The 221459-nt window shown below is 65.4% G+C and carries 214 protein-coding genes, 3 tRNA genes, 2 pseudogenes and 2 riboswitches (2 of these 221 running past the window's edge); of the genes and pseudogenes, 117 read left to right on the top strand and 102 right to left on the bottom strand.

Translation table 11 applies throughout. From position 1 onward, the window contains the following. The 18 genes from ACZ47F_RS05445 to ACZ47F_RS05530 form a co-directional block, all read left to right on the top strand. A protein-coding gene (locus ACZ47F_RS05445; RefSeq protein WP_464926269.1) for an AMP-binding protein crosses the window boundary here: on the top strand, nt 1–1350 show its 3' portion. The gene continues 354 nt to the left of window position 1, outside the view; 1350 of the gene's 1704 nt are visible here — the last part of the coding sequence; its start codon lies off the left edge, out of view; its stop codon occupies nt 1348–1350. 6 nt (nt 1351–1356) lie between these two features. After that, nucleotides 1357–2964: a carboxyl transferase domain-containing protein gene (locus ACZ47F_RS05450; RefSeq protein WP_464926270.1), complete on the top strand. Its 1608-nt coding sequence runs from the start codon at nt 1357–1359 to the stop codon at nt 2962–2964. 42 nt (nt 2965–3006) lie between these two features. Beyond that, the gene (locus ACZ47F_RS05455) at nt 3007–3333 is read left to right on the top strand and encodes a type II toxin-antitoxin system VapB family antitoxin (protein ID WP_464926271.1); all 327 of its coding nucleotides are present in this window, start codon (nt 3007–3009) and stop codon (nt 3331–3333) included. Beyond that, nucleotides 3330–3731 (top strand): type II toxin-antitoxin system VapC family toxin, encoded by a 402-nt coding sequence (gene vapC, locus ACZ47F_RS05460; RefSeq protein WP_464926272.1) that lies wholly within the window; start codon nt 3330–3332, stop codon nt 3729–3731. Before ACZ47F_RS05455 ends, vapC begins: the two co-directional genes overlap by 4 nt. After that, entirely contained in the window at nt 3719–4243 is a 525-nt protein-coding gene (locus ACZ47F_RS05465; protein WP_464926273.1) for a DinB family protein, read from the top strand. Before vapC ends, ACZ47F_RS05465 begins: the two co-directional genes overlap by 13 nt. After that, nucleotides 4240–5043: an enoyl-CoA hydratase/isomerase family protein gene (locus tag ACZ47F_RS05470; RefSeq protein WP_464926274.1), complete on the top strand. Its 804-nt coding sequence runs from the start codon at nt 4240–4242 to the stop codon at nt 5041–5043. Before ACZ47F_RS05465 ends, ACZ47F_RS05470 begins: the two co-directional genes overlap by 4 nt. Nucleotides 5044–5061: 18 nt before the next feature. Continuing rightward, nucleotides 5062–6072, top strand: a complete 1011-nt coding sequence (bioB, locus tag ACZ47F_RS05475; RefSeq protein ID WP_464926275.1) for a biotin synthase BioB — start codon at nt 5062–5064, stop codon at nt 6070–6072. Between the two features lie 8 nt (nt 6073–6080). After that, nucleotides 6081–6740, top strand: a complete 660-nt coding sequence (locus tag ACZ47F_RS05480; RefSeq protein ID WP_464926276.1) for a DUF4126 domain-containing protein — start codon at nt 6081–6083, stop codon at nt 6738–6740. A 22-nt stretch (nt 6741–6762) separates the two neighbouring features. After that, nucleotides 6763–8820: an acetyl/propionyl/methylcrotonyl-CoA carboxylase subunit alpha gene (locus ACZ47F_RS05485; protein WP_464926277.1), complete on the top strand. Its 2058-nt coding sequence runs from the start codon at nt 6763–6765 to the stop codon at nt 8818–8820. Then, on the top strand, nt 8817–9761 hold the full coding sequence (locus ACZ47F_RS05490; RefSeq protein WP_464926278.1) for a 2-hydroxyacid dehydrogenase: 945 nt from the start codon (nt 8817–8819) through the stop codon (nt 9759–9761). Before ACZ47F_RS05485 ends, ACZ47F_RS05490 begins: the two co-directional genes overlap by 4 nt. Nucleotides 9762–9776: 15 nt before the next feature. Beyond that, nucleotides 9777–10724, top strand: a complete 948-nt coding sequence (locus ACZ47F_RS05495; RefSeq protein ID WP_464926279.1) for a hydroxymethylglutaryl-CoA lyase — start codon at nt 9777–9779, stop codon at nt 10722–10724. An 8-nt stretch (nt 10725–10732) separates the two neighbouring features. Further along, complete coding sequence (locus ACZ47F_RS05500; RefSeq protein WP_464926280.1) at nt 10733–11230, top strand: YbaK/EbsC family protein; 498 nt, start codon at nt 10733–10735, stop codon at nt 11228–11230. A 2-nt stretch (nt 11231–11232) separates the two neighbouring features. Then, complete coding sequence (locus tag ACZ47F_RS05505; RefSeq protein WP_464926281.1) at nt 11233–11457, top strand: DUF1289 domain-containing protein; 225 nt, start codon at nt 11233–11235, stop codon at nt 11455–11457. Between the two features lie 136 nt (nt 11458–11593). Then, complete coding sequence (gene dusB, locus ACZ47F_RS05510; RefSeq protein WP_464926583.1) at nt 11594–12607, top strand: tRNA dihydrouridine synthase DusB; 1014 nt, start codon at nt 11594–11596, stop codon at nt 12605–12607. After that, the gene (locus tag ACZ47F_RS05515) at nt 12604–12843 is read left to right on the top strand and encodes a helix-turn-helix domain-containing protein (protein ID WP_464926282.1); all 240 of its coding nucleotides are present in this window, start codon (nt 12604–12606) and stop codon (nt 12841–12843) included. Before dusB ends, ACZ47F_RS05515 begins: the two co-directional genes overlap by 4 nt. Before the next feature lie 31 nt (nt 12844–12874). Continuing rightward, entirely contained in the window at nt 12875–14425 is a 1551-nt protein-coding gene (gene purH, locus ACZ47F_RS05520) for a bifunctional phosphoribosylaminoimidazolecarboxamide formyltransferase/IMP cyclohydrolase (protein WP_464926283.1), read from the top strand. A 22-nt stretch (nt 14426–14447) separates the two neighbouring features. After that, entirely contained in the window at nt 14448–15029 is a 582-nt protein-coding gene (gene ruvC, locus ACZ47F_RS05525) for a crossover junction endodeoxyribonuclease RuvC (protein WP_464926284.1), read from the top strand. A gap of 145 nt (nt 15030–15174) precedes the next feature. After that, a complete protein-coding gene (locus tag ACZ47F_RS05530) occupies nt 15175–15636 on the top strand; it encodes a type 1 periplasmic-binding domain-containing protein (RefSeq protein ID WP_464926285.1) in 462 nt (153 codons plus the stop codon). 59 nt (nt 15637–15695) lie between these two features. Here the strand turns inward: ACZ47F_RS05530 and ACZ47F_RS05535 are convergent, their stop codons facing one another. The 8 genes from ACZ47F_RS05535 to fabA all read right to left on the bottom strand — a co-directional run bounded on the left by ACZ47F_RS05535 (nt 15696) and on the right by fabA (nt 22093). Further along, nucleotides 15696–16730: an MBL fold metallo-hydrolase gene (locus ACZ47F_RS05535; RefSeq protein ID WP_464926286.1), complete on the bottom strand. Its 1035-nt coding sequence runs from the start codon at nt 16728–16730 to the stop codon at nt 15696–15698. A 435-nt stretch (nt 16731–17165) separates the two neighbouring features. Further along, nucleotides 17166–17630: an outer membrane lipoprotein gene (locus ACZ47F_RS05540; RefSeq protein ID WP_464926287.1), complete on the bottom strand. Its 465-nt coding sequence runs from the start codon at nt 17628–17630 to the stop codon at nt 17166–17168. Between the two features lie 148 nt (nt 17631–17778). Next, nucleotides 17779–18249 carry a hypothetical protein gene (locus tag ACZ47F_RS05545; protein ID WP_464926288.1) on the bottom strand — a complete coding sequence of 157 codons (471 nt, stop codon included), beginning with the start codon at nt 18247–18249 and terminating at the stop codon, nt 17779–17781. Between the two features lie 17 nt (nt 18250–18266). Then, on the bottom strand, nt 18267–18554 hold the full coding sequence (locus ACZ47F_RS05550; RefSeq protein ID WP_464926289.1) for a hypothetical protein: 288 nt from the start codon (nt 18552–18554) through the stop codon (nt 18267–18269). A 529-nt stretch (nt 18555–19083) separates the two neighbouring features. Beyond that, on the bottom strand, nt 19084–20301 hold the full coding sequence (locus ACZ47F_RS05555) for a S8 family serine peptidase (protein WP_464926290.1): 1218 nt from the start codon (nt 20299–20301) through the stop codon (nt 19084–19086). Beyond that, nucleotides 20298–20903 (bottom strand): hypothetical protein, encoded by a 606-nt coding sequence (locus ACZ47F_RS05560; RefSeq protein ID WP_464926291.1) that lies wholly within the window; start codon nt 20901–20903, stop codon nt 20298–20300. Before ACZ47F_RS05560 ends, ACZ47F_RS05555 begins: the two co-directional genes overlap by 4 nt. Further along, nucleotides 20900–21484, bottom strand: coding sequence for an RNA polymerase sigma factor (locus tag ACZ47F_RS05565; protein ID WP_464926292.1), 585 nt, complete (start codon nt 21482–21484; stop codon nt 20900–20902). The genes ACZ47F_RS05560 and ACZ47F_RS05565 overlap by 4 nt, the downstream gene beginning before the upstream one ends. 93 nt (nt 21485–21577) lie before the next feature. Then, nucleotides 21578–22093 (bottom strand): 3-hydroxyacyl-[acyl-carrier-protein] dehydratase FabA, encoded by a 516-nt coding sequence (gene fabA, locus ACZ47F_RS05570; RefSeq protein WP_464926293.1) that lies wholly within the window; start codon nt 22091–22093, stop codon nt 21578–21580. Between the two features lie 231 nt (nt 22094–22324). Between fabA and ruvA the strand changes: the two genes are divergently transcribed. The 3 genes from ruvA (at nt 22325) to ACZ47F_RS05585 (ending at nt 26381) form a co-directional block, all read left to right on the top strand. After that, nucleotides 22325–22900, top strand: coding sequence for a Holliday junction branch migration protein RuvA (gene ruvA, locus ACZ47F_RS05575; RefSeq protein ID WP_464926294.1), 576 nt, complete (start codon nt 22325–22327; stop codon nt 22898–22900). A 151-nt stretch (nt 22901–23051) separates the two neighbouring features. Continuing rightward, entirely contained in the window at nt 23052–24791 is a 1740-nt protein-coding gene (locus ACZ47F_RS05580; protein ID WP_464926295.1) for a phospholipase C, read from the top strand. 114 nt (nt 24792–24905) lie between these two features. Next, the gene (locus ACZ47F_RS05585) at nt 24906–26381 is read left to right on the top strand and encodes a cytochrome-c peroxidase (RefSeq protein WP_464926296.1); all 1476 of its coding nucleotides are present in this window, start codon (nt 24906–24908) and stop codon (nt 26379–26381) included. A 3-nt stretch (nt 26382–26384) separates the two neighbouring features. On the opposite strand, the gene ACZ47F_RS05590 is transcribed toward ACZ47F_RS05585, so the two are convergent. Beyond that, complete coding sequence (locus ACZ47F_RS05590; protein WP_464926297.1) at nt 26385–26798, bottom strand: DUF3806 domain-containing protein; 414 nt, start codon at nt 26796–26798, stop codon at nt 26385–26387. Nucleotides 26799–26899: 101 nt separating this feature from the next. Between ACZ47F_RS05590 and ACZ47F_RS05595 the strand changes: the two genes are divergently transcribed. Continuing rightward, nucleotides 26900–27076 (top strand): AraC family transcriptional regulator, encoded by a 177-nt coding sequence (locus ACZ47F_RS05595; RefSeq protein ID WP_464926584.1) that lies wholly within the window; start codon nt 26900–26902, stop codon nt 27074–27076. A 33-nt stretch (nt 27077–27109) separates the two neighbouring features. Here ACZ47F_RS05595 and ACZ47F_RS05600 read toward each other — a convergent pair whose 3' ends face one another. From ACZ47F_RS05600 to ACZ47F_RS05610, 3 genes are read right to left on the bottom strand one after another with little or no spacing between them, the layout of a single operon-like run. Next, the gene (locus ACZ47F_RS05600; RefSeq protein ID WP_464926298.1) at nt 27110–29005 is read right to left on the bottom strand and encodes a putative bifunctional diguanylate cyclase/phosphodiesterase; all 1896 of its coding nucleotides are present in this window, start codon (nt 29003–29005) and stop codon (nt 27110–27112) included. Nucleotides 29006–29012: 7 nt separating this feature from the next. Beyond that, the gene (locus tag ACZ47F_RS05605; RefSeq protein WP_464926299.1) at nt 29013–29750 is read right to left on the bottom strand and encodes a DsbC family protein; all 738 of its coding nucleotides are present in this window, start codon (nt 29748–29750) and stop codon (nt 29013–29015) included. 21 nt (nt 29751–29771) lie between these two features. Next, on the bottom strand, nt 29772–30986 hold the full coding sequence (locus ACZ47F_RS05610) for an FAD-dependent monooxygenase (protein ID WP_464926300.1): 1215 nt from the start codon (nt 30984–30986) through the stop codon (nt 29772–29774). A gap of 135 nt (nt 30987–31121) precedes the next feature. On the opposite strand from ACZ47F_RS05610, the gene ACZ47F_RS05615 reads away from it, so the two are divergent. Further along, nucleotides 31122–33431: an AsmA family protein gene (locus tag ACZ47F_RS05615; protein ID WP_464926301.1), complete on the top strand. Its 2310-nt coding sequence runs from the start codon at nt 31122–31124 to the stop codon at nt 33429–33431. A gap of 20 nt (nt 33432–33451) precedes the next feature. Here the strand turns inward: ACZ47F_RS05615 and ACZ47F_RS05620 are convergent, their stop codons facing one another. The 3 genes from ACZ47F_RS05620 to ACZ47F_RS05630 are packed head-to-tail and all read right to left on the bottom strand — an operon-like array spanning nt 33452 to nt 35441. After that, nucleotides 33452–33961, bottom strand: a complete 510-nt coding sequence (locus ACZ47F_RS05620; RefSeq protein ID WP_464926302.1) for a TPM domain-containing protein — start codon at nt 33959–33961, stop codon at nt 33452–33454. A 1-nt stretch (nt 33962) separates the two neighbouring features. After that, nucleotides 33963–34817, bottom strand: a complete 855-nt coding sequence (locus ACZ47F_RS05625) for a TPM domain-containing protein (protein WP_464926303.1) — start codon at nt 34815–34817, stop codon at nt 33963–33965. Between the two features lie 3 nt (nt 34818–34820). Beyond that, nucleotides 34821–35441 (bottom strand): LemA family protein, encoded by a 621-nt coding sequence (locus ACZ47F_RS05630; protein WP_464926304.1) that lies wholly within the window; start codon nt 35439–35441, stop codon nt 34821–34823. Between the two features lie 111 nt (nt 35442–35552). On the opposite strand from ACZ47F_RS05630, the gene ACZ47F_RS05635 reads away from it, so the two are divergent. After that, entirely contained in the window at nt 35553–36374 is an 822-nt protein-coding gene (locus tag ACZ47F_RS05635; RefSeq protein WP_464926305.1) for a PPK2 family polyphosphate kinase, read from the top strand. Nucleotides 36375–36464: 90 nt separating this feature from the next. Here ACZ47F_RS05635 and tldD read toward each other — a convergent pair whose 3' ends face one another. From tldD to pyrF, 3 genes are all read right to left on the bottom strand, one after another. After that, nucleotides 36465–37922 (bottom strand): metalloprotease TldD, encoded by a 1458-nt coding sequence (tldD, locus tag ACZ47F_RS05640; protein WP_464926585.1) that lies wholly within the window; start codon nt 37920–37922, stop codon nt 36465–36467. Nucleotides 37923–37989: 67 nt separating this feature from the next. Then, nucleotides 37990–38481 (bottom strand): cyclic pyranopterin monophosphate synthase MoaC, encoded by a 492-nt coding sequence (gene moaC / locus ACZ47F_RS05645; protein WP_464926306.1) that lies wholly within the window; start codon nt 38479–38481, stop codon nt 37990–37992. Further along, complete coding sequence (gene pyrF, locus ACZ47F_RS05650) at nt 38478–39359, bottom strand: orotidine-5'-phosphate decarboxylase (protein WP_464926307.1); 882 nt, start codon at nt 39357–39359, stop codon at nt 38478–38480. The genes moaC and pyrF overlap by 4 nt, the downstream gene beginning before the upstream one ends. A gap of 75 nt (nt 39360–39434) precedes the next feature. Here pyrF and dacB point away from each other — a divergent pair, with 75 nt between their 5' ends. The 4 genes from dacB (at nt 39435) to ACZ47F_RS05670 (ending at nt 43524) form a co-directional block, all read left to right on the top strand. Continuing rightward, on the top strand, nt 39435–40877 hold the full coding sequence (dacB, locus tag ACZ47F_RS05655; RefSeq protein WP_464926308.1) for a D-alanyl-D-alanine carboxypeptidase/D-alanyl-D-alanine endopeptidase: 1443 nt from the start codon (nt 39435–39437) through the stop codon (nt 40875–40877). Between the two features lie 30 nt (nt 40878–40907). Next, nucleotides 40908–41204, top strand: a complete 297-nt coding sequence (locus tag ACZ47F_RS05660; protein WP_464926309.1) for a SemiSWEET family sugar transporter — start codon at nt 40908–40910, stop codon at nt 41202–41204. A gap of 139 nt (nt 41205–41343) precedes the next feature. After that, nucleotides 41344–42042, top strand: a complete 699-nt coding sequence (locus tag ACZ47F_RS05665) for a response regulator transcription factor (protein ID WP_464926310.1) — start codon at nt 41344–41346, stop codon at nt 42040–42042. Nucleotides 42043–42078: 36 nt separating this feature from the next. Next, nucleotides 42079–43524, top strand: a complete 1446-nt coding sequence (locus ACZ47F_RS05670) for a sensor histidine kinase N-terminal domain-containing protein (protein ID WP_464926311.1) — start codon at nt 42079–42081, stop codon at nt 43522–43524. Nucleotides 43525–43592: 68 nt separating this feature from the next. Here the strand turns inward: ACZ47F_RS05670 and ACZ47F_RS05675 are convergent, their stop codons facing one another. From ACZ47F_RS05675 to ACZ47F_RS05685, 3 genes are read right to left on the bottom strand one after another with little or no spacing between them, the layout of a single operon-like run. Further along, nucleotides 43593–43886: a hypothetical protein gene (locus ACZ47F_RS05675; RefSeq protein ID WP_464926312.1), complete on the bottom strand. Its 294-nt coding sequence runs from the start codon at nt 43884–43886 to the stop codon at nt 43593–43595. 3 nt (nt 43887–43889) lie between these two features. Then, nucleotides 43890–44516, bottom strand: a complete 627-nt coding sequence (locus ACZ47F_RS05680) for a YbhB/YbcL family Raf kinase inhibitor-like protein (RefSeq protein WP_464926313.1) — start codon at nt 44514–44516, stop codon at nt 43890–43892. 11 nt (nt 44517–44527) lie between these two features. Continuing rightward, entirely contained in the window at nt 44528–45469 is a 942-nt protein-coding gene (locus ACZ47F_RS05685; protein ID WP_464926314.1) for a cation diffusion facilitator family transporter, read from the bottom strand. 291 nt (nt 45470–45760) lie between these two features. Here ACZ47F_RS05685 and ACZ47F_RS05690 point away from each other — a divergent pair, with 291 nt between their 5' ends. Further along, entirely contained in the window at nt 45761–47479 is a 1719-nt protein-coding gene (locus tag ACZ47F_RS05690) for an ABC transporter permease (RefSeq protein ID WP_464926315.1), read from the top strand. 27 nt (nt 47480–47506) lie between these two features. After that, a complete protein-coding gene (locus ACZ47F_RS05695; RefSeq protein ID WP_464926316.1) occupies nt 47507–48856 on the top strand; it encodes an ABC transporter ATP-binding protein in 1350 nt (449 codons plus the stop codon). Between the two features lie 45 nt (nt 48857–48901). Here the strand turns inward: ACZ47F_RS05695 and ACZ47F_RS05700 are convergent, their stop codons facing one another. Continuing rightward, nucleotides 48902–49282, bottom strand: a complete 381-nt coding sequence (locus tag ACZ47F_RS05700; RefSeq protein WP_464926317.1) for a hypothetical protein — start codon at nt 49280–49282, stop codon at nt 48902–48904. 203 nt (nt 49283–49485) lie between these two features. Between ACZ47F_RS05700 and ACZ47F_RS05705 the strand changes: the two genes are divergently transcribed. Continuing rightward, nucleotides 49486–50667 (top strand): glycosyltransferase, encoded by a 1182-nt coding sequence (locus tag ACZ47F_RS05705; RefSeq protein ID WP_464926318.1) that lies wholly within the window; start codon nt 49486–49488, stop codon nt 50665–50667. On the opposite strand, the gene ACZ47F_RS05710 is transcribed toward ACZ47F_RS05705, so the two are convergent. The 6 genes from ACZ47F_RS05710 to ACZ47F_RS05735 all read right to left on the bottom strand — a co-directional run bounded on the left by ACZ47F_RS05710 (nt 50636) and on the right by ACZ47F_RS05735 (nt 56071). After that, the gene (locus tag ACZ47F_RS05710; RefSeq protein ID WP_464926319.1) at nt 50636–50935 is read right to left on the bottom strand and encodes a hypothetical protein; all 300 of its coding nucleotides are present in this window, start codon (nt 50933–50935) and stop codon (nt 50636–50638) included. The two genes, ACZ47F_RS05705 and ACZ47F_RS05710, sit on opposite strands and share 32 nt — an antisense overlap. Then, entirely contained in the window at nt 50935–51186 is a 252-nt protein-coding gene (gene thiS / locus ACZ47F_RS05715) for a sulfur carrier protein ThiS (protein ID WP_464926586.1), read from the bottom strand. The genes ACZ47F_RS05710 and thiS overlap by 1 nt, the downstream gene beginning before the upstream one ends. Nucleotides 51187–51224: 38 nt before the next feature. Next, nucleotides 51225–52520 (bottom strand): NAD(P)/FAD-dependent oxidoreductase, encoded by a 1296-nt coding sequence (locus tag ACZ47F_RS05720; RefSeq protein ID WP_464926320.1) that lies wholly within the window; start codon nt 52518–52520, stop codon nt 51225–51227. A gap of 132 nt (nt 52521–52652) precedes the next feature. Beyond that, complete coding sequence (locus tag ACZ47F_RS05725) at nt 52653–54500, bottom strand: aldehyde ferredoxin oxidoreductase family protein (RefSeq protein WP_464926321.1); 1848 nt, start codon at nt 54498–54500, stop codon at nt 52653–52655. Between the two features lie 26 nt (nt 54501–54526). Further along, complete coding sequence (locus ACZ47F_RS05730) at nt 54527–55003, bottom strand: 4Fe-4S dicluster domain-containing protein (RefSeq protein WP_464926322.1); 477 nt, start codon at nt 55001–55003, stop codon at nt 54527–54529. Nucleotides 55004–55207: 204 nt separating this feature from the next. Beyond that, entirely contained in the window at nt 55208–56071 is an 864-nt protein-coding gene (locus tag ACZ47F_RS05735) for a ferritin-like domain-containing protein (RefSeq protein WP_464926323.1), read from the bottom strand. A 127-nt stretch (nt 56072–56198) separates the two neighbouring features. Between ACZ47F_RS05735 and ACZ47F_RS05740 the strand changes: the two genes are divergently transcribed. Further along, nucleotides 56199–56870, top strand: a complete 672-nt coding sequence (locus ACZ47F_RS05740) for a YiaD family glycine zipper/OmpA-like lipoprotein (RefSeq protein ID WP_464926587.1) — start codon at nt 56199–56201, stop codon at nt 56868–56870. Nucleotides 56871–57067: 197 nt separating this feature from the next. Here ACZ47F_RS05740 and ACZ47F_RS05745 read toward each other — a convergent pair whose 3' ends face one another. Next, on the bottom strand, nt 57068–58444 hold the full coding sequence (locus tag ACZ47F_RS05745; RefSeq protein ID WP_464926324.1) for an HD-GYP domain-containing protein: 1377 nt from the start codon (nt 58442–58444) through the stop codon (nt 57068–57070). Nucleotides 58445–58616: 172 nt separating this feature from the next. Between ACZ47F_RS05745 and ACZ47F_RS05750 the strand changes: the two genes are divergently transcribed. Further along, nucleotides 58617–62591, top strand: a complete 3975-nt coding sequence (locus ACZ47F_RS05750) for a DUF3683 domain-containing protein (protein ID WP_464926325.1) — start codon at nt 58617–58619, stop codon at nt 62589–62591. A 61-nt stretch (nt 62592–62652) separates the two neighbouring features. On the opposite strand, the gene ACZ47F_RS05755 is transcribed toward ACZ47F_RS05750, so the two are convergent. Together ACZ47F_RS05755 and ACZ47F_RS05760 are read right to left on the bottom strand one after the other, a co-directional pair. Then, nucleotides 62653–63306, bottom strand: a complete 654-nt coding sequence (locus ACZ47F_RS05755; protein WP_464926326.1) for a cytochrome b/b6 domain-containing protein — start codon at nt 63304–63306, stop codon at nt 62653–62655. A gap of 36 nt (nt 63307–63342) precedes the next feature. Continuing rightward, the gene (locus ACZ47F_RS05760; protein ID WP_464926327.1) at nt 63343–64986 is read right to left on the bottom strand and encodes a tetrathionate reductase family octaheme c-type cytochrome; all 1644 of its coding nucleotides are present in this window, start codon (nt 64984–64986) and stop codon (nt 63343–63345) included. A gap of 613 nt (nt 64987–65599) precedes the next feature. On the opposite strand from ACZ47F_RS05760, the gene ACZ47F_RS05765 reads away from it, so the two are divergent. The 4 genes from ACZ47F_RS05765 to ACZ47F_RS05780 are packed head-to-tail and all read left to right on the top strand — an operon-like array spanning nt 65600 to nt 68067. Further along, nucleotides 65600–66202, top strand: a complete 603-nt coding sequence (locus ACZ47F_RS05765; protein ID WP_464926328.1) for a ferritin-like domain-containing protein — start codon at nt 65600–65602, stop codon at nt 66200–66202. A 28-nt stretch (nt 66203–66230) separates the two neighbouring features. Further along, nucleotides 66231–66887: a sigma-70 family RNA polymerase sigma factor gene (locus ACZ47F_RS05770; RefSeq protein ID WP_464926329.1), complete on the top strand. Its 657-nt coding sequence runs from the start codon at nt 66231–66233 to the stop codon at nt 66885–66887. Further along, nucleotides 66884–67615: an anti-sigma factor gene (locus ACZ47F_RS05775; protein ID WP_464926330.1), complete on the top strand. Its 732-nt coding sequence runs from the start codon at nt 66884–66886 to the stop codon at nt 67613–67615. Before ACZ47F_RS05770 ends, ACZ47F_RS05775 begins: the two co-directional genes overlap by 4 nt. A gap of 5 nt (nt 67616–67620) precedes the next feature. Then, on the top strand, nt 67621–68067 hold the full coding sequence (locus tag ACZ47F_RS05780; RefSeq protein ID WP_464926331.1) for an HIT family protein: 447 nt from the start codon (nt 67621–67623) through the stop codon (nt 68065–68067). A gap of 119 nt (nt 68068–68186) precedes the next feature. Here the strand turns inward: ACZ47F_RS05780 and ACZ47F_RS05785 are convergent. The 6 genes and pseudogenes from ACZ47F_RS05785 to hemA all read right to left on the bottom strand — a co-directional run. Beyond that, nucleotides 68187–68345, bottom strand: a pseudogene (locus ACZ47F_RS05785) (polyphosphate kinase 2); the annotation flags it as partial. A gap of 43 nt (nt 68346–68388) precedes the next feature. Then, a complete protein-coding gene (locus tag ACZ47F_RS05790) occupies nt 68389–68991 on the bottom strand; it encodes a UbiX family flavin prenyltransferase (protein ID WP_464926332.1) in 603 nt (200 codons plus the stop codon). 21 nt (nt 68992–69012) lie between these two features. Beyond that, on the bottom strand, nt 69013–69330 hold the full coding sequence (gene grxD / locus ACZ47F_RS05795; RefSeq protein WP_464926333.1) for a Grx4 family monothiol glutaredoxin: 318 nt from the start codon (nt 69328–69330) through the stop codon (nt 69013–69015). A gap of 34 nt (nt 69331–69364) precedes the next feature. Then, nucleotides 69365–70243, bottom strand: a complete 879-nt coding sequence (prmC, locus tag ACZ47F_RS05800) for a peptide chain release factor N(5)-glutamine methyltransferase (protein WP_464926334.1) — start codon at nt 70241–70243, stop codon at nt 69365–69367. Nucleotide 70244: 1 nt separating this feature from the next. Continuing rightward, on the bottom strand, nt 70245–71324 hold the full coding sequence (gene prfA / locus ACZ47F_RS05805; protein ID WP_464926335.1) for a peptide chain release factor 1: 1080 nt from the start codon (nt 71322–71324) through the stop codon (nt 70245–70247). Between the two features lie 74 nt (nt 71325–71398). Beyond that, nucleotides 71399–72700 (bottom strand): glutamyl-tRNA reductase, encoded by a 1302-nt coding sequence (gene hemA, locus ACZ47F_RS05810; protein WP_464926336.1) that lies wholly within the window; start codon nt 72698–72700, stop codon nt 71399–71401. A gap of 662 nt (nt 72701–73362) precedes the next feature. Between hemA and rplN the strand changes: the two genes are divergently transcribed. The 21 genes from rplN (at nt 73363) to dsbD (ending at nt 86464) form a co-directional block, all read left to right on the top strand. After that, complete coding sequence (rplN, locus tag ACZ47F_RS05815) at nt 73363–73731, top strand: 50S ribosomal protein L14 (protein WP_464926337.1); 369 nt, start codon at nt 73363–73365, stop codon at nt 73729–73731. A gap of 22 nt (nt 73732–73753) precedes the next feature. Continuing rightward, on the top strand, nt 73754–74071 hold the full coding sequence (gene rplX, locus ACZ47F_RS05820) for a 50S ribosomal protein L24 (protein ID WP_464926338.1): 318 nt from the start codon (nt 73754–73756) through the stop codon (nt 74069–74071). An 11-nt stretch (nt 74072–74082) separates the two neighbouring features. After that, the gene (gene rplE, locus ACZ47F_RS05825; RefSeq protein WP_464926339.1) at nt 74083–74622 is read left to right on the top strand and encodes a 50S ribosomal protein L5; all 540 of its coding nucleotides are present in this window, start codon (nt 74083–74085) and stop codon (nt 74620–74622) included. A gap of 7 nt (nt 74623–74629) precedes the next feature. Then, entirely contained in the window at nt 74630–74935 is a 306-nt protein-coding gene (gene rpsN / locus ACZ47F_RS05830; protein ID WP_464926340.1) for a 30S ribosomal protein S14, read from the top strand. 64 nt (nt 74936–74999) lie between these two features. Further along, nucleotides 75000–75398: a 30S ribosomal protein S8 gene (gene rpsH / locus ACZ47F_RS05835; RefSeq protein ID WP_464926341.1), complete on the top strand. Its 399-nt coding sequence runs from the start codon at nt 75000–75002 to the stop codon at nt 75396–75398. Nucleotides 75399–75408: 10 nt separating this feature from the next. Next, on the top strand, nt 75409–75942 hold the full coding sequence (rplF, locus tag ACZ47F_RS05840; protein ID WP_464926342.1) for a 50S ribosomal protein L6: 534 nt from the start codon (nt 75409–75411) through the stop codon (nt 75940–75942). Between the two features lie 14 nt (nt 75943–75956). Then, on the top strand, nt 75957–76313 hold the full coding sequence (rplR, locus tag ACZ47F_RS05845) for a 50S ribosomal protein L18 (protein ID WP_464926588.1): 357 nt from the start codon (nt 75957–75959) through the stop codon (nt 76311–76313). Between the two features lie 13 nt (nt 76314–76326). Further along, on the top strand, nt 76327–76845 hold the full coding sequence (rpsE, locus tag ACZ47F_RS05850) for a 30S ribosomal protein S5 (protein WP_464926343.1): 519 nt from the start codon (nt 76327–76329) through the stop codon (nt 76843–76845). Nucleotides 76846–76850: 5 nt separating this feature from the next. After that, the gene (gene rpmD, locus ACZ47F_RS05855) at nt 76851–77036 is read left to right on the top strand and encodes a 50S ribosomal protein L30 (RefSeq protein WP_464926344.1); all 186 of its coding nucleotides are present in this window, start codon (nt 76851–76853) and stop codon (nt 77034–77036) included. A 75-nt stretch (nt 77037–77111) separates the two neighbouring features. Next, nucleotides 77112–77561 (top strand): 50S ribosomal protein L15, encoded by a 450-nt coding sequence (gene rplO, locus ACZ47F_RS05860; RefSeq protein WP_464926345.1) that lies wholly within the window; start codon nt 77112–77114, stop codon nt 77559–77561. 16 nt (nt 77562–77577) lie between these two features. Further along, complete coding sequence (gene secY / locus ACZ47F_RS05865; protein WP_464926589.1) at nt 77578–78897, top strand: preprotein translocase subunit SecY; 1320 nt, start codon at nt 77578–77580, stop codon at nt 78895–78897. A gap of 9 nt (nt 78898–78906) precedes the next feature. After that, a complete protein-coding gene (infA, locus tag ACZ47F_RS05870; RefSeq protein ID WP_464926346.1) occupies nt 78907–79125 on the top strand; it encodes a translation initiation factor IF-1 in 219 nt (72 codons plus the stop codon). A gap of 18 nt (nt 79126–79143) precedes the next feature. After that, complete coding sequence (rpmJ, locus tag ACZ47F_RS05875; RefSeq protein ID WP_079418420.1) at nt 79144–79257, top strand: 50S ribosomal protein L36; 114 nt, start codon at nt 79144–79146, stop codon at nt 79255–79257. A gap of 31 nt (nt 79258–79288) precedes the next feature. Continuing rightward, nucleotides 79289–79654, top strand: coding sequence for a 30S ribosomal protein S13 (rpsM, locus tag ACZ47F_RS05880; RefSeq protein WP_464926347.1), 366 nt, complete (start codon nt 79289–79291; stop codon nt 79652–79654). 15 nt (nt 79655–79669) lie between these two features. Continuing rightward, nucleotides 79670–80077 (top strand): 30S ribosomal protein S11, encoded by a 408-nt coding sequence (gene rpsK, locus ACZ47F_RS05885; protein ID WP_464926348.1) that lies wholly within the window; start codon nt 79670–79672, stop codon nt 80075–80077. A gap of 150 nt (nt 80078–80227) precedes the next feature. Continuing rightward, nucleotides 80228–80851, top strand: coding sequence for a 30S ribosomal protein S4 (gene rpsD / locus ACZ47F_RS05890; RefSeq protein ID WP_464926349.1), 624 nt, complete (start codon nt 80228–80230; stop codon nt 80849–80851). A gap of 118 nt (nt 80852–80969) precedes the next feature. Next, entirely contained in the window at nt 80970–81956 is a 987-nt protein-coding gene (locus ACZ47F_RS05895) for a DNA-directed RNA polymerase subunit alpha (protein ID WP_464926350.1), read from the top strand. A 103-nt stretch (nt 81957–82059) separates the two neighbouring features. Further along, entirely contained in the window at nt 82060–82455 is a 396-nt protein-coding gene (gene rplQ, locus ACZ47F_RS05900; RefSeq protein WP_464926351.1) for a 50S ribosomal protein L17, read from the top strand. A 105-nt stretch (nt 82456–82560) separates the two neighbouring features. After that, a complete protein-coding gene (locus ACZ47F_RS05905; RefSeq protein ID WP_464926352.1) occupies nt 82561–83508 on the top strand; it encodes an ATP-binding cassette domain-containing protein in 948 nt (315 codons plus the stop codon). 36 nt (nt 83509–83544) lie between these two features. After that, on the top strand, nt 83545–84327 hold the full coding sequence (locus tag ACZ47F_RS05910) for an ABC transporter permease (RefSeq protein WP_464926353.1): 783 nt from the start codon (nt 83545–83547) through the stop codon (nt 84325–84327). 145 nt (nt 84328–84472) lie between these two features. Then, complete coding sequence (dsbD, locus tag ACZ47F_RS05915) at nt 84473–86464, top strand: protein-disulfide reductase DsbD (RefSeq protein ID WP_464926354.1); 1992 nt, start codon at nt 84473–84475, stop codon at nt 86462–86464. A 172-nt stretch (nt 86465–86636) separates the two neighbouring features. Here dsbD and ACZ47F_RS05920 read toward each other — a convergent pair whose 3' ends face one another. Further along, nucleotides 86637–88724 carry a molybdopterin-containing oxidoreductase family protein gene (locus tag ACZ47F_RS05920; protein ID WP_464926355.1) on the bottom strand — a complete coding sequence of 696 codons (2088 nt, stop codon included), beginning with the start codon at nt 88722–88724 and terminating at the stop codon, nt 86637–86639. A 125-nt stretch (nt 88725–88849) separates the two neighbouring features. On the opposite strand from ACZ47F_RS05920, the gene ACZ47F_RS05925 reads away from it, so the two are divergent. Genes ACZ47F_RS05925 through ACZ47F_RS05945 form a run of 5 tightly spaced genes read left to right on the top strand, consistent with a single transcriptional unit; the run spans nt 88850 to nt 95923 of the window. Further along, nucleotides 88850–89647 (top strand): TetR/AcrR family transcriptional regulator, encoded by a 798-nt coding sequence (locus ACZ47F_RS05925; RefSeq protein WP_464926356.1) that lies wholly within the window; start codon nt 88850–88852, stop codon nt 89645–89647. Between the two features lie 36 nt (nt 89648–89683). Beyond that, the gene (locus ACZ47F_RS05930; protein ID WP_464926357.1) at nt 89684–91480 is read left to right on the top strand and encodes an acyl-CoA dehydrogenase C-terminal domain-containing protein; all 1797 of its coding nucleotides are present in this window, start codon (nt 89684–89686) and stop codon (nt 91478–91480) included. Nucleotides 91481–91497: 17 nt separating this feature from the next. Further along, nucleotides 91498–93897, top strand: a complete 2400-nt coding sequence (locus ACZ47F_RS05935; protein WP_464926358.1) for a 3-hydroxyacyl-CoA dehydrogenase NAD-binding domain-containing protein — start codon at nt 91498–91500, stop codon at nt 93895–93897. Nucleotides 93898–93918: 21 nt separating this feature from the next. Continuing rightward, nucleotides 93919–95118: an acetyl-CoA C-acyltransferase gene (locus tag ACZ47F_RS05940; protein WP_464926359.1), complete on the top strand. Its 1200-nt coding sequence runs from the start codon at nt 93919–93921 to the stop codon at nt 95116–95118. A 28-nt stretch (nt 95119–95146) separates the two neighbouring features. Then, nucleotides 95147–95923 (top strand): enoyl-CoA hydratase, encoded by a 777-nt coding sequence (locus ACZ47F_RS05945; RefSeq protein ID WP_464926360.1) that lies wholly within the window; start codon nt 95147–95149, stop codon nt 95921–95923. 33 nt (nt 95924–95956) lie between these two features. Here the strand turns inward: ACZ47F_RS05945 and trmL are convergent, their stop codons facing one another. Both trmL and ACZ47F_RS05955 read right to left on the bottom strand, forming a co-directional pair. Further along, nucleotides 95957–96427 (bottom strand): tRNA (uridine(34)/cytosine(34)/5-carboxymethylaminomethyluridine(34)-2'-O)-methyltransferase TrmL, encoded by a 471-nt coding sequence (gene trmL, locus ACZ47F_RS05950; RefSeq protein WP_464926361.1) that lies wholly within the window; start codon nt 96425–96427, stop codon nt 95957–95959. Nucleotides 96428–96447: 20 nt separating this feature from the next. Next, entirely contained in the window at nt 96448–97134 is a 687-nt protein-coding gene (locus ACZ47F_RS05955) for a phosphoribosyltransferase family protein (protein ID WP_464926362.1), read from the bottom strand. A 59-nt stretch (nt 97135–97193) separates the two neighbouring features. On the opposite strand from ACZ47F_RS05955, the gene ACZ47F_RS05960 reads away from it, so the two are divergent. The 7 genes from ACZ47F_RS05960 (at nt 97194) to ACZ47F_RS05990 (ending at nt 102820) form a co-directional block, all read left to right on the top strand. Then, entirely contained in the window at nt 97194–98162 is a 969-nt protein-coding gene (locus tag ACZ47F_RS05960) for a methyltransferase domain-containing protein (protein WP_464926363.1), read from the top strand. Between the two features lie 200 nt (nt 98163–98362). Next, on the top strand, nt 98363–98911 hold the full coding sequence (locus tag ACZ47F_RS05965) for a DUF2244 domain-containing protein (protein WP_464926364.1): 549 nt from the start codon (nt 98363–98365) through the stop codon (nt 98909–98911). Nucleotides 98912–98951: 40 nt separating this feature from the next. Continuing rightward, complete coding sequence (gene coxB, locus ACZ47F_RS05970; protein ID WP_464926365.1) at nt 98952–99818, top strand: cytochrome c oxidase subunit II; 867 nt, start codon at nt 98952–98954, stop codon at nt 99816–99818. 96 nt (nt 99819–99914) lie between these two features. Then, nucleotides 99915–101546, top strand: coding sequence for a cytochrome c oxidase subunit I (gene ctaD / locus ACZ47F_RS05975; RefSeq protein ID WP_464926366.1), 1632 nt, complete (start codon nt 99915–99917; stop codon nt 101544–101546). 8 nt (nt 101547–101554) lie between these two features. Beyond that, nucleotides 101555–101680: a hypothetical protein gene (locus ACZ47F_RS05980; RefSeq protein WP_464926367.1), complete on the top strand. Its 126-nt coding sequence runs from the start codon at nt 101555–101557 to the stop codon at nt 101678–101680. Between the two features lie 55 nt (nt 101681–101735). Next, entirely contained in the window at nt 101736–101948 is a 213-nt protein-coding gene (locus tag ACZ47F_RS05985; protein WP_464926368.1) for a DUF2970 domain-containing protein, read from the top strand. 11 nt (nt 101949–101959) lie between these two features. Then, the gene (locus tag ACZ47F_RS05990) at nt 101960–102820 is read left to right on the top strand and encodes a cytochrome c oxidase subunit 3 (protein WP_464926369.1); all 861 of its coding nucleotides are present in this window, start codon (nt 101960–101962) and stop codon (nt 102818–102820) included. Between the two features lie 53 nt (nt 102821–102873). On the opposite strand, the gene ACZ47F_RS05995 is transcribed toward ACZ47F_RS05990, so the two are convergent. Next, a complete protein-coding gene (locus ACZ47F_RS05995) occupies nt 102874–103077 on the bottom strand; it encodes a twin transmembrane helix small protein (RefSeq protein ID WP_464926370.1) in 204 nt (67 codons plus the stop codon). Nucleotides 103078–103094: 17 nt separating this feature from the next. Here ACZ47F_RS05995 and ACZ47F_RS06000 point away from each other — a divergent pair, with 17 nt between their 5' ends. Genes ACZ47F_RS06000 through gluQRS form a run of 6 tightly spaced genes read left to right on the top strand, consistent with a single transcriptional unit; the run spans nt 103095 to nt 108176 of the window. Then, nucleotides 103095–103880, top strand: a complete 786-nt coding sequence (locus ACZ47F_RS06000; RefSeq protein ID WP_464926371.1) for an SURF1 family protein — start codon at nt 103095–103097, stop codon at nt 103878–103880. A 29-nt stretch (nt 103881–103909) separates the two neighbouring features. Then, nucleotides 103910–104548: an SCO family protein gene (locus ACZ47F_RS06005; protein WP_464926372.1), complete on the top strand. Its 639-nt coding sequence runs from the start codon at nt 103910–103912 to the stop codon at nt 104546–104548. Beyond that, entirely contained in the window at nt 104545–105708 is a 1164-nt protein-coding gene (locus ACZ47F_RS06010) for a COX15/CtaA family protein (RefSeq protein WP_464926373.1), read from the top strand. The genes ACZ47F_RS06005 and ACZ47F_RS06010 overlap by 4 nt, the downstream gene beginning before the upstream one ends. A gap of 20 nt (nt 105709–105728) precedes the next feature. Beyond that, nucleotides 105729–106637, top strand: a complete 909-nt coding sequence (cyoE, locus tag ACZ47F_RS06015) for a heme o synthase (protein WP_464926374.1) — start codon at nt 105729–105731, stop codon at nt 106635–106637. Continuing rightward, complete coding sequence (locus tag ACZ47F_RS06020) at nt 106637–107242, top strand: SCO family protein (protein WP_464926375.1); 606 nt, start codon at nt 106637–106639, stop codon at nt 107240–107242. Before cyoE ends, ACZ47F_RS06020 begins: the two co-directional genes overlap by 1 nt. Nucleotides 107243–107285: 43 nt before the next feature. Continuing rightward, a complete protein-coding gene (gene gluQRS, locus ACZ47F_RS06025) occupies nt 107286–108176 on the top strand; it encodes a tRNA glutamyl-Q(34) synthetase GluQRS (RefSeq protein WP_464926376.1) in 891 nt (296 codons plus the stop codon). Here the strand turns inward: gluQRS and ACZ47F_RS06030 are convergent. Genes ACZ47F_RS06030 through lptF form a run of 4 tightly spaced genes read right to left on the bottom strand, consistent with a single transcriptional unit; the run spans nt 108154 to nt 112521 of the window. After that, a complete protein-coding gene (locus ACZ47F_RS06030) occupies nt 108154–109308 on the bottom strand; it encodes a pyridoxal phosphate-dependent aminotransferase (protein WP_464926377.1) in 1155 nt (384 codons plus the stop codon). The two genes, gluQRS and ACZ47F_RS06030, sit on opposite strands and share 23 nt — an antisense overlap. A gap of 12 nt (nt 109309–109320) precedes the next feature. Beyond that, a complete protein-coding gene (locus tag ACZ47F_RS06035) occupies nt 109321–110271 on the bottom strand; it encodes a CysB family HTH-type transcriptional regulator (protein WP_464926378.1) in 951 nt (316 codons plus the stop codon). 19 nt (nt 110272–110290) lie between these two features. Continuing rightward, nucleotides 110291–111388: an LPS export ABC transporter permease LptG gene (gene lptG, locus ACZ47F_RS06040; protein ID WP_464926379.1), complete on the bottom strand. Its 1098-nt coding sequence runs from the start codon at nt 111386–111388 to the stop codon at nt 110291–110293. Continuing rightward, entirely contained in the window at nt 111388–112521 is a 1134-nt protein-coding gene (lptF, locus tag ACZ47F_RS06045; RefSeq protein ID WP_464926380.1) for an LPS export ABC transporter permease LptF, read from the bottom strand. Before lptF ends, lptG begins: the two co-directional genes overlap by 1 nt. Before the next feature lie 93 nt (nt 112522–112614). On the opposite strand from lptF, the gene ACZ47F_RS06050 reads away from it, so the two are divergent. From ACZ47F_RS06050 to ACZ47F_RS06060, 3 genes are read left to right on the top strand one after another with little or no spacing between them, the layout of a single operon-like run. Continuing rightward, complete coding sequence (locus ACZ47F_RS06050; protein WP_464926381.1) at nt 112615–114078, top strand: leucyl aminopeptidase; 1464 nt, start codon at nt 112615–112617, stop codon at nt 114076–114078. A 46-nt stretch (nt 114079–114124) separates the two neighbouring features. Then, the gene (locus tag ACZ47F_RS06055; protein WP_464926382.1) at nt 114125–114550 is read left to right on the top strand and encodes a DNA polymerase III subunit chi; all 426 of its coding nucleotides are present in this window, start codon (nt 114125–114127) and stop codon (nt 114548–114550) included. Further along, on the top strand, nt 114547–114939 hold the full coding sequence (locus ACZ47F_RS06060; protein ID WP_464926383.1) for a hypothetical protein: 393 nt from the start codon (nt 114547–114549) through the stop codon (nt 114937–114939). The genes ACZ47F_RS06055 and ACZ47F_RS06060 overlap by 4 nt, the downstream gene beginning before the upstream one ends. 294 nt (nt 114940–115233) lie before the next feature. Here ACZ47F_RS06060 and ACZ47F_RS06065 read toward each other — a convergent pair whose 3' ends face one another. Beyond that, nucleotides 115234–116493 carry an integrase catalytic domain-containing protein gene (locus tag ACZ47F_RS06065; protein WP_464926118.1) on the bottom strand — a complete coding sequence of 420 codons (1260 nt, stop codon included), beginning with the start codon at nt 116491–116493 and terminating at the stop codon, nt 115234–115236. A 217-nt stretch (nt 116494–116710) separates the two neighbouring features. Here ACZ47F_RS06065 and ACZ47F_RS06070 point away from each other — a divergent pair, with 217 nt between their 5' ends. Beyond that, a complete protein-coding gene (locus ACZ47F_RS06070; protein WP_464926384.1) occupies nt 116711–117847 on the top strand; it encodes a branched-chain amino acid ABC transporter substrate-binding protein in 1137 nt (378 codons plus the stop codon). 170 nt (nt 117848–118017) lie between these two features. On the opposite strand, the gene ACZ47F_RS06075 is transcribed toward ACZ47F_RS06070, so the two are convergent. Further along, nucleotides 118018–118344, bottom strand: coding sequence for a c-type cytochrome (locus tag ACZ47F_RS06075; protein ID WP_464926385.1), 327 nt, complete (start codon nt 118342–118344; stop codon nt 118018–118020). A 190-nt stretch (nt 118345–118534) separates the two neighbouring features. Here ACZ47F_RS06075 and ACZ47F_RS06080 point away from each other — a divergent pair, with 190 nt between their 5' ends. From ACZ47F_RS06080 to rfbC, 9 genes are all read left to right on the top strand, one after another. Continuing rightward, complete coding sequence (locus ACZ47F_RS06080) at nt 118535–118789, top strand: TIGR04438 family Trp-rich protein (RefSeq protein WP_464926386.1); 255 nt, start codon at nt 118535–118537, stop codon at nt 118787–118789. A 39-nt stretch (nt 118790–118828) separates the two neighbouring features. Beyond that, nucleotides 118829–118926, top strand: a riboswitch (glycine riboswitch). Between the two features lie 3 nt (nt 118927–118929). After that, nucleotides 118930–119034, top strand: a riboswitch (glycine riboswitch). 149 nt (nt 119035–119183) lie between these two features. Beyond that, nucleotides 119184–120272: a glycine cleavage system aminomethyltransferase GcvT gene (gene gcvT, locus ACZ47F_RS06085; RefSeq protein WP_464926590.1), complete on the top strand. Its 1089-nt coding sequence runs from the start codon at nt 119184–119186 to the stop codon at nt 120270–120272. 70 nt (nt 120273–120342) lie between these two features. Beyond that, nucleotides 120343–120717 carry a glycine cleavage system protein GcvH gene (gene gcvH, locus ACZ47F_RS06090; RefSeq protein WP_464926387.1) on the top strand — a complete coding sequence of 125 codons (375 nt, stop codon included), beginning with the start codon at nt 120343–120345 and terminating at the stop codon, nt 120715–120717. A 46-nt stretch (nt 120718–120763) separates the two neighbouring features. Continuing rightward, nucleotides 120764–123646 carry an aminomethyl-transferring glycine dehydrogenase gene (gene gcvP, locus ACZ47F_RS06095; RefSeq protein ID WP_464926388.1) on the top strand — a complete coding sequence of 961 codons (2883 nt, stop codon included), beginning with the start codon at nt 120764–120766 and terminating at the stop codon, nt 123644–123646. A 12-nt stretch (nt 123647–123658) separates the two neighbouring features. Then, a complete protein-coding gene (locus ACZ47F_RS06100) occupies nt 123659–124729 on the top strand; it encodes a threonine aldolase family protein (protein ID WP_464926389.1) in 1071 nt (356 codons plus the stop codon). A gap of 232 nt (nt 124730–124961) precedes the next feature. Next, nucleotides 124962–126026, top strand: coding sequence for a dTDP-glucose 4,6-dehydratase (gene rfbB, locus ACZ47F_RS06105; protein ID WP_464926390.1), 1065 nt, complete (start codon nt 124962–124964; stop codon nt 126024–126026). Then, entirely contained in the window at nt 126023–126934 is a 912-nt protein-coding gene (gene rfbD / locus ACZ47F_RS06110; protein WP_464926391.1) for a dTDP-4-dehydrorhamnose reductase, read from the top strand. Before rfbB ends, rfbD begins: the two co-directional genes overlap by 4 nt. After that, nucleotides 126931–127815 carry a glucose-1-phosphate thymidylyltransferase RfbA gene (gene rfbA, locus ACZ47F_RS06115; protein ID WP_464926392.1) on the top strand — a complete coding sequence of 295 codons (885 nt, stop codon included), beginning with the start codon at nt 126931–126933 and terminating at the stop codon, nt 127813–127815. Before rfbD ends, rfbA begins: the two co-directional genes overlap by 4 nt. Next, the gene (rfbC, locus tag ACZ47F_RS06120) at nt 127812–128375 is read left to right on the top strand and encodes a dTDP-4-dehydrorhamnose 3,5-epimerase (protein WP_464926393.1); all 564 of its coding nucleotides are present in this window, start codon (nt 127812–127814) and stop codon (nt 128373–128375) included. The genes rfbA and rfbC overlap by 4 nt, the downstream gene beginning before the upstream one ends. Nucleotides 128376–128597: 222 nt before the next feature. Here the strand turns inward: rfbC and ACZ47F_RS06125 are convergent, their stop codons facing one another. Next, complete coding sequence (locus tag ACZ47F_RS06125; protein ID WP_464926394.1) at nt 128598–129227, bottom strand: CZB domain-containing protein; 630 nt, start codon at nt 129225–129227, stop codon at nt 128598–128600. A gap of 120 nt (nt 129228–129347) precedes the next feature. Beyond that, nucleotides 129348–130109 carry a metallophosphoesterase family protein gene (locus ACZ47F_RS06130; RefSeq protein ID WP_464926395.1) on the bottom strand — a complete coding sequence of 254 codons (762 nt, stop codon included), beginning with the start codon at nt 130107–130109 and terminating at the stop codon, nt 129348–129350. Nucleotides 130110–130164: 55 nt separating this feature from the next. On the opposite strand from ACZ47F_RS06130, the gene ACZ47F_RS06135 reads away from it, so the two are divergent. Beyond that, nucleotides 130165–131100, top strand: coding sequence for a DMT family transporter (locus ACZ47F_RS06135; RefSeq protein ID WP_464926396.1), 936 nt, complete (start codon nt 130165–130167; stop codon nt 131098–131100). Between the two features lie 147 nt (nt 131101–131247). Continuing rightward, complete coding sequence (locus tag ACZ47F_RS06140) at nt 131248–134031, top strand: EAL domain-containing protein (protein ID WP_464926397.1); 2784 nt, start codon at nt 131248–131250, stop codon at nt 134029–134031. Nucleotides 134032–134132: 101 nt separating this feature from the next. Here the strand turns inward: ACZ47F_RS06140 and mltB are convergent, their stop codons facing one another. Then, nucleotides 134133–135305 (bottom strand): lytic murein transglycosylase B, encoded by a 1173-nt coding sequence (mltB, locus tag ACZ47F_RS06145; RefSeq protein WP_464926398.1) that lies wholly within the window; start codon nt 135303–135305, stop codon nt 134133–134135. 167 nt (nt 135306–135472) lie between these two features. Here mltB and ACZ47F_RS06150 point away from each other — a divergent pair, with 167 nt between their 5' ends. The 3 genes from ACZ47F_RS06150 to ACZ47F_RS06160 all read left to right on the top strand — a co-directional run bounded on the left by ACZ47F_RS06150 (nt 135473) and on the right by ACZ47F_RS06160 (nt 138758). Continuing rightward, nucleotides 135473–137443 carry a PhoX family protein gene (locus ACZ47F_RS06150; protein WP_464926399.1) on the top strand — a complete coding sequence of 657 codons (1971 nt, stop codon included), beginning with the start codon at nt 135473–135475 and terminating at the stop codon, nt 137441–137443. Between the two features lie 192 nt (nt 137444–137635). After that, nucleotides 137636–138118 (top strand): hypothetical protein, encoded by a 483-nt coding sequence (locus ACZ47F_RS06155; protein WP_464926400.1) that lies wholly within the window; start codon nt 137636–137638, stop codon nt 138116–138118. A gap of 97 nt (nt 138119–138215) precedes the next feature. Continuing rightward, nucleotides 138216–138758: an SCP2 sterol-binding domain-containing protein gene (locus tag ACZ47F_RS06160; RefSeq protein WP_464926401.1), complete on the top strand. Its 543-nt coding sequence runs from the start codon at nt 138216–138218 to the stop codon at nt 138756–138758. Between the two features lie 77 nt (nt 138759–138835). Here the strand turns inward: ACZ47F_RS06160 and ACZ47F_RS06165 are convergent, their stop codons facing one another. The 4 genes from ACZ47F_RS06165 to ACZ47F_RS06180 all read right to left on the bottom strand — a co-directional run bounded on the left by ACZ47F_RS06165 (nt 138836) and on the right by ACZ47F_RS06180 (nt 143176). After that, nucleotides 138836–139312 carry a DsrE family protein gene (locus tag ACZ47F_RS06165; protein ID WP_013106837.1) on the bottom strand — a complete coding sequence of 159 codons (477 nt, stop codon included), beginning with the start codon at nt 139310–139312 and terminating at the stop codon, nt 138836–138838. 40 nt (nt 139313–139352) lie between these two features. Next, nucleotides 139353–140522 (bottom strand): porin, encoded by a 1170-nt coding sequence (locus ACZ47F_RS06170; RefSeq protein WP_464926402.1) that lies wholly within the window; start codon nt 140520–140522, stop codon nt 139353–139355. A gap of 474 nt (nt 140523–140996) precedes the next feature. Further along, nucleotides 140997–142502 carry a ribonuclease G gene (gene rng, locus ACZ47F_RS06175; protein ID WP_464926403.1) on the bottom strand — a complete coding sequence of 502 codons (1506 nt, stop codon included), beginning with the start codon at nt 142500–142502 and terminating at the stop codon, nt 140997–140999. Next, a complete protein-coding gene (locus ACZ47F_RS06180; protein ID WP_464926404.1) occupies nt 142499–143176 on the bottom strand; it encodes a Maf family protein in 678 nt (225 codons plus the stop codon). Before ACZ47F_RS06180 ends, rng begins: the two co-directional genes overlap by 4 nt. A 147-nt stretch (nt 143177–143323) precedes the next feature. On the opposite strand from ACZ47F_RS06180, the gene mpl reads away from it, so the two are divergent. Beyond that, a complete protein-coding gene (gene mpl, locus ACZ47F_RS06185; protein WP_464926405.1) occupies nt 143324–144721 on the top strand; it encodes a UDP-N-acetylmuramate:L-alanyl-gamma-D-glutamyl-meso-diaminopimelate ligase in 1398 nt (465 codons plus the stop codon). 9 nt (nt 144722–144730) lie between these two features. Continuing rightward, nucleotides 144731–145828 carry a chorismate synthase gene (aroC, locus tag ACZ47F_RS06190; protein WP_464926406.1) on the top strand — a complete coding sequence of 366 codons (1098 nt, stop codon included), beginning with the start codon at nt 144731–144733 and terminating at the stop codon, nt 145826–145828. A 3-nt stretch (nt 145829–145831) separates the two neighbouring features. Here aroC and ACZ47F_RS06195 read toward each other — a convergent pair. Continuing rightward, nucleotides 145832–145906 (bottom strand) — tRNA-Arg (locus tag ACZ47F_RS06195). Between the two features lie 79 nt (nt 145907–145985). Here ACZ47F_RS06195 and merR point away from each other — a divergent pair. Beyond that, the gene (gene merR, locus ACZ47F_RS06200) at nt 145986–146396 is read left to right on the top strand and encodes an Hg(II)-responsive transcriptional regulator (protein ID WP_464926407.1); all 411 of its coding nucleotides are present in this window, start codon (nt 145986–145988) and stop codon (nt 146394–146396) included. Nucleotides 146397–146431: 35 nt separating this feature from the next. Here merR and ACZ47F_RS06205 read toward each other — a convergent pair whose 3' ends face one another. From ACZ47F_RS06205 to ACZ47F_RS06230, 6 genes are read right to left on the bottom strand one after another with little or no spacing between them, the layout of a single operon-like run. After that, nucleotides 146432–147313 carry a lysophospholipid acyltransferase family protein gene (locus ACZ47F_RS06205; protein WP_464926408.1) on the bottom strand — a complete coding sequence of 294 codons (882 nt, stop codon included), beginning with the start codon at nt 147311–147313 and terminating at the stop codon, nt 146432–146434. Further along, nucleotides 147310–148611, bottom strand: a complete 1302-nt coding sequence (locus tag ACZ47F_RS06210; RefSeq protein ID WP_464926409.1) for a dihydroorotase — start codon at nt 148609–148611, stop codon at nt 147310–147312. The genes ACZ47F_RS06205 and ACZ47F_RS06210 overlap by 4 nt, the downstream gene beginning before the upstream one ends. After that, entirely contained in the window at nt 148608–149576 is a 969-nt protein-coding gene (locus tag ACZ47F_RS06215; RefSeq protein WP_464926410.1) for an aspartate carbamoyltransferase catalytic subunit, read from the bottom strand. Before ACZ47F_RS06215 ends, ACZ47F_RS06210 begins: the two co-directional genes overlap by 4 nt. 15 nt (nt 149577–149591) lie before the next feature. Then, complete coding sequence (gene pyrR / locus ACZ47F_RS06220) at nt 149592–150131, bottom strand: bifunctional pyr operon transcriptional regulator/uracil phosphoribosyltransferase PyrR (RefSeq protein WP_464926411.1); 540 nt, start codon at nt 150129–150131, stop codon at nt 149592–149594. Then, complete coding sequence (ruvX, locus tag ACZ47F_RS06225; protein WP_464926412.1) at nt 150125–150511, bottom strand: Holliday junction resolvase RuvX; 387 nt, start codon at nt 150509–150511, stop codon at nt 150125–150127. Before ruvX ends, pyrR begins: the two co-directional genes overlap by 7 nt. After that, nucleotides 150504–151076, bottom strand: a complete 573-nt coding sequence (locus ACZ47F_RS06230; RefSeq protein WP_464926413.1) for a YqgE/AlgH family protein — start codon at nt 151074–151076, stop codon at nt 150504–150506. Before ACZ47F_RS06230 ends, ruvX begins: the two co-directional genes overlap by 8 nt. Before the next feature lie 80 nt (nt 151077–151156). Here ACZ47F_RS06230 and ACZ47F_RS06235 point away from each other — a divergent pair, with 80 nt between their 5' ends. After that, nucleotides 151157–152674, top strand: a complete 1518-nt coding sequence (locus ACZ47F_RS06235; protein ID WP_464926414.1) for a cryptochrome/photolyase family protein — start codon at nt 151157–151159, stop codon at nt 152672–152674. Nucleotides 152675–152959: 285 nt separating this feature from the next. Here the strand turns inward: ACZ47F_RS06235 and ACZ47F_RS06240 are convergent, their stop codons facing one another. The 6 genes from ACZ47F_RS06240 to ACZ47F_RS06265 all read right to left on the bottom strand — a co-directional run bounded on the left by ACZ47F_RS06240 (nt 152960) and on the right by ACZ47F_RS06265 (nt 162941). Then, complete coding sequence (locus ACZ47F_RS06240; protein ID WP_464926415.1) at nt 152960–158947, bottom strand: hybrid sensor histidine kinase/response regulator; 5988 nt, start codon at nt 158945–158947, stop codon at nt 152960–152962. Between the two features lie 104 nt (nt 158948–159051). Continuing rightward, nucleotides 159052–161262 (bottom strand): methyl-accepting chemotaxis protein, encoded by a 2211-nt coding sequence (locus tag ACZ47F_RS06245; RefSeq protein WP_464926416.1) that lies wholly within the window; start codon nt 161260–161262, stop codon nt 159052–159054. A 78-nt stretch (nt 161263–161340) separates the two neighbouring features. Beyond that, a complete protein-coding gene (locus ACZ47F_RS06250) occupies nt 161341–161865 on the bottom strand; it encodes a chemotaxis protein CheW (protein ID WP_464926417.1) in 525 nt (174 codons plus the stop codon). Nucleotides 161866–161899: 34 nt separating this feature from the next. After that, complete coding sequence (locus tag ACZ47F_RS06255; protein ID WP_464926418.1) at nt 161900–162265, bottom strand: response regulator; 366 nt, start codon at nt 162263–162265, stop codon at nt 161900–161902. Nucleotides 162266–162305: 40 nt separating this feature from the next. Beyond that, complete coding sequence (locus ACZ47F_RS06260) at nt 162306–162704, bottom strand: response regulator (protein ID WP_464926419.1); 399 nt, start codon at nt 162702–162704, stop codon at nt 162306–162308. 57 nt (nt 162705–162761) lie between these two features. Next, nucleotides 162762–162941, bottom strand: coding sequence for a rubredoxin (locus ACZ47F_RS06265; protein ID WP_464926420.1), 180 nt, complete (start codon nt 162939–162941; stop codon nt 162762–162764). Nucleotides 162942–163085: 144 nt separating this feature from the next. On the opposite strand from ACZ47F_RS06265, the gene thiD reads away from it, so the two are divergent. Together thiD and hemL are read left to right on the top strand one after the other, a co-directional pair. Continuing rightward, nucleotides 163086–163949, top strand: a complete 864-nt coding sequence (gene thiD / locus ACZ47F_RS06270) for a bifunctional hydroxymethylpyrimidine kinase/phosphomethylpyrimidine kinase (protein WP_464926421.1) — start codon at nt 163086–163088, stop codon at nt 163947–163949. 112 nt (nt 163950–164061) lie between these two features. After that, on the top strand, nt 164062–165351 hold the full coding sequence (hemL, locus tag ACZ47F_RS06275; protein WP_464926422.1) for a glutamate-1-semialdehyde 2,1-aminomutase: 1290 nt from the start codon (nt 164062–164064) through the stop codon (nt 165349–165351). 7 nt (nt 165352–165358) lie between these two features. Here the strand turns inward: hemL and mtgA are convergent, their stop codons facing one another. The 7 genes from mtgA to ACZ47F_RS06310 all read right to left on the bottom strand — a co-directional run bounded on the left by mtgA (nt 165359) and on the right by ACZ47F_RS06310 (nt 172179). Then, the gene (gene mtgA / locus ACZ47F_RS06280; protein ID WP_464926423.1) at nt 165359–166075 is read right to left on the bottom strand and encodes a monofunctional biosynthetic peptidoglycan transglycosylase; all 717 of its coding nucleotides are present in this window, start codon (nt 166073–166075) and stop codon (nt 165359–165361) included. Nucleotides 166076–166077: 2 nt separating this feature from the next. After that, on the bottom strand, nt 166078–166935 hold the full coding sequence (aroE, locus tag ACZ47F_RS06285) for a shikimate dehydrogenase (protein ID WP_464926424.1): 858 nt from the start codon (nt 166933–166935) through the stop codon (nt 166078–166080). Between the two features lie 16 nt (nt 166936–166951). Then, a complete protein-coding gene (locus ACZ47F_RS06290) occupies nt 166952–167836 on the bottom strand; it encodes an energy transducer TonB (protein ID WP_464926425.1) in 885 nt (294 codons plus the stop codon). 34 nt (nt 167837–167870) lie between these two features. After that, the gene (locus ACZ47F_RS06295) at nt 167871–169937 is read right to left on the bottom strand and encodes a ribonuclease catalytic domain-containing protein (protein ID WP_464926426.1); all 2067 of its coding nucleotides are present in this window, start codon (nt 169935–169937) and stop codon (nt 167871–167873) included. After that, nucleotides 169934–170674: a 3-oxoacyl-[acyl-carrier-protein] reductase gene (gene fabG / locus ACZ47F_RS06300; RefSeq protein WP_464926427.1), complete on the bottom strand. Its 741-nt coding sequence runs from the start codon at nt 170672–170674 to the stop codon at nt 169934–169936. Before fabG ends, ACZ47F_RS06295 begins: the two co-directional genes overlap by 4 nt. Nucleotides 170675–170699: 25 nt before the next feature. Continuing rightward, nucleotides 170700–171323 carry a YqiA/YcfP family alpha/beta fold hydrolase gene (locus tag ACZ47F_RS06305; protein ID WP_464926428.1) on the bottom strand — a complete coding sequence of 208 codons (624 nt, stop codon included), beginning with the start codon at nt 171321–171323 and terminating at the stop codon, nt 170700–170702. Between the two features lie 364 nt (nt 171324–171687). Beyond that, on the bottom strand, nt 171688–172179 hold the full coding sequence (locus ACZ47F_RS06310; RefSeq protein WP_464926429.1) for a CBS domain-containing protein: 492 nt from the start codon (nt 172177–172179) through the stop codon (nt 171688–171690). Between the two features lie 104 nt (nt 172180–172283). Between ACZ47F_RS06310 and ACZ47F_RS06315 the strand changes: the two genes are divergently transcribed. Further along, nucleotides 172284–173057 (top strand): alpha/beta fold hydrolase, encoded by a 774-nt coding sequence (locus tag ACZ47F_RS06315; RefSeq protein ID WP_464926430.1) that lies wholly within the window; start codon nt 172284–172286, stop codon nt 173055–173057. Between the two features lie 321 nt (nt 173058–173378). On the opposite strand, the gene mnmC1 is transcribed toward ACZ47F_RS06315, so the two are convergent. Continuing rightward, nucleotides 173379–175436: an FAD-dependent 5-carboxymethylaminomethyl-2-thiouridine(34) oxidoreductase MnmC1 gene (gene mnmC1 / locus ACZ47F_RS06320; RefSeq protein WP_464926431.1), complete on the bottom strand. Its 2058-nt coding sequence runs from the start codon at nt 175434–175436 to the stop codon at nt 173379–173381. Continuing rightward, the gene (locus ACZ47F_RS06325) at nt 175433–176053 is read right to left on the bottom strand and encodes a 5-formyltetrahydrofolate cyclo-ligase (protein WP_464926432.1); all 621 of its coding nucleotides are present in this window, start codon (nt 176051–176053) and stop codon (nt 175433–175435) included. The genes mnmC1 and ACZ47F_RS06325 overlap by 4 nt, the downstream gene beginning before the upstream one ends. Nucleotides 176054–176225: 172 nt before the next feature. Here ACZ47F_RS06325 and ACZ47F_RS06330 point away from each other — a divergent pair, with 172 nt between their 5' ends. The 5 genes and pseudogenes from ACZ47F_RS06330 to ACZ47F_RS06350 all read left to right on the top strand — a co-directional run bounded on the left by ACZ47F_RS06330 (nt 176226) and on the right by ACZ47F_RS06350 (nt 184198). Further along, on the top strand, nt 176226–178145 hold the full coding sequence (locus tag ACZ47F_RS06330; RefSeq protein ID WP_464926433.1) for a lytic transglycosylase domain-containing protein: 1920 nt from the start codon (nt 176226–176228) through the stop codon (nt 178143–178145). 87 nt (nt 178146–178232) lie between these two features. Continuing rightward, nucleotides 178233–179222, top strand: coding sequence for a complex I NDUFA9 subunit family protein (locus tag ACZ47F_RS06335; RefSeq protein WP_464926591.1), 990 nt, complete (start codon nt 178233–178235; stop codon nt 179220–179222). Nucleotides 179223–179338: 116 nt separating this feature from the next. Next, a pseudogene (locus tag ACZ47F_RS06340) lies at nt 179339–179986 on the top strand (glutathione S-transferase family protein); the annotation flags it as partial. A gap of 432 nt (nt 179987–180418) precedes the next feature. Beyond that, nucleotides 180419–182419 (top strand): ATP-dependent helicase, encoded by a 2001-nt coding sequence (locus tag ACZ47F_RS06345; protein WP_464926434.1) that lies wholly within the window; start codon nt 180419–180421, stop codon nt 182417–182419. A gap of 105 nt (nt 182420–182524) precedes the next feature. Beyond that, nucleotides 182525–184198, top strand: coding sequence for a long-chain-fatty-acid--CoA ligase (locus ACZ47F_RS06350; RefSeq protein WP_464926435.1), 1674 nt, complete (start codon nt 182525–182527; stop codon nt 184196–184198). A gap of 150 nt (nt 184199–184348) precedes the next feature. On the opposite strand, the gene ACZ47F_RS06355 is transcribed toward ACZ47F_RS06350, so the two are convergent. Continuing rightward, the gene (locus ACZ47F_RS06355; RefSeq protein WP_464926436.1) at nt 184349–186868 is read right to left on the bottom strand and encodes a sensor domain-containing protein; all 2520 of its coding nucleotides are present in this window, start codon (nt 186866–186868) and stop codon (nt 184349–184351) included. Nucleotides 186869–187253: 385 nt separating this feature from the next. On the opposite strand from ACZ47F_RS06355, the gene ACZ47F_RS06360 reads away from it, so the two are divergent. The 3 genes from ACZ47F_RS06360 to ACZ47F_RS06370 are packed head-to-tail and all read left to right on the top strand — an operon-like array spanning nt 187254 to nt 191163. Further along, nucleotides 187254–187571, top strand: a complete 318-nt coding sequence (locus ACZ47F_RS06360) for a hypothetical protein (RefSeq protein WP_464926437.1) — start codon at nt 187254–187256, stop codon at nt 187569–187571. Continuing rightward, the gene (locus ACZ47F_RS06365; protein ID WP_464926438.1) at nt 187568–188836 is read left to right on the top strand and encodes a multifunctional CCA addition/repair protein; all 1269 of its coding nucleotides are present in this window, start codon (nt 187568–187570) and stop codon (nt 188834–188836) included. The genes ACZ47F_RS06360 and ACZ47F_RS06365 overlap by 4 nt, the downstream gene beginning before the upstream one ends. After that, nucleotides 188836–191163, top strand: a complete 2328-nt coding sequence (locus ACZ47F_RS06370) for a thioredoxin domain-containing protein (RefSeq protein ID WP_464926439.1) — start codon at nt 188836–188838, stop codon at nt 191161–191163. The genes ACZ47F_RS06365 and ACZ47F_RS06370 overlap by 1 nt, the downstream gene beginning before the upstream one ends. Before the next feature lie 96 nt (nt 191164–191259). Here ACZ47F_RS06370 and ACZ47F_RS06375 read toward each other — a convergent pair whose 3' ends face one another. Further along, on the bottom strand, nt 191260–191718 hold the full coding sequence (locus tag ACZ47F_RS06375) for a LapA family protein (RefSeq protein WP_464926440.1): 459 nt from the start codon (nt 191716–191718) through the stop codon (nt 191260–191262). 107 nt (nt 191719–191825) lie between these two features. Between ACZ47F_RS06375 and ACZ47F_RS06380 the strand changes: the two genes are divergently transcribed. Beyond that, on the top strand, nt 191826–192857 hold the full coding sequence (locus tag ACZ47F_RS06380; RefSeq protein ID WP_464926441.1) for an isocitrate/isopropylmalate dehydrogenase family protein: 1032 nt from the start codon (nt 191826–191828) through the stop codon (nt 192855–192857). 7 nt (nt 192858–192864) lie between these two features. Here the strand turns inward: ACZ47F_RS06380 and ACZ47F_RS06385 are convergent, their stop codons facing one another. From ACZ47F_RS06385 to ACZ47F_RS06425, 9 genes are read right to left on the bottom strand one after another with little or no spacing between them, the layout of a single operon-like run. Then, nucleotides 192865–193626, bottom strand: a complete 762-nt coding sequence (locus ACZ47F_RS06385; protein WP_464926442.1) for an SDR family NAD(P)-dependent oxidoreductase — start codon at nt 193624–193626, stop codon at nt 192865–192867. Nucleotides 193627–193631: 5 nt separating this feature from the next. Continuing rightward, on the bottom strand, nt 193632–194210 hold the full coding sequence (locus ACZ47F_RS06390; protein ID WP_464926443.1) for a DUF3833 domain-containing protein: 579 nt from the start codon (nt 194208–194210) through the stop codon (nt 193632–193634). A gap of 20 nt (nt 194211–194230) precedes the next feature. Then, nucleotides 194231–195574 carry an MFS transporter gene (locus ACZ47F_RS06395; RefSeq protein WP_464926444.1) on the bottom strand — a complete coding sequence of 448 codons (1344 nt, stop codon included), beginning with the start codon at nt 195572–195574 and terminating at the stop codon, nt 194231–194233. After that, nucleotides 195571–196188: a chalcone isomerase family protein gene (locus tag ACZ47F_RS06400; protein WP_464926445.1), complete on the bottom strand. Its 618-nt coding sequence runs from the start codon at nt 196186–196188 to the stop codon at nt 195571–195573. The genes ACZ47F_RS06395 and ACZ47F_RS06400 overlap by 4 nt, the downstream gene beginning before the upstream one ends. Next, complete coding sequence (locus ACZ47F_RS06405; RefSeq protein WP_464926446.1) at nt 196172–197440, bottom strand: class I SAM-dependent methyltransferase; 1269 nt, start codon at nt 197438–197440, stop codon at nt 196172–196174. The genes ACZ47F_RS06400 and ACZ47F_RS06405 overlap by 17 nt, the downstream gene beginning before the upstream one ends. Then, nucleotides 197437–198240 (bottom strand): DUF1365 domain-containing protein, encoded by an 804-nt coding sequence (locus tag ACZ47F_RS06410; protein WP_464926447.1) that lies wholly within the window; start codon nt 198238–198240, stop codon nt 197437–197439. The genes ACZ47F_RS06405 and ACZ47F_RS06410 overlap by 4 nt, the downstream gene beginning before the upstream one ends. A gap of 11 nt (nt 198241–198251) precedes the next feature. Further along, nucleotides 198252–199556, bottom strand: a complete 1305-nt coding sequence (locus ACZ47F_RS06415; protein ID WP_464926448.1) for an NAD(P)/FAD-dependent oxidoreductase — start codon at nt 199554–199556, stop codon at nt 198252–198254. A 23-nt stretch (nt 199557–199579) separates the two neighbouring features. Next, nucleotides 199580–200395 (bottom strand): GTP cyclohydrolase FolE2, encoded by an 816-nt coding sequence (folE2, locus tag ACZ47F_RS06420; protein ID WP_464926449.1) that lies wholly within the window; start codon nt 200393–200395, stop codon nt 199580–199582. A gap of 33 nt (nt 200396–200428) precedes the next feature. After that, complete coding sequence (locus ACZ47F_RS06425; RefSeq protein ID WP_464926450.1) at nt 200429–201046, bottom strand: glutathione peroxidase; 618 nt, start codon at nt 201044–201046, stop codon at nt 200429–200431. A 200-nt stretch (nt 201047–201246) separates the two neighbouring features. Here ACZ47F_RS06425 and ACZ47F_RS06430 point away from each other — a divergent pair, with 200 nt between their 5' ends. Further along, nucleotides 201247–202221, top strand: a complete 975-nt coding sequence (locus ACZ47F_RS06430; protein ID WP_464926451.1) for a MerR family transcriptional regulator — start codon at nt 201247–201249, stop codon at nt 202219–202221. 24 nt (nt 202222–202245) lie between these two features. On the opposite strand, the gene ACZ47F_RS06435 is transcribed toward ACZ47F_RS06430, so the two are convergent. After that, complete coding sequence (locus tag ACZ47F_RS06435; RefSeq protein ID WP_464926452.1) at nt 202246–203637, bottom strand: chloride channel protein; 1392 nt, start codon at nt 203635–203637, stop codon at nt 202246–202248. Nucleotides 203638–203808: 171 nt separating this feature from the next. Between ACZ47F_RS06435 and rfaE2 the strand changes: the two genes are divergently transcribed. The 5 genes from rfaE2 to ACZ47F_RS06460 all read left to right on the top strand — a co-directional run bounded on the left by rfaE2 (nt 203809) and on the right by ACZ47F_RS06460 (nt 205972). Further along, a complete protein-coding gene (gene rfaE2, locus ACZ47F_RS06440) occupies nt 203809–204288 on the top strand; it encodes a D-glycero-beta-D-manno-heptose 1-phosphate adenylyltransferase (RefSeq protein ID WP_464926453.1) in 480 nt (159 codons plus the stop codon). Continuing rightward, complete coding sequence (locus ACZ47F_RS06445) at nt 204285–204767, top strand: HAD family hydrolase (RefSeq protein ID WP_464926454.1); 483 nt, start codon at nt 204285–204287, stop codon at nt 204765–204767. Before rfaE2 ends, ACZ47F_RS06445 begins: the two co-directional genes overlap by 4 nt. Before the next feature lie 91 nt (nt 204768–204858). After that, complete coding sequence (locus tag ACZ47F_RS06450) at nt 204859–205167, top strand: ElaB/YgaM/YqjD family protein (protein ID WP_464926455.1); 309 nt, start codon at nt 204859–204861, stop codon at nt 205165–205167. A gap of 8 nt (nt 205168–205175) precedes the next feature. Further along, nucleotides 205176–205562, top strand: coding sequence for a phage holin family protein (locus ACZ47F_RS06455; RefSeq protein WP_464926456.1), 387 nt, complete (start codon nt 205176–205178; stop codon nt 205560–205562). A gap of 8 nt (nt 205563–205570) precedes the next feature. Further along, entirely contained in the window at nt 205571–205972 is a 402-nt protein-coding gene (locus tag ACZ47F_RS06460; protein ID WP_464926457.1) for a hypothetical protein, read from the top strand. Between the two features lie 276 nt (nt 205973–206248). Here ACZ47F_RS06460 and ACZ47F_RS06465 read toward each other — a convergent pair whose 3' ends face one another. From ACZ47F_RS06465 to ACZ47F_RS06530, 14 genes are all read right to left on the bottom strand, one after another. Continuing rightward, complete coding sequence (locus ACZ47F_RS06465) at nt 206249–207094, bottom strand: cellulose synthase subunit BcsC-related outer membrane protein (RefSeq protein ID WP_464926458.1); 846 nt, start codon at nt 207092–207094, stop codon at nt 206249–206251. Between the two features lie 241 nt (nt 207095–207335). Then, nucleotides 207336–208622 (bottom strand): IS1380 family transposase, encoded by a 1287-nt coding sequence (locus tag ACZ47F_RS06470; protein ID WP_464926592.1) that lies wholly within the window; start codon nt 208620–208622, stop codon nt 207336–207338. Further along, on the bottom strand, nt 208508–210133 hold the full coding sequence (locus tag ACZ47F_RS06475; RefSeq protein ID WP_464926459.1) for a tetratricopeptide repeat protein: 1626 nt from the start codon (nt 210131–210133) through the stop codon (nt 208508–208510). The genes ACZ47F_RS06470 and ACZ47F_RS06475 overlap by 115 nt, the downstream gene beginning before the upstream one ends. A gap of 146 nt (nt 210134–210279) precedes the next feature. Further along, nucleotides 210280–210355: transfer RNA gene (locus ACZ47F_RS06480), tRNA-Lys, on the bottom strand. Between the two features lie 61 nt (nt 210356–210416). After that, a tRNA-Lys gene (locus tag ACZ47F_RS06485) sits at nt 210417–210492 on the bottom strand. Nucleotides 210493–210517: 25 nt separating this feature from the next. Further along, nucleotides 210518–211303 (bottom strand): tRNA threonylcarbamoyladenosine dehydratase, encoded by a 786-nt coding sequence (locus ACZ47F_RS06490; protein WP_464926460.1) that lies wholly within the window; start codon nt 211301–211303, stop codon nt 210518–210520. Continuing rightward, nucleotides 211303–212418, bottom strand: coding sequence for a YeeE/YedE family protein (locus tag ACZ47F_RS06495; RefSeq protein ID WP_464926461.1), 1116 nt, complete (start codon nt 212416–212418; stop codon nt 211303–211305). Before ACZ47F_RS06495 ends, ACZ47F_RS06490 begins: the two co-directional genes overlap by 1 nt. A gap of 105 nt (nt 212419–212523) precedes the next feature. After that, entirely contained in the window at nt 212524–213177 is a 654-nt protein-coding gene (gene queC, locus ACZ47F_RS06500; protein ID WP_464926593.1) for a 7-cyano-7-deazaguanine synthase QueC, read from the bottom strand. Between the two features lie 47 nt (nt 213178–213224). Further along, on the bottom strand, nt 213225–214076 hold the full coding sequence (ybgF, locus tag ACZ47F_RS06505) for a tol-pal system protein YbgF (protein WP_464926462.1): 852 nt from the start codon (nt 214074–214076) through the stop codon (nt 213225–213227). Then, entirely contained in the window at nt 214073–214615 is a 543-nt protein-coding gene (gene pal, locus ACZ47F_RS06510) for a peptidoglycan-associated lipoprotein Pal (RefSeq protein WP_464926594.1), read from the bottom strand. The genes ybgF and pal overlap by 4 nt, the downstream gene beginning before the upstream one ends. Nucleotides 214616–214681: 66 nt before the next feature. Then, nucleotides 214682–215998, bottom strand: coding sequence for a Tol-Pal system beta propeller repeat protein TolB (tolB, locus tag ACZ47F_RS06515; RefSeq protein WP_464926463.1), 1317 nt, complete (start codon nt 215996–215998; stop codon nt 214682–214684). 200 nt (nt 215999–216198) lie between these two features. Then, nucleotides 216199–216984 carry a glycosyltransferase family 2 protein gene (locus tag ACZ47F_RS06520; protein WP_464926464.1) on the bottom strand — a complete coding sequence of 262 codons (786 nt, stop codon included), beginning with the start codon at nt 216982–216984 and terminating at the stop codon, nt 216199–216201. Nucleotides 216985–217887: 903 nt separating this feature from the next. Beyond that, nucleotides 217888–218793: a glycosyltransferase family 2 protein gene (locus tag ACZ47F_RS06525; protein WP_464926465.1), complete on the bottom strand. Its 906-nt coding sequence runs from the start codon at nt 218791–218793 to the stop codon at nt 217888–217890. Between the two features lie 6 nt (nt 218794–218799). Continuing rightward, entirely contained in the window at nt 218800–220266 is a 1467-nt protein-coding gene (locus ACZ47F_RS06530; protein ID WP_464926466.1) for an O-antigen ligase family protein, read from the bottom strand. Between the two features lie 380 nt (nt 220267–220646). Here ACZ47F_RS06530 and ACZ47F_RS06535 point away from each other — a divergent pair, with 380 nt between their 5' ends. Continuing rightward, nucleotides 220647–221459, top strand: the 5' portion of a protein-coding gene (locus tag ACZ47F_RS06535) for an IS5 family transposase (protein WP_464926467.1). 276 nt of this gene lie beyond the right edge of the window; 813 of the gene's 1089 nt are visible here — the first part of the coding sequence; it begins with the start codon at nt 220647–220649; its stop codon lies beyond the right edge, outside the window.

Here is a 221459-nt window from a genome sequence, read left to right on the forward strand (position 1 = left end):
AACAAGGTGGGCTGCAAGGCGCTGGTGCTGATGCCGCGGTTCAAGACCAGCGACTATCTCGCGATGCTGCGCGAGCTCGCCCCCGAGCTGGCGCACAGCGAACCGGGCGCGCTGCGCGCCGCGCGCCTGCCCGAGCTCAGGCTGGTGGTGCACACCGCAGACACCGAGGAGCCTGGCATGCTGCGCTTTTCCGACTGGATCGCCCGCGGCAGTGCAAGCGACCCGGCAGTCGCCCAGGTCGCCGCGACGCTGGGCGCGTCTGATCCGATCAACATCCAGTTCACCAGCGGCACCACGGGCTTTCCCAAAGGCGCGACACTCACCCACAGCAACATCCTGAACAACGGCTACTTCATCGGCGAGGCGATGAAACTCACCACAGCCGATCGGCTGTGCATCCCGGTGCCGCTGTATCACTGCTTTGGCATGGTGCTCGGCAACCTGGCCTGCATCACCCACGGCGCGACCATCGTCTATCCCAACGATGCATTCGACCCGGTGGCCACGCTGCAGACCGTGCAGGATGAAGCCTGCACCGGGCTGCACGGCGTACCGACCATGTTCATTGCCATGCTCGACCATCCGCGTTTTGGCGAATTCGACCTGAGCACCCTGCGCACCGGCATCATGGCCGGCAGCCCGTGCCCGATCGAAGTGATGAAGCGGGTGGTGCGCGACATGCACCTGTCGGAAATTACCATCGCCTACGGCATGACCGAAACCGCGCCGGTGAGCTGCCAGAGCTCGACCGACACGCCGTTGGCCAAGCGGGTGAGCACGGTCGGGCAGGTGCAGCCGCATCTGGAGATCAAGATCATCGACCCGGCGACCGGCCAGATCGTCCCGCCCGGCACGCCCGGCGAACTCTGCACCCGCGGCTATTCGGTGATGCACGGCTATTGGGGCGATCCGGACAAGACCGCAGAGGCGATCGACCCCGAGGGCTGGATGCACACCGGCGACCTGGCGACCATGGACGAAGAGGGCTATGTCAATATCGTCGGCCGCATCAAGGACATGGTCATCCGCGGCGGCGAGAACATCTACCCGCGCGAGGTTGAGGAATTCCTCTATCGCCATCCCATGGTGCAGGACGTGCAGGTGGTCGGCGTGCCCGACCCCAAATACGGCGAGGAACTGTGCGCCTGGATCATCCCCAAGCCCGGCACTGCGCCGACCGAGGACGACATCCGCGCGTTCTGCCAGGGACAAATCGCGCACTACAAGATTCCGCGCTACATCCGCTTCGTGCAGAGCTTTCCGCTGACCATCACCGGCAAGGTGCAGAAGTTCAAGATTCGCGAAGCGATGCAGCAGGAACTCGGCGTGCAACCGCAGGCCACGGCCTGACGCATCATGCCGATCATCGACACCCGCATCGATCCGCGCAGCGAAGACTTCGCTGCCAACGCACGGCGCATGCGCGAGCTGGTGGCCGATCTGCGCCAGCATATCGCGCACGCGGCGCAGGGCGGCGACCAGACCGCGCGTGCCCGGCATACCGCGCGCGGCAAGCTGCTGCCGCGCCAGCGTGTCGCGCAACTGCTCGACCCCGGATCGCCGTTTCTCGAGTTCTCACCGCTGGCAGCGCACGGTCTGTACGACGATGCTGCTCCAGGCGCGGGCATCATCACCGGCATCGGCCGCGTATCCGGCCGGCCGTGCGTGATCGTGTGCAATGACGCCACGGTCAAGGGCGGCACCTACTACCCCGTCACCGTGAAAAAGCACCTGCGCGCACAGGACATCGCCCGCGAGAACCGCCTGCCGTGCATCTATCTGGTCGATTCGGGCGGCGCCAATCTGCCCAACCAGGACGAGGTGTTCCCCGACCGCGACCATTTCGGCCGCATTTTCTACAACCAGGCTGTGATGAGCGCCGAGGGTATTGCGCAGATCGCGGTGGTCATGGGCTCGTGCACTGCCGGCGGCGCGTATGTGCCGGCGATGAGCGACGAGGCGATCATCGTCGCCAATCAGGGCACCATCTTTCTCGGCGGCCCGCCGCTGGTCAAGGCCGCCACCGGCGAGGAAGTCAACGCCGAAGAACTGGGCGGCGGCGATGTGCACACCCGGCTGTCGGGCGTGGTCGACCATCTGGCCGCAAACGACGCACACGCGCTGGACATCGCCCGGCGCATCGTCGCGCAACTGCCGCCGCCGCAGCGTGCGCAGGTGGCGCTGCGCCCGCCGCGCGAGCCGCTGTACCCGGTAGGCGATCTCTACGGCCTGATCCCGGCGGACGGCAAAAAACCCTTCGAGGTACGCGAAGTCATCGCCCGTCTGGTCGATGGCTCGGCGTTCGACGAGTTCAAAGCCCGCTTCGGTACCACGCTGGTGTGCGGCTTTGCGCATCTGCACGGCATGCCAGTGGGCATCCTGGCCAACAACGGCATCTTGTTTTCCAACAGCGCAGTCAAGGGCGCGCATTTCATCGAACTGTGCTGCCAGCGCCGCATTCCCCTCGTGTTCCTGCAGAACATCACCGGCTTCATGGTCGGGCGCAAGGCCGAAAACGAGGGCATCGCCCGGCACGGCGCCAAGCTGGTCGCAGCAGTCGCCTGCGCGCAGGTGCCCAAGTTCACGGTCATCATCGGCGGCAGCTTCGGCGCCGGCAATTACGGCATGTGCGGCCGGGCGTTTGGGCCGCGGCAGCTGTGGATGTGGCCCAACGCGCGCATCAGTGTGATGGGCGCAGAGCAGGCCGCCAGCGTGCTTGCGACGGTGCGGCGCGACGGCATCGAGGCCCGGGGCGGCAGCTGGAGCGCGGAGGAGGAAGAAGCCTTCAAGGCCCCGATCCGCGCGCAATACGAGGCGCAGGGCCACCCGTACTACGCCACCGCACGGCTGTGGGACGACGGCATCATCGATCCCGCGGACACCCGCCGCGTGCTCGCCCTTGGCCTGTCTGCCGCGCTCGACGCCCCCATCCCCGACCCCCGGTTTGGTGTGTTCCGTATGTGATGTGTATGATTTATCATTTTCATACACATTAAGGGGCTGGTCATGCGAACCAATATCGACATCGACGATGCCTTGATGGCCGCAGCCATGGAAGCCGGTGGCTTCAAGACCAAGAAGGAGGCGGTCGAGGAGGGCTTGCGCCTGTTGCGCCGTCGCAAGGTATACGAGGGCTTGCTGGCCTTGCGCGGTCAGTTGCAATGGGACGACTCTGATACCGCATGGGCGGCAGCCCGCGTCGGGCAAGGTGCCGCGTCCTTGCAGCTTGCCGAACCGCGTTCGGCCGATGCCGCCATGGCAGGCAAGCATGCCGCCAAGACCAGCAGCCTTTACGCCCAGACCTCCTCCGCACGTCGGCGCCGCAGCAAATGATTCTTGCGGACTCCAGCGTGTGGATCGACTTTTTTCGTGGCGAGCGCGACGGCGCCAGCGGTGCGTTGGCGCGTTGCCTGGGCGATCCCAGTGTCGAGATCGGGGTGGCCGATCTCGTGCTGTTCGAAGTGCTGCGCGGTTTTCGTGAGTCGCGTGCGCAGAAACGGGCCGAAAGTCTGCTGCGCGCACTGCCGCAGGTGAGCATTGGCGGGGATGCGCAGGCCGTACGGGCGGCCCATCTTTACCGCCGACTGCGCATGCAGGGTCGCAGCGTGCGCAGCCCGATCGATGGGCTGCTCGCCAGCTTTTGCATGACGCAGGGCCATACCCTGCTGCACCGCGACGCCGATTTCGAGGTGTTCAAACTGGTGGGAGAAATCGACACATGGACGTCCTGAATCCGCTGGGCGCTTACTTCCAGACCCTGGCCCGCTATCACCTCTGGGCCACGCGGCGGCTGCTCACCAAGCACATTGCGCTGCTGCCGGAGGCAGACTACCGGCGTGACTGCGGGTTGTTTTTCAAAAGCATCCACGGCACGCTCAACCATCTGCTCGTGGCCGAGGGGCTGCTGTGGCAGCGCCGCTTCATCGATGGCGTCTCGCCCGCTGGCATCGCGCTCGACGCCGAGGTCGAGCCCAACCGCGCCTGTCTGGCGCAGCGCTTGCTGGATGTGGCGCAGGCATGGCAGCCGTTCATCGCGTCGCTGCCGCCCGAGCGCATGGCCTCGTCCCTTGCCTACACCACCAGCCGCGGCGAGCAGGTCACCTCGCCGTTTGCGCTGACGCTCGCGCATGTGTTCAACCATGCCACGCATCATCGCGGCCAGATCACCGCTGCGCTGACCGCGATGGGGCATCCTTCCCCGGTGCTCGACCTGATCTACATGCTGCGCGAGGAAGCGGCATGAACACGGCTGCCGTTGTCCGGGTGGAGCGCGCCGGGGTGGTGGCCACGGTCACGCTGAACCGCCCCGAGGTGCGCAACGCCTTTGACGCCGAGACGATTGCCGCGCTGCATACGGCGTTTGTCGAACTCGGCATAGACCCGCAGGTGCGTGTGGTCGTGCTCGCCGCCAGCGGGCCTGCATTCTGCGCCGGGGCCGACCTGCGCTACATGCAGCAGCTCGCTGGCTTCACCCCGGCGCAGAACCGCGACGATGCGCTGCAGCTTGCGCGCATGCTGCGCAGCGTGGTCGAATGTCCCAAGCCGGTGATCGCGCGGGTGCAGGGCGATGCGTTCGCCGGCGGCGTCGGCCTGGTGGCGGCCTGCGATCTGGCGGTGGGCGTGTCGTCTGCGCGGTTTTGCCTGAGCGAGGTCAGGCTCGGCTTGATTCCGGCGACCATCATGCCGCATGTGCTGCGCGCCATCGGCGCGCGCGCGGCGCAGCGCATCACCCTGACCGCCGAAGTGTTCGATGCTGCCGCGGCGCAGCGCATCGGGCTGGTGCATGAGGTCGTCGCAGATGCCGCCGCGCTGGATGCGCAGGTGCACGCCTGGACGCAGGCGCTGCTGGCCGCCTCGCCGCAGGCGCTGGCCGCGGCCAAGCGGCTGATCGCCGAAGTGGCGCATCATCCGCTGGGCGAGGCCTTGCTGGCCGACACCGCTGAACGCATCGCGCAGGCCCGCGCCAGCAGCGACGGGCGCGAAGGCATCGCCGCCTTTCTCGAAAAACGCAAGCCGAGCTGGGCCGAGCCCAGCCCGGACTGAACCAACCTCATCAATCCCATGAACGCTCCGACCCCCTGGACACTCGAACGCATCCAAGCACTGCTCGACCAGCCGCTGCCCGAGCTGATGTGGCAGGCGCAGCAGGTCCATCGCGCGCATTTCGACCCGACCGAAGTGCAGCTGTCCTCTTTGCTGTCGATCAAGACCGGCGGCTGTCCCGAAGACTGCGGCTACTGCCCGCAATCGGCGCACCACGATGTCGGCCTGAAGGCGGGCAAGCTGATGGACCTCGATACCGTGCTGGCCAACGCCCGGGCGGCCAGGGACGCAGGCGCGAGCCGCTTTTGCATGGGCGCGGCCTGGCGCGAGCCCAAGGACCGCGACATCGACGCCGTGGCCAGAATGGTCGAGGGCGTCAAGGCTCTTGGCTTAGAGACCTGCATGACCCTGGGCATGCTGCGCCCCGAGCAGGCGCAGCGGCTCGCCGGCGCGGGGCTGGACTACTACAACCACAACCTCGACACCTCGCCAGCGTTCTACGGCCACATCATCACCACCCGCACCTATCAGGAACGGCTCGACACCCTTCGGCATGTGCGCGCCGCCGGGATGAAAGTGTGTTGCGGCGGCATCGTCGGCATGGGTGAGAGCCGCCTGGACCGCGCCGCGCTGCTGGCTGAGCTGGCCAATCTCGACCCGTACCCCGAATCGGTGCCGATCAACGCGCTGGTGCGTGTGTCCGGCACGCCGCTGGAACATGCGCCCGACCTCGACCCGTTCGAATTCGTGCGCACCGTGGCCGCAGCCCGCATTGTCATGCCACGCGCCTGGGTGCGGCTGTCCGCGGGACGGCGCGAACTGGGCGATGGCATCCAGGCGCTGTGCCTGCTCGCCGGGGCGAACTCAATCTTTTACGGCGATACCCTGCTGGTCACTGGCAATGCCGAGGTCCAGGCTGACCGCGCGCTGTTCGCCCGTCTCGGGCTGCGTGCTGAGGGCCTGCCCGCCGATGCCGCGCCAGATCATCCCACCATGCGCCGCGCCATCCCCCTGCAGCAAACTGCCTGAGGCCATTGATGCAAGCCCCCACCCTCGATACTCTGCAACTGCTCGCGCTGGCCGCCGCGCTGGGCTGGGCCAGCGGTATGCGCGCCTTTCTGGTGATGTTCGCGGTCGGCGTCGCGGGGCTGGCCGGGTGGGTGCAACTGCCCGCCGGGCTGCAGGCGCTCGCCAGCCCGCTGGCGGTGGGCATCACCGGGGTTCTGGCCTTGCTCGAGTTCGTCGGCGACAAGATTCCGGGGGTGGACAGCCTGCTCGACTTCATCTCCACCCTGCTGCGCATCCCGGCGGGCGCGGTGCTCGCGGCCAGCGTGTTCGGGCTGGATCACACTTTCGTTGCGGCGTTGGCGGCTGCGGCCGGTGGCAGCCTGGCTGCGGTCAGCCACGGCACCAAGCTGTCCACCCGCGCGGCGATCAATACCTCGCCCGAGCCGTTTTCCAACATCGGTGCGTCTTTTGGCGAGGACGCGATGGTGCTGGGTGGCCTGTGGCTGGCCTGGCTGCATCCGGTGCTGTTTTTCATTGCGCTGGCGCTGGTGCTGGTGGGAATGGTGTGGCTGGCGCGCAAGAGCTTTCACTTCGTGCGTGGTCTGCTCGGACGCATGGTGCGCCTGTTCAGCGGCAAGGCCGAGACCGCGTCCGGCGCGACCGATGTGCGCTTTCGCGACAGGAGCTGAGTCCCGATTGGAGAGTGCTGAAATGTTCTCGAAAGTCCTGATCGCCAATCGCGGCGAGATTGCCTGCCGCGTGGCTGCCACCTGCCGGCGGCTCGGCATCCAGACGGTTGCGGTGTATTCCGAGGCTGACGCGCAGGCCGCGCATGTGGCCGCCTGTGACGAGGCGGTGTGCATCGGAGCGGCCGAGGCGACTGCCAGCTATCTGTGCGGCGCGCGCATCGTGCAGGCGGCGCTGCAGACCGGCGCGCAGGCCATCCATCCGGGCTATGGCTTTCTCAGCGAGAACCCGGCGTTCGCGCAGCAATGCGCGCAGGCCGGTCTGGTGTTCATCGGCCCGCCGTCCGAAGCGATGCAGGCGATGGGGCTGAAGGCCGAGTCCAAGCGGCTGATGCAGGCTGCAGGCGTGCCGCTGGTGCCCGGCTACCACGGGGCCGAGCAGGACGACGCGCGGCTGGCGCTGGAGGCGGCGCGCATTGGCTATCCGCTGCTGATCAAGGCCAGCGCGGGCGGCGGTGGCAAAGGCATGCGCGAGGTGCATGCTGCTGCAGACTTCGCTGCCGCGCTGGCTTCCTGCCGCCGCGAGGCGCGCAGCAGCTTCGGCAACGACGCGGTGCTGATCGAACGTCTGGTGCTGCGGCCGCGGCATATCGAAATCCAGGTGTTCGCCGACCGTCACGGCCATTGCCTGTGGTTGTTCGAGCGCGACTGCTCGATGCAGCGCCGCCATCAGAAGGTCATCGAGGAAGCGCCGGCGCCGGGACTGTCCGAGGCCATGCGGCGTGACATGGGCGCTGCCGCCGTGGCCGCGGCGCAGGCGGTGGGCTATGTGGGCGCGGGCACGGTGGAGTTCATCGTCGAATGCACCGAAGCCGGAGTGCCGCAGCAGTTCTACTTCATGGAAATGAACACCCGGCTGCAGGTCGAGCATCCGGTGACCGAGGCGATCACCGGGCTAGATCTGGTCGAGTGGCAGTTGCGCGTGGCCGCAGGCGAGCCGCTGCCGATCATGCAGGAGCAGGTGCGCGCAAGCGGCCACGCGATCGAGGCGCGGATCTACGCCGAGCATCCCGAGGCCGGCTTTCTGCCGTCCACCGGGGTGCTGCAGCGGCTGGCGCTGCCGCCGCACGCCGCGTTCGGTGTGGTGGGCGAATCCGGTATCCGCATCGACAGCGGGGTGCGCGAAGGCGATGCGATCACCCCGTATTACGACCCGATGATCGCCAAGCTCATCGCCTGGGCGCCAACGCGCGAGCAGGCGCGGCTGCGACTGCGGCAGGCGCTGGCGGCAACGCACATCGCCGGGTTGCAGACCAATGTGCAGTTCCTCCACCGCCTGCTCGGGCAGGAGGCGTTCGCCGCCGGCGCGGTCGATACCGGGCTGATCGCCCGCCGGCAGGATGCGCTGCTTGCGCCGCCTGCGATCACGCCGCACCTGGCCTGCGCCGCGGCAATCGGCGCGCTGCTCGAGGACGAGCGCGCCGCGCAGACCGCCGATCCCTGGTCCGCCTGCGACGGGTTCACTACCGGCGCGCTGCCGCCGCGCGCCTTTGCCTTCGACAGCCCGTGGGGCGAGCTGCGCTGCGAGCTGTTCTACGCCAGCGGTGAGCAGCCGATGCAGCTTCTGGCGCCCGGGCTGGACGCACCGCAGCCCTTTGCCTGCAGTGTGCGCGCCGCGCGGGCCGAAAACGCGCGCGCGTTGGTGCTCACCGTCGGGCCGCAGCGCGCGCAGATGGATGTGGTGCGGCTAGGCGCGGCAGGCTTTGCCGTGTTCGCTGCGGGCGAGCAGGCGCTGCTGCAGCGGCGCGGCCCCGATCTGGGTCATGCCACTGCGGTGCAGGGGGCGGGGCGTCTGACCGCACCGATGCCCGGCAAGATCATCGCGCTGCATGTGCAGCCGGGTGATGCCGTGGAGGCCGGTGCGCCGCTGCTGGTGCTCGAAGCGATGAAAATGGAGCACACTCTGCATGCCCCGTCTGCGGGGCGGGTGAGCGAACTGCTGCACGCGGTGGGCAACCAGGTCAGCGAAGGCGCTGAGCTGCTGCGCCTGGCCGCGTTGCAAGAGGAAGGATCGACTCCATGAGACTGGCGGTCTGGGATCCGGACGAGCCGTTTCGCCGCTGGCGCGACGCGCTGATGCAACACGCCAAGGAAACAGGGCTGGCGATCGACGTGATTGACGCCTGCGCCGACCGCGACGCGCAGGCCGAGTTCGTGCTGGTCTGGCGTCCCGACGCCGAGTGGCTGGCCGGGCAGATGGGGCTGCGCGCGGTGTTCAACCTCGGCGCCGGGGTGGACGCGATCGCGCCGCTGTTGCACCGTCTGCACCCCGGCGTGCCGCTGGTCCGCCTGGAGGACGCGGGCATGGGGCGGCAGATGGCCGACTATGTGGCTGAGGGCGTGCTGCATGCCTACCGTCGCATGCTGGACTATGCCTGGCAGCAGGCGCAGCGGCGCTGGGAGCCGCTGCCGCTGCCGCCGCGCGCCAGTTTTACCGTGGGCTTCCTCGGCCTGGGGCAGATGGGTGCTGCCGCCGCGCGGCGCGTGGCGGCGATGGAATTTCCGATCCACGCCTGCACCCGCAGCGGCCGGCCGGTTGCTGGGCTGAACTGCCCGGTGACTGCACTGGGCGGCCTGGACGAATTTCTCGCGCAGACCCGGGTGCTGGTGGTGCTGTTGCCGCTGACCGCAGACACCCGCGGCTTGCTCGACTACGCTGCGCTGAGCCGTCTGCCGCAGGGTGCGCACCTGATCAACGCCAGCCGCGGCGCGGTCATCGACCAGGCCGACCTGCTCGATCTGCTGCAGTCCGGGCACCTGGCCAGCGCGCTGCTCGATGTGTTTGCCACCGAGCCGCTGCCTGCGGACGATGCGCTGTGGCGCCACCCGCGGGTGCGCATCACCCCGCATGTGGCGGCGCAAACCCTGGTCGGCCCGGCGGCAGCGCAGATCGTGCGCAAGATCGCCGCGATCGAGCGCGGCGAATCGCCCAGCGGCGTGGTCGACATGCGGCTGGGGTACTGAGCTGGAGACAAACCGATGCACACGTTGAACGCTTTGCCCAAGGCCGTCGAAGTGGTCGAGGTCGGCCCGCGCGACGGCCTGCAGAACGAGGCCAACCCGGTACCTGCTGCGGTCAAAATCGACCTGATCGACCGGCTGTCCGCCGCAGGGATGCCGCAGATCGAGGCCGCGGCCTTCGTCTCGCCCAAGTGGGTGCCGCAAATGGCCGGCAGCAGCGAGGTGATGGCCGGTATCCGCCGCCGTCCCGGCACGCGATATTCCGCGCTGGTGCCCAATCTCAAAGGCATGGAGGCGGCGCTCGCTGCCCACGTGGACGAGGTCGTGGTGTTCACCGCAGCGAGCGAGGCGTTTGCGCAGAAAAACATCAACTGCTCGATCGCTGAATCGATCGAGCGCTTCCGCCCGGTGGCCGCGGCGGCGAAGACCGCCGGGGTGCGGCTGCGCGGCAGCATTTCGGTTGCGCTGGGCTGTCCGTACCAGGGCGAGGTGCGTCCTGCGGCCGTGGCCGACGTGGTCCAGCGCCTAGCCGATCTGGACTGCGACAGCATCGACATCGCCGACACCATCGGCGTGGGCACGTCCGGCGCGGTGCAGGCGGTGTTCGAGGCCGCGTCGCGGGTGTTTCCGATCGCCAAGTTGGCCGGTCATTTCCACGACACCTACGGCCAGGCGCTGGCCAATGTGCTTGCCGCTCTGGAAATAGGCGTGGCGAGCTTTCATTCCTCGGTCGCCGGGCTGGGCGGCTGCCCCTATGCCAAGGGCGCCACCGGCAATCTCGCCACCGAAGACCTGCTCTACCTGCTGCACGGTTTGGGCATCGACACCGGGGTCGATCTGCGCGCGGTGGTGCAGACCGGCGACTTCATTACCCGCGCCATCGGCCGCCCGAACCACAGCCGCGCCGGGCGCGCGCTGCTGGCCCGGTGGGCCGCCGAGCAGGGCGAGCGCGCCTGCACCGCATGAGCCGTACCATGCCGACGCACGCCATCAGCCGCCCGAGCGACTCGGTGCAGCGCGTGATCGATGCGCTGGCCGCGCTCGGCCATGCCGGGCAGCCGGTCCTGCTCGACGTCGCCGCACGCACCGCGCAGCAGGCTGCTGACGCGCTCGGGGTGCAGCTCGGGCAGATCGCCAAGTCCATCGTGTTCCGCCATGTGGACAGCCACCGCGCCGTGCTGGTGGTCTGCGCGGGCGACCGGCGGGTGGACGAACACGCGGTGGCCGCGCAGGTAGGCCGGCTGGCGCGCGCCGATGCTGATTTCGTTCGCGCCGCCACCGGCTTTGCCATCGGCGGGGTCAGCCCAGTGGGGCATGTCCAGCCGCCGATTGCGCTGATCGACCAGAGCCTGTGGCGCTTTGCCTGCATCTGGGCCGCAGCAGGCCATCCGCACGCGGTGTTCCCGCTGCGGCCCGAGGATCTGCCGCGCTGGCTCGGCACCGCGCCCAGTGCGGTCACCCAGGCGGTCTGACCATGGCGGTGCCCTCTCCCTGCATCAACGTCTGCACCATGGACGAGACACGCGGCCTGTGCCGCGGCTGCTTGCGCACGCTGGACGAAATCGCACGTTGGAGCAGCATGAGCGCGCAGGACAAGCTGCAGGTCTGGCGCCTGATTCGCCTGCGGCAGACGCGGGCGGACGAGCAGGCGGATGCCGGCGCTGGCGGCTGTGGCCCGACACGGCCGCCCGAGGCATAGAATCTGCCCCCTGCGCAAAAAAGCGGCAGCCGCATGCCCTGGCCTGCTGCGCTGCGCACGCCGTTCCGCCATGACCCAACCCGCCGCCCTTGCCGACTCCGCACCCCTTGCGGTGCGCGCCGACTGGCGCACGCCGCTGCAGCTCGGCCAGCATCTGTTGGCAAACCGCGTGTTCGCCGCGCCGATGGCCGGGGTCACCGACCGGCCGTACCGGCGGCTCGCGCGGCAGCTTGGCGCGGGATATTGCGTCAGCGAAATGGTCACCTCGCGTCCCGACCTGCGCGACAGCCTCAAGACCACGCGCCGCGTCAACCACGACGGCGAGGCCGCGCCGATCGCGGTGCAGATCGTCGGCACCGACCCGCAGCAGATCGCGCAGGCCACGCAGGACAATCTGGCGCGCGGTGCGCACATCATCGACATCAACATGGGCTGCCCGGCGAAAAAGGTCTGCAACCGCTGGGCCGGCTCGGCGCTGATGCAGGACGAAGAGCTGGCCGCGCGGCTGGTCGAGGCCGCGGTACAGGCCGCCCGGCCATTCGGCGCGCCAGTCACGCTCAAGATGCGCGCCGGCTGGTGCGACGCCGCGCGCAACGCCCCGCGCATCGCCCGTCTGGCCGAGGCCGCGGGGGCCGCGATGCTGGTGGTGCACGGTCGCACCCGCGAACAGGGCTACGGCGGGCAGGCCGAGTACCACACCCTTGCCGAGGTCAAGCGCAGCGTGTCCATCCCCGTGGTGGCCAACGGCGATATCGACTCTCCGCACAAGGCCGCCGCGGTGCTGCAGGCCACCGGGGCCGATGCGGTGATGATTGGTCGCGCGGCGATGGGCCGACCCTGGCTGTTCGGCCAGGTCGCCGCCTATCTGGAATGCGGCGCGTTGTTGCCCGACCCCGCGCCAGCGCAGTGGCGCGACTGGCTGTTCGCCCACCTCGACGACCACTACACGCTGTACGGCGAGGCCACCGGCGTGCGCACTGCGCGCAAGCATGTCGGCTGGTATGTGGCCAATCTGGAAGGCGGCGCCGCGTTCCGCCAGTACTTCAACACCCTGCAGACCGCCGCCGAGCAACTGGCCGCACTGCGCCGCCTGCTCGGTGACGATCAGCCTCAGCCCACCTTCACCCTCCCGCTTGCCGCCGCCGCATGAACCCGCAACGCAAAACCCTCGAACAGTGCGTGATCGAGAGCCTGGAAGGCTATTTCCGTGACCTCGGCGGCTCCGAGCCGCACGGCATTCACGCCATGGTGATGCAGGCAGTGGAAAAACCGCTGCTGGCCACCGTGATGCGCCATGCCGAAGGCAACCAGTCGCTGGCTGCGCGCTGGCTGGACATCAACCGCAACACCCTGCGCAAAAAACTGGCCGAACACAAGCTGCTCTGATCCGCCTCTCTTTTCTTTTTTCGAGACCTCCATGCAAGCCCTGATTTCCGTATCCAATAAGACTGGCGTGCTCGACTTCGCGCGCGAACTGCACGCACTCGGTGTGCGTCTGCTGTCCACCGGCGGCACCGCCAGGCTACTGCAGGGGGCTGGTCTGCCCGTGCTCGAGGTGGCCGACTACACCGGCTTTCCCGAAATGCTCGATGGCCGGGTCAAGACCCTGCATCCCAAGGTGCACGCCGGGCTGTTGGCGCGGCGCGATTTGCCCGAGCATGTGGCGCAGACCGCAGCGCACGACCTGCCGCCGATCGACATCCTCTGCGTCAACCTCTATCCCTTCGAGGCCACGGTGGCCAAGCCGCACAGCCTTGCCGATGCGATCGAGAACATCGACATCGGCGGCCCGGCGATGGTGCGCTCGGGCGCGAAGAACTATCAGCATGTCGCAGTGGTCACCGATCCGGCCGACTACGCCGTGGTGGTGGAGGAGCTGCGCGCAGCCGGCAAGGTCAGCGATGCCACGCGCTTTCGCCTGGCGGTCGCCGCGTTCAACCGCATCGCCCAGTACGACGCGGCGATTTCCAACTACCTATCCGCGCTGCAGGACGACGGCGCGCGCAGCAACTTTCCTGCCCAGCTCAACCTCACCTTCACCAAGCAGCAAGACCTGCGCTACGGCGAGAATCCGCATCAGGCTGCGGCGTTCTATGTCGAACCCGGCGCGCGCGAGGCCAGCATCGCCACTGCGCGGCAGTTGCAGGGCAAGGAACTCTCGTTCAACAACATCGCCGACGCCGACGCCGCGCTCGAATGTGTCAAGCAGTTCGCCGACGGCCCGGCCTGCGTCATCGTCAAGCATGCCAACCCCTGCGGCGTGGCGTACGGCGACACGCTGCTGGCCGCGTACGACCGCGCCTATGCCACCGACACCGAGTCGGCCTTCGGCGGCATCATCGCATTCAACCGTGAGCTTGACGCCGACACCGCGCAGGCGATCGTCGAGCGGCAGTTCGTCGAGGTGATCATCGCGCCTGCGGTGTCGCCGGCGGCGATCGACATCTGCGCGGCGAAGAAGAACGTGCGGCTGCTCGTCTGCGGCAGCTGGGACGCGCAGCCAGCCCCCCGGTTCGATGCCAAGCGGGTCAACGGCGGGCTGCTGCTGCAGGACGCCGATCTGGCCCTGCACGGCGAGTTGCAGATCGCGAGCCAGCGCCAGCCTACCGAGGCCGAACTGCGCGACCTGCTGTTCGCCTGGCGCGTGGCCAAGTTCGTCAAGTCCAACGCCATCGTCTATGCCAAAGACCAGCGCACCATCGGCATTGGTGCCGGGCAGATGAGCCGGGTGAACTCCGCGCGCATCGCCGCGATCAAGGCCGAGCAGGCCGGTTTGCCGGTGCCGGGTTCGGTCATGGCCTCGGACGCCTTCTTCCCGTTCCGCGACGGCATCGACAGCGCCGCGCAGGCCGGCATCACCGCGGTCATCCACCCCGGCGGCTCGGTGCGCGATGCCGAGGTCATCGAGGCGGCCAATGCGCACGGCATGGCCATGGTGCTTACTGGCATGCGGCATTTCCGACACTGACGCGCAGCGGCGCGCGCAAGCGATGCGCATCCTCGGCATTGACCCCGGGCTCAACACCACCGGCTATGGCGTGATCGACGCCGTGGGCCAGCGGCTCGCGTATCAGGCCAGCGGGGCGATCCGCATTCCCAGAGGCTTGCTGCCCGAGCGGCTGAAAACCCTGTTTGACGGGGTGAGTGCGGTGGCGCAGCAGGCGCAGGCCGATGTGGCGGTGGTCGAGATCGTGTTCGTCAACGTCAACCCGCAGTCCACACTACTGCTCGGTCAGGCGCGCGGCGCGGCGATCGCGGCGCTGGTGGCACAGGGCTTGCCTGTGGTCGAGTACACCGCGCTGCAGCTCAAAAAATCCATCGTTGGCTATGGCCGTGCCAGCAAGACGCAGATGCAGCAGATGGTCGCGCGGCTGCTGGCACTGCCTGGCCAGCCGGGGCCGGACGCGGCCGACGCGTTGGGTCTGGCGATCTGCCACGCCCACGCGCAGCGCGGACTGGCAGCGGTGCGTCACCCTGCGTTCGGGGCGGCGAACGGGGTCGGCAAGGCCGGCACCATGAGCGCGGCGCAGCTGCGCGGCCTGCGTAGACGCGGCGGGCGGCTGGTCGACTGAATCCCTGTAGCAACGGTGCGCAGACGGCGTTGAACCAGCTCAACGCCGAGCATGCCAAGATCGGTGGCAAGCCGGTATTGCGCAGATCACCCCGTCATCCACCTCTGCGAAGATTGCCGAGCAGGGCTACAAGACCTCTTTCCGCATGATCGCCAATGACAACGCACTGGGCGCGGGGCGTGCCGAATATGCCCACGACACCCTGAAGGTGCAGCGCCTGGCGGTGGTGGACGACCGCACCGCCTATGGTCAGGGGCTGGCCGACGTGTTCGCGGCCACGGCGAACAAGCGCGGCATGGCCGCGCGGCTGATGGGTGGCGACGGCATCTGCGCGCCGCTGTCGGCGCTGCCCAAGGGCAAGGCGTGGAAGGCGCGTGACGACGCCGAGTTCAGTGCCGCGGCCTTCCAGCTCTATTCTCCGAATGCGGACGACGCCGCAATGGTGCTGGCGCACGCGATGATGAAAGCCGGGTCGGGCAACCCCAAGGTCTACCTGAAGGATATCCGCGACATCCACTATGACGGCGTGACCAACAGCGAGATCCATTTCACCGCGAACGGCGAACTGGCCGACCCGATCATCACTCTGTCGGAGTTCCGCGGCTAGGTCAAAACGCCGCTGGCGGTAGAGCGGGTGCGGTAGTTGCTTGTCCGCCGCACGGCGGGTCAGACCTTCTGCTCGGCCTCCAGATACGCCAGGCTGATGTACTTGCCGATGTTGTTATCCCAGCCAGCGGTCTCTTTCGCCTTGGAGGCCACGCGCGGGTCGGCCTTGGCTGCGGCGATGGCGGCATCGGGCCCGGCAAAGTCCTTCGCGGCCTTTTGTGCGTGTTCCCAGATCGCGGCGAACAGCTCGCGTTGCCAGCGCATGACCTCGCGCCCGGCATGGCCGTGGCCGGGCAGCCAGTTGCTCCCCCGGATGTTCTTTTCCAGCGCGTCCATATAGGCGAGCGAGCCGGAGAAGGAGCCCTCGTCCATATTGGCGATGCGGCGGTCCATCATCACGTCGCCGACATAGGTGAGCCTGTCCTGCACCACCTCGATGCACAGGTCCGATGGAGTGTGCGCGGTGCCATAGTGATGCAGCCGCAGGGTGACGTCGCCATAGTCGAACACCTGTCCGTGCGCGACATCGGTATTGGGCGCGACGATGCGCGTGCCCGCGGTCGACTGGTTCGTCCACTTGAGCATCGCCTGTTGCCATTCGGTGCCGGTGTTGCCGAGGATTTCTTCGCGCGTGCGCTTGAGCGCGTAGATCGGCAGTTTCTCGCCATAGGCAGTGACGAAGGCATCGTTGCCGAGCCAGTGGTCGCCGTGGTAGTGCGAGTTGAACACCGCGATCACCGGCTTGTCGGTTAGGGTCTTGATCTGTCGGATCGCCATTTCGCCGATCTGCACCGAAGCGCCCGAATCGAGGATGACGACCCCCTTGGCGGTCAGAACCGCGGTGATGTTGCTCATCATCCCCTGGTTCCGCTCGGTCGGAAAGCCGTCGGCGGCGTAGATCACGTACACATGATCGGATAGCCGGGTGAACGGCACGTCCGGCACCCTGGGGCCGCGGACGAAATCGAGCGCCTGCTGCGCAAAGGCGGCCAGCGGCGGCACGGTTGCTGCCGCTGCGGTGGCCGCGGTCGCCGCCGCACCCCAGCGCAACACGGCGCGCCGGCTGAGCGCGGAAGATCCTGCTTTGGCTGACATGATGAGACTCCTTTGATACGAATCGTCATATTTTGCCTTCAACCCAGATTGTTCATGAGGGGATGGGATGATGGCGTGGTGGGTTGGAGAGGGATTTGGCCCTGCGCGACAAGCTCATCGCCTTCGCTGTAGGCGCGAAGCGCGGGGGCAAAAACTCCCCAAATCACCCGCCAGCGCATGTGCAGGGTGCACCGCCTAACAGGCCGTTGAAAAACTACTGCGGTGGGCCATCTGCGGCGTTGCACGGTGCGCGCTGCCTCGCCTATCTATTTGATATGTCTCGGTCGCTGCGCGCCGTGTGCCTTGCATCTGGCCATCCTCGCGACGTTTTTCAACGGCCTGCTAATGGACCATCTGTGTTCAAAGCAGCAGGCGATGTGCATCGGGGCAAACCGCGCTCGCCTTGGCCATCAAATCAGGTGTCGGGCGACGCACTCAGAGCTTGAACACGCGCACCGAGCCCTGTCCCTCCAGCACGCGAATGCGGTCGCCAGGTTTGAACGCCTGCTCGTCCATGGCCTGGACGACGACGAACAGTTGGCCGGTGTCATCTTCTCGGTAGGTGATCTCCAATCCCTTGCGGCGCGATAAATGTCGCTCGGCCTGGCTGCCGGCGAGCTGGCCGATCCCAGCGCCGACGATGCTGCCGACGATCTGGCCGTTGCCACCGCCCACGTTCGACCCGCCAAAACCGCCAAGGCCCAAACCGACCGTCGCGCCTGCTCCGCTTTGCACTCCCTCGAGGGTCACTTCGCGTACTGCGACCACGGTGCCGAACCGCACTGCGAGCTTTTGCATCGTCGCCTCCGGCCCGTAGACCTTCGGTTCCGGCACCGCGGCGCAGCCGCCGATCAGCACGGCGACGGTCACAAGCAAAGCGAGCTGCGTTTTCACCTTCATCTTCATCTCCCTTGAGCTTGGCTTGCCAGTCACACGACGGAGCCGACACCCCGCCGTGTGATCAACGCCAACGCGCATGCCGCCTGCATGCACCGGCTTGTATCGACCTGATTTGCTCATCGTCTCATCGAATCGGGGTGCGTCAGGTTCAGCAGGTCGGTGGCTTGACCTTGCGACAATCCTCGATTGGCACCGGCTTGACCTTGTCGATCGGATGGGGCTTCACCGGGGCGGTAACTGGCCGAGGCTTGACCGGAACGGGCACTGCGGTGCCACCCGGGTCGACCGGTTGCTGCCCCGAACCATCGCCCGGGTCGCGCGGCATATGCGGCCGCACCGGCAGATCGACCGCGCTGCCAACATGCCTCGGCTTCGGCGGCAGCGGATCGATCGGATGCGGCCACGGCCCGCCCGCGCCGGGGTCTTGCGGCCCGACTTCGGGATCGTTTTTTGGCACTCCAGGTTCGGCACGGGCATGGTCAGCCTTCAGGCACATCTTGAGCTTGGGTGACCAGACCTGTCCCGGTGGACAGGGATCCTTGACCGGTGGCACGGCCAGCGCCGGGCCGCTGAACACCGCAAAAAGGAGACTGGCCAGCAAGGCGTGTTTGGTTTGCATGATCGCGCTCCTATGGTTCAGCAGGTCGAGGTTCCGGGTTTGCCAGGGAAGGTCGGGCCGCAATCCGGCGTCGGCTTGGGCAACGGCCCCTTGCGGTCCTCGATGGGGTGCGGTGCAAGATGCGGCCTGCCGGGTGAGGGCGTCTGCGGGAGTTTGATTTTTTCTTGATGCGGTTTGGCCGAAATGGTGTGCGTTGGCGAAGTGGTCAGCGGCGGGTGATTTCCCTGATTTTGCGCGGCTTGCGCTGCGCTGAAGCTGCCGAGCGCGACCGCCGCGCCGACGATGACAAAGCGAAGTGAGTGCATGGTCGTAACTCCTTGAATCGGATGGTGGGACTCGAGCCTTGGCATATCGGCCTTTGCTGCTGCTGAGTCGCTGCAGCCGGCGGTTTTCTTCAATTGCGCCGCGTCGCGTCCGGCGACTTAGGCAAGGTGTCGCAAGGCGGGCACGCGATCGGCTGCGCGGTCTTGGCGTGGGGCGTGATCGCGCCGGGTTTGGCGATGGCCATTCCGCGGAGGATGTCTTTTTCTCGATGCCGCGTTGCAGCTGCGTGCCGTCACCGGGCGAGCCGGGAGCGGCGGGAGCTGCCGGGGCGGTCGCTCGCGCGGCACCGGCTGCGTGATCTTGCCGCGCAGAACGCGGGCGTCCTGCGCTGCAGCGCCAGGTGGGTTGGCGTGCGCGCTGACGAGCACAAGGGCTGCGAACAGAGTGGAAGAAAGTGCGTGCAGCGGACATGGTCGACTCCTTGGGGTGTTGGGACACCCTTGAGTCGGCCGCGAGTACGGCGCTTCTTCAACCCTCAGCGGCCCTGGCCACACCCGAGCGAGCGGGGCGCTACCGCGCCCACTGCAGCAGGCCGCAGCCGGTGATCGGGTCAGAGCCGGGCGGTGGCAGGTCGCGGGCGCTGGCGCAGACCGCGGCAGCATCTGCCGGCAGGCCGCGCGCAAGCCGCTGCGCGATCCAGGCGGTGACGATCGGCGCGGCGTACGAGGTGCCGCTGAGGTAGGCGCCGCCGCCGACCGGCAGCCAGAGGTCGACTCCGGGCGCGGCAATGCGCAGGTTCGCGCCGCGGTTGCCTGCGGCGTAGGGTTTGGCATCGGCATCGACTGCGGCAACGGCAATCACCCCGGGAAGCGCCGCCGGGTAAGGCAGCGGTGCCTGGTTGCCGCCATTGCCAGCGGCGGCGACTAGCGTCAGCCCGCGTTGCAGGCTACGCTGCACGGCGAGCGCGAGCACCGCGTCCGGCGGCCCGCCTAGGCTGAGATTGACGACGGCGGCGGCGCGCGCGAGCATCCAGTCGAGCGCGCGCACGACGGCGGCGCTCGGCGCCGATGCAGCGCCCGGCCCGCTGCGTGTGAGCACGGTGGCGGCGAGCAGCATGCTGCCGCGGGCGAAGCCAGCAAAGCCGGTGTCAGCGGCGCAGGCAAGCTCGCAAAGTACCGCCGCCGCGTGCTCCCCGCCGGCGGGCTGCGCGACGAAAGCCTGGCGATCGAACCCGGCCAAATCGAGTGCGGGCGCCGGCGCGCCGGCGTCGCCGTCGATGACGCCGATGCGCACCGCGCGCGGCAGCGGCGGCGCGGCCTGCCCGGCGCCAACGAGCGCGGCGGCGTATTGCCGCGCGGCCCCCGCGGTTTGCGCGCGCAGCAGGCTGTGGCGATCGACGACGATCTGTGGAAAGCGCGCGCGCAGCGTCTGCAGCGCCTGTGGCGGGTCGCCCGCGGGCAGCTGCAGCACGGCAAGCCGCAGACCGAGCGCGGGCAGCGTTTCATCCTGCACGACGTTTGCCTGCACCGCGGCGGCGAGTTCGGCTGCGGTGACGGGGTCTGAGTCGTCCCAGGCGGCGATCAGTTGCTCGGGGACGTAGGGCTCGGCGTCGCTGGCCTGCGGCGCACCGCGCAGCAACGCGCCGGCAGCGCGCAAGAGTGCGCCGAGGTCGATCTGCACGCCCAGACCGATCCCGCCTCGCGGCCCCGGCTCGGCTTGGGGAGTCTGTGCGCTGGCTGCCGCGCCGAACAGCGCAAGCGCGAGCCCGACAAGCAGGCGGCGCCTCATGGCTGGCGCGCGATGTGCTCGACCACGGCGCTTTTGGCGAGTTGCTCGAGCGCGGCGCTGGCCCGCGCCTTCGGCACCTCGACCTGCCAGACGCCAAGGCGGCTTGGCCCGTCGTGCACGCTGGCACTGGCTGCCTGCAGCGTCGCGCGCACCTCGGCGATGCGCGCCTGATCGCGAAAGACGATCTGCAGCTGCACCGTCTCGACCGAGGCGGGCTGCGCCTGACCGAGCGGCTGCAGCGTGGTGCCAGTCTGCGCCGGCCCGTGCAGCGCCGGGCTGAGTGTGAACGCTATCACCACCGCCGCCGCTGCGGCGCCCACAGCAAAGCCGGCCAACCCTTGCCGCCAGCTCGACAGCCAGGCGCCGAGCGCGGTAAGCCCGGTGGCAGTCGTGCGATGCGGCTGCGGCGTTTGCTGTGGCGAACCCGTGGCCTCGCTGGTGTGCAGACGCTGCGCGATGCGAGACCAGTTGGCCGAGACGTCGAGTGCGTCGCGCTGCGCGCGCAGCTGTTCGGCGCTATGCGCAAGCCAGAGACGCTCGGCTTCGCTGTGCGGCGCAAGCGGGTCGTCGCGCTCGGAGGGCTGGGTGGGTGGGGTGCTCATGTTGCTGAGTCGCACCGCGCGCCCGGGTTCTTCAATCCGCTTGCGGTCATCAAACAGTCGCGCAGCTTACGCTTGGCGTGGTGGATGCGGGTGGCCACCGTATTGTCTGGCACCTGCTGGATCGCGGCGATCTCGCGCAGCGTCAAACCCTCGACCAGCGCAAGGTAAAGCGCCTCGCGCTGCGGCAGCGGCAGCGCATTGAGGCAAGCTTGCAGTTGCTCGACCTGCTGCTGCCGCGCAAGTTGCACGAACGGATCTGCGCCTGGGTCGGCGGTCTCGACGGCGGGCGCTTCGTCCTCGTCGGCCGCAGCCGGTGCCTGCTCACGCCGGCGAAGCAGATCGAGCGCCTTGTGGCGGACGATGCCGAGGAGCCAGGTGCGCACGCTCGAGCGACGGTCGTAGCGCGCCGCTTGCTGCCAGACGGTGACGAACGCCTCGGCGACAGCGTCGTCGGCATCTTGCGCTCGCCCGCAAAGCCGCAGCGCAAACGCGAACGCTGCGCGGGCATGGCGGGCGTGCAGGCGTTCGAGCGCTTGGGTGTCTCCTTGCGCACAGGCGGCGAGCAGGCTGCAATCGTCCATCGAACCGACATGATCTGCAACGATTGATGCAGAAAATAACAAAATCCGATGTCGCTTGCTCTAGGGTAAACGCGCAGCCCGCAGCATTGGCGTTCAGAACCCCTCGGTCGAAGTGAACAGCCCGACGCGCAAATCCTTGGCGGTGTAGATCTCGCGGCCATCGACGCACATCACCCCGTCGCCGATGCCCATGACCAGGCGATTGTTGATCACGCGCTTGAGGTCGATGCGGTACTGCACGAGCTTGGCGCTGGGCAGCACCTGTCCGGTGAACTTGACTTCGCCGACACCCAGTGCCCGGCCGCGCCCCGGCGCGCCGATCCAGCCGAGATAAAAGCCCACCAGCTGCCACATCGCATCCAGCCCCAGGCAGCCGGGCATCACCGGGTCGCCCTGGAAGTGCACCTTGAAAAACCACAGGTCCGGGTGGATGTCGAGCTCGGCCAGGATGTGGCCCTTGCCGTAGGTGCCGCCTTCGTCGGTGATCAGGGTGATGCGATCCATCATCAGCATCTCGCGCAGCGGCAGTTGCGCGTTGCCGGGGCCGAACAGGCGGCCTTCGCCGCAGGCGATCAGATCGTCTTTGCTGTAGGAGGAGGGTCGGGTCATGGAGGAAGTCGCGGAACAATCCGGGCATGTTAGAGCAACACTGAACAAGTCCCCTTCGCGCTGCGCATCCGGGCTGCGGGCAGTCTGCCGTGTTGCACCTCCTCGCCATCGCTGGGCGAGGGCTGTGGTGTGCGTCTTGCATCCCATCCCGCAGCTCGGTGCGCAGCACCAGAAGGGCTGATGCAGTGTTGCCTTGGCGGCGACCCCGTCGCGCGCTGCTAAAGTCTGTGCATGATCGGACGACTGCACGGCACACTGCTCGACAAATCCCCGCCGCAAATCCTGCTCGATGTCGGCGGAGTGGGTTACGAGGTCGATGTGCCGATGAGCACGCTCTACGACCTGCCGGCGGTCGGGCACACCGTGACCCTGCTGACCCACACCGTCATCCGCGAAGACGCGCACCTGCTCTACGGCTTTGCCACCGCAGGCGAGCGCGCCACCTTTCGCGAGCTGCTCAAGATCAGCGGCATCGGCCCACGTATTGCGCTGGCGGTGCTCTCGGGGCTGAGCGTGACAGAGATCGCGCAGGCGGTCGCGCAGCAGGATGCGGCGCGCTTCACCCGCGTGCCCGGTATCGGCAAAAAAACCGCCGAGCGCCTGCTGCTCGAACTCAAGGGCAAGCTAGGGCCCGATCTGGGCGGCGGTGCCACGGCCGCTGCCGCCGGCAGCCTGTCGGATGTGTTACAGGCCCTGATCGCACTGGGCTACTCCGAGCGCGAGGCGGCAGCCGCGGTCAAGGCGTTGCCCGAAGGCTGCAGCGTGGGCGACGGCATCCGCGCCGCGCTCAAGAGCCTGGCGCGGTAGGTCTGTAAGCAGGCTGTATCGCCTGCAAGCAAGTGTTTCCGTGGCCGCGCCGGTCACGTAGCCGTCATACCGGCTTCCAAGAATGGGATCGTCTGAAGATCCGGCGCCGTGCGGCCCGTCACCTTCGTTCACAACCCTGAGGGAGTCTCTCATGTTGCGCAAAACTCTTCTGGCAACCGCGGCTGTGGCCGGGGTGGCCGCCTGCCTGGCCGCCTGCGGCGGCGGCTCCAGCGCCGCTACCGTGCCCGGCACCAACTACACCGCGGCGCGCGCCTTTCCCACGGCCACGCCGATCAAGCATCTGGTCGTGCTGTATCAAGAAAACGTGTCATTCGACCACTACTTCGCTACCTATCCCACGGCCACTAACCCGGCGGGCGAACCGGCGTTCACCGCCAAGGCCGGCACGCCTGCGGTCAACAATCTGGTCAGCGCCAATCTGCTGAGCAACAACCCCAACTTCACCAACTCCATCAACGGCACCGATGCCGCCGAGCCCTACCGTCTCGACCGCACCCAGGCTGCCACCGCCGACCAAAACCACGCTTACACCGCCGAGCAACAGGCTTACGACGGCGGCAAGGCCGACCTGTTCCCCAAATACACCGGCGCGGCAACGACGGGCGGCGTGGGCGCCTTCGGTACCAAGGGCCAGGTCATGGGCTATTTCGACGGCAACACCGTCACCGGGCTGTGGAACTACGCGCAGAACTTCGCCATGAGCGATGACGCTTATACCGACACCTATGGACCGTCCACCCCGGGCGCGCTCGAGGCGGTGAGCGGCCAGACCAATGGCGTGAATCTCGTCGCGACCACGGACCAGCCTTTTACCCTGAGCAAGTATTCGTACTACATCAGCGACGGGCAGGGCGGCTACACCATGATCAACGATGTCGATCCGGCCTATGACATCTGTTCCAGCCCAACGAATCAAGTCTCGATGTCGGGCAAGAACATCGGCGATCTGCTCAACGGTAAGAACATTTCCTGGGGCGGGTTCATGGGCGGGTTCAACCTTGGTGTGACCAACCCCAACGGCACGACGGGCTGCAAGCGCAGTACCTTCTCACCAGTCGTCAACTCCACTGTGGGCGACTACATCCCGCACCACAACTGGTTCCAATACGACAAGAGCACGGCCAACCCCACGCATGCCCGCCCGAGCTCGATCTTGGCTATCGGCCACACCCTGGAGACTGACAACAAGACCGTCGATCCGGCCAACCACGAATATGGCCTGCGGGACTTTTTCGCCGCAGTGAAGGCCGGCAATATGCCTGCTGTGGCCTATCTCAAGGCCCCGGCCTTCGAAGATGGCCACGCCGGCTATTCCGATCCGCTGGACGAGCAGGCCTTCGTGTCGCAAGTCGTCAACTTCCTGGAGCAGCAGCCGCAGTGGAACAGCACCGCAGTGATCGTCACTTGGGACGATTCCGATGGTTGGTATGACCATGCGTTTGCCAACACCACCAATCCCTCCTTCGACAGCCAGGCTGACCAGCTCAATGGGGCGGGCGTGTGCGGCAAGGGCACGCCGCTGAGTGGCGTGAACGGCAAGCCGGTCAATGGCCGTTGCGGTCCGGGCACGCGCATTCCTTTCCTAGTGATCTCGCCCTGGGCCAAGACCAACTATGTGAGCCACACGCCCATCAGCCAGGCGTCCATCGTGCGGTTCATCGAGGACAACTGGCTCGGCGGTCAGCGCCTGGGCGGTGGATCGTTCGACACCACGGCGGGGTCGATCAACAACCTGTTCGACTTCACCAAGTCGGTGGGCAGCGTGCCCAAGGTGTTCATCGATCCGGTACAGGGCACGGTGCTGAGCACTCCGCCTGCGGGCAGCCTGACACCGCAGTTCGACGTCTCGCTGTTCACCAAGCAAAGCTGATCGGCTGAACAGGCCTTCGCTGCAGACCGCGCCCCGCTTGGGGCGGTCTTTTCCGCGGGTTTCGTCCGTGACGTGACTCGCGGAACAGACTGAAATTCGCCGTGCAGCCGCACCATGTCCGTTACCTCATCTCTCCATGCCGTCGCTTCTTCGGCCGCTGCGCAGGCGCCTGCGAGCAGGCCGTGCTGCCGCTCGCACTGGGCACGCCGCCTGGCCATTGCGCTGGTCGCTGCCCTTGCGGGGGGCGGCGGCGCGCTGGCCTGGGGTATGCGAGAGCAGCCGAGCATTCCCCCCATCGATTGGCTGCAGCATCCGGTGCAGTGCTTTACTTTCGCGCTCGGCGGCAACCCCCACCCGGTGCGGCTGGTGCTGCCGCCACGGCAGCCGCTGTCGGCCGTGGCGCTGCTGGGTAGGCAGTTGTTCTTCGACACCGCATTGTCGGCATCAGGCAGGCAGTCGTGCGCCTCCTGCCACGATCCAGCCACCGACTACGGCCCGCCACCGGGCAGTGGGCCGGTGATGCTGGGCGGGCCGAATATGACCTCATCCGGCTTTCGCCCGCCGCCGTCGCTGGCCTACCTCTACCGGCAGCAGAATTTTTCCATCGGCCCCGACAACGACACCAACGAAAGCACCACGCTGACCCAGCTGATCCAGGCCGCGCAGGGGGCCCACCGCAGCACCAAGACTGCCGCCGCCACTGCACAGGCCGCGCAGAATCTGGTGCCGCAGGGCGGGTTGTTCTGGGACGGGCGGGCCAATACCCTGCAGCAGCAGGCAGAAGGGCCGCTGTTCAATCCGGTGGAAATGGACGCCGGCAGCCCGCAGCGGGTGGCTGCGATCATCGAACGCCAGCCGTATGCGCATGACTTCGTGCAGCTGTTCGGCCCCAATGTGTTCGACAGCCCGCAGCAGGTGGTGGCCGAGGCGCTGTTCGCCATTGCCCGGTATCAGATCGAAGACCCGAGCTTTCATGCCTTCAGCAGTAAGTTCGACGCCTGGCTGCAGGGCAAGGCGCGGCTGTCACCGCAGGAGATGCGCGGCTACCTGGCGTTCAATGACGTGAAAAAGGGCGACTGCGCCGCCTGCCATCTGGACAAGCCGACCGCGGACGGTCTGCCGCCGCTGTTCACCGACACCCAGTACGAGGCGCTGGGTGTGCCGCGCAATCCACATATTCTGGCGAACCAGAACCCGCACTACTTCGATATCGGGCTGTGCGGCCCCTTCCGGACCGACCTGAAAAACCAGACTGCCTACTGCGGCATGTTCCTTACCCCCACGCTGCGCAATGTGGCGCAGCGGCCGGTGTATTTCCATAACGGGGTTTATCACTCGCTCAAGCAGGTGCTGGACTTCTACAACTTCCGCGATGTGCAGCCGGGCAAGATCTATCCCACCGTGGACGGCCAAGTGCAGAAGTACAACGACTTGCCGCTGCCGTACCGCGCCAACGTGGACGTGACAGATCCGCCGCTCAACCGCAAACCGGGCGAACAACCCGCGATGACCGCGCAGGACATGCGCGACATCATCGCCTTTCTCAAGACACTGAACGACGGCTATCGCCCGTCCAGCCCCGCCTCTTGACGTTCACGCAGCGAGCGCCGGCGGATTCAGTCGTGCAAGCAGCATGGCGAGCAGACCTTGCAGGTCGGCGCTGCGCTGGCTTTGCAGATGCGAGCGCAGTGCGCCCTCGGGCGACACCCATTGCAGTGTGCCGCAGCGGCGTACAGCCAGGCCACGCTGCCGCGCACCGCGCACCACCGCCCATTCGCTGCCCGGTTGCGAATGCAGCAGCACCTGTCCGAACGCGGCGGCGATCGCCCGCAGCTGCACGGCATCGGGTGTGCCCAGCTGCGCCAGGGTGCGCTGCAGCAAGGGCAGGTCGTGCTGAGAGCCGCTGAGCAGTTCCGCGTCACAGCAGCGCTGCACCAGCGCGTCGGCTGTAAGCAGGTCCTGCGCGAGTTGGCGAGAATCTGCTGGTTCCAGATCACGCAGTTGCATTGCAGTCTCCTCGATCAGGCCGTTCTCACACGACCTTTTTACGCTGTCCGACATGACGCGACAAGCACAACCAGTGCAAACTGCTCGGGTATCGCCTGTTGGTGCCGGCCGAGGTCGCGGCCAAACTGGGGTTTGCCGACCAGTCGCATCTGCACCGGCTGTTCAAGCATGCGTTCGGCGTCAGGCCCAGCGGTTATCCGTCGGCAAGAATGTTCAACCCAGATTGTCATTGGGGTTTGAAGGGCAGGCAGATGCAGTGGCGGCCAGCCCGGCGCTGACCTGTGTGGGGTTGCAGTTTGCGCTGGCGGCGCTCACCGCGGCGGTGGTTGCGCTCCTCGCGCATGGCCTGCCGCTGCGTCTTCGAGCGCAGGTTTGCCCCAGAGAAAACCTTGCCCCCAGTCGATGCCGATGTCGCGCATCTGCGCGGCCTGTGCCTCGGTTTCGATGCCCTCGGCGATGGTGCGGATGCCGAGCTCGCGCGCCATTGACTGGATGCTGCGGATCACGGTCAGCGCGCGTGGGTCGGCTTGCGCGCGTTGCACCAGCTCCATTTCGATCTTGAGGTAGCGCACCGGCAGGTCGAGCAGGTAGAGGAAGGAGGAGTAGCCGCTGCCGAAATCGTCGATCGCCAGCTCGAAGCCGATATCGAGCAAAGCCTGAAGCTGCGCCAGAGTGGCCTTGCGGTCCCGCAGCAACTGGCGCTCGGTGATTTCGAGGATCACTGGCAGTTCGCCCTGGCGCTGATGCTGGCAAGCGACGCAGTGGGCGTGCGCCAGACCGAGCAGGCGGTCGACGCAGTCTTTGCGGCTGAGGAAGTCGGCCGAGCAGTTCAGCAGATGCCGGATCGGCCTGCATCCTGCGGTGTCGGCGTTGATCTGAGCGCAGTGCGCCAGCGCCTGCTCGATCACCACCCGGTCGATGCGGTGCTCGAGCCGCAACCGGTGCGCTGCCTCGATGAAGCGACCGGCCGGCTCGACCTTGCCATCCTCGGCGACCAAGCGCGCCAGCGCCTCGTAACCGATCACTGCGCCGTGCTGCAGGTCGATCAGCGGTTGGTAGGCCACGCGCAGCCGGCTCTCGGCCAGTGCGTCCTGCAGCCGCGCGCCCAGGCTGAGCACGCTGCTTTGCGCATCCAGCGGTGAGCGCACCGCGTTGCGTCCGCTGCGCTTGGCGTCGTACAGCAGCGAGTCGATCTGCGCCAGCAGCCGCTCGGCGCTGTCGTGGGGATTCTGCCAGGCGATGACGCCAAAGCTGGCGGTCAGCGCGATCTGCCGCTGGCCGAGCTGCAGCGGCCGTGCCGCGATGCGTTCGCGCAGACGCTCGGCGGTCTGGATCGCGCCGCCCAGATCCACCCGTGGTAGCAGCACCAGAAACTCCTCACCACCCCAGCGGCCGATGCGGTCGACCTCGCGCAGACTGTCGCGCAGCAACCGCGCCAGATGCACCAGCGCGCTGTCTCCTGCCGAATGGCCGTACGAGTCGTTGAGCAGCTTGAAGCGGTCGATGTCGAGCAGGATCAGGCCAAACGGCTCGCCCAAGGTGCGTGCGCGCGCCAGCGCATCGTCGAGCACCTCACGCATACCGTAGCGGTTGAGCAGGCCAGTGAGGGCATCGTGACGCACCGCAAGTTCGAGCTGCTCCAGGGTGTGCGACTGGCGCAGCGCGGCGCGGGCCAGATCGACGAAGGCACGAAACGGCGCCAGACCGACACGCTCGAAGTAGTCGGGCTGATCGGCGTAGAACACCACAACGCCAATCTGGTCTGCCGGCAGATCGTCGAGCCGCATGGCAATGGCCTCGCCAAAGCCATGACGCCGCGCCGCTACGCGCCACGGGCGGTAAAACGACAGGCGGCTGATGTGCATCCAGGCGATTTCGCGCCGCAATATGGCCTGAAAGACCGGCCCCTTGCGCGTGAGCCAGTTGCGGTCGATGCGTAGTTGATGAGCGTAATCGCTGGCCGGGCCGGCGTAGATTTGTGGCCGGATTTCCTGTGTCTGCGGCGTGCCGATCCAAATCCAGGCTAGCCGGATGTGCGGGCTGGCGGCCACCAGCGCCTCGCACAGATGCCGCAGCACGGCGTCGCCGCTGGCGCTGTCGACCAGGCGGGTGGCGTGTTGCAGCAGCGCAGCGTTGATCCGGCTGGCTTCGCCATCCACCGGGGTGGTGGAGAAGCCTTTGAGGCCGGGCGGTGCAGACGTGGTCATCAACGGGTCATTTGACCGCGGCCAGGCGTTTTTCCACTTCCTCCTGCGGCAGAGCGCCTTCCATGCGGCTGCCGTCCAGGAAGATCAGCGTGGGGGTGGAGGAGATGCCCAGCTTGTCGGCCAGCGCGATATTGGCCTGGAGCGGATCGGCGCAGTTGGCCGCGGCCTTGGGCGGCTGCACCTGATTGTCCATCCAAGCCAGCCAGGCTTTGCTGCGGTTAGGTGCGCACCAAATGTCACGTGCCTGCTGCATCGATTCGCGACGGATGATGGGCACGACGAACACGTGCAGTGTGACATTGCTCATTTTCTGCAGCGTGGCCTCCATCTTGTGGCAGTACGGGCAGTACGGGTCTTCGAAAATCGCGATCTGCCGTTTGCCGTTGCCGAACACCAGCGGGAAAGAGTTCTTGAACGGCAGGTCCTTCCAGTTCACCCGGCGCAGCTCGTCGATGCGCGCCTTGGTGACATTGACCTGGGTCTTGGTGTCGAAAATCTCGCCGGCAAATAAAAAGCTGGCATTGGCGTCGGTGTAAAACAGCTTGTTGCCGATGTCCACCTCATACAGCCCGGCGTACGGCGTCTTGATGATCTTGGCATCGGCGGGCAGGCCCGGCATGACCTTGTCGAGTGCCGCGCGGACTTCCGCCGGGGTTTGCGCCAAGGCGGCGGTGGACAGGGTGACCAGGCTGAGTGCGGCTAGACGCAGCAGGCGCAGCACGGGGTGAAAGGGCGGACGGTTCATGAGGGCAGCGCGCGCAGCGCGTCAGACAGAATAGGGAAGGCCAGAAGCATAGCGGCTGAGCAGTTGCTTGAGCGGCAGCAGGGCATTGGCCGCATGCAGGCCCAGGGCACGTAGCGGCGCGGGCACCGGGCTGTGTGCGGCGTACAGCCGTGCCAGCGCATCGGTCGCGGTGGCTAGCGCCAGCACCTGTTCCGCGCGGGCGCGGGCATACCGCCGCAGCAGCCGCGGATCGTTGATCGCCTGCCCTGCCGGACGCTGCTGCAGGGTGTGCGCCAGCACCTGCACGTCCTGCAGGCCGAGATTCAAGCCTTGCCCTGCCAGGGGGTGGACACGGTGTGCGGCGTCGCCGATTAGCACCAGATCGTCGGTCGCGGTGCGGCGGGCGAGCTGGCGCTGCAGCCGCCAAGCGCTGGCGCCGCCGGTGGGCTGCAGCGGCCCGAGATGCTGCGCCCGTAGCGCCGGCAGATGGGCACCGACCCGGCTTGCGAGGTCGTCCGGCGGCAGTGCGAGCAGTTCTTGCGCCAGCGCCTCGGGAGCTGACCACACCAGCGACACCATGTCGCGGCCCTGTAGCGGTGCCAGCGGCAGCAGGGCGATCACCCCGCCGTCGGCAAAGGTCTGGAAGGCCACACCATCGTGCGGCGCGGCGCAGACGAAGTTGGCCACCACACCGCGCTGCACATAGTCGTGCACGTCCATTGGGATGCCAGCGGCTTTGCGCGCCTGGCTGTGTTCGCCGTCGGCGCCGATGAGCAGCGCGGCCTGCAGGCTGCGCCCGTCGGTGGTCTGCACCTGCCAGCCGGGGCGGTCGGCGCTGCGGGTCAGCCGTGCGGCCTGCGCCGGGTCGATTTGCACGCGGCGCTCGAAGCGCAGCGCCAGGTCGAGCGCAACCTCGATCGCGTCGGACTCGACGATCCACGCGAGCGCCTCGACCCCGCTCTCACGGGCCTGGAAGTCCAGCTGTGCGCCATCGGCGCGGATGCGCATGGCCTGCACCGGCTGCACGCGCTGTGGCGGAATCTGCGGCCACACCCGCAGCTGATCGAGCAATTGTCGCGATGCCGCGTTCAGCGCGTACAGGCGCCGGGTGTAGCGATCGGGCGGCAGGCCGGGCTGGACCGCTTGCGCGCCCAGCAGGGTCAGGGGCTGCCCGTTCTGGGCCAGGGCCAACGCGCAGGCCTTGCCGACGAGGCCGCCGCCGAGGATCAGGATGTCGCAAGAGGACGGGGTGGACATGGTGGGGGGCAGCGCGCCGCGCCGCAGAGACGATTCTGGAGTGTCGGACAAGCTGCCTAGAATCGGCAGCCATGTCCGACCATACAGCCCGCATTGTGCCGCCGAGCGATTTTCCCTGCGGCACGCGCTTGCACCATGCCTGAGCTGACCGCGCCGCAGCCGCCCGGGCCGGTGCCGTACAGGCGCTGGCTGGCCAGGCTGCTCAAGGCGCTGGTCGCGGCGGTGCTGGCCGCGATCATCCTGGTGGTGGGCGGGTTGAGCATCCTGCTGCTGACCTTCGATCCCAACCAGTACAAGGCCATGCTGATCCAGGTGGTCAAGGAGCGTGAGCACCGCACCCTGGCCTTGCCCGGCAATATCGCGCTGCAGCTATTTCCGCCGCTGACCCTGCGCACCGGGCCGTTCACCCTGAGCGAGCGCGACTCGAATGCAGTGTTCGCCCGCGCGGACGATCTGCGGCTGCACCTGGACTGGATGGCGCTGCTGCACCGCAAGCTGGTGGTCGACCGGGTGGTGATGGTCAGACCGCAGGTCCATGTGCTGCGTGACGCGCAGGGCCAGTTCAATTTTGCCGACCTGCTGCCCAGCGACCGGCCCGATGCCGCGCCGCGCAGCCCGCTGGGCCTGTCGGTGCATCGCCTGCAGGTCGAGCAGGGCGCACTGACCTATGACGATGACAAGGCGCAGGTGCATGGTGTGCTGTCCGCGCTGGATCTGGAACTCTCCGGGCTCGACGGCGGCATCCCGGGCAGCTTGCGCCTGGGCGCGAGCGCCCGCTTTGCCCGGCCAGCGCTGGTGGCCCGCGTCGATCTGCGCGGCAAGCTGCAGACCGATCCCGCGCAGCACAGCGTGGCGCTGTCCGACCTGAACCTGTCCTTGCAGGGGGACGGCTTTGGCCTGAAGGCCCTGCACAGCCGCATCGATCTGGCGCGCCTGGTGCTGATCACCCGCCAGACGCTGTCGGTGCGCCTGCAGCAGTGGCAGATGCAGACTACCGGGCGCAGCGCAGACGGAGTGATGCGCGCACAGGCCAGCCTGCCGCTGCTCGAACGCGACGGCGACGCGCTGCACCTCGGCGCGCTGCATGCCACATTGCAACTGCCCGGAATCGAGGCACAGCTCGGTACCGCCGAGGCACGCGGCAGCTCGAGCGCGCTGCGCATCCCCGCGGCGCAGCTGCAATGGCGGCATGGCACCGCAGGTCAGGCCGGTGCGCTGCAGCTCAGCGCAGCCTCGCCGCTGCAGATCGACCCGGCGCAATGGCGCCTGGACCTGCCGGCGCTGGCGCTGACCGGACAGCTCGTCACCGCCACGGCCGGCACGCACACCCTGGCGCTGCGGGGCACCGCGCACTATGCCGCGGCCGCCGGCGCTGCACCAGCCTCGGCGCAGTTTCAGCTGCAAGGCACGGTGGACGGCAGCGCAGTCAAGGCAGCGGGCAACTGGACACCGCCCGCCGCGCTCAAGCTCAACCTGGACGCCGACCGCATCCGCCTCGACGACTGGCTGCCGCCAGCCGCTGCAGGCGGGGCGCAGCCCCGGGCGCCGGCGCAAATACCGGTCGATCTGTCCGCGTTCGAGAACCTTGCGCTGAACCTGCAGTTCAAGGTCGGCAGTCTGCTGTTGGGGCAGCTGCAATGCAACGCGCTGCAGGGCACGCTCGGCAGCGACCGCACGCGGCTTATCTTGCAGCCGCTGAGTGCGCAGTGTGTCGGCGGCACACTCGGTACCTCGTTGCAGGTCGATCTGGCGAGCCGGCGTTTCACCCTGCACCAGACCGCGCGCGACGTCAGCGTGCAGCCCATCGTGCAGGCCCTGACGGGTCGGGACTTTCTGCTCGGCAAGGCCGGCTGGACGTTGGATCTCGCAGCGCAAGGCAAGACCCTGCAGGCGCTGATCGCCAGCCTATCGGGCAAGGCGCGGCTGGACGTGCGCGACGGCGCACTCAAAGGCTTCGATCTGGCGCAACTGCTGCGCCACGCCCGCACGAATCTAGCCGCGCGCCGCAACGCGCGGTTCGTCATCACCCCGGGCGAGCGGACCGACTTCGCTACCCTGGGCGTGTCTTTTGCGCTGCAGGACGGCGTGGCGCAGAGCGCCGACCTGTCGATCCAGGCGCCGCCGATGCGGGTGGCTGGCGAAGGCTGGCTCGACCTGCCCGCGCAGCGCATGGACTGGCTGCTGCTGCCCACCGTGGCCGGCCCACTGCAAGGAAAGTTTGGCGCGGAACTCGCACCGCTGCGCACGGTGACCGTGCCGATCCGCCTCAGCGGCCGCTTTGCCCAGCCGGACAACACCGTGCTGTGGGCGCAGGCCGGCACCCAAGTGCCGCGTCAGGCACTCAAGAACAGCCTGCAGGACGCACTGCGCAGGCAGCGCGCGCCTTCGCCGGCCGAGGCGAAGCAGCGCACTGCTCCCGGATTGTTCAAGGGCTTGCTGCCTTGAAGGTCAGAAGTTGCGACTTCTCACAGCCGCAGCACCACCGGCCAGTCCGGCAGCTCGTTGTGCTTGCGTGCCTCGGGCCGCGGCGGGACATGCTGCGCCAGCAGTGCGCTCACGCCGGCTACGCCCTGCAGCGCCGCTTCCTGGAACCGGCCTTGCCGCAGTAGCGCTTCCATGCCGCGGCAGACCTGTTCCCAGGCCGATGGCTCCACCCGCCGGGCGATGCCGCGGTCGGCGACGATTTCCACCGCGCGGTCGGCCAGCAGCAGATAGATCAGTACCCCGTCGTTGTCCTCGGTGTCCCACACCCGCAGCAGCGAGAACAGATCGATGGCGCGATCGCGCGCCTGACATCCCTGCCAGAGCTCGGGCAGATCGAGCGCACCTTCGACGACAAAGCGAATCTCACCGCCATGTTGCAGCTCGGCGGCGTGGATTGCCGCGGCGATGGTTTGCAGCGTGGGCATCGCAAAAGCGCGACGTGCCCGCCAGGGCGCAAACCCGAGATGTCGGACCAGACGCTTGAGTTGCATCTCACCACCGGCCCGAGGCGCCGCCTCCGCCAAACCCGCCGCCGCCACCGCTGTAGCCGCCGGAACCCGTGCCAAAGCCGCCACCGCCGAAGCCGCCAGGCCCCCCGCCCAAGCGCATGCCGCTGAACACCGCGAAGAAAGCGGCAACACCCATGACGATGCCCAGCAGCAACGAACCGACCAGCCACCAGCCCACGAACCCGGCCACCAGCCCGGCTAGTCCGGAGCCGACCGCGCGGCCGAGCGCTGCGCGCAGCGCCGAGCCGATGGCGATCGCGGCAAGCAGCAGGAACATCGCCGTCTCCAGCGAAGCGGTGCGGTCCGCAGACGGATTGGTCGCCGTCGGCGGCGGCAAGGGCTCGCCGTCGATCCGTTGCATGATCTGCCGCACCCCGGCCTGCAGCCCGCCGTAAAAGTCGCCCTGGCGGAACAGCGGGGCGATGGTCTCAGCAACGATGCGCTTGGCGATCGCGTCGGGAATCGCGCCTTCCAGACCGTAGCCCACTTCGATGCGCATGGCGCGGTCGTCCTTGGCCACCAGCAGTAGCACGCCGTCGTCCACGCCCTTGCGCCCGAGTTTCCAGGCGTCTACCACGCGGATGCTGTATTGCTCGATCGCCTCCGGCGCGGTGCTGGGCACGATCAGCACCGCGATCTGGCTGCCCTTGCGCGCGGCAAAGTCACGCAATTCTTGATCGAGCGTGGCCGCCTGCTGTGCGGTCAGTGTGCCGGTCAGATCGGTCACCGGCGCGGTCAGCGCAGGGATGGGCGCCAGCGCCGCCTGCGCGCCGGTCATTAGGCCGCACAGCAGCGCTGCTGCCAGCCAGCAGCGCCAGATGGCGCGCAGCAGGTTCATGCCCTATTTCGATGCGGCTGCTGCAGGCGGTGTGCTGCCGAAGTCCACCCTGGGCGGCACCGAGATGGCCTTTTCATCGGTCACGGTGAAGCTGGGCTTGACCTTCATGCCGGTGGCCATGGCGGTGAGGTTGCTCGGGAACTGCCGCACCAGATTGTTGTAGTTCTGCACGGCCTGGATGTAGCGCATGCGTGCCACGGCGATTCGGTTTTCTGTGCCCTCGAGCTGCGCCTGCAGATCGCGGAACACGCCGTCGGCCTTGAGCTGCGGATAGTTTTCCGACACCGCGATCAGGCGCGAGAGCGCGCTGGTCATCTGCGCCTGCGCCTGCTGGAATTTCTCGAACGCGGCTGGATCGTTGATCAGTTCGGGCGTGGCCTGGATCTGGCCGACCCTGGCGCGCGCTTCAGTCACCTGGGTGAGCACATCCTTTTCATGCGCGGCATAGCCCTTGACCACGTTCACCAGATTGGGCACCAGGTCGGCGCGGCGTTGGTACTGGTTGAGCACTTCGGCCCAACTGGCCTTGACCTGCTCGTCCGCGGCCTGCAGCGCGTTATAGCCGCAGCCACCCAGATTCAGCAGCGCAAGACAGAGCAACACGAAAAACAGCCAGCGACGCATGGGAAAGTCTCCAAAAGTGAAAAGACCGGTTGCAAAGCATACCGGCAGTTTCTTGCGCGCCGCCGGGGTATGCTTGCCAGATGTCTGCTTTTGCCTATATCCCGACCAGCCATGCCCCTTCTTTCTGACCTGCGCAGCCTGTTGGTGGAGCCGGGCAAAGACCTTGATCTGAACGACCGCCCGACCCAGCTCGACCTGCCCGGCGGTCCGTCCAGACAGGACATCGAAGACGAACTCTCCAGCCTGCGCACGCAGATCGGCAACATCCAGGATCTGATGTTCACTCGCCGCGAGCGTGCGCTGCTGGTCGTGCTGCAGGGCATGGACTCTGCCGGCAAGGACAGCACCACCAAGGCAGTGTTTACTGGGGTGAATCCACTGGGTATCCGCGCTGCGTCGTTCAGCGTGCCCACGCCGCAGGAACGCCGCCACGACTATCTGTGGCGGGTGCATGCGCAGGTGCCGCCGCTGGGCTGTATCGGCGTGTTCAACCGTAGCCATTACGAAGAGCCGATCATCCGCCGGGTACATGGCGAGATCAAGAACGGTGACTTCAAGCGCTACCTGCGGCAGATCGCCGACTTCGAGCAGATGCTGACCGAAACGGGAACCGCCATCGTCAAGTGCTTCCTGCACCTGAGCTTCGAGGCGCAGCGCGAACGCCTGCAAGAGCGCATCGACAACCCGCTGAAAAACTGGAAATTCGATCCATCCGACTTGCAGGAGCGTCAGTATTGGAGCGCTTACCAGTCTGCCTACAGCCAGGCGCTCGAAGCCACATCCACTGCGCAAGCGCCCTGGTATGTGGTGCCGGCAGACCGCAAGCCGGTGCGCAATCTGATTGTCGCGCGGCTGACGCTGCAGGCGCTGGAAAAACTGGATGTCCGCCCGCCAGACCCGAAGCCCGAGCTGAAGCGGCTGAAGGTGGTCTGAGCCGGCCCGGGCGTGGCTGCGAACACGCCGGAAACTGCTTGAGGCAACGCTGGACAAGCCCCTTGCGCGCTGCGGGTGGCGCGCAAGGGCTCAGCCCGTGCCGCCCACGGTCATGCGGTCGATGCGCAGCGTGGGCTGGCCCACGCCAACGGGTACGCTCTGGCCTTCCTTGCCGCAGGTGCCTACGCCGCTGTCTAGCCGCAGATCGTTGCCGATCATGCTCACGCGGGTGAGCGCGTCGGGGCCGTTGCCGATCAGTGTGGCGCCTTTTACCGGGTAGAGCGGCTTGCCTTTTTCTACCCACCAGGCTTCGCTGGCGGAGAACACAAACTTGCCGCTGGTGATGTCGACCTGACCGCCGCCGAAGTTCACCGCGTACAGGCCGCGGTCGATGCTGGCGAGGATTTCCTCCGGGTCGCGGTCGCCTGCGAGCATGTAGGTGTTGGTCATGCGCGGCAGCGGCACATGCGCGTAGCTTTCGCGCCGGCCGTTGCCGGTGGGCGCGCGGCCCATCAGTCGGGCGTTGAGCATGTCCTGCATATAGCCCACCAGAATGCCGTCCTCGATCAGCACATTGCGCTGCGTCGGGTTGCCTTCATCGTCCACGTTGAGCGAGCCGCGCCGGTCGGGCAGGGTGCCGTCATCGAGCACGGTCACGCCCTTGGCGGCCACGCGCTGGCCCATGCGGCCGGAGAAGGCGCTCGATCCCTTGCGGTTGAAATCGCCCTCCAGACCGTGGCCCACCGCCTCGTGCAGCAGCACGCCGGGCCAGCCGGGGCCGAGCACCACGCTCATCTCGCCGGCAGGCGCGGGGCGCGACTCGAGGTTGACCAGTGCGGTGTTCACCGCCTCATCGACATACTGCGCGATGAGGGCGTCGTCGAAGTAGCCCAGGCTGTAGCGCCCGCCGCCGCCCGACGAGCCGGACTCGCGCCGCCCGTTGTGCTCGACGATGACATTCACGCTCAGTCGCACCAGAGGGCGCACGTCGGCGGCCAGCAGGCCGTCGGAGCGCAGCACCAGCATCACATCATGCTCGCCGCCCAGGCTGGCCATGACCTGCACCACGCGCGGGTCTTTAGCCCGCGCCAGCCGGTCGACCTTTTGCAGGATCGCGACCTTGGCGCTGGAGTCGAGCGCGCCCAACGGGTCGCTCGCACCATAGAGCACGCGCGCCGCGCTGCGCCGGGTGTCGCGCGGCACCTTGGCGTTGCCCTTGCCCGCACGGGCGATGCTGCGCACCGTGTCGGCAGCTTCGAGCAGGGCGAGCTCGGAAATGTCGTCGGAATACGCGAATGCGGTTTTTTCGCCCTGCACCGCACGGATGCCAAAGCCCTGCTCGATGTCAAAGCTGCCGGACTTGACCATGCCTTCTTCCAGACTCCAGCTCTCGGAGCGGGTGTATTGCAGGTAGATGTCGGCATAGTCGAGCTTGTGCTCGAACACCTTGCCTAGCGCACGCTGCAAGGCGGATTCGTCGATTTGATGGGGGTCGAGCAAGACGCGGCGCGCTTCATCTAGGCGCAGTAGGGCGGGTTCGGTCATCATGTTCATGCGCCCGATTGTAGGAAGGGCGGCAAGTCCCTGCGCGCGCCGCGCGATTGCATCTTGCGCTTTAGCCCGTGGCTACCCAGTCGCCTGACTTGCCGCCGTGCTTTTCCAGCAGGCGCACGCCGTCGATGCGCATGCCGCGATCGACCGCCTTGCACATGTCGTAAATGGTCAGCAGCCCGATCTGCACCGCGGTCAGCGCTTCTATTTCCACGCCGGTGCGGCCGCGGGTTTCGGCGGTGACGGTGCAGTGAATGCTGCTGTCTTGCGGCTGCAGTTCGAAGTCCACCGCCACGCGGTTGAGCGCGATGGGGTGGCACAGCGGAATCAGATCGGCAGTGCGCTTGGCGGCCATGATCGCGGCCACGCGGGCGATGCCCAGCACATCGCCCTTTTTCGCACTGCCGCTTTGCACCAGTGCAAAGGTCGCGGGCTGCATGCGGATGCAGCCGGTGGCCACGGCAACACGATGGGTTTCATCTTTCGCGCCCACATCGACCATGTGCGCCTGGCCGGCGGTGTCGAAATGGGTGAGGTTTGCTGCGGTGGAGGTCATGATGCAGGATGGGCGGCAGCGTGCGCCTCTAGGTTGATGGCGTCGCGCAGGCGGCGGGCTTCGCGCCGCGCGGCATCGGCGAACTCGCGCCCGCTGCTGGCATAGAGCACGCTGCGCGAGGCGTTGATCAGGAAATGGCGGCGCGCCGCGCGCACCGTGGCCGCTAGGTCGCCGCCCTGCGCGCCGATGCCGGGAATGAGCAACGGCACGTCCGGTGCCACAGCGCGGATGCGCTCGATGTCGCCCGGGTGGGTCGCGCCGGCCACCAGCCCATTCTGGCCGTGGCGGTTCCAATCCTGCGCCGCCAGCCGCGCCACGCGCTCGAACAACAATTCGTCAGCGAGATGCGCCGAAACGCTGGCCGCAGAATTGGCGATGCGCAGGGTCTGCAGATCGGCCCCGCCCGGATTGGAGGTGCGGCACAGCAGGAACAGCCCGCGCTCGGGGTAGCGCAGATAGGGCTCGACCGAATCGAAACCCATGTAGGGCGAGAGCGTCAGCGCGTCAGCATCGAAGCGCACGAAGGCCTCGCGGGCGTATTGCTCGGCGGTCGCGCCGATGTCGCCGCGCTTGGCATCGAGAATCACCGGCACGCCCGGTGCGGCCTTGCGGATGTGGGCGATGAGGTGTTCGAGCTGGCTTTCCGCGCCCAGCGCGGCGAAGTAGGCGATCTGCGGCTTGTAGGCGCAGACCAGATCGGCCGTGGCGTCGACGATGGCGGCGCAGAAGTCGAACAGCCGCAGCGGATCGTTGGTCCACGGCGCCGGAAAGCGCGCAGGCTCCGGATCGAGTCCGACGCACAGCGCCGAATTGTTGCGCTCTGCGGCCTCTGACCACTGCTGCGTGAAGGGGGGGCGGGGCGTGCTCATGCGCAGCATTGTAGGAACGGGAATTGACACCGCCTTGACGGCCTCGCCCTTACCATGACGCAGTTTCCAGAACCGCCCCCAGCCATGCAATCCAGTCGCCGCCTGTTTCTCGGTTCCGCGCTTGCTCTGTCCGCCGCGCCGCTGCTGGCGCGGGCGCAGGTGGTGGGGGGCAGCGGCGCAGACTTGCCGGCGGCGGTGACGCAGGCGCTCGCGCACGCGCGGATTCCGCTGCAGTCCTGCGCATTCGTGTTGCAGGCGATCGATAGTGCGACGCCGCAGATGGCCTTCAACGCAGCCGCGCTGATGAATCCGGCGTCTGTGCTCAAGCTGGTAACCACCTATGCCGCGCTGCGCATCCTCGGCCCGGCGTATGTGTGGAAGACGCCGGTGTACGCGGTCGGGCCGGTGCGTGCGGGGGTGCTGCAGGGCGATCTGGCGTTCATCGGCAGCGGTGACCCGCATCTGATGGCCGACAATCTGTGGAGCATTGCGCTGCGCCTGCGCGATCTGGGCATCCGCAGCATTCGCGGGGATGTGCTGATCGACCGCCAGGCCTTCGACCTGCCGTCGCACGACCCCGGCGCGTTCGACGGCGACGCCACCGCGCCGTACAACGTCGGTCCCGACGCGTTTCTGGTGAACTTCGGTGTGCTGCGCCTGGGCTTTGTGCCCGACGCGCGAGCGCAGCGGGTGCACGTGACCGTGGAGCCACCGCTGGCCGGGTTCGATCTGCGCGAGGCCCCCAAGCTCACTGCCAGTGCCTGCGGCAACTGGAAGGACAAGCTGCGCGCCGACTGGAAGCAGCCGTTTGCGCCGCGCTTTGCCGGGGGCTATGCCGCCTCCTGCGGGGTGCAGACCTGGAACATCGCCCCCGAAGTGAGCGACAACGGATATGTGCAGCGCTTGCTTGCCGCGCTGTTTGCGCAGGTGGGCATCGCCTGGCAGGGGCAGGTGCGCACCGCGCCGCTGCCCGCTCGTGCCACCGAGCTGACAGTGTGGGAGTCGCCTGCGCTGGCGGTGCTGGTGCGCGACATCAACAAATACAGCAACAACGTCATGGCGCAGCAGGTGTTCCTGACCCTGGCGCTGGCCGCCGGGGCGCAGCGCGCCACCTGGGCCGGGGCGCAGCAGGCGGTGATGCAATGGCTCGCCACCCACGGCCTGCCGATGCCCGGGCTGGTGCTGGACAACGGCTGCGGCCTGTCACGCATTGCGCGCATTAGCGCAGGCGACATCAACGCGTTGCTACGCGCGGCGTGGAACAGCCCGGTGATGCCCGAATTCGTGTCCTCTTTGCCGCTGGCCGGCGAGGACGGCACGTTGCGCCGGCATTTCCGCGACCCCGATCTCGCCGGCCGCATTCACGCCAAGACCGGCAGCCTCGACGGCGTGCTGTCTCTGGCCGGTTACGCCCAGGCGCGCAGCGGCCAGCGCTACTGCTTCGCTGCGCTGGTCAACGACCCGCGCGCAGGCGGCGCCTGGCCCGCGCTCGAGGCCTTTGTCGGTGGTTTCATGCAGACCGCCTGAGCGTGCTCTCCCACCTTGCCGGCGGCTGCCATGACCTTTCACCCGACCGATCTGATTGGCTACAGCGCCGCGTTCCTGACCACCGTGTCCTTCGTGCCGCAGGTCTGGCTGACGCTGCGCACGCGCGATGTCTCGGGCGTGTCCTTGGGCATGTACAGCCTGTTCACCGTGGGCATTGCGCTGTGGTTGATCTACGGCATCGTTCAGCGCAGCTGGCCGTTGGTCGGGGCCAATGCGGTGACCTTGATCCTGGCGCTGATCGTGCTTTTCATGCGTTTGCGCTACGGTGAGCGCTGCCAGCCGCAGGAGGCGGAACCCGATTCGTAGGCGGATCGTCGTCTTCACCCGCGTTGCCCTTCAGGCGCAGAAAGAGCGCTGACAGGCCCTAAAATCGACCGCAGATCTTTGGCCGCCAGCCGGACATCATGGGCGCGCGCGCGGCCCTGCACAAGACGAGGAGACGCCCATGCGCATTCTGATTGCCGAAGACGACCGCGTCCTGGCCGACGGCCTGCTGCGCTCGCTGCGTGCGTTGGGCTATGCGGTCGATCAGGTGGCCGATGGCAACAGCGCCGATGCTGCACTGCAGTCGAGCGCGTTCGATTTGCTCATCCTCGATGTCGGCCTGCCGCGTCTGTCCGGTTTCGAGGTGCTGCGTCGGCTGCGCGCGCGCGGTTCGGCAATGCCGGTACTCATGCTCACCGCGGCCGACAGCGTGGAAGACAAGGTGCGCGGTCTCGATTTAGGCGCTGACGACTACATGGCCAAGCCGTTCGCGCTGGCCGAACTCGAGGCGCGGGTGCGCGCGCTGTCGCGCCGCGGCATGGGCGGGGCCAGTGCCATCATCCAGCACGGCCCGCTGCAATACGACATCACCGGCCGCATGGTCACGCTCAACGGGCAGTTGGTCGAACTCTCCGCGCGCGAACTCACCCTGCTCGAGGTGCTGCTGCAGCGCGCCGGTCGGCTGGTGAGCAAGGACCAGCTCGTCGAGCATCTGTGCGTGTGGGGCGAGGAGGTGAGCACCAACGCCATCGAGGTGTATGTGCACCGGCTGCGCAAGAAGATCGAAGTTGGCCCGGTGCGCATCGCCACGGTGCGCGGCCTGGGCTACTGTCTGGAGAAAATCGTCCCGGCTGCGGCGGACGCCAGATCCGATGGCTGAGCCGCCGGCGTCGGGCAGCTAGACCGGGGCGACACCGTGCTGCTTCGCAATCGCCATGCGCGCTCGCTGTTCGGCGAAATCCTCGACTGGATGCTTGCGCCCATGCTGTTGTTGTGGCCGCTGTCGATCGGCATCACCTATCTGGTGGCGCAGGCCATTGCCGCCAAGCCGTTCGACGCGGCGCTGCAGCACACCCTGCTGCAGCTGTGCGCGCAGGTGCAAACTCTGGGTGCGCCGCAGGCGGTGCACTCCGCGCTGTGGCAGCAAACCCTGCGCCAGCCACCGGCGGGCGGTCTGGCAGGCTATCAGGTGCGCAGCAGCGACGGCGTGGTGCTGACCGGCAATCCGGCACTGCCTGCCGCGGCAGGGCTGCCGCCTGCGCACGCCGCAGCGCCGATCGCGGTGCACTGGCGCGACGGCGAACTGCACGGACGCAGTGTGCGCCTGGCGGCCGCCTGGGTGTGGCCACTGGCGCAGGCGCGCGCGGCACCGGTGCTGGTCCAGGTGGCGCAGGACACACAGGCGCGCACACGGCTGGCGCGCGACATCGTGCAGGGCGTGATTCTGCCGCAGTTCGTCGTCGTGCCGATCTTCATTCTGCTGGTCTGGTTCGGGCTGGGGCAGGGCATTGCGCCGCTCAATGAACTGCAGTCACGTATCCGTCGCCGCCGCGCAGACGACCTCAGCCCGATCGACGAGCGCGAAGCGCCGGAGGAAATCGCTCCGCTGGTCGACTCGATCAACAGTCTGCTCGCGCGGCTGCAACAGTCTTTGCAAACACAAAAGCGCTTCGTCGCCGACGCCGCGCACCAGATCAAGACCCCGCTGGCCGGGCTGCGCACGCAGGCCGAGCTGGCGCTGCGCCAGACCGATCCCGAGGAACTGCGCGCCAGCCTGCGGCAGATCGGCCGCAGCGTGGAGCGCACCACCCGGCTGGTCAACCAGTTGCTCGCGCTCACCCGCGCCGAGAACCAGGGCGGCGCAGCGCGGGCGGTGTTCGAGACCATCGACCTGCGGCTGCCCGCCACCGAGGCCATGCAGGAACTGGCTGTGCTCGCGCTGGAAAAGGATCTCGAGCTCGAATTCGACGCGCCTGCGCATCCGCTTTGGGTGCGCGGCAATGCCCTGCTGCTGCATGAGCTGATCAAGAACCTGCTGCACAACGCGATCACCTACACCCCACCCGGCGGCCATGTGGCGCTGCGTTTACACGGCGTCACGGCAGACGGCCCGGGCGCGCGCCCCGTGGCGCGACTGCAGATGGACGACACCGGCCCCGGCATTCCCGAAGCCGAACGCGAGCTGGTGTTCGAGCCGTTCTACCGCATTCTCGACAACGGCAGCGAGGGCAGCGGGCTGGGCTTGGCGATCGTACGCGAAATCGTCCGCCAGCACGGCGCCGACATCACCCTGTCGGATCTGCCCAGCCAGACCCGCGGCAGCCGCGGCCTGCGGGTGCAACTGGATTTCGCGCAGGTGTGAGGCGAACCGCGGCCGTCGAGCGGCTGAACGACATGGCCGCCCCGCGGCGGGCGAGATCGTGCCGCACACTAGTCGCTTTCCTCGCCGCACTGGCGCTTGAGCGCGTTAAGCTCGCCGTAGGTGATGGGCTTGCCGCTGACCGACAGGGTCTTGAGACCGGCGCGCATGCAAGGGCTGTCGTTAGCGAGCTGCAGCTGCGGCGCGTCCACCGGCTGGTTCACCAGCCGTGCACGCAGCAGACTGAAAATGCCCACCAGCACCACGATGGCGATGATGACGCCCAGCAGACCGCTGAGCTGCACATTCCACCCCTGCCTTCGCTCCGGCGGCGTGGGTTTGGGGTTTTGCGGGGCGTCGGTCATGGTTCAGCGCAGTGCGGGGTTGAGGGTGTAGGTGCCGGTCAGGCTGGCCTGGGCGAGCACATGCCCGGCGATCGCCTTGCGCAGTTGCGCGCCGTTGAACACGCCGTCCACCGGGCAGCGCACCACGTCGAGCGCGTACAGCGTGAAAATGTAGTGGTGCAGCAACGCATCGTTCCACGGTGGACAAGGGCCGTCATAGCCGAAGTATTGACCGGCCATGTCCTGATCGCCGGCAAACCACGCGGTGTAGTCGTTGACGCCCTGGCGCATGCCGCCAGGGCACTCCGGCCCCGGCTTGCCGCGCGGAGTGACTTCGTGGCTGAATTCGCGCTCGTCGATGTGGCTGCGCGACGGCGGAATGTCGACCAGTAGCCAGTGGTAGAAGTCCACGCGCGGCAGGTCGGCCGGCACGGTACGGCCCTCGATGTTCACATCGTCGGCGCGGCTGGGCACGTCCGGATCGTGGCAGATCAGCACCAGGCTTTTCGTGCCGGCGGGCACGCCGCTCCACGCCAGCGGCGGATTGAGGTTTTGCGACAACGCCACATGGCCGACCACTGCGGGCTTGCAAAACGCATACTGCGGCGGGATGGGCTGGCCGTCGAAAAAGGCGGGGCTGGTCAGTTGCATGGACTTCTCCTTCAAGACGCGTCGTGGACAAGCGGCGGTGCCGGCGCACAGGGATCGCGATGGCTGCCAGCATCCCCATTTTCCTCTTGTAGGCTTTCCTGCCCGGCAGTGAGCATTTCGATGGTGACCACCATGCCGGGATGCGCTTCGATCAGCGCCTTCTCCACGGCGTAGCGGCAATTGGCAGCACGCTGCAGCGACCATTGTCCGGGCATGTGCAGGTGCATGGACACAAAGCGCCGGGTGCCGGCCACGCGGGTGCGGATATGGTCGAAGTGCATGTCCTGCGAGCGGAAGCGGTCGAGCACGGCCTGCAGCGCGGCCAGGTCGGCCTCGGGCATCGACTTGTCCATCAGGCCGTCGACCGAGCGTCTGACCAGCGAAAACGCTTCGCGCAGGATGTGCAGCGCCACGACGATGCCGATCACCGGGTCGAGCCACAGCCAGCCGGTCACCGGCACCAGCAGCACACCGATGATCACGCCGACCGAGGTCCACACATCGGTCATGATGTGTCGGGCGTCGGCCTCGATGACGATGGATCGCAGCCGCTTGGCGCCACGTAGCATCCACAGCGCCACGCCCAAGTTGACCGCGGTGGCCAGCGCAGAAATGGCCGCACCCAGCGGCACCGCGCTGATGGGCTGTGGCTGGGTGAGGCGCTGGGCGGCTTCCACCAGAATGAACACGGCGGCCACGCCGATGAGCAGACCTTCGAGGCCGCTGGAGAAATATTCCGCCTTGGTGTGGCCAAACGGGTGATCCGCATCGGGCGGGGCCTCGGCGATGCGCACGATGAACAGCGCAAACGCCGCCGCGGCGACATTGACGATGGACTCCATCGCATCCGACAAAAACCCCACCGAGCCCGTGACCTTCCAGGCCAGGAGCTTCAGGCTGATGACGACGAGCGCGGCAAACAGCGAGGCGCGCAGATAGGTTCTGGCTTGCATGGATTGGGAAGTGGCAGACCGCCCCGTATTGTGCACGGGACGGGTGGCGGCCGGGACTGCGCGGAAAACCGATCGATTCGGCGCGCAGCGGTGTGCGCTTCTCCCCCTCCCAGCCCCCCCTACACAGTGGGGGAGGAGCCATTCCTTTTGCGTTTGCCGCAGACGCAAGGCACCGATGTGACCCGTCTGCCCACGACAGCGATGAACGGATTGTGAAATTTCATCATGTCTGGTTAGACTTGCCGCCCATTGCGCGCAGCCGAGCGCCCAATCCCAGAACACGCCCTGCACATGGCCCTGAACCTCCCGCCGCTTCCTGTTCCTGTGCCCAATCGGCGTGATCTGATCGCGCTGCCGTTGGTCATTGCGCTGTTTTTCATCGTGGCGCACGCGGGGCGGCAGATGGCGGTGCCGTTCCATCTGGGCGACCAACTGCCGATCTCGCTGTCGCCGCTGGCGCTGCCGGAATACGGTCTGTACACCGTGCTGCGCATGCTCGCTGCGCTGGTGGTGTCGTTCCTATTCACCCTAGGCTATGCCTGGTTGGCCGCGCACAACCGCTATGCCGAACGCATCCTGATCCCGGCGCTCGACGTGCTGCAGTCGGTGCCCATTCTTGGGTATTTGTCGATCACGGTCACCGGCTTCATGGCGCTGTTTCCAGGCAGTCTGGTCGGGGTACAGCTGGCGGTGATCTTTGCCGTGTTCACCTCGCAGGCGTGGAACATGACCTTCAGCCTGTATCAGTCGCTCAAGACCGTGCCGCGCGATTTGCAGGAGGCGGCAACGCTCTACCGGCTCAATGCCTGGCAGCGGTTCTGGAAGGTGGAACTGCCGTTTGCCATGCCCGGGCTGCTGTGGAACACCATGATGTCGATGTCGGGCGGCTGGTTTTTCGTCGTCGCCTCCGAAGCCATCACCGTGTCAGGGCAAACGGTCACCGTGCCGGGCATCGGCTCGTACATCGCCGCGGCGATTGCGCAAAAGGATCTGGCGGCCATCGGCTGGGCGATCGCCGCGATGATCGTCATCATCCTCGCCTACGACACCCTGCTGTTTCGCCCCATCGTCGCCTGGGCCGACAAGTTCAAGTTCGAGATGACCGCCTCGAGCGAGGCGCCGCGCTCGGTGGTGCTCGACTTCCTGCGCCGCACCCGACTGCTCAAGATGCTGGCGGTGATTCCGGCTTGGCTGTGGGAACTGAGCGTGCGTCTTACGCCCAAGGTGTCGGTGCGCCAGGCGCCAGCCAACGCCCGGCAGCGCCGGCGCCTGGGCGACGCGGTGTTTTACGCGGCCCTCGGCGTGCTCGCGTTGTGGGCCGTGGTGCGGCTGCTGCAGGTGTTGCCGCGCGATTTCGGCTGGCCCATGGTCGGGCATGTCATCGGCCTGGGGCTGATCACCGGGTTCAAGGTGTTCGTGCTGGTGGCGCTGTCAGCGCTGGTGTGGGTGCCGATCGGGGTGTGGATCGGGCTGCGCCCGCGCTGGGCGGAAAAAGTGCAGCCGCTGGCGCAGTTTCTCGCCGCGTTTCCGGCCAATCTGCTTTTTCCGCTGTTCGTCGTGGCCATCGTCCACTGGCACCTGAATGTCGACGTGTTCACCGCGCCGCTGATGATCCTGGGCAGCATGTGGTACATCCTGTTCTCGGTGGTTGGTGCCGCCGCGGCGATTCCTACTGACATGCGCGAGGCGGCGCAAAACCTCGGGCTGCGCGGCTGGCTGCTGTGGAAACGGCTGTACCTGCCGGGCATTTTCCCGGGCTTTGTCACTGGCGCGATCACTGCCAGCGGTGGGGCGTGGAACGCCAGCATCGTTGCCGAGGTGGTTAGCTGGGGTGACAAGACCTTGGTTGCCACAGGCCTGGGTGCCTACATCAGCCAGACCACGGCCAGGGGCCAGACCGCGCAGATCGCGCTCGGCGTGGGGGTGATGTCGCTGTTGGTCATCCTCACCAACCGGCTGTTCTGGCACCGACTGTACGACCTGGCGCAGCGCCGCGTGCGGCTGGATTGAAGCCGTCGTCACTCAAGGACATCCATCATGGCCGTTCCTGTCGAACTCGCACCGACCGTCGCCACCGCGCAGGGGGTGGACATTTTCCGCACCGAGCACTTGCGCAAGGCGTTCAAGACCCCGGACGGCGCCGAGTTGCTGGTGCTCGACGATGTCAACATGTGCCTGAGCGAAGGCGAGATCGTGGTCATGCTTGGCCGCTCCGGCTCGGGCAAGTCGACTTTGCTGCGCATCCTAGCCGGGCTGGTGCGGGCATCGGGCGGTGTCGCTTTGCACCGCGGGCGACCAATCACTGGCCCGGTACCCGGTGTGGCGATGGTGTTCCAGAGCTTTGCGCTGCTGCCCTGGCTGACCGTGCTGCAGAACGTGGAACTTGGGCTCGAGGCGCTGAAGGTGCCGCCGGCAGAGCGACGTGCCCGCGCGCTCGCGGCGATCGACCTGATCGGCCTGGACGGTTTCGAGTCCGCCTATCCGCGCGAGCTCTCCGGCGGTATGCGCCAGCGGGTGGGCTTTGCCCGCGCCCTGGTCATCAACCCCGATGTACTGATGATGGACGAGCCGTTCTCGGCGCTCGACGTGCTCACCGCCGAGACCATGCGTACCGACCTGCTTGACCTGTGGACCGAGCGCAAGATCCCGACCCGCGGCATCCTGCTGGTGTCGCACAACATCGAGGAGGCGGTGCTGATGGCCGACCGCATCATCATCCTCGGCTCAAACCCGGGACGCATCGTCAACGAAATGCGCATCACCCTGCCGCATCCGCGCAACCGCGAATCGCCGGAATTCCGCGATCTGGTCGAGGACATCTACGGGGTGATGACCGCGCGTCCGGTCGGGCGCGATGCTGCGCGCAAGCAGGTGCCGGGCATCGGCCTGCGGCTGCCGTCGCTGTCGGTCAACGCCTTAGCCGGCCTGCTCGAAGAGCTCGACGCGTTGGAAAAACGCAACGCCAATACCCGCATCAGCTTGCCGGAACTGGCCGAGGACATGCACTTTTCGGTTGATGACCTGTTCCCGCTGATCGAAGGCGCCGAACTGCTCGGCTTTGCCCAGGTGGAAGATGGCGACATCATGCTGCTGCCGGCCGGTCGCACCTTCGTCGATGGCACGCTGCAGGAGCGCAAGCAGATCTTCGCCCGCCACCTGCTCGAGCGCGTACCGCTGGTGGCGCGCATTCGCGCCGTACTCGACGAACGGTACAACCACCGCGCCCCCGACTCGCGCTTCCTCACCGAGCTGGAAGATCACCTTAGCGAGGAAGAGGCGCGTCGTGTGCTGGACACGGCAATCGACTGGGGCCGCTACGCCGAGGTCTACGCCTACGACGACAACGCAGAGGTCTTCAGCCTGGACAATCCCGAGGCGGGGCAATGAACAATGGCGTACGCGGGTGTGCCGTTGTCAGTTTGCTGCGCTTGGTCAGGGCTTGGTGGCCTGCTTGGCCTTGTCCATCGCGCCCTGGGCGGCATCGGTGGCTTTTTCCTTGATGTTGCTGAGCGCATTGGTCGTGGCGTCCATGACCTTGTCTGCCGCACCGGAAACCGCGTGTGCGCCCGAGTGCACTGCGGCACTGGCAGCGCCTGCAGCCGCGCTGGCTGCACTGCCCACGGCGTGACCGGTGGCGCTGGCCGCACCGTGCGCGGCGCTGGCCGCAGCACCGGCAGCGCTGGCGCCCGCGGCAACCGCGGAACTGGTCGCAGACTGCGCTGCGCTGGCTGCACTGCTGGTGGCCTGCTCGGCTTTCTGGCATGCCGCCAGCGACAGCAGGGCGGCGGCGATCAGGACGAGTTTGTATTTCATGATGATCTCCAAATGGGATTTGTTGGGGTGAAAAACGATATGCTTGTCAATATTCCGAATATGACCTGAGTTTTTGCATTTTCTCAATCAGTCATGGCAGAAATTTACAAAATCACGAGAGCGTCGCGATGCCATGACTAGCGGGTTCAGCCACAATCGCGGTGGCAAAGCTGTCCGGGCGCAGACAAAGGTCCCAACCGAACATGAACAAGACCATCGATCTGATCTATTTCAACGCCGGTGGCGGACATCGCGCCTCGGCGCTGGCGCTGCAGCAGGGCATCGCGCAGGCCGGGCTGCCCTGGCAGGTGCGCCTGGTCAACTTGACCGAGGTGCTTGATCCGCAGGGCACGCTGCGCAAATACACCTTCTCGCCGGAAGACTATTACAACGCGCGGCTGGCGCGTGGTCTGACCCTGGGTCTGCGGCATGAGCTCAAGCTGCTGCAAGGCGCGTTGCGTCTGCTGCACCCCACCTTGCTGAAGATTCTCAGGCTGCACTGGCTGCGCACCGAGCCCGATCTGGTGGTGTCGCTGATCCCGAATTTCAACCGTGCGCTATACGAGAGCCTGACGGCCACGCTGCCTGGCGTGCCCTATGTCACCTTGCTGACCGATCTGGCCGATTTCCCGCCGCACTTCTGGATGGAGCCGGGGCAGGACCAGCATCTGATCTGCGGCACCCCCCGCGCGGTGCAGCAGGCGCTGGATGCCGGCTTTGCGCCGGACAAGGTGCATGCGACCTCCGGCATGATCATCCGCCCGGACTTTTACCGTGTGCCACCGCATTTCGACCGTGTCGCCCGTCTGCAGGCGCTGGGTTTCGACCCGCAGCGGCCGGTGGGCGTAGTGATGTTTGGCGGTCATGGTGCGCGCAGCATGCTGACCATAGCCGAGCGTCTGCCCGACATCCAGCTCATTTTTTTGTGCGGCCACAATGCCAAGCTCGCTGCCAGGCTGCGCGCGCTGCCTGCGGCCGCGCCGCGGCATGTGATGGGGTTCACCAGCGCAGTGGCCGACATGATGCGCCTGGGCGATTTTTTCATCGGTAAGCCCGGCCCCGGGTCGCTTAGCGAGGCGCTGCATCTGGGGCTGCCGGTCATTGTCACGCGCAACGCCTGGACCATGCCGCAGGAGCGCTACAACACCGATTGGGTGCGCGACAACGGCTACGGACTGGTGCTGCCGAGCTTTCGCGCCATTGCGGCGCAATTGCCAGCATTCCTCTCGAATCTCGCGGCCTACCGCGCGCGGGTGGCTGCGCGTCCGAACAGGGCGGTGTTCGAGGTGCCGCGCATCCTGGAGGACATTCTGCGCGCTGCCGAAGGGGTCGATGCACGCACGGACGCGGTGCTCAACCGCCACCTCTCTGAAAGTGGGCGCTGAAACGCTGCCACCACAAGCCGCGCAGCGCCCGTGATGGCGCCTGCAGGGTGACGTCCATCAACCAGCGCTCCAGCACCACCGAGCCCAGTCGCGTCGGTGGCGCGGGCTGCAACCGGATCGACCATTGGCAGCCCAGATGATCGCCACAGAACACATCGGTCTCGGGCTGCCGCAGCCCTGGAAATGCGCCAGCAAGTTGCCGCATGAACGCGCTGCGAGCAATCGTCATGTCCAGCCGGGCGTTGGCAGGCTCTTGTGTGTTGAACATCAGCCGCCCGCAACCGGCGGCCAGATCGCCAGCGTCTCGCCGTCGCGCAACACGCGGCTGCCGCGCTCATCGGGCGGGACATACACCCCGTCGACAAGCACCAGATGCACCAGTTTCCCTGGCAGGTGAAAACGCTCGATCAGGTCCAAAATCGTGGTTCCCGCGGCGATGTCCAGGCTGATCTGATGACCCTGCCGCGGTTGCGGCAAGTAGTCGGTGAGCGTGGCCATGAGCTTGAGCGTGATGCGCACGCCCGGCCGTGGCGCGGCGGGGGCAGAGGCTGCGGGGTTCATCTCGGAACGCAATGCACCGTGTCGCCACGACGGTTGAGCGCTTGCGCGCTGGCGAGATAGGCTTCCATCAGACGGGTGGGATCGTCGAGCAGTCTGTTCCTCCAGCCGCCCAGCCGCACCCGGCCTTCGACCAGGCCGCGCAGCACCCCGATGTGTTCCGTGGTGCCAATGCTGTTGCTGCCCACCATCACATCGCCGTCGAACTGCAGGCTCAAGTGCCGGAAACCTGCTCGGTCGGTCAACTCCACACTCTGACCGCCGGGCACGCCCTGCCATTGGCCGACGCTGGCGGAAATCAGGCCCAGGGTGTCGAGCACGTTGATCTGTGTCACCCCGCGCTGCCGGGCCTGCTTGCCCGCCATGTTCATCGCTGCGACATAAGCCTGATCGACCGCGTTGGGCTGAATGGCGCTGACAATGGGCTTGCCATACAGCGGGTCGAACGCCTCGGCGCAGTCGCCTGCGGCGAAGATGCCGGGCACATTGGTCTGCATGCGCTCGTCGGTGAGCACGCCTTGCAGGCAGTGCACGCCGGAGTGTTCGAGAAAGCCGATGTTGGGCTTCACCCCCGCAGCTGAGATCACCAGGTCGGCCGGCAGGCGCTGCCCGCTGGACAGGCGCACGGCCAGCGGTGCGGCCAGGTCGGGCGGGTTGGATTCGATCGACTCGATGCGCGTGCCGGTGTGCACAGTCACGCCTTTGCCCTGCACCCAGTCGCGGATCATGCCGCCAGCGGTCTCGCCCATCATGCGCGGCACCATGCGGTCGCCCATTTCCACTACAGTGAGCTGCACCCGGCGGCGCACCAGGCTTTCCATGATGATGCAGCCGATGAAGCCGGCGCCCAGCTGGATGACGCGGGCGCCCGGCACGGCGAATTGCGCGATGGCGCGGGCGTCCTCCAGCGTCCAGCAGGTGTACACCCGTTGGGCGTGGATGCCGGGGATGCGAGGCAGCACCGGGGTGGAGCCGGTGGCGATCAGCAGGGTGTCGAAGGACTGGGTGCTGCCGGATTCGAGCGTGAGCGTGCGCGCAGCGGTGTCGACCGCCTTGACCCGGTCGTGCCGCAGGGTGATGCGCAGCTGTTTCCAGTGCTGCGCGTCCTTGCGCAGCCAGGTGCCGCGCTCGGTGATGTCGCCGTGCAGCAGGTAGGGAATGGCCATGCGCGAATAAGGCGGTGCATCTTCGTCACCGTACAGTACGACCGTGTCGTCTGCCGGGACGTGCTTGCGCAGGGTCTCTGCGGCAACGACGCCCGCAGGGCCGCTGCCGATGATGACGTGGTGTTTCATGATGTCTGCCTCGATTGCGAGCCGATCACGCCGTTCGACCCACTCCCCAAGCGGTGGGGAGGTTGGGAGGGGAATCCTGGTCGCACGACCATCCCACCCCAGCCCTCCCCGCGTCGTGGGGAGGGGTTCAAGTCACAACCCGAGCCGCATGCGGGTTTCCGGCTTGAGGGTACCGTCGGGCGTCCAGCCGCGCAGCGCGTAATACTTGGGCAACATCTCCGGCAGCTTGTTGACCAGGCCCTTGGCCGGGCCGGTCTTGGCGGGCTCCTTCAGCAGGCGCGGTGGCAAGGTGTCGTCCTTGGCGGTGAAGCCGGCGCGGTTGTTGTAGTCGCGCTCCATATTCCAGGTGCGCTCGCCGATGAGCGCCAGGTTTTCCATGGTGAAGCTCTCGTCGCAGGCGGCTGCCAGTTGCGGCTGCAGGTCGGCCAGAGTCCAGGCAAAGGTTGTGAATACGCAGACCCCGGCCGAGTCGAACACCGCGGTGGCGTCCTGGAAGGCTTTGACCAGTTCGGGCTTGCCCTCAGCGGTCAGCGGATCCGTCTTGACCGGAATGCCCAGCACTTCCGAGGCCACGGTGTAACCGCGCAGGTGGCAGGCGCCGCGGTTGCTCGTGGCGTAGGCCAGGCCCATGCCCTGAATGCCGCGCGAGTCGTAGGCGGGGAATTCCTGGCCCTTGACGCTCATGCTCAGTTCCGGGTGGCCATACTTTTCGGTCAGTCGCTTGCTGCCCAGAGCGATCTCTTTGCCAAAACCCTCGCCGCGTGCGGTGATTTCGGCGAAATAGGCCAGCGCTTTGGCCGAGCCAAACGGCGCCTCGATGCCGAGCTGCTCCTTGGTCAGAACGCCCAGGTCGTACAGCTCCATCACCGCGCCGACCGTCGCGCCAAAGGAAATCGGATCCATGCCGTCTTCATTGCAGATGAAGTTGGCATAGGTTAGCGCCTCCAGGTCGTTGACCCCATTGGCTGCGCCCAGTGCCCAGGCGGCTTCATATTCCAGCCCGCCCGACGCGCCCCAGTACTGCGGCTTGTTCTCTACGGTGAAGTGGTGCTCGTCGATCTTACTGATGCGTCCGCAGGCGATGGTGCAGCCAAAGCACGCCTGGTTGGTGACCAGATTGGGCTTGCCGTCTGTCTTGCGCGGCTCATACATCGCCTCGCCGGAAATGTCTTTTGCGCCATCGAACTGCACGTCGCGGTGGTTGCGCGTGGGCAGCGCGCCGATTTCGTTGATGACGTTCATCAGCACCTGGGTGCCGTACTTGGGCAGGCCCTGACCGGTGACCGCGTTGTCGTGCAGCACTTTTTTGCCGGCGTTGACCGCGGCGATGAACGCCTTGGGATCTCGCACATTGCCCACGCCCTTGGTGCCACGCACGGCGATGGCTTTGAGCTTCTTGCTGCCCATCACTGTGCCTACGCCGCTGCGCCCGGCCGCGCGGTGCAAGTCGTTGACGACTGCTGCATACATCACGCCGTTCTCTCCGGCGCGGCCGATGGAGTTGACGCGGATCAACGGGTCCTGGTGGTGGGTCTTGATCCAGGGCTCGGTTTCCCACACGGTCCTGCCCCAGATCGGCGAGGCGTCGAGCAGTTCGGCCTTGTCATTTTCGATGGACAGATACACCGGCTTGGGCGATTTGCCTTCGACGATGATCATGTCCCAGCCCGCCATCTTTAGCTCGGCGCCGAAGTAGCCGCCCGAATTGGAACAGGCGATCGCCCCGGTGAGCGCGCCCTTGGTGACGACCGAGTAGCGTCCGCCGGTGGACACCATGGTGCCGGTCAGCGGCCCGGTGGCGTAGATGATTTTGTTGTCGGGCGAGAGCGGATCGACCTTGGCGTCGACCTCCTCGACGAAGTATTTGGTGGCCAGACCGCGCTGGCCGATGTACTCGCGCGCCCACTGCATGTTCAGCGGCTCGCTCTTGACGGTGCCTTGCGTGAGGTTCACGCGCAAAATTTTTCCGGCCCAGGTCATGGTCGTCTCCTCAATGTGGTGTGCGTTCAGGCTACTGCGTTCTGGTTGCCCAGCCTGTCGGCCCATTGCTGCATGCGCGACAAGCCGGTCCAGCTGGCATCGACATAGGTGATGGCGCCGGTGGGACAAACTTCGGCGCAGGCCGGTTCGCCGCCGCACAAGTCGCACTTTTGTACCTTGCCAGTATCGGCCACATAGTTCACCGTGCCGAACGGGCAGGCGATGGTGCAAACCTTGCAGCCCACGCACACGTCCTCGAGCACGATCTTGGCGCCGGTGGCGGCGTCGAGCTTGATGGCCTCGACCGGGCAGGCGTGCAGGCACCAGGCCTCGTCGCACTGGGTGCAGGTGTAGGGCACCTTGCGGCCGGTTTCGTGGAAATCGAACACCTTGATGCGGCTTCTGGAGATGTTGAACATGCCGTAGTTTTCGTATGAGCAGGCCATCTCGCATTGCAGGCAACCCGTGCACTTGTCCGGGTTGATGTGCAGGGACTTTTGCATCTTGCGTCTCCTCGATCTGAATGTTGCGCCAGCAGACCGCGTGCGTGGCCCGGCTCAGACCGCGTCAGCACCGCCCTGCAAGTGCAATATAGACCCGGCTTTGCGCAGTGAATCAGCCCGGAATCAGAGTTCTTGACTCTGCCGCTCGGATATGCCGCGCCGCGCTATCCACCAGTCGTGCAACGTGCGGCAGGGGAATGCCGATCAAGCGGCCATCACACGTCGGGCGATATGTGCCAGCGGACGTTCGATCAAGTGCTCCATGCGGTGCGGCAGGGCCAGCGGCTTGAGCAGCATCTTCACCGCCTGCTCCATTGGCAGCCGCGTGCCTACGCGCCGGTACAGCCGCTGACAGACCTGCTCGAACGGCACGTCGTCGGCCTCCCCCGGTGCATGGCGGAACGCCCAGACATGGCGCAGCGCGATGTCCGAGTCGCTGGTGCGCAGCTCGTTCAGGCGGCGCAAGAGCGCTCCGAAAATTTGCGCGCGCGACAGGTCGCGCTCGGCGTTGAGCTGCCGGAAATAGCGGTAGAAATGCTTGTAGTGCTGTACTTCATCGACGCGGATGCGCTCGGCCAGGTCGATCAGCACCGGCTCGGTGGTCAGGTCGCGCAGGGTCTGGTAATAGGTGGAGGTGCCGGTTTCCACCACGCAGCGGGCGACGAGTTCCAGCGCGCGGTCGTCCTCGAGTTCCTCTACGGTGCACAGCCGGGAATACTCGGCGAAAAACGCCGCATAGGCTGCGTCCCAGTCGAACTCGGGCCAGACGGTCTGCACATAGGTTCGCAGCGCCCGTCCGTGTTGCAGTTCCTCGGTCTCCCACTGGCTTTGTAGCCAGTCGGCAATCTCGGGGTGGTTGTCGAAATGTTCGACCAGGTTGCGGGTGTAGGTGTCCGAGCCGGATTCGATGAACGACGCGCTGACCAGCAGATAGAACAGATCGTCGTTGTCATGCACCTTGTCGATCTGAATGCGCGAAAAGTCGATCCACTCCAGGGTCCAGTGCGGGGTGTCGCGCATAGGGCGGTGTGTCTTGGCCGGGATCACGGGGAAAGTGGGACAGTCCATGGTGAGCCTCGCAAGCGGTGTCATTTTTCAAGAATAGACTGAAAAATCGATTTCATGGTTCCATACGCGCACCGAACCGCGCTTAAACTCATGACAAAGTGTTCTTTGACTTCAGGAGTCCGACATGATGCACAACAAATCGATCGCTGTCGTCCTGTCCGCCAGTGTGTTTGCGCTGGGCTTGGGAGGGTGTGCGAACATGAATGAATCGCAGAAAAGCACGGCCACCGGAGCCGGAGTCGGCGCTGCTGCCGGTGCAGTGATCGGCGCGCTCACCGCTGGGGGCAACCCTGGACGGAGCGCGGCGACCGGCGCGGTGGCCGGCGCCGCGGTCGGCGCGCTCGGCGGTTATCTGTGGAACCAGCACCTCGAGAAACAAAAGCAAGACCTGCAAGCCCAGGCGCAGGCTTCGGGCACTGGTGTGCAAGTCTCGCAGACGCAGGACAACCGCCTGAAGATCAACGTCCCGTCCGACGCCGGCTTTGCCACCGGCAGCGCGCAACTCAACCCACGCATGTATCCCATTCTGGAAAGCCTGGCCACCGGCCTGATCCAGAACCCGACCGAAACCGTGCAGGTGTTCGGTTTTACCGACAGCACCGGCTCCGACGCCATCAACTACCCGCTGTCCGAGAACCGGGCGCTGACGGTGAAGAACTTCCTGGTTTCGCGCGGTGTGGCGCCGCAGCGCATCACCACCCAGGGCCTTGGGCCGCAGAATCCAGTGGCGAGCAATGCCACGGCCCAGGGTCGTGCCGCCAACCGGCGAGTGGAAATCTACGTGGCGATGCCGGGCTAGGGCTAATTGCACGCGGCCTGAGGCTGATCGCACACGCGGACTCATCGCCGTGGCTCAGAAGTTGTGAATCTCTCTACTGCGCAGCCCGCTGGCCGTAAAGCGCGGTGCTCGGGTCTCGCTGATCTGGTTGATCAGTCTGGACCCTGCGCACCATGCGCATGGAAGCAGGCTGCTCGCGACCAAATCTTCATAACTTCTCAGTGCGCAGCGTTCATTTCCTGGGCCGTGTCCTCGACCTTGGTCGTCTCGATCTCCTTCACCGCCTTGCACAATGCGTCGAAACAGCGCGGGTCGAGCGCGGTGCCGACAGTCTCGGACATGATCTGCAGCGTCTGCGGAACCGGCACCGCGCCACGGTAAGGGCGGTCGGCGGAGATGGCATCGAAGATGTCGGCGGTGGTGATGATGCGGGTTTCCAGCGCGATGTCTTCGGCAGCCAGGCGGCGCGGGTAACCGGTGCCGTCCAAGCGCTCGTGGTGCGCACCGGCCACACGGGCCAGCTCGGAAAACGCGCTGATGCGACCCAGGATGCGCTCGGTATAGGTGGCGTGCATCTGTACCGCGGCCCACTCGTCCGGGTCCAGCTTGCCCGCTTTATCCAGAATCGCATTGCTCACGCCGAGCTTGCCCACGTCGTGCAGCAGCGCACCGCGGTACAGCCAGCGGCGGCGCTCCGGCGGGATACCAAGGTGGTTGGCGATGTGGTCGGCGTAGAGCGCCACGCGTGCGCTGTGCCCTGCGGTGTAGGGGCTCTTGGCATCGACGATCTGGCCAAAGGCCACGGCGATCCGGTCGAGATAGTCCTCATCGAGCGGCAGGCTGCACTGCGCAGGCTCCAGCGTCAGCACGCGGCTGCCCAGTTCAGGGTCACGCAGCGCCAGCCACAATGTGTCGTCTTCCGACAGGGCGAGAAAGGCATCGGCCAGTTCGGGGTCGAGCCAGCTGCCACGGCGGCGACGCACCTCGTCGCGCGCTGCAGTGGGGCCGCCTGCGGTGAAGAACACATCGATTACCTGTGCCAGCAGCGCCATGCGGGCGTATAGCGGAATTTCCTCGCCGCGCAGACCCTCGGGCTTGCCGCCACCATCCCAGTGCTCATCCAAACCGTGGATGCCCTGGGCGACGGTTTCGGGAAAACGGAGCTGCCGCGCGATGTCGGCACCGCGCTGGCAGCGGGTCTGGATGAGTTCCTGTGCGATCTCGCTGCCATGCCGAAAGATGTTGAGCGTGGCGCGAAAGCGCTCGGCCAGACCGCTGCGCAGCCCGGTGTGTTCGAGCACGAAACGCAGCACGTGCGGCAGGCTGCCGTCGACCAGCTTGAAGTCGCGTTTGAACTGCAGGTCGTCGGTGCGGTAGAGCGCGCAGATGCGTGCGGCGTTGCTGCTGCAGCCCAGGTCCTTGAGCAGCAGGGTGTAGTACAGCTCCCATTGCTGCTGCGGGTCGAGGCCGATGCTGCGTCCCACCGACATCCCGATCCAGGCGCAGCGCACGCAGTGACCCTCGGGCTGGCCCTCGGTCATGTCGAGCGCATGGCTGAGCGCGCTCATCAGCTCGGCGAGTTTGAGGTTCTGCATGAGAAAAGCGTAAACGCACCGCGTATCGCTTGCATGCGGCATTGCAGCAAGAACTTGGCGAAGGCGTGAATTGCATCACGAAAACCTTCCGAACTTGCCATCCGCGCGGAAATGGCCCCCTCCCTACAATAGTGCTTTGTTCTTCCCCGGCCCAGCGCCGGTCGCCGCTGCGATGAACGCCCCCGCCTCACATCCTCCCGAACTGCTTCCGGCGCTGAGCCAGGCCACTGCCGATGCGCCAGTGCGCCTGCGCGAGATTCCCTACAACTACACCTCGTTTTCCGACCGCGAAGTGGTGATGCGCCTGCTCGGCAGCGAGGCCTGGGACTGGCTCAACCAATTGCGGCAGGAGCGACGCACCGGACGCTCCGCGCGCATGCTTTACGAAGTGCTCGGTGACATCTGGGTGGTGCAGCGCAACCCCTTTCTGCAGGACGATCTGCTGCAGAGCCGCAAGCGCCGCGCCGCGTTGATCGAGGCGCTTGAGCACCGGCTACGCGAAATTGACCGCCGCCGCAATGACAATGCGCACAGCGACGGTGCCGATGCGCAGCGCGACGCGTTGGTGCGGCAGCTGCTCGACCGTGCCCGCGCCGCGGTGGCCGCGTTTGCCGCCTGGTTCGACGAGGCTGCGGCGCTGCGCCAGCGTGCGCGCAAGGTGCTCGGGCGGCACTGCGCGCAAGGCGCGATCCGCTTCGACGGCATGGCGCGGGTGTCGCATGTGACCGACGCCACCGACTGGCGGGTGGAATATCCCTTTGTCGTGCTCTGCCCGGACAGCGAGGAGGAGATCGCGCCCCTGGTGCAGGGCTGCATCGAGCTCGGGCTGACCATCATTCCACGCGGTGGCGGCACTGGCTACACCGGCGGCGCCGTGCCGCTGGTGTGGAAAAGTGCGGTGATCAATACCGAAAAGCTCGATCGCATCGGCCCGGTCGAATATATCGAACTTCCCGGCGTAGCACATCCAGTGCCGACGATCTTCACCCCGGCCGGCGTGGTGACGCAGCGCGTGGCCGACGCCGCCGAGGCCGCCGGGTTGGTGTTCGCGGTCGATCCCACCTCGGCGGATGCCTCCTGCGTGGGCGGCAATGTGGCGATGAACGCCGGCGGCAAGAAGGCGGTGTTGTGGGGCACGGCGATCGATAACCTCGCCTGGTGGCGCATGGTCGATCCGCAGGGCCGCTGGGTCGAGGTGCAGCGGCTGGATCACAACCTGGGCAAGATTCACGACGTGGAGGTCGCGCGATTCGAAATCCGCACCTTCGCCGCAGACGGCAAGACGCTGCTCGAGACGCGCCTGCTGGACATTCCGGGCGCACGATTCCGCAAGGCCGGGCTGGGCAAGGATGTCACCGACAAATTCCTCGCCGGCCTGCCCGGGGTGCAGAAGGAAGGCTGCGACGGCATCATCACCAGCGCGCGCTGGGTGCTGCACAAAATGCCGCCGCATGTGCGCACCGTGTGTCTCGAATTCTTCGGCCAGGCGCGCGAGGCCATTCCCAGCATCGTCGAGATCAAAACCTATCTCGACGCTCGCCCGGGCGGCGCCATCCTCGCCGGGCTGGAGCATTTGGACGACCGCTATCTCAAGGCCGTGGGCTATGCGACCAAGAGTGCCCGCGGCACGCTGCCGAAAATGGTGCTGTTTGGCGACATCGTTGGCGAGGACGAGGCCGCGGTGGCCCGCGCCGCCTCCGAAGTGGTGCGCATGGCCAATGTCCGGGTGGGCGAAGGCTTCATCGCAGTGAGCGCCGAGGCGCGCAAAAAGTTCTGGCTCGACCGCAAGCGCACCGCGGCCATCGCCCGCCATACCAATGCGTTCAAGATCAACGAGGACGTGGTCATTCCGCTGCCGCGCATGGGCGAATATGTCGACGGCGTCGAGCGCATCAATGTCGAGCTGTCGCTGAAAAACAAGCTGGCGCTGGTGGCCGAGATCGACCGCGCACTGCGCGGCCCCCTGCCGCTGGCGCGCAACGAGGAACTGGCCGAAGGCGAGCCCGCACTGTCCAGCGAGGAACTCGAAGCCAAGCGCGCGCAGGCGCTAGAGCTGCTGGCCGCGGTGCATGCGCGCTGGTCGTTCTACTTGCAGCAGCTGGATGCGCCGGTTGCGGCGCTGCCTGAGGCGCAGCGCGCGCTGTCGCCGGCGCTTCTGGCGTTGCAGTCTGGTGATTTCGAGCCGCGTCGCACCCTGTTCCATCTGCTGCAGGATCGGTCGCTGCGCGCTTCGTGGAAAGTCGAGGTGCGCAAGCCGCTGGCCGCAGTATTTGCCGGCGGGTTATTCGAGCCGTTGCGCCGCGAGATCGACGCCATTCATCAGCGTGTGCTCAAGAGCCGCTGCTGGGTCGCGCTGCACATGCACGCCGGAGACGGCAATGTGCACACCAACATCCCGGTCAACTCCGACGACTACGCCATGCTGCAGCAGGCGCACGACGCGGTGGGGCGCATCATGGCGCTGGCGCGCAGCCTGGGCGGGGTGATCTCCGGCGAGCATGGCATTGGCATCACCAAGCTGGAATTCCTCACTGAGAACGAGATCGCCGCCTTTCGCGCTTATAAGCGCGAGGTCGATCCCGAAGGCCGGTTCAACAAGGGCAAGCTGCTGGACGACCCGGCGTGCCCGGCCGACCTACGCAACGCCTACACCCCCAGCTTCAACCTCATGGGTCATGAGTCGCTGATCATGCAGCAAAGCGACATCGGCGCGATCAGCGCATCGGTCAAGGACTGCCTGCGCTGCGGTAAGTGCAAGAGCGTGTGCGCCACGCATGTGCCGCGCGCCAATCTGCTGTACTCGCCGCGCGACAAGATTCTCGCCACCTCGTTGCTGATCGAGGCATTTCTGTACGAGGAGCAAACCCGGCGCGGCGTGAGCATCCAGCACTGGGAGGAGTTCGAGGACGTGGCCGACCACTGCACCGTGTGCCACAAGTGCGTTACGCCCTGCCCGGTGGACATCGACTTCGGCGATGTCACCATGAACATGCGCAATCTGCTGCGCAAGATGGGCAAGAAGAGCTTCAAGCCGGGCAACGCCGCGGCGATGTTCTTTCTCAACGCCACCAAGCCGCAGACCATCAAGCTGGTGCGTTCAGCCATGGTCGGCGTGGGCTTTCGGGCGCAGCGGCTGGCGGTCAAGCTGCTCAAGCCGGCGGCCAAGGCGCAGACCGCACACCCCCAGCTCACCGTGCGCAAGCCGCCGCTCCGCGAGCAGGTGATCCACTTCGTTAACAAACCCATGCCTGGCGGTCTGCCGAAAAAGACCGCGCGGGCGCTGCTGGACATTGAGGACAAGCAGTTCGTGCCCATCATCCGCAACCCGCAGACCACCTCGGTGGACAGCGAGGCGGTGTTCTATTTTCCGGGTTGCGGCTCGGAGCGGCTGTTCAGCCAGGTCGGGCTGGCCACGCAAGCCATGCTGTGGCACGCCGGGGTGCAGACCGTGCTGCCCCCAGGCTATCTGTGCTGCGGTTATCCACAGCGCGGCTCGGGCCAGTTCGACAAGGCCGAGAAGATCATCACCGACAACCGGGTGCTGTTCCATCGCGTGGCCAACACCCTGAACTATCTCGACATCAAAACCGTGGTGGTCAGCTGTGGCACCTGCTACGACCAGTTGCAGGGCTACGAGTTCGAGAAGATCTTTCCCGGCTGCCGCATCATCGACATCCACGAATTCCTTCTGGAAAAAGGCTACCGGCTCAGTGGCGGCCCGGGTGCGGTGAAATATCTGTATCACGACCCATGCCACACCCCAATGAAGCTGCAGGAGCCGATGAAAACGGTCAAGGCGCTGCTCGGCGACGATGTGCGCAAGAGCGAGCGCTGTTGCGGCGAGAGCGGCACCTTCGGGATCTCGCGCCCGGACATTGCCACGCAGGTGCGCTTTCGCAAGGAAGAGGAATTGCGCAAGAACGAACTGGCGCTGCGTGCAGACGGGTTTGCCGGGGACATCAAGATCCTCACCTCCTGCCCGTCCTGCCTGCAGGGCCTGACCCGCTATGGCAACGATCTGCAGCACGGTTTGCTCGAGGCGGACTACATCGTCATCGAAATGGCGCGGCACCTCATCGGCGAGAACTGGATGGCCGACTACGTCAAGGCCGCGAACAACGGCGGCATTGAGCGGGTGCTGGTGTGAGCGCGCTGCGGCGCAGGCAAGTGGCCCGCGCCGCGGTAGGCACACACCGGTGCGACCTGTCTCAGCTGGTCGTCTCGACCGCCTTGGCGCGGGGCTGCGGCGGTTCCTCCTCGTAACCGCGGATCATCGCCAGGATGTGCGCCAGCGGAGTGTGGCCAGTGGTGGTCAGATAGACGTGCACGATGAAAAAGATCAGCATCATGTAAGCGCCGACGGTGTGTGCCCAGGCCACGGTCTGCAGGCTGATGCCCCATTGCTGCCACACCGGCCAGGCGCCCCAGTCTGCAAAGAACAGCAGCCAGATGCCGCTGATCCAGATGATCGGGTTGATCATCAGCTTGACCCACAGATACGCCAGCCGCTGCAGCGGGTTGTGCTTGCGCGCAGGGGTCTGGTGGTAGGGGTGGGGTTCGCCACGGAACATGCCCCAGGCATAGTGCCGTGCGACCAGAAAAATCTTGTCCAAGGTCGGGATGTATTGCCTCCATTCTCCGGTGGTGAAATGCCAGAAGATGGCAAACACCCACAGCACCACCAGCGACCACGCGGCGACGGTATGGATGCGCAGCGCGTTGAGAAACGGCACCCCGAGGTCGTACAGGCCGTGAATGCGAAAGCCTGTGAGCATCAGGGTGATGATCAACCCGGCCTGGCTCCAGTGCCAGAAACGCTCGAAACGCTTGAACAGGATGATGCGATGGGGTTGCTGTGACATGGTGAAGTCCTTAGTCTGTCTGCGATGTTGCGGGGATCAGTGGCTCTTGCTGCCGGGTTTGCTGCGGCGACGCAACCACATGAAACTGCGGATGCCGCCGTGCACCATCACCCCGGCCAGGCTCAGCCCAGCCAGCCCCAGACCGAGGGTTTCGATCCACGGCTGATGGTCCCTGCTGCGCCCCGGGATGTAGACGCCGTCGATCTTTTCTAGCCGACCGTTGTTGCTGTGGCATTGCGCGCAGCTCAAGGCCTTGTCCTTGGGCGCGACCATGTGCGTGATCGGCCAGGTGGTGGTGGTCTTGACGAAGGTGTACTTGCCCGACCATGGCAACCCGGCTTCTTTCATGCCCGCGGCAATCGACTTGTGCCAGTCCATGGTGTGCCAGTAGGCCGCGTCATCGAAACCGGCGTTGTGGATGGCGAGCAGGCGGTGCATCTCTGGGTCGTAGGGCTGGGTACCCTGCATGGTTTTCACCGGCCAGATGCGTGATTTGCCATCGGTGGGGCTGCCGCCGTATTGGTTGATCGCGATCACACCGTTTTTGTCGGGTACGGCGTGTTCGCCGATGTTCATCCATTTCACCGCGCCGTTGAACCAGGTGTAGTCGGGCACCACGTCTTCGCCCAGCTTGAACTGGCCCTTGATGCCGAGGTAGGTGGGATGGCCGTGTTCATCCTTGATGACCAGGGGCTTGCCGTCCGGGCCGCGCCGACCGGCCTTGGAGTAGTCCCATTCCATCTTGGTCGGCACGCCGCCGCGGGCAAACTCGGGGATATGGCAGGTCTGGCAAGCGATGTTGCGCGTGTGCATGTTCAGCTCCTGCGCGAGCGACCCTTTGTGCGGGGTGTCGCCGTGGCAGGACTGGCAGCTTGCCGCGCTGCCCATATTGTGTTGGCTGCCGCGCACATACTGCCCGCCCTCGTGCTTGGCGTCGAGCTTGTAGTGGCCGCCGCTGACCTCGTGGCCGCCGGTGGTGTGGCAGGTCTGGCACTGGAAGTTCAACCCATCCCTGGCCATGTGTACATCGAGCGACTTGGGCGGGTTGATCAGCGAGCTGTCGAGATCGCCGTGCTTGACGCCGTCGCCGCCACCGCCGTTGAAGTGGCAGGTGCCGCAGTTGGCACGCGACGGCGCACCCACATGCTGCGCAATCGCGGCGAGGTCGATTGGCTCGATGAACTTGCCCGACCCCGGCGGCATCTCGATGCGCGTGGTGGCCGGATTGCCAGACTGATAGGGCGCCTTCTTGTACTTGCCGGTCTGGTCGTGGCAGACCAGGCAGTCCACATCGGTGTCGGGGCGCTTGCTGAAGGCGACGAATTCGCCCGACCTGGCATCGCCATAGCCGACATGGCAGCCAGTGCAGAACTGTTGGTTGCTCGGTGTGGACACGCAAAAGTTGTTCATCACCTTGTTCTTGCCGACGATGCGCCTGGAGTCACGCTCGACCGCCTCCCACGCCCAGTGGATGGTGCCCTTGATCTGCCTAGCGGCCTCGCTGTGGCAGCTCAGGCAGGCTGCGGTGACTTCGGGGCCGCTCTTGAACGGTCCCTGCAGTTCCTTGAACTTGCTGTGATCTGCGGTGGCCTTGTGGCCCATCGGGATCGGTGGCACCACGCGGTAGGGCGGATCGATGCTGACGGTGGCCTGGGCGGGCAGTGGCGAGGAGAGCGGCAAAGAAGCTGGGCTCGCCGTCGCGGATGCAACGCCAGGCGCGCCGACCGCGGCGGCCAGGATCATAGACGCCGCTCGACACACGGCATGGCGGGTAAAAAACGAACAGAACGACATGACGGACACTCCAGAGGTGCGCAAAACCGAGCGCAATGTCCGGATGGTCACTGATACATAATGTTTCAAATGTGACGAGACGCAAAAATTCCAGTTCACATCAGGTCGAACTTGGCATCGCTTGATCTGGAATAAGCGCAACACGGGACCAGTCCCTTGCGCGCGACGCATCTGGGCTGCGGGCGGTCTGCGGCGTTGCCCACGCTCGGCATCGCTTCGGCTGCTGTCTTGATGCGCGCCTTGCATCCCATCTCGCGGCGGCTTGAACGCTCCGCCTTACGGCCTCCCCCACACGCTGGGGGAGGGGCGCGGCACGCGACCCGCTGGCAAGGTGCGCTTGCCGGGCATTTGATGTGGTGGATTTTGGTGGACGCCCTTCGCATCAGCGTGCCGAATCGATAAAAGTCCTCTGCGGGGGGGTGAATCCATTCCTTCTGCTGCGGCGTAATGCCTGCAACAGCCGCGTTGGGCGCGCTGTGTTCCCTCAGGAGGTTTCATCATGCAACGCACGCAAGACGACATGTCATCCCCCCAGGCCGCCGAAGCACAGGCCGCGGGCCGCAGGCAATTCTTCCGCGCTGGCGGTCTGTTCGCCGCGGGGCTGGCCGCTTCGAGCGCACTGGCGCCGGTGACCAGCTGGGCGGGCACGGTTTCCGCATCGACTGCGGACGACATCGCGATCCTCAACACCGCACTCGGTCTGGAATACCAGGCCATTGCCGCTTATCAGGTGGGCGCCGAGTCCGGTCTGCTGCAAAAGCCGGTACTGGCGGTTGCGGTGAAATTCCAGGGACAGCACAAGGCGCATGCCGAGGTGCTGGCCTCGACCATCGCCAAGCTGGGCGGTACCGCGGTGCAGGCGAAGAAGCCCGCCGAATACGGTTTTCCGACCGCTTCGCTCAAGACCCAGGCCGATGTGCTGGAGTTTGCCGCCGGGCTGGAAAAAGGCGCCGCCAGCGCGTACCTGGGCGCGGTGCCGCAGTTCCACAACAAGGATCTGGCCAAGGCGGCCGCCAGCATCATGGGCGACGAGACCATGCACTGGGCCATCCTGCTCAACGCGCTGGGCAAGGATCCGGTTCCCGCGGCGTTCATCGCCTGAAGGTCTCGCTTAGACAGAGACGCGCATCATGTCGGTAAGATGTGCGGCGCGTTTCTCCGCAAGCCTGCACGCCCATGCCTGGCTGCGCACGGGGAGACGGCTGTCCACCTGCACCGCATCCATGCCCGACCTGCAGTCTCTCCTTGCCTACACCGCGCTGGCCGACCGCGAGGCGTTTGCCCAGCTGTACGCGGCCACGCGCAGCCGGGCCTGGGCCATCTGCCTGCGGCTGTTGCGCGACACGGCCGCTGCCGAGGAAGCCATGCAGGATGCCTATGTCAAAATCTGGAGCCAGGCGGCCAGCTACCGACCGCATCTGGGCAGCGCGGAAGCCTGGTTGTCTGCGCTGGTGCGCAACACCTGCCTCGATCGCCTGCGCGCGAGCAAGCGCGAGGCGCAATATGTCGTGGCTGTGCCGTCATCGGACGATGACGACCCCGTGGAAATCGCCGATCATCGCACGCCTGAAGCCTTGCTTGAGGCCGGGCTGCGAGGGCAGGCGATGGAGGAATGTCTCGGCCGTCTGCAGCCGCGTCAGCGCGATCTGCTGGCTGCGGCCTACGTGATGGGACAGTCGCACGCCGAAGTGGCCCGCGAGCGCGCGATGCCGCTGGGCACGGTCAAGACCCTGATCCGGCGCGCGGTGCTGCTGTTGCGCGACTGTCTGGAGGAGGGCGCAAAGTGAAGCTGCCCGCGCGTTATCAAAATCCAGACCTGCTCGATCGCCTAGCGGCCGACTGGCTCACCGGTGGCCTCGGGCCGGCCGCGCAACGCCGCGCGCAGCGTCTGCTGCAGCAGAGTCCGGCATTTGCCAGCGCCGTGCAGCGCTGGCGTGAACGGCTCGACGCCGGCCTGCTCTCGCCCAAGGAATTCGGTCAGCCGCCCGACGCGGTCTGGCAAGGCATTGCCGCGCGAATCGGCGCACCGCGTCAAAAGGCGGCTGCTATTCCGGCGCAGGGCGGCTGGAGTGTGCGCGCCTGGCGGCGGCTGTCGCTGCTGCTCGGCGGCGTGGCGGCTGCGGCGGTGGCGTTTGCTGTGCTGCTCGTGGTGCAGCCGCCCGGGCAGGGCGGCGGACCCGCCGCATCGGTGCAAATGGCTGCGCTGCTGCACGGTGAGGGCGGACAGTCGGCCGTGGTCACGGTCGATGACGGCGCATTGACCGTGACCACCGTGGGCCGGCTGACGCCGCCCAGCGGCAAGAGCTACCAGCTCTGGCTGCTGCCCACGCAGGGCCAGCCGATTTCGCTGGGGGTGCTGGCGCCGGGGCGGACGCGCTACCCCATTCCGGCTGAGGCACAGGCACGTCTGGCGCAGGCCAAGGCCTTTGCGGTCAGCGTGGAGCCCCCGGGCGGCTCGCCGACCGGATTGCCCACCGGCGCGGTCATCATGGTCGGTGCGGCGCAGCGCGCCTGAGTCGCATGGCGGCAGACGCCAGCTGCCTGCTGTGCCGCGGTGACGCCGGACAGGTGATCTGGCGCGGCGCGGATTTTCGCTTGATCCGCGCCGACGAGGCACTCGTGCCGGCGTTTTATCGTGTGGTGTGGGCCGCGCATGTGGCCGAATTCACCGAGTTGCATGCGCTGCAGCGGCTAAGCTGCATCGACGCCGTGGCGCTGACCGAGCAGATTCTGCGCAGACAATTGCAGCCCGACAAGATCAATCTCGCCAGCCTGGGCAATGTGGTGCCGCATCTGCACTGGCGTGTGATCGCGCGATGGCGCTGGGATGCGTTCTGGCCGCAGTCGGTCTGGTCGGCGGCGCAGCGGCCTGCCGACGAGGCGCGCCTGCGCGTGCTGCAAGCCCGGCTCACCGCGGTGGACGCGGCGTTGGCCACCGCATTCGCCGCGCGGTTTGGCCCCGAATAGCGCCGCACAGCGCGCCGCGATTCAGAGGTATTCGCCTTTGCTCAGATCGTGCTCGCCACGCTGGTGGATGAAGTTGGCGCGACTCCGACGATCAGGTCGTCAGATTCGCCGATGCGCCGCACATCCTTACCGGTGTAAGGCATGGAATGCAGCATATAGCGCTGGAAATACCAATGTTCGCGCGCGATCTCGCTAGGCTTTTCCAGTGCGACCCACCGCGTTGCACGCGGGTTGAGGTGCTCCATGAACCGATCGATGGGGTCGCCCTTGTCCGCAGATGAACCCCAGCCTTGACACAGGAAAGGCCGCGGTGCGGTCAGGTCAGTCTGGGTTTGACCTGACGCCCTGCCACTCGGTGCCGAGATCGTGCGCGATGCCAAGCAGGTCGAGCACGCGCGCCAGACTGGCGTCGACCATCGCCTCGATGCTGGCTGGCCGCTGGTAGAACGCAGGCAGCGGCGGAAAGATGATCCCGCCCATCTCGGTCACCGCGGTCATGTTGCGCAAGTGGGCGAGGTTCAGCGGTGCCTCGCGCGGTAGCAGGATCAGCTTACGGCGTTCCTTCAGGCAGACGTCGGCGGCGCGGGTGATGAGGTTGTCGCAAAAACCGTGGGTGATGGCTGCCAGAGAGCGCATCGAGCACGGGGCCACGACCATACCCAGCGCGGCAAATGACCCACTGGCAATCGACGCACCGATGTCCCCCACCGGGTGCACCACGTCCGCCAGGGCCTCGACTGCCTTGCGATCCAGGCCCAGTTCCACCTTGAGGTTGAGCACCCCCGCAGCGGAGATCAGCAGATGGGTCTCCACCGTGCCCAGCCGCTGCAGATGCTGCAGCAGACGCACACCGTAGACGATGCCGGTGGCACCGGTGAGTGCGACGATCAGCCTGGGGCGGACGCTGGCGGGGCTGGAGTTCAAGCGTGCAGCCGCTGCGGTTTTTTACTTCAGACCCGACAGCAGCGATTGCAGCTCGCCGCTTTGCGCCATCTCGGCCATGATGTCCGAGCCGCCAATGAATTCGCCCTTCACATAGAGCTGCGGGATGGTCGGCCAGTTGGCGTATTCCTTGATGCCCTGGCGAATGGCCTCGTCCTGCAGCACGTCGATCGCCTTGAACTGCGTGACCCCGCACGACTTGAGCAACTGCACCGCGCGGCCCGAGAAGCCGCACATCGGAAACTGCGGCGTCCCCTTCATGAACAGCACGACGTCGTGGCCCTTGACGATTTGATCAATCTGCTCCTGCACGCTGGACATGGCTGACTTTCCGGTTGACGAAGGTCCAGTCATTTTAAGGGGCTGCTTGCATCGCCTGCCGACCGGGGCAAAGCCCGCCGCTGACCCGCTCGATCCCCGCCAGATCGCGTGTGCTGAACACCGCGCGCCAACCCTGCGCATGCAGCAGGTCACTCACGGCCTGCGCTTGGTCGTAGCCATGCTCGAGCAGCAGCCAGCCGTGCGGATGCAGAAAATCGCCAGCCTGCGCGATGATGCGGCGCAGATCGCCCAGGCCGTCGGCGCTGGGACGCCTTCCGGTGAGTGCCAGCGCCGGTTCGTGGCGCAGCGCGGGCAGATGCGGATCGTGCTGCGCGACATAGGGTGGGTTGGAGACGATGCAGTCAAAGCGCGGCGCGGCCGTCGGCGGGTCGCGCAGCGCGGCGAACCAGTCCGATTGCACGAAACGCACCGGCCCCGCAGCCCGCTGCGCGGGCAGCAACCGCCGTGCGTTGTCCTGCGCCACGGCCAGTGCGGCGGCGCTGGCATCGACCGCCCAGATCTGCGCCTGCGGCCGGGCATGCGCTAGCGCGACTGCGATCGCGCCGCTGCCGGTGCCTAGATCGAGCACGCACGGTGCCGGTCCCATGGCGTCGAGCTTTTGCAGCGCCAGATCGACCAGCAGCTCGGTCTCGGGACGCGGGATCAGCACATCCGGCGTGACCCGGAACATCAGGCCGTGGAATTCACGCTCACCCAGTACATACGCCAGCGGCTCGCCCGCACGCAGCCGCATGGCGAACCGCTCCAGCCGCTGCAGCTCGGCCGCGCACAGCAGATGCTCAGGATGGGCCAGCAGTTGCGCGCGGCTCCAGCCCAGCACCGCCCCAAGCACGATCTGCGCGTCGCGGCGCGGCAGGCTACATTGCGCCATCCAGCAGTCGAGCCGGATCATGTCAGGCCGTCCCCAGCGCGGCGAGCTGCTCGGCCTGGTCTTCGGTCTGCAGTGCGGTGAGCAGTTCGTCCAGGTCGCCATCGAGAACCGCGTCGATCTTGTACAGCGTCAGGTTGATGCGATGTTCGCTGACCCGACCCTGCGGGAAGTTGTAGGTGCGGATGCGGTCGGATCGGTCGCCGCTGCCCACCAGGCTCTTGCGCGTGGCGGCTTCTGCGGCGTGCCGCGCCTGGCGCTCGCGCTCGGCCAGCCGCGCGACCAGCACCGACAGCGCCCGTGCCTTGTTGCGATGCTGCGAGCGTTCGTCCTGGCATTCCACCACCAGTCCGGTGGGCAGGTGGGTGATGCGGATGGCCGAGTCGGTCTTGTTCACGTGCTGCCCGCCGGCGCCCGAGGCGCGGAAGGTGTCGATGCGCAGGTCCGCCGGGTTGATCTGCACCGCCTGCGCCTCGTCCATCTCAGGCAGAACCGCCACGGTCGCTGTGCTGGTGTGGATGCGCCCCTGGGTCTCGGTCTTGGGCACGCGCTGCACCCGGTGCCCGCCCGACTCGTACTTGAGCAGGCCGTATGCGCCCTCGCCGGCGATGCGCAGAATCACCTCCCGGTATCCACCCAGTTCGCTCGGACTCTCACTGATGATTTCGGTCGCCCAGCGCTTGCGCTCGGCAAACCGGATATACATGCGCAGCAGATCGGCGGCGAACAGCGCCGACTCTTCGCCGCCCGTGCCTGCGCGGATTTCGACGAACACATTGCGATTATCGTCTGGATCGCGCGGCAGCAACGCAACCTGCAATTGCGCTTGCAGCTCGGCCAGCGCCGCGCGCGCGCGCTGCACCTCTTGTTGCGCCAGCTCCTTCATGTCGGGATCGTCCAGCAGCGCCTGGGCCTGACCGAGCTCGCTGGTGGTTTTCTGAAAGCGTTCGAACAGCGCGACCACGGGCTGCAGCTCCGCCAGCTCGCGGGTCATCGCACGGTAGCGCTGCAGGTCGGCGGTGCAGTCGGGGTCGGCTAGCTGGGCGTCCAGCTCGCTGGCGCGGCGCTGCATCTGCTCCAGTTTGTCCAGCAGGGAAGGCGTCATGGAAGGCGTTGGAACAAGGGCGCGGTGCCCGGCGCTTGCGCGCACAGGCGCGACGGACGGTTCGCGCGGGAGGGCTAGACCGAGGAGTCTGTGGAATGGTCGCCCCGGTGCGGGCAGAGAAACACCCGTTCGACCGCCTGTGCCACCATCTGGCGATGTTGCGGGTCGCCGTGATGCAGCGCTGTGAAGGCGCCGTGCAGGAATTTGTGCGACAGACCGCGGGCCAGTGCCTCGAGCACGACCTCGGGCGGCTCGCCGCGCGCCAGTAGACGCCGGGCACGCTCGACCTCATGCGCCTGCCATTGCTCGCTCTGCGCCTGCAGGCGCTGGATCAGCGGCACCTGCGCGCGCTGGTCCAACCACTCAAGAAAGCCGTGCACCCGGTTTTCGATGATGGCTTCGGCCTGTTCGATCGCCGCCTGACGCTTTTCGGTATTGCTGCGCACCAGCGCTGACAGATCATCCACCGAGTAGAGATAGACATCGCGCAGCTGCGCGACCTCCGGCTCGATGTCGCGCGGCACGGCCAGATCGACCATGACCACCGGCTTGTGTCGCCGCTGCTTGATGCTACGCTCGACCGCGCCCAGGCCGATGATTGGCAAACTGCTGGCCGTGCTGGTGACTACCACGTCGAACTCCGCCAGACGCTGCGGCATATCGCTCAAGCGGATGGCCTCGGCGTTGAACCGCTGCGCCAGACGCATGCCGCGTTCGATGGTGCGATTGGCGATGACCATGCTCTTGGGCTGATGCGCGGCAAAGTGGGTGGCGACGAGTTCGATCATGTCGCCTGCGCCGATGAACAGCACGCGGCAGTCGCGCAGGCTTTCGAACACGGTCTGTGCCAGGTGCACGCTGGCCGCGGCCATGCTCACCGAATGCGTCCCGATCTCGGTGTTGGTGCGCACTTCCTTCGCCACCGAGAACGTGCGCTGGAACATCTGGTTGAGGGTGCTGCCTAGCGCGCCCGAATCGGAGGCCACGCGCACCGCCTCCTTCATCTGCCCGAGGATTTGCGGCTCTCCCAAAACCATCGAGTCGAGTCCGCTGGCCACGCGAAACGCGTGCCGCACGGTGCCATCCTGTACCAGCCGGTAGCTGTGCTCGGCCAGGTCGTCGAGTTCGACGTGGCGCTCCCCCGACAGCCAGTGCAGCAGCGCATCCCGCGGGTCGGTTTCGGAGGCGCAGTAAATCTCGGTGCGGTTGCAGGTCGATAAAATCGTTGCTTCGACCGGTGCGCCGCGCCGACCCGTCTGCAGCGATGCCCTCAGACGCTGCAGCGCGTCCACCAGTGTGTCCGCCGAGAACGCCAGACGCTCCCGCACCCGGAGCGGGGCGGTTTGGTGGTTGAGGCCGACGGCTGCTAGCAACATAGACGAATCGTAATTTTAAGAAGTGTCGCGCCTTGGGGCGTCTGATCTCGGTCAATCCCGCAATGCGCGACGACGGGCTGTGGTTGACCGTACTGGGCAGAGTATGGCGATTTTGGCCGCCGCGTCCAGCGGGAAAACGGCAATTTCCAGGCTCTGCGATCCGGACAACCCGCCTTTCTATCACGCTCTGTGCTCTTGATATTTTTTGATTGGTTTGTCCAGACCAGCTTCATGCCCTTGTTCGTCGGCGCAGCAACAGGGTTACTCGCGCCGCGGGTGTGGGGGCGCGGGTGCGGCGCGCCCGCATTGCGCCGGGCGCTGGCTGCTGGTCTGACCGCCTGGGTCGTCCATCTGACCCTCGTGGGCAGCAGTCTGGTGCGCGAGGGGTCGCTCCTCGACTACGTAGCCGTGCTGCTGGCCTGTTCGGTTGCGAGCGCTTTGAGTTGCGGGCGCGTTGAAAAAAGTCCTTGACAACTTCCTTCTGTCCGGAAGAGAATTTCACGCTTCGCTTTTTGCGCATTGCTTGCGAAGTCGCGCATCCAAATTTTTAGTGTGCGCTTGATGGCAGCGACGCAGCAGCTGGCGAGCTACACAGACCAATCCCCGTCCCAGGGGCCAAGACTGGCGCACACTGTGCGACTAAGTTGGGTGAAGGAAATTACATGATTCAGACGCAATCCAGGTTGGACGTCGCCGACAACACGGGCGCCAAATCCGTCATGTGCATCAAAGTGCTGGGCGGCTCCAAGCGGCGCTATGCCGGTGTTGGCGACATCATCAAGGTCAGCATCAAAGAAGCTGCTCCGCGCGGCCGAGTCAAAAAGGGCGAGGTTTACAGCGCCGTGGTCGTGCGCACTGCCAAAGGCGTGCGCCGTGCCGACGGCTCCCTGATCAAGTTCGACAACAACGCTGCGGTGCTACTCAATTCCAAACTCGAGCCGATCGGCACCCGTATTTTTGGGCCGGTGACGCGTGAACTGCGGACCGAGCGCTTCATGAAAATCGTCTCGCTGGCGCCCGAAGTGCTCTGAGCAGACGGAACAAGGATTCGTGATGAACAAGATTCGCAAGGATGATGAGGTGATTGTCATCGCCGGCAGCGACAAAGGCCGCCGCGGCCGCGTATTGGCGCGCATCGATGCCGAGCACATCGTGGTCGAAGGGGTACGCACGGCGAAAAAGAATGTGCGTCCCAACCCGATGAAGGGAGAGGCCGGCGGCGTAGTGTCGCGCAACCTGCCGATTCACCAGAGCAATGTGGCTATTTACAACCCGGCGACCGGCAAGGCCGATCGCGTCGGCTTCAAGACCCTGGCGGATGGCGTCAAAGTGCGCATCTACAAGTCCAGCGGCGAGCAGATCAAGGGCTGACCGGAGGATTTATGTCGCGCCTGCAGACGATTTACAAGGAAAAAGTCGTTCCTGAGTTGATGGCCAAGTTCGGCTACAAATCGGTAATGGAAGTGCCTCGCCTGACCAAGGTGACGCTCAATATGGGTGTCTCCGAGGCGGTTGCCGACAAGAAGGTGATGGAGCATGCCGTGAGCGACCTGACCAAGATCGCCGGGCAAAAGCCCGTGGTGACCCGCGCGCGCAAGGCGATCGCTGGCTTCAAGATTCGCGAGAATCTGCCAATCGGCTGCATGGTGACTCTGCGCGGCGCGCGCATGTATGACTTTCTCGATCGCTTCGTGACCATTGCGCTGCCGCGTGTGCGTGATTTCCGCGGCATTTCGGCGCGCGCGTTCGATGGCCGCGGGAATTACAACATCGGGGTCAAGGAGCAGATCATCTTCCCGGAAATCGAGTACGACAAGGTGGATGCGCTGCGTGGGCTGAACATCAGTGTCACTACGACGGCCAAGACGGACGAAGAGTGCAAGGCACTGCTTGCCGCATTCCGCTTCCCCTTCAAGAATTGAGGTCACTATGGCAAAACTGTCCCTCATCAATCGCCAGAAAAAGCGCGAAGCGCTGGTGGCGAAATATGCCGCCAAGCGCGCTGCGCTGCAGGCCATCATCGATGACGCGTCCAAGTCGTTCGAAGAGCGCCATGAGGCGCGTCTGAAGATTCAGCAGCTGCCGCGCAATTCATGCCCGACGCGTCTGCGCAACCGCTGCGCCATCACCGGGCGTCCGCGCGGAACCTTCCGCCGCTTCGGTCTGTCGCGCAGCAAGATCCGTGAGCTGGCGTTCCGCGGGGAAATCCCCGGCGTGACCAAGTCCAGCTGGTAACCGCTGCGAATCCCGCGCGGTTCACCGTTCCGGCCAGACGCCAAAAGTTTTTAGGAGAGTATTGATGAGCATGAGTGATCCCATCGCCGACATGCTGACGCGGATTCGCAACGCGCAGATGGTCGAAAAGGCGAAGGTAACGATGCCTGCCTCGAAGATCAAGGCGGCCATCGCTCAAGTCCTGCACGAAGAGGGCTATATCGACGGATTCAGTATCCGTCGCGAGGGTGATGCCAAGGCCGATCTGGAGATTTCGCTGAAGTATTACGCTGGCAAGCCGGTGATCGAGCGCCTGGAGCGGGTTAGTCGACCGGGCCTGCGTGTCTACCGCGGCAAGGAAAACATTCCGCAGGTGATGAATGGCCTTGGTGTGGCCATCGTCTCCACGCCCAAGGGTTTGATGACCGATCGCAAGGCGCGGCAGATCGGGGTCGGCGGCGAAGTGCTCTGCTACGTGGCCTGAGGAGAACGACATGTCACGTATTGCAAAAAATCCGATTCAAGTGCCCGCAGGCGTCGAAGTCAGCCTCGACGGTGGCATCATCGCGGTCAAGGGTGGGCTCGGCAAGCTGCAGCGTCCGCAGTTCCCTGGAGTGCGCATCGCCCACGACAATGGCGCGCTCACCTTTGCGCCGGTCGACGATTCGCGCCAGGCACATGCCATGTCCGGCACGATGCGCGCGCTGGTCGCGGGCATGGTGCACGGTGTGTCCAAAGGCTTCGAGCGTAAGCTTACCTTGGTGGGTGTAGGCTTCAAGGCACAGGCGCAAGGCGCAAAGTTGAATTTGTCGCTCGGCTTTTCGCACCCCGTCATCAAGGACATGCCTGAGGGCATCAAGGTCGAGACGCCCAGTCCTACTGAAATCGTGATCAAGGGCGTGGACAAGCAGCTCGTTGGTCAGGTCGCTGCCGAAGTGCGCGCGTTCCGTCCGCCAGAGCCTTACAAGGGCAAAGGGGTGCGCTATGCCGACGAGGTCGTGGTGATCAAGGAAACCAAGAAGAAGTAAGGGCCAGGATCATGATCAGCAAAAACATTTCCCGCCTGCGCCGTGCTCAGGCGACCCGCCGTCGCATCGCTCGTCTGCGAGTCGTCCGTCTGGCGGTGCATCGCACAAACCAGCATATTTACGCCAACATCATCTCGGCCGAGGGCGACCGCGTCCTCGTGTCTGCGTCGACGCTCGAAAAGGAAGTCCGCAGTCAGCTCAACGGGCATGGTGGCAATCTAGCCGCAGCAGCGATTGTGGGCGCACGCATTGCCCAAAAGGCCAAGGCCGCCGGCATCGAATCCGTCGCCTTCGACCGCTCGGGTTTTCGCTTTCATGGGCGCGTCAAGGCGCTCGCCGAGGCTGCGCGTGAAGCCGGCTTGAAGTTCTAAGAACGGGCACATCATGGCTAAAGTTCAAAACAAGTTTGCCAACGAAGCGCGCGACGACGGCCTGCGCGAGAAAATGATCGCGGTCAACCGCGTCACCAAGGTGGTCAAGGGCGGCCGGATTCTGGGCTTTGCCGCGCTGACCGTGGTCGGTGACGGTGACGGGCGCATCGGCATGGGCAAGGGCAAGGCGCGGGAAGTGCCCGTGGCGGTGCAAAAAGCCATGGAACAAGCCCGGCGCAATATGGTCAAGGTGCCGCTCAAGGGCGGGACGCTGCATCACCGGGTCGATGGTCAGCACGGCGCAGCCAATGTCATCATGATGCCCGCGGTGCAGGGCACTGGCATTATCGCCGGTGGACCGATGCGCGCGGTGTTCGAAGTGCTCGGCATTACCGACATCGTCGCCAAGAGCCACGGCTCGACCAACCCATACAACATGGTGCGTGCCACGCTCAATGCTCTGGGCAAGATGCATTCTGCTCAGGAGATCGCGATGAAGCGGGGTAAAACCGTCGAAGAGATTTTGGGCTGAACATCATGAGCGACAAAAAAGTCATCAAGGTCAAGCTGATCCGCAGTGTGATCGGCACGCGCGAGTCGCATCGCGCCACCGTGCGCGGTCTAGGCCTACGCAAGCTGGGCAGCGTGCGAGAACTCGAGGACACGCCTGCCGTGCGCGGGATGATCCGCAAGGTCAGCTATCTGGTCGAAATCTGCGCCTGAGGCTGTGTGGCGAGCACGCGGTATGTTCGCCCTGCGCATCGGTAACGCATGACAGAGGAATTCGTGGGAATCGCTATGCAACTCAACACCATCAAGCCAGCCCAAGGCGCCAAGCATGCCAAGCGACGCGTCGGCCGTGGCATCGGCTCTGGCCTGGGCAAGACCGCCGGCCGCGGCCATAAGGGTCAGAAATCGCGCTCGGGTGGTTTTCACAAGGTCGGCTTCGAAGGCGGGCAAATGCCGCTGCAGCGTCGTCTGCCCAAGCGGGGCTTCAAGTCGCCGCTGGCGCGCTACAGCGCTGAAGTCAACCTTGCCGATCTCAATCGTCTACAGGAAGTCGAAATCGACATGCTCACCCTCAAGGCGCATGGTCTGGTGCCCGAACTGGCGCGCACCGTGAAGGTGATCGCCTCCGGCACCATCTCTCGCGCGGTGAAACTGCAGGGCGTTCTCGCCACCAAGGGTGCGCGCGCCGCGATCGAAGCTGCCGGTGGCAGCGTGGCTGACGCAGCCGCGTCGGCCTGAACGCGAAGGCATGAACATGGCCAGCACGGGCGTAGCACAACAGGGCAAGTACGGCGACCTGGGTCGTCGCCTGTTGTTTCTGCTCGGCGCATTGGTGGTCTATCGCATCGGTGCCCACATCCCGGTGCCGGGGATTGATCCAGCGCATCTGCAACAGTTGTTCAAAAACAACTCTGGCGGCATCCTCGGTCTGTTCAATATGTTTTCCGGGGGTGCGCTGGCCCGGTTCACCGTCTTCGCGCTGGGGATCATGCCGTATATCTCGGCATCGATCATCATGCAGCTGCTGACCTATGTCGTGCCCTCGCTCGAGGCCTTGAAGAAAGAGGGCGAGGCAGGGCGGCGCAAGACCACGCAATACACCCGGTATTTCACCCTGGTTTTGGCGATCTTTCAGTCCTTCGGTATTGCCGTGGCGCTGCAGGCCTCTCCTGGTCTGGTCATCAATCCGGGCATCGGCTTTCAATTGTCTGCAGTGCTGACCCTCACCTCGGGCACCATTTTTTTGATGTGGCTGGGAGAGCAAATCACCGAGCGCGGTCTGGGCAACGGCATCTCGATCATCATTTTCTCTGGGATTGTTGCGGGTCTACCTTCGGCAATCGCGGGTCTGATGGAACTAGTGAGCACTGGTGCGATGAGTGTGCTGGTGGCGCTGTTCGTGCTTGCCATCGTCGTGCTGGTCACGTATTTCGTGGTGTTCGTCGAACGCGGGCAGCGCAAGATTCTGGTCAATTACGCACGCCGCCAGGTGGGCAACAAGGTATATGGCGGCCAGAGTTCGCACCTGCCGCTCAAGTTGAACATGGCCGGGGTGATTCCGCCGATTTTCGCCTCGTCCATCATTTTGTTACCCGCGACAGCTGTGAGCTGGTTCGGCACGACCAAAGGCATGGGCTGGCTCAAGGACATCGCTGGTGCGCTTTCTCCCGGGCAGCCGCTCTATATTCTGCTGTACGCTGCCGCGATCATCTTTTTTGCGTTTTTCTATACTGCGCTCGTGTTCAACAGCCGGGAAACCGCAGACCAGCTGAAAAAGAGTGGCGCCTTCATCCCGGGTATCCGTCCTGGTGAACAAACCGCAAAATTCATCGACAAGGTGCTGATGCGCCTCACGCTGGTCGGCGCGGTTTACATCACCCTGGTCTGCTTGCTTCCAGAGTTCCTGGTTCTGAAATACAATGTTCCGTTTAGCTTTGGTGGCACATCGCTTTTGATCATCGTCGTCGTGACGATGGATTTTATGGCGCAGGTACAGGCTTACGCCATGTCGCATCAGTATGATGCACTGCTGAAGAAGGCCAATTTCAAATCAGGCCTTGGCGGGGTGCGTTAACGGAGTTTTATGTCCAAGGACGACGTCATTCAAATGCAAGGGGAGGTTCTGGAAAACCTTCCGAATGCGACATTCCGGGTCAAGCTGGAAAACGGTCACACGGTGCTCGGCCATATTTCCGGCAAGATGCGTATGCACTACATCCGCATCCTTCCCGGCGACAAGGTTACGGTTGAATTGACGCCCTACGATTTGTCACGCGCGCGGATCGTGTTCCGTGCTAAGTAAGAGCAAGAGAGGATCATCATGAGAGTCAGCGCATCAGTCAAGAAAATGTGCCGCAACTGCAAAATCATTCGACGCAACGGCATCGTGCGCGTGATTTGCACCGACCCGCGTCACAAGCAGCGCCAGGGTTGAGCACAGGCATTTTTGAAGTTCGAGGTATTCAATGGCACGTATTGCTGGTATCAACATTCCGCCTCAACAGCACTCCGAAATCGGCCTGACGGCGATCTACGGCATTGGCCGCACGACCGCGCGCGCCATTTGTGATGCTTCGGGTGTTCCCTACAACAAGCGCATCAAGGATCTCACCGATGCCGAGCTCGAGAAGATGCGCGAAGCGATCAGTAAGCTCACGATCGAGGGCGATCTGCGCCGGGAGATTTCAGTCAACATCAAGCGGCTGATGGACCTGGGCTGCTACCGTGGCTTCCGTCACCGCCGTGGTCTGCCGGTTCGTGGCCAGCGCACGCGCACCAATGCGCGCACCCGTAAGGGACCGCGCAAGGGCAGCATTTCGCTGAAGAAATAAGCAAGGATCCTTTTCATGGCAAAACCATCCTCCCAGAGCAGTGCGGCGCAGCGCACCCGCAAAAAGATTCGTAAGAACGTGTCCGATGGCATTGCGCACGTGCACGCTTCGTTCAACAACACCATCATCACCATCACCGATCGCCAAGGCAACGCACTGGCGGCGTCCTCCTCCGGCGCTCAGGGTTTCAAGGGCTCGCGCAAGTCCACACCGTTTGCTGCGCAGGTCGCTGCCGAGCAGGCCGGGCGTGTTGCGCTCGAGTACGGCATCAAGAATCTGGAAGTGCAGATCAAGGGCCCGGGGCCGGGGCGTGAATCCTCGGTGCGCGCGCTCAACAATCTCGGGATCAAGATCACCCTGATCGAAGACGTGACACCGATCCCGCATAACGGCTGCCGTCCGCCCAAGCGCCGTCGCGTCTGATGGTCGGCGCCATAAGCTAGCGCAGATTTCACCCGTCCGCTCGGTTCGCCATCCTGCTGGAGGCAACTGAGCTGTTTTCATTAAGCCCACTGCCCGATGTTTCGGGCTCCCATGCGAAATAAGGCATGGCAGTAATGAAAGGAATTCCAAGTGGCTCGTTTGATTGGTGCCAAAGGCAAGCTGACCCGGCGCGAAGGCGTGGACTTGTTTCTCAAGAGTGCGCGTCGGGGCATCGACTCCAAGGTCAAGCTCGAGACCAAACCCGGACAACATGGCCGCACATCAGGCGCCCGCACCTCCGACTACGGCAAGCAGCTGCGTGAAAAGCAGAAAGTCAAGCGCATGTACGGTGTGCTCGAGCGCCAGTTCCGTCGTTACTACGAGGAGGCTCAGCGCCGCTCCGGCAACACCGGTGCCAATCTGCTGAGTCTGCTTGAATCGCGCCTGGATAACGTGGTCTATCGCATGGGCTTTGGCAGCACCCGCGCCGAGGCGCGCCAGCTCGTCAGCCACCGTGCCATCACGGTCAACGGCAAGCCAGTGAACATTCCGTCAGCGCAGGTCAAGGCTGGAGATCTAATCGCGGTGCGTGAAAAATCGCGCAACCAGGCGCGCATCCAGGAGGCTGTCAAGCTGGCCGAAGCCAACGGCTTTCCCGAATGGGTTCAGGTCGACACGGCCAAGATGGAAGGCGTGTTCAAGAAAGCGCCCGACCGCGATGCGTTCGGCAGCGATATCAATGAATCGCTGATCATCGAGTTGTATTCGCGCTGATCCAGATTGTCGCGCCCTGTCCGATTACAGGGCGTGTTTTTGCCGAGCCCAGACGGGCGCGGCTGCTCACCTCGGCCTTATCCGCGTAACGAGCGGAGGGTATTGAACAGGAAGCCCCATGCAGACAGCACTACTTCGTCCCAAATCGATTCAGGTCGAATCGCTTGGTCACAACCGTTCCAAGGTCGTCCTCGAGCCCTTCGAGCGCGGTTACGGCCATACCCTCGGCAACGCCTTGCGGCGGGTGATGCTGTCTTCTCTCGTCGGCTACGCCCCGACCGAGGTCAGCATCAACGGGGTGCTGCACGAGTATTCGGTGGTCGACGGGCTGCAGGAAGATGTCATCGCCGTGCTGCTCAACCTCAAGGGTGTGGTGCTCAAGCTGCACAACCGCGACGAGGTGACCCTGTCGCTGCGCAAGGAGGGTGAAGGTGTGGTGACCGCCGCCGACATCCAGACTCCGCACGATGTGGAAATCATCAATCCCGATCACGTGATCGCGCATCTGTCGCAGGGCGGCAAGCTCGACATGCAGATCAAGGTGGAAAAGGGCCGCGGCTATGTGCCGGGGACGATGCGCAACTACGGCGAGGAAGGCGGCAAGAGCATTGGCCACATCGTGCTCGATGCTTCGTTCTCGCCGGTACGGCGGGTCAGCTACGCGGTGGAAAGCGCCCGCGTCGAACAGCGTACCGATCTGGACCGACTGGTCATGGAAATCGAGACCAACGGCGTGATTAGCGCTGAAGAGGCCATCCGCTCGGCAGCGCGGATCCTGGTCGAGCAGCTTTCGGTGTTTGCCAGCCTGGAAGGTGCCGAGACGACCGAGGCGGCAGAGGCGAGCACGGGCGCGCAGACGTACGACCCGATCCTGCTGCGTCCGGTGGACGAACTCGAACTCACCGTGCGCTCGGCGAACTGCCTCAAGGCCGAGAACATTTACTACATCGGCGATCTGATCCAGCGTAGCGAGACCGAGTTGCTCAAGACCCCGAACCTCGGCCGCAAATCGCTCAACGAAATCAAGGAAGTCCTTGCCGCACGTGGTCTGACCCTGGGCATGAAGCTCGAGAACTGGCCACCGTCCGGGCTGGACAAGCGCTGACACAGCATTTGAATTGCCATTTCAGTTTGCTGGATGGAGTATCCGGCAGTGCACGGCCAGTACCTGATCCGGCTGGCTCGATCGATAACGAAAGGAAAGCACCATGCGTCACGGAAACGGACTTCGCAAACTCAACCGCACATCCAGCCACCGCAAGGCTATGTTTCGCAATATGGCCAATGCGTTGATCGAACATGAGGCGATCAAGACCACGCTGCCCAAGGCCAAGGAGCTGAGGGCCGTGATCGAACCGTTGATCACCCTGGGCAAGAAACCCTCGCTGGCCAACCGTCGGCTGGCGTTTGACCGCCTGCGCAACCGAGATTCGGTGACCAAGCTGTTCAACGTGCTCGGCCCGCGCTATGCCAACCGACCGGGCGGTTATACCCGCACGCTGAAATTCGGCTTTCGCGTGGGCGACAATGCACCGATGGCGCTGATCGAACTGGTCGATCGTCCCGACCTGGACGCTGCACCGGCGCAAGACAAGTCTGAGTGAAGCCGCGCATCGGCCCTCACCGCCGCCAGACCCGGACGCCAGCCTATGCTGGCGTTTTTCATTGGACGCGCCAAAGCAGATTCTCGCCCTTGCACGTCGCTGCCCATGGTTGAGGCCCCTTCCTCTTGCCCGGTCGATCCGGCTACCGTGCTGCTCGCGCTCGACACCGTGTCCAAGCGCTATGGAGCGCTGCAGGTGGTCAGTGGGCTGAGCCTGCAGGTCAGGCGCGGCGAGTGCTTTGGCATCATCGGCCCGAACGGCGCAGGCAAGACCACGACCATCCAGCTCTGCCTCGGCCTGGCCACGCCCGACAGTGGGCACGTCATGCTCATGGGCGAGCCTGTGCCGCAGCGCGCACGGCAGGCACGGCTGCGGGTTGGCGTGGTCACGCAGTTCGACAGCCTCGATCCCGATTTCACGGTCGAGGAAAATCTGCTGGTGTTCGGCCGCTATTTCGGCCTGCGTGATGCCGAGCTGCGCTCGCGTCTGCCGCAGTTGCTGGCTTTTGCCGCGCTGGAGTCCAAGGCCAAGGCGCGCATCAGCGAGCTGTCGGGCGGCATGCGCCGGCGCCTGAGTCTGGCGCGTGCGCTGGTCAACGATCCCGATCTGATCTTTCTCGACGAGCCGACCACAGGGCTCGATCCGCAGGCGCGGCATCTGATCTGGGAGCGTCTGAAGGAACTGACCGCACAGGGCAAATCCTTGCTGCTGACCACGCACTTCATGGATGAAGCCGAGCGGCTTTGCCACCGCATTCTGGTGCTCGACCACGGCCGCCGCATTGCCGAGGACACACCGCGCGCGCTGATCGCTACGCAGGTGGAGCCGGAGGTCATCGAGGTCGACGGCGAGGGGCTCGACACCGCGCAAGCGCTGCTGCGCCCGCTGGTGCAGCGCCTGGAACGCAGCGGCGATGGGCTGTTTGCCTACACCCGCAACAGCGCCGTGGCGCTGCAGGCACTCAACATGCTGCCTGGTTTACGGGTGATCCATCGCCGCGCCAATCTGGAAGACGTATTCCTCAAACTCACCGGCAGGCAGCTGCGCGACTAGGGCCCTAGGTGCAGCGATTGCGGCCAACATCCATCCATGTCCTCTCTTCCCATCGAAACACGTCGCAGACTGCGTTTCGTGCCAATTTGGCAGCGTAACTTTCTGGTGTGGAAAAAGCTCGTGGTTCCCAGTCTGGTGGGCAATATCGCAGAGCCGCTGATCACCCTGGTGGCGTTCGGGTTCGGCTTGGGCTCGCTCATCGGTCGGGTGCAAGGGGTGCCGTATATCCAGTTTCTGGCCTCCGGCGCAATTTGCATGAGTGTGATGATGGCCGCGAGCTTCGAGGCGCTGTATTCCGCTTTCTCGCGCATGCATGTGCAGAAAACATGGGATGCGATCCGGGTCACGCCGACTTCGTTGGACGACGTGCTGCTGGGCGAACTCACCTGGGCGGCGAGCAAGGCGGTGTTCAGCGGAGCGGCAATTTTGCTGGTCATCGTTGCGCTGGGCATCAGTCGGGCCTGGACCCTGCTGTTGGCGCTGCCGCTGCTGCTGCTCACCGGGCTGGTCTTTTCCGCGCTGGGCCTGATCGTCAATGCCAAGGCGCGCGGCTATGACTTCTTTACCTATTACTTCACCCTGGTGCTCACGCCGATGACCTTTTTGTCAGGCGTGTATTTCACGCTCAGCGCACTGCCCGTGCCGCTGCAATGGCTGGCGCAGGCCCTGCCGCTGCATGCCGCGGTCGAACTGGTGCGGCCGCTGTTCTTTGGCCGGTTCGACCCGTGGTGGCCGCTGCATCTGGGGGTTTTGGTGGCCGATCTGGGAGTGGCCTGGTGGCTGGCGCGCACCCTCACGCTGCGGCGCTTTCGCGCCTGATCTGAGCGACGCATGCGCATGCAGTCGCCCGTCAACGGACTCGAATATGGTTTCGGGCTTATATTCTCGGGCTCGGCGCTGTTGCGGGCCGGACAAAGCCGCAGCCGCACCGGCTGACCACACCACAGCGAACAGGAGATTGTTCATGCGCCAACGCGCCGCCTTTCCGTCACCCTGCGCACGATGCTGGGCGCAGCAGATCAGCCGCCTGCTGCTGGGCATCGCCTTGCTGTGGACCGCCGCGCTATTGCCCGTCGCGCAAGCGCAGCAGGGTGACTACCTGCCGCCGGACGAGGCATTCCAGTTCACCGCCAAGGTGCAGGACGCCAAGACCGTGCTGCTGCAGTTCAAGGCGCATCAGGGCTACTACATGTACCAGGAGCGCTTCCATTTCGAGCCGCAGACTCTGGGCGTGGAACTGGGCAAACCCGGCTTTCCGCCGGCGCATGTCATTTTCGACAAGAACCTTGGTCATGAGGTGGCACATTACCGCGGTTTGGTGTCCATTCCGCTGCCCGTGCTCAAGGCGCCAGCCAGTTTCAAGATGCTGGTGACCTATCAGGGTTGCGCCGACGCGGGGCTGTGCTATCCGCCGATAGAGAAGATCGCCACGGTGAGCCTGAGCGGTTTCGGTGGCAATGGGACGGTCAGCATTTCCGAGCCTGATGCGCAGAGCGGCGCAGCCGCGCCTGCCACGGATGGTCATGGCACCAGCGGACTGATCGCCGGCTTGATGGGGACGGCAAGCGGGGCAAAGGCGGCATCTTCACCCGCTGCGGCGGCCTCCGCGCCAGCGGCAGCACCGGTGACGGCTGCGGCGTCCACACCGTCGACCGCAGTGGCGCAGGGCGGTGAATCCTCGCGCATCGGCGCCGTGCTGGCCTCGGGCAGCCTGCTGACCATCGTCCCGATGTTTCTGGTGTTCGGCTTGCTGCTGGCGTTCACCCCCTGCGTGCTGCCGATGATTCCGATTCTGTCGAGCATCATCATTGGCCGGGGTGAAAAAGTCTCACGCGGCCGAGGGTTCGCGCTGGCGGCGGCGTACGCGCTGGGCATGGCCATTGTCTACACCGCGTTCGGTGTGGCCGCAGGCCTGCTCGGGCAGGGGCTGGCGGCTTCGCTGCAGAACCCTTGGGTGCTGTCGGTGTTCGCGATGCTGCTGGTGGCACTGTCGCTGTCGATGTTTGGCTTTTACGAACTGCAGGTGCCCAGTAGCCTGCAGAGCAAGCTGTCGTCCACTTCGGACAAACTGCAGGGCGGGCATTTTGCCGGGGTATTCGTCATGGGCGGTATTTCGGCATTGATCGTCGGGCCCTGTGTGGCCGCGCCGCTGGCTGGTGCGCTGCTCTACATCAGTCAGACCGGCAACGCACTGATCGGCGGTGTGGCGCTGTTTTCGCTGGCGGTGGGCATGAGCGTGCCGCTGCTGCTGGTCGGGCTGGGTGCGGGTGCGCTGCTGCCCAGGGCGGGGGGCTGGATGGACAGCGTTAAGGCATTCTTTGGCGTGCTGCTGATCGCCACCGCCCTCTACATGATCGCCCCGGTGTTGCCCACCTGGCTGCTGATGCTGCTTTGGGCATTGCTGCTGCTGGTCAGCGCGAGCTATCTGCGCGCGTTCGACAGCCTGCCGGTGGATGCTTCCGGCTGGAAGCGGCTGTTCAAGGGCCTGGGCGTGGCGCTGGCGGTGGCCGGTGCGTCGCTGCTGGTCGGTCTGGCTGCGGGCAACCGTAATCTGTTGCAACCGTTGGCCGGCCTGGGCTCTGGCGCCGGCCCAGTGGCCGCGGCACCTGCACTGCAGTTCCAGCGCATCAAGACATTGGCTGACCTCGACCGTGTGGTGGCCAGCAGCACCAAGCCGGTACTGCTGGACTTCTACGCCGACTGGTGTGTGTCGTGCAAGGAGATGGAGCACTTCACCTTCAGCGATCCGGCGGTGGCGCAGCGGCTCGCCGGCTTCACGCTGATCCAGGCGGACGTGACCAACAATACCGCGGACGACAAGGCGCTGCTCAAGCGGTTTCAGCTCTTCGGCCCGCCGGGCATCATCTTTTTCAAGGACGGCAAGGAAGTCGGCCGCGTCATCGGCTTCGAGGACGCCAAGACCTTCCTGGCGTCGATGCAGCGCGCAGGCGTCTAACAGGCCGTTAAAAAACTACTGCGGTGGGCCATCTGCGGCGTTGCGCGGTGCGCGGTGCGCGCTGCCTCGCCTATCTATTTATTTGATAGGTCTCGGTCGCTGCGCGCCGTGCGCCTTGCATCTGGCCATCCTCGCAACGTTTTTCAACGGCCTGCTAAGCCGCAGGGCCCATTCAGGCCGCCTGCACCTCGACCAGGCAGTCGTAAAAGCACGGCCCGGCGCCCAGGTCGGTCAGACGCTGGTGGGTGAGGGTGTTGACATTGTTGCCGTCCGGGCTGTGCTTGCGCCACCAGATGCCCAACGCGACCACCTGACCCACACGGGTGCGGTCGCTCAGCCGTGCCTGCAGACGCACACTGCCGCGGTCATTGCGCACCTGCACGGCAGCGCCATCGGCAATGCCGCGCGAGGCGGCGTCCTGCGGGTGGATCAGCAGCAGCGGCGCGCCTTCGATGGTGCGCAGGCTGTCGACCATGCCGAAACTGGTGTTGAGAAAGTTGCGCACCGGCGGCGAGATCATCGCCAGCGGATAGCGCGCCGCCAGTTCGGGCGTGGTCTCGGCACATTCGTGCGGCAGCAGTACTTCGGGCAGCGGATCGCGTCCGGCGTCGGCCTCGCGCTGCGACCAGAATTCACACTTGCCCGAAGGCGTGGCAAAGCCGCCATGCGCAAAGGGTGCGGCAGGGCCGGGCAGCTTGGCCCAGCCGCTGGCCTGCAACTTCGCCCAGGAGATCTCGCCGTTGCGCGGGTCGGCGGCGATGGCCTGCGCGGCGATCTGCGCATCGGTTTCGGCAAAGCAGGGGTCGGTGAACCCCATGCGTGTGGCCAGCAGGCGGAAGATTTCGGTATTGGGCTTGGCTTGCCCGAGCGGGGCGATGGCCGGGTTGTTCGCCAGCCAATAGCGGTGGCCATAGGCCTTGTGCACGTCGAGATGTTCGAGCTGGGTGGTGGCCGGCAGCAGAATGTCGGCGTAGTCGGCGGTGTCGGTCTGGAAATGGTCGAGCACCACGGTGAACAGGTCGTCGCGGGCGAAGCCGCGCCGCACCTTGTCGCCCTCGGGCGCGACCGCCAGCGGGTTGCTGTTGTAGACGATCACCGCCTCGATTTTCGGGCCGAAGTCGGATGAGGATGTGCGCAGCAGGTCGTCGCCAATGGTCACCATATTGATGGTGCGCGGGGTGCGCCCGGCGAGCAGATCGGGGCGCTCCAGCGCCGTGGTATCGACCTTGAAATGGTTGGAGCTAGACATCAGCAGCCCGCCGGCAGCGTGCCGCCATGCGCCGATCAGCGCAGGCAGGCAGGCAATCGCGCGCACCGCGTTGGCGCCGCCGCGCACGCGCTGCAGGCCGTAGTTCATGCGGATCGCGGCGGGCGATGTGGTGCCGTATTCGCGCGCGAGGGCGCGGATCTGGTCGACGGGAACGCCGCACACCTGCGCCGCGCGCTCCGGCTGCCATTCCATAGCCCGGGCCTTGAGCGCAGCAAAACCGATGGTGTAGCGCGCGATGTAGTCGTGGTCGAGCCAGTCGTGCGCGATGAGTTCGTGCATCAGCGCGTAGGCTAGCGCTGCGTCGGTACCCGGGCGCAATTGCAAATGGTCGTGGCATTTTTCCGCGGTGTCGTTGCGCCAGGGGTCGATGCACACCAGCCGGGCGCCCGCGCGCTTGGCCTGCTGCGCGTAAGTCCAAAAGTGCAGATTGCTGGTGATGCTGTTGCTGCCCCAGATGAGGATGAGCCGGCTGTGTGCGAACTGCTCCACATCCATGCCGAGCTTGCCGCCGATCACCGCCTGCAGCCCGGCCTCGCCCGCGGTCGAGCAGATGGTGCGGTCGAGCAGGCTGGAGCCGAGTTTGTGGAAAAAGCGCGCGGCCATGCTCTCGCCCTGCACGAAGCCCAGGGTGCCGCCGTAGGAGTAGGGCAGGATGGCCTGCGGGTTGCGCGCGGCAATCGCCTTGAGCCGCTCAGCGATCGCATCCAGTGCCTCATCCCAGCCCACCGGCGCGAATTGCCCGCTGCCCTTGGGGCCGACGCGCCGCATCGGTTGCAGCAGACGGCCCGGGTGGTAGGTGCGCTCGGTGTAGCGCGACACCTTGGTGCACAACTTGCCGTGGGTGGTGGGGTGGTCGGGGTCGCCGCGCACGCTCACCACCTTGCCGCCCTGCACCGTGACCAGCAGGGCGCAGGTGTCGGGGCAGTCGTGCGGACAGGCGGCATGCACCACAGTGGTCGTGCTGGGGAAGGCGGTGGCGGTCGTGGACATGGCACAAAAGGTGTTGGCGGGCAAAGTGTAAGCGGCAAATCCCTGCGACGTGCTTCGGGTTGACAAACCGCCCGGAATGGGAAATAGTACGATCGTTCGTTTTTTATACAAACCCTGCACATCCCATGAGTTCCCGACCCTCTGCCGTCTCCGCGCGGCGCGCGCCGCGCAAACCATCGGCCAGACAGCCGGCGCCCGCAGCGCTGCAGGACATTGCCACCGCGCCCACGCCCGCCTCCGCCTCCGAGCCCGCGCTTGCACCGGTCAGCGGCTCGGCCAAAGGGCGGCAGACGCGGCAGGCGATCATCGACTGCGCGCTGCAGATGGCCGGGCGCATCGGCCTGGAAGGACTGTCGATCGGTGTGCTGGCCGACCGCATGGACATGAGCAAATCCGGCGTGTTTGCGCATTTCGGTTCGCGCGAGGAGTTGCAGATCGCGGTGATCCGCGCCTACCACGACCAGTTCGAGCAGGAAGTGTTCTACCGTGCCATCGAACAGCCCCGCGGCATGCCGCGGCTGGCAGCGATGGTGCAGCGCTGGCTGCAGCGGGTGAGTGTGGAAATGGAGACCGGCTGCATCTACATCTCCAGCGCAGTCGAGTTCGACGACCGTCCCGGCCCAGTGCGCGAGGCGCTGGTGGCCATGATCCAGACCTGGCACGACGCGGTGCGCCGCGCCATTACTCAGGCGATCGACTGCGGCCACCTCAAGTCCGACACCGACCCGCAACAACTGCTGTTTCAAATCCACGGCTACATCCTGGCGCTGCACCACGACGCGCGTCTGCTGCGCTTGCCCAACAGTTTGGCGCTGGCCTGCCGCAGTCTCGATGCCCTGCTGCGTGCGCAGGCCACACCCGCCGGACTGGCGCTGCTCACTCCGTGTCAGGCCGGACCGGCCCCAGGCGGCGCTGCGCACTGATCCGTCTTTCATTGCCCGAACCCGAAGGAGACCTCTATGCCTCAATACACCCCACCGCTGCGCGACATGCAGTTCGTGATGCACGAGGTGCTCGACGCCACGGGCACGCTCAAGGAACTGCCGCCGTATCAGGACATCGACGCCGACCTGATCAACCAGGTCTGCGAGGAAGCCGGCAAGTTCTGCACCGAGGTGTTGCAGCCGCTCAACGCCAGCGGTGATGCCGAAGGCTGTCACTACGACGCCGCCACCCACAGCGTGACCACGCCCAAGGGCTTCAAGGCCGCATGGGACCAGTTCGTGCAGGCCGGCTGGACCGCGCTGACTGCCGACCCGCAGTACGGCGGCCAGGGCTTGCCGCATCTGGTGGGCAGCGCGGTGCATGAAATGCAGAACGCCGCCAACCAGGCCTGGACCATGTACCCCGGGCTGACCCAAGGTGCGGTCGAACTGCTGATGGCGCATGGCAGCCCGGAGCAAAAAGATCTCTATCTGCCCAAGCTGGTGGCTGGACAGTGGACTGGCACCATGTGCCTGACCGAGCCGCACTGCGGCACCGATCTGGGCCTGATCCGCACCAAGGCCGTGCCGCAGGCCGACGGCAGCTACCGCCTGAGCGGGCAGAAGATTTTCATCTCCAGCGGTGAACACGATCTGGCCGAGAACATCGTCCACATGGTGCTGGCCAAGTTGCCCGACGCGCCCGAGGGCAGCAAGGGCATCTCGCTGTTCATCGTGCCCAAGTTCCTGCCCGACGAAGGCGGCGGGGTGGGTCGTCGCAACGGCATTTTCTGCTCGGGTATCGAGCACAAGATGGGCATCCACGCCAACTCCACCTGCCAGATGACCTTGGACGACGCCACAGGCTGGATGGTGGGCGAGCCCAACAAGGGGCTGGCGGCGATGTTCGTGATGATGAACGGCGCGCGTCTGGGCGTGGGCATGCAGTCACTCGGCCTGACCGAAGTGGCGTATCAAAACGCGCTGGCCTACGCCCGCGAGCGGCTGCAGATGCGCGCGCTGTCCGGCCCGAAGGCGCCGGACAAGCCGGCCGATCCCATCCTGGTGCACCCGGACGTGCGCCGCATGCTGCTGACCGCCCGCGCCTGGGCCGAGGGCGGGCGGTTTCTCGCCTACTGGGTGGCGCTGCTGCTCGATCAGTCGCTGCACCACCCCGATGCCGACAAGCGCAAGGATGCGGACGATCTGGTGGCGCTGCTCACCCCGGTGGTCAAGGCCTTCATCACCGATAACGGCCTGCAGGCCACCAACGAGTGCCTGCAGGTATTCGGCGGGCATGGCTACATCCGCGAATGGGGCGTGGAGCAGTTCGTGCGCGATGCCCGCATCAACCTCATTTACGAAGGCACCAACACCATCCAGGCGCTCGATCTGCTGGGCCGCAAGGTGTTGATGGACGGCGGCGCGCGCATGCGCAAGTTCGGCAAGATCATCGCCGATTTCATCGAGGAAGAAGGCGTCAACGAGGCGATGCAGGAGTTCGTCAACCCACTGGCCGAGCTGGCAGACAAGATGCAAAAGCTCACGATGGAGATCGGCATGAAGGCGATGACCAACAGGGACGAAGTAGGGGCTGCTGCCGTGCCCTATCTGCGTGTGGCTGGACATGTGGTGTTCTCTTACGCCTTTGCCCGCATGGCGCAGGTGGCGCTGCGCAAGATTGCCGCCGGAGACACTTCGCCGTTCTACCAGGCCAAGCTGCAGACCGCGCGGTTCTATTTCGCGCGGCTCTATCCCGAATCGGCCGCAGCCATCCGCATGGCGCGCAGCGGCGTCAAATCCCTGATGGACACCGAGGCGGTGTTCGCCTGACCCGAGAAGGAATCGCAATGACTCAAACTCTTCATATCCGCAAGGTCGCGGTACTCGGCGCCGGGGTGATGGGCGCGCAGATCGCCGCGCACTGCGTCAACGCCCGCGTGCCGGTCGTGCTGTTCGACCTGCCCGCCAAGGAGGGCGACAAGAACGGCATCGTCGACAAGGCGGTGGCCAACCTCAAGAAGCTCAGCCCGGCGCCGCTGGGCGACGCGGCCGAAGCCGGTCTGATCCGTCAGGCCAACTACGACACCGACCTCGAACTGCTGCAGGACTGCGATCTGGTGATCGAGGCCATTGCCGAGCGCATGGACTGGAAGCACGACCTGTACAAGAAGGTCACACCGCACCTGGGCGGCAACACCGTTTTCGCGTCCAACACCTCCGGACTGTCGATCACCGCGCTGTCCGAGGGCTTTGGTGACGACCTGCGCAAACGCTTCTGCGGCGTGCATTTTTTCAATCCGCCGCGCTACATGCATCTGGTCGAACTCATCCCGACCGCGCACACCGACCGCGCGATTCTCGACCGGCTCGAAACCTTCCTCACCACCACCCTGGGCAAGGGCGTGGTGCGCGCCAAGGACACGCCTAACTTCGTCGCCAACCGCGTGGGCGTGTTTTCCATCCTGGCGGTCATCAGAGAAGGTGAGACATTCGGCCTGGGCTTTGATGTCATCGATGATCTCACCGGCTCCAAGCTCGGCCGCGCCAAGAGCGCGACCTTCCGCACTTCTGACGTGGTCGGGCTGGATACCATGGCACATGTGATCAAGACCATGCAGGACACCCTGCCGCTGGACAAAGACCCATTTGCCGCGCTCTACGCCACTCCGCCGGTGCTGGCTACTCTCGTGGCCAGAGGCGCGCTGGGCCAGAAAACCGGCGCCGGGTTTTACAAGAAGGTCGGCAGGGACATCCTGAAGTTCGACCCGGCCAAGGGCGACTATGTGCCGGCCGACGGCAAGGCCGACGAGATCGTGGTGCGCATGCTCAAGAAGCCCGCTGCCGAGCGCTTCAAGCTGCTGCGCGAATCGAGCAACCCGCAAGCGCAGTTCCTCTGGAGCATTTTCCGCGACGTCTGGCATTACTGCGCGCTGCATCTGGCCGACATCGCCGACAACGCGCGCGATCTGGACTTTGCCATTCGCTGGGGCTTCGGCTGGAACGAAGGCCCGTTCGAGACCTGGCAGGCCGCGGGCTGGAAGCAGATCGCCGATTGGATTGTCGAGGACATCGCCGCCGGCAAGACGCTGTGCAGCGCGCCGCTGCCCGCCTGGGTCAGCCAGGTGGACGCCGTGCACAAGCCCGAGGGCTCGTATTCCGCAGCGAAGAATGCCTATGTCGGGCGCTCCAGCCTGCCGGTGTATGCGCGGCAGATGTTCCGCCAATCGGTGCTGGGCGAGAACGCGCCCGAGCCGCTGAAGTCCGGCACCACGGTGTTCGAGGATGAATCGATCCGCCTGTGGACCGCGCCTGGCGCGGACGATGTGCTGTTGGCCAGCTTCAAGACCAAGATGAACACCATCGGCCCGGGGGTGATCGCCGGGCTGCACAAGGGCATCGCGCTGGCCGAGGCCGGCTACAAAGGCCTGGTGGTCTGGCAGCCCACCTCGCTGTCGGGCGGGCCGTTTTCCGCCGGGGCCGACCTGCAGTCGATGCTGCCGGCCTTCATGGCGGGCGGGCCCAAGGCGATCGAGCCCGAGGAAAAGAAACTGCAGGACCTGATGCTGACCCTGCGCTATGCGCAAGTGCCCACGGTGGCCGCGGTCTCGGGCATCGCACTGGGCGGGGGCACCGAGCTGAGCGTGTACTGCGCCCGCCGTGTGGCGCATTTCGAAAGCTATATGGGTCTGGTCGAGATGGGTGTGGGGCTGATTCCGGGTGGCGGCGGCCTGACCTATCTGGCCCGCCGCGCGGCGGAAGAAGCCAAGGGCGGCGACATCCTGCCCTTTCTCAAGACTTATTTCCAGGCGGCGACAATGGCCACGGTGGGCAAGTCGGCGCTAGAAAGCCGCAGCCTTGGCTACCTCCAGCCGTGCGATCCCATCGTGATGCATGGGCATGAACTGCTGCATGTGGCAGTCGGTCAGGCGCGGGCGATGTTCGATGCGGGCTACCGCCCGCCGATTCCCGGGCAGACCTTCCCGGTGCTCGGCCGCAACGGTGTGGCCACCATTCAGGCGCAGCTGGTCAATCTGCGCGACGGCGGTTTCATCTCGGCTTACGACTTCGAGATCGCCAGTCGCATCGCCACCGTGCTGTGCGGCGGTGATGTGGAAGAGGGCGCGCAGGCGGACGAAGCCACGCTGATGGCGCTAGAACGCAAGCATTTCTGCGAACTGCTTGGCCAGGCCAAGACCCAGGAACGCATCATGGGCATGCTGCAGACCGGTAAGCCGGTGCGCAACTGATCCGGCCATCAGGAGAATGACATGAGCAAACAAATCCAGGACGCCTACATCGTTGCCGCCAAGCGCACGCCGGTGGGCAAGGCCCCGCGCGGGATGCTGAAAAACCATCGTTCCGACGATCTGCTGGTGCACAGCATCCGTGCCGTGCTGGCACAGGTGCCCAACCTCGACCCCAAGCTGATCGAGGATGCGATCATTGGCTGCGCCATGCCCGAGGGCGATCAGGGCATGAACGTGGCGCGCATCGCCGCGCTGCTGGCTGGCCTGCCCGATACCGTGGGCGGCGTGACCATCAACCGCTTCTGCGCATCGGGGCTGACCGCGATCCAGATGGCCGCCGACCGCATTCGCGTGGGCGAGGCCGATGTGATAATCGCCGGCGGCACCGAGAGCATGAGCCGCGTGCCGATGGGCGGTTTCCATCCCAGCTTCAATCCGGCGATCTTCGCCAACGATGCGCATGTGGGCATCGCCTATGGCATGGGCATGACGGCGGAGAAGGTGGCGCAGCAATGGAAGGTCAGCCGCGAGGAGCAGGACGCCTTTGCGCTGGCCTCGCATCAGAAGGCGCTGGCCGCTCAGGCCGCGGGCGAGTACAACGATGAAATCGCCCCGCTGGACATTGTGGAGAAGTTTCCGCGCCTGGGTACCGCCGAGGTGGACATCAAGACCCGCAGGATGATCGCAGACGAAGGCCCGCGTGCCGACACCACGCTGGAAGCCCTGGCCCGGCTCAAGCCGGTGTTCGCCGCCAAGGGCAGCGTGACCGCGGGCAACAGCTCGCAGACCTCGGACGGTGCGGGTGCGCTGATTTTGGTCAGCGAAAAGATTCTCAAGGCATTCAACCTCACCCCGCTGGCGCGCTTCGTCAGCTTTGCGGTGCGCGGCGTGCCTCCGGAAATCATGGGCATCGGGCCGAAGTTCGCCATTCCCGCTGCGCTGGACAAGGCCGGGCTCAAGCTGGACGACATCGGCTGGATCGAGCTCAACGAGGCGTTTGCCGCGCAGTCGCTCGCGGTGATGAAGGATTTGGGCATCAACCCCGAGGTCCTCAACCCCCTGGGCGGTGCCATTGCCTGGGGTCACCCGCTGGGCGCCACCGGAGCGATTCGCGCCGCCACCGCGATCTACGGCATGCGCCGCCGCAAGGCCAGGTACAGCATGGTCACGATGTGCATCGGCACCGGCCAGGGCGCGGCCGGAATTTTCGAGAACGTCTGACCTTCGCCCTTTTTCAGGAGACGAGCGCATGAACCAGGTGCAGGTGGAGTTGCGCAGCGGTGTGCTGCACATCGTGTTCAACCGTCCGGAAAAGAAAAACGCGCTGACCCTGGCGATGTACGATGCGGCCAACGCCGCATTCGAGCGCGCCGCCAGCGATGTCCAGGTGCGCGCGGTGCTGATCGCGGGCGAGGGCGGCAGCTTCACCGCAGGCAACGATCTGCAGGATTTTCTCTCTCACCCGCCACAGGGCGAGGACGCGCCGGTGTTACAGTTCCTGCGCCATCTGGCCACGCTGGACAAGCCGCTGGTCGCGGCGGTGCAGGGGTTTGCGGTTGGTGTGGGCACCACGCTGCTGATGCACTGTGACATGGTCTATGCCGCTGACGACGCGCAGTTCGTGCTGCCGTTCGTCCAGCTCGGCCTGTGCCCCGAGGCCGCGTCCAGCCTGCTGCTGCCGCAAATCGCCGGCTACCAGCGCGCGGCGGAAAAGCTGCTGCTCGGCGAGCCGTTTGACGCGGCCGAGGCGCAGGCCATGGGGCTGGTCAACCGCGTGCTGCCCGTGGACGAGCTGCGCGCGTTTGCCGTGGCGCAGGCGGAAAAATTCTCCCGCCTTCCCGGCCCGTCGGTGCGCGCGACCAAACGTCTGCTCAAGGGACTGGGCGACCAGGGGCCGCAAGCGGTGCTGGCGCGCATGCGCACGGAGGAGGCGCTGTTCCAGGCCCTGCTTGCCGCCCCTGCTGCACGCGAGGCGATGCAGGCTTTCCTGCAAAAGCGCAAGCCGGATTTTTCGGCGATCGAGTAAGGGCAACACTGGACAAGCCCCCTACGCGCGCTCTCAAACCCCGCCCGCATATCCATTCTGCCGCCAGGCTTCGAACACGGTGACGGCCACCGCGTTGGACAGATTGAGGCTGCGTTGTTGCGGGCGCATCGGCAGGCGCACCCTTTGCTGCGGCGGAAACTGCTCGCGCACGTCCTGCGGCAAGCCGCTGGTCTCTGCGCCGAACACCAGCCAGTCGCCTGGCGCAAAGCGCAGCGAGCCAATCAGCCGGCTGCCATGCGTGGTGAAGGCAAACAGCCGCTCGCGCGGCGGCTGGGCGCTTGCGAGAAACTGCGCCCAGCCGGCATGAAGCTGCATCGAGGCATACTCGTGATAGTCCAGCCCGGCGCGGCGCAGCTGACGGTCGTCGACCGAAAACCCCAGGGGTTCGATCAGGTGCAGGGCGCAACCGGTATTGGCGCACAGGCGAATGACGTTGCCAGTGTTGGGCGGAATTTCGGGATGGACTAGAACGACGTGAAACATCGCGGTTCGGCAGGGGGGTGTCAGTGCGATGGATCAAACGGCGTGCGCAGAGCCACCGCCACCCACACGGCCTCGGCACCCTGCCTGCGCAGCAGCCGCGTGGCCTCGCTCAACGTAGCTCCGGAGGTCATCACGTCGTCCACCAGCAGCAGCGACTTGCCGTCCCATCGCGTGTCACAGGTATAGGCGCCGCGGATGTTGCGCCGCCGGGCGTCGAGCGGCAATTGGCTCTGCGCAACGCCATGCCGCACCCGGCGCAGGGCGTGCGGATCCGCAGGGCGGTGCAGTCGGGCCGCAATGCGACGTGCGATTTCCCAGGCCGGGTTGAAACCGCGCTCGAGCAGCCTCTGGCGCGAAAGCGGAACCGGGAGAATGACATCGGGCACAGGCCAGCCAGCCTGCACCCAACGCGCGCCCAGCAACTCACCGAACCAGCGCCCGAGCGCCGGCTCGGCGCCGAATTTCAACCGCAGAATGAAGCGATCGTTGGGAAAGCGGTAATCGCCCAGGGTCAGCGCACCGGTCCAGGGCGGTGGACGCAGCAGGCATGTCCCGCAGACTTGGCCATGCTGCGACACGACCACGGCGCACCGCGGGCAGCGTGCATGCCACATCAGATCCTGCTGCATGCAGGCGGGGCACAGCGGCTGGCTGCTGCGGGCGTCGCAATGCGCACAGCGACCCGGCCACAGCGCGGACCAGCCCAAGGCAGGCAAAATAGGATGCTCGTGTGTGGACATCTCCGCACTATATCGCCCACCATGCGTTGCAGCTCCTCAATCCGTCCTGGCTGATGGATCGCCCAGATCAAATTCTTGCCGCGCAGCAGCAGGCCCGCTGGCTGGCGGCGACGGCCTGCGCGCGTGACCGGCTCGCCCGCTTCGATCCGCCTTTCATCTGGCTCGAGGCGGCACGGCGCATGGCCGAGCGACTGCCGTTGCTGCGGGCGCAGGCTAGGCGCGTGCTTGATGCTGGCTGCGCCTGGGGAGACGGCCTGGACCTGCTGCGCCGTCAGTACCCTCAGGCACAGATCCTCGGCTACGAGCCATCGCCACTGCTGGCACAGATCGCCGCGCGGCGCTTTGTCCGCGCTGGCTGGGCGCGCTGGTTCGCACGTCGCGGCAAGGTGCAGGTGCAGGCGGTGGACGCAGCCGACCCCGAATATCCGGCGCAGGCCGATGTGCTGTGGTCCAACCTTTATCTCGATTGGCAGTGCGATCGCGCACCGGTGCTGGCCGCATGGCGTCGCCACTTGCAACCCGAGGGGGCGCTGTTTTTCACCACCTTCGGCCCGGATACCCTCAAGGAACTCGGCGCAGTCTGCAGCGCCATGGGGTACGGCTCGCGGCCGATGACCTTCGCCGACATGCACGACCTCGGTGACCAATTGGTGCAGGCCGGCTTTGCCGATCCGGTGATGGATATGGACCTGGTGCGCATGTCGTGGCCCTCGGCGCAGGCGGCACTGTTGGAACTGCGCGCGCTCGGAGCCGTGCCGCATGTGGCACGCGCGGCCGGGCTGCGCACGCCGCGCGCGTGGCGGCGTCTCACCGCCGCCCTCGATGCCACCGCGGGAGCCGACGGGCGCATCACCCTCACCTTCGAACTCGTTTACGGCCATGCGTTTCGTCCACGCACCGAGCGTGCGCGCGCCGGACAGGCCACTTTCGACCTCGATCAATTGCGCCGCACTGCGCGTCAACCCGAATTGCGTGGCAAGCCGCAACAGGGCTAAAACCTGCGACATCCCGTCGCAGTGACAACCTGAAACATTGTTTGAACGGAATGTGACGAGATCATCTTGATCTCGCGCAAAATCAACGCAGGTGATCGCCGCAAGACGGGTGCGGCATCCTGTCGCACCTATAATTGGCTTCCCATTCAGATTTGTGGCCATCCTGGGAACCTTGCCCGAGAGACACGCAAGTGATGCAGATGCACAACGTCGATCATCCGCAATGCGCGACAGAGCAGGCGCTGCAACACGCGGCTTGCTCGGCTGCCATCGCTCAAGAGAATCTGCCCAGCGCTGCTGCACAAACGAGCGAGTGCTGGGTGCGAGATTGGGTCTTTCGGCGCAACTGCGCAATGTCCCCACAACAGTTGATGATGTTTTTCATCTCCCTGAGCGTGGTGTCATTGGTCGTGGCGGCCATTGCCTGGGATGTGGGTGGGTCGTTCGTGATGCCGTTCACCGCAATCGAATTGGGCTCGGTTGCCATCGCGCTGCTGGTCTACGCCCGGCACGCTACCGATCGAGAGTGTGTGCGGCTTTCTCCGCAGTGTCTGCAGGTGGAATGGGAAAACGCTGGCGTGGTGCAGTCGGTCAGCTTCAATCCGCATTGGGTGCGGATATCGCTGCCCGACAGCGGCCTGATTGCGCTGTCCTCTGCCGGGAAAACGGTGTATGTCGGTCGGTTTACGCGGCCGGAGCGGCGGGTGCTGCTTGCCAAGGATTTGCGGGCCGCGTTGCGGGCCCTTTGAGTTGATTCAGCGACAAGACCAACTTTGACAGTGGGGTGACATGAAAGCATTGCATCAAATCCAACTGGCGACCGCGGCATCCCTTCTGGGGGTCATGGGCGCAGCACATGCCGCGGTGGAGAGCCTACCCGGTGGGCCTCAGGTTCTGGGGCTGTATTTCCAGGATCCGGTCACCCCGATCGCCAAGCAGGAAAAATTCCTGATGGACATGATGCTCTGGGTTTGCCTTGGCATCGGCATCGTGGTGTTCGGTGCCATGTTCTATGCGGTGTTCAAGCACCGCAAGTCCAAAGGGGCCGTGCCTGCAAACTTTCATGAAAGCACCAAGGTCGAGATTGCGTGGACCGTCATCCCGATCCTGATCGTGATCGCCATTCTCGTTCCGGCGACCCGCACCGTGATCGCGCAGGAAAACCATAGCGATTCCTTCATGACCATCAAGGTCACCGGGGCGCAGTGGAAGTGGGGCTACGACTACATGGCCGGGCCTGGCAAGGGCATATCGTTCTGGTCCACGCTGACCACGCCATACTCCCAGATCTACGAAGGCAAAGACCTGCCCAACGACTTTGTTCTGGCAGTCGATCATGAGCTGGTTGTGCCGGTGAACAAAAAAATCAAGATCGTCACGACGTCAGACGATGTTCTTCACGGCTTCTACGTCAATGCGCTCGGCGTGCAGATGGATGCCATCCCTGGTTTTGTGCGCTCAACCTGGTTCACTGCCGAAAAGACTGGAACCTACTACGGCCAATGCGCCCAGATTTGCGGCAAGTATCACGCGTTCATGCCCATCGTCATCAAGGTAGTGACCATGCCCGAGTACGAGCAGTGGGTGGCGCAGTGGAAAAAGACGCATCCGGACAGCACGCCGTCAGCTGACGGCGCAGCGCCGAGCAAGACCTAGTCGCAGCGGTGGAGAGAGACAGTCCGGCGCAACACAGCTGGGCACCATCACAACAACGTCTGAACACGTTCTGGAATCGCAGGAAAGGAAGACATCATGAGCGCAGTCATTGACCACGCACCGCCATCGGCCCATGCCGGTGACCATGCCCACGAACATCCACACGGCCTGCGCCGTTGGCTGTTCTCCACCAATCACAAGGACATCGGCACGATGTATCTGCTGTTTGCCCTGTGGATGCTGTTCGAGGGCGGGATTCTGGCGCTGGGCATCCGCACCGAATTGTGGAAACCGTATGTCTGGCTGCTCAACCCCGAGCTGTACAACGCGTTTTCCACCATGCACGGCATCATGATGATTTTCGGATCGGTCATGCCGGCGCTGGTGGGCTTTGCCAACTGGATGATTCCAATGCAGATCGGCGCGCCCGACATGGCGTTTCCGCGCCTGAACAATCTCAGCTTCTGGCTGTTGGTTCCTGCCGGCATCCTGCTGACGGCGTCGTTCTTCGTCCCTGGAGGCGCGCCGGGTGTGGGTTGGACGCTGTACGCGCCGCTGACCATTCAGCAAGGCATGGGCATGGACATGGTGATTTTCGCTATCCACATCATGGGGGCCTCCTCCATCATGGGGTCGATCAACATCATCGTCACCATCCTTAACCTGCGCGCCCCAGGCATGACGCTGATGAAAATGCCCCTGTTCGTCTGGACCTGGCTGATCACCGCCTACCTGCTGCTGGCCATCATGCCGGTGCTGGCTGGTGCGGTCACCATGACCCTGACCGACCGCCACTTTGGCACCAGTTTCTTCAGCGCGGCTGGCGGCGGTGATCCGGTGCTGTACCAACACCTGTTCTGGTTCTTCGGACATCCCGAGGTGTATGTGATGATCCTGCCCGTGTTCGGGATTGTCAGTGCAGTGGTCCCGGCGTTTTCGCGCAAAAAACTGTTTGGTTACAGCTCGATGGTGTATGCCTCGGCCTCGATCGCCATCCTGTCCTTCCTGGTCTGGGCACATCACATGTTCACCGCGGGCATGCCGACCACCGGTCAGCTGTTCTTCATGTACGCGACGATGTTGATTGCCGTGCCTACTGGGGTCAAGGTGTTCAACTGGGTGGCCACCATGTGGCGCGGCTCACTGACGTTTGAAACACCGATGCTGTTTGCCGTGGGTTTCATCTTCGTGTTCACGCTGGGTGGATTCACCGGCCTGATGTTGGCCATGGTGCCGATCGACACGCAGTTGCACAACACATATTTCGTCATTGCCCACTTCCACTATGTGCTCGTTGCGGGTTCACTGTTCGGCATTTTCATGGGTTTTTATTACTGGTCGCCGAAGTGGACCGGTGTGATGTACAACGAAACCGCCGGAAAGATCCACTTCTGGACGTCGATGATCTCGTTCAACATCGCGTTCTTCCCGCAACATTTCCTTGGTTTGGCGGGTATGCCGCGTCGCTATGTGGCCTATCCAGTGCAGTTCACCGACTTCAATCAGATCTCGACCATCGGCGCCTGGCTGTTCGGCCTGTCGCAGGCGTATTTCCTGTTCGCTGTGGTGATTCCGGTGCTGCGTGGAAAGGGCGAGAAGGCGCCCCAGCGTCCATGGGAGGGTGCCGAAGGTCTGGAATGGGAAGTTCCCTCGCCGGCGCCATTCCACACCTTTGAAACTCCGCCCAAGCTCAACGCCGATGCGACGCGGGTTCTGGGCTACAACTGAAAACTGAGATGAGCGATCGTCGGCTTCCACCGGAAAAACGCCGCCAGAACTTCAAGACGGCGATGATCATGGTCAGTATTGCGCTGGCGATCTATCTCGGTTACATCATCAAGGCGAAAGTCTTGGGAATTTGAACGCGGAGCCGGGCATCTATCCGATGTCCGGCTTCCGAAATGTTGAAGGGATGCGTTGAGCAGACAGTCTCAGCCTTCTTTCCTGCGTGCACTGATCGCGGTTCTCTGGTCATTTGCCGGGATTCGTAAGTCGAGTGAACGGAGTAAAGATTTTCAGAATGTTCGGCCTGAACATATGATCCTTGCGGGCTTACTTGCTGCGGTCGTGTTCGTGGCCGGCTTGATTTTGATCGTCAATTTGGTGATTTCCAGCGCTGCGCGCTCATAACAGGAGGCAATATGGCATCGACATCCCAGCCGCACGGGTATTTTCTTCCCGGGCCATCCCAATACCCAGTGATGACTTCAATCGGTCTACTGGCGATGGCATTCGGCGCAGCTTTGTGGTTCAACAGTGTTGCGCATGCTGAATGGGTGTTGCTCGCCGGGTTCGTCTGGCTGGTTTATGTGGTGTATCACTGGTTTGGCGAGGCCATCCAGGAAAGCGAATCCGGCAAGCACAACCAGCGGGTCGATGTCTCCTACCGCTGGAGCATGGCCTGGTTCATTTTTTCCGAGGTGATGTTCTTTGCGTCGTTTTTCGGCGCGTTGTATTACGCGCGAGAATTCGCATTGCCCGATCTCGCTGCGTTGCACAGCAAAATTCTCTGGCCGAATTTTGCCGGCACTTGGCCCTCTACTGGTCCAGGCGGATTGATTCCGGCGGTACACGAAGCACTGGGGCCCTGGCCGATTCCAACCATCAACACTGCGCTGTTGCTGAGCTCTGGTGTGACCCTGACCATTTCGCACCACGCGCTGCGCGCTGCGCACCGCAACAAGGCGATCTTCTGGCTCGCAATGACCATCTTGCTCGGTGTCATCTTCCTGTTCATGCAAGGATATGAATACCACCACGCCTACACGGTCGAAGGGGTCAAGTTGAGCTCGGGCATCTATGGCTCGACCTTTTTCATGCTCACCGGCTTCCACGGTTTTCACGTGTTCCTCGGTGCGACCATGCTGACCGTGGTGCTGATCCGACTGATCCGTGGCAATTTCACAGCAGACCATCACTTTGCCTTCGAAGGCGCGGCTTGGTATTGGCACTTCGTGGATGTGGTCTGGCTGCTGCTTTACGTTCTGGTCTACTGGCTCTGACAGATTCCCATCGAAAAAATGCGCCGCTGTTGCGGCGCATTTTTACTTCGGACTCACTGTCCGACGTCGTGCGGTTGTATCCAGCCGAGCTTGTAGCTGATGATCAGGATCAAGAACAGCAGCACAGAGAATCCGACCCGAAATGTCAGTGCATACACTGCGCGATTGCTTTTGCCCTTATCCTTCATCACGAAGAACAGACCGGAAAACAGGCTGCCAATGATGAGCAGGAAGGCGATCGGGATCAAGATTTTCATGGCGTAGGTCCGTGCAGATGAATCAACAGGTTAACTCAGATTCGGACTTTCGGATGCGTGGCCGTGCATTTGGCCCCAGAGAGTTTCTGATCGTTTTCCTGGGAGTGCTGGTGATTGGCATCACCATGTCGCTCGGGTTCTGGCAGCTTGACCGTGCGCATGAGAAGCAGGCGTTGCAGGCGCGTATGCAGCAGCGCGAGCGAGCTGCGCCGCTGCGGATCGGTCAGGATGCGATTTCGCTTGACCGTGACGTGTGGAGACGGGCGGTTGCAAGCGGCGAGTTTGCGCAAAACCTCACGATCTATCTGCAAAACCGCCAGCAGCATGAGCAAACCGGCTTCTGGGTGCTGACCCCGCTGAGACTGACCGGACGTCATGAATACGTGATGGTGCTGCGGGGTTGGATTCCTCGAAATTTTCAGGCGATGGATCTGATCGCGCCTTACAAGACGCCGCAAGGGTTGACGCAGATCGCTGGACTGATCGCGCCGCCGCCCTCCCAATGGTTTTCGTTTTTTCCCGATCCGCCAGGTGCAACCATCCGGCAGAACGTAAACCTGCAGAAGTTCGCGCAGGACCATCACATCAACCTGCTTCCGTTCGTTCTGCGTCAGTCTGGACATGCAAATGACGGCCTGGGCCGCGACTGGCCAGCCGCGAATACGGGAGTGGGCACCAACTACGGCTACGCAGCGCAATGGTTTGCGATGAGTGCCACCGCTGCGGTGTTGCTCGCCTATTTCGTGTTTCGTCGACTGCGCATGTCGCGTCACGACGGTGCGATGTCGGCGAACCCGATTTGACGATGGACCCTATCACAGTGAGTACGTCCTTGAATTCCAGTTTGAATCCTCCCGGTCAGCCGCCAGCGCGCAAAGCACGCTCGATGCTCACCCTGTGGCTGTTGCTGGCACTGTCGGCGGCGCCGATCATTGCTGCTTTCTTTCTGTTCTACGTGGTTCACCCGACGGGGAAGCCATCCTATGGCCAACTGATCGAACCGCAGCGGCCGATTCCATTCGATCTGGGTTTGAAAACCTTGGACGGCAAGCCTTACGACCTCAAGCGGCTCGAGGGATACTGGCTGATGGTGATGGCTGCGCCTGCAGCCTGCGACGCGCAGTGCCAGCAATCGTTGTTTTACCTGCGTCAGATTCGCATTGCGCAGGGGGACGAGCGCGACCAGATCGTGCGGGTATGGCTGATCACCGATGCCGGCCCGGTCAACCCGGGTGTGCTGGCGCCTGCGGCGGGCACGCTGATGCTGCGCGGAGATCCGCAAAGGCTCGCGTTGTGGCTGCCCAACCAGGGCGGTGTGCTGCAGGGACCGATCTGGCTAGTCGATCCGTTTGGTCACCTGATGATGGAATTTCCGCCCAACCCCGACCCGACCAGGATCCGGCGCGTGCTGGCCAAGCTGCTCTACAACAACGCCGGCATCAAGTTCAAACATGTGGAGCCCGTGCAATGACGCTCGCAAGCAATGCCATCTGGCAATTCTCCCTGCACTGGATGCAGGCTCTGGTGTGGATCGTGGTGCTGGCCGGCGTGTTCTGGGTCGGCCTGAAGATGCGCTGGTCCAAGTTGACTGCCGTGCTGGTGTTTCTCACCCTGGATCTGGTGATGTTCGGCTCGTATGTGCGGCTGACCGATTCCGGCCTGGGCTGCCCGGACTGGCCCGGGTGCTATGCCAAGTTCACGCCGCTGCAAGCGCATGAGCAGATTGCGCAGGCCGTAAAGGAGCAGGGGGGCACGCATGGCTATGTCAGCCCGTTCAAGGCCTGGGTCGAGATGATCCATCGCTATGCCGGCAGCATCATCGGCACGCTGATCATGGTGCTGCTCGCACGTGCAGTGTGGGCGCGTCGGCATGGTGAAGATATCCGGCTTGGACTGCCGATCGCGCTGTTTCTGTGGGTGGTGTTGCAGGGGCTGTTTGGCAAGTGGACAGTCACCATGCGACTGATTCCGCTGGTCGTGACCCTGCACCTGATGGGGGGCATCATCTTATTGATGCTGCTGGCGTGGTTCTGGATGCGCAACCGTGCCGACCTGGTGAGTGTTTCTGCCGGGGCGCTGACCCGTGGCCTGCTGTGGCTGGCTGCGGGCGCGGTGTTGGTGCAGATTTTCCTGGGCGGCTGGACCAGCACCAATTACGCCGCGTTGGCCTGCAGCGGATTCCCGACCTGCAATGGCACCTTCACTCCAGATGCCGACTGGGCGCAGGGCTTCGCGCTCTGGCGCCATCTCGGCCTGACGGCGGACGGCCAGCCCATCACTGAAGCGGCGCTGGTGGCGATCCAGTGGGGCCACCGCCTGTTTGCGATCGTGGCCACAGCGGCCGTGTTCGCTGCGGTGGCTGCGATGTGGCGCTACCCGGCGCTGCGACGCCTGGCCGTGTGGACCGGGTTTGCCGTGGTGTTGCAGATCGTTTTTGGCATCGTGCTAGTCACCGAAGGGCATCCCCTGGTCGTGGCGGTGGCGCACAACGGCGGCTCGGCTGTGTTGATGCTGCTGCTCACCACCGGCATTTACCGTGTCAGTGCCAAGGCGCGTGAGCAGGCGCCTTCGGAGTCGCTCGGCTCGGCTTTTGTCAAACCGCGGGCGAATCTCGCGCTGCACCGGCACTGATGCACATTGCGGAGATCGGTATGAATCCTCAAGTCCTCAACAATGCTCCCAGCCCGTTGCGTGTGGTTTCAAGGCTGTACGCGCTGACCAAGCCCCGCGTGGTGCAGCTCATCGTGTTCTGCGCGGTGATCGGCATGTTTCTCGCCGAGCCGACGCTGCCGCCTTGGCAACCGGTGCTGTATGGAACCCTGGGTATCTGGCTAGTGGCCAGTGCGGCGGCGGCGTTCAACTGCCTGGTCGAGCAGAAGATCGATGCGGTCATGCGCCGCACCGCCTGGCGGCCCTCGGCCAACGGCGAACTCGGCACCGCGGCCATCATCAGCTTTTCCTGTGTGCTGTGCGCTGCGGGCATGTGGCTGCTCTATACCCAGGTCAATCCGCTGACCATGTGGCTGACCTTCGGCACCTTCGTTGGCTACGCGGTGATCTACACCATCTTTCTCAAACCCGCCACGCCGCAGAACATCGTGATCGGCGGCGCATCTGGGGCCATGCCGCCGGTTCTGGGCTGGGCAGCGGTCAGCGGTCATGTGTCAGTCCAGGCCATGCTGCTGTTCCTGATCATTTTCCTTTGGACGCCCCCGCATTTCTGGGCGCTGGCGCTGTACCGCGTGGACGACTACAAAAAGTCCGGCCTGCCGATGCTGCCGGTCACGCACGGCTCCGAATTCACCCGCACGCAGATCCTGCTCTACACCCTGCTGCTGTCGGCGGTGACCCTGCTGCCGTATGGGCTGGGCATGAGCGGGCTGATCTATCTGGCCAGCGCCGTGGTGCTTGACGGGGTGTTCATCGCCTACGCCTGGGCGCTCAAGCGGCAGTACAGCGATTTGCTCGCGCGCAAGACCTTCCGTTACTCTATCCTGTACCTTTCTTTACTATTTGCCGCCTTGCTGGTCGATCACTATCTGCCGCTTCATTTTGTCTGATGCCCGAACGCTTTTCCGCCACACGCAGACGAATCGTCCTGGCCGTCAGCGGCACGGCCCTGCTGCTGGCCGCCTGCAGCAAGCCGTATGCGTTTCATGGGGTGGACATCACTGGTGTTCCGTATGCCAGCGGCTTTGCCCTGACCGATTTCAATGGCAAGCAGCGCACTCTGTCGGACTTTGCTGGCAAGGTGGTGGTGATGTATTTCGGCTACACCCAATGCCCGGACATCTGCCCGGCCGCGCTGCAGGTGGTGGCGCAGGCCGTGCAAGACCTGGGTGACAAGGCGCGCGATGTGCAGTTTCTGTTCGTCACGGTTGACCCCCAGCGCGACACTCCGGCGATCCTCAAGGCCTATGTCACCCATTTCAACCCGAGCTTTCTGGCGCTGACCGGCACGCCCGCGCAGATCGACCAGACCGCGAAGGACTTTAAGGTGTATTACAAAAAAGTGCCGGGCAAGACGCCGGGCTCTTACACCATGGACCACACTGCTGGGTTCTACGTGTTCGACCCGAAGGGCAGGATTCGCCTGTTCGAGCGCGAAGGGGTCAGCGCAACCGATCTGGCGCAGGACCTCAAGGCCCTGATCGACGGGCACTGAACCACACTGTGACCTGCCGCCGGCGTTCAGTCGGTCGTCAGCGATGTCGTCCTACATCGGCCGCTTTGCGCCTTCTCCTACCGGGCCCTTGCACGCGGGGTCGCTGGTTGCGGCGCTGGCATCCTGGCTCGATGCCCGGGCGCATCAAGGGCTGTGGCTGGTGCGGATCGAGGACCTCGATTTCACGCGCAACCGTCCGGGGGCCGACCGGTTGATCCTGCAGCAGCTTGCCAGTTGTGGCCTGCATCCGGATCTACCGCCGGTGTGGCAGTCACAGCGCACCGCGGCCTACCAGCAGGCGTCGCAGACGCTGGTGGAGTCCGGCCATGCCTACCCTTGCGCATGCTCACGCAGCGAAATCCTGGCAGAGCTTGCGCGGCTAGGATGTTTGCCCCGACGCGGGCAGGAGCCGGTTTATCCCGGCACCTGCCGCGCAGGGCTGAAGGGGCGTGCCCCGCGCGCCTGGCGGGTGCGTCTGCCGGACGATGCGGATCAGCCTCTGCGCTGGACGGACCGACGACTTGGCGCACAGTCGCAGGTGCTCAGCCGGGATGTGGGGGATTTCGTGTTCAAGCGGGCCGACGGCGCCTGGGCGTACCAGCTCGCGGTGGTGGTCGACGACGCGGCGCAGGGCGTCACCGACGTGGTGCGCGGCGAGGATCTGGCCAGTTCCACCGCACGGCAGATTGCGCTGCAGCGGCTGCTGGGCTTGCCCACGCCGCGCTATCTGCACGTTCCGCTGGTGCGCGACGCGCAGGGCGAGAAGCTCTCCAAGCATCTCGGCGCGCGGGCGTTCCAGCCGGGGATCGATAGTGTGCAGGCGGCACTGCGAGTGCTCGGGATGGAGTTGCAGGCCGAAACCTTGCCCGAGCTGCTGGTGCGGGCGGTGCAGGCGTGGCGTGCGCGCTGGGTCACAGCGTTGCCAGGCGCGTGAGCGCGGCGTCGAGCGTGGCGTCCTGCTTGGCAAAGCAAAACCGCACCACGCCGCGCTGCCTGCCGTCGGGCTCGAAGGCCGACAGTGGAATCGCCGCCACGCCAACCTGCTCGGTCAGCCAGCGGCAGAAGGCCGTGTCGGGCAGGTCGCTGATGGCGGCATACCGCACGCACTGGAAATAGCTGCCGCCGCAAGGCAACAGCTCGAAGCGGGTCGCACCCAGTCCAGCGCGAAAACGATCGCGCTTGGCTTGGTAGAACGCGGGCAGATCGCGGTAAGGCGCCGGGTCGGCCAGATACTGCGCCAGACCGTGCTGCATCGGGGTGTTGACCGTGAACACATTGAACTGATGCACCTTGCGGAATTCGGCGGTGAGCGCCGCAGGCGCAGCCACGCTGCCGACCTTCCAGCCGGTGACATGAAAAGTCTTGCCAAAGCTCGACACGACGAAGGCGCGCGCGGCCAGCCCTGCAAAACGCGAGGTGCTCTGGTGTTGGGCGCCGTCGAACACCATGTGCTCGTAGACCTCGTCGGAGATGAGCACGATGTCAGTAGGCGCCAGCAGGGCCTCGAGCTGCCGCATGTCCTCCTCGCTCCACACCGTGCCGCTGGGGTTGTGCGGGCTGTTGATGAGCAGCGCCCGGGTGCGCGGGGTGATGGCCGTGGCAATGGCAGCCAGATCGGGCCGGAAATCGGTGCGCAGCGGCACGGTGCGCGCCACGCCGCCGCACAGCGCGATATTGGGCAGGTAGCTGTCGTAGCAGGGGGTGAGCACGATCACTTCGTCGCCCGGGTGAACCACGGCCAGCAGCGCGGTGAAAATGGCCTGCGTCGCCCCGGCGGTGATGGTGATCTCGGTCTGGGCGTCGTAGCGGTGGCCATACAGCGCGGCGATCTTGTCCGCCACTGCCTGCCGCAGCGCCGCAACCCCGGCCATTGGCGGATATTGATTGGCGCCGCTGCGCATCGCGGCGTCTACCGCGTCGATCAACCTGGGATCGCAGGCAAAGTCGGGAAAGCCCTGGCCGAGGTTGATCGCGCCGTGCTGCTGCGCCAGCGCCGACATCACGGTGAAAATGGTGGTGCTGACCTGCGGCAGGCGCGATGCGAGTGCGGGAGTGCGGGGCGACATGGGCAAAACGGTTCAGATCGAGAACACATCCTGCTCACCGAGTTCGCCGCGCAGGGTTTGCTCGACCAGCTTGCGCGGCAGACGAGGCGAGATCAGCTCGGTGAACAGGAAGACGAAACTGCGCTGCAGCACGCCACGCTTGAACGCCACGCGGGTGAGCTGCTGGCCGAACAGATGGCCCGCAGGCAGGCTGTGCAAGGCGGTGTCGCGATCGGGAGAGATGGCCATTTCGGCAATCAGGCCCACGCCCAGACCGAGTTCGACATAGGTCTTGAGCACATCGGAGTCGAGTGCGTCGAGCACGATCTGCGCCTGCAGCCCGGCGTGCGCAAAGGCTGCGTCGATCTGGCGGCGCCCGGCAAACGCCGGCTCGTAGGTGACCAGAGGGAAGGTGGCCAGTTCAGCCAGGGTCAGCTCCGTGCGCTCGCACAGCGGATGGCCGTGTGGCACCACGGCCAGATGCTGCCAGCTGTAGCAGGGCAGGCTCAGCAGGTCCGGCGCATCATGCAGCGACTCGCTCGCCAGTCCCAGGTCGGCGCGCTCCTCCCGCACCGCCTGCGCCACTTGCTCGGGCGTGCCCTGGATAAGCTTGACCTGCACCGCGGGCATGCGACGGCGGAACTCGGCGATCACCCATGGCAGCTTGTAGCGCGCCTGCGTGTGCGTGGCTGCCACCGTCAGCTCGCCGGCGTCTCGTGCCGCGTATTCCTGACCGATGCGCTTGAGATTGGCCACTTCGCGCAGGATGATGTCCACGCTGCGCAGTACCTCGGCCCCGGGTTCGGTGAGCTTGCGGATGCGCTTGCCGTGGCGGCTGAAAATCTCCACCCCGAGCTCGCCCTCCAGCTCGATGATGGCCTTTGACACCCCGGGCTGCGAGGTGTGCAGCGCCCGCGCCGCTTCGGTGAGGTTGAGATTGCGACGCACGGCTTCCTGCAAAAAGCGGAACTGGTGCAGATTCATCGCTGTTTTCTTCGGGTGATCAACGGAAACGCACCTGCCAGGCAAACACCACCAGCCCGAGCCCGCCGAACAGCAGCATGGGCAGTGCCGCGGTGATTGCCGGTGGCCATGTGCCCAGGATGCCCAGGCTGGAAAGCAGGGTGTTGAGCAGGATGAACGCAATTCCCAATCCGATGCCCACAAGCACCTTGCTGCTCACGCTCTTGGAGCGGGTGTGCAGATAGGCAAAGGGCAGGGCCAGCAGCAGCATGACCACGGCGCTGAACGGATAGAACAATTTTTTCCACAGCTGGATTTCATAGCGCTCCGCCGCCTGGTGGTTGGCGCGTAGATGTGCAATGTAGCGCCACAGATCGATCGCCGACATCTTGTCCGGTGGCAGCAGCAGTACCCCGAGTACGCTGGGGGAGAGCGAGGTCTGCCAGCGATAGCTCGGCAGTCTGCTCACCCGCAGCGCCCCCCCGGTCTGCAGCGGCAGGTCGGTGCGGGTCACGTCATGCAGCATCCAGATGCCATTGCCCTCGTATTGGCCGCTGCGCGCGTGCAGCTCGGCGGTGACCTGCGCCTGCGCATTGAGTGCGTAAATACGCACCTCGGTCAGATTGCCCTGGGTGTCAATACCCTGGATGTTGACCGTCTGGTTGCCGCTGCGGTCGGAATCGTTGCGCAGCCAGACCCCGGAAGCCAGCTGCGTGCCGATGCCGGAACCACCCGGGGTTTGAAGCCGCGCAGCCAGCTGCCCGGCAGCGGGCGCTAGCCATTCGCCCAGCAGGAACAGCGTGACCACCAGCGCCGCGGCCAGCTGCAGCAACAGCAGCAGCGCTGCGCGCGGGCTCAGGCCCGAGATACGCAGGATGGTGAACTCGCTACTGGCGGCCAGCTTGGACAGCGCGAACACCCCGCCCACCAGTGTGGCGATGGGCAGAACCTCATACGCGCGGCTGGGCATGCTCAAGGCCACATGCAGCAGTGTGCCGCTGAGGCTGAACCCCGGTTTGCCCAGATTGCTCAGATCGTTGAGCGTGTCGATGAAAAACAGCAGGGCCAGAAACACGAAAGTCACCAAGCCGATGGCGCTGAGCACATGCAGCAGCAGAAAGCGGCGTACCGTGCGCATCAGGCACTCGCTCCGCGTTGCATCCATCTATGCCATAAGCGGTGCAGCCAGCCGTTGCCACGCCACAGCAGCGCCAGCAGGAACAGTAGCGCAGCGCCGTGCAGCAGCACAAAGCCGCTGACAAACCCCACCCGCCTTTCGCTGATCCAACCCTGCAGCACATTGATCAGGTTGAAATAGATCAGATAGACCAGGATCGCGGCGATCAGGCTGCCCGCGCGCCCGGTGCGCACCGAGCCCGAGGCCAGCGGCAGCGCCATCAGCGCCAGCAGCGCCGCCGATAGCGGAACACCCAGCCGCCACGACAGTTCGCCCAGCCAGTTCGGCACGGCCGGGTTGAATAGATACTGGGTCGGCACATTGCGATCGGGCTGAGTCAGCCAGTTCACCGGACCGTTTTTCGGCGGCGCCATCGTGCCCAGGCCAGTGGCGGCATCGAGTCGCATTTCCAGAGACTCGAACGCGGTGATGGTGTAGTTGGCCTGCCCCGGCGTGTGCGCATAGCGATTGCCCCTGCGCAGCACAAGAAACGGCTGACCGTCGATGCGTTGTACCTGCGCCGACTGTGCGGTGATCAGCACGGTCTGCCCGGAAGTCTCGTCGCGGATGAAAATGTCGTGTGCCACGCCACCGGTTTGTGCGCCCTTGTCGATGAAAAACACCCGCTTGCCCGAAACGGATTCGCGAAACTGCCCGGGCGCCACCCGCGCGATGTCCGAACGCTGTTCGAAGCGGATCCGCAGCGCGGTGGTCTGCTGGTTTGCCCACGGCCAGGCGAAGAGAGTGAGCGCGGCGATCAGCAGCAGGATCGGCCAGGAAAACCGCAGCACGCTGCTCATCAGCCGTGCCCATCCCACGCCCGTGGTGCGCAAAATGGTCATTTCCGAATCCAACCACAGCCGCGTGAAGGTCAGTAGCACGGCCAGAAACAGCGACAGGGTGATGACGATCTGCAGATAGCTCAGCGCAGTCAGGCCGATGAGCAGGAACACGTCCTGCGGGCTTGCCTGTCCATCCGAGGCCTGCCCCAGGATGCGGATGAGCATCAGGGTGATGACCACGGTGAACAGCACGGTGAACGCGCCGCCGAAATTGCGGCTCATTTCACGGCGCAGGGTGAGGTCGAGAAGCATGCGATGACGGACGGGGCGGGAGGGCCGCAGGGCTGGGCGCGTTGCGCGGGGCGATGGGATAATGCGCTGCACCCCGACCACGGAACCCCGAACATGAAATTCAGTATATCCGCCGTCAAAAAGCCGCTTCAGATCAGAACCGACGTCCTGGTCTTGTTCGTTCCGCAGGGGCGCAGTGTCAGCGGCCTGGCCGACGCCGGCGCGCTCGACGATCTGATCGCGCAGCTTGCCGCTGATGGCGACTTCGACGCCAAGCCGGGCAGCACTCTGCTTTTGCACCGCCCGCAAGGCATTGCGGCGCGGCGTCTGTTACTGGTCGGCCTGGCGGCCAAGCCTGATCTGCGCGACTGGAAAAAGGCGCTGCAGGCCGCGGCCAGCGCACTCAAGACCGTGCCTGCGAAGCAAGCGCATCTGCTTGCCGCCAACGGGCTGCAGACCCTGGCCGAGTGGGTGCCGACCGTGTGGTCCGACGTCTTCTACCGCTATGACACCACTCGGACTGTGGAAGAAGGCGAGCTGCCGCAGCTCGGCGCGGTGCAGGTCTGCGTGGCCGGAGACGATGTCGGGCTGGAGCAGGCCAAGGCCGCGCTGCAGCAGGCCGAGGCGGTGGCGCTCGGGGTGCGGCTGACGCGCGAGCTGGCCAATCTGCCGGCCAATTACTGCACGCCGACCTACCTGGGCGACATGGCGAAAAAACTCGCCAAATTCCACGGCCTGGGCTGCAGGGTGCTGGGCCGTCCGGAGCTGGAAAAGCTGGGCATGGGCGCCTTTCTCGCGGTGGCACAGGGCTCGGTGCAGCCGCCGCGTTTCATCGTGCTCGAATATCACGGCGCGGACAAAAAAGACCCGCCGCATGTGCTGGTCGGCAAGGGGGTGACCTTTGACACTGGCGGCATTTCGCTCAAGCCGGGCGCCGAAATGGACGAGATGAAGTTCGACATGTCCGGCGCTGCGGCGGTGCTCGGCGCGTTCGAGGCCATTGCCCGTATCAAACCCAGGCTGAACCTGGTGGGCCTGATCGCGGCCACCGAAAACATGCCCAGCGGCAGCGCGGTCAAGCCTGGCGACGTGGTCACCAGCATGTCGGGTCAGACCATCGAGATTCTCAACACAGATGCCGAGGGCCGGCTGATCCTGTGCGACGCGCTCACCTACGCCAAGCGCTACAAGCCAAAGTCGGTGGTGGACATCGCCACGCTCACCGGTGCCTGCGTGATCGCGCTGGGCAAGGTCAACAGCGGCCTGTTCACCGAAGACGATGCTCTGGCCGATGCGTTGCTCCGGGCCGGTCGCGCCACGCTCGATCCCTGCTGGCGTCTGCCGCTGGAGGCCGATTATGCCGAGGCGCTCAAGAGCAATTTCGCCGACGTGGCCAATATCGGAGGCCGTCCGGCTGGTGCCATCACCGCTGCGTGTTTTTTGTGGCGCTTTGCCAAGGACTACCCCTGGGCCCACCTGGACATTGCCGGCACCGCCTGGAACAGCGGCCAGAACAAGGGGGCCACGGGCCGACCGGTGCCGCTGCTGGTGCGCTACCTGCTGTCGCAGGCCGAGTGAGTCCCAGGCTTGACCGATCTGATTTGTACCCACCTCGCACTGCCCGATGAGCTGCTCCGTCGAATTTCGCGTAAACCTGCCTGATCCGCTGCGTTACGCGTGCGGGCTGCTGCAAACCGCCACCCGACGCGGTGCGCGGTTGCTGGTTGTGGCACCGCAGCCGGTTCTCGACGAGCTCGATCACCTGCTGTGGGTCTTTCAGCCCGGCAGCTTTGTCGCGCACGTCTGGCAGGATGATCCGCTTGCCGCGCAGACCCCGGTCCTGCTCAGTGCGGTGCCGGATCTGCCGCGGGCCGGGCGGCTCGATGCGCTGGTCAACCTTGGTCCTGATTTGGTGCCGGGCTGGGAGGCGCTGGGACGGGTGATTGAACTGGTCGGAGCCAGCGCCCCCGACAAACCAGCGGCCCGTAGCCGGCTGCGGGCCTACCGTGCCGCGGGGATCGAGCCCAAAATCATGACGTCCGCAACATGAAGCCGACTCCACCTTCGCATGCCTTGCTGCCCATTCTGACAGAGCGTCTGTCGCCGGGCGAACTGCGCAGCGAAGAGGATGCCGCCGAGCCGGTCGTGGCCCCACCGCCGCTTGGTGCAGACGCGCGCAGCGAAGACCAGGATCTTCTGCGGCCACCGAACGATCACGGCGGTCACGTTGGCACCGTCGATGCGGACCGCATCTGGGAGCAGATTGCTCCCGGTCTGCAGCAACGATTGCTCGAACAGCTGCGCGCCGAGCTGGACGCACAGGTGCCGCAGATCGCGGCCCGGCTATGGCAGTCGGTCGAACCCGTCCTGCGCGATGCGCTGAACAAGCCCGAACAAAATGAGGCGGCCTTGCCTGCGCGTCCTGTCAACCGGACATGACCGAGGCACATTGCTAGCGCGTGCTGAGAAAGGCGATCAGTATTTTCCAATTCAGGTATGAGCCTGAAGCCGGGATGAGTTGGGTTCTTTGAAGTCGGGTTGATCGAGGTTGAAAGGGGCAGTGTAAAGAGGGTTGGGTTGAGGCTTGGATCGTTTCATTGGAAGGCCCCTGCCAGGCCGCCGGAGGCCCCCCTCCAGTCTTGCTGCAAGCGCTGCCGACCTGCGCCGTCCTTCCCGCAGGGATCTGAGTGGGTTGGGATGGACCCGCTCCCTGCGGCGCAGAGCGGCCTCCTGTCAGGCCTGTTGCCGGGGCGTGTTGAACCGGGCAAAGAGCGCCGCCTTGGCCTTCTGCATGGCCTGAGCGGCGGCCAAATCGGTTTGCGCAGCCGCCTGAGCCTGCAAAGCCTCCAGCGTGACGCCCGCCTTGAAACGCACCAAGCCCTGCGCACTGAGCTGCGCCAGGCAAGCCAGGGGCGTCTTCACATCGGCGTGGGCGTAGCGCTTGACGATCTTGCCCTTGGGGCTCGTGATCTCGGTGGCGAACAAGCACGGGCGATGCCCATTGAGCCAAGGGTTGAAGACCGTTTGGTAGAAGGCATTGATGATCTGGGCATGCTGCTGCGGGATGTGGCTGTACCCCATGTGCTTGCGCACCACGCTGGCGTTCTTGCTCTCGGCCAGCGCGTTATCGTTGCTGTGGCGGGAGCGGGACTTGGTCTGCTCAATGCGCAGCTTCTCCAGCATCTTGGCCACGCGGGCGTTGATGTATTCCGAGCCGTTGTCCGAATGAAAGCCTGCGATCTCGAAGGGGAACTGGGCGATGACCAGGGCCAGCACGGGCAACAGGTACGCCTCGCTGATGCCCTGCACGCACGCCTGCACCTGCCATTGGCTGACTGCGTCCACGCAGGTGATGTGATACACCCCCTTGATGCCGTCCAGGTCGCCCTGGTGCACGGTATCGATGCGCACAAAGCCCGCGCGCCCCTGGGGTTGCGGTGCGCGCCGCGTGCCAATGGGGTTGTTCACCGGGCGGGTCTTGGTGAGATGCAGGCGCTGGGCGCGGTAGCCCGCGCTCTTGCGCAGGTTGTACAGGTGCGAGACCGACAGCGTCGCCAAGCGGGCATAGCGCGCGTCGCCATAGACGTGGTAAGCCCGATGCAGCAGGTGCGCGATGGCCGGGCCGCAGACATCCTCATGGGCGCGATCCATCTCCACCAGCAGCGTGACATCGCCGGGCGTGAACTTGCGGGCGAAGGGGGCTGCCGGGGCGCCGTAACGCTTGACCAGCGGCTGTGCGGCCAGGCGGTTGGCCTGCCACCGGCGCACCAGGCGCGTGAGTTGCGCGCGGCTGTAGCCGCTGGTGTGGCGCAAATAGGCCAGCACGACCCCGCGTTCGCGCTTGGTGCGACCGGGGTCGTCAAACCGCCGCAGAACCCGACTGATGTGGGCGTAGCGCTGCGCATCGTCGCCATGCGGTGAAAACTCGACTTGTGCATTGGCGCTGAGAAATTGCTCGAGTTGCGCGATTGTGGTCAGTCGCGTGTCGTCCATGTTGATCACCATCCTGGAGATGATCAACCCGCTTGAAACGCAGACCCCAACCCACGTTCAGGCTCATCCCTCAGTGGAATGACGCACTTCGTTCAGGCTCATTCCACGTTGGACAAGGCTCGATCTGTTCAAACCTCTGCAACTCGGTTAATGTATCGCCCTGTCAGACGAATCCTGACTGCACAACACAACCAACCTTTTTACTGGAGGCTCATTCATGAAGCTCAAATACGCTGCTCCCTTGCTGGCCATGTCGATGGCCATCGGCACTGCCTACGCGGAAGACACTGTTACCGTCACCATCGGCAGTGCCTCGCCACTGTCGGGACCGCAGGCCAGCTTTGGTCAGGACAACGCCAACGGCGTGAAAATGGCGATCAAAGACCTGAACTCGCAGAACATCGTCATCGGCGGCAAGAAGGTCATCTGGAAGGTCGATGCCCAGGACGACCAGGCCGATCCGAAGCAGGCCACCACTGTGGCGCAGAAATTCGTTGATGAAAAGGTCAACGGCGTGGTCGGTCACCTGAACTCGGGTTGTACCTTCCCCGCTTCGCGCATCTACAACAACGCCGGCATTCCCGAAATCACCCCGTCATCCACCGACCCCAAGATTTCACAGCAAGGCTTCAAGACCTTCTTCCGCATCATCGCCAACGACAATGCGCTCGGCTCCGGTCTGGCCAACTATGCGAAGAACAAACTCGAGGCCAAGACCGTCGCGGTGATCGATGACCGCACCGCCTACGGCCAGGGTGTTGCCGATGTGTTTGCCAACACCGCGCAAAAAGACGGACTCAAGCTGGTCGATCGCGAGTACACCAACGACAAGGCCACTGACTTTTCGGCCATTCTGACCAAGATCAAGGCCTCCAACCCCGACATCATTTTCTACGGCGGCATGTACAGTCAGGCTGGCCCGCTGGTGCGCCAGATGCGTCAGCTGGGCATCAAGTCCACGCTGATGGGGGGTGACGGCATCTGCGCCCCCGAGCTGGCCAAGCTGGCCGGCGAGGCTGCTGCGGGCACCATCTGCGCCGAGGGCGGCTCCCCGCTGAGCCAGATGCCCGGCGGCGAAGCCTGGAAGAAGCGCTACGACGCCGAATTCGGTGCCAACGCCTTCCAGCTCTACTCGCCCTATGCCTATGACGCAACCATGGTGCTGGCGCACGCCATGATGAAGGCCAAGTCGGTCGATCCGAAAAAATATCTGCCCTACATCGCCAACATCAACTACAACGGTGTGACCAAGAAGGACATCCATTTCACCAAGACCGGCGAACTGGTCGATGCGACCATCACCATTTCGCAGTTCGACAAGGACGGCAAGAAAACCGTGCTGGCCGTGCAGTAATCGGCTGCCGGGCGCAGCCCCGCGCTGCGCCGTTGCGTCATACTGGCGCCCTTCGGGGCGTTTTTTGTTGTCCCCTCGCAGAGGAACGCTCTTTCGAGAGGCAACAAAAAAGCCGAGAGCCTGCTCGGCATCCCGGCTTGTTCACGGCAGCTGCGCGAGCTGCGGTGGATTTACTTCTTCAGCGACAGCACCCACTCGGCCAGCTGCTTGGCTTGGGCCGGGGTCACTTGCGGGTTGGCCGGCATCGGCACCGGGCCCCACACGCCAGACACGCCGTGCAGGATGGCGTTGCTGAGCGTCTCTACCGCGCCAGGCTTGCCGGCGTACTTGGCAGCGACGTCTTGGTAGGACGGACCCACCAGCTTCTTGTCCACTGCGTGGCAAGCCAGGCAGTTCTTCGATTTGGCCAGCGCCAGCATGTCTTCGGCAGCGAAGGCCGACGACATGGTCAGGGTGGCAGCAGCAGCCAGGGCGGCAGCAAAAACGGCTTTTTTCATTCCAGTCCTCCAGAGGGGTTAAACAAAGCGATGACAGCCAAGTAACGCAGTTTAATCAATTCGGTTGACGCGGTGCAGGGGAAGTCAGCGAGAATGATCGGCGTATCGGTTCAGATTGATGAACCGCAATACGCCAGCGTTGATCGCGTGTTGCAGTTCGTTCCTTTTGGGGTCTGCTTGCAGCGGGTGCATGGTCATGGTCTTCGTTCTGCTCGGTCTGGTGTTCATCGTCCTCAAGCTCATGGGCATTGCGCCGGTTGCGGGCTGGTCATGGTGGTGGGTGCTGTTGCCGTTGGCGCTGGCTTTCATCTGGTGGGAGATCATCGACCCAATGTTTGGAATTTCCAAAAAACGGGCGATGGGTGACATGCAAAGGCGGCAGCAGGCGCGGCGTGAGAAATATCGCGAAAGCCTCGGACTGAGTGCTGGCCGCCGCAAGAAGTAGGCCCTGCAGAGCAGGTCGTCGCGCCAGCTTACGATACACTACATCACGTCAGGAGAGCGCTGCGCGCCAAGCGCGGCCGCCGAAGGCGTAAGCCCATTTCGGGTGTACCGCTCAGGCAAAAGGACTGACGACACCGCAAGGTGTTCCTCACTGGAGAGCGGCGCCGCAGCAGGGCGCTCACCGAAGGGGCAAGTCCGGCCAGTTGCCGGATCAATCTCTCAGGTACCCGGGACAGCGAGGGGTTGAGCGCCGTGCTTTGTCGCCACGAGGGTGCAAGGCGCGGTATGACTGGCGCGAGCGCCGCACCCCGCGAGAACCTGACGTGTCCGACTTCACGACCTCCGATCTGATCCCCACCCCCCTGCATGCGCTGCACCTCGAACTGGGTGCGCGCATGGTGTCGTTTGCCGGCTATGCCATGCCGGTGCAATATCCCACCGGCATCGTCGCAGAGCATCTGCAGACCCGCCAGAGCGCCGGGTTGTTCGACATCTCGCACATGGGCCAGGTGGCGCTACGCGGGGACGGCGCCGCCGCGGCGCTGGAAACCCTGGTGCCGGTGGACATTCAAGGACTGGCCGAGGGCAGGCAGCGCTACGCCCTGTTCACCAATGCTGCGGGAGGCATTCTCGATGACCTGATGGTGATTCCGCGCCCGCGCGCGGACGGCCAGGGACGGGAACTGTTCTTGATCGTCAATGCCGCGTGCAAGGCGCAGGACATTGCGCTGCTGCAGACCCTTGCGGATCGCTGCGAGGTCGTTGCGATGCCCGAGCAGGCGCTGCTGGCGCTGCAGGGGCCGCTGGCAGTGCAGAGCTTTGCCCGGCTTGTGCCGCAGGCGGCGGAGCTGGTGTTCATGACAGGGCGGTGGATGGAGGTGCCGACCGCCACCACGCCGATCCGCGTTTTCGCCACGCGCAGCGGTTACACCGGCGAGGACGGGCTGGAGATTTCGGTGGCGGCGCAGGACGCCGAGCGTCTGGCCCGCCTGCTACTCGGCTTTGCCGAGGTCAAGCCCATCGGGCTGGGCGCTCGCGACACTCTGCGGCTCGAGGCTGGTCTGTGTCTTTACGGCCATGACATCGACACCACCACCACGCCGGTCGAGGCCGCGCTGAGCTGGGCGATCCAGAAGGTGCGGCGCACCGGCGGCGCCCGCACTGGCGGTTTTCCCGGGGCCGACATCATCCTGTCGCAGCTCGACAACCCGGCCCGGGTGACGCGCCGCCGTGTCGGGCTGATCGGGCTGGAGCGCACCCCGGTGCGCGAGGGTGCCGAGCTGCTGGCAGCCGATGGCCGCGTGGCCGGGCGCGTCACCAGCGGCAGCTTTGCTCCCAGCGCCGGCGGCCCGGTGGCCATGGCCTATGTGGCTACCGAATTCACCGCACCCGGCACCACGCTGTATGCCCAGGTGCGCGGCCGCGCCGTGCCAATGCAGCTGCAACCCATGCCCTTCGTGCCACATCGTTACTGGCGCGGCTGATGCTTGGCCGGTCGTTCCGATGTCCCGTTTTCAGTTTCCCACTTTTCACATTTGCCATCCGGAGAATTCCATGAGCCTGAAATTCACCCCTGACCACGAATGGATCCGTGTCGATGCCGACGGCATCGCCACCGTGGGCATCACCCCGCATGCGCAGGACGCGCTGGGCGATGTGGTGTTCGTCGATCTGCCCGAGGTCGGCAAGACCTATGCCGCGCACGATACCGTGGGCGTGGTTGAGTCGGTCAAGGCGGCGGCCGACGTGTATTGCCCGGTCTCTGGTGAAGTGACCGAGGTCAACGAGGCCCTGCGTGCCGACCCCTCGCTGGCCAACAGCGATCCGCAGAACAGCGGCTGGTTTTTCCGCATCCGCCTGTCCGATCCCAGCCAGCTCGATGCGCTGATGGACGAGGCCGCCTACGCCGAACTGCTCAAAAACGCCTGAACGCCGCAAGGCCCGTGGCCATTGCCGTCTCACCCGGAGAATCCGCATGTTGATGTCCACCCAACCCGCGCTGTGCGAACTCGAAGATGCGCAGGCCTTCCAGCGCCGACACATCGGCCCGGACGCCGCAGACCAGCAGCGCATGCTGCAGGTGCTGGGCGCGGTCGACCTGACCGAGCTGATGCAGCAGGTGATACCCGCGTCCATCCGTCGCCAGCAGCCGTTCGAACTGCCCGCCGCGGTGGGCGAGGCGCAGGCGCTGGCCGAACTGCGCGACATCGCCCGCCAGAACCGCGTGATGCGCAGCTACATCGGCCAGGGCTACTACAACGCGCTGATGCCCGGCGTCATTCAGCGCAATGTGCTAGAAAACCCGGCCTGGTACACCGCCTACACCCCGTATCAGCCCGAGATCAGCCAGGGTCGGCTCGAAGCTCTGCTCAACTTCCAGACCATGGTCGCCGACCTCACCGGCATGGATGTGGCGGGCGCCTCGATGCTCGACGAAGCCACTGCCGCCGCCGAGGCCATGACCCTGGCGCTGCGTTCGACCCGGCTGAAGTCGACACGGTTTTTCGTCGCCGACGACGTATTGCCGCAAACGCTGGAAGTGCTGCGCACTCGCGCTGCGCCGCTGGACATCGAGGTGGTCAGCGGTCCGGTGGACCGGGCGCTTGAGGCCGACTATTTCGGCGTGCTGCTGCAATACCCTGGGGTGGACGGCAGTGTGCGCGACGATCGTGCGCGCATCGCCGCGCTCAAGGCCCGCGGGGCGCTGGTCATTGTGGCGGCGGACCTGCTGGCGCTGACCCTGCTGATGTCGCCCGGCGAGCTCGGCGCCGACATCGCCTGCGGCACCACGCAACGCTTCGGTCTGCCGCTGGGCTTCGGCGGCCCGCATGCCGGCTATCTGGCGGTGCGCGACGCGCTCAAACGCGCGTTGCCCGGACGTCTGGTGGGCGTCAGCCGGGATGCGCACGGACAGCCCGCCTATCGCCTGGCGCTGCAGACCCGCGAGCAGCACATCCGCCGCGAAAAGGCCACCAGCAATATCTGCACCGCGCAGGTGCTGCCCGCGGTGCTCGCCAGCATGTACGCGGTCTATCACGGCCCGGACGGGCTCAAGCGCATCGCCCAGCGCATCCATGCCTACACCGTGCTGCTGGCGCAGGGTTTGCAGCAGGCCGGGCTGCCGGTGCTCAACCCCGAGTTTTTTGACACCCTCACGGTGCATACCGGCGCCCGTACCGACGCGGTGCATGCGGCGGCGGCGCAGCGCGGCATCAATTTCCGGCGCATCGGTGCGCAGCATGTGGCCGTATCGCTCGACGAATCCGTCACCCGGCAGGATCTGGCCGACATCCTGGCCTGCTTTGGCGTGCAGCGGTGCGATGCGCTGTTTGACGCCGCTGAAAAGGGCGTGGCGCCGCGCTGGCCGCAGGAACTGGCGCGGCAAAGCGCTTTCCTCACCCATGCGGTGTTTCATCGCTATCACAGCGAAACCGAGATGCTGCGCTACCTGCGCCGTCTGGCGGACAAGGACATTGCGCTGGACCGCGCGATGATCCCGCTGGGATCGTGCACCATGAAACTCAACGCCACCAGCGAGATGGTGCCGATCACCTGGCCCGAGTTTGCTGCGATCCACCCGTTTGCTCCACCCGAGCAGACCAGCGGCTACGCGCGGCTGGCGCAGCAGCTCGAGCAATGGCTGTGCGCCGCCACCGGCTATGACGCGATGTGCCTGCAGCCCAACGCCGGCTCGCAGGGCGAGTATGCCGGGCTGCTGGTCATCCGCGCGTATCACGCCAGCCGTGGCGAAGCCCACCGCGACGTCTGTCTGATTCCCTCCTCTGCCCACGGCACTAACCCAGCCTCGGCGCAGATGGCCGGCATGCGTGTGGTGGTCACCGCCTGCGACGCGCAGGGCAATGTCGATCTGGACGATTTGCGTGCCAAGGCCGAGCAGCATGCAGATCACCTTGCCGCGTGCATGATCACCTACCCCAGCACCCACGGCGTGTTCGAGGCCGAGGTGCGCGCGATCTGCGACATCATTCACCAGCATGGTGGGCAGGTCTATGTGGACGGCGCGAACCTCAATGCGCTGGTCGGTCTGGCCAGCCCGCCCGAGTTCGGCGCAGATGTGTCGCACCTGAACCTGCACAAGACCTTCTGCATTCCGCACGGCGGCGGCGGCCCCGGCGTCGGCCCCATCGGGGTGCGCGCGCATCTGGCGCCGTTCCTGCCGGTGCACCGCGCCGCAGGGCTAGAGCGGGACGGCGCGGTCGGCGCGATCAGCGCCGCGCCGTTGGGCAATGCCAGTGTGCTGCCGATTTCGTGGATGTACATGCGCATGATGGGCGCAGGCGGCCTGACCCAGGCCAGCCGTGTGGCCATTCTGTCGGCCAACTACATCGCCGAACGGCTGAAAAACCACTATCCCGTGCTCTACACCGGCGAAAACGGGCGCGTGGCGCACGAATGCATCCTCGATCTGCGTCCGCTGAAAGAGGCCACCGGCATCAGCAACGAAGACGTGGCCAAGCGGCTGATGGACTATGGCTTTCACGCGCCGACCATGAGCTTTCCGGTGCCCGGCACGCTAATGATCGAGCCGACCGAGAGCGAATCGCTTGCCGAGCTCGACCGCTTCATCGACGCGATGATCGCGATCCGCGCCGAAATCGCCCGGGTAGAACGTGGCGAGTGGCCGCGCGAGGACAATCCGCTCAAGGCCGCGCCGCACACTGCGGCCAGCGTGCTCGGTGCGGACTGGGCGCATGCCCACAGCCGAGAGCAGGCGGCGTTTCCGACTCCCGCGGTCAAGGCCAACAAATACTGGCCGCCAGTCGGCCGGGTCGACAACGCCTGGGGCGACCGCAATCTGCAGTGCGCCTGCCTGCCGATTGCAGACTACGCGCAGTGACTATGGCGCATCATGTACACCGCTGAAGTCCGTCAACACTTCGCCAGTGACAACTACGCGGGCATTTGCCCCGAGGCGCTGCACTGGCTGCTGCAGGCCAATGCCTCGGGACATCAGCCGGCGTACGGCGACGATGCCTGGACGCAGCGTGTGTCCGACCGCCTGCGCGAGCTGTTCCAGACCGATTGCGACGTGTATTTCGTGTTCAACGGCACCGCGGCGAATTCGCTCGCACTGGCGGCCATGTGCCAGAGCTACCACGCGGTAATCTGTACCCCGGTGGCGCATATCGAGACTGACGAATGCGGCTGCCCGGAGTTCTTCTCCGGCGGCTCCAAGCTGCTGATCACTGAAGGCGAAAGCCCGCAGGCGCAGCGTGGCAAGCTCACACCCGAGGCGATCGACGCGCTGGTGACCAAGCGCAGCGACATCCACTTTCCCAAGCCCAAGGTGGTGTCGATCACCCAGGCCACAGAACTCGGCACGGTCTACAGCGTCGAGGAGGTGCGCGCCATCGCCGCGATGGCCAAGCGCCACCACCTGCGGCTGCACATGGACGGCGCGCGCTTTGCCAACGCGGTAGCGACGCTGGGCTGCCATCCGAGCGACATCACCTGGCGCGCCGGGGTCGATGTGTTGTGCTTCGGCGGCACCAAGAATGGCCTGCCGGTGGGCGAGGCGGTGGTATTTTTCGACCGTGCTCTGTCGCAGGACTTTGCCTGGCGGGTCAAGCAGGGCGGGCAGCTCGCATCCAAGATGCGCTTCATTTCCGCGCCGTGGCTGGGCATGCTGGAGGGCGATACCTGGCTGCGCCACGCTCGCCACGCCAACGCGATGACGCAGCGGCTGTATGCGGCAATCCGCCATGTTCCGGGCGTCAAAGTGCTGCACCCGCCCGAGGCGAATGCGGTGTTTGCGTATCTGCCGCGCGCGGTGATCGATGCGCTGCATGGCAAGGGCTGGCGCTTTTACGAATTCATCGCCGGCGGGGGCTGCCGCCTGATGTGCGCTTGGGACACCACACCCGAGGCGGTCGATGCCTTCGCCGCCGATCTCATCACCGCGTGCGCGGCGCAAACTTGATCCCGCGCTCGACGCGCGGCTGCGCCACCGAAGGCGGAGGGTCTCGGGCCTCAAGGCCCGAACCTCTTGAGCCGCGCCCTCTGTCAACCTCGCGGTGGGGAGAAAACCACCAGGCGGGCAGCGGTTTCCCGGTTTGGTCTGCGCTCAAACCACGCGATCCGAGTTGGTATCCTTGCGCAGGCGCCCTGCCCAGACAGCAATAGCGCTCGTTCCACCATATCTCGTCCCACCCATGATCTTCCTCACCGGAGCCGCCGGCTTCATCGGCGCCAATTTCGTCCACCACTGGCTGGGTACGCAGGACGAGCCCGTGCTGGTGCTCGATGCGCTGACCTACGCCGGCAACCTCGAAAGCCTGGCCGATGTGCTGCGCGACCCGCGGTTTCACTTCGCTCGCGTCGACATCTGCAACCGCGCTGCTGTTGCTGCGCTGCTGACCCGGCACCGACCGCGCGCCCTCGTGCACTTTGCCGCCGAAAGCCATGTCGACCGCTCGATCCACGGCCCGGGCGACTTCATCCGCACCAATGTACAAGGCACTTACGAGCTGCTCGAAGCCGCTCGCGCCTACTGGTCGGCGCTGCCGCAGGCCGAGCAGGCCACGTTTCGCTTCTTGCACATCTCCACCGACGAGGTTTACGGCAGCCTTGGGCCGGACGACCCGCCCTTTACCGAAACCACGCCGTACGCGCCCAACAGCCCTTACAGCGCGAGCAAAGCCGCCTCCGACCATCTGGTGCGCGCCTGGCACCACACCTACGGCCTGCCCGTGCTGACCACCAACTGCTCGAACAACTACGGCCCCTACCAGTTCCCCGAAAAGCTCATCCCGCTCATCATCCACAACGCCCTGGCTGGCAAACAGCTTCCGGTCTACGGCGACGGGCAGAACGTGCGCGATTGGCTCTACGTCGAAGACCACTGCCGCGGCATCGCCCGCGTGCTCGACGCCGGGCGGGTGGGCCAGACCTACAACATCGGCGGCTGCAACGAGGTGAAGAACCTCGACGTGGTCCACACCCTGTGCGAACTGCTCGACACCCTGCGCCCGCGGGCTGATGGTCGCAGCTACCGCGAGCAGATCCGCTTCGTTGCCGACCGCCCGGGGCACGACCGCCGCTACGCCATCGACGCGCGCAAGATCGCGCGCGAACTCGGCTGGGCACCGCAGGAAACCTTCGCCAGCGGGCTGCGCAAGACCGTGCAGTGGTACCTCGACCATCCCGATTGGGTCGAGCACGTCACCAGCGGTGCCTACCGCCAGTGGGTCGGCCAGCAGTACGGAGCCGCCGCGTGATCCAGACATCCCCCCGGCGCATCCTGCTGCTCGGCGCAGCCGGCCAGGTCGGCTGGGAGCTGCGCAGATCGCTCTTGCCGCTGGGCGAGGTGCTGCCGATCACCCGCGCGCAGGCCGATCTCGCCGATCTGGACAGACTGGATGCGCTGCTCGAGCGCGAGCAGCCCACGCTCATCGTCAATGCTGCGGCGTACACCGCGGTTGACCGCGCAGAAAGCGACACTGAGCAGGCATATCGCATCAACGCCGAAGCCCCGGCGCGGCTTGCGCGCCATGCTGCCGCGCACGATGCCTGGCTGGTGCACTACTCGACCGACTACGTCTTCGACGGCACGAAGGACGCCCCATACACCGAAGCCGATGCGCCGAACCCACAGAGCGTCTATGGGCAGAGCAAGCGCGAGGGCGAGCTGGCGATTGCCGCGAGCGGCTGCCGCCACATCATCCTGCGCACCTCCTGGGTGTACGCCGCGCGCGGCGGCAACTTCGCCAAGACCATGCTCAAGCTCGCTGCCGAGCGCGACAGCCTGCGCGTGATCGCTGACCAGTTTGGCGCGCCGACCAGCGCCGAGCTGATCGCCGACATGACCGCGCTGATCCTCGCCCGCCTGCAGCAGGACGCCGCGCTTGCTGCACGCGCAAGCGGCCTCTACCACCTCAGCGCGCAGGGCGCGACCAGCTGGCACGGCTACGCGCAATTCGTGCTCGCCATGGCCGCCGAGCGGGGTATGGCGCTGCGCTGCGCGCCCGAGGAGGTGCAGGCCATTGCGAGCCGCGACTATCCCCTGCCTGCGCCGCGCCCGGCCAACTCGCGGCTCGACTGCAGCAAACTACAAACCACCTTCGACCTGCACCTGCCGCCGTGGCAGGCGCAGGTCGAGCGCCTGATCGACGAACTCATCCCATGACCGCATCCCGCAAAGGACTCATCCTCGCCGGCGGCTCCGGCACGCGCCTGTACCCCGTCACGCAGGCGCTGAGCAAGCAACTGCTGCCGGTGTACGACAAGCCGATGATCTACTACCCGCTGTCCACGCTGATGCTCGCTGGCATCCGCGAGGTGCTGATCATCTCCACCCCGCAGGACACGCCGCGCTTTGCGCAGCTGCTCGGCGACGGCAGCCAGTGGGGCCTGAGCCTGCATTACGCCGTGCAGCCCAGCCCCGACGGGCTGGCGCAGGCTTTTGTCATCGGTCGCGACTTCATCGCCGGCGCCCCGAGCGCCCTGGTGCTCGGCGACAACCTGTTCTGGGGGCACGATCTGCAGGCGGCGCTGCGCGGCGCCTGTGCACGGCCGAGCGGCGCCACCGTCTTTGCTTACCACGTGCATGACCCCGAGCGCTACGGTGTAGTCGAGTTCGACGCCGCCGGACGAGCGATCAGCATCGAAGAAAAACCCGCGCAGCCCAAGAGCAGCTACGCCGTCACCGGCCTGTACTTTTACGACCGGCAGGTGTGCGATATCGCCGCCCACCTCAAGCCCTCGCCGCGCGGCGAACTCGAGATCACCGACGTCAACCGCATCTACCTGCAGCGGGGAAGTCTCCAGGTGCAGACCCTCGGCCGCGGCTATGCCTGGCTCGACACCGGCACGCACGACAGCCTGCTCGAGGCCGGGCAGTTCATCGCCACCATCGAAAAACGCCAGGGACTCAAGGTCGCCTGTCCCGAGGAAATCGCCTGGAGAGCCGGCTGGATCGACGCGACGCAACTGCAGGCGCTGGCCGAGCCGATGCGCAAGAACGGCTACGGCCAGTATCTGCTGCGACTGCTCAAGGAGGCGGCATGAACGCGATTCCCACCGCGCTGCCCGAGGTGATGATCCTCGAACCCCGTGTCTTTCGTGATGCGCGGGGTTTCTTCTTCGAGAGTTACAACCGCAAGACCTTCGTCGCGGCCACCGGCGTCGATGTCGAGTTCGTGCAGGACAACCACTCCTGCTCGACGCACGGCGTACTGCGCGGGCTGCACTACCAGCTGGTCAAGCCGCAGGGCAAGCTCGTGCGGGTGACCCGCGGCGTGGTTTGGGACGTGGCGGTCGATCTGCGCCGCAGCTCGCCGCGCTTCGGGCAATGGGCCGGGGTCGAGCTATCGGCCGAGAATCAGCGCCAGCTCTGGGTGCCGCCGGGCTTCGGACACGGCTTCCTGGTACTGAGCGACGCGGCGGACTTTCTCTACAAGACGACCGACTATTGGTACCCCCAGCACGACCGCAACCTGGCCTGGAACGACCCGCAGCTGGCGATCGCCTGGCCGCTCGCTCGGCTGCAGACCGCAGACCGGCAGCCGATCCTCGCGCCAAAAGACGCGGCAGCGCCAAGGCTAGCGGATGCGCAGGTGTATGAATGACTGAAGATCCGATCGCAAGCCTTGCCCGGCTGGGACTTTAGCAGACCGTTGAAAAACTACTGCGGTGGGCCATCTGCGACGTTGCGCGGTGCGCGCTGCCTCGCCTATCTATTGATAGGTCTTGGTCGCTACGCGCCGTGCGCCTTGCATCTGGCCATCGTCGCGACGTTTTTTAACGGCCTGTTAGATGGATACGGTCGAGACGGGCCCAGCAGGCCGGGTTCAATGCGAAGGGCGCGTCTCGGTCTCGGTCATTGCCAGAAAGAGCTCGCTGAGCGAGCCGACCACCTTGGCCGACTGTCTGGCAAATTCTCCGCGGGTGATGTCCTGCATCGCGAGCTGCCTTTGACCCGCTTGCACCTGCTCGGCCACCTTTGCTGCCGCATGGTGAAACTGGGCATGATCTTCGATCAGCCGCTCGAACACGCCGAAATACCGCCTGGGCACCTGTGCGCGGGTGTGCAACCAGTTTCCTAGTTCGCAACAGGTGTCGCAGCGCAGTCGCTCAATGTCGATCGCATCAGACGTCTCGCCTTGCGCAAGCTGGATCAGGCGCCGCTTCCATGCTTGATGCGCCTGCATAGCGGAGTAGAAATTCAATCCTTGAACCTCAGCCTGTTCTGCCAGTTCGGAATCGATCGGTGGCAGGTCGCTTGGCGGCGCATCGCCGGGCCTGGCCCGGGTGAGTAGATTGGAGAAAAAAGCACGCAATGGCATGGAATGCTCCGGTGGATTGTCTTGATGAGGGGTTATACGTCGAGTTGATCGAACTGGATGCAAGCGGGTTTTTGCGCCGGGGAGCCAGTTGTATCGATCAATGCCTTTGCTCTTTGGACGGTTGCGCCGCAGCAAACGTCACAGCGCGAAGAGATTTTTTGCATTGCAACCGCTGCGGTCGATCTGGCCTGCGCCCACCCGGAGCGCGTGACCCCGGCCCCGGTGCGTCGATGTGCGGCATCGGGCATGGGCCGGCTATGCCTGTGTGGGCTGCGCCCATCCGGTTTCGAGCCACTGCGCCCAGTCGAGCGCGCCGAGCCGGCGGGCCTGCGCCGCGGCAGTCGACCAGTCGTAATCGACCGCGATCAGCGCCGCCTGCCAGCGCCCGTGCGGGCTGCGCTCGCACAGTGCGTAGCGGGCGTGTGGGCTGCCACTGCGAATCCAGTGCAGGCCGCGGTGATCGTCGTCATAGGCCTGCAGGCCCACACTGCCTGGATTGACCACCAGCGGGCCGCCCGGCACCTGCATCATGCCGGGATGGTGGCTGTGGCCGCAGAGCAGCAGCTCGGCGTCGATTCCGGCGCAGCGCGCGCGCACCTCCTCGGGCGTGGCCTGGCGTACGCCGGCGGGCTCGGCGGCATCGACCGTGTCGAGCAGATAGTCCAGATCGCTGTCCGGCCGGCCGTGCACCATTAGAACCCCGGGCAGCGGCTCGAGCCGTGCGGGCAGGGCGGTGAGCCACTCGCGCTGTGCTGCGGTGGTCTGCTCGAAGGCGTATTGGTCAGCCGCGCTGCCGCGGTGCTGTGCGCAGGCCAGCAACTGGCGCTCGTGGTTGCCGGCGATGGTCGGCAGGTTCAGCGCCATCAGCCGGTCGGCAGTGTCGCGCGGCCACAGCGGGCCGCTGAGCAGATCGCCACAGTTCAGCGTGAGATCGGCGCCGCGGCGGGCAATGTCGGCCAGCACGGCCTCCAGTGCCGGTAGGTTGCCGTGGATGTCGCTGACAATGGCCAGACGCATGCTCGCTCCTGTGGCTGCCGCGGCAGACGTCGCGCCGCGCTGAAATAATGCCTGAATGCCGCAACATAAAACGCATCTGCTCGATCCGCAAACCGCGCTGCTGCTGACCCTGCCGCCGCTGTTCTGGGCCGGTAACGCCGTGGTCGGGCGGCTGATGGTGGGGCAGATTCCGCCGCTGACGCTGAGTTTTTACCGTTGGTTTTTTGCGCTGGCGATCGCGCTGCTGATCGTCGGCCCCGATTTGTGGCGCCAGCGCGCGGTGCTGCGCAGCAAGTGGAAGTCGCTGGTGGTGATGGGCATCCTCGGGGTGGGCAGCTACAACTCGCTGCAGTATGTGGCACTGGAGACGACCACACCGCTGAATGTGTCGCTGATCACGTCGAGCGCGCCGGTGTTCATCCTGCTGATCGGCGGCGCGTTCTACAGGCAGGCCGTGGGCCAGACGCAGTGGATCGGTGCGCTGCTGTCGATTGCCGGGGTGGCGCTGGTGGTGGCCAAAGGCGACCCGGCGCATCTGGCGGCGCTGCATTTCGCGCCAGGCGACCTCATCATGCTGGTGGCCGTGTTCCTGTGGGCGATCTACACCTGGGAGCTGCGCCAGCGCCCGCTGGGCCTGGCGCCGATGACCTCGCTGGCCGCGCAGATGATCTGGGGCGTGCTGTCCATCCTGCCGTTCATGCTGGCCGAGCGCTGGATCGATGGCCGAGTCACGCATTGGGGCCCGCAGGTCTGGGCGGCGCTGGCCTATGTGGCGGTGCTGCCGTCGCTGCTGGCCTACTGGTGCTGGGGCAGTGCGGTGGGTCGGGTCGGAGCGCAGATTCCGGCATATTTCGGCAATCTTGCACCACTGTTCGCGGCGCTGCTGAGCTGGCTGTTTCTCGGCGAGACCATCCATTGGTATCACTTCTGGGCCGCGGTGCTCATCTTCGCCGGCATTCATGTGGCGCTCAATAGCCGCAAACAGGCTGTGCCGCTCGAGCAGGAACTGTGACCGGAGATTCCGCGCCTGTAACGTTTCGGGGCGAACCCCGAAACGGGCGTTGTGAGCCGCAAAGCGGGCGCGCTATAAAGTGCGGTCTGTGCCGCGGCCGCGTGCAGCGCGTCCGGCTTCGTCCAACACCAATTTGCACTGCTCCGCATGGCTTCTGCGCGGATCGATTCCGAGCCAAACACCTTGACGCCCGACACCGAAGGGCTGGCTGCACTGCCGCGGCTGGAGGCGTCGCTGCCGCGGGCCAATCCGCCGCTGGCGCAGCGCTGGATGCGGCGTCTGTATTGGACGCTGTTCCTGGTGTTCGTTGCGCTGGCCTTGCTCTACGGCTTGAGCACCTGGCGCACGCAGCAGCAAATCCTGTACGGCTCGCTCGACACCAGTTCGAGCTTTCTGGTCAGTGCCACGCAGTCGTATTTCCAGAGTTTTTCGTCCGTGCTCGAGGCCACCGGCGCCGATCTGGCCGAAAAGGCCGATCTGCTGCAGCATCCGGAAGTGCTGCAAATCCTGCTCGAGCGCCGGCAGGCGCTGCTGCCCGGCGCGCTGTCGATCAATGTGGTCTCGGCAGATGGCCGGTTGCTGGGCAGTTCACTGCGCTCGGACAACCTGCCCAGCCTGCAGGGCGATCCCGCGCTGATGCGTGCCATCGCCCGTCTGCGTGCCAGGCCCGAGCCGAGGGGCATGATCGTCGGCCGTCCCATCATCGGCCCGCTGTTGGGGATCTGGGTCATTCCCTTGGTGCGCGAAGTGCCGGCCAGCGCGCGCCATCGCGCGTTTTATGTGGTGGCCGCGGTCAGCACCGAAACCTTCCTGCGGCAGACGCTGGCGCACACCGCGCTGCCATACAGCGGTATGGCCGCCGTGCTGGCGCGCAATGACGGCCATGTGCTGGCGCGCTGGCCGGCACCGAAGGACAAAGACTTTTTTTCCACACCGCAGACCGGGGCTTTTCTGCGCTCGCTGCAGGACCATCCGGGGCAGACCAGTGGTCATTACGCCGGGCTGGTCACGGCTGACGGCATGGTGCGCATCGGCAGCTGGCAGCGGCTGCAGACCGACCCGGATCTAGCGGTGGCGGTGTCGGTGCCCGGCAGTGTGCTGTGGACGCAGTACTGGCATACCGTCTGGCCGCCGTTGCTGGGGCTGGTGTTGCTGCTGTTGCTGTTGACCCTGCTGTACCGCTTCGCCTTGGGCCAGATCGGCCGCGAGTTCAAGCTGGCGCAGCAACAGCAGCAGCGGCTGCGCACTCTGGCGATCACCGACCCGCTTACTGGTGTGGGTAATCGTGCCTTGCTGCGCGAGCGGCTGCAGCTGGCGCTGGAAACCGCCTGGGCGCGCCATGGTGAATTCGCCCTGCTGTTGCTCGATCTCGACGGTTTCAAGCAGGTCAACGATGTCTACGGCCACTCGACCGGCGACGGTCTGCTGCGCGACACCGCGCAGCGACTTCAGTCCATCCTGCGCGAAGGCGAGGTGATAGTGCGCATGGGCGGGGACGAGTTCGCGGTGCTGCTGACCGATGACTTCGGCGGGGAGACTGCGGCGCAGGCGGCGGCGCAGCGCATTCTGACAACGCTGCGCCAGCCTTTCGATCTGGGCGTGGGACGGCAAGCCTCGATCTCGGTTAGCGTGGGCTGTGCGATTTACCCCGAAGATGGCACCGACGCCGAGACGCTGCTGCGCCATGCCGACCTGGCGCTGTACGCCGCCAAGGCCGCCGGGCGCGACCACTATCAGCGATTCCACCCCGATTTCGAGCTGGCCGCGCAGCGCCGCAAACACCTGATCGAAACGGTCGATATCGCACTGCAGCAAGGGCGGCTTCTGCTTGCCTACCAGCCCATCGTCGCGATCGGCGGCGATCCGCGGCGGCCCCCGGTGGTCGGGGTCGAGGCGCTGCTGCGGCTGCGGACCGTGCGCGACGAACTGCTGGAGGCGGCCGGATTCGCCGACGCGCTCGATCACGGGCGGCTGGCGCGCGCCATTGGCCGCTTCGTGCTTGACCAAGCGCTGGCGCAGGGCACGCAGTGGCGGGCGCAGGGGCTGGAGCTGCATGTGGCGGTCAACATCAGCGCCGAGCATCTGCTTGCAGCCGAATTTCTCGACGATTTGCGTCACGCGCTGCGCAACCACCCGGGATTTCCTGCCGATGGCCTGATCCTCGAAATCACCGAATCGGCACCGCTGCGCAATCTGGAACAGGCGCGGCAGGTGCTTCAGGCCTGCCAGGACCTGGGCGCCAGCGTGGCGCTCGACGACTTTGGCACTGGCGCGGCCTCGCTGACCTATCTTCAGCGGCTTCCGGCGCAGTCGCTCAAGATCGATCAGTCCTTCGTGCGCGACATGGTCGACGACCCGAAGGACTTCGCCATCGTCTCCGCCGTGGTCACCGCCGCCAATCTGCTGGGGCTGGAGGTCATCGGCGAAGGGGCCGAGACGCTGGAGCACTTGTCGATGCTGGCGGCGATGAACTGCACCCTCGCGCAGGGCTATGCGATCGCTCGGCCGCTGCCGGCCGATGCGGTGGCGACTTGGGTGCAGACCTGGGTGCGGCCCGAGGCCCATTTGCACGCCGTGGCGTTTCCGCATGAGGTCGAAGTGGCGCAGATGCGCCGTGTCGAGCGTCTGCAGCAGGCGGTGCGCGGCGAGGCGCCGTTCCCCGAACATGTGCTCGATGTCGATGCCGAAAACCAGTGCCACCTGGGGCTGTGGCTGGGCGGGCAGGGGCGACTGTACTACGGCCGCGACCCGCGCTTTGCCCGTCTGCTCGAACAGCATGCCGAAATCCACGAACTGGCGCGCCAGGCCAAGGCGGCGCTGGATGTGGGCGATCTGGCAGCGGCCAAGCGCTACGGTCAGGATGTGGCCGAGCTCAGCGCCATGGTGCTTGCCGGCATCCGCCAGCTCGGCGCCACCTCTCAGAAGTTGTGAATCGTTCTACTGCACTGTCCGCTGGTGTCGAAATCTTCACTACTTCCGAGCTGAAGCGGCAATGGCGTGCCCTCTGTGTCGAAGAGCAGCGCAAGGTGGCCTTAGCCGCTGTCCGGTGCGATGGAGGCCCCAGCGGAGGCTGCTGCCGCGGCCACCACCTCGCCCAGCTCGATGACCGCCAGCGCGTAGAAGGCTGACTGGTTGTAGCGGGTGATGACATAGAAATTGTCCGTGCCCAGCACATAGTCGGGCGCAGCGCCGACGTTGGGCAGTTGCACCACGGCCAGCTTGCCCGGGTAGGCGCGCGCCTGCGGCAGCAGCGGCAGACCCAGTGCCGCGAGTTGGTCGGCGGTGAAGGTGGGAGTGATGTCCGCAGCGAGCAGGGTGTCGAGCGTGGTCTGCGGCAGGTCGCGCGGCAGTTGCAGGGCAAAGTGGGCCGGCTGGCCGCGCACCCAGCCCTTGGCCGCCAGATAGCTGGCGACCGAGCCGATGGCGTCTGCCGGGTCGTTGATCAGGTCGATATGACCGCCCTGGTCGAAATCCACCGCGTATTTCAGAATGCTCTCAGGCATGAACTGTGGCATGCCGATGGCTCCGGCATACGAGCCGCGCACCTGTAGCGGGTCGCGTCCGTCCTGCGCGCACCACTGGAAAAAGTCACCGAGCTGCGCGCCGAAATACCCGCTGCGGTCGCGCGGCGCCTGCGCCGGGAAGCGCAGCGCCAGGGTCGAGAGCGCATCGACCACGCGGAAATTGCCCATGTTGCGGCCATAGATGGTTTCTACCCCGAGGATGCCCGCGACGATGTGCGGTGGCACGCCGTAGCGCTGCTGCGCCTTGCGGAACCACACGCCGAATTCCTGCAGGAAGTCGCTGCCCGCACCGATGCGCAGGCTGTCGAGAAAGCGGCTGCGGTACACCCGCCAGTTCCTGCGCGCCGGTGGCCCGGGCAGGATCAGGCGAGCAACCGTCGGCTCGTACCGCGCCTGCGTCAACAGCCGCTCGATCTGTGCCTGCGGCAGGCCGTTGCGCTGCGCGATGCGCGCGATCAGCGCTTGCGCGTCCTGCGCGGGCCAGTCCCCCAGCATTGCGCGCGCTGGCGCCGAGGCGGCGGCAGGCGAGGTCTGCGCGGCGGCGCTCGAAGCGAGCGGCCCGGTCTGGGGCCATGCGCTGCGGGGCAGCGCCGTGGCCAGCGCGGTGGTCGCTGTGGCGCGCAGCCAGCAACGCCTGCTCACGGCGTGGGGCGTGGTCTGTCGGGGGCGAGGGGAAGGCATGTTTCGACGCAGGTGAAGGGCGTGGTGGGGGTGACATGTTCGCACGCCGCGCCGCGCGCAGGGCAGATCGGGGCATCAAGCGGTCAACATACTGTCACAAAGCAAATGTAACGTGACGTGTCATTTGTCACAGCGCATCTGCGCATGTCTGTCTGTAGGAGCCCGTCATGTCTGAATCCTCCACTTCCCTGTCGCGTCGCCAGGCGCTGAAACTGTTTGGCGGTATGCCGCTGCTGCCCCTGGGTGTCGGCACCGGCGCCTCTGCGCTGCTCACCGCCTGCGGCGGCGGCAGCACGGCTGCCGCGGCCGCAACCCCCACCGCAGCCGCGTTCGCCGGCATGGCTGCGCCCTCGCTGTCCAACCCCGGCGCGATGGCGACCACATCGGTCGCCTCCAGCCTGCAGGTCAGCTACAGCGACGGCAGCAAGCAGACCTACAAGCTGGGCTATCAGCAACTGTTCATGACCGGCGACCAGGTGCCGAACCTGGCCGGCGGCACCATCCTGGCCGGCGGCTATTTCGACATCAATGGCAACCCCATCGTCGATAGATCCGTCGCCGGCAAGGAGCGGCAGTTCTATTCCGACTGCCCCGACGGCATGAGCCTGCTGCAGCCGATCGCCGGTGCCGACAAGGCCAAGCTCGGCGTCAAAGGCAACCCGGTGTTTGCCGTCGTGCAGTTCGAGTACACCACGCGCGACCAGGCGCAGGTCAGCCAGTACGGCCGCCTGCCGTCGCCGATTGCGGTGCTCACGCTCGACCAGGACCCGGCCACCGGCAAGCTCACGCTCGCCAAGTACTACAACGTGCCGACCCAGCCGGCGTATGGCCTGTGGATCACCTGCGGCGCGAGCCTGTCGCCGTGGAATACGCATCTGTCGAGCGAGGAGTACGAGCCCGACGCCTTTGTCGTGGCGCAGGGTCTTGACAAGCGCTTCAACGATTTCATCAACAATCTCTATGGCGACCCCAACGCCTCGAAAGACCTGGCCAAGGCCAACCCCTACCTCTACGGCCACCTGCCCGAGGTCACCGTCAATGCCGACGGCACCGGCACGCTGAAAAAGCATTTCTGCCTGGGCCGCATTTCGCACGAACTGGTGCAGGTTTGCCCGGATCAGCGCACCGTGCTCATGGGTGACGATGCGACCAACGGCGGCGCGTTCATGTTTGTTGCCGACAAGGCTGCCGATCTCTCCAGCGGCACGCTGTACGTGGCCAAGGCCACGCAGACCTCGGTCGCCGGCCCGGGCAGATTCACGCTGAAGTGGATCAAGCTCGGTCGCGCCACCAGCGCCGAGATCGAGGGGCTGGCCAAGACGCTCAAGCCGAGCGACATCATGGACGTCAAGACCAGCGATGCGCAGGATCCGAGCTACACCAAGATCCCGTTTGGCGGCAAGTTCAACTGGGTCAAGCTCAAGCCGGGGATGGAAAAGGCCGCCGCCTTCCTCGAAACGCACCGCTACGCCGCGCTCGTTGGCGGCACGCTAGCCTTCACCAAATGGGAAGGCACGACGGTCAACGCCCGCGACAAGATTGCCTACATCGCGATGAGCTACATCCAGAAGACCATGGTCGACGGCAGCGTGCCCGGCTTCAAGGTCGAAGGCCCGCAGGCTGGCGCGGTGTACGCGATGAACCTCAAGGGCGGGCAGGCCGACAGCAGCGGCGCGGCGATCAACAGCGACTGGGTGCCGGTGGACATGGCGGCACCCGCTGCGCTGATCGGCGAAGACCTGAAGACGCCGGACGCGCTCGGCAACCTGGCCAACGCCGACAAAATCGCCAACCCCGACAACCTCAAGTTCTCGGAAAAGCTGCGCACCCTGTTCATCGGGGAAGATAGCGGCATGCACGTCAACAACTTCCTGTGGGCGTATAACGTCGACACCCAGCAGCTCGCGCGCATCCTCTCCACCCCGGCCGCAGCGGAGTCGACCGGGCTGCAGGGTGTGGACGATGTCAACGGCTGGACGTACGTCTTGAGCAACTTCCAGCACCCCGGCGACTGGGAGAGCCCGCTGCACGACAAGGTCAAGGCCACGCTCGACCCGCTGATCGCACAGAACTACAAAGACCGCTTCGGTGCCTCGGTCGGTTATCTCACCGGCCTGCCGCAGACCAAGGCGGTCTGACCCTGGCGTCCAGCCGGTTCGGTTTTCAAGGCCCGCTGCGAGCGGGCTTTTTTGCGTGCGGCTGCGGGTTGATCCCGGTGACTGTCCGCGACAAAGCCGGCATACTCTGCCCACTACCGCGCCATGCGACGCGGGTGCGTACACACATCCAACGAGGAGGCAGGCGCGGCGCGTGCACGCCCGCTGGGAGACATGTCTGAGGAATTACCGCTGGACTGGGTGCTGGAAAAAACTCCCAAGGGACGAGAGGAGCTGGCCACGCGCTCGCATCAACTGCTGCCGGGGCAGCGCAATCTGCTGATCCTGGCCGACGGTCACCGTCCCGTGCGCGAGCTGCTCAAGGCCGGCACTGACCCGCAGCGCTGCCTGCAGGCTTTGCAGTGGCTGATCGAGGCCGGCTTTCTGGCGCTGTGCGCCGATGCACCGACACCAGGCGCAGCGGTCGCATCCGGCTCAACTCAAACAGCGCCGGTGGTCCATGCCCAACTCATCGCGCTGGTCAAGGAACAGTTTCCTGCGCAAGCCAGCCGCCTGGTCCAGAAAATCGCCCCACATCCCGACACGCCCGAGGGACGCGCCGCGGCAGTGCAGGCCTGTGTGAAGTTCATTCGCCTGTTCATCGACGAGCGGCAGGCCGATCTGTTTGCCACGCGGGCGCAGGAGCAGCTGCGCTGATCGTCCGAGTCTTTCCCGGCCCTGCCTCGTGTCGTCGCGCCACGGCAGGGCCGCACCACGCTGCGCGACATCGAAAACCTCTTGGAGACAACCCCACATGAAAGCCCTGTTCCATTCCCGCCGTCCCCTGCAGGCCCTCGCGCTGGCCGTTGGCCTGACCCTGAGCAGCGCGGCAGCCACTGCCTGGGCAGATCCCCCCGTGCTGATGTCGCCCCAGTGGGCCAGCCAGGCCTGCACCGCGTGGAACAACACTCCCGCGCTGACCGACGGCCTCAAGGGTGAGTTCATGCACGACGACAAGGGGCGCGGGTACAAGCTGGTCGAGATGTACCGCACCGACTGTGGCAAGGACAGCGCAGTCGAACTCAAGCTGCAGCTGCAGAATGACAAGGCGATGTGCGTCTACGGCGGCGCTCCGACACTCAAGCCCAATTTCGATGTCGACTTCCTGATGCACGCCAACACCAAGCAGTGGGAAGAAATGGGCAAGGGCGAATACGGCCCGATGAAGGCCATGATGTTCGGTCGCCTCGAATTCCAGGGGCCGAAGATGGTGGCCATGCGCGCCATGGACCCATTCTCCTCTTTCCTGCTGCTGGTCGGCAAAGTGCCGGGCAGCACGGCCACCTGCCCGAAATAAGCAAGAGGTGCGTTTCACGCGCCTGAAATCAAAAAGACAGGGACGCAGTGCATCCCTATCTTTTTGATGTGCCTCGATCATAGACCAGGCTTCGGTGCTGAGGGATGGATATACGCCCACCCTTGCGCTTCCCGAATGGTGATTTCTCCCATTCCGGACGGCACCACAGTGATGAATGGATATAGATCCTTGCGATCCACATGCAACTCGCGCAAGGTATTGGCACATTGCGCTAACAGCACGCCCTGCTGTTGCAGAACTTGCAATTTTTTCTCAAAACCATTGTTCTTGACGTAGGCGGCGAATCCCTGGGCGTTGGCGATCAACTCGACCTGGACCTTGCCTTTGAGCCTGGGGTCATGGAGCAGGTTTTCTATATTGTTGATGGTCTTTTTGATAGCGCCTGGACTACCGGAGTCGATCTGGAAGATCGCACCGTAGTGCGACTGCGTGGCGATTGCCGGAACCGTATCCTCAGCGTGTGCCAGACCGGGCAAGAATGCAAATGTAGTGAGCGTTGCGCCAACAAGCGCACGTCGGATGAACATGTTCATGATTTTTCCTTGGACAAAGTGGGTAATGGCGCTGGAGCCATCAGAAGAAATGACGCAGGCCGATGGTTAGACCACTGGCACTCGCGCCGCCAACGGTTCCCTGTGCGGTGAAACCGTTATCGCCAACATACAAATCTGTTGCCGAATCGTTGCGGATGCGTGAATACGATGTATAGATGTTCGTCCTCTTGGAGAGCGGATAAAGATAACCAATGGCCACTTGCGTTGCAGTGGTGTCAGATTTGTTCATGTCACTGCGCCTGGAAATTGAAGCCAGAAATTTCCCTCGCGGCAGGGGAATAGTTGCGCCAAGCATCCATATTTTCAAATCCGGTACGAAATGTCCTGCCGCATAGGGCAGACCATCGCCGTATTTTTCGTCAGAATAAAGTGCAGTCAGTTTGGCGACGGGAAAATCATATCCACCATAGAGCTGGACGACTTCATTATTGAACGAGCCCTGTTGGGTGAGCGTTGCAGCTGGACCGAATTCCCAGGCCAGTGCAACATAAGGATTAAATTTGCTGCCTGCGCTGTACGGATGGTTATTTTTTAGATAATCAATTCCAGCGGTAAAGTTTTTGGATTCATAATCCACGTTCAGTTCATAAGACTGTCCCTTTGAGAAGCTTCCGGGCTGTCCACCAAATGCGTAGAGCATGGCGGCCGTTAGCCCGCCAAAATCGGGAGTCCGGTATCCAACAGCCTGCGAAAATCGAACGTAGTTATAGCCTGCGGGGTCGATGTTTTTCACAGCCCCAGTCATCCCTGTCATGAATGGATCGATCTTGACGAGATTGTCATAATTCAGACTGTAAAAGCGACCGGCCTTAAAAACGCCATAGCGGCTTTTTAACCCCAGCAGGCTGAGGCGACCCATGAACCCCCCACCCGAGCAAACACTCGATCCCACGGCACTGTTATCCCCCTTGTATACGAGGCTGCCTGGAAACGAATTGGTGCCGTTTCCACAAAATCCGGTTTCGACATCAAAAAATGTTTGCAAACCCCCTCCCAAATTTTCCTGTCCTCGTATCCCGATCCGGTCTGTGGATTGCACGCCGGAACCGAGCCGGTTCAGGCTGGTGTTGTCATAGGTCAGCCTTTCAATGCCCATGTCAATGACGCCGTAGAGCTGGGCACCCTCCTTAGCGTGGGCCATTTGACAGCATGCCCCTATGACTACAGCTGCCATGATGCTTTTTTTCATGCAATCTCCTCCTTGATCTATTTTGGAACCCGATAGCGTGCTGCTCGGCTCTGGACTGAAGTACTTCAGCAAGGCGGATTCAAATAGAGATTGCAACTCTCAACAAATTGATTTTTCTTGTTACTTATATGAATTAAATTTATGCCAAATTCGGGGCATTAAATATAAGAAAATAATTATATGGTGTAAAAATATAATAATTATTTTCTTATATTTTAAGAATTTCAATGGGTTGCGCGATTCCTCGGCATTCCTATAAGAAAATTCGCAAAGAATATTCATGCAATGCAGCCAATTGACACGGCGTGATCAGTCCAATCGCGGCAAGACGGCGAAATCTCCGCTGTTACATTAAGACGGATTTGTTGCAAGTGGCCTGGCGCGTCCTTGGCTTTGCCGTCGTGCTGCCAAGCTGATTGCGCTGGGCAAACCGTATCGACCAGCTCAGGACTGGCGGGAAACAGGCGGGGGCTGTCAGGTCAGCACAATGTCGTACTGTTGCTGCGAAAACGCGGGCTCGACCTGTAGCGAGACGGGCTTGCCGATGAAGTCCGACAGCGAAGCCAGGTGCTGGCTTTCTTCTTCGAGAAACAGGTCGATGACATCGGCAGCAGCGACGATGCGGAACTCGCGCGGGTTGAACTGCTTGGCTTCGCGCAGGATCTCGCGCAGGATTTCATAGGCGACGGTGCGCGCGGTTTTCACTTGCCCCAGCCCGCCGCAGGTCGGGCAGGGTTCGAGCAGCATGTGCGCCAGCGAGTCGCGCGTGCGCTTGCGGGTGAGCTCGACCAGGCCGAGCTGCGAAAAGCCGCTGACCGTGACCTTGACCTTGTCGCGCGACAGCGCCTTGCGCAGCTCGTCGAGGACGGCAGCGCGGTGCTGCGGGCTGTGCATGTCGATGAAGTCGATGATGATGATGCCGCCCAGATTGCGCAGCCGCAGTTGCCGCGCGATCGCCTGCGTGGCCTCCAGGTTGGTGCGGTAGATGGTGTCGTCGAAGTTGCGCGCGCCCACATACCCGCCGGTGTTGACATCGATGGTGGTCATCGCCTCGGTCTGGTCGATGATCAGATAGCCGCCCGATTTGAGGTCGACGCGCCGCCCGAGCGCGCGCTCGATCTCCTCATCCACGTTGGCGGTCTCGAACAGCGGGCGCTCGCCGCGGTAGAGCTGCAGCAGGCCGCTGACCCGCGGCATGTATTCGGCGGCGAAAGCCTGCAGCGCCTCGTAATTCTCGCGCGAGTCGATCTGCACACTGCGCGTGGCATCACTGACCAGATCGCGCAGCACGCGCTGCGCCAGGCTCAGTTCCTGATAGAGCAGGGCCGGCGCGCTGCTGCTTTGCGCGCGCTGCTGGATCGCAGCCCAGGTCTTGCGCAGGTAAGCGATGTCTTCGGCCAGTTCGGCATCGCTGGCGTCCTCGGCATTGGTACGCACGATGAAGCCTTGCGAGCCTGCGGCATCGGCAGCTAGCAGCGCACTCATGCGCTCGCGCAGCGCCGCGCGGGTGTCGGCACCCTCGATCTTTTGCGAAATACCGATGTGGTCGTCCTGCGGCAGATGCACCAGCAGCCGCCCGGCCAGGCTGATCTGCGTGGTCAGGCGCGCACCCTTGGTGTTGATCGGGTCCTTGAGCACTTGCACCATCAAGGTCTGACCTTCGTAGATCAGTTTTTCGATCGGCTGCAACACCGGCGGGCCCGGGCTGTCGGTGGCAGCCTCGCCCGCGACCGGAACGGCCTGGCGCTGCCACAGGTCGGCCACGTGCAAAAACGCGGTGCGCTCCAGGCCGATATCGATGAAGGCCGACTGCATGCCCGGCAGCACCCGCACCACCTTGCCCAGATAGACATTGCCCACCAGCCCGCGCTCCAGACTGCGCTCGATGTGCAGCTCCTGCACCGCGGCATGCGCGACCAGCGCCACACGGGTTTCCTGTGGGGTGATGTTGATCAGAATGTCCTCGGGAGTCGGATTCATCGGCGGCTTGTCTCGGATTGGGATGGGTCTGCGATGCCGCCCGGCCAGCCGACCGCGCGCAGCAGGCGCAGGGTTTCGAACAGCGGCAGGCCAATGATGCCACTGGCGCTGCCGCTGATGTGCTCGACGAATGCCGCACCGCGTCCCTGCAGGGCGTAGGCGCCGGCCTTGCCGAACGGCTCGCCGCTGGCAATATAGGCAGCGATGTCGTGCGCGCTCAGCGCGGCAAAGCGCACCTGCGAGATCTGCAGAGCCTCCTGCCGTGTCGCGCCGCGCTGCACGCATACCGCGGTGAGCACGGTATGCGTCCTGCCCGACAGGGCAGACAGGATGCGCGCGGCATCGCGTGCGTCCTGCGTTTTGCCGTAGAGGGTGTCGCCCAGCGCCACCGTGGTGTCGGCGCACAGCAAAATGGCTGCCTCCGGCTGCACGTCGGGATGCCGCCGTGCCAGGCGGTGCCGTGCAGCCTCCATTTTCAGCCGGGTGATGCGCAGAACATAACCTGCGGCGGTCTCGCCGGGCAGCGCCTGCTCCAGTGCTTCGCTGTCCTCGTCGGGCCCGGGCGCGAGCAGCTCGAAGTCCACACCCACTTGCCGCAGCAGATCCTGCCGTCGCGGGCTGGCCGAGGCGAGATAGACCGTCAGGTTCGGCGCGTCGTGAAGGAAGATGGACATGGGCGGCAGGGTCAAGGTCGATGGACCAATTGTCTGCGCAAACCGGTTGGGCGAGCGCGTGGGGCGCAAAACGGGCTTGCGCCGCGCCGGGGAAGGCCGGGAGGACAGGCGTTCGCAGCGTGAGGGGCGGATCAATAGAATCCGCGCATGCACATCCACATCCTTGGTATCTGCGGCACGTTCATGGGCGGCGTGGCGGCGCTGGCGAAAGAATCCGGCCACCGCGTGACCGGCTGCGACGCGCAGGTCTATCCGCCAATGAGCAGCCAGCTGCAGAAGCTGGGTATCGATCTGATCGAGGGCTACGGCGCAGACCAGCTTGCGCTCAAGCCCGAGCTATGGGTCATCGGCAATGTGGTGTCGCGCGGCAATCCGTTGATGGAGGCAATTCTCGACGCGGGGCTGCCCTACGTGAGCGGGCCGCAATGGCTAGCCGAGCATGTGCTGCAGGGCCGCTGGACGCTGGCGGTTGCCGGCACGCACGGCAAGACGACGACCACCTCGATGCTCGCGCACATCCTGGAAGTTGCCGGGCTGAACCCCGGTTTCCTGATCGGCGGCGTGCCGCTGGATTTCGGCGCCTCGGCGCGCCTCGGGACGAATTTCTTTGTCATCGAAGCCGACGAATACGACACCGCCTTCTTCGACAAGCGTTCTAAGTTCGTGCACTACCACCCGCGCACCGCGGTGCTCAACAATCTGGAATACGACCACGCCGACATCTTCCCCGATCTGGCAGCGATCGAAACCCAGTTCCATCACCTGGTGCGCACCGTGCCGCGCAGCGGCCAGCTGGTGGTCAATGCCCGTTCGGAGGCGCTCGCGCGCGTGTTGGGGCGCGGCTGCTGGAGCGAGGTGGCGCTGTTCGACCATGCGGACCAGGGATGGAGCGCGCAGGGCGGCGAGCAGTGGTTCGAGGTGTTGCACCGTGGCAAGCGCATCGGCACGGTTCACTGGGCGCTGACCGGCGTGCACAACCGCAACAACGCGCTGGCAGCAATTGCCGCCGCGCAACATGCCGGGGTGTTTGCCGATGAAGCTTGCGCCGCGCTGTGCAGCTTTCAGGGTGTCAAGCGCCGCATGGAACTGCGTGGCACCGCAGGTGGTGTGCAGGTGATCGACGACTTCGCGCATCATCCCACCGCCATCGCTACCACGCTTGCTGGGCTGCGCCAGCAGATGCAGGCCGATCCAAAGGCGCGGTCGGCGCGCATTCTCGCGGTGTTCGAGCCGCGGTCCAACACCATGAAGCTCGGTGCGATGAAGGCGCTGCTGCCGGGCGCGCTGGCCGCGGCCGACCTGAGCTTTGGCTATGCCGGCGGCCTGGGTTGGGATCTGGCCGAAGCGCTGCAGCCGCTGGGCGACAAGGCGCAGACTTTCGACGATCTCGCCGTGCTGGTCGAGGCCGTGACTGCCGCCGCCCGGCCGGGTGACCGGGTGCTGGTGATGAGTAACGGCGGCTTCGGCGGCGTGCACGACAGGCTGCTGCAGGCGCTGGCCACGCGCGCGGTGCAAGACAGCTCTGCGCCTACCCCACAACCCTGAAAGCCCCCCATGTCCGGAAACACCCTCGGGCTGCTGTTTGCAGTCACCACTTTCGGCGAATCGCACGGTCCGGCCATCGGCTGCGTCATCGACGGCTGCCCACCCGGCATGGATTTGAGCGAGGCCGACATCCAGCCCGATCTCGATCGCCGCCGTCCCGGCACCAGCCGCCATGTGACCCAGCGGCAGGAAGCCGACCAGGTCGAAATCCTCTCCGGCGTGTTCGAGGGCAAGACTACCGGCACGCCCATCGCCCTGCTGATCCGCAACACCGACCAGCGCAGCAAGGACTACGGCAATCTGCTGCAGACCTTTCGCCCTGGCCATGCCGACTACACCTATTGGCGCAAATACGGCCTGCGCGATCCGCGCGGCGGCGGTCGCTCCTCGGCCCGGCTGACCGCGCCCATCGTCGCCGCCGGTGCCGTGGCGAAAAAATGGCTGGCCGGACGATATGGGGTTGCGGTGCGTGCTTGCATGACCCAGCTCGGCGATGTGCCCATCCCCTTCCAGACCTGGGACGCGGTGCATCAAAACCCGTTCTTTGCGCCCAATGCCGACATCGTGCCCGAACTCGAGACCTATATGGACGCGCTGCGCAAGTCGGGCGATTCGGTCGGCGCGCGCCTCATGGTGGTTGCCAGCGGCGTGCCCACCGGCTGGGGCGAGCCGCTGTACGACAAGCTCGACGCCGACCTCGCGCACGCGCTGATGGGACTCAACGCGGTCAAGGGCGTGGAAATCGGCGCTGGCTTTGCCAGCGTGACGCAAAAAGGCACGCAGCACGGCGACGAACTCACCCCGCAGGGCTTTGCCAGCAACAACGCCGGCGGCGTGCTCGGCGGCATCAGCACTGGGCAGGACATCGTGGCCTCGATTGCCATCAAACCCACGTCGAGTATCCGCCTGCCGCGGCAATCGGTGGATCTGCAGGGCGTGCCCACCAGGGTGGAAACCCACGGCCGCCACGACCCCTGCGTGGGCATCCGCGCTGCACCGATCGCCGAGGCCCTGGTGGCCATCGTGCTGATCGACCACGCGTTGCGCCACCGCGCACAGTGCGGCGATGTGCAAATAGACCAACCCCCGATCCCGGCCAGCCGCTGAACCTGGTCCCGCCGACAGGAATCGAACCTGTATTTGCCGCTTAGGAGGCAGCCGTTCTATCCATTGAACTACGGCGAGCAACCGCAATGGTAAGCCACCCCCATGCGGCGGGGGGCGCCGCTGCGCTCACCTCGTGCCGCAGAGAGAAGACCGCACCATGACCGGCTTTGTCACGCAGACACTGACCATCGGCGCGCTGGCCCGGGCGGCCGGGGTGCATGTGGAGACCATCCGCTTCTACCAGCGCAAGGGGCTGCTGGCGGTGCCGCCGCGACGCCCAGGCGGGTTTGCGCACTACGGCGCATGCGACGTGGCGCGGGTGCGGTTCATCAAATCGGCGCAGCGTCTGGGATTCAGTCTGGAGGAGGTGGCCGAGCTGCTCGCGCTCGATGATGGCATGCATTGCCACGAGGCCAGCGCGCTGGGCGCTCGCAAGCTGGCGGACGTGCGCGCGCGTCTGGCCGATCTGCAGCGCATCGAGTCGGCGCTGTCGGACATGCTACGCGCCTGCGGCGAGAGCGCGGGGGCGACCGCCTGTCCGTTGATCGCTGCGCTGCACAAGGAGTAAGCCGCACCCTACGGGCGGCCTGCCTGTGCAGGCGTTCACCCGCCCTGTTCGCGTCGCTCGGCCAGCCGTGCGGCAATCGCTGCACGGGTCTGCTCCGCCAGCCAGCGCCGGTTGTTCGACTGCAGGGGTTCCAGATAGTGCAGCTCGACCCGCAGGCGGGGCGCAGCGCAGATGCGCCACAGGCTGCCGACCATGGTCTCGTCGCCCACATAGGCCGCGGCGCGGCTGAAGTGGCCGGTGTGCTGGTCGGCATAGAACAGCGCCACAGGCTGCACCGCCCTCAGCCCATCGCCCACGCAGGCGGCCTGGAACAGGTTGGCATGAAACGGCAGCAGAGTGTGCCCGTGGCTGGTGGTGCCTTCGGGAAACACGCCGACATGGTCGCCCTGCTGCAGGCACTGCGCCATCTGGTGGATCACGCGCACCACGTCCTGCGCGCGCTCGCGCTCGATGAACAACGTGCCCACGCCGCGCACCAGCGGGCCGATCAGTGGCCAGTGCGCGGCCTGTGCCTTGGAGACGAAGCGCACCGGCTGCACCGCGTTGATCGCGAAAATGTCGATCCAGGAGATGTGGTTGGCTGCCAGCAGCGACGGGGTTTGCAGCGGCGTTCCGTACACCTGCAGTGCGATGCCGCTCAGGCGCAGCAGCTGCGCCGACCAGTCGCGGATGCATTGCTGCCGCTGCGCCGCGGACAGGGCGGGAAACTGATTGCGGATGATGCGCTGGCCGCGCAGGGCGTGCGCGCCGAGCTGCCCCAGCCGCACAACGAACCGTGCCGGCGCCGTGGCGCGCCGCAGCAGCGGCGCGGCAACGGGGGGCACGGCGGGCCGGTCGATCGCCTCGGACGATGCTGTCGGTGTTGCCTGATCTGCAGCGACAGACGAGACTACGGTTTGCGGTGGCGGCCGACTCATGCGGTGACTGGGGCCGGCGCGCTCCACACCACCCGCCCGTCGATCACCGCGTGCCGCACGCGGCCCGGCAGTTCCTGCTCGGCCAGCGGGGTCAATCGGCTCTGGCTGTGCAGTGCCTCGGGAGTGGCGCGCCAGCGTGCTTCGGGGTCGACCAGAATGCATTCGGCAGCCGCGCCGACCTCTAGCGTTGCCGGGGTCAGGCCCGCGGCCTGCGCAGCGCGATGGCCCACGCAGCCCAGCACCTGCACCAGCGGCAGGCCAGTGTCGGCGGCGAACCGCAGCGTCACCGGCAGCAGCAGCTCCAGCCCTGTGGCGCCCGGAGCGGCGTCGGCGAAGGTCTGGGTCTTGTCGTCGCTGCTCACCGGGGTGTGGTCGGAGCACAGCGCGTCGATGGTGCCGTCGGCCAGCGCAGCGCGCAGCGCGTCGCGGTCTCGGCTCTGGCGTAACGGCGGATCGAGCCGGGCGCGGGCGTCGAAATAGCCGATGTCCAGATCGGTGAGCATCAGGTTGTTGATCGATACATCGCAGGTCAGCGGCAGCCCCTCGGCCTTGGCCTGCCGCACCAGCGCCACACCTGCAGCGCTGGACAGCTTGCTCACATGCACCGCGCAGCCGGTGGCGCGCATCAGTTCGAACAGGGTGTGCAGCGCCACCGTCTCGGCAATCACCGGCACACCGGCCAGACCGAGGCGCTGCGCATACGCGCCGCTGGCGGCGATGCCCCCGCGCGACAGTGCCGCATCCTTGGCGCGCAGCCAGATCTTGTAGCCGAAAGTGCTGGCGTATTGCATGGCGCTGTAGAGCACCTTGGTGTCGGCCACCGGGGTGTCGGCCTGCGAGAAGCCGATGCAGCTCGCGCGGGTGAGCTCGGCCATTTCGCTCAGCCGCTCGCCGGCAAGGCCCTTGGTCAGCGCGCCCAGCGGATAGACCCGCGCGCTCTTGATGCGCCGCGCGCGCCAGCGCAGCATTTCGACCAGGCTGGGTTCGTCGAGCACCGGATCGGTGTCGGGCGAGCAGACCACGCGGGTGACGCCGCCAGCCAGTGCCGCGCGCAACTCGGTCTCCAGCATGCCTTCGTGTTCATATCCCGGCTCGCCCAGGCGGGCGCAGAGGTCGATCAGGCCGGGCAGGACGATGAGCCCCTCGGCGGCCAGTGTCTGGTCTGGCTGGAAGCCCGCCGGCGCCTGGCCGACGCCGACGATGCGCTCGCCGACGATGGCGATGTCGCCCTGGGCATCGAGCCCGCGCAGCGGGTCGATCAGGCGCCCGCCGCGGATGAGGAGTTGGGTGGTGCTCATGCAGGAGTTTCGGTGGAGGCGACGATGGACAGCACGGCCATGCGCACCGCGATGCCGAAGCGCACCTGATCGAGGATGACGCTGCGCGGGCCGTCGGCCACGGCGCTGTCGATCTCGACACCGCGGTTGATCGGCCCCGGATGCATGACGATGGCGTCCGGCTTGGCCAGCGCCAGCCGCTCGGGGGTGAGACCGTAGGTCATGTTGAACTCGTGCGCCGAGGGCAGCAGCGCGCCGGACATGCGTTCGTTCTGCAGCCGCAGCATCATGATCACGTCGGCGTCGCGGATGCCTTCGGCCATGTCGTGACACACGCGCACGCCCATGTCACGCAGATCGCCCGGCGCCAGGGTTTTGGGGCCGACCGCACGTACCTCGGCCGCACCCAGAGTGGTGAGGGCATGGATGGCCGAGCGCGCCACCCGCGAGTGCACGATGTCACCGACGATGGCCACGGCCAGGTTGCTGAAGTCGCCCTTGAAGTGGCGGATGGTGTACATGTCGAGCAGGCCCTGCGTGGGATGGGCATGGCGGCCGTCGCCGGCGTTGACGATGTGCACATGCGGCGGAGTGTGCTGCGCAATCAGAAACGGCGCGCCGCTGTCGGCATGGCGCACGACGAACACGTCGGCATCCATCGCTTCGAGGTTGGCAATGGTGTCGAGCAGGCTCTCGCCCTTGCTGGTGCTAGAGCGCTGGATGTCGAGGTTGAACACGTCGGCCGACAGGCGCTGCGCTGCAATCTCGAAGGTGGTGCGTGTGCGCGTGCTGTTCTCGAAGAAGAGGTTGAACACGCTCTTGCCGCGCAGCAGCGGCACTTTCTTGACCTCGCGGCTGCCGAAGCTGACAAAGCCCTTTGCGGTGTCGAGGATGTGCAGCAGCACGTCGCGCGGCAGGCCTTCGGGCGTGAGCAGATGGCGCAGCTCGCCGTGCTGGTTGAGTTGGGGGTTGTGGGCGCGGGCCATGTCCAGCGGTACGGTTTACTTGCGCACGAGTTCGAAACGAAAGTGGATGCCCTCGGGCGCGTCTTCGTCGCGCAGCAGCGCGAGCGACTGGTCGGTAGGCAGTTGTAGCGTGGCGGCGACGATCTGCGGGCAGATCGGCAGCTCGCGTCCGCCGCGATCGACCAGCACGGCCAGATCGACGCGCGCGGGGCGGCCAAAGTCGAACAGCTCGTTGATCGCCGCCCGGGTGGTGCGGCCGGTGTGCAGCACGTCGTCGATCAGCAGCACAGCGCGTTCGGTGATCGGCACCGCCAGCGCGGTGCGGTTGGCACTGGGGTGCAGACCGCGGGTGGCGAAATCGTCGCGGTGGAAGGTCGACGAGACGACACCATAGGGCTGCGCAAGCTGTAGGTCGGCATGCAGGCGCTGCGCCAGCCAGGCGCCGCCGGAGTAGATGCCCACGAGCAGCGGCGGCTCGGGCTGCGCCGCAATTGCGCTGCGGACCTGGGCGAGCAGCCGGGCGTACAGCGCCTCGGCATCGGGTGGGGCGGCGGACGTGGAGGGTATGGTCAGCATTGCTGCAGGTATTGTTCGACGATGAGCTGCGCGGCGGCACTGTCCACGTCGTCTGCGCCGGCGCCTTCGGCGGCGACCGAGGTATAGCGCTCGTCGACCAGCACCACCGGCAGCCTGAAGCGTCCTTCGAGCTGGCGAGCAAAGCGCTTGGCGTGTGCGGTATTGTCGTGTGCGGATCCGTCGGGGTGCAAGGGCAGGCCGACGACCAGCTGCTGCGGCTGCCACTGCCGGATCAGCGCGGCGATGGCCGCGAATTTGAGGTCGTTGCGGTCGGCGCGCAGGGTGGAAAGGGGGGTGGCAGTGCGGGTGAGGCTGTTGCCCACCGCAGTGCCGATGCGGCGGCGGCCCCAGTCGAAGCCCAGCACCGTGATTTCAGGCATGTCCCGCGGTTTGGGACAGCATCGCCGGGTTGAACCCGAGCAGCGCCATCGCGGCATTGAAACGGGCTTCCACGGGGGTATCGAACATCACGGCCGGGTCGGCCTCGACCGTGAGCCAGCCGTTGTTGCCGATCTCCTCCTCGAGCTGTCCGGCGTTCCAGCCGGAATAGCCTAGGGCAATGAGATAGCGCGTCGGGCCGTCCCCAGCGGCCATGTGTTCGAGCACGTCTTTGGAGGTGGTCATCTGCAGACCACCTGGAATCTCGAGCGTGGAGGCGTACGGCGTGTTCGTTGCCTGGTGCAGCACGAAGCCGCGCTCGGTCTGCACCGGCCCGCCCTGTAGCACCGGCTGCGTCGCATGCGGCCCGGCGTGCGGTAGACCCACCCGCTCGAACAGTTCTTGCACCGTGATGTCCGATGGGCGGTTGATGATCAGGCCCAGTGCGCCGCGCGGCGAATGTTCGCAGACGAACACCACGGTGCCGGCGAAGTTCTCGTCCGCCATGCCGGGCATGGCAATGAGGAACTGGTTGCTGAGGTTGGAGGTGTCTGGGCGCGGGTTCATGATTTTGGAGTTTATCGCGCCGCGCACGGTCTGCGCCCGACTCGGCTATGGTGTGGCGTCCTTCATTCCGGTTTGTGTGCATGATGTCTGGGGCAAACGTTTCACCTGCCGCCTCGGCGGGACGGCGGCCGGGTGTCGGTCTGGTCTGGCTGCGCCGCGATCTGCGGCTGCACGATCACGCGGCGCTGCAGGCGGCGCTGCGCGTCTGCGACCGGGTCGCGCTGGCTTTCGTGTTCGACCGCGACATCCTCGATCCGCTGCTGGCGCGCGGGCTGCTTGCCGATCGGCGGGTGGAGTTCATTCTCGATGCGGTGACCGAGATCGACACGCGGCTGCGGGCGATGGGCTCGGCGCTGATCGTGCGGCATGGCCGCGCCGAGGAGGAGATTGTGCGGCTGGCCGCCGAGCTGGGCGCGTCCGCCGTGTTCTGCGGTCAGGACGATGAGCCGCAAGCACAGCGGCGCGACGCCGTGGTCGAGCAGGCGCTGGCGCGCGACGGGCGCTTTCTGCGCCGGGTCAAGGAGCACATGGTGTTTGCCGCCGACGAGGTGCTCACTGCGCAGCGCAAGCCCTACACCGTGTTCACGCCGTACCGCACCGCCTGGCTTGCGCGCTACGCGGCGCAGCCCGCGCTGCCGTGGGACGAGCCGCTGGACCCCGGCCGCCTTGCCGCACTGCCCGCGCCCATGGTGCGCCCGCTGCCCAGCCTGCAGACGCTGGGGTTTGCGCCGACCAATCTGCACAGCCTGCGGCTGGACCCGGGCGAGAGCGGCGCGCGCCGCATGCTCGACGATTTCCTGCAACGCATCGACCTGTACGATCAGACCCGCGATTTCCCCGCTCGCAAGGGGCCGAGCTATCTGTCGGTGCACCTGCGCTTCGGTACTGTGTCGATCCGCGCGCTGGTCGCGCTGGCCTGGGCGCGCATGCAGGCCGGCAGCAGCGGGGCGCGGGTGTGGCTGTCGGAGCTGATCTGGCGCGATTTCTATTTTCAGATCCTGCACCACCATCCGCATGTGGTGCAAGGAGCCTTCAAGCCCGCTTACGACCGCATTCAATGGCGCAATGACCCTGGGCAGTTTGCCGCGTGGTGCGAGGGGCGCACCGGCTATCCTCTGGTGGATGCGGCGATGCGGCAGATCAACCAGACCGGCTACATGCACAACCGGCTGCGCATGGTGGTGGCGAGCTTTCTCACCAAGGATCTGGGCATCGACTGGCGCTGGGGCGAGCAGTATTTTGCCGACCACCTCAACGACTTCGATCTGGCCGCAAACAACGGCGGCTGGCAATGGGCTGCGAGCAGCGGTTGCGACGCACAGCCGTATTTCCGCATTTTCAACCCGGTGATGCAAAGCGAGAAATTCGATCCATCGGGCGAGTTTATCCGCCGCTATCTGCCCGAGTTGGCCGGGCTGTCGGCAAAGGACATTCACGCGCCCTGGCAGGCTAGTGCGCAGGCGCTGCGCGCGGCAGGGGTGGAACTGGGTAAGACCTATCCGGCACCGATCGTGCGGCACGACCTGGCCCGGGCCGAGACGCTGCAGCGCTATGCGGTAGTCAAGTCGGCAGGCGAGCAGACCGCTCAGAGGCCTTGAACAGCCCTTCCCCCATTCGTGGGAGAGGTTCATGCGGACACTCCGTCATCCGTCAGGGGCAGCCCTCCCACGCGCGCAGGGCAGGCTGGGACCGAGCGCCCCACGTGTGGGCAGGACGCTGAGAGTCGCTTCAGTCAGCCAAGGCCCTTGTGCTCAGAGGTTGTGAATTTTTCTGTTGCGCGGCCCGCTGGCCGTAAAACGCGGTGCGCGGGTCTGGCTGATCTGTCTCAACCCTGCGCGCCGTGCGCATGAGCAGCAGGCCGCTCGCGACGACATCTTCACAACTCAGGTGGGCTGCGCCGCCTTGGCTGAGAATTCCTGAATGAGTTTCAGCAGCTCGGTTTCGGAGTAGGGCTTGCCCAGGTAGTGATTCACCCCGAGTTGCGCGGCATAGTTGCGGTGCTTGTCGGCAATGCGCGATGTGATCATGATGATGGGCAGCTTGTGCAACCGGGCGTCGGCGCGGATGTTGCGCGTCAGGTCGAAACCGTCCATGCGCGGCATCTCGATGTCGAGCAGCATGACATCGGGCAGGGTGCTGGCCTGCTGCAGTTGCTCCAGCGCGTCCAGGCCGTCCTTGGCGAGCTGCACCAGGTAGCCGTTGCGCTGCAGGAAGCGTTGCGTCACCCGCCGCACCGTGATTGAGTCGTCCACCACCATGATCAGCGGCGCGGTGCGGTGTGAGGCATCGGGCTCGGGTGGGGCCGGCACGGTGGGCAATCCGGCATCCACCGGTTGCGCTGCTGCCTGGGCGGGTGCAACCTCGACCGCAGGCGCCTGCAGCGCGGTCTGCATCAGCGCAGAGGCTTCCTGGCCATACACCGAGGCCAACGCAACCGGGTTGTAGATCAGCGCCGGCTCGCCCGACGGCAGCATCGAAATGCCGGCCAGACCGGGCACGCGCGAGAGCTGCGGCCCGAGGTTTTTCACCACCACTTCGCGGTTACCCAGGACTTCGTCGACCTGGATTGCCACGCGCTGCGTCGCGCTGCGGATCACGACCACCGGCACGCTCTTGCCGAACGGCTCGCTGCTGCGGCCGGACTGGCCGAGCAGCGCCCCCAGCCAGTAGAACGGCAGGCTGCCGTTGGCGTAATCGATCTGCAAGGTCTGCGACGCGCTGGCGATCTGCTCGGGTTTGAAGCGCAGCACGATCTCGACCAGGTTGGACGGTACCGCATACACTTTGTCGCCGGTGCGCAGCAGGACCACATGGGTGATCGCCGTGGTCAGCGGCAGCAGCAGGGTGAAGCGGGCACCGGCACCGGGCTGGTTGTCGAATAGCACGCGGCCACCGAGCGCGGCGACTTCGGTGCGCACCACGTCCAGCCCGACCCCGCGGCCGGCCACGGTGGTCGTGCTCTCGGCGCTGCTGAAGTGGGGCCGGAACATCAGTTGCGCCAGTTCCTCGTCGGACACGGCCTGCCCCGGGGCGATCAGGCCCAGGCGTTCGGCCTTGGCGCGGATCGCGGCGTAGTTCAGCCCGCGGCCATCGTCGGCCACGGTGATGACCACTTCGTTGCCGTCCTGGCGCAGGCTCAGAGTGATGGTACCGACCGCGGGCTTGCCAGCGGCTTGACGTTCTTCTGCGGTTTCGATGCCATGCGCCACGGCGTTGCGCAGCAGATGGTCGAAGCTGCCGGACACGCGCTCGAGCACGCCGCGGTCGAGCTCGATGTGGCCGCCGATGATTTCCAGCCGCACCGCCTTGCCCAGATCCTTGGCCGCCTGCCGTACGGTGCGGTACAGACGCTCGGACAAGCTGTCGAACTCGACCATGCGGGTGCGCAGCAGATCGCGCTGCAGTTCGCGGGTCTGGCGCGCCTGGCGGGCCATATCGTCATCCACCTGGCGCAGCAGCCGGCCCAGGGCGGTCTGCACCATGGCGATGTCGTTGACCGACTCGGCCATCATGCGGGTGAGTTCCTGCGTGCGGGTAAAGCGGTCGAACTCCAGTGGATCGAATTCGCGGTGTTCGTCGCGTGCGGCCTGCACCTGCGCAGTCATCTGCGCCTCGGCCTGGATCTCGATTTCGCGTACCTGCTGGCGTAGCCGTTCGAGGTTGTCGCCCAGATCGGCGACCGAGCTGCGGATCGCGGCAAATTCGTTTTCCAGCCGGGCGCGCGAAATGGTGATTTCGCCGGCCTGGTTGACCAGACGGTCGAGCAAGCCGGCGCGCACGCGCACCGCCTGCGCTGCGATGCGCGGCGTGGTCAGCCGCGTGGCGGCTTCGGCTGCGGGTGGCACTGGCGGCGCGGTCTGCCCGGATGGGGCGGCAGCCGGTTCGGTCTGGGGGGCTGCCTGCTCGGGCGGCGAACCGACCTGCGCAGGCAACGCCTCGGGCGACGTGCTGGCGGGCAGTTCGGCCAGTTGCGCCTGGCCTTGGTGCGCGGCCTGGCACAGGCGGTCGAAGCGGGCGCTGAGCTGATCGAAGCTGCCGAGCAGTTCGGCCAGGTCCGCTTCGCTGACCGGAGAGTTGGCGGCGAGGGAATCGATGTCGGATTCGAGGTGATGCGCCAGTTCGCCCAACCGCATCGCACCGGCCATGCGCGCACTGCCCTTGAAGGTGTGCAACGCACGCATGGCCTGCGCGGCCGGTGCCGGGTCGGCCGGATGCTGCTCCCATTGTCGCAGGCTGGCGGCCAGCGCGGGCAGGAGCTCGCCGGCTTCTTCCTCGAAAATGGGAAACAGGTCGGGATCGATGGTATCGACCAGTTGCTCCGTCACGGTCGCCCGCGGCGCGCCGGCCTCGCGGGGCGGGGCAGCCTGGGGCAACGGCTCGGCCTGCACGGCGGTTGGCGCAAAGGCTGGCGGCAGCGCTGCGGCGACTCCAGATTCGGCAGCCTGCTCGGCCGCGGCGGGTTCCTCAGGCGTTGCGGGCTCGGGCGGTGGAAGATCGAGGGGCGGGGCTGGCTGTGCCTCGGCGCCGGTCTGCTGAGGCTCGCCGGGCGTGGCGGCAGCGGTCAGCGCGGCCTCGCGCAGGGCGTCGAGTCGGGCGGGCAGCTCGGGCTGCACGGGCTTGAGGAAGCCCGCGGCGAATTGGTGCAGCAACTGTTTGATGTCGCTGGCGGCCTGTGCCAGGGCGTCGAGATCTGTGGGACGCGCAGCCTCTGGCGGCAGGGCATGCAGGGCATCGAGCGCGTGCTCGGTCTGGCTGGCCAGCTCGGCCACACTGCGCAGGCCGACGGTGGCCGAGCTGCCGGCCAGCTTGTGGGCCGCCACAACGGCGTATTCACCTAGCGGCTGCGCAGGGTCGCACAGCCAGGCGTGGATTTCGCTTTGCAGCGTGCGCGCGAGGTCGTCGGCCTCGGCCAGGTAGATGTTGTAGAGCGGGGTGGGAATGCGCAGATCGCCGATCTGCCGCACCGCGGCGTCCTGTGCGATCAGTTCCTCGGGCTGCGGCGTGGGAGCGGCCTGCTGCGCCGGCGCGGGTTCGGGTGCTTCGTGTGCTTCGGGTGCCGGAGCGGCGGCTAGGGTTTCTGCGGCGGGTGCGGGATGCGGCGGTTGCTGCGCGGCCAGCGCGGCCTCGAAGGCGGCCATGTCCGCTTCCTCGGCCACCGGGATCACGGCTGGCGGCAGGGCGTCCAGCGGTGGCAGCTCCAGGTCGATGCCAGCCAGCAGGGCCTGAACGTCGTTGGGTGTTTGCTGCGGGGCAGCGCGACCGTCCCCGGGCGGGGGCGGATGCAAACCGGCGAGCTCCACTGGGTGTGCGGCCGCGGGTTCTGCAGATCGGTCGGCGATAGGCTCGGCAGTGGGCTGCGCGACAGGTTCGACATCTGGGACGGCGATGGTTTCGACGGCCGGCTCGGCAGCAGGGGTCTGCGGGGCGACAGGTTTGCCAGAGGTATAGGCCTCGGCGGCCTGGCGCAGCTTGTCGCTGGTGAAGCGGTCTGCGGCCTGGTGGGCGATGGCCTCGGTCCACTGGCTGAGTTCGGCAAGCGCCAGCTGCGCCAGATCGAGCAGTCCGGGGGTGGCGCGGTGCAACTCGGCGATCTGGCGGTTGAACACCTGCTCCAGCGCCCAGGCGGCTTCGCCGTATTCGCCTAGCCCCACCATCCGGGAACTGCCCTTGAGGGTGTGGAAGGCGCGGCGCAGGCTGGTCAGCGCGGCTTCATCATCGGGCAGCGCGCGCAGATGCTGCAGCAGGGTCTGGGCATTGGCGATGACCTCGCGGGCTTCTTCGAGGAAGATATCGGTGAGCTCGTCCTCGGGGCTAGCGGCCTCTACCGCGGCTGGCTGTGCCTGGGGTTCTGCTGGGACAGTGGGCGGCGCCTCGGCGGGCGCTTGGGCGGACCCGGCAGACGTTGCCGCAGGCGCGGCTGGCGCTGCAGCCTCGACTGCGGCGGGAACTGGCGCAGGCGGCGGCTCGGGCGTGGGCTCGGCTTGGAGCAGCTGCGCCGGGATGTCGGATACGCCGGCCAGCGCGGCCTCGGCGCGCAGCTGGGCCAGACGCTGCTCGGCCTGCTCGGGCGCAAGGCCGCGCGCCATATCCTGCCGCAACTGCTCAGCCGCCTGTTCGACATCCTGCTTCGGTGTGGGCGGGGCGGTGCGCTGGGTTGACGGGACGATGGCACGCAGCAGTTTCTGCTCAGGGTCGAACACGAACAGACTCTTGGCGAGCTCGGGCTGGTACGACAGCATGTCGACCAGAAAGCCGAGCACGCCGATATTGCCGGCCAGGGCGTCGAAGCGGGCGGTGTCGGGCAGGGTGTCTGCGCCAAGTAGGACATCGATCTCATCGCGCAGATGGGTCAGCGCGGCGCTGGCCACATCGACACCGAGCACCGAGAACACGCCGCGCATCTGCGACAACAGCTGCGGCACCGGGGCCAGATCGGGTTTGGTCGCCGGGTTGCGGAAATACGCATCGAGCAGCTTTTCCACCGCGTTCATGTCGGCGCGCAGTTCCTGCACCACGCTGCCCATGGTTTGCGATTCGGACGCCTGGCGGAACAGGTCTTCCATCCAGCCGGCCAGCGGATCGGGGTCGAGTCCCTGTGCGCTCTGGTTTAGCCGCTGGGCGAGGATTTGCGCGCGTTCGAGAAAACGCTGTTCCTCGGGGCGGAAATGCCCGAAGCTGATCTCGAGGAACAGGATGGCGGTAGCTACGTCGAGCGCGCGCTCCGGAGTGAGGAAATCGTTGCGGGCGGCCACAGCCTTGAACACCGTCACCAGTGCTGCGGCCAATGCCTCGCTGCCCGGCACCAGGGCGTGCAGCGGCTGCTGTAGCGCGTGTGCCAGCTCGGTCAGACGGGCCATGCGCGCCGGGTCGAGATGGGTTTGCGCATGTCCGGCCAGGGCACTCCAGGCGTCGCGCAGGGCCTGCACACGCTTGCGCGCCTGCTGCACCAGGGCAGGATCGATCAGGCCGAAATGGCTCTGGCGATAGTCGGCAAACGGGGCCGCAGACAGATCCAGCCTGGAGTCGATGGCGCGCAGATTGGGCAGGCGGGACGGGTCGGTCTGGCCGCTGGCGTGCAGCGCCTGGGCGCAGAAAAAGGTCAGATCGTGTCCCAGGCGCTGCGGCGCGGGGCTTTGGCCCTGCAACTGGCTGCGCAGCTGCAGGTTGAGGCGGTTGAGCAGGCGCTTGATGTCTAGGTCGGGTGCGAGCAGTCCTGCACCCAGCGCCTCGAACACGCCGCGGGCCAGCCACCACAGACTGGCGGTCGGGCCGCGGGCACCGGCCTGTGCCTTGCGCGCCACGGCGTCCAGATCGCGTATCGCCGCATCGATCTGCTGGCCGCGCAGCACGCGCAGCAGACCCATTTCGAACTGTGTCCGGTCATCGGCGCCCAGTGGCGGCGTATCCGGCAGCGACGGGGCTTCTGGCCAGGTCCAGTCGTGATCCCACAGGTCGGCGGGATGGATGCGCTCGGCCTGCGCCAGCTCCATCAGGTCGCGGTACTGGGGAAAGAGCTTGAGCGCCGGCTCGTTCTTACCGGCGCGCTGCGATTCGAGGTAGTCGACCAGGGCATTGAAGCCGGCCTCGAAGCGCTGCAACGCGCCACTGTCGAGCTTTTCGGGATGGTCGATCAGATGGTCGAGCGCGCTCTCGGCGGCCTGCATCAGCCGCGCCGCGCCGAAAAACCCGAGCAGCTCGATGGCGCCGGCAGCCTGGTGCACCTGGGTGCGTGCGGTACGCAGCCCGGCCTTTTCGGCCGTGGCCGCGCCGGGCAGTTCTTCACCCGGCTGCTTTGCGGCACGCTTGAGTGCCGTACGCGCGGCCTGCAGGTTGTCGCTGATCTGGTCGAGCAACCAGGCCAGCGGTCCCATGTCCGCTCCTGATGCGGTGTGCACGGCGTGTTTCGAAGCGGAGACTGTGTTCATGCCGGGAAAGCCGAGGGGCGTGCAGTGGAGAGAGGCGGGTCGGTCTAGGGTCAGTTGATCTTGAAGCGCGACACCGACTGGCGCAGATCTTCGGCCACGCGGGCGAGTTCGCGTACCAGCGCGGCGGTGGAGCGCGTGCCTTCGGAGGTCTGCTCGGTCACGGTGAAAATGGTCTGGATGTTGGCGGCTACCCGGTTGGCCGAGGCGGCTTCCGCCTGGGTCTGCTGCGCGATCTGGGTGATCAGGTCGGCAAGCTGACGCGACACTTGGTCGATCTGCGCCAGCGCAGCGCCGGCATTGTCGGCCAGCTTGGCGCCTTCGATGACGCCCTGGGTGCTTTTTTCCATGGCGGCCACGGCGTCCTGCGTGTCGGTCTGAATGGTGCGCACCAGTGCGGCGATCTGCTTGGCGGATTCTGCCGAGCGCTCGGCCAGGCGCTGCACTTCCTCGGCCACCACCGAGAAGCCGCGTCCGGCCTCACCGGCCGATGCCGCCTGAATCGCGGCGTTCAGCGCCAGCACGTTGGTCTGCTCGGTGATGTCGGAGATCAGCTCGGTGATTTCGCCGATTTCCTGCGACGACTCGCCCAGCCGCTTGATGCGCTTGGAGGTGTCCTGGATCTGCTCGCGGATGCTGTTCATGCCGTCGATCGAGTTGCGCACCGCGCGTTGACCCTGCTCGGCGGCCTGCAGCGATTGGTTTGCCACCTGGGCGGACTGCTGCGCCCGGACCGAGACATCGGTGATGTGCTGCGCCATGTCGAGCACCGACTGGCCGGTTTCGCGGATCACCTTGAGCTGTTCGTCGGCCTGCTGCATCAGGCGGTCTGAGGTGGTTTGCGCCTGCGCCGTGCTTTGGAGCACCTGGTCGGCAGTCTGCTGCACCTGGCCGACCAGGTTGCGCAGTTCTTCCACCGTGTAGTTCACCGAATCGGCGATCGCGCCGGTGATGTCCTCGGTCACGGTGGCCTGCTGGGTCAGGTCGCCCTCGGCCACGGTCTGCAGCTCGTTCATCAGGCGCAGAATGGCCGCCTGGTTCGATTCGTTGGTGCGACGCGCTTCGAGCTCCTGACGCTCGGTCTGGCGGCGCTGCAGCTCCATCAGTGTGGCGCGCTGACGGGCCTCGTTGAGCATGATGTAGATCAGGTCGGTCGCTGCAACGATGGCCAGCAGACTGAGCACCGCAAGCATCAGGATGGCCGACCAGCCCACTCCGGTGCGTCCGGAGTACAGACCCTGCAACTGGTTGAGATGGTCATAGAGCTGCGCAGAGGTGGCGAGCACCGCACTTTGCGCCTCGCGCGCCGAAGCCAGCGCGGGTAGATTGGCCAGCAGGGTGCGGGCCGCCGCCTCGGTCTTGGCGTAGGTCTGGATCAACCGTTGCAATAGCTGGCGCGCCTGTGGGTCGGTCACGGGGGTGAGCTGTAGATCGGCATTGCCATCGAGCAGCCCCTTGCTCAGGGTGTTGAAAGTGCTCAGATCCTTGCCCAAGGTGAACACCGCCTCGGGGCGCACGCCCTGGAACGACAGAAAGGCGTTGGCCGATTTGTCGATGCGCTGGGTCAGCATGGCGAGCTGGCTGGCGGCGTTGACGTTGCCCGCCGGGGCCTTTTGCTGCAGCAGCAGCGAGGTCAGCGTCTGCGCGCTGTCGAGCAGGGCGTCAGTCTGGCGGTTGATGTCGGTGAGCTGCTGCGCGGTGGAGATGAGCACGCCTTGCTGCTTGAGCAGCAGGGCGGCGTTTTTCAGGGTGCCGTCGGTTTCCGACCCGATCTTGTCGAGCAGGGGCTGAGCACCGGGCGCAGGCGGGGTCTGCCGTAGTACGTCCACCGCCGACTTGAGCGCATCAGCACTGGAGCGCACGGTGGCAAAGGCTTCAGGGCTGCCGAGCAGCGCGGCGTTCATCGCGCGTGCCAGGCGCTGCGACTGGGTCAGCGCGGTGCCGACCGATTCGAGCTGCCGGGCGGAGCTGGAAGTGCCGCGCAACACCATGATCAGCGTCAGACCCAGCAGCACGAGCGAAATCACCAGCATCACGCCGAAAAACCGCTGCTGCTGCGCCAGCTGCATGCGGCTGATCGTTGGCAGGCGCAGGATCAGCGGCTTGTTGCCCTGCGCCAGGTGCAGGGTGGAGGCAGGGTCGCCAAGGCTTGAATCGATCTGCAGGGTCGCCTGTTCCGACCTGCCATACCCCGTCGGGGCGATTTCGGTCTCGGGTTGGGAATCCGGGGTTTTGGTTCCGAACAGGGACGAGAGAAAGGACATGACCGCTCCGTGAAACGTGATGGTGTTGTAGAGAAAACCGGCGTGCGGGGAATGGGCGGATGAGGCGGGGTCTGCGGCTTAGACCACGTGCAGAAACCGTTCGTTCTCGGCCAGGGCCAGCAGATCCACTTCGCGCCAGAGGTTGCGTTCGTCGTCGCGGAATGCCGCACCGAGCCAGGGGTGCGTGGGGTCGCGCCCAGTGTCGTGGTCCGGGTGCAGCTGGTCAGGGTTGCGCAGACCTGCCAGCCGGTCGACCAGCAGCGCGGTGTTGATCTCGAGCCCGTCGGCGAACTGGATCAGCCGCGCCTGCGGCGACACTGCGGCCGGCTGCGGCGTTGTATCCTGGTCGATGAACTGGCCCAGATGCACCACGCCGCAGACCTGTCCGCGCAGGCTGAGCAGGCCGAGGAACCAGGGCCGCGCATGCGGCAGCGGTGCGCAGGGCTGCATCGGCGAAATCTCGCCGGAGAACTCCAGCGGGAGCAGCAGGTGCGAGCGACCCGCGATCACCGCCAACCAGCGGGACGGCGACTGTCCGGCCTGCGCCGCGGTCAGGCGCTGCGCCAGATGGGTCTGGAATTCGCGTAGCGAGGCTCGGGACATGGGGGCGCGGAAGGGGTGTGGATCGGCGCTGGAATCAGGCGATGGCGCGAATCTTGTCGAGAAGCTCGGTGGCGTTGATCGGCTTGACCACGTAATCGGACGCACCTTGACGCATGGCCCAGACCTTGTCGGTCTCGAGCTTTTTGCTCGTGCACATGATGACCGGAATGCCGGCGTAGTTCGGGTCGCGGGTGATCTGGCGGGTGAGCTGAAAGCCGTTCTGCCCGGGCATGACCACGTCCATCAGGATGAGATCGGGCCGGGTCGCCGACAGCAGGGCCAGCGCCTGCTCGCCGTTTTCCGCGGTGTTGACCGTGTAGCCGTGCCGGGTGAGCAGATCGGACAGGAAGTAGAGCTCGGTCTTGGAGTCGTCGACGATGAGAATGTTGTGAACTGGCATGGCAATCGCAGAAGGGAAAAGAAGAAATCCGGTGCCGCGATCAGGCGCCGACCTGTGCGCTGTTGAGGTGGCGCTTGACCGCGTCGAGCAGCTGATCCTTGGTGAAGGGCTTGGTCAGGTAGTCCTGCGCGCCCACCATGCGGCCGCGCGCCTTGTCGAACACGCCGTCCTTGCTCGAGAGCATGACAATGGGGATCGGCGCGAACTTGTCGCTGCGACGGATGACCGCCACGGTCTGATAACCGTCCAGACGGGGCATCAGGATGTCGCAGAAGATCAGGTCGGGATGGTGGTCGTTGATCTTGGACAAGGCATCGAAGCCATCATCGGCGAGCACCACGTCGTAGCCCGCCTGCTTGAGGAAGATCTCGGCGCTGCGACGGATGGTGTTGCTGTCGTCGATGACCAACACCTTGAATGGCCTGGTAGGCGCAACCATGCACATCCTTTGCGTGAGAAAAAGGAAAAAAACGCTGCGTTGACTTGCCGTTCCCGATTACACCGGCACCATCTCGAAATCTTCTTTGCGTGCCCCGCACTCCGGGCAGGTCCAGTTCATCGGAACGTCTGCCCAGCGCGTGCCGGGTGCAATACCACTTGGCGGGTGACCTTCGGCTTCGAAATAAATGAAGCCGCAGATCAAGCACATCCAGCTCTGGAATTCTTGTTTATCCATAGCGTATCGGGGCCAGAGTAAAGATTCAATGATTCTATGGGTCGTTGTTGCATTTTGACCCATGCGGCGCATCACTGGTGCAGATCAAGGTTGCAGCCCAGTGGTGCTTGCGCCGCGCGGCAACCGCACTACCATGCCGACATGATGAACGAATCCAACGAATCTCCCCCGGCCGTGATGTACTTCAACGCGGCCGATCCCAGCGGTAGTGCCGGGCTGGCGGCTGACCTGGCCTCGTGCTCGGCAGTCGGCTGCCATCCGCTGCCGGTGACCACCGCGCTGTGGGTGCGCGATACCGCGGAAATCTTTGACACCATCGAGATCGAGGCCGATGCCGTGATCGAGCAAGCCCGCGCGGTGCTCGAGGACGTGGAGATCGCCGCATGGAAGGTCGGTTTTCTCGGCTCGGTTGAAGTGGTCAATGCCGTGGCCGAACTGTTGGCCGATTACAGCCAGGTGCCACTGGTCACCTATGCGAGCAATTTCCATGTGCTCGACGAGGCGCAGGCCGACGATTACATCAAGGCCCTGCAGGAACTGGTGCTGCCGCAGACCCGGGTGCTGACCGGCAACCAGAGCGCGCTTACCCAGTTGCTGCTGCCCGACTGGGACGGCGAAACCCCGCCTACGATTGAGACGCTGATGCAGCAGGCGCATCATTTCGGCGTGCAATACATGCTGGTCACCGGGCTGCTTGCCGGCGAGGGCAAGGTGGAGAATGTGTTGATGAGCCCGCGCCGCGTGCTGCTGCGCGAGAGCTTTGAACTATTCGAGGCCGGGTTTACCGGTGCTGGGGACACGCTTTCGGCCGTGCTCGCTGCCATTCTTGCCAACGGCGCCAAGCTTGACCAGGCGGTGCATGAGGCCATCGAATACCTCGACCATTGTCTGGATTTCGGCTACCGCCCCGGCATGGGGCAGGTCGTGCCGGATCGCTTCTTCTGGGCGCAACCCGCCGAGGAAGACGACGCCGCGGCGAGCGCGTCGGGCTCCGCGGGCCTGCAGTAATGCAGCGCTGATCGCCGCCCGGCTGCGTGTTCCGTCTTTCGCTGTTCGATCTCTCGTTTTTCGCTTTTCCGCCCGTCCGGTCCATCCGGGCGGGGATCGCCCGAACACCACCATGCCCTTGACCAACCAGCAACTCTTTGACCGCGCCCAGCGCACCATCCCCGGCGGGGTCAACTCGCCGGTGCGGGCCTTCCGCCAGGTCGGCGGCGTGCCGCGCTTCATCGACCACGCGCAGGGCGCGTACATCATCGACGCCGAGGGTACGCGCTATATCGACTACATCGGCTCGTGGGGACCGATGATCGCCGGGCACGCCCATCCGCAAGTCATCGAGGCGGTGCAGCGTGCTGCCACCCGCTCGCTGAGCTTTGGCGCGCCCACAGCTGACGAGATCGACATGGCCGAGGTCATCACCCGGCTGATGCCCGCTGTCGAGATGGTGCGGCTGGTGTCCAGCGGCACCGAGGCCGGTATGAGCGCGATCCGTCTGGCGCGCGGATGGACCGGGCGCGATGCCATCGTCAAGTTCGAAGGCTGCTATCACGGTCATGCCGACAGCCTGCTGGTCAAGGCCGGCTCGGGGCTGCTGACCTTCGGCAACCCCAGTTCCGCCGGCGTGCCAGCCGACCTGGCCAAACACACCCTGGTGCTCGAGTTCAACAACATCGCGCAGATCGAGGAACTGTTCGCCGCGCGCGGGCATGAGATCGCCTGCGTCATGGTCGAGCCGATCGCCGGCAATATGAACTTCATCCGTGGCACTTCGGCCTGGCACCAGCGTCTGCGCGAGCTCTGCACCGCGCACGGCGCGCTGCTGGTGTGGGACGAGGTGATGACCGGCTTTCGCGTGGCGCTGGGCGGTGCGCAGCAGGTCTATGGCATCCGTCCCGACCTAGTGGTGATGGGCAAGGTGATCGGCGGCGGCATGCCGCTGGCGGCCTTCGGCGGCCGTGCCGACGTGATGCACAAGCTCTCGCCACTGGGCGCGGTCTATCAAGCCGGCACCCTGTCGGGCAACCCGGTGGCGGTGGCCGCCGGCATGGCGCAGCTGCGGCTGATCCAGCAGCCCGGATTTTTTGAGCGTCTGGGCGCTACAACGCAAAAACTCATGCGCGGCCTGGAGGCTGCCGCTGCGCGGCACGGCGTGACGCTGCGCACCGACAGTGAAGGCGGCATGTTCGGCTTCTACTTTTCAGACACGTTGCCGCGCAACTATCCCGACATGGCGCGGGCCGACGTGCAGAGATTCAAGCGGTTTTTCCACGCCATGCTCGACCGCGGCGTGTACCTGGCGCCGAGCATGTACGAAGCCGGCTTTGTCTCGGCGGCGCATGACGACACGGTGATCGAGGCCACGCTGCACGCGGCCGACGGCGCGTTCGCCGAGCTTGCCCGCGGCTGACGCCCTTTCAGCGCGGAACCTGCACCTGCCACAGCCGCGCGGCGATCACGGCAGTGCGGGCGTTCATGTACGACGAATACAGGCGCTTCTGGTAGATGCGTGGGGCGGGCAGCATGACCGCCAGCCTGGCCGCCTGCGCCGGGCTCAGGCGCGCGGCGCTGGAGTGGAAATAGGTCTGCGCTGCGGCCTGCGCGCCGTAGATGCCATCGCCCCATTCCACGCTATTGAGGTAGATCTCTAGGATGCGGCGCTTGCCCAGAATGCCCTCGAGCATGAAGGTGATGATCAGCTCCTGCCCCTTGCGTAGGTAGTCGCGCTCGGGTGAGAGAAACAGGTTCTTGGCGAGTTGCTGGGTGATGGTCGAGCCGCCGACGAGCTTGCCGCGGCGTTCATTGTGTGTGCTGTGGTTGCGGTCCCAGGCGTTGCGGATGGCGTCCCAGTCCACGCCGTCGTTGGTCAGGAAGGTCGCGTCTTCCGAAGCGACCACCGCGCGCTTGAGATAAGGGCTGATCGCCCCATAGGGTACCCACTCGTGCCGCCACGAGACTGGTTCGCCGCTTTTCAGGATGCGCAGTTGGGCTGCGCGTATGAAGGTCGTGCTCGACGGAGGAATGACCGCCCACAGTGCGATGCGCAGGGCGAAATAGCCTTGCAGCACCAGACTGGACAGCAGGATCAGCCACAGCAAGCGACGCCATAGTGGCGCGGGTTTGCCCGGTTTCATGGTCAGGACGTGTGTGATGCAGCGAGTTCGGCGCGCAGCGCGGTCAGCACCGGGGCGGTGTCGGGCGCCTCGCCGTGCCACAGGGTGTAGCTCTGCGCGGCCTGTTCCACCAGCATGCCCAGGCCGTCCCAGGCCTGCGCGCCGGCAGCCCGGGCCTGCGCGACGAACGGGGTGTCTTGCGATGCGTACATCATGTCGTAGGCCCACACCCCCGGGCGCAGAATGCCGTCCGGCAGATCGAGCGCCTGGCCGCCCAGGCTGGCGGCGGTGGCGTTGATCACGCCGTCGGCCCAGTGCGGCGGCGGGGCCTGCACCACCTGTAGATCGGCGCCATGCTGTGTCGCCAGCGCGCTGTGGCGCGCGGCCAGTGTCTGCGCCTTGTCGGCGCTGCGGTTCCACAGCGCGATCGCGCGGGCACCGGCGGCAATCAGCGGGCCCAGCACGCCGCTGGCCGCGCCGCCCGCGCCGAGCAGTAGCACGCGCTGGCCTTGCAATGGGCGATGCAAGTCGGCGCTGCCGAGCACGCGGGCCAGGTCGCGCACCAGGCCGATGCCGTCGGTGTTGTCGCCCCACAGCCCGCCCTCGTCCCAGCCGACGGTGTTGACCGCTTGCGCCAGCTGCGCGGCCGGGCTGCGGCGCCTGCACAGCCGCCAGGCGTCGAACTTGAATGGCACGGTGATGTTGGCGCCGCAGCCGCCTTCGGCATGAAAGGCGTCGAGCGCCTGCTCCAGACCGTCCACTGGTGCAAGCCGTGCCTCATAGCGCAGTGCCGCACCGGTCTGTGCGGCAAACAGCGCGTGGATGCGCGGCGAGCGGCTGTGGGCGATGGGGTTGCCGAACACGGCGTAGAGCGCGGTCATGGGGCGTCTGTCGAGGTCAGGGAGCGGTCTGGGCCGGACTGGAAGGTGCCTGCACAGCGGTCTCCAGACCCTGGTCGCGGGTGAAGCGAAAGCGCGAAATCACCACGATCTGGTCGGCCTGCTTGAGCATGGCCTCGGTGAAGCGACCAAAGGGCTGCGCGGCCTGCACGATGGCGCGGGCCTGCCGGTCGAGGGTGGGGTTGCCCGAGCCCTGCACCACCTCGCTCGCTACCAGGTGCCCGTCGGCGCCGATGGTCATGGACATGATCAGACTGCCGTAGAGCTTGTGCCCATTGATCTGCGGAAAGTCGCGTGTGCCCAGGGCCTCGATCTTGGTGCGCAGTTTGTCGTAATAGAGTGCGTACACGGCCTCGCGCGTGGACGGGCCGATGAAGCGGCGACGCGGCTTGGCATTTTGCTGCTGGATCTGCCGCTCGATCGCGCCGAGCATGTCGAGCAACTGCTTGCGCTTTTGCTCCAGCGCCTGTCTCTGCTGCGCATCGGACTCCAGTCGGGCGGTCTGCGCCAATTGCACGATCTGCCGCCGCACCTGGGTGAGCAACTGCTGCTGCCTGTGCTGCAGCTCGGACAGGGTGCGCTGCTGGTCGATCGCGGCGTCGCCATGCGCCACTTTCGCACTGAACGGCATCGGCGTGGTCGCCAGACCTTTGTCTGCGGTGCCGCCGCCGTCCAGATTGGCTTGCGCGATGGCCATTGGCTTGGCCGGGGCATCTTCGGTGCGCTGGTTCACCAGCACCACGTCGAGCGGGGCGTTGTCGAACAGACGGTTATAGGTTTGCGGTGCGGCAAAGCGCAGGCTCAGAATCCCCGCATGCACCCCGACAGAGACAATGAGCGCCCAGTGTAGGGGGGTGAGAGAACGCAAGCGGGGAAACGGCACGGTGCGGTGCGGGTCGGGCGAAATCCGCGCGATTCTACGAAGCTGGCCCGGCAGCCGCGACTGCCGTTTGCAGCGGCGATTCGGCGGGAGGGGCATCTTCGCTGTCGAGGTCCACACTGATCGGCGCGGCCAGCACCACGGCGTCCTCTTCCTCGGGTTCGGTGTCACCGTCGGCAGCGGCCGCAGGCGGGGGGGCGTCGATCTGGCACAGCACGCGTCCGAACACCTCCAGGGTGATCAGATCGGTGCCGGTGATCTGCACCTGCACCCGGGTGTTACGCGGCAGGTCCTGCGCGCCCACTGCGGTGAACACCAGCGGCAGGCCGTCGAGTCGCACTGCGCCGTCGCGCAGCACCGTGGCCTCGAAAGTGGACAGCCCCTGCTGCGCCAGATAGCGCAGCGTCCAGTAGCGCTCGAGCGCCGACTGGTGCGTGGCGTAGGCCTTGTAGGTGTCTTCGAATGCATCGACGATGGCGAACAGCAATGGATCGCGCGGCTTGAACGGTGCCTGCAGCAGCGCGGTCTTGCCATGACGCGCGGCGGCGATGAGCTGGCTCTGGTTGAGCAGATCGACGTAGCGCCGCAGCGGCGAGGTGCACCAGGCATATTGCGGCACGCCCAGCCCCTGGTGCGGCGCAGGCTTGAGCCCCATGCGGGTGCGCAGATTGGCACCATACCCGCTCTGGCTACGGTAGATGCTGGGCATGCCCAGCTCGGCCAGCCAGCCGCCCCAGGTGGTGTTGGCCAGGATCATCAGCTCGGCGACGATGGTGTCCAGCGGCGCGCCGCGACGGCGCGGCTCGATACGCACGGTCGCGTTTTCCGCACCGTGCTCCAGACCGTCGATGCGAAAGGTGTAGTCCACGCCGCCAGCGCGCTCGGGTTTGCCGCGCACCTGCTCGCGGCCTTTTTTTAGCGCCTGCGCAAAGCGCCACAGCCAGGCGAGTTCGGCCGCATGCGGATAGGGCTGCGCGGCCGGATCGGCGGCCAGCGCCTCTTCGGTGACCACGGCGTCGAGCTGGTCGTGGCGCAGATTGCTGGCGATGTGCACCGCCTCCACGCGGGTGTCGAAATCGGTGGGCTGCAGATCGTCTCCCACGGTGCAGTACAGCGACAGCGCCGGGCAGTCGCGTCCGGCTTGCAGGGAGAAGGTTTGCACCAGCACCTCGGGCAGCATGGTGATCTTGTCGCCGGGCATATAGACCGTGGACAGGCGCTGCCGCGCCACCTGCTCCCAGTCGGAATCGCGCGGCAGCGCCAGCGCCGGCGCGGCAATGTGGATGCCCAGCCGCACCCGGCGACCCTCCAGCCATTGCAGCGAGAAGGCGTCGTCGATCTCGGTGGTGGCCGAGTCGTCGATGCTGAAGGCTGCAACTGGCGCCAGCGGCAGGGCGTCGTTGTACTGCGGCACCGGCAGCGCAGGGAACCCGGTGCCCTTGGGAAAGCGCTCCAGCAGGAAGCGCTGCATGTGAAACGTCCAGGGCGAGGCGATCGCACCGGCATCGCGCAGCAGAGTCAGCGCGCCACGCCCGGTCTGTTTGACCGCCAACGCCACGGCCTTGTATTCCAGGCTGTTCTTGTCCGGCTTGAACAGGATTTGATAGAGCTTGTCGGCGATGGGCTGCGGGCAACGGCCAGCGGCCAGTTCGGTGGCAAAACTCTCGATTTGTCGCAGCTGCTCTTCCTTGCGCGCTAGTGCTGCCAGCGCTGCCTGCACCTGTTGCCGGGGTGCCTTGCGGAACTGCCCCTGCCGGCCGCGACGCTGGAAGTAATGCGGCGCGGAAAACAGCCGCAGCAAGATGGCGGCGCGCTGGCTTGCATCGGGCGTGCCGCCGTAGTAGTCGGCAGCGACCTGGTCGAAGTGGAATTCGTCTTCGGGGGCGAATTCCCACAGCAGGTCCAGGTCGATGCCGTCCTGCTGCGCCTGCGCCCAGTGCATCAGCTCGGGCGGTGCGGGCTTGTCGAACCGCACCAGCGCCTGCGCGGCCTTGATCTTCTGCCGTCGGCCCGATTCGAGTTCGACCTGCAGGCTGGTTTCGGCCTCGCTGAGGATGCGCCCGGCGTGGAACTTGCCGCCGTCTTCGAACAGCACATTGCTCATAGCGTCATCCCGCCATCGACCTCGATGACCGCGCCGTTGATGTAGCTGGCCTCGCTGCTGGCGAGAAAGGCATAGACGCTGGCGATCTCTTCGGCCTGGCCCAGGCGCCGCAGCGGCACGCGCTCGGCCAGTTGCTGCATCACCTTGTCGGGAATCGTGGCCAGCATCGGGGTTTGGATGAACCCCGGGGCGACGGCATTGGCCCGCACACCCTTGGGGCCGAGCTCGCGCGCCCAGGTCTTGGTCATGGCGATGACTGCGGCCTTGGTCGCGGCATAGTTGGTCTGGCCGAAATTGCCATACAGCCCGACCACGCTGGAGGCGCTGAGTATCGCCCCGCTGCCGCGTTCGATCATGTGCGTGGCGACGATCTGCGTGCAGCGGAACACTGCGCGCAGGTTCACCTCGATCACTGCGTCGAACTGTTCGTCGGTCATTTTCACCAGCCGCGCATCGCGGGTGATGCCGGCGTTGTTGACCAGGGTATCGATCTGGCCGAAGCGCGCGATCGCCGCATCGACCAGGGCGGTGAACGCGGCCCGGTCGGACACGTCCAGCGCCTGCGCCAACACGGGCGTGCCAGCGGCACGTAGCTCGGCGGCCACCGGGTCGAGGGTGTCTGCGTTGCGGTCGCACAGCACGAGGCTGGCACCCTCGGCAGCGAATTTGCGCGCGGTGGCCAGGCCGATGCCTTGCGCTGCGCCGGTGATGAGTGCGATGTGGCCTTGAAGTCGCATGATGGATTTCCTTGAAGGAGCGGGGTCAGGGCGCGGTGCCCAGGCACCAGCGCAGCACAGGGTCGAGATGCCGCTGAGCGTAGTCGGACAGTGCGTGGTCGCCGCCGGGCAGGATGGTGCAGTGTGCACCGCGGTAGCGTGCCGCCATCTCGCGCCAGTCCAGCACCTCGTCACCCTGGGCGATGATCACAAAATAGCGTTGCGGATTGGGGACAGGCGCGCGCAGATCGCCGACTTCCAGCGCGTGCAGCTCGTCCACATGCGCGGCGGTAAAGGAAAAGCGCAGTGTCGGATCGTGCCAGACGGTCTGCGGGCCGATCTGCCCGCGCAGATCGCGCGCCGGATCGACCGCCGGGTTGAGCAGCGCGGCGCGTGCGCCACGGGTGTGCGCCAGCCAGGTGGCGTAAAACCCGCCGAGCGAACTGCCGATCAGCCGCAAATCCTCGCCCGGTGTGTCGCCCACCAAGTTTTCGCACAGCTGCATGGCCTGCCGTGGCGAGGGCGGAAGCTGCGGACACAGCCAGCGGATCTGCGGTTCGCCCGACGCAGCCCGCTGCCGATTGATTTGCTCCACCCGCTGCGCGGTGACACGCGCCTTGGCTGACTGTGGCGACGAGCGAAAACCGTGGAGATACAGCAAAGTGGGCATGAGGCGGGAGTGAGGGCGGCGCACGCGGCCGCTGCTCCTCAATGCTACCCGGCCTGGCCTGGCTGCTGCGCCTCAGAAGTTGCGAATCTCTCTACTGCGCAGCCCGCTGGGCATAACAGGCCGTTGAAAAACTACTGCGGTGGGCCATCTGCGGCGTTGCACGGTGCTCGCTGCCTCGCCTATCTATTTGATATGTCTCGGTCGCTGCGCGCCGTGCGCCTTGCATCTGGCCATCCTCGCGACGTTTTTCAACGGCCTGCTAAAGCGCGGTGCTCGGGTCTGGCCGATCTGGTTGATCAGTCTGGACCCTGCGCGTCGTGCGCATGGGCAGCGGGCTGCTTGCGACGACAAGCTTCACAACTTCTCAGTTTCGCGCAGGCGCCGAAGTCGCCACCGGTGCGGTGTTCTCGGGCAGGCCTTCGTCCTGCGGCCAGTCGCGGATGTAGGCCTTGAGCATCTGGTTCTCGAAATCCTGCTCGCGCACCACTGCCTGCGCCACGTCGTGAAAGGAGATCACGCCCAGCAGCGTGCCGCCCTGCATCACCGGGATGTAGCGCAACCCGGCGTCCAGCATGGTGCGGCGCAGGGTGTCCAAGGTGGTGTCGGGGCCGCAGACCTCCACATGCGTCTGCATGCACTCAGCCACGGTGTGCGCGCCCAAGATGCCCTGCCCCTCGGCGACTGCAGCCATCACCTCGGCAAAAGTGAGCAGGCCGACGAGTTTGCCCTGTTCCATGACCACCAGGGAGCCGATGTCGTGCTGCGCCATGGTCTGCACCGCCTGTAGCAGGCTGGTCTGCGGCGCAACCGTGAACAGCACATGGCCTTTGACGCGCAGAATATCGCTGACTTTCATGGGATTCTCCTCGGACCTGACGTGAGCCGAACTATAGTCAGCAGGCCGTGTGCGGGCCAGAGGACATTCCCGCAGCAGGGCCCACCGGAAGTAGGATGCAGACGATGCCCCCATTCAGTCCCCCAACCACGCCGCTGGTCTTGCTGCACGGCGCCGGCGGCGACGCCAGTGTGTGGGCTGCGCAGACCGGCTGGCTGTCGCGGCGCGGCTGGGCCGTACTGGCACTGGAACTGCCTGCGCACGGCGCCACGCCCGGGCCGCCGCTGCCGAGCATCGAGGCCATGGCCGACTGGGTGTGGCGCCAGCTCGACGCGCACCAGACCGGCGTGGTGGTGCTCGCCGGGCACAGCATGGGCTCGCTGGTCGCGCTGCACGCCACAGGGCAGCGTCCGGCGCAGGTGCGCGGTCTGGCGTTGCTGGGTACGGCGTTTCCGATGCGGGTGTCCGGGCGGCTGCTGGCGCAGGCCGAGACCGCGCCCGCCGAGGCGATCGACAACGTGGTGCGCTGGTCGTATGCGCAGGCAGATTCGCCCGCGCTGGCACAGGGCGATCAGTCGCCCGCGCATTACCGCGACCTGTTGCTGCGGCAGCAGGCGAACTGGCCCGGGGGCAGCCTGCTGGCCAGCGATCTGAAGGCGTGCAATGAATACGACGCTGGGGAGACCGCCGCGCGGCAATGGGGCGGCCCTACGCTGTTCCTGCTGGGCGAGCACGACCGCATGACCCCGCCTCCCGCCGCCGCCAGCCTGCGCGAGGCGCTGCCGCTCAACCGCACGGTGCTGCTCGACTGCGGCCATAACCTCATGGCCGAAGCGCCTCACGCCGTGGCGCATGCGCTGGCCGACTGGATGGAGCGCGAGCTGTTCGCCGTGGGCTGAGGGACTGCCGCCCGCACTGCACTGTCCCCCCCCCCCCCGCGCGCCGCGCTCCAGCGCCGCTCCACAGCGTGACCACCGCCCGGCCTCGCCGCGGCGGCGATAGCTGTCGCCGGACTGCAGAAACACGTCGTCGCGCTCCCCTTGGCCAGCGGCTGATTCCGCGGCTGGGCGAGTTTCAGACCGCGCACACCACCTTTCTGTTCGGCGAGGAAATCACCCCGGTATGCGCCCCGAGTTGGCGCAGGTCGGGCGCGCGCCAGCGCCCCGAGGTGCAAGGCCATGCTCGAGTGGCTGGCGGCTCAGTTCGCGGCGTGGCAGGCCCTAGCGCGCTGCGTGCAAGGGGTGGCGCAGCCGCCGCAGCGTCACGCGGGCGGGGTCGAGGGCGTCGGCCAGGTCAGTTTCGATCGGCAGCGGCGTGCCTTCGATCTGCGCGGCCAGCACCTCGGCCAGCAAAGCGGCCAGGGTCAGGCCGCGTGAGCCCATGCCAGCGCACACCGCCAGTCCGGGCAGGCGGGGCAGTTCGAACAATTGCCTGCCTGCGGCGCGCTGCGGATCGGCCAGCAGTGCGGTCAGGTCGGGCAGGGCGCCGCAGTACGGCAGACGGTCAATGCTGGTGGCGCGGGTGCCGGCGAAATGGCGTAGGGTATCGGCATGTTCTGGCAGCGGCGGCTGCGTGGTGAGCGCGGCCAGACTGTCGCGGTTGCGCGCCCAGGCCTGCTCGGGGGTGAGCGGCTTGTCTTCGGGCTCGAATGTCGCGCCGATCAGCAGCCAGTCAGTGTCTTGCGAATCGGTTGCAGGCTGCACAAGGCGCACTGCAGCCGGGGGCAGGTGCAGAGCGTAGCCGCTGCCCATCCACGGCTGCTCGATGGCCTGCAGCGCAGGCCACAGGCGGGCGGGCAGCGCCTGTGCCTGCCCGCGCAGAGCGCGCAGCGGCAGCCAGTCGGTGTCGGGAATCAGACCGCTTGCGGCGAGCAGGCGGGGGGTCTGCAGCGCGCTTGCCAGCACGACCTGCGGCGCGCGGGTCAGGATGCGGCCGTCGGCGTCGCGTAACACCCAGTTGGTGCCATCGCGCTGCAGCAGGGCGACCGCATGGCTGCAGCGCAAGATGATGCGCGGCGTGTCCAGCCACGCGGCGCACAGTGCCCGATTGGCGAGCACTGTGCTGTCCACCAGCCAGCCTTGCGCAGTCCACTGTGCCAGTTGCGGTGGCAGGCGCACACGGTCGCGCCAGTCGCGCATGCGTTCGGCTTCTTCGGCGTCAGCCGGGGTGAGCAGGGCGGGGCCGAAACGGGCAAGGTCGGTGGATTGCACCGGCAGCGCGCGGCGCAGCGCGGCCATGCCGGCGCGGGTCAGCCGCGACAGCAGGTTGTCGTCTGCCGAGGGTTGCAGATGGGACAGACCCGCGGGCATGGCCGAGCCGCCGCCGGCAGGGTGCGGTCCGGCTTCGAGTACCTCGATCGTCCAGCCGCGCTGCGCCAGGGCATGGGCGCAGGCCGCCCCTGTGATGCCGGCCCCGATGACCACGGCGTGACGCGGTTGTGTTGCGGGCCAGGAGGCGGGCAAGGTGCGGCGGGTGCGTTTCCAGCGGGGGTTGAAGGTGGCTTGCAGGCGCTGGCGCTTGCCGCCCCAGCCGGGTAGCAAGGCCACCTCGAACCCAGCCTGTTCCAGCCCGTGCCGGACCGCGTGCGCCACGGTATAGCTGGCCGCGCGCGCACCGGGTTTGACCAGGCGGGCCAGGGCGCGCAGCAGTTCGGGAGTCCACATCTGCGGATTGCGCGCCGGGGCGAAACCGTCGAGATAGACCGCATCGGCGGCCAGCCGGAGCCTGGGCGCGAGTTCGGCCGCATCGCCAAAGGCGAGGTAAAGGGTGATGCCGCTGGGCGGATCCCCCTCCTGGCTTTTCCCGCGGGATGGGGCCGAGGCGGCTTCTTCCTCCCTACGGGTGAGGAGGCTGTCGAAAGTAATGACATGCAGGCCGCGCACTGGTGGCGGCCATTGCGCTGCTAGCATGGCAGCCAAGTCCCTCAGTTCGGGCGGAGCATGCGCCAGCAGGTCGGCGGCGCGCACAGGGTGCAGTTCCAGGCTGACGTAATCCAGGCGCGTGCAGCGTTGCGGGTCGGCGCGCCATGCGGCGCAGGTGGCGAGGAAATTCACTCCCAGGCCGAAACCGGTTTCCAGAATGGTGAACTGCGACTGTCCGGCCCAGCGCGCCGGGGTGTCGAGCAGGCCGCAGCCGCGCAGGTACACCGAGCGCGCCTGACCCAGTGCGCCGGCACGGCTGGCATAGATATCGCCATACCGTGCACTGGCGGGCTGGCCGCTGGGGTCAAGGGTGAGGTCGGCCTCGGCAAGCAGCGGGCCGACAGTGCGCGTGTTCAATCGTCCAGAGTCAGCGACAAGGCATCCAGGCCGTAGAGGCCGTCTTCGGTCAGGACCAGGTCCATGAGCTGGTCGTGCGGCTGCATGTCGAGCTGCTGCAGCTCGCAGCAAGCGTAGCTCAGGCCGATGGTGTAAACCTCTTCACGGCCGGCCAGGTAGCGGTCGTAGTAGCCGCCGCCGTAGCCCAGCCGCAGCCCCACGTCGGCAAAGCCCACGCAGGGCACGAGCAGGGTGGAGGGATGCACGACGGTCTGTCCGGTGGGCTCGGCAATGCCGTAGGGCCCGGGGCGCAGCGCCTCGCCAGGCGTCCAGGCGATGAACTCCATCTGCTTCGTGGCCTCGGTGACGCGGGGCAGGGCAAGGGTGCAGGCGGGATGCTCGGCCAGCCAGGCGCTCACCGTGGGCAGCGGGTCGAACTCGCCGCGGGTGGCGCAGTAGGCACCCAGCGACTCGGGCTCCAGCGCGTCGAGCACCTGCCGCAGCCGCAGCGCCAGCGCGACCTGTCGCCGAGGCAGATCGGGCAGGGCCTGCCGCCTGGCGATCAACTCGCGGCGCAGGTCGGCGCGCAAATTCTGAGGCAGATCAGGGGACAATGGATCGTAGAGCGGCGGGTTCACGGTAAGCTGACGTCCTATGAAATTGCTCGGGTTGTTACCGCCTATTTTGCGCCGCTGCGCGTTGCTGGGCCTGGCGCTGGGTTTGGGCTGCTGTGCGCTGCCGGTCCTGGCGCAGTCCGACGCGGCCCCGCCCCAAACCGGCTCGAGCGCGGCACCGAGGGCCTTGCTGCCGATGCCGCAGATCCCTGCTGATCAGGCACAGCGCATTCTCGCGGCGCAGAAGGCAGCACAGCGCGGCGACCCGCAGCCCGCACGCGATGCGTTGCCGCTGCTCAAGGGCACGCTGCTCGAGCCCTGGGTTGCATACTGGGCGATCAAGCCCACGCTCGCCAAGGCCACGCAACAGGATTTCGACGCTTTCGCGGCCGCCTACCCGCACACCTACGTGCTCGACCGCCTGCGCAACGACTGGCTGCTCGAACTGGGCAAGCGCCAGGACTGGGACGACTTCAACCGCGTCTACCCGCAGTTCATCATGCGCGACGATCCGCAGGTGCAGTGCTACGACCTGCAAAGCCAGTTCGTCACCCGGCATGCCGACGTCACCGCACAGGTATTCAAACTGTGGATGGATCAGCGCACCGGCGGCCCGGGGTGCAACAGCGCAGCCACCGCGCTGCTGCATAGCGGCGCGATGTCGCGCGAGATGCTGTGGCAGCGCATGCGACGGTTCTACGAGGACGGCCGTGCCAGGCAGGGGCGCGACCTGCTCGCCCCCTTCCTGCCGCCGGGAAGCTGGCGCATCCTGGCGCAGACTGACACCGATGCGGTGCGCTACCTGCTCGATGTGGTGCGCCGTGGCGCGCAGACAGCAGTTGCCGACGCAGGCAGCAGACAGTACCTAGTGTTGGCGCTGCTGAGCATGGCGCGGCAAGACCCCGACCAGGCTGCGCGGCTGCTGCAGGACAATTTTTCCGCACTGCCTGCGCGCGACCGGGCGCAGCTGTGGGGACGCATCGGCCTGTCCGCGGCGCTGAATCTGCAGCCCGACGCCGCGCGCGACTTCGCCCGCATGAACCAGGCCGACCCGAGCTATGTTCCCTCACCCGTGGTGCTCGAATGGCAGGTGCGCGCTGCGCTGCGCGCGCAGGACTGGGCGCAGGTGCGCAGCGCCACCCGCATCCTGATCGACCAGGGTGACAAAGACCCCGCGTGGACCTACTGGCATGCCCGCGCGCTGGAGCGGCTTGGCCATCCGATCGAGGGCCGTGCGCTGCTGGCGCAGGTGGCCAATCCCTGGGATTTCTACGGCCAGCTCGCCACCGATGCGCTGGGCATGAAAATCAGCCTGCCAGCTTCGCTGCCGCCGGCGCCGCTGGCGGCGGTGGCGCAGCAGGCGGTGCGGCCCGGTATCCAGCGGTCGCTTGCGCTGTTCAGCCTTGATCTGCGCAATGAAGCGGTGCGCGAATGGAATTTCTCGCTGCGCGGGCTGAGCGACGAACAGATCCAGGCTGCGGCCGAGCTCGCTTGCCGCGAGCAGATCTGGGATCGCTGCATCAACACCAGCGAGCGGGTGACCAGCGGCGTGGACATCGCGCAGCGCTACGCCATGCCCTACCGCGACGCCATTGCCCGGGCCTCGCAGCAGCAGGGTGTGAGCGAGGCGTTCCTGTTTGGCCTGATCCGGCAGGAATCGCGTTTCATCGCCAACATCAAATCCTGGGTGGGTGCCTCGGGGCTGATGCAGCTCATGCCGACCACGGCCCGTCTGGTGGCGCGCAAGATCGGCCTGGCCGACTACAGCCATGAGCAGATCGCCGATGTCGGGGTGAACGTGCAGCTGGGCAGCGCCTACCTGAGCGGGCTGCTGCAGCAGTTCGACGGCTCAGAGGCGCTGGCCGCAGCAGGTTACAACGCCGGGCCCGGGCGGCCGCTGCGCTGGCGCAACATGGGGTCGCCCGACCGGCCGCTGCTGCCCGGCGCTATCTTCGCAGAAAACATTCCGATTGCCGAGACGCGCGACTATGTCAAGCGGGTGTTGGCCAATGCCACGGTGTACGCCGCCATTCTCAGCGGCAAGCCCCAGTCGCTCAAGGCGCGGCTCGGTGACATCGGCCCGGCCGAGGCCATGCTGGCCAGCACGCAGCGCTGAGAAGTTGTGAAGATGTCGTCGCGAGCGGCCAGCGGGCCGCGCAGCAGAAAATTCACCTGAGTTTTGATCAACTTGGACGCAACGCGTATGCAACTCGACATCCTCGTCATCGGCGGCAGCGGATTCATCGGCAGCCGCCTGGTCAACGCCCTGTCGCTGGGCAATCACTTTGTCACGGTGCCGACCCGCCGCCGCCAGCGTGCGCGCCATCTGGTGCAGCTGCCGCTGGTTGATGTGGTCGAGGCCGATGTGCACGACGATGCCACGCTGTCGCGGCTGATCGCCGGGCGCGACGCGGTGGTCAACCTGGTGGGCATTCTGCAAGGCCGGCGCGGCCAGCCCTATGGACCCGACTTCGCCCGCGCGCATGTCGAGCTGCCGCGGCGCATCGCTGCGGCCTGCACGCAGCACGGGGTGCGCCGTGTGGTGCACATGAGCGCGCTCGGTGCCGATTCCAACGGGCCGTCGATGTATCTGCGTTCCAAGGGCGACGGCGAGGCGGCGCTCAAGGCGCAGGCCGGGATCGACCTCACTATTTTTCGGCCCTCGGTGGTGTTCGGCCCCGAAGACAACTTTCTCAATACCTTCGCCAAGCTGCAGCGGGTGTTTCCGGTCGTGCCGCTTGCCGGGGCGAAAACCCGTTTTGCCCCGGTGTACGTCGGCGATGTGGTCACGGCGTTCGTCAACAGCCTGGTCGGGCCGCAGGCGCGCGACACCATCGGCCAGACCTATGCGCTTTGCGGCCCGCATGTCTACACCCTGGCTGAACTGGTGCGCCTGTCCGGCCAGTGGGCGCGGGTCGGCGCCGGTCAGGGCCGCGCCGTCATCCCGCTGCCCGATGCGCTTGGACGGCTGCAGGCCTGGCTGATGGAACTGGCTCCGGGCACACCCCTGATGAGCCGCGACAACCTCGACTCGATGAAAGTCGACAGCGTGTGCACTGGGGCGCTGCCCGGCTTCGTCCCCGCGCTGGGCGTGCCGCATCCCGAATCGCTCGAAGCGATCGCACCCACCTACCTCGATCCGAGATACCAGGAATCCGAGTACGAGGCGCTGCGTGCCAGGGCGGGGCGCTGATTTTCAAAGGGCATCCACCATGCGCCGCCCGCATGGCGGCTATGCGAAAAAACGGTTTGGAAAGCGCGGGGCCGGGCGGTACGATGGCGGCCTTTCTCTCCCGAGCGATGGCCGTCATGTTCGTCCTGCACATCGGCAACAAAAATTATTCCTCCTGGTCCATGCGCCCCTGGGTGGCGATGACCGCGTTTGGCATTCCCTTCGAAGAACGCCCGCACTGGCTCGACACGCCCGAGTTCGCCCAGTTGTCGGCCCTCTCGCCCGTGGCGAAGGTGCCGGTGCTCGAAGACGGCGATCTGCGCATCTGGGACTCGCTGGCCATCGGCGAATACCTGGCCGAGCGTTTTCCGGAGCTTTCACTCTGGCCCCAAGACGTGGCGGAGCGGGCGCTGGCTCGCAGCCTGTGCGCCAGCATGCACAGCGGCTTTGGCGCCTTGCGCGAGCACATGGTGATGAACATCGAGGCCGATCTGCCGGGCCGGGGCTGGAACCCGGCCGTGCAGCGCGACATCGACCAGATCCTGCGAATGTGGCAAGGCGCGCTGCAGACCAGCGGCGGCCCCTTCCTCTTCGGCGCATTCGGCCTGGTCGATGCGTTCTACGCCCCGGTCTGCATGCGTTTTGTCACCTACCGCCCCACGCTGCCGGACTGGGCCTGGCGTTATGTGCAGGCAGTCGCTGCTCATCCGGCGGTGGCCAGGTGGACGACGCAAGCCAGGGCCGAGGGGGTTTTCTTGCCCGCGAATGAGCCTTACCGCGCGCAAGGGGCACCGGCCAGCGAAAGTCATGCGGCTTCCCCCATAGCCTGCTTTGATGCGCAGGTTCCGTATTTCGCTGTGATTTTTTCATCCCTTCGGTCCGCGGACGACGCTGGCTATGAGGCCATGTCACGGCGCATGGCCGAATTGGCGCCCCAACAAGCGGGCTACCTTGGGATTGAGAGCGTCCGGCGCGCCGACGGCTTTGGCATCACCGTGTCTTATTGGTCGTCCCTGGATGCGGTGGCCCGCTGGAAACAACAGGTCGAACACCTTGGCGCGCAAGCCCTGGGCAAGGCCAAGTGGTATGTCGACTATGCAGTCCGCGTTGCCCGAGTTGAGCGTTCCTACGGCAAGGCGAAGGCGGACCGGGCCGTGGTTTGATTCGCGCTGCGGTGCGGGTCTTACACTGCACCGCTTTGCGTCTTCAAATGCCTCATGCTCAACGCCGCCCAGGAACGTGCCGTCGCCCATCTGTCCGGGCCCTGCCTCGTCATCGCCGGGGCGGGCAGCGGCAAGACGCGGGTCATCACGCACAAGATCGGGCGCTTGCTGCGTGCCGGCCTCGAACCCGAGCGCATTGCCGCGATCACCTTCACCAACAAGGCCGCAGCGGAAATGCGCGAGCGCGCCGCGCAACTGGTGGACAAGCGCGGCGTGGCCAGCAAGCTCGCCATCTCCACCTTCCACGCTTTGGGCGTGCGCATGCTGCGCGAAAGCGGCGAGGCGCTGGGGCTTAAGCCGCGGTTTTCCATCCTCTCGGCAGATGACGTGACCGGCCTGCTGCGCGACGCCGGTGGCACGACTGACAACGCCCAGGCCCGCCGCTGGCAATGGACCATCAGCCTGTGGAAGAACGCCATGCACACGCCCGAGGCCGCAGCCCGTGCGGCCCAGAGCGACGACGAGCGCGTGGCCGCGAGGGTCTACGCGCGTTATGCCGACATGCTGCAGGCCTATCAGGCGGTCGATTTCGACGACCTGATCTGGCTGCCCGTCACCCTGTTGCAGCAGCATGCCGACGTGCGCGCGCACTGGCAGGACAAGCTGCGCTATCTGCTGGTGGACGAATACCAGGACACCAACGCCGCGCAGTATGACCTGCTCAAGCTGCTGGTCGGCGAAAACGGTCGCTTCACCGCGGTGGGCGACGATGACCAGAGCATCTACGGCTGGCGCGGCGCGACGCTAGACAACCTCAAGCGCCTGCAGACCGACTGGCCCACGCTTGAGGTCATCAAGCTCGAGCAGAACTACCGCTCGACCAACGCCATCCTGCGCGCGGCCAATGCCATCATCCAGAGCAACCCCAAGCTCTATCCCAAGAGCCTGTGGAGCGAGCACGGTGAAGGCGAGGCGGTGGAGGTGCGGCAGGCGGCGAACGAAGACGAAGAGGCGCAGATGGTGGTTGCACGCATCCAGGCACTGCGCAGCGGGCGGGGCGCCAAGCTGGAGCACATCGCGGTGCTGTACCGCGCCAACCACCAGTCGCGCCCGCTCGAGCAGGCGCTGCGCCGTGCCAACATTCCCTATGTGGTCAGCGGCGGGCAGAGCTTTTTCGACCGGGCCGAGATCAAGGACATCTGCGCCTATCTGCGGCTGCTGGCCAACCCGGATGACGATCCGGCGTTTCTGCGCGCGGTCACCACCCCGCGCCGCGGCATCGGGCCGCAAACCCTGGCGGCGCTCGGCAGCTTTGCCGCGCAGTGGAAAGTCTCGCTGTTCGAGGCGCTGTTTCGCGACTCGATGCCTGCCGCAGTGGGTGCGCGGCCGGCCGATCATTTGCGCGAGTTCGGCCGCCTGCTGCACGACATCGAATGGCGTGCCCGCACCGCGCCAGCGGGCGAGCTGCTGCGCGAACTGCTCGAGGCCATCGGCTACCGCGCCTGGCTGGAGGAACACAGCGACAACCCGCGCGAAGCCGAGCAGCGCTGGAAAAACGTGGACGACTTCTGCGGCTGGATCGAGCGCAAGGCCGAGGAAGACCAGGTCGGCCTGACCCAGATCGCGCAGACCATCTCCCTCATTACACAATTGCAGGAGCGCGGCGAGCAGCGCGACGCGGTTACCCTGTGCACCCTGCATGCGGCTAAGGGGTTGGAATGGCCGCATGTGGTGCTGGCTGGTTGCGAGGAAGGGCTGCTGCCGTTTTTCACCGATGAACGGCCGCTGACCGATATCGCGCTGCAGGAGGAGCGCCGCCTGATGTATGTGGGTGTGACGCGCGCGCGCCAGACTCTGCTGCTGAGCTGGTGCGCCAGGCGCAAGAAGGGCCGCGGCGCCGCTGCGTGCACACCCAGCCGCTTCATTTCCGAAATGCAGACCGGCCAGCCCAGGGCGAGCAACAAGGACGCCGCGCTGGCGCGCATCGCCGCACTGCGCAGTCGCCTGGGGGTGGCTGCGGCCGAGGAGGGCGCAGCAGCCGCGGCGAAACCCTGAGCAGTGCCTAGCGGAAACCTGCCGAATCGGCTATGTTCCAAAAAACGAACGGGCGTGCTTTTTTCCCGTATCACTGCCGATCAAAGACAAAGCAGGAGACAGTTGATGGAGCGGATCTGGCTGGCGAACTATCCCGCAGGCGTGCCTGCGGACATCGACCCGGACATTTTTTCCCATGTCGGCGAATTGCTCGAACGAAGTTTCAGGGCGTATGCCGACCGTCCGGCCTTTGCCTTCATGGGCCACAAGACCAGCTATGCGCAGTGGGAGGCGCAGAGCACGGCGCTGGCGGCGTATCTGCAGTTGATCGGGCTGACAAAGGGCGACCGGGTGGCGATCATGATGCCCAATGTGCCGCAGTATCCGGTGGCGGTCGCCGCTGTGCTGCGTGCCGGTCTGGTGGTGGTCAATGTCAATCCGCTCTACACCCCACGCGAACTCGAGCACCAGCTCAAGGACAGTGGCGCGGTGGCCATCATTATCCTGGAAAACTTCGCCCACACCCTGCAGCAGGTCATCGTGCACACCGCGGTGCGGCATGTCGTGGTGGCCAATATGGGCGAAACCCTGGGCTTTCCGCTCGGGATGATCGTCAACTATGTGGTGCGTCGCAAGAAGCGGCTGGTGCCTCGCTGGTCGCTGCCCGGACATGTGACCTGGATTGCGGCACTGCGTCAAGGCGCATCGCTGCGGTTTGTCCCGCCGCAGATCAGCGCAGTGGACGTGGCACTGCTGCAATACACCGGCGGCACCACCGGCGTGGCCAAGGGTGCAACACTCACCCATCGCAACATCGTGGCCAACATCCTGCAGTCGGCCGCGTGGTACGCGCCGGCGCTGGGCAAGTTGCCCAAGGACAAGCAGCTCAACACCATCTGCGCACTGCCGCTCTATCACATCTTCGCGTTCACCGTGATCATGATGCTGTCGGCCTACGAGGGCGGGATGATGATCCTCATCCCCAACCCGCGCGACCTGCCGGCGATGATCAAGGAGCTGGCAAAGTACGAGCTGCATTCCTTCCCTGCTGTGAACACGCTGTTCAACGGTCTGCTCAACCACCCGGACTTCGACAAGGTGAACTGGGGCAATCTCAAGATGTGCCTGGGCGGCGGCATGGCAGTGCAGGAGGCGGTGGCCAAGCGCTGGCTGGAGCGTACCGGCTGCCCGATCTGCGAAGGCTACGGGCTGTCGGAGACCTCGCCGTCGGCGATCTGCAACCCGACCGACACCGATCGGTTCAGCGGCACCATCGGCATGCCGATTCCGTCGACCGAGCTGCAGCTGGTCGACGACAAAGGCAAGGAGGTTCCGCCGGGCCAACACGGCGAGATTGCGTTGCGCGGGCCGCAGGTGATGCGCGGCTACTGGAACCGCCCGGATGAAACCGCAGCCGCCTTCACGCCGGAGGGCTTTTTGCGCACCGGGGATATCGGGGTGGTCGACGCCCGGGGCTATGTCAAGATCATCGACCGCAAGAAGGACATGATCCTGGTGTCCGGGTTCAATGTCTATCCCAACGAGATCGAGGGCGTGGCGGTGATGCACCCGGGTGTGCTCGAGGCCGCCGCAGTGGGCGTGCCCGACGCCAATTCGGGCGAGGCGGTCAAGCTGTTTATCGTGAAAAAAGACCCGGCACTCACCGAGCAGCAATTGCGCGACTTTCTCCACGACCAGCTCACCGGCTACAAGCGCCCGAAATACATCGAATTCCGCAGCGAACTGCCCAAGACCCCGGTGGGCAAGATCCTGCGGCGGGAGCTGCGCCCGGCGCAGTGAGCGGGGCACCCGATCCCACCCCAACCCGCCCCACGCGTGGGGCGGGAGAGGACTGACGTTGCGCAGCGCGGCTCCTCCCCCCACCCTGTGGGGGATCGGCAGAGGCGTTCATACCCTGGCGTGCCCGGTCGAGAGGGGCGCGCTGAAGGGTCAACGGGTGATGTCCTGCAGGTCGCGCAGCAGGTTGAGCATCTGCTGCAGGTTGAGTGCGCGCGAGAACACCCAGCCCTGGATCATCGGGCAGCCGGCGCGTTCCATCCACAGCAGGTCGGCCACGCTTTCCACGCCCTCGGCCACGACGTCCAGTCCCAGGGTCTTGGCCATGGTGAGGGTGGCGCGGGCGATCGCGGCCTTGAAGCGGTCTGTGCTCACGCCGCAGGCGATGGCGCGGTCGATCTTGATCTGCTGCACCGGCAGCCGGGTGAGATAGCCAAGATTGGAGTAACCCACGCCGAAGTCGTCGAGCGCGAGTTGCACGCCCATGGTGCGAAAGGCGTCGAGCACTGCGAGCAGGTCGTGGTTGTGCTCGATCTGGACGTTTTCGGTGAGTTCGAGCACCAGCCGGTCGCAGGGAATGTCGAAACTGCGCGCCAGGTCCTGCACGCACGACACGCAGGCGCTGACATGCAGTTGCCGGGGGGAGATGTTGTATGCGAGCGAACCGGTGAAACCCTGCTCCTTGCGCAGCCGCGCAAAGCCCTCGAGCGCGATTGACAGCATCACCGGGCCGAAGCTGTCGAGTAAGCCGCAGTCAGACAGGATGGCAATGAACTCGTCGGGTGCGACCCGCTCACCGTTGCCGCGCGTCCAGCGCGCCAGTGCCTCGACCCCGGCAATCTGGTAGGCGCTGCGCAAGGTGGGCAGCGTGGCCGATTCGTCGTGCAGCAGCACGCTTTGCTTGCGTGCCCAGATCGGCTGGAAATGCACCTCGAAGCGCCGATTGGCGATTGCAGCGTGCAGTTCCTCCTCCAGTTGCGAGCGACGCTCGATGCGCGATTGCAGCGTCGCCGAGAACGACTCCACCCGGCTGCGTCCCTGTGTCTTGGATTCGTGCAGCGCCGCGTCTGCGTGGCCAAGCAATTCGGCGGCGGTGCGCCCATGCTGCGGGTACACCGCCACCCCGATGCTCGCGGTGGTCTGCAGGGTGCGCTCGCCGTGCGCCATCGGCTCGCTCAGGGTGTTCTGCACCAGCTGGGCCAGGCGTATGGCCTGCGCCGCATCCTGCGCATCGCGCGCGAGAATGAGAAATTCATCGCCGCCGAAGCGGGCTGCGGTGTTGTTCGGACGGGCGAGCTGCACCAGACGCTGCGCGGTTTCCACCAGCACCCGGTCGCCCGCAGCGTGGCCTAGCGCATCGTTGATCAGCTTGAAACGGTCTAGGTCGATGAACAGCACAGCAAAGCTCTGCCCTGGCGGGGTCACGGCAACCGCGTCCTCGACATGCCGCTCGAACAGGGTGCGGTTGGCCAACCCGGTGAGCGCGTCGCGATAGGCGGCCAGTTCGAGCTTTTCCTCGTCCTGGCGCGCCTTGGTCACGTCGCGCACCACCCCACGGTAGCCCTGGTACAGGCCGAACGCGTCGATCATTGGCGCAGCGTCGATGCGCCACCACAGCAGCGCCTGGTCTGACCCCAGGCGGAACGGCACGACCAGATCGCGAACCTCCGCGCGTTCCCCCATCAAAAAGCGCAGCTGCGCCCACTCCGGCGAGAACTCCTGCCCCGGATAGAGCGCGTTGAGGTTCTGCCCGATCAGGTTCAACCCCGCCAGCGGCGACTCATCGACGCGACGACTGCTGCGGCTGATGTAGGTCAGCACGTCGTTGACATCGGACTCCCAGAACCACTCGCTGGACAGCTCGGCGAGCATGCGAAACCGGCTTTCGCTGCGCACTAGTCGATGCTGCGTCTGCCGCAGCTCGCTGATATCCCAGGTTAGCCCGAAAATGCGCGTGGCAACGCCATCGACACCGCGCTCGCGCACCATGCCGTGGTTCATGGTGGTCAGCACGCTGCCGTCGGAGCGGATGAAGCGCGTTTCCACCGTCTGCACAAAACCACCGGGCGCGCTGATGCGGGCAATGGCCTGCTCGAGCGCCGGCAGATCGGCAGGCACGACATGGCCCAACCACTCGGCAAGGGTGAAGGTCTTGGGTTCGAACCGCCGCGCATCATCCAGCCAGTTTTGATCGGCGTGCATCTGACCGGTCTGCAGGTCGAGCTCCCAGGTGGTCAACCCCGGGCTAGTGCGCAGCAGATCGAGAGAGCTGTCGCTGGCGTGCAGTCGCGTAGTGTCCTGCATGAAGCAGAAATAGCCGCCAGTCGCGCCGTGCGCGTCTGGCGGAAACGGCACCAGCCGCACCTGCAGCCAGCCGCGAGGCTGACGGCCGCTGTGCGCTTCCTGATGTTCATACTGCGTGACCTTGCCGCGCAGCACGGCATCTAGATGCGGCGTGATGGTGTGCAGCATCTTCTCGTCAACCAGCGTCGAAAGCGGCTGCCCCGGCAACTGCGCGGCAGGCTTGCCTAGCCACTGGGCGTAGGCGGCGTTGCAATACAGCAGGGTGTGGCGTGTATCGAAACACGCGACCATCAACGGCAGATGCTCCGCCCATTGCGCGATGTCCTGAGCCCAGGGGGCAGAAAAGGATGGTCGTGTTTCTCGTCCCATGCGCCGAAATGTTGTGCAGAACTGGTCAGGAGCGCGCCGATTTTCCGCACATACCGCGCGAACCCAGGAGAAATCGCTTATGGCGACTTTGTAAAGTCTAGGGCCTGTCCACGCCGTTTGTACACCCTTGCGATGGGCGCAGGTGATGCAAGGCGGTGTCTGCGTCACAAACAATCAGTGACTGGAGCCGGGAGCAACGTGGATGCATCAGTGCTATGAATAGCGGGTGATTCTGGTTCCTGCACAGTCTTGGTGAACCCAGATGGGACGATCGGCACTAGCAGGCCGTTGAAAAACTACTGCGGTGGGCCATCTGCGGTGTTGCACGGTGCTCGCTCCCTCGCCTATCTATTTGATATGTCTCGGTCGCTGCGCGCCGTGCGCCTTGCATCTGGCCATCCTCGCGACGTTTTTCAACGGCCTGCTAGCGCGGCAAATTGCATATCGACCCAATCCGGCCCATTCACAGAATTTTCGGCGCGCAAGCCCCCGACTTCAGTCGGGGGATGAAGCGCCGCCTCTCGATCAAGACTTCTTGATGTATAGCACTATCTTGCCTGTACTCGCGCATATGAAGCTGACCCTGCAAACACAACTGCTGCCGACGCCCGATCAGGTTTGCGCCCTTGAGGCGACCATGCGGGCCTTCAACGCGGCAGCGGTTGCTTTGTTCGACTGCGGCGAATTTAAACTCGCCGCATGACCACGTCCTGCCTGCGCCCCCCAGGTCGCGCCTACATCGTCGGCGGGGCAGTGCGCGATGCACTGCTCGGGCTGCCGCATGGCGACCGCGACTGGGTGGTGGTTGGGGCCACGCCGCAGCAGATGATCGATGCCGGATTCCTGCCAGTGGGGCGCGACTTTCCGGTGTTTTTGCATCCGCACACCCACGAGGAATACGCCCTGGCGCGCACCGAGCGCAAGACTGCGCCGGGCTACCGCGGGTTTGCGGTGCATGCCGCACCGGATGTCACACTGGAGGACGACCTGCTGCGCCGCGATCTGACGATCAACGCCATGGCGCAGGATGCGCAAGGCAGGCTGATCGACCCTTACGACGGCCAGCACGATCTGCAGGCGCGGGTGTTGCGTCATGTGTCGGCGGCGTTTGCCGAAGATCCGGTGCGCATCCTGCGGCTGGCGCGCTTTGCCGCGCGGTTGCCCGACTTTTCCGTAGCGCCCGAGACGCTGGCGCTGATGCGGCAGATGGTGCAGGCCGGCGAGGTGGACGCGCTGGTTCCCGAACGGGTATGGCAGGAACTGGCGCGCGGGCTGATGGAAGATCACCCGCAGCGCATGTTCGCGGTGCTGCGCGACTGCGGCGCGCTTGCGCGGCTGCTGCCCGAGCTCGACCGGCTGTGGGGCGTGCCGCAGCGCGCCGACTATCACCCCGAGGTCGATACCGGGGTGCATGTGATGCTGGTGCTGCAGGCCGCAGTGACACTGCAGGCGCCGCTTGCGGTGCGCTGGGCCTGTCTGATGCACGATCTGGGCAAGGGCACCACACCGCGGCAGGTGCTGCCGCGGCACCTCGGTCACGAGCAGCGCAGCGTGGCGCTGGCCGCAGCGGTGGCGCGGCGGCTGCGGGTGCCGAGTGACTGCGCCGAACTGGCTGCGGTGGTGGCCGCCGAGCATGGCAACATCCACAAAGCGTCGAACCTTGGCCCCGAAGCCACGCTGCGGCTGCTGCAACGCTGCGACGCGCTGCGTCGGCCCGAGCGCTTTGCGCAGGTGCTGCTGGCTTGCGAGGCCGATCACCGCGGCCGCGGCGGCGACTTTCCGCAGCAACCCTACCCGCAGCGCGCTCGCCTGCTCGCCGCGCTGCAGGCGGCGCTGGCCGTGGAGGCCGGCGCGATCGCGCAGCAGGTGATGCAGTCAGGCGGCAAGCCTGCGGCGATCGCGCAGGCGGTGCAGTCCGCGCGCGAGCAGGCGATCGCGCGCATGTTGACGTCCCTGGAGCATGACTGATGCGCGCGCTGTTGCGGCTCGGTGTGCTGCTACTGGGCCTTGCCGGCTGCAGCGCGCTTGCCGCGACGCAGGCCGTCGCCGCCAACCGCCTGGCCGGTTCGCACGATCCCTATCTGCTCGCGCATGCGAACGATCCGGTGGACTGGTATCCATGGGGGCCGCAGGCGCTGGATAAGGCGCGGCGCGAGAACAAGCCGATCTTTCTCTCGATCGGCTACTTTTCCTGCTACTGGTGCCATGTGGCGCAGCGCGAGCTCTACAGCAATCCGGAAATCGCCGCGCTGATGAACCGCAGGTTCGTCAATGTGCTGGTCGACCGCGAACAGCGCCCGGACATCGACCACATCTACATGCTGGCGCGGCAGATCATGGCCCGCGACAGCGGCTGGCCGAACAATGTGTTTCTCACGCCCGAGCTGCAGCCGTTTTACATCGGCAGCTACTTCCCGCCGCAGGACACCGCGCAGCAGGTGGGTTTTCCCACCCTGCTGACCACACTGCACCGCAACTGGACGCAGCACCCCGCCGTGGTCAAGCGCATCGCCGGGGACATCGCGCGGGCGATGCAGGCCGCCGCAGTGGCGGGCGATGCCGCGGCGTCCGTCGACCCCGCCGCCTGGACGCAGACCGCGCAGACCGAGGCGCTGCAACGCTTCGATGCACTCGATGGCGGCTTTGCCTCCGCTGCCAGCGCGGCGCGCTTTCCGCAGCCGCCGCTGCTGGACTGGCTGCTGGCGCGTGGTGCGGCAGGACAGGCGCAGGCGGGGCACGCCGCGGTGTTCACCCTGCAGGCGATGGCGCAGGGCGGCCTGATGGATCAGCTCGGCGGCGGGTTTCGCCGCTACACGGTCGATCCCGGCTGGTCGGTGCCGCATTTCGAGATGCTGCTGGCGGACAATGCTCAGCTGCTCGCGGTCTATGCCCGCGCTTATGAGCAGACTCGGCTGAGCGATCTGCGCTGGGCCGCGCAGCGCACCGCGGACTTTCTGCTGCGCCGCCTGCGTTTGCCGCAGGGCGCATTCGCCACCGCGCTGTCAGCCGAGACCGACGGCGTCGAAGGCGGAACCGATCTGTGGACCCGCGCGCAGATCGACGCCGTGCTCGGCAGGCAGCAGGCAGGCGCCTGGTTCTCGCTTTACGCGCTCAGGCCGCTGCATTCAGGAGGCGAGGTCGGGGTGCTGCGCCAGCGGCGCGATGTGGCCGAGGCGCTGCTGCGGCAGGGGCGGCTGGCTGAGCGGCTGCAGCAACTCGCCCCGCAGCGCCACGCCCTGCTGGCTGTGCGCAACCGTCGCCCGCAACCCCTGCGGGACGACAAGATCGTCACCGCCGACAATGCGCTGGCCATCCGCGCGCTGGCGCAGGCAGGCAGGGCGCTGAGCGACCCGGCGCTGCTCGCTGCGGCCCGGCGCGCGGCAGACTGGCAGTGGCGGCACGCGTGGGATGCGCGTCGCGGTGTGCTGCTGCACCAGTGGGCCGCAGGGCATGCGGGCAACCCCGGTTTTCTGGACGACTATGCCGAACTCGCCCGCGCCTTTCTGACCCTGGCTGCCGTGGAGCATGATCCGCGCTGGCGCGAGCATGCGGGCACACTGGCACAGGCGATGCTGACCCACTTTGCCGCGCTGGACGGCAGCCTGCGGTCTTCGCCCGCGTCCGATGCCTTGCCGTTTCCCGTGCCCCTGCAAGGCGATGTGCACCGACCTGCCGGGCAGAGTGCGGCGATCGCGGTGCTGGTCGAGCTGGCGCAGCAGACCGGGCAGGCGCGCTGGGCCGAGGCGGCGCGGCGTGCGCTGCAGCCGATTGCGCTGCAGGTTGCGGCCCGCCCGCTGGACTGGCCCGATCTGCTGCAAACCCTGGACAGCACGGCGGGGCTGGCGGTGTTCGCCGCGGCCCTGCCAGCAGTCAACGCCCGGCCGGCCGACTGCATCGGCCTGCCGCAGGGTGCGTGCTCTGCCGACCGGGTGCGCACGCAACTGCAACGCGGTGCATCCGGCTGGGTGCTGCAGCTTGACATCGCCCCGGGGTTTCACATCAATGCCAATCCTGCGTCCATGTCCAACCTGATCGCCACCACGGTGCTGAGCAACGGTCAGCCGCTGCTGGGTGTGCGTTATCCGCCGCCGCAGCAGTTTGGCCCGGCGTTTGCGACGCAGGGCATTGCGGTGTGGGAAGGACGGGTGCGGTTGGAACTGCCTGCGCTCACTCCCGCGCAGCAGGCTGCGCTGGCACTGAAGGTCCAGGCGTGCGACGCCACCACCTGTCTGGCGCCCAGTGTGATGCTGCTCGGGGCGGACATGTTGCCCCACCCCAACCCGCCCCACCTGTGAGGAGGGAGTGACGGCGTGCGCGGGGGATGACGTCTCCCCCTCTTGCGGGGGCAGCCAGAGGGCAGGCTCAGGGGGCGGCGCAGGCCAGGTTGGGCTTCAGCCTTGCGGTCGCGGGGTGCCTGCGCGCTGCAGCCGGTCGTCGAGCTCGCCCAGCGTGGCGTTGATGCCGTTGGCATTGGCCTCGATCGCACTGCGCAGTTCACGGTCGAGCTGGTCGATCCTGGCCAGCAGCCGCTCCATGTCGGCGCTGTGTAACTGCCGCAGCTCATCGAAGCGTGAGGCCTCGGCCTTGTCGGCCAGTTCACGCTGCGCCTTGAGCTCCTTGGCCACGCGGCGCGATTCGCTCATCATCGCGGCCTGCAGCACCACGATGTAGATCAAGAACATCGCAGCCAGCATCACGATCAGCCCGAGCATGATCAGCCCCAGCGGCGCCTTCACCGTGGTGAAGCCCAGGGTCAGATCGGTGGGCGCCAGCAGCACGCTCCAGTTCAGGATGGAAAAGAGGCCGATCAGCACCAGCACGACGATCACCAGCCCGCTTCGCAAAGTCATGTGCGCTCCTTTGTCATTGCATGAGTTCGGTACAGTGTAGGCAATGATGCACTGTGGCATGTCGCTTGCTTGCACACGCAGCAGACTCAACCGGAAGGAATCATCCCATGAAACAAACCATTCCTGCCACTCTGATTGCCGGAGACGGCATCGGCCCCGAGATCATGGACGCCACGCTGACCGTGCTCGACGCATTGGAGGCACCGTTCGCCTGGGATGAGCAGGTGGCCGGGCTGGTGGGCGTGCGCACTGCGGGCGATCCGCTGCCCGCTGCCACACTGGCGAGCATCCGCACCACGCGGCTGGCGCTCAAGGGTCCGCTGGAAACGCCCTCGGGCGGCGGCTATCGCTCGAGCAATGTGCGTCTGCGCGAGGCGTTCAAGCTCTACGCCAATATGCGCCCGACCAAGACCCTGGTCCCCGGCGGGCGCTATGACGACATCGACCTGCTGGTGTTCCGCGAAAATATCGAGGGGCTGTACATGGGATACGAGCACTACATCCCAATCGACGGTGACCCGCATGCGGTGGCGATCGCCACCGGGGTCAACACCCGACAGGGCGCGCGCAACATCCTCGACTACACCTTCCGCACCGCGATCGCGCTGGGGCGCAAGAAGGTGACCGTGGTGCACAAGGCCAACATCATGAAGGCGCTGACCGGCATCTTCCTGGAAACCGCCTACATGCTGCACAAGGAAAAATACGCCGGACAGATTGCGCTCGACGACGTGATCATCGATGCCTGCTGCATGAAGTTGGTGATCAATCCCTGGCAGTTCGATACCCTGGTGACCACCAATCTGTTTGGCGACATTTTGTCCGATCTGGCCGCCGGGCTCGTGGGCGGCCTGGGCATGGCCCCGGGCGCCAATATCGGCGAGGACGCAGCGATCTTCGAGGCGGTGCACGGCAGTGCGCCCGACATCGCCGGCAAAGGCATCGCCAACCCGATTGCGCTGATGCTGGCGGCCGCGCTGATGCTCGACCATGTCGGTCTGCACGACAAGGCCAACCGCCTGCGTCAGGCCATTTCAGACACCCTGAACATCGACCAGATCCGCACCGGCGATCTGGGCGGCAAGGCCAGCACCAAGGCATTTACCGAAGCGGTGGTGCGGCGCATCCGGGGCGGCTGAGCGCGGTTCATAGCCCAGTGAACCGGCTGACCAGCGGGAAGTACAGCCCGCGCGGCAGCAGCCGCAGCAGCTTGAGCCACAGCGTGAAGCGGCGCGGGAAATGGATGTCGAAACGCCCGGCCTCCAGCCCGCTGATCAGCGCCTGCGCGGCCTGCTCGGGCGTGATCAGCGCAGGCATGGCAAAGGTGTTCTGCGCGGTGAGCGGGGTTTCGACAAAGCCGGGGTTGATCACATGCACGCCGATACCCAGCGGGTGCAGGTCGAGGTAGAGGGTCTCTGCCAGATTGATCAGCGCAGCCTTGGTCGGGCCATAGGCCAGCGCCTGCGGCAGACCACCGAATCCCGCCACACTACTGACCAGGGCGATATGCCCGGCGCGCTGCGCGGTGAACACCGGCAGAGCCGCCGCCAGCGCATGCAGCGCGCCGCGGTAGTTCACGTCATCGTGCTGCAGAGCGCTGGCCAGGTCGAAGGCGGTGGCGCGCATCGGGCGGTAGGTGCCGGCGCAATAGAGCAGCAGATCCAGCCCTCCCCAGTCGCGCTGCAACGTGTGCATCGCCGCATGCACCGAGGCGGCGTCGGTTGCGTCCAGCGGCAGCGGCAAGGCGCCGGCGATGGTCTGCAGTCCGTGCGCATTGCGTGCAGACACAGCCACCCGCGCGCCGCGCTGCAGTAGCGCTAAAGCGGTGGCGCGACCGATGCCGGTGGACGCGCCGACGATCCAGACGCGGCGCTGTGTCCAATCGGTGAGGCGCGGGTTCAGCGGCATGGTGGTCAGGATTTGTAGAACGACAGGAACACGCTGCCGACCTTGAAGCCGAACTTGGTGATCACCGAGTGGTTGAGCAGCACATGGTCGTTCATCAGATACATCCAGTCGTCGAACTGCACGTTGTAGACGGTGCCGTCCACCGGCAGAGCCAGGGTGTAGCGCCAGTTCAGCGCATTGCCTGCGGCGCGACCGATGGCTTCGCCCACCACATCGCCTGCGGTGCCGATGTAGCGTTTCTCGCCGTCCTTCTCCGGCAGTTCGCGGATGGTCCAGATGCGTTCCTGCTTGGCGCCGTCGTTGTAGACGAAATGTTCGTCGAGTGTGCCCACGTTGCCTTTCCACGAGGCGTCGATGGTGACGTGGAACCGCCGGGTCATCTTGCCCGAACGGTCGAACACAATGCCCACTGCGGTGATACGGCCGTTGAAGTACTGCTTGAGATCGAGGGTCGGCGTCTGGCCCCGGTAGTCCAGCGGGGTGACACTGGCGCAGCCCGACAGCAGGCTCATGCCGAGCACGGCGGCCAGCAGCAACCAACGGCGCAGCCGCAGCCAGGAGAAAAACGCAGGTGTGGACGACATGATGGATCTCCGTTGACGGTTCAGGGATCGAGCGTGGCGCCGGTCTGCGCCGGCGTGCCACGAACGAAATGGCGCCACAGCAGCGCTGCCGAAACCAGTTTGAGTGCGCAGGGCAGCAGGCAATACGCCACTACTAGCGGCGGCAGCACCCTGGTTTCCAGCGTGCCCGGCCGGTAGCCAAACAGCGCCAGCAGCGGCAGCGCCAGACCGGCAGCCAGTGCGAGATTGAGCTTGGTGGCAAAGTTCCACAGCCCGAAGTAGCTGCCTTCGAGCCGGTCACCGTGCCCTGCGGCGCGAATCACCCCGGCCAGCAGCGCAGGCGGCATGACCAGGTCGGGCCCGAGCGCCGCGCCCGAGAGCACCACCACCAGCGCGTAGCCCCAGCGGTCGCCTGGCTGCAGCAACGCAGCCCAGACGAAGGCCGCTACCGCCAGCCCCATGCCCAGTAGCCAGCAGCGTGCCGCGCCCCAGCGGCGCACCGCACGCAGCCACAGCGGCACCAGCAGGCCCGCTGCGGCGAAGTAGGCGAACAGATACGCGCCCGACAGTTCCGCGGCGTCCAGCCGGTCGCGGATAAAAAACAGCACCAGCGTGGCTGGAATCGCCGCAGCGATGCCGCTGGTGACGAACACCGCCAGCAGCGCGACGAAGCGCGGGTTGTGCAGCGGCAGCAGCAGGCTGCGCCAGTGCAGCGCGGCATGCGCGACCGCCTGGTGGGGCGAGGGATCGGGCGCGCGCCACAGCAAGACCAGCCCGCCCAGCAGCGCCGCGGCGAATACCTCCACCAGCAGCGGTGCACCACCGAGCTGCGGCACGATGGCCGCCAGCAGCACGCCAGCCAGCCCCAGCGCCTCGCGCCATGCCACGGTGCGCGCCAGTTGCTCCTCGTTCGCTCCTAGCGTCGCTCCCCAGGCTTGGTGCAGGATGGAGGCAGCGCTGAAGCCCAGGTAGGTCAGCAGTAGCGCGGCGGTGAACAGCGCGGAAAAGCGCCACGGATCGGCGGTGAAGGGCAGCAGCGCGGGCAGCGCAAACAGCGCGACAAAGCCGGCGAGCATCAGCGCGCAAGCGGCCAGCATCGCCGGTTTGGCCAGACGGCGCAGCAGCAGATGATCGGCCAGCCGCCCCAGCAACGGGTCGAACAGCGCATCGGCCAGACGGGTGGCCAGCAATACCGAGCCGAGATAGCCCAGCGGCACCGCATAACGCGTGGCATAGTGCTCAGGCAGGTAGACATACAGCGGCAGCGCGACGAAGGCAAAGGCCAGGCTGGGCGCGCCATAGCGCAGCAGCGCCAGCGGATGCAGCGCGGGATTTACCGGCGTGGATGCCATGGTTGCAGGCAGGGCGGCGGTCGGGGCGTTCATGGTGCGCTCGCGGCGGATGCGGCCTGCGCGAGCAGATCGTCGCGCAGACCCGGCGCCGGGGTTTTTGGCGACAGCCAGATGGAAAAGAACGCGCGCGCGAATGCGGTGCCGGTGACGCTGCCGCGCAGCCGGCCGTTGTAGTAGAAGCGGGTCTGCGCCGGCTGTGCGGCGGTGGCTGTAGTGAACACGCCGGTCAGGGCATCGCCGTCGTGCACGTCCGGAAAAATCTGTCGCATCGCTTGCAGCCAGTCGGTGCGCTGCTGCGCACTGCCTTCGCCGAGCTTGCGCATTTCTTCTTCCGAGCGCGCGGCAATGTCGGCACCGTTCAGACTGCGGGCGTAGCGCAGCTGCAGCGCGAACGGGGCGTCGCCGATCGAAGCCCCCAGCCCTTGTGGCCCGACCCACAGCGTGGCGCGATAGACCAGAAAACCGAAATAGCGAAACTCGCCGCTGCCCGAGCGCCGCACCTGCGCGATCGCGGCGCGGACCTCGGGCGGTGGTTCTGCACCGGCGGCCAGCGCCGGCAGTGGCGGCAGCAGCGCCAGCGCGCAGATCGCGCCAGCCCCCACCAGCAGGGTGCGGCGAGACAGTGCAGCCTCAGAGTGCGCGGGCATGGCGCAGGGTGAACTGCAGCACATGGGTCGAGCCCTGGCTGAACCCGGCCTCGCAGTAGGCGAGGTAGAAGGTCCACAACCGCACGAAACGGTCGTCGAAGCCCAGGGCCCGCACTGCGTCGAGCTGGGCGGTGAAGCGCTCGCGCCACAGTGCCAACGTGCGGGCGTAGTCCGGGCCGAAGGCGAATTCGTCGATCACTTCCAGCCCCGCGGCCTCGGCTTGGGCGATGAAGGCGCGGCGTGACGGCAGCATGCCGCCAGGGAAGATGTAGCGCTGGATGAAGTCGGTGCCGCGGCGGTAGTTGTCGAACAGGTCGTCGGCGATGGTGATGGTCTGGATGCAGGCGCGGCCGCCAGGCTTGAGATGGCGCGCCACGGTGCGGAAAAAGCCGGGCCAGTAGGCCTCACCCACGGCCTCGAACATTTCGATGGACGCGATGGCATCGTAACCCTGCGGTGGGGCGATGCGGTCGAGATCGCGGTAGTCGCACAGTTCCAGCCGGGCTGGTACGGCGCAGCCGGCCAGGCGTGCGCGGGCATAGCCGAGCTGTTCGGTCGACAAGGTGATACCGTCCATGCGCAGACCGCGCTGCGCACCCGCCTCGGCTAGCCCGCCCCAGCCGCAGCCGATTTCCAGCACCTGCGCGCCGGGCTGTACCTGCAGCTGGTCGAGCACGCGGGCATATTTGGCGGCCTGCGCCTGCTCCAGGGTTTGTGTTTCGCTGCCGTCGAACAGCGCACTGGAATAGGTCATGCTCGGATCGAGCCAGAGCTGGTAGAAGGCATTGCCGATGTCGTAGTGCGCGTGGATGTTCTCCCGGCTGCCGGCGCGGCTGTTGCGGCGCAGCAGGTGGCGGATGCGGTCGGGCAGCCGCCCCAGCACACTGCCGTGCAGCGCGCGGGCGATGACCTCGCGGTTGGCCACCAACAGCTTGAGCAGCGCGGGCAGGTCGGGCGTGTCCCAGTCGCGGCGTATCCAGCTTTGCGCAAACGCGATGTCGCCGCGCTTGAGCACCGCGGCCATCACACTCCAGTCGTGCAGCTGCACCTGCGCGTGCGGGCCCTGGTCGTCGTTGCCGAAATGGCGCCAGACGCCGTCCGGGCCTTGAAAGTCCAGACGACCGATCTGCAGCCGCTCGAGCAGGCGCAATACGGCGCGCGCAGCCAGCGGCGGACGGCGCCGTTGGCCTGCCTGGGGCGGGGCCGAGGGGTCGACAGACAGGCGGGACAGGGTGCGGTCGGATGCGCTCATGATCGGGTGGCGAATTGGTCTGGAGGCAAGGGCTTGGAATGAAACGGCACACGCTTGCGCCACAGCTTGAGCGCCTGCCAGTGGATGCGCGCGATCACGCCGATGCTATGCATCGGGTGGCGCAACAGGGCCAGACGGGCGCTTGCCCTGGATAGGGGCTGCAGCGTGCCGCTGATGCTGGTTTCGATCAGCGGGCCGTGGGCATCGTCATGGTCGATGCGCAGAACCAGACGCGGCGGCTGCGTCGCGGCGCTGCGCAGGAAGCGAAACCGGTAGCCGCCCTCGACCGTGCAGAACGGCGAGACATGGAATACCTTGCGCGCGCGGTACTCCCCGCCCCATTGCAGGCTGTGTTGGCCTGCTGGCGGGGTGAGGATGTAGCAGTGGCGCTCGCCAAAGGTGTTGTTGACCTCGGCCACGGCGCAGCGCAGGCTGCCGTCGGCGCGCTCGCAATACCAAAGGCTCACCGGCTTGAACACATAGCCCCAGATGCGCGGAAAGGTCTGCAGCCAGATCTCGCCATCGGCATCGGTCACGCCCTGGACGGCCAGCAGGTCCAGCAGCCAAGCCAGGCTGTCGCTGCCACCCTCGCCGTGATCGGAATCGGAAAAACTCATCGCACCGAAGCGGTTGCGTGCAATCGGCAGCAGCGCCGGGTTGCGCTGCAGGCTGCGCATCGGCAGCAACAGGAACATCGCCCGGTAGCTGAATCCATGCTCCACCGGCCGCAGGCGGCGATGCCGCACCGGCCCGCTGCCGATCAGCGGAAGGTTCTGCACTGCAGGCACGTTGCCGGGCATGACGCCAGTCCTCATGCGGCGATCACGGCCTGCGCCGGCAGTGCGTCGACCTCGCTGAGCAGCGCCTGCGCCGCGGCATAGCCGGACTTGAGCCCATCTTCGTGGAATCCGTAGCCGCACCAGGCCCCGCAGAAATAGCTGCGCTGCCTGCCCTGCAGTTCGGGCACGCGATGCTGCGCGGCGATCGCGGCCTGGTCGAAGATCGGGTGAGCATATTCCATGGTGCGCAGCACGGTGTGCGGCGCAGGCTCGCGCAACGGGTTGAGGGAGACCACGATCGGAGTCTGCGTGGGCAGCGGTTGCAGTTTGTTGAGCAGGTAATGCAGGCACACGGTGGGTGCCTGACCGGGCTCGGGCGCGGCGCTTTCGTAGTTCCAGGCGGCCCAGGCCTTACGCGCGCGCGGCAGCAGCGCCGTGTCGGTGTGCAGCAGCGCACGGTTGGGCTGGTAGCGGATGGCACCGAGCACCTCGCGTTCGTCGGCGCTCGGCGCGTCGAGCAGCGTCAGCGCCTGGTCGCTGTGGCAGGCGAAGATGACGTGGTCGAACCAGATCGCGCCGTCCCGGGTATGCAGTTCCACGCCGCTGTCATGCCGCACCACGCGCTGCACCGGGGTGTTCAGCCGGGCATCGGCAAAGTGGGCAAGGATTTTTTGCACATACTGCCGCGCACCGCCGCGCACCGTGAACCATTGCGGCCGGCCGTTGACCTGCAGCAGGCCGTGGTTGTCACAGAAGCGCACCAGCGTGGCCAGCGGGAAGTCGAGCATCTGCCCCGGTGGGCACGACCAGATGCACGCCGTCATCGGCAGCAAATACCAATGCACGAAGGTGTCGGCATAGCCTTCGCGCCACAGGTACTCGCCCACGGTCTGGCTGAGGTCGAGTTCGGCGTCGGGCAGGCGGGCCATCGCGGTGGCCTCGCGGTTGAAACGCAGGATGTCGCGTAGCATGCGCCAGAACGCTGCGCGGCCAAGGTTGCGTCGCTGCGCGAACACCGTGTCCAGGTTGGAGCCACTCCACTCGAGCATGCCGCCCCCCCGCAGCGGGGTCTGCACGGAAAACGACATGTCCGATGTCGCCAGCGGCACGTCCAGTTCTGCAAACAGCGCCTGCAGGCGCGGGTAGGTGCGCTCGTTGAGCACCAGAAAGCCGGTATCGACCGCAAACCGCGGCTGGCCTGGCAGGTCCACGTCCACCGTGTGGGTATGGCCGCCGAAGTGGCTGCCGGCCTCGAACAGCGTGACCTGGGCGTGATGGCGCAGCGCCCAGGCCGCGCCGAGACCGGAGATTCCCGTACCGATGATCGCAACGCGCATGATGTGTGGCTCCCGTGGGCGCTTCAGACCTTGCGCCCTTCCACCAAGGCATACGCCGAATGGTTGTGAATGGATTCAAAGTTTTCTGATTCCACGGTGTAGGCAGCCACGCGGTCGTCACGCTCCAGCGCCACGGCCACATCGCGCACCAGGTCTTCGACGAATTTGGGATGGTCGTAGGCGCGCTCGGTGACGTACTTTTCGTCCGGGCGCTTGAGCAGCCCCCACAGCTCGCACGAGGCGGCGGTTTCCGCGATGCGGATCTGCTCGTCCAGCCCGAGGTCGCCGCGCAAGGTGGCACCGATGGTCACATGCGAGCGCTGGTTGTGCGCGCCGTAATTGGAGATTTCCTTCGAGCACGGACACAGGCTGGTGACTGGCACCTGCACGATCTGCCTCAGTGTCAGCACACCGGCCTGTTGCGCCGCGTGCAGCGTGACCTCGTAGTCCATCAGGCTTTCCACCCCGGACACCGGCGCCGTCTTGCGTGCAAAGTAGGTGAAACGCGCGGTGATCGCGCCCTCGCTGGCCTGCAGGCGCATCAGCATGTGCTGCAGCAGCACACCGAGCTGCTGCGCGTCGAGCGGCTCACGGTGGGTTTCGAGCATTTCAATGAACCGCGACATGTGCGTGCCCTTTACCTCGGGCGGCAGAGCCACCGTCATCTCGAAGGTGCCTACACTGGGCTGCACGCCTTGCGCGCAGCGGATCTGCACGGGGTAGCGCACACCGCGCACGCCCACTTGCTGGATGGCGATGTTGCGGCGATCGGGTGTGGCCTGCACATCGGGCAGGGTGATGGTTGTAGCCTGGGCAAACAGTTTTTCCGGCGCGTTCATGGGGTGCCTTTCAGTGAGGGAGGGTGGGCGGATTCAGGGGTTCTGCGCGAGCAGAGCCTTGATCTTGGCGACGAACTCCTTGTTCTCTGGGGTGGTGATGCTCGGATACACCCCTGCCACCTTGCCGTCACGTCCGATCAGGTACTTATAGAAATTCCACTTGGGCTGCGTGCCGGTGGCCAGGATGAGTTGCTCGAACAGCGGGTTCGGCTTGGGCTCGGTCACGTGCGAAGGCGCGAACATCGGGAACTGGACGTTGTAAGTGTCCTTGCAGAAAGTGGCGATCTTGGCGTTGTTGTCCATTTCCTGATGGAAGTCATTGGACGGAAAGCCCAGCACCACCAGACCTTGCTTGCCGTATTCGCGGTAGAGCGCCTCCAACCCTTTGTACTGCGGGGTGAAGCCGCAGTAACTTGCGGTGTTGACCACCAGAATCACCTTGCCGGCGTACTGGCAGAGGTTTTCGGGCTTGTCATCCTGCAGGCGGGGGAAGGTCTGGTTCAGCAGGGCCGGACAGGTGGCAGCTGCGCTTGGCGCAGCAGGCTGGGCCGCCTGCGCGGTCAGGCCGGGAGTGAACAGCGCTGCGGCAACAGCAAGGGCTGCGGCCAGACGGGATACAGGGAAGACAGGCAAAGACAGTTTCATGGACATCTCCTGGTCGAGGACGGTTTTGTCTTGGACAATGATGCTTTAGTTCTGGTGACATCCAAAGCAAGCCTTGTTTTGTCCTAGACAATGATGGGGTTATCGTTTGCGCAGTGCCGGGCTGTCTTAGGACATACGCGGATAATGTCGCATTGGATTCGCGACCGCGATCTCGGCGCCTGTCCAGGACAAACAGCTCTACATCGATGAACGACCGCACACTCAACACCACCTTGCTTCTGGGTATCGCCGCGGTCGAGCGCGACACCGGGATCGGCAAGGACACGCTTCGGGTGTGGGAGCGGCGCTACGGCTTTCCGCAGCCACAACGCGATGCCTCGGGAGACCGGCTCTATCCCCTCGAGCAGGTCGAACGCCTGCGGCTGATCAAGCGGCTGCTCGACGGCGGCCGCCGCCCGGCGCAGGTCGTGCCGCTACCGATGCAGGAACTCGTCCTGCTCACGCGCGACATTGGCGCCAACGCCCAGGCCGCCACGACAGGTCACATTGCAAACCCTGCCCGGGTGGGCGCACATGCCGAGGCAGTGGCGCACTACCTCGCGCTGCTCAAACAGTACGACGCCGAAATGCTGCGCCGCAGCCTGCAGCAGGAGGTGATGCGGCTGGGGTTGGCCCGTTTTGTCACCGAGGTGGTCGCGCCGCTCAACACTGGGGTGGGGGATGCCTGGATGCGCGGCGATCTAGAGGTGTTCGAGGAGCATCTCTATTCCGAAATCATTCAGCGCGTGCTGCGCACGGCCATCGGCACCATTCCGCTAGCCGACGCCGCACAGTCGCGGCCGAAGATCGTGCTGACCACGGTGCCGCAGGAGCCGCACACGCTGGGGCTGCTGATGGCCGAGGCCATGCTGGCGCTCGAGGGCTGCCGCTGCGTGCAACTTGGCGCCCAGATGCCGCTGGGCGACATTCTCAAGGCGGTGCAGGCGCACGGCGCCGATGTGCTGGTGCTGAGCTTCTCCCCCATCCTGCAGACCGCGCAAGTGCTCGATGCGCTGGCCGAACTGCGCAGCCGCATGCCTCAAGCGGTGGAGATCTGGGTCGGCGGCTCGAATGTCGCGCTGCGCAGACGCCTGCCCACAGGCATCCGTGTGACCGCGGCGCTGGGCGACCTGGGCCAGAGCGTGCGCGACTGGCGTGCGCGGCACCAGGCCAGCAGTTGACCCGCGGCGCGCTGCGCGCCAGCCTCAGTTGCGCGGCGATTGGTCGCCCGGTTCCGGCTCGGTCGCAGCAACTGGCTGTCGCCCGGTGATGGCGTCGAACAACGGGTTGCGGCCACCGGCTTGGTCCTTCAGTCCGAGCGCCTCGGCATACACCGAGCGCTCGCGCAGCAGACTGCCAATTACCGACGCCGCCACGCAAGCCGGCATGGCCGCGAGCACCACGTTGTAGTTGCGCGTGATCTCGAACACCATGATGGCCGACATTGCCGGCGCGTGCGTAGTCGCCGCCAGCAGGCTGCCCATGCCCACCAGCACCCACAGCGCCTGCGCATGCGTGGCATCGCTGAGCAACAGGGTGTGCTGCACCATCAGGCCGATGGCGCCGCCGAGCATCAGCGTGGGCGTGAGCACGCCGCCGGGAATGCCTGCCGCGCTGGCTGCGGTCACTGCAATGATGCGCAGCACGAACACAAGCACCAGCGTGGAAAGGGCCCAGTGATCGACCAGCATCGACTGCACCACACTGTAGCCATTGCCCCAGACCTCCGGGCGAATTGTCGACAGCAGCCCGATCAGCAACCCGGCCAGCCCCATGCGCAGCGGCAGAAAGTTGATCAGCGGCTGGTAGCGCTTGCGCGCGGTGTCGAGCAGCCACAAAAAGGCCGGGCCGAGCAACCCGGCGAGCAGGCCGATGAACAACGCATCCAGCAGATCGGCAAAACCCACCACCGGGATGACATGCGACAGGTACAGCGGCCCTGTGGCGAACAGTGCCTGCGTGGTGAGTTCACCCATCACCGCAGCTACCAGCACGGCGGCGATTTCGCGCAGCGCCAACCCGCCGAGAATGATTTCGGCAACGAACAGCGTGCCGGCAATCGGCGCGTGATACGCCCCAGCAAAACCCGCCGCCGCGCCGCAGGCCACGATCAGGCGGCGGTGCGCCGCGTCTGTCTTGCCGATGCGGCCCAGCAGTGACGACACCAGCGCCGCGAACTGGATCATCGTGCCCTCGCGGCCGATGGTCACACCGCTGCTCACCCCGACGAGCGATGACAGCGTGCGCGTGAGGTTGGGGCCGAGCGGCAGCACACCATCGCCCACCCGCACCGCTTCCATGTATTCCGGCCCGCGCGGCCGCTTGATCCAGCGATGTCCGGCCCACATCACCAGCCCACCCAGCGTCGCGCCCACCGTGGGGATGAGCACCCGCGCCCACAGCGGCAGCCCGGCAGCCGCGGCCACAAGATGCTCCTGGTCCGAGTACAGGCGCATGATGGCGTACATCGCCTGGCGAAATCCCTCCACCGCAGTCGCGCTGATGAAGCCGACCAGTGCGCCGACCAGGGTCATGGGCACCATCGGGTCGAGGTTGTGCCAGAACAAGCGCAGGCGGCCTGACAAAGCGGAGGACACGGGACGACTCGCTTTCTCGATTCAGCCCGGTGTGGCGAATCGATCGAAAAATACATTGAAATTGATCAAAATCATATCGACATCGGGTTGATGCAGGCGTGAGAAAACGTGAACGCCGCAAGGCCCATCTCGCACGAATCGGCAGAGTCACTCGCAAGGTAAGCTCCGGCCATGCATTTTCTCGACAAAATCGTTACCCCCGACCAGCTCGATGCCCGCGTGGCCGCGTTGCCGCGGCCTGTGGTGTTCACCAACGGCGTGTTCGACATCCTGCACCGCGGCCATGTGATCTATCTCGCGGCGGCGCGGGAACTGGGCGCCAGTCTGGTGCTCGGGCTGAATTCTGACGCCTCGGTGCGCCTGCTCGGCAAAGGGCCCGAGCGCCCACTCAACCCGCAGGACGACCGCGCCGCGGTGCTGGCCGCGCTGGAAAGCGTCAGCCTGGTGACGCTGTTTGAAGAGTGCATGCCGTTGGCGCTGATCGAGCGATTGCGGCCGGACGTCTACGTCAAGGGGGCAGATTACGCCATCGACACGCTCGAGGAAACCGCGCTGGTGCGGACCTGGGGCGGTCGCGCCGTGGCGATTCCGTTCGTCCAGGGGCGTTCGACCACGGCGTTGGTGCAGCGCATTCGCGAGTCGGCCCGATGACCTGCGCAGAGCCCTCCGGCCTGGCAGTGGCCATACCCGGCGCAGAGCCGCTGCGCCTGCGGCATCTGCTGATCGATTTCAACGGCACCCTGGCCCACGACGGCCAGCTGATCGCAGGCGTCACCCAACGGCTGGTGGCGCTGAGCCGCGTGTTGGAGGTGGAGGTACTCACCGGCGACACCTACGGCACCGTGGCACAGGCCCTGTTCGGGCTGCCGGTGCGTCACGCCGTGGTGCATGGTGGTGCGGACAAGACCGCGCGTGCCGCCAGTCTGCTACCCGCAGGGGTGGCGGCAATCGGCAACGGCCGCAACGATGTGGATATGCTGCGCACCGCCACCCTGGGCGTGGCCGTGCTCGGCCCGGAGTGCAGCCATGCCCTTGCTCTGGCCGCCGCCCGGCTGGTCGCGCCTGACATCCTCTGCGCGCTCGATTTGTTTTTGCATCCCCAGCGCCTGGTGGCCGGCCTGCGGCCCTGAACGTCGTTGCGCTGGATCAGCCGTTGGTCAGCGAAGCGGTTTAACATGGGTTACAGATCGTCTCGTTCTGTCTACCCAACAGGAGTCCACCATGACCAAATCCGTGCAAGAAAGAGAAATCAAGTCCGACGTGGCGAAGGTCATCGACGACGCTGAGGAACTGCTCGCACAGGCTGCAGCCAGCACTGGCGAGCAGGCGGCCGAACTGCAGCGCCGTGGTATGCGGCTGCTGCGCCAGGCGGCTGAAAAGGCGCAAGACCTGCAGGACACGCTCGTCGAGCGCAGCAGGGCTGCCGCGCTGGCCACCGACGACTATGTGCATGACCACCCGTGGAAGGCCATCGGCATGGCCGCTGCAATCGGCTTTGTCGCAGGTCTGCTGATCAACCGCACGCGCTAATCGGCCAGATGGCACAAAGCACCGAGCCCGACGGGCTGGGAGTAGCCTGGCAGCGGCTGCTGCGCAGCGCTGGCACCCTGCTGCAGAGTCGGCTCGAGCTTGCCGCGATCGAGCTCGGCGAGGAACGTCAGCGGCTGCAGGCGCTGCTGCTGCTCGGTCTGCTCGCCGTGCTCTTCGGCCTGCTGGCGCTGGGCGGCTTCACTGCCCTGCTTGTCATTCTGCTCTGGCCACTGGGTCACTGGCAGGTGCTTTCTGCGCTGACCTTGCTCTACGCTGGCGTGGCAGGCTTTTGTGTGGTGCGTCTGCGCGCTGCGATCCACAACGCGCCACCGCCGTTTGCCGCCACCCGCGCCGAGCTCGCCAAGGACAGCGCCGTCTGGCGCGCCCGCTCCTGAGATCGGCTATGCCCGAACACAAGCCGGATCCATCCAGACCATTGCCCCCGGCCGTGCGCAAGCAGATTCTGCTGGCCCGCATGGCGGTGGAACGGGTGGAGTTCGTCCAGGCGTTCGAGCAATTCCGCAGCCAAGCGCGTCCCGCTGCGTTGCTGCGTCACGCCGTGGCCGCAACCGGGCTGGGGGCTCTGGGGGCATTCAACCCGGTGGGCGCTGCGTTGGGTCTGCTGCGCTTCACCCGTGGTCATCCCTACCTCGGTTCGCTGCTGGGCTCGGCCGCATCCTTCCTGCTGCGCCGGCGTGCGGGACGTGCCGTGTTGTGGCGGCTACTCAAGCTCGGCCTTGCCACCGGGGTCCTGCTCGTGGCAGCCCGCCTGCTGCAAGCCGGTGCCGTGCGCAAGGAGCGCTGAGAAGTTGTGAAGATGTCGTCGCAAGCGGCCTGCTGTCCATGCGCACGGCGCGCAGGGTCCAGACTATCCTTCTGATCAGCGAGACCTGAGCACCGCGCTTTGCGGCCAGCGGGCCGCGCAACAGAAAAATTCACAACTTCTGAGTAACCGCGCCTCCGACATCAAACAAGCCCAGGCCAGCCAGGGCATCTCGTGATGTGTGACCGGCTCGACCTGTCGACCGACGGATCCGCCGTCGCTGTCAAACCCCTGTGCCTGCGGCAGCGCTTTGGTGATCTATTTCACCGCAGGTGGAAGATCGCTGCCATAGAGGGCCCGGCGCGTAGAGAAAAAGTAGCGCAGCCCCAGATACACCGACCGGTCTTGATAGGCGGGTCCGGTGCGGAGCTGGGCGCTGGCTTCGACTGCCCAATGCGGGCTGAGCAGCGCGATGCCCTGGAGCGCGGTGCCGCTGCCCAGGCCGCTGCTGCGACTGGCGGCTGCTGGCGCGCAAGGGGGGACAGCCAACGGCGGCGGCAGCGCGAAGCAGGCGCTGGCGTCTTGCTGCACCGACTGCCAGCCCGACTGCAACTGACCGGCGAGCACCCAGGGCCTTGCGTCCTGTGTCTGAAAGACCGCTTGCAGCCCGACGCTGGTGTAATGCTGCGGGCTGAAGTAACCCCCCTGGCCCCAGGTGAAGCCGGAAAGATTGCGGCTGTCATGCTGATACGCCACTGCCGGGCCCACACTCAAAAACCGCAACCCCGGCAGCGCAAGATCGCGCGTCAACGCCACGCTGGCCGACACTTCGTCATTGGAGGCGACGTGCTGTCCGCTGAGTCTTGCAAGGCGCAGTTGCGCGCTGCCGTTCCATTGCGGCCAAAGCGTCTGGTATCCCCCTGCAGACAGACCGCTGCGCATCACGCGACCCCAGGCCCTGCCAGTTGCCGGGTCGCGTAGGCCGGTCAGCGATAGCACGGAATCGTCGACAGGCTGACGCTGCAGGGCGATGCGCCAGTCGTGATCGGTGCCGATATCGCGCCAGCCAATGTCTGCAGTCCAGGTCGGCGCGACCGCGCCGCCTGTGGGCGTCAGGCCGATCGACCCACTCCAGCCCACTGGCCCCAACGACCGCCAGTGCACGGAACCACTGAGGCCGACGCGCTGCGTTTTGGGCGATCCCAAAGCCCCCGGCTGCGTGCTGCCCACTAGCCTGGATATTTCATGAGTGGCCGCGCCGACCAGGTTTGTGGCCGGGAGCGGCCGTGGTGAGGCGATCGAGACGGGTGAGAGGGCTCACGGCGGGGCCTGGGGCGAGCGCGGGACGCAATACCCCCTTACCCCCGTTGTTGGTCAACGTGCCGGGGACAGCACTTTTCGCGGCTCAAGGGGCCAGGGCGTGGGCGGCGCTGAGGAACACGTGCTTGAGGGGATGGCTGGAGGCCAACAGCAGGCGCACGCGGCGGGTATTGCGCACGACGGCCGCGCCGATCTTGAGCAGCTTGATGCGGATGGTGGCCGCGCAGGCACGCGCGAGTTCGGTGCCCTGCGGCGCGCGCCGGCGCAAGTGGATGATGAGCGTGTAGGCGAAGGCCGCCAGAAGCAGGCGCAACTGGTTGGCGGCGAAGCGATGGGCGCTGGCGCGGCGGCCGAACAGATCGAGCTGGGCTTCCTTGATGCGGTTCTCGGCCTCGCCGCGCGCGCAGTACAGGCGATCGTAGAGCTCGGCGCAATCGCCGCTCAGGCTGGTGACGACGAAGCGGGGATTGGGCCCCTGGGGGCCATGTTCGAGCCGGGCGATCACGCGCCGCTCGCGCTCCCAGCTTCGCGCCGCGTAGGTGAACTCGCCGATGAGCCGCTGCTTGGTGCCCATGGCCTGGTCCTGCTCGGCCAGGGCCAACTCGGCGATGGCGACCTGCCACAGCAGCGTGGGGTTCTTCGGCAGCCCGACGATGTAGTCGATGCCCCAGGCGTCGAAGCGCCTGAGCGCACGGGGGCGGCAGAACCCGGAGTCGGCGCGCACGATCAGACGCACGCCGGGCCACGTCTGGCGCAGCCTGCGCGCCAGCAGCTTGATGAGCGCACTGAGCACGCTGGCCGGGTCGCGCCAGCTCGGACGCAGCACGCACGCCAGCATGTCCTGGCCGCAGAACACGTACAGCGGCAAGTAGCAGTAGCTGTCGTAGTGGAAGTGGAAGTGCGCGCCTTCCTGCTGTCCGTACAACGGCACGTGGGTGGCGTCGATGTCGAGCACCAGCTCGCGCGGGGCTTCGCCACGCCCGGCGATGAACGTCTCCAGCAACACCCCATGCAGCGCCGCGGCATGCGCGGGCGTGGCCGAGCGCTCCAGGCGGCTGAACGTGGGGGCCGACGCCAGCTCCTCGGCCCGGCCCACCGCCGTCTGCAGCGCCAGGTCGCGACGCAACGTGTTGTGGTCCGTCACGTCCTCCCAGCCGCAGCACAGGCCGTAGATGCGCTGCGCCAGCAGGCTGTGCATGCTGTGGCGAACACTGGCGGCGCGACGGCCGTCGGCGAACACTCTCGCTGCCGCGCGCGTCAGGCCGATGCGCTCATCAAGCTGCCGCAGCAGCATGACCCCGCCGTCGCTGACGATGTCGCCGCCATCGAACGCGGCCTGCACCACGCGACGCCCGACACGCCCAAACTCCACCGTTCCCTCGGTACACTTTGGCATCGGCCGCTTCCTCCTTTGTTCGTCACGTTTCGAGTCTCCATACCTCTGAAACGCACAACCGGATCAAGCGGCCGACCTCTTTGCTCGCGAAATATCCAGGCTAGTGCCGTAGGTGGCGTGGCACCCGCGCTGAGCTGCCCTGCTGCGATCTGCGCATCCCAGGCGCCAAGGGCATTGGTCCACCGCAGTTGCAGCGCGGGGGTCTGGCGCGAGAGCAGCTGACTCGTGCCAGCGCTGCCCGATTTGCTGCGCGTCGCAGCGCCGATGGCGATGCTGGCTCCTGTCGCCCCGTCCAGCGCCGGATCGGCCTGGGGATCGAGTTCGGCAGCATCGCGTGCCAGGCCCAGATCGCGCCAGTGCAACGCACGTTGCCGTCGCACCAGCTCGGCGAGCGCACCAGGTTGTGCGGCAAGGGTCTGTAAGCGTGCGGTCTGCCGGCTTTTTTCCAGGCTGAGGTAGAGCCCTTGCGCCAGATCATGGTCGAGCGGCTGGTCGCGATACAGCCTTGCAAACGCGTCTGCAGCTTCGGCGGCATCGCCAGCTTGCAGTAGACTCCAGGCCAGCAGGGTGCGCAGATCGGCGCTGTCCTTGCCCAGAGCGATGGCCTGGCGCAGCCATGACACGACTGCCTGAGGAGCATTCTGCTGCCGGGCACGCAGCGCGAGTTGCACGGCCACATCGGCGCGCGCGCCTTGCAGCGCGGCATCCCCCTCTGCTGCAGCAAACGCGGCTTGCAGCTGTCCGGCTTTCTGCAGGGCGTAAAACCGGCCCTGGTGCGCCGACTGGGCTGTGGTGTCCTTGGTCAGCGCCAGCTCGAACCAACGCGCTGCGTCGGTGAACCGTTGGGCCCGGTATAGCGCCCAGCCGATGCGGGTGGCCAGCGCCACGTCCGCACGCTCGCGAATGGCCTGCGCATGTGCATCCAGCAGGTCGAGCAAAGGCGCCTGGCTGTGCTCCTGCTCATCGGCTGCTAGAGCGGCCTGCAGCTGATCCCACCAATGCGGCGCGCCCGGTTCACCCGCGTTTTCCGGCGCAACCGCCTCGGCGTATGGTGCAGACGCGGCAGCCAGATGCAGCTGCGTGTCGAGCTTGAGCTGCAGCGGCGGCCACGGCGCGACGCTGTCGGGCATGGTCGGGCGTGCGCCTGCGTGGGACGCGTGCCGTGTTTGCCGCGGGATCTGCGCGGTCGCCTTGACGGCGGACGGAGTGGCGGGCGCGCCGGCCTGCGGCTTGATCGCCGTGTTGCGGCTGTTGCCGAGCGGCGGGAGGGGGAGCCCGGGCAACCGCACGCCGGCTTGTGGCATCTGTTCGATCCGGATGTTGCTTTGCGGTAGATGCACCACCTGCGCCATGGCCGCAGCGGAACCATCGAGTACATAGGCCAGCATGGCCACCAGGCACAGCACAGACGAGCGCTGCTGACGGTGCGCCAGCCGTGTGGACCGCCAGGCGGCCGCATCGATCCGCATCATCTGCACCTCACGCATCACGGGCGGGCGGCTGCCGCTTGCACCGCGGTCAGACTGGCCGAGTCGTCATGACCTTCCAGAACAGGGGGCATGGTGGTGACGCAGGGCAGGACAGGGCAGGCGACACAAAGCCCGCGAAATAGCGGGCTTTGTGTCGATTTTGTTGGTGGGTTGTGACAGGCTCGAACTGTCGACCTACGGATTAAGAGTCCGCTGCTCTACCAACTGAGCTAACAACCCAAAGCGTAGTTCAAAATGTTAACCGACGCGAAGACTCGGCGCTGGCTCGTTATGCCGTTTGTGGTGGGTCGTGCGTGACTCGAACACGCGACCAACGGATTAAAAGTCCGCTGCTCTACCGACTGAGCTAACGACCCGGGAGCTGAAAAATCAAGCCGGCAATCATAGCACGGCGTCCACGGCACGCGCCGCCAGCATCATGCCCATCGATGCGGTGACCATGACACTGGAGCCAAACCCCGCGCAGTTCAGGCCGCTACGCGGCGGTGTGCCGCGGGCGATGAGGCGATCGCAGGACATGCTGGCGGGGCGGACGATGGGTTCCCGGCTGAATGCGCAAATCACCCCGATGCGGCCAGCGCGCGGCGCGCCATGCTGGCGTCGCAATTGATAGCGCACCTTGGACAGCAGCGGATCACAGGTGACTTCTGCCAGATCGGCACATTGCAGCGCGTCAGGGTGGCGTTTGCCGCCGGCAGCGCCGGCCATCAGGACGTGCTGACGCCGCTGCAGGCACAGCGCTGCCACAGTGACCTTGGCGCGCACCTGGTCGCAGCAATCGAGCACCACCTGGGCATCGGCCGGGATCAGCGCCGGGGCGTTGTCGATATCGACGAAGTCCTCGATGCACACCACATCGCCCTGCGGATTGATTTGGGCAAAACGCTGCTGCAGCGCAAGCACCTTGGACATGCCCAGCGTACTGTCCAGCGCCTGGATCTGGCGGTTGATGTTGGACTCGGCCACATGATCCAGGTCGATCAGGGTCAGGCGTCCGATGCCGCAGCGCGCCAGCGCCTCGGCGGCCCAGGAGCCCACGCCTCCGACGCCGATGACCACGGCATGCGCCTGGGCGATACGACACGCGCCTTGCTCGCCGTACAGCCGGGCGAGGCCGCCAAAGCGTCGGTCGGGGATCGCTTGGGTTTGCAGGGCGGGCGTGTCCATCAGGACATGCGCTCCACGCGCCAGGCCTGATACTTCACCCCCAGCACCGCACCGCCGACGATGGACAGAAAGGCGATCCAGCTGGTGATCGATAGGGTCGACACTCCGCTCATGCCTTGGCCGATGGTGCAGCCCAGCGCGGTGACCCCACCCACGCCCATGAGCGCACCGCCGACGAGGTGGTTGGCGGTGTCCCCCACGCCGTGAAAGCCCTCCCAGCGGAATTGGCGGCCGAGCAGCGCCATCGCGGCCGACCCGGCGATCACCCCGAACACCGAGACGATGCCTAGCGTCAGCACATTGCTTGCATCGCTGTACATCATGAACCAGAACAGGGTGTAGGCCAGCGGCGCGACAAAGCTCAGCGACTCCATCTTGTTGTTTTGCGTGCCGAGGTACGCCGCCTGCAGGGTCTGCGGATCTTCGGCCAGAAAGCCGAGCTTGCCGGAGACGAACCAGACACCGACGATGATCGCACCCAGTCCGAAGCCGGCGAGCAGATTGTTTGCCGTGCGGAACTCGCGCGCGCTCAGCGCCCAGCCGCCCAGCAGCAGACTCACGCCCAGCCCGAACGTGGCTTGCAAGCGCGGCAGCGGCAAGCCGGTGAGGTGGGAAAAAATGGCGGGCAAATCTTGCGGGGTCGACAGCTGCAAGCTGATCTTGTCGAGCACATGTACCCGCACTTCGGCGGTGATGCCGCGCAGGGTGATGTAGGCAAACACGGCGATCATGAGGAAAACCACGACTGCCTTGAGATTGCCCTCGCCGATGCGCACCAGCGTCTTGCTGCCGCAACCCGAGGCCAGCACCATGCCAAAGCCGAACATTAGCCCCCCCACCAGCGCAGACAGCCATAGCACCCGCGGGGTGGTGTAGATGGTCTGCGCCGCATCGATCAACCCCATGGCGGCCAGCAGATTGAAGCCCAGGGTGGCCGTGGCGATCGCTAGCACCCACATGCGCATGCGCGTCCACGAGCCCATGTTGACAATGTCGCTGACCGAACCCATCGTGCAAAAGCGCGTGCGCTGCGTGATGGCGCCAAACGCCACACTGAGCGCGAAAGTGGCCCACAGCACGGTGGCATGAAGGGCGGCGATGGAAGACGACGACATGAGACGGTTGGGCAAACAAGCGGCGCTGCATGATTGCAGCAACGGATCATTATTGTTTCACGCGCCCTGCAGCCGGTGCGCCAGCGTAGGTTTTGCGCCCGGCGCTCAAAGTCGGCCGGGAGGCTGGTAGCGCGTGGGGTCGGGCACACCGGCGTCGGCAAAGCCCTTGGCACGAAGGCGGCAGGCGTCGCAGCGGCCGCAGGCACGGCCCACGGCATCGGCCTGATAGCAGCTCACGGTGAGGGCGAAGTCCACGCCCAGGCGCAGCCCGGTGCGGATGATCTCGGCCTTGCTCAAGTGAATGATCGGGGCGTGGATCTGCACCGGGCGGCCTTCTACCGCGGCCTTGGTCGCCAAATTGGCCATGCGCTCGAACGCGGCCACATAATCTGGCCGGCAATCTGGATAGCCGCTGTAGTCCACTGCGTTGGCGCCGTAGAACACATGCTGCGCGTCCAGCACCTCGGCCCAGCTCAGCGCCAGCGCGAGCATCACGGTGTTGCGTGCCGGGACGTAGGTCGAGGGAATGCCCGCCTGCCCACCAGCGGTGGGCACGGACGCGGTCGGGTCGGTCAGCGCCGAGCCGCCGAAACGCGCCAGATCGAGCGAAATGATCTCGTGCCGGACCGCGCCTAGAGCGGTCGCCACAGCCCGCGCGGCCTGCAGTTCGGCGCGGTGACGCTGCCCATAATCAAGCGACAGGGCAAAGGGCCGGAAACCCTGTTCACGCGCCAGGGCCAGCACGGTGGCCGAGTCCATGCCGCCTGAGAGCAGCACCACGGCCGCGGGGGCGGCGGATGTCTTGGTCACTTCAGCTTGGCCAGGCGATCGCGCGCTGCCTGCGCGGCTTCGGATTGCGGGTAGGTTTTCACCAGCGTGTTCAGCGTCTTGCGCGCCGCGGCGATTTGCCGCATCTCGATTTGGCAGTTGGCCAGCCCCAGCATGGCCTCGGGCAGCCGCGGGTTGTTGGGGTTGCTCTGGATTAGCCCCTGGAACGTGGCAATCGCGTCAGGGTATTGCTTTTGCGCGAACTGGGCATTGGCCAGCCAGTACTGAGCGTCGGCATTAAATGGGCTGATGGGGTATTGCGCCAGAAAAGCCTTGAGCTGCGTGGCGCTGCCGGCAAAGTCTCCATTGCGAAACGCCGCCAGGGCCTGATCGAACGCGGCTTTTTCCGCGGGCTGTACGGTGTAGGTCTGACCGTTGATCTGCACCTGCACGGGTTCGAACGGCTTGAGGCGCTGGGTGAGCTGCTGCTGGCTGGCTTGCAGCTTGCTGAGCGCGTCGTTGAGCTGCTGGGTGGCGGCGTCCTGCTTGCCCCGCAACTGCGCCATTTCACTGCGTAACTGCTCGATCTGGTTGGACAGGTCGAGCAGGGAGTTGCGGATTTGCTGGATTTGCTGGGCCTGCTGCGTGAGCTGGTTTTGCGTGGCCTGCTGGTTCTGCGCCACCTGGCTGCGCAGGTCGAGGATGGCGCGCCGGGCCTCGTTGTCCGGGAAGATGTCGGCCCGGGCCGGCGCGGCCAGCCCGGCACTCAGACCCGCTACGAGCAGCGCCACGGGGATGATGCGCCGCGCCCGCTGCAGCGGCGCGGGAACGACGCAGCGCGCCAGTTGCAGCGGTGTTTCTGTACCGCCGGGAGGAGTCAGGGGCATCATCGCTGGTAGACGATGTCGACCCGACGGTTTTCGGCGTAATCCGCCTCGGTGTTGCCCAGCGCCTTGGGTTTTTCCTTGCCGAAACTGATCGCTTCCATCTGCGAGGGCTTCACACCCAGCAGTTCGAGGGCCTTCATCACGGCATCGGCGCGCTTTTGCCCGAGGGCCAGGTTGTATTCACGGCTGCCACGCGCATCGGTGTTGCCCTGCAACTGCACATGCGCCTGGGGATGCTGGATCAGATAGGTGGCATTGGCATTGAGCACCGGGGTGTATTGGCTTTCGATGGTGTAGCTGTTGAACGCGAAATAGATGCTCTTGGGCACGTTGGGGCCGGGGCCTGCGTTGGTTTCGGCCGGCGCCTGCACCGCAGCGACCTGGTTCTGCCCGGTGCCACTGGCGTTGGCACCCGCAGTGCCACTTTCGACGGACGTGGGTGTCTTGGACTCGACAGGAGCCTGCTTGACAGGGACAGGCGAAGCACAGCCGCCAAGGGCCAGCGCGGCAGCAAGTGCGGTGAAAACCAGGGTAGAGCGCATGTTCACGTGATTCTCCGATCGAAGCGTAGTGGGAGGGTTAGGGGAAAAAGCGAAAAGCCGGGCAGCTCAGCGATCGGGCGTCCATGGCCCCCAGCTGGGTTCGCGGACCTGGACGCCAGCCTGCGACAGGGTGGTACGCACGCGACCGTCGATGGAAACGGTCTTGAGCACCTCACCGTTGCGCCCGCCAGCAGAATAGACCACGATCTGCCCATTTGGGGCGAAACTCGGGTGACCGCAGTCGCTGCCATCGTCGAGCATCTGTGTGGAGTTGGTCGCGAGGTTGATCGACCAGAGCTGATAGCTGTTGCCCTGCTGCGAGATGTAGGCTAGGGTCTTGCCGTCCGGGCTAATGGCCGGGCTAACATTGTAGCCGCCGCTATAGGTGATGCGCTGCGCGCTGCCGCCGCTTAGACCGACCTTGTAAATCTGTGGCCCGCCGTCGCGGTCACTGACGAAGTACAGGTTTTGACCGTCTGGGGAGAAGGTCGGCTCGGTGTCGATGGAGTAGGAACGCATCAACTGCCGCGGCGTGCCTCCGGTGCTGGGCATCAGGTAGATCTGCGAGCGACCGGTGAGCGTGAGCACCACGGCCAGCGTGCCACCGTCGGGTGAGAACGCCGGGGCGCTGTTGCTGCCCTTGAAATTGGCCACCGCGCGCCGCGCGCCGCTGCGCACGTTCTGCACGAACACCACAGGCTTACCGGTTTCGAACGAGACATAGGCCAGGTCTTGCCCGTTGGGCGACCAGACCGGCGAGAGCAGCGGTTCGCGACTGCGCAGCGCGGCCTGAGGATTGGCGCCATCGCTGTCGGCGATGTTGAGCGCAAAATTGTGCTGCCCGGCCTTGGTGATGTAAGCAATGCGCGTGGCAAAGACGCCGCGCTGCCCGGTGAGTTTTTGGTAGATGTAATCGCTAATCTTGTGCGCCGCCAGCCGCAGATCACCAGGCAGCACGGTGAGCGCCAGACCGCCGAGGTCGGCCTGCTTGACCGCGTCCCACAGGCGGAACTGCAATTGCCAGCGCCCGTCCGCCTTCTGCATCACACTGCCGCCGGCCACTGCTTCCAGGTTTTGCGATCGCCATGCGGGGTAGTTTGGCGGACCTTGTTCAGTGAGCGTCTGATCGCCCAGATTGCTCACCGCGAACAACCCACTGCGCGTCAGATCGGCGCGGACGATGTCGGCAATGGGTTGCGGGCAACGGCTCGGATCACTGAACACTCCGATGCCCACCGGGATTTGTGTGGCGCCGATGCCCGAGACATCGACCTTGAACTGCGCCTGCGCCGAGTTGGTCAGTGCGGCGGGCCCGACAAAAGAAGCCGCTCCGCGAACAAGCGAAGCAGAGAGAGAACCTAAAACAAAGCGGCGTCGCTGCATGGGGGTGTCGGTAAAAGAGCTGGGTTGCCTCAGCCAAACCGAAGACAACACAACGGTGGAATTCTAAGAAGGGCGAGAGCCCTGCCGGAGTAAAAATTCGCAAGTCTTGCTGCGATGCGCAATTGAAACAGAGCAGGAAGTCAACAAACAGAGTAGGGAAAGGGGGGGATGGTTCCGCCTCTTCGGCAGGCAGCGCTCGATCATGGGGACAACTTCTTATCGGTGATAGGGCGCTGCGCCAGCCATAGCTTCAGATAGCGATACCAGGTCTCATGGGCGATGCTACACGCAAGCACAAAACCTAAGCGCCCATCGAGAAAACCTCGTCGAATCAAATAGGTGCGTATGAACGCCCATAAACTTTTGCCGAGGGCGGTAGCCAAGCTGGCTCGGCACCCTCGCGTGGCCAGCTTTTCTGCACCAGCGCTGGAGTAACGGTTCATCTTTTCCAGTACATCGTCGAGCGAGCGATAGCTGATGTGGATTAGATCGTTGTGCAACTGACCGACGCGTCCATGAACCTGCAAAGATTCGTGAACGATGTCATCAGAAAAGCGAGCCTGACCCCGTCGGAATAGCCGCACCACACGGTCTGGATACCATCCGCCATGCCGCATGTACTGCCCGCAATAGCTCGACAGGCGTGGAAGAGAGAATGCGTCCGGCGCATCGGCGCGTTGCACCGCAGATTGAATTTCCTCTGCCAACGCAGGTGTTACGCGCTCATCAGCATCAATCGAAAAAACCCAGTCTCCCTGGGCCAAATCGAGAGCGCGGTTTTTCTGTGGGCCGAAACCGGGCCAATCCTTGGCGAGAGTGACTTTTGCACCCATGCTGCGAGCAATGTCCACGGTGCCGTCGTTGCTGCCGCTGTCAACAATTACCACCTCGTTGCACCACGTCAAGCCGACGAGACATTCTTCAATGTTGCGGCGCTCGTTGTGCGTAATCAGGATGGCGGAAATGGGTGAGGGGGATTGCAGCATGCCTGACGAATGACGTTATTGATTATCTTGCAATTTTTCTGCCTTCGGGGTATATCCTCCGGGAAACGTCTCCCACGCCGAAATATCGCCCAATGAAAAATTGCCGGCCACGCCATAAACCATGCGTTTGAATCTTCCTAGCATCGTTGGAGATGGTATTGCAATATTATCTCCTCCAGGCAGAGCGCTGCGCCCAGATGGTTCCGCTTGAATTCTCCCAAAGTTAAACCCCATTTAGTCACGAAAGTTCTGGCACCACGATTTCGGCGAACACGAGCAGTGCTACGGCACGCAAAATGATAAATCCGGCTGTCGCCAATCACAGCATAATGACGACAGCCCACAACCCAGAACTTCATCATCAAATCATCTTCGCTGCCATGTCAGGGCTCAGTTCAAGGCTATAGCCCCCTATCATGTGCCACCAGCGCTTGCTGACTTCACTAACAGGCCGTTGAAAAACTACTGCGGTGGGCCATCTGCGGTGTTGCACGGTGCTCGCTCCCTCGCCTATCTATTTGATATGTCTCGGTCGCTGCGCGCCGTGCGCCTTGCATCTGGCCATCCTCGCGACGTTTTTAAACGGCCTGCTCACTGGTGAAGCCCGCCCGGCGATAACGTCACGAGGATCGGCGCGGTATTTGGCCAGCATGCGGGATTCATGAAATGACTCTACTGTATCACCAAAATTCTGCACGATGGTCAGATCGTTGACCGTTTTGTTAGGTATCCAAAATCATGATTTCGTCGCACTACTTCAGTCTGGCCAGGCACGCGGACAGGTGATGTGCCACGTTGCAGGTAATCAGAATGGAAGAAACAGATTGCGCGGTGGCTAAATTTGATCTGTGTTCAGTGTCTACTGCGGCTCGCAGCGTTTCACTTACGTAAATAAGAGAATGTTCATGACATCCCCTTTCCTGGGTTCGGGTTCCACGAAGAGATGTCCTTGAAGGGGTGCCCCGCCACCAGTCCGTAAATTGCTCTCTTGAGACGCCCCCGCCAAGTCGGAAGAGGCAAGCAGCCATCAAGGCCAACGAGAGCGCAGGCTGCAGATTTGCTGTGGCGGTCGAGGTAGTTGCGTTTAAACTCACGTTGGGTGATGCCCCACTTCAGAACAAATTCCCTGGAACCCATGTTCTTTTTGATTCTCCCGGTGCTTCTGCATGCGAAATGATAAATCCGACTTTGTCCTACGACGATGTATCGGCGAATGCCAACAGTCCATAATTTAATCAGGAGATCATCGTCGGAACTCATGCCTGGACTAAATTCTAGGCTGTAACCACCAACCATCGTCCACCAGCGCCTCGAAATCAGCGTGGGTTGTGAAGCGTGACCGGGCATGTCATTTCTCTCCACGCTGTGGAAGTTCTGGAGCAAAGAAGATTCATCGAATTCGCGCGGGTTTTTTCCGTAATTCTCGACGATGACATGTGGATTTCCTGTGTCGGTTGGCTCGATGAGTAGCGAAGAAAGAAGAATTCGGTCATCATTGTTGGCTTTGATCTTCTCGATCAGCGCGGTATCCCACCCTGGGCAGCAATACATATCGTCGTTCATGTATAGCAGCCATTCTTCATGAGCCATCCCTGCCAAATGATTCACCGACAGGCAGACTCCGATGTTTTCGGTAGAGTGGCTAAAAGCGAAACCATGCTTTCTAACCCAATCGAGCGTGCCATCGCTTCCGTCGTTGACATGAATGATGATTTCGTGTTCGATGGAGGAGTTTTTTATTATGCTGTCGATGCATAATTTCAAATAATCTAGATTATTCCAAGTTGGGATGAGAATGCTGAATTTCATAGAATTTCACTGGTCACTGGGGTGATTTGAAATGTTGTAGGCCATTGCGAGAAATACTGCGACAGACATTGAGTAGAATGCTGCAGTCATGGTCAAATCAAAAGTCTCTACAGTCAATCCATAAATGAAAAATCCTGCGATGAAAACGACCCCATTCCGTGAGATGTTTTTCAACACTACCGATCTTGATTGAGTTTTACGTAAAAAAAGAAAAAGTGGTACGAGGTAGATGCTCAATATGGAAATCAGGCCGAAAGATCCCAGCTGAGAGGCGCGGGAAAGGATTTCGCTGTGAACTTCTTGGGCTCCAAAAGCGGCGGCCTCCAGGGTTAATAGTTTCGCATGAAGCATCTCTGGCATGGCTGCTTTAAATCCTCCCATCCCGACTCCGAAAATCGGGTGCGATTCGTACAGCAAGATCGCGGCATGCCATAATTGAAAACGAATTCCTATGGATGTATTGTCGTGGCCTGCTGCGTAGGCGGAGAGATTGTCTTTGATTAAATCGATGCGGTGGTTGATTTCTGGAATGAGTGCGTAAGACGCCAAAAATATAGCCATACTCATGGCGGCGAGCAGATAAATCTTCTTGCGAGAGAGTGTTTTTTTTTCGTACCAAATCCAGAGCGCGAGAAAGACGGGCAATGCGATCCAGCCACCGCGCGATCCAGTTTTTATCGACGCATAAATTCCAGCGAGCAAGGATAGTATTTTCACAAAACGCATCAAACGATTTTCCTTGTGAGCTAGACTGATGCTCAACGCGGCCAATACACCTAGGGTAAGTGAGATATCTCCGAAGTGAATCGGATTGAGGAAGCTGCTTCCGAGGCGCCCGCTACCCCAGTCGCGCGGAAAGTATGTGATGCAGATGGCCGCAATAAAGGCTCCTAGGATGAAGCCATACTGGATAAAGAGCAATTTATTTAATGGAATACGCCGCAAAGCAAAAAAGACCGGAATTGCAAATAAGAAGCGGGACGCGGCATCATAGTAGTGCCATCCCCATCTTTGATTTGCCCATTGACTCGCAAAAATTACGATGGGAAGAGACATCATCGCGAGAGAGTAGGCCCACGCATAACTGGCCGGCAATCGATCGATCCTTGTGGATGGTCTGTTTGAGGTTCTCGTCTCAATTTTTTCTTGCCTTTGCCTGAAAAAATTTTCTAGCAGTATTTTTAAGCTTATTAAAAACAACAGTGCTAATGACGTGTTAGCGACGCCTGGCACCACCAGTGTTAGTGCTGGGTAAACGACGAGCAGGATTCCGACAAGGTAGGCCGTCCATTGGTGTTGAAAGTCAGACTCGAGTTGAGGTTGAAAGGCGGGTACGATGCAAGCAGTTTGCCCGCCTGTCGCGCCGTTTTCTCGCTTTGGCACGGGTTGCTTGTCTTCTGTGTTTTCGATTTCAGTCAATTGAGCTTCCTGCAAAATAGCTGAACGAAACGCTTTTAGCGGGGTGTGCTTCATCCAGTGATGAGATTTTCTCACCACTCAAGTGAAGTTTGCGACCTATCCGTCTAAAATTATCGATTATGCTCCTTTGCGCCCATCGGCGACTCGTGTCGGATTTCGCCAGTGGCTTTTTACTGCTGAGCCTCTTTCAAAAATCCCCACTCGAGCTGAATTAGCCGCCGAATCAGGAGCAAAAACAGGTAGAGATAGGCGGCCATTGCTGGCAAGATCAAGGTTCCAAAAACTTGATCAACGCCCAACCTGAATACTACACAACACACCGGAATCATGCGACGCTGGATCATCATTTAGCAGGCCGTTGAAAAATCCCCCGCAGCTGCTGCGGCAGGCGTTACGATCTGTGAAGCCATCGGTGAACGACCCAGACAAAGACGATGAGAGGCAGTCCAAACTTTCAGGGGGCGATGTTCAGCCATATTAGCCTTGAAGATCGTGTGCCGCAGGCACACCCGTTGCGCAAGTTTCGAGCCGTGGTCGATGCGTTGCTGGCGACGATGAGCAGCCAGTTCGAGGCGGTGTATGCCCGCTGCGGTCGCCCCTCAGTGCCGCCGCAGATGCTGCTCAAGGCCCTGCTGCTGCAGATCCTGTTCTCCATTCGCAGCGAGCGGCTGCTGGTCGAAGCGATCAACTACAACCTGCTGTACCGCTGGTTTGTCGGCCTGAACATCGAAGACAAAGTCTGGGACCACTCCACCTTCAGCGCCAACCGCGAACGCTTGTTCAACGAAGACCTCGCCCGCGCCTTCTTCGAGCGCGTCAAGCTCAGCGCCCAGTGGGCCAAACTCGCCAGCGACGAACACTTCAGCGTCGACGGCACGCTCATCGAAGCATGGGCCTCGCACAAGAGCTTCAAGCGCAAGGACGACGACAGCAGCGCACCAGCCGGGCGCAACCCCGAGGTGGACTTCAAAGGGCAAGCGCGCTGCAACGACACCCACGCCAGCACCACCGACGCCGAAGCCCGGCTTTTCAAGAAGAGCGCGGGCGACAAGTCCCGCCTGTGCCACATGGGGCACATCCTCATGGAGAACCGCAGTGGGCTGATCGCCGATGTCGAGATCACCCACGCCAGCGGCACAGCCGAGCGCGAGGCAGCGCTGGCGATGCTCAAGCGCCGGGGCAACAAGAACAAACGGGTCACGGTCGGCGCTGACAAGGGCTACGACAGCAAGGCCTTCATCCAGGGC

It is taken from the genome of Thiomonas islandica (assembly GCF_055383445.1).

What these genes read in the sequence shown, in the direction of transcription:
- ACZ47F_RS05450 (WP_464926270.1), top strand. Translation starts at nt 1,357, where the DNA reads ATGCCGATCATCGACACCCGCATCGATCCGCGCAGCGAAGACTTCGCT.
- ACZ47F_RS05455 (WP_464926271.1), top strand. Translation starts at nt 3,007, where the DNA reads ATGCGAACCAATATCGACATCGACGATGCCTTGATGGCCGCAGCCATG.
- vapC (WP_464926272.1), top strand. Translation starts at nt 3,330, where the DNA reads ATGATTCTTGCGGACTCCAGCGTGTGGATCGACTTTTTTCGTGGCGAG.
- ACZ47F_RS05465 (WP_464926273.1), top strand. Translation starts at nt 3,719, where the DNA reads ATGGACGTCCTGAATCCGCTGGGCGCTTACTTCCAGACCCTGGCCCGC.
- ACZ47F_RS05470 (WP_464926274.1), top strand. Translation starts at nt 4,240, where the DNA reads ATGAACACGGCTGCCGTTGTCCGGGTGGAGCGCGCCGGGGTGGTGGCC.
- bioB (WP_464926275.1), top strand. Translation starts at nt 5,062, where the DNA reads ATGAACGCTCCGACCCCCTGGACACTCGAACGCATCCAAGCACTGCTC.
- ACZ47F_RS05480 (WP_464926276.1), top strand. Translation starts at nt 6,081, where the DNA reads ATGCAAGCCCCCACCCTCGATACTCTGCAACTGCTCGCGCTGGCCGCC.
- ACZ47F_RS05485 (WP_464926277.1), top strand. Translation starts at nt 6,763, where the DNA reads ATGTTCTCGAAAGTCCTGATCGCCAATCGCGGCGAGATTGCCTGCCGC.
- ACZ47F_RS05490 (WP_464926278.1), top strand. Translation starts at nt 8,817, where the DNA reads ATGAGACTGGCGGTCTGGGATCCGGACGAGCCGTTTCGCCGCTGGCGC.
- ACZ47F_RS05495 (WP_464926279.1), top strand. Translation starts at nt 9,777, where the DNA reads ATGCACACGTTGAACGCTTTGCCCAAGGCCGTCGAAGTGGTCGAGGTC.
- ACZ47F_RS05500 (WP_464926280.1), top strand. Translation starts at nt 10,733, where the DNA reads ATGCCGACGCACGCCATCAGCCGCCCGAGCGACTCGGTGCAGCGCGTG.
- ACZ47F_RS05505 (WP_464926281.1), top strand. Translation starts at nt 11,233, where the DNA reads ATGGCGGTGCCCTCTCCCTGCATCAACGTCTGCACCATGGACGAGACA.
- ACZ47F_RS05515 (WP_464926282.1), top strand. Translation starts at nt 12,604, where the DNA reads ATGAACCCGCAACGCAAAACCCTCGAACAGTGCGTGATCGAGAGCCTG.
- purH (WP_464926283.1), top strand. Translation starts at nt 12,875, where the DNA reads ATGCAAGCCCTGATTTCCGTATCCAATAAGACTGGCGTGCTCGACTTC.
- ruvC (WP_464926284.1), top strand. Translation starts at nt 14,448, where the DNA reads ATGCGCATCCTCGGCATTGACCCCGGGCTCAACACCACCGGCTATGGC.
- ACZ47F_RS05530 (WP_464926285.1), top strand. Translation starts at nt 15,175, where the DNA reads ATGATCGCCAATGACAACGCACTGGGCGCGGGGCGTGCCGAATATGCC.
- ACZ47F_RS05535 (WP_464926286.1), bottom strand. Translation starts at nt 16,730, where the DNA reads ATGTCAGCCAAAGCAGGATCTTCCGCGCTCAGCCGGCGCGCCGTGTTG.
- ACZ47F_RS05540 (WP_464926287.1), bottom strand. Translation starts at nt 17,630, where the DNA reads ATGAAGGTGAAAACGCAGCTCGCTTTGCTTGTGACCGTCGCCGTGCTG.
- ACZ47F_RS05545 (WP_464926288.1), bottom strand. Translation starts at nt 18,249, where the DNA reads ATGCAAACCAAACACGCCTTGCTGGCCAGTCTCCTTTTTGCGGTGTTC.
- ACZ47F_RS05550 (WP_464926289.1), bottom strand. Translation starts at nt 18,554, where the DNA reads ATGCACTCACTTCGCTTTGTCATCGTCGGCGCGGCGGTCGCGCTCGGC.
- ACZ47F_RS05555 (WP_464926290.1), bottom strand. Translation starts at nt 20,301, where the DNA reads ATGAGGCGCCGCCTGCTTGTCGGGCTCGCGCTTGCGCTGTTCGGCGCG.
- ACZ47F_RS05560 (WP_464926291.1), bottom strand. Translation starts at nt 20,903, where the DNA reads ATGAGCACCCCACCCACCCAGCCCTCCGAGCGCGACGACCCGCTTGCG.
- ACZ47F_RS05565 (WP_464926292.1), bottom strand. Translation starts at nt 21,484, where the DNA reads ATGGACGATTGCAGCCTGCTCGCCGCCTGTGCGCAAGGAGACACCCAA.
- fabA (WP_464926293.1), bottom strand. Translation starts at nt 22,093, where the DNA reads ATGACCCGACCCTCCTCCTACAGCAAAGACGATCTGATCGCCTGCGGC.
- ruvA (WP_464926294.1), top strand. Translation starts at nt 22,325, where the DNA reads ATGATCGGACGACTGCACGGCACACTGCTCGACAAATCCCCGCCGCAA.
- ACZ47F_RS05580 (WP_464926295.1), top strand. Translation starts at nt 23,052, where the DNA reads ATGTTGCGCAAAACTCTTCTGGCAACCGCGGCTGTGGCCGGGGTGGCC.
- ACZ47F_RS05585 (WP_464926296.1), top strand. Translation starts at nt 24,906, where the DNA reads ATGTCCGTTACCTCATCTCTCCATGCCGTCGCTTCTTCGGCCGCTGCG.
- ACZ47F_RS05590 (WP_464926297.1), bottom strand. Translation starts at nt 26,798, where the DNA reads ATGCAACTGCGTGATCTGGAACCAGCAGATTCTCGCCAACTCGCGCAG.
- ACZ47F_RS05600 (WP_464926298.1), bottom strand. Translation starts at nt 29,005, where the DNA reads ATGACCACGTCTGCACCGCCCGGCCTCAAAGGCTTCTCCACCACCCCG.
- ACZ47F_RS05605 (WP_464926299.1), bottom strand. Translation starts at nt 29,750, where the DNA reads ATGAACCGTCCGCCCTTTCACCCCGTGCTGCGCCTGCTGCGTCTAGCC.
- ACZ47F_RS05610 (WP_464926300.1), bottom strand. Translation starts at nt 30,986, where the DNA reads ATGTCCACCCCGTCCTCTTGCGACATCCTGATCCTCGGCGGCGGCCTC.
- ACZ47F_RS05615 (WP_464926301.1), top strand. Translation starts at nt 31,122, where the DNA reads ATGCCTGAGCTGACCGCGCCGCAGCCGCCCGGGCCGGTGCCGTACAGG.
- ACZ47F_RS05620 (WP_464926302.1), bottom strand. Translation starts at nt 33,961, where the DNA reads ATGCAACTCAAGCGTCTGGTCCGACATCTCGGGTTTGCGCCCTGGCGG.
- ACZ47F_RS05625 (WP_464926303.1), bottom strand. Translation starts at nt 34,817, where the DNA reads ATGAACCTGCTGCGCGCCATCTGGCGCTGCTGGCTGGCAGCAGCGCTG.
- ACZ47F_RS05630 (WP_464926304.1), bottom strand. Translation starts at nt 35,441, where the DNA reads ATGCGTCGCTGGCTGTTTTTCGTGTTGCTCTGTCTTGCGCTGCTGAAT.
- ACZ47F_RS05635 (WP_464926305.1), top strand. Translation starts at nt 35,553, where the DNA reads ATGCCCCTTCTTTCTGACCTGCGCAGCCTGTTGGTGGAGCCGGGCAAA.
- tldD (WP_464926585.1), bottom strand. Translation starts at nt 37,922, where the DNA reads ATGATGACCGAACCCGCCCTACTGCGCCTAGATGAAGCGCGCCGCGTC.
- moaC (WP_464926306.1), bottom strand. Translation starts at nt 38,481, where the DNA reads ATGACCTCCACCGCAGCAAACCTCACCCATTTCGACACCGCCGGCCAG.
- pyrF (WP_464926307.1), bottom strand. Translation starts at nt 39,359, where the DNA reads ATGCTGCGCATGAGCACGCCCCGCCCCCCCTTCACGCAGCAGTGGTCA.
- dacB (WP_464926308.1), top strand. Translation starts at nt 39,435, where the DNA reads ATGCAATCCAGTCGCCGCCTGTTTCTCGGTTCCGCGCTTGCTCTGTCC.
- ACZ47F_RS05660 (WP_464926309.1), top strand. Translation starts at nt 40,908, where the DNA reads ATGACCTTTCACCCGACCGATCTGATTGGCTACAGCGCCGCGTTCCTG.
- ACZ47F_RS05665 (WP_464926310.1), top strand. Translation starts at nt 41,344, where the DNA reads ATGCGCATTCTGATTGCCGAAGACGACCGCGTCCTGGCCGACGGCCTG.
- ACZ47F_RS05675 (WP_464926312.1), bottom strand. Translation starts at nt 43,886, where the DNA reads ATGACCGACGCCCCGCAAAACCCCAAACCCACGCCGCCGGAGCGAAGG.
- ACZ47F_RS05680 (WP_464926313.1), bottom strand. Translation starts at nt 44,516, where the DNA reads ATGCAACTGACCAGCCCCGCCTTTTTCGACGGCCAGCCCATCCCGCCG.
- ACZ47F_RS05685 (WP_464926314.1), bottom strand. Translation starts at nt 45,469, where the DNA reads ATGCAAGCCAGAACCTATCTGCGCGCCTCGCTGTTTGCCGCGCTCGTC.
- ACZ47F_RS05690 (WP_464926315.1), top strand. Translation starts at nt 45,761, where the DNA reads ATGGCCCTGAACCTCCCGCCGCTTCCTGTTCCTGTGCCCAATCGGCGT.
- ACZ47F_RS05695 (WP_464926316.1), top strand. Translation starts at nt 47,507, where the DNA reads ATGGCCGTTCCTGTCGAACTCGCACCGACCGTCGCCACCGCGCAGGGG.
- ACZ47F_RS05700 (WP_464926317.1), bottom strand. Translation starts at nt 49,282, where the DNA reads ATGAAATACAAACTCGTCCTGATCGCCGCCGCCCTGCTGTCGCTGGCG.
- ACZ47F_RS05705 (WP_464926318.1), top strand. Translation starts at nt 49,486, where the DNA reads ATGAACAAGACCATCGATCTGATCTATTTCAACGCCGGTGGCGGACAT.
- ACZ47F_RS05710 (WP_464926319.1), bottom strand. Translation starts at nt 50,935, where the DNA reads ATGTTCAACACACAAGAGCCTGCCAACGCCCGGCTGGACATGACGATT.
- ACZ47F_RS05720 (WP_464926320.1), bottom strand. Translation starts at nt 52,520, where the DNA reads ATGAAACACCACGTCATCATCGGCAGCGGCCCTGCGGGCGTCGTTGCC.
- ACZ47F_RS05725 (WP_464926321.1), bottom strand. Translation starts at nt 54,500, where the DNA reads ATGACCTGGGCCGGAAAAATTTTGCGCGTGAACCTCACGCAAGGCACC.
- ACZ47F_RS05730 (WP_464926322.1), bottom strand. Translation starts at nt 55,003, where the DNA reads ATGCAAAAGTCCCTGCACATCAACCCGGACAAGTGCACGGGTTGCCTG.
- ACZ47F_RS05735 (WP_464926323.1), bottom strand. Translation starts at nt 56,071, where the DNA reads ATGGACTGTCCCACTTTCCCCGTGATCCCGGCCAAGACACACCGCCCT.
- ACZ47F_RS05740 (WP_464926587.1), top strand. Translation starts at nt 56,199, where the DNA reads ATGCACAACAAATCGATCGCTGTCGTCCTGTCCGCCAGTGTGTTTGCG.
- ACZ47F_RS05745 (WP_464926324.1), bottom strand. Translation starts at nt 58,444, where the DNA reads ATGCAGAACCTCAAACTCGCCGAGCTGATGAGCGCGCTCAGCCATGCG.
- ACZ47F_RS05750 (WP_464926325.1), top strand. Translation starts at nt 58,617, where the DNA reads ATGAACGCCCCCGCCTCACATCCTCCCGAACTGCTTCCGGCGCTGAGC.
- ACZ47F_RS05755 (WP_464926326.1), bottom strand. Translation starts at nt 63,306, where the DNA reads ATGTCACAGCAACCCCATCGCATCATCCTGTTCAAGCGTTTCGAGCGT.
- ACZ47F_RS05765 (WP_464926328.1), top strand. Translation starts at nt 65,600, where the DNA reads ATGCAACGCACGCAAGACGACATGTCATCCCCCCAGGCCGCCGAAGCA.
- ACZ47F_RS05770 (WP_464926329.1), top strand. Translation starts at nt 66,231, where the DNA reads ATGTCGGTAAGATGTGCGGCGCGTTTCTCCGCAAGCCTGCACGCCCAT.
- ACZ47F_RS05780 (WP_464926331.1), top strand. Translation starts at nt 67,621, where the DNA reads ATGGCGGCAGACGCCAGCTGCCTGCTGTGCCGCGGTGACGCCGGACAG.
- grxD (WP_464926333.1), bottom strand. Translation starts at nt 69,330, where the DNA reads ATGTCCAGCGTGCAGGAGCAGATTGATCAAATCGTCAAGGGCCACGAC.
- prmC (WP_464926334.1), bottom strand. Translation starts at nt 70,243, where the DNA reads ATGATCCGGCTCGACTGCTGGATGGCGCAATGTAGCCTGCCGCGCCGC.
- prfA (WP_464926335.1), bottom strand. Translation starts at nt 71,324, where the DNA reads ATGACGCCTTCCCTGCTGGACAAACTGGAGCAGATGCAGCGCCGCGCC.
- hemA (WP_464926336.1), bottom strand. Translation starts at nt 72,700, where the DNA reads ATGTTGCTAGCAGCCGTCGGCCTCAACCACCAAACCGCCCCGCTCCGG.
- rplN (WP_464926337.1), top strand. Translation starts at nt 73,363, where the DNA reads ATGATTCAGACGCAATCCAGGTTGGACGTCGCCGACAACACGGGCGCC.
- rplX (WP_464926338.1), top strand. Translation starts at nt 73,754, where the DNA reads ATGAACAAGATTCGCAAGGATGATGAGGTGATTGTCATCGCCGGCAGC.
- rplE (WP_464926339.1), top strand. Translation starts at nt 74,083, where the DNA reads ATGTCGCGCCTGCAGACGATTTACAAGGAAAAAGTCGTTCCTGAGTTG.
- rpsN (WP_464926340.1), top strand. Translation starts at nt 74,630, where the DNA reads ATGGCAAAACTGTCCCTCATCAATCGCCAGAAAAAGCGCGAAGCGCTG.
- rpsH (WP_464926341.1), top strand. Translation starts at nt 75,000, where the DNA reads ATGAGCATGAGTGATCCCATCGCCGACATGCTGACGCGGATTCGCAAC.
- rplF (WP_464926342.1), top strand. Translation starts at nt 75,409, where the DNA reads ATGTCACGTATTGCAAAAAATCCGATTCAAGTGCCCGCAGGCGTCGAA.
- rpsE (WP_464926343.1), top strand. Translation starts at nt 76,327, where the DNA reads ATGGCTAAAGTTCAAAACAAGTTTGCCAACGAAGCGCGCGACGACGGC.
- rpmD (WP_464926344.1), top strand. Translation starts at nt 76,851, where the DNA reads ATGAGCGACAAAAAAGTCATCAAGGTCAAGCTGATCCGCAGTGTGATC.
- rplO (WP_464926345.1), top strand. Translation starts at nt 77,112, where the DNA reads ATGCAACTCAACACCATCAAGCCAGCCCAAGGCGCCAAGCATGCCAAG.
- secY (WP_464926589.1), top strand. Translation starts at nt 77,578, where the DNA reads ATGGCCAGCACGGGCGTAGCACAACAGGGCAAGTACGGCGACCTGGGT.
- infA (WP_464926346.1), top strand. Translation starts at nt 78,907, where the DNA reads ATGTCCAAGGACGACGTCATTCAAATGCAAGGGGAGGTTCTGGAAAAC.
- rpmJ (WP_079418420.1), top strand. Translation starts at nt 79,144, where the DNA reads ATGAGAGTCAGCGCATCAGTCAAGAAAATGTGCCGCAACTGCAAAATC.
- rpsM (WP_464926347.1), top strand. Translation starts at nt 79,289, where the DNA reads ATGGCACGTATTGCTGGTATCAACATTCCGCCTCAACAGCACTCCGAA.
- rpsK (WP_464926348.1), top strand. Translation starts at nt 79,670, where the DNA reads ATGGCAAAACCATCCTCCCAGAGCAGTGCGGCGCAGCGCACCCGCAAA.
- ACZ47F_RS05895 (WP_464926350.1), top strand. Translation starts at nt 80,970, where the DNA reads ATGCAGACAGCACTACTTCGTCCCAAATCGATTCAGGTCGAATCGCTT.
- rplQ (WP_464926351.1), top strand. Translation starts at nt 82,060, where the DNA reads ATGCGTCACGGAAACGGACTTCGCAAACTCAACCGCACATCCAGCCAC.
- ACZ47F_RS05905 (WP_464926352.1), top strand. Translation starts at nt 82,561, where the DNA reads ATGGTTGAGGCCCCTTCCTCTTGCCCGGTCGATCCGGCTACCGTGCTG.
- ACZ47F_RS05910 (WP_464926353.1), top strand. Translation starts at nt 83,545, where the DNA reads ATGTCCTCTCTTCCCATCGAAACACGTCGCAGACTGCGTTTCGTGCCA.
- dsbD (WP_464926354.1), top strand. Translation starts at nt 84,473, where the DNA reads ATGCGCCAACGCGCCGCCTTTCCGTCACCCTGCGCACGATGCTGGGCG.
- ACZ47F_RS05920 (WP_464926355.1), bottom strand. Translation starts at nt 88,724, where the DNA reads ATGTCCACGACCGCCACCGCCTTCCCCAGCACGACCACTGTGGTGCAT.
- ACZ47F_RS05925 (WP_464926356.1), top strand. Translation starts at nt 88,850, where the DNA reads ATGAGTTCCCGACCCTCTGCCGTCTCCGCGCGGCGCGCGCCGCGCAAA.
- ACZ47F_RS05930 (WP_464926357.1), top strand. Translation starts at nt 89,684, where the DNA reads ATGCCTCAATACACCCCACCGCTGCGCGACATGCAGTTCGTGATGCAC.
- ACZ47F_RS05935 (WP_464926358.1), top strand. Translation starts at nt 91,498, where the DNA reads ATGACTCAAACTCTTCATATCCGCAAGGTCGCGGTACTCGGCGCCGGG.
- ACZ47F_RS05940 (WP_464926359.1), top strand. Translation starts at nt 93,919, where the DNA reads ATGAGCAAACAAATCCAGGACGCCTACATCGTTGCCGCCAAGCGCACG.
- ACZ47F_RS05945 (WP_464926360.1), top strand. Translation starts at nt 95,147, where the DNA reads ATGAACCAGGTGCAGGTGGAGTTGCGCAGCGGTGTGCTGCACATCGTG.
- trmL (WP_464926361.1), bottom strand. Translation starts at nt 96,427, where the DNA reads ATGTTTCACGTCGTTCTAGTCCATCCCGAAATTCCGCCCAACACTGGC.
- ACZ47F_RS05965 (WP_464926364.1), top strand. Translation starts at nt 98,363, where the DNA reads ATGCACAACGTCGATCATCCGCAATGCGCGACAGAGCAGGCGCTGCAA.
- coxB (WP_464926365.1), top strand. Translation starts at nt 98,952, where the DNA reads ATGAAAGCATTGCATCAAATCCAACTGGCGACCGCGGCATCCCTTCTG.
- ctaD (WP_464926366.1), top strand. Translation starts at nt 99,915, where the DNA reads ATGAGCGCAGTCATTGACCACGCACCGCCATCGGCCCATGCCGGTGAC.
- ACZ47F_RS05980 (WP_464926367.1), top strand. Translation starts at nt 101,555, where the DNA reads ATGAGCGATCGTCGGCTTCCACCGGAAAAACGCCGCCAGAACTTCAAG.
- ACZ47F_RS05990 (WP_464926369.1), top strand. Translation starts at nt 101,960, where the DNA reads ATGGCATCGACATCCCAGCCGCACGGGTATTTTCTTCCCGGGCCATCC.
- ACZ47F_RS05995 (WP_464926370.1), bottom strand. Translation starts at nt 103,077, where the DNA reads ATGAAAATCTTGATCCCGATCGCCTTCCTGCTCATCATTGGCAGCCTG.
- ACZ47F_RS06000 (WP_464926371.1), top strand. Translation starts at nt 103,095, where the DNA reads ATGAATCAACAGGTTAACTCAGATTCGGACTTTCGGATGCGTGGCCGT.
- ACZ47F_RS06010 (WP_464926373.1), top strand. Translation starts at nt 104,545, where the DNA reads ATGACGCTCGCAAGCAATGCCATCTGGCAATTCTCCCTGCACTGGATG.
- cyoE (WP_464926374.1), top strand. Translation starts at nt 105,729, where the DNA reads ATGAATCCTCAAGTCCTCAACAATGCTCCCAGCCCGTTGCGTGTGGTT.
- ACZ47F_RS06020 (WP_464926375.1), top strand. Translation starts at nt 106,637, where the DNA reads ATGCCCGAACGCTTTTCCGCCACACGCAGACGAATCGTCCTGGCCGTC.
- gluQRS (WP_464926376.1), top strand. Translation starts at nt 107,286, where the DNA reads ATGTCGTCCTACATCGGCCGCTTTGCGCCTTCTCCTACCGGGCCCTTG.
- ACZ47F_RS06030 (WP_464926377.1), bottom strand. Translation starts at nt 109,308, where the DNA reads ATGTCGCCCCGCACTCCCGCACTCGCATCGCGCCTGCCGCAGGTCAGC.
- ACZ47F_RS06035 (WP_464926378.1), bottom strand. Translation starts at nt 110,271, where the DNA reads ATGAATCTGCACCAGTTCCGCTTTTTGCAGGAAGCCGTGCGTCGCAAT.
- lptG (WP_464926379.1), bottom strand. Translation starts at nt 111,388, where the DNA reads ATGCGCACGGTACGCCGCTTTCTGCTGCTGCATGTGCTCAGCGCCATC.
- lptF (WP_464926380.1), bottom strand. Translation starts at nt 112,521, where the DNA reads ATGCTTCTCGACCTCACCCTGCGCCGTGAAATGAGCCGCAATTTCGGC.
- ACZ47F_RS06050 (WP_464926381.1), top strand. Translation starts at nt 112,615, where the DNA reads ATGAAATTCAGTATATCCGCCGTCAAAAAGCCGCTTCAGATCAGAACC.
- ACZ47F_RS06055 (WP_464926382.1), top strand. Translation starts at nt 114,125, where the DNA reads ATGAGCTGCTCCGTCGAATTTCGCGTAAACCTGCCTGATCCGCTGCGT.
- ACZ47F_RS06060 (WP_464926383.1), top strand. Translation starts at nt 114,547, where the DNA reads ATGAAGCCGACTCCACCTTCGCATGCCTTGCTGCCCATTCTGACAGAG.
- ACZ47F_RS06065 (WP_464926118.1), bottom strand. Translation starts at nt 116,493, where the DNA reads ATGGACGACACGCGACTGACCACAATCGCGCAACTCGAGCAATTTCTC.
- ACZ47F_RS06070 (WP_464926384.1), top strand. Translation starts at nt 116,711, where the DNA reads ATGAAGCTCAAATACGCTGCTCCCTTGCTGGCCATGTCGATGGCCATC.
- ACZ47F_RS06075 (WP_464926385.1), bottom strand. Translation starts at nt 118,344, where the DNA reads ATGAAAAAAGCCGTTTTTGCTGCCGCCCTGGCTGCTGCTGCCACCCTG.
- ACZ47F_RS06080 (WP_464926386.1), top strand. Translation starts at nt 118,535, where the DNA reads ATGGTCATGGTCTTCGTTCTGCTCGGTCTGGTGTTCATCGTCCTCAAG.
- gcvT (WP_464926590.1), top strand. Translation starts at nt 119,184, where the DNA reads ATGGTGTCGTTTGCCGGCTATGCCATGCCGGTGCAATATCCCACCGGC.
- gcvH (WP_464926387.1), top strand. Translation starts at nt 120,343, where the DNA reads ATGAGCCTGAAATTCACCCCTGACCACGAATGGATCCGTGTCGATGCC.
- gcvP (WP_464926388.1), top strand. Translation starts at nt 120,764, where the DNA reads ATGTTGATGTCCACCCAACCCGCGCTGTGCGAACTCGAAGATGCGCAG.
- ACZ47F_RS06100 (WP_464926389.1), top strand. Translation starts at nt 123,659, where the DNA reads ATGTACACCGCTGAAGTCCGTCAACACTTCGCCAGTGACAACTACGCG.
- rfbB (WP_464926390.1), top strand. Translation starts at nt 124,962, where the DNA reads ATGATCTTCCTCACCGGAGCCGCCGGCTTCATCGGCGCCAATTTCGTC.
- rfbA (WP_464926392.1), top strand. Translation starts at nt 126,931, where the DNA reads ATGACCGCATCCCGCAAAGGACTCATCCTCGCCGGCGGCTCCGGCACG.
- rfbC (WP_464926393.1), top strand. Translation starts at nt 127,812, where the DNA reads ATGAACGCGATTCCCACCGCGCTGCCCGAGGTGATGATCCTCGAACCC.
- ACZ47F_RS06130 (WP_464926395.1), bottom strand. Translation starts at nt 130,109, where the DNA reads ATGCGTCTGGCCATTGTCAGCGACATCCACGGCAACCTACCGGCACTG.
- ACZ47F_RS06135 (WP_464926396.1), top strand. Translation starts at nt 130,165, where the DNA reads ATGCCGCAACATAAAACGCATCTGCTCGATCCGCAAACCGCGCTGCTG.
- ACZ47F_RS06140 (WP_464926397.1), top strand. Translation starts at nt 131,248, where the DNA reads ATGGCTTCTGCGCGGATCGATTCCGAGCCAAACACCTTGACGCCCGAC.
- mltB (WP_464926398.1), bottom strand. Translation starts at nt 135,305, where the DNA reads ATGCCTTCCCCTCGCCCCCGACAGACCACGCCCCACGCCGTGAGCAGG.
- ACZ47F_RS06150 (WP_464926399.1), top strand. Translation starts at nt 135,473, where the DNA reads ATGTCTGAATCCTCCACTTCCCTGTCGCGTCGCCAGGCGCTGAAACTG.
- ACZ47F_RS06155 (WP_464926400.1), top strand. Translation starts at nt 137,636, where the DNA reads ATGTCTGAGGAATTACCGCTGGACTGGGTGCTGGAAAAAACTCCCAAG.
- ACZ47F_RS06160 (WP_464926401.1), top strand. Translation starts at nt 138,216, where the DNA reads ATGAAAGCCCTGTTCCATTCCCGCCGTCCCCTGCAGGCCCTCGCGCTG.
- ACZ47F_RS06165 (WP_013106837.1), bottom strand. Translation starts at nt 139,312, where the DNA reads ATGAACATGTTCATCCGACGTGCGCTTGTTGGCGCAACGCTCACTACA.
- ACZ47F_RS06170 (WP_464926402.1), bottom strand. Translation starts at nt 140,522, where the DNA reads ATGAAAAAAAGCATCATGGCAGCTGTAGTCATAGGGGCATGCTGTCAA.
- rng (WP_464926403.1), bottom strand. Translation starts at nt 142,502, where the DNA reads ATGAATCCGACTCCCGAGGACATTCTGATCAACATCACCCCACAGGAA.
- ACZ47F_RS06180 (WP_464926404.1), bottom strand. Translation starts at nt 143,176, where the DNA reads ATGTCCATCTTCCTTCACGACGCGCCGAACCTGACGGTCTATCTCGCC.
- mpl (WP_464926405.1), top strand. Translation starts at nt 143,324, where the DNA reads ATGCACATCCACATCCTTGGTATCTGCGGCACGTTCATGGGCGGCGTG.
- aroC (WP_464926406.1), top strand. Translation starts at nt 144,731, where the DNA reads ATGTCCGGAAACACCCTCGGGCTGCTGTTTGCAGTCACCACTTTCGGC.
- merR (WP_464926407.1), top strand. Translation starts at nt 145,986, where the DNA reads ATGACCGGCTTTGTCACGCAGACACTGACCATCGGCGCGCTGGCCCGG.
- ACZ47F_RS06205 (WP_464926408.1), bottom strand. Translation starts at nt 147,313, where the DNA reads ATGAGTCGGCCGCCACCGCAAACCGTAGTCTCGTCTGTCGCTGCAGAT.
- ACZ47F_RS06210 (WP_464926409.1), bottom strand. Translation starts at nt 148,611, where the DNA reads ATGAGCACCACCCAACTCCTCATCCGCGGCGGGCGCCTGATCGACCCG.
- ACZ47F_RS06215 (WP_464926410.1), bottom strand. Translation starts at nt 149,576, where the DNA reads ATGGCCCGCGCCCACAACCCCCAACTCAACCAGCACGGCGAGCTGCGC.
- pyrR (WP_464926411.1), bottom strand. Translation starts at nt 150,131, where the DNA reads ATGCTGACCATACCCTCCACGTCCGCCGCCCCACCCGATGCCGAGGCG.
- ruvX (WP_464926412.1), bottom strand. Translation starts at nt 150,511, where the DNA reads ATGCCTGAAATCACGGTGCTGGGCTTCGACTGGGGCCGCCGCCGCATC.
- ACZ47F_RS06230 (WP_464926413.1), bottom strand. Translation starts at nt 151,076, where the DNA reads ATGAACCCGCGCCCAGACACCTCCAACCTCAGCAACCAGTTCCTCATT.
- ACZ47F_RS06235 (WP_464926414.1), top strand. Translation starts at nt 151,157, where the DNA reads ATGATGTCTGGGGCAAACGTTTCACCTGCCGCCTCGGCGGGACGGCGG.
- ACZ47F_RS06240 (WP_464926415.1), bottom strand. Translation starts at nt 158,947, where the DNA reads ATGGGACCGCTGGCCTGGTTGCTCGACCAGATCAGCGACAACCTGCAG.
- ACZ47F_RS06245 (WP_464926416.1), bottom strand. Translation starts at nt 161,262, where the DNA reads ATGTCCTTTCTCTCGTCCCTGTTCGGAACCAAAACCCCGGATTCCCAA.
- ACZ47F_RS06250 (WP_464926417.1), bottom strand. Translation starts at nt 161,865, where the DNA reads ATGTCCCGAGCCTCGCTACGCGAATTCCAGACCCATCTGGCGCAGCGC.
- ACZ47F_RS06255 (WP_464926418.1), bottom strand. Translation starts at nt 162,265, where the DNA reads ATGCCAGTTCACAACATTCTCATCGTCGACGACTCCAAGACCGAGCTC.
- ACZ47F_RS06260 (WP_464926419.1), bottom strand. Translation starts at nt 162,704, where the DNA reads ATGGTTGCGCCTACCAGGCCATTCAAGGTGTTGGTCATCGACGACAGC.
- ACZ47F_RS06265 (WP_464926420.1), bottom strand. Translation starts at nt 162,941, where the DNA reads ATGGATAAACAAGAATTCCAGAGCTGGATGTGCTTGATCTGCGGCTTC.
- thiD (WP_464926421.1), top strand. Translation starts at nt 163,086, where the DNA reads ATGAACGAATCCAACGAATCTCCCCCGGCCGTGATGTACTTCAACGCG.
- hemL (WP_464926422.1), top strand. Translation starts at nt 164,062, where the DNA reads ATGCCCTTGACCAACCAGCAACTCTTTGACCGCGCCCAGCGCACCATC.
- mtgA (WP_464926423.1), bottom strand. Translation starts at nt 166,075, where the DNA reads ATGAAACCGGGCAAACCCGCGCCACTATGGCGTCGCTTGCTGTGGCTG.
- aroE (WP_464926424.1), bottom strand. Translation starts at nt 166,935, where the DNA reads ATGACCGCGCTCTACGCCGTGTTCGGCAACCCCATCGCCCACAGCCGC.
- ACZ47F_RS06295 (WP_464926426.1), bottom strand. Translation starts at nt 169,937, where the DNA reads ATGAGCAATGTGCTGTTCGAAGACGGCGGCAAGTTCCACGCCGGGCGC.
- fabG (WP_464926427.1), bottom strand. Translation starts at nt 170,674, where the DNA reads ATGCGACTTCAAGGCCACATCGCACTCATCACCGGCGCAGCGCAAGGC.
- ACZ47F_RS06305 (WP_464926428.1), bottom strand. Translation starts at nt 171,323, where the DNA reads ATGCCCACTTTGCTGTATCTCCACGGTTTTCGCTCGTCGCCACAGTCA.
- ACZ47F_RS06310 (WP_464926429.1), bottom strand. Translation starts at nt 172,179, where the DNA reads ATGAAAGTCAGCGATATTCTGCGCGTCAAAGGCCATGTGCTGTTCACG.
- ACZ47F_RS06315 (WP_464926430.1), top strand. Translation starts at nt 172,284, where the DNA reads ATGCCCCCATTCAGTCCCCCAACCACGCCGCTGGTCTTGCTGCACGGC.
- ACZ47F_RS06330 (WP_464926433.1), top strand. Translation starts at nt 176,226, where the DNA reads ATGCCGCAGATCCCTGCTGATCAGGCACAGCGCATTCTCGCGGCGCAG.
- ACZ47F_RS06335 (WP_464926591.1), top strand. Translation starts at nt 178,233, where the DNA reads ATGCAACTCGACATCCTCGTCATCGGCGGCAGCGGATTCATCGGCAGC.
- ACZ47F_RS06345 (WP_464926434.1), top strand. Translation starts at nt 180,419, where the DNA reads ATGCTCAACGCCGCCCAGGAACGTGCCGTCGCCCATCTGTCCGGGCCC.
- ACZ47F_RS06350 (WP_464926435.1), top strand. Translation starts at nt 182,525, where the DNA reads ATGGAGCGGATCTGGCTGGCGAACTATCCCGCAGGCGTGCCTGCGGAC.
- ACZ47F_RS06355 (WP_464926436.1), bottom strand. Translation starts at nt 186,868, where the DNA reads ATGGGACGAGAAACACGACCATCCTTTTCTGCCCCCTGGGCTCAGGAC.
- ACZ47F_RS06365 (WP_464926438.1), top strand. Translation starts at nt 187,568, where the DNA reads ATGACCACGTCCTGCCTGCGCCCCCCAGGTCGCGCCTACATCGTCGGC.
- ACZ47F_RS06370 (WP_464926439.1), top strand. Translation starts at nt 188,836, where the DNA reads ATGCGCGCGCTGTTGCGGCTCGGTGTGCTGCTACTGGGCCTTGCCGGC.
- ACZ47F_RS06375 (WP_464926440.1), bottom strand. Translation starts at nt 191,718, where the DNA reads ATGACTTTGCGAAGCGGGCTGGTGATCGTCGTGCTGGTGCTGATCGGC.
- ACZ47F_RS06380 (WP_464926441.1), top strand. Translation starts at nt 191,826, where the DNA reads ATGAAACAAACCATTCCTGCCACTCTGATTGCCGGAGACGGCATCGGC.
- ACZ47F_RS06385 (WP_464926442.1), bottom strand. Translation starts at nt 193,626, where the DNA reads ATGCCGCTGAACCCGCGCCTCACCGATTGGACACAGCGCCGCGTCTGG.
- ACZ47F_RS06390 (WP_464926443.1), bottom strand. Translation starts at nt 194,210, where the DNA reads ATGTCGTCCACACCTGCGTTTTTCTCCTGGCTGCGGCTGCGCCGTTGG.
- ACZ47F_RS06395 (WP_464926444.1), bottom strand. Translation starts at nt 195,574, where the DNA reads ATGAACGCCCCGACCGCCGCCCTGCCTGCAACCATGGCATCCACGCCG.
- ACZ47F_RS06400 (WP_464926445.1), bottom strand. Translation starts at nt 196,188, where the DNA reads ATGCCCGCGCACTCTGAGGCTGCACTGTCTCGCCGCACCCTGCTGGTG.
- ACZ47F_RS06405 (WP_464926446.1), bottom strand. Translation starts at nt 197,440, where the DNA reads ATGAGCGCATCCGACCGCACCCTGTCCCGCCTGTCTGTCGACCCCTCG.
- ACZ47F_RS06410 (WP_464926447.1), bottom strand. Translation starts at nt 198,240, where the DNA reads ATGCCCGGCAACGTGCCTGCAGTGCAGAACCTTCCGCTGATCGGCAGC.
- ACZ47F_RS06415 (WP_464926448.1), bottom strand. Translation starts at nt 199,556, where the DNA reads ATGCGCGTTGCGATCATCGGTACGGGAATCTCCGGTCTCGGCGCGGCC.
- folE2 (WP_464926449.1), bottom strand. Translation starts at nt 200,395, where the DNA reads ATGAACGCGCCGGAAAAACTGTTTGCCCAGGCTACAACCATCACCCTG.
- ACZ47F_RS06425 (WP_464926450.1), bottom strand. Translation starts at nt 201,046, where the DNA reads ATGTCCATGAAACTGTCTTTGCCTGTCTTCCCTGTATCCCGTCTGGCC.
- ACZ47F_RS06430 (WP_464926451.1), top strand. Translation starts at nt 201,247, where the DNA reads ATGAACGACCGCACACTCAACACCACCTTGCTTCTGGGTATCGCCGCG.
- rfaE2 (WP_464926453.1), top strand. Translation starts at nt 203,809, where the DNA reads ATGCATTTTCTCGACAAAATCGTTACCCCCGACCAGCTCGATGCCCGC.
- ACZ47F_RS06445 (WP_464926454.1), top strand. Translation starts at nt 204,285, where the DNA reads ATGACCTGCGCAGAGCCCTCCGGCCTGGCAGTGGCCATACCCGGCGCA.
- ACZ47F_RS06450 (WP_464926455.1), top strand. Translation starts at nt 204,859, where the DNA reads ATGACCAAATCCGTGCAAGAAAGAGAAATCAAGTCCGACGTGGCGAAG.
- ACZ47F_RS06455 (WP_464926456.1), top strand. Translation starts at nt 205,176, where the DNA reads ATGGCACAAAGCACCGAGCCCGACGGGCTGGGAGTAGCCTGGCAGCGG.
- ACZ47F_RS06460 (WP_464926457.1), top strand. Translation starts at nt 205,571, where the DNA reads ATGCCCGAACACAAGCCGGATCCATCCAGACCATTGCCCCCGGCCGTG.
- ACZ47F_RS06475 (WP_464926459.1), bottom strand. Translation starts at nt 210,133, where the DNA reads ATGCGTGAGGTGCAGATGATGCGGATCGATGCGGCCGCCTGGCGGTCC.
- ACZ47F_RS06490 (WP_464926460.1), bottom strand. Translation starts at nt 211,303, where the DNA reads ATGGACACGCCCGCCCTGCAAACCCAAGCGATCCCCGACCGACGCTTT.
- ACZ47F_RS06495 (WP_464926461.1), bottom strand. Translation starts at nt 212,418, where the DNA reads ATGTCGTCGTCTTCCATCGCCGCCCTTCATGCCACCGTGCTGTGGGCC.
- queC (WP_464926593.1), bottom strand. Translation starts at nt 213,177, where the DNA reads ATGGACTCGGCCACCGTGCTGGCCCTGGCGCGTGAACAGGGTTTCCGG.
- ybgF (WP_464926462.1), bottom strand. Translation starts at nt 214,076, where the DNA reads ATGATGCCCCTGACTCCTCCCGGCGGTACAGAAACACCGCTGCAACTG.
- pal (WP_464926594.1), bottom strand. Translation starts at nt 214,615, where the DNA reads ATGCGCTCTACCCTGGTTTTCACCGCACTTGCTGCCGCGCTGGCCCTT.
- tolB (WP_464926463.1), bottom strand. Translation starts at nt 215,998, where the DNA reads ATGCAGCGACGCCGCTTTGTTTTAGGTTCTCTCTCTGCTTCGCTTGTT.
- ACZ47F_RS06520 (WP_464926464.1), bottom strand. Translation starts at nt 216,984, where the DNA reads ATGCTGCAATCCCCCTCACCCATTTCCGCCATCCTGATTACGCACAAC.
- ACZ47F_RS06525 (WP_464926465.1), bottom strand. Translation starts at nt 218,793, where the DNA reads ATGAAATTCAGCATTCTCATCCCAACTTGGAATAATCTAGATTATTTG.
- ACZ47F_RS06530 (WP_464926466.1), bottom strand. Translation starts at nt 220,266, where the DNA reads ATGAAGCACACCCCGCTAAAAGCGTTTCGTTCAGCTATTTTGCAGGAA.